The sequence below is a fragment of the Gilliamella apis genome (assembly GCF_030758615.1).
Lineage (GTDB): Bacteria > Pseudomonadota > Gammaproteobacteria > Enterobacterales > Orbaceae > Gilliamella > Gilliamella apis_A.
In genome coordinates this window covers 1384116-1614801 of sequence record NZ_CP132381.1, presented here as the reverse complement: position 1 = coordinate 1614801, position 230686 = coordinate 1384116, and the positions used below count along the sequence as shown (strand labels likewise).

Annotated in this window: 211 protein-coding genes, 5 tRNA genes, 1 other RNA gene and 5 pseudogenes (2 of these 222 only partly in view); 85 read left to right on the top strand and 137 right to left on the bottom strand. The window is 32.8% G+C overall.

Annotated features, from left to right (window positions below):
- Positions 1–797: the 5' portion of a tRNA 5-methoxyuridine(34)/uridine 5-oxyacetic acid(34) synthase CmoB gene (cmoB, locus tag RAM17_RS07405; protein WP_110447829.1), read on the bottom strand. The gene continues 172 nt to the left of window position 1, outside the view; only the first 797 of its 969 coding nucleotides appear in the window; the start codon lies at positions 795–797; its stop codon lies off the left edge, out of view.
- Positions 798–832: 35 nt separating this feature from the next.
- A complete protein-coding gene (gene cmoA, locus RAM17_RS07400) occupies positions 833–1603 on the bottom strand; it encodes a carboxy-S-adenosyl-L-methionine synthase CmoA (RefSeq protein ID WP_110447830.1) in 771 nt (256 codons plus the stop codon).
- A 32-nt stretch (positions 1604–1635) separates the two neighbouring features.
- Here cmoA and RAM17_RS07395 point away from each other — a divergent pair, with 32 nt between their 5' ends.
- The gene (locus tag RAM17_RS07395; protein ID WP_110447831.1) at positions 1636–2790 is read left to right on the top strand and encodes a metallophosphoesterase; all 1155 of its coding nucleotides are present in this window, start codon (positions 1636–1638) and stop codon (positions 2788–2790) included.
- A gap of 24 nt (positions 2791–2814) precedes the next feature.
- Positions 2815–3903 carry a ribonuclease D gene (gene rnd / locus RAM17_RS07390; RefSeq protein WP_110447832.1) on the top strand — a complete coding sequence of 363 codons (1089 nt, stop codon included), beginning with the start codon at positions 2815–2817 and terminating at the stop codon, positions 3901–3903.
- Between the two features lie 72 nt (positions 3904–3975).
- Here the strand turns inward: rnd and RAM17_RS07385 are convergent, their stop codons facing one another.
- Positions 3976–4668 carry a 5'-methylthioadenosine/adenosylhomocysteine nucleosidase gene (locus tag RAM17_RS07385; protein WP_110447833.1) on the bottom strand — a complete coding sequence of 231 codons (693 nt, stop codon included), beginning with the start codon at positions 4666–4668 and terminating at the stop codon, positions 3976–3978.
- 99 nt (positions 4669–4767) lie between these two features.
- On the opposite strand from RAM17_RS07385, the gene RAM17_RS07380 reads away from it, so the two are divergent.
- Both RAM17_RS07380 and RAM17_RS07375 read left to right on the top strand, forming a co-directional pair.
- Entirely contained in the window at positions 4768–5538 is a 771-nt protein-coding gene (locus RAM17_RS07380; RefSeq protein ID WP_110447834.1) for an SDR family oxidoreductase, read from the top strand.
- A 28-nt stretch (positions 5539–5566) separates the two neighbouring features.
- Positions 5567–6436: a co-chaperone YbbN gene (locus RAM17_RS07375; protein WP_110447835.1), complete on the top strand. Its 870-nt coding sequence runs from the start codon at positions 5567–5569 to the stop codon at positions 6434–6436.
- A gap of 203 nt (positions 6437–6639) precedes the next feature.
- Here the strand turns inward: RAM17_RS07375 and map are convergent, their stop codons facing one another.
- On the bottom strand, positions 6640–7428 hold the full coding sequence (map, locus tag RAM17_RS07370; RefSeq protein WP_110447836.1) for a type I methionyl aminopeptidase: 789 nt from the start codon (positions 7426–7428) through the stop codon (positions 6640–6642).
- A 214-nt stretch (positions 7429–7642) separates the two neighbouring features.
- On the opposite strand from map, the gene rlmC reads away from it, so the two are divergent.
- The 6 genes from rlmC to RAM17_RS07340 all read left to right on the top strand — a co-directional run bounded on the left by rlmC (position 7643) and on the right by RAM17_RS07340 (position 16193).
- Positions 7643–8788: a 23S rRNA (uracil(747)-C(5))-methyltransferase RlmC gene (gene rlmC / locus RAM17_RS07365; RefSeq protein WP_110447837.1), complete on the top strand. Its 1146-nt coding sequence runs from the start codon at positions 7643–7645 to the stop codon at positions 8786–8788.
- A gap of 299 nt (positions 8789–9087) precedes the next feature.
- Positions 9088–11283, top strand: a complete 2196-nt coding sequence (locus tag RAM17_RS07360) for a TonB-dependent hemoglobin/transferrin/lactoferrin family receptor (protein WP_110447838.1) — start codon at positions 9088–9090, stop codon at positions 11281–11283.
- A 119-nt stretch (positions 11284–11402) separates the two neighbouring features.
- Entirely contained in the window at positions 11403–13049 is a 1647-nt protein-coding gene (locus tag RAM17_RS07355; RefSeq protein WP_110447839.1) for an ABC transporter ATP-binding protein/permease, read from the top strand.
- Between the two features lie 51 nt (positions 13050–13100).
- A complete protein-coding gene (locus RAM17_RS07350; RefSeq protein WP_110447840.1) occupies positions 13101–13625 on the top strand; it encodes a HugZ family pyridoxamine 5'-phosphate oxidase in 525 nt (174 codons plus the stop codon).
- Positions 13626–13855: 230 nt separating this feature from the next.
- Positions 13856–15418 (top strand): glutamate--cysteine ligase, encoded by a 1563-nt coding sequence (gene gshA, locus RAM17_RS07345; protein ID WP_110447841.1) that lies wholly within the window; start codon positions 13856–13858, stop codon positions 15416–15418.
- A gap of 1 nt (position 15419) precedes the next feature.
- Positions 15420–16193 (top strand): endonuclease/exonuclease/phosphatase family protein, encoded by a 774-nt coding sequence (locus RAM17_RS07340; RefSeq protein WP_110447842.1) that lies wholly within the window; start codon positions 15420–15422, stop codon positions 16191–16193.
- Here the strand turns inward: RAM17_RS07340 and RAM17_RS07335 are convergent.
- Genes RAM17_RS07335 through rnhA form a run of 3 tightly spaced genes read right to left on the bottom strand, consistent with a single transcriptional unit; the run spans position 16180 to position 18701 of the window.
- Entirely contained in the window at positions 16180–17430 is a 1251-nt protein-coding gene (locus RAM17_RS07335; RefSeq protein ID WP_110447843.1) for a transglycosylase SLT domain-containing protein, read from the bottom strand. The two genes, RAM17_RS07340 and RAM17_RS07335, sit on opposite strands and share 14 nt — an antisense overlap.
- 42 nt (positions 17431–17472) lie before the next feature.
- Complete coding sequence (gloB, locus tag RAM17_RS07330) at positions 17473–18201, bottom strand: hydroxyacylglutathione hydrolase (protein ID WP_110447844.1); 729 nt, start codon at positions 18199–18201, stop codon at positions 17473–17475.
- 26 nt (positions 18202–18227) lie between these two features.
- Positions 18228–18701, bottom strand: a complete 474-nt coding sequence (gene rnhA, locus RAM17_RS07325) for a ribonuclease HI (RefSeq protein WP_110447845.1) — start codon at positions 18699–18701, stop codon at positions 18228–18230.
- A gap of 196 nt (positions 18702–18897) precedes the next feature.
- On the opposite strand from rnhA, the gene dnaQ reads away from it, so the two are divergent.
- The 3 genes from dnaQ to RAM17_RS07310 all read left to right on the top strand — a co-directional run bounded on the left by dnaQ (position 18898) and on the right by RAM17_RS07310 (position 20542).
- Positions 18898–19632, top strand: a complete 735-nt coding sequence (gene dnaQ / locus RAM17_RS07320; RefSeq protein ID WP_110447846.1) for a DNA polymerase III subunit epsilon — start codon at positions 18898–18900, stop codon at positions 19630–19632.
- Positions 19633–19745: 113 nt separating this feature from the next.
- A tRNA-Asp gene (locus tag RAM17_RS07315) sits at positions 19746–19822 on the top strand.
- Between the two features lie 354 nt (positions 19823–20176).
- Positions 20177–20542 carry a YbaN family protein gene (locus RAM17_RS07310; RefSeq protein ID WP_110447847.1) on the top strand — a complete coding sequence of 122 codons (366 nt, stop codon included), beginning with the start codon at positions 20177–20179 and terminating at the stop codon, positions 20540–20542.
- An 84-nt stretch (positions 20543–20626) separates the two neighbouring features.
- Here the strand turns inward: RAM17_RS07310 and RAM17_RS07305 are convergent, their stop codons facing one another.
- Positions 20627–21679: a dihydroorotate oxidase gene (locus RAM17_RS07305; protein WP_110447848.1), complete on the bottom strand. Its 1053-nt coding sequence runs from the start codon at positions 21677–21679 to the stop codon at positions 20627–20629.
- 524 nt (positions 21680–22203) lie between these two features.
- On the opposite strand from RAM17_RS07305, the gene RAM17_RS07300 reads away from it, so the two are divergent.
- The 3 genes from RAM17_RS07300 (at position 22204) to RAM17_RS07290 (ending at position 27501) form a co-directional block, all read left to right on the top strand.
- On the top strand, positions 22204–24972 hold the full coding sequence (locus tag RAM17_RS07300; protein ID WP_110447849.1) for a flavocytochrome c: 2769 nt from the start codon (positions 22204–22206) through the stop codon (positions 24970–24972).
- 18 nt (positions 24973–24990) lie between these two features.
- Positions 24991–25953: an FAD:protein FMN transferase gene (locus tag RAM17_RS07295; protein WP_110447850.1), complete on the top strand. Its 963-nt coding sequence runs from the start codon at positions 24991–24993 to the stop codon at positions 25951–25953.
- 87 nt (positions 25954–26040) lie between these two features.
- Positions 26041–27501 carry a DASS family sodium-coupled anion symporter gene (locus RAM17_RS07290; RefSeq protein ID WP_110447851.1) on the top strand — a complete coding sequence of 487 codons (1461 nt, stop codon included), beginning with the start codon at positions 26041–26043 and terminating at the stop codon, positions 27499–27501.
- 80 nt (positions 27502–27581) lie between these two features.
- On the opposite strand, the gene RAM17_RS07285 is transcribed toward RAM17_RS07290, so the two are convergent.
- The 4 genes and pseudogenes from RAM17_RS07285 to RAM17_RS07270 all read right to left on the bottom strand — a co-directional run bounded on the left by RAM17_RS07285 (position 27582) and on the right by RAM17_RS07270 (position 33445).
- Positions 27582–29105, bottom strand: coding sequence for a Ppx/GppA phosphatase family protein (locus RAM17_RS07285; protein ID WP_306239723.1), 1524 nt, complete (start codon positions 29103–29105; stop codon positions 27582–27584).
- A gap of 10 nt (positions 29106–29115) precedes the next feature.
- Positions 29116–31173 carry a polyphosphate kinase 1 gene (gene ppk1 / locus RAM17_RS07280; protein WP_110447852.1) on the bottom strand — a complete coding sequence of 686 codons (2058 nt, stop codon included), beginning with the start codon at positions 31171–31173 and terminating at the stop codon, positions 29116–29118.
- Between the two features lie 110 nt (positions 31174–31283).
- Positions 31284–32696, bottom strand: a pseudogene (gene pykF / locus RAM17_RS07275) (pyruvate kinase PykF).
- A 332-nt stretch (positions 32697–33028) separates the two neighbouring features.
- The gene (locus RAM17_RS07270) at positions 33029–33445 is read right to left on the bottom strand and encodes an META domain-containing protein (protein WP_110447853.1); all 417 of its coding nucleotides are present in this window, start codon (positions 33443–33445) and stop codon (positions 33029–33031) included.
- A gap of 75 nt (positions 33446–33520) precedes the next feature.
- On the opposite strand from RAM17_RS07270, the pseudogene hrpA reads away from it, so the two are divergent.
- A pseudogene (gene hrpA / locus RAM17_RS07265) lies at positions 33521–37391 on the top strand (ATP-dependent RNA helicase HrpA).
- A 66-nt stretch (positions 37392–37457) separates the two neighbouring features.
- Here the strand turns inward: hrpA and RAM17_RS07255 are convergent.
- From RAM17_RS07255 to RAM17_RS07165, 19 genes are all read right to left on the bottom strand, one after another.
- A complete protein-coding gene (locus RAM17_RS07255; protein WP_110447855.1) occupies positions 37458–38507 on the bottom strand; it encodes a YdgH/BhsA/McbA-like domain containing protein in 1050 nt (349 codons plus the stop codon).
- Between the two features lie 46 nt (positions 38508–38553).
- On the bottom strand, positions 38554–39267 hold the full coding sequence (locus tag RAM17_RS07250) for a helix-turn-helix domain-containing protein (RefSeq protein WP_110447856.1): 714 nt from the start codon (positions 39265–39267) through the stop codon (positions 38554–38556).
- A gap of 297 nt (positions 39268–39564) precedes the next feature.
- Positions 39565–39954 (bottom strand): phage/plasmid replication protein, II/X family, encoded by a 390-nt coding sequence (locus RAM17_RS07245; protein ID WP_372339525.1) that lies wholly within the window; start codon positions 39952–39954, stop codon positions 39565–39567.
- Between the two features lie 201 nt (positions 39955–40155).
- Positions 40156–40449 (bottom strand): Aca2/YdiL-like domain-containing protein, encoded by a 294-nt coding sequence (locus RAM17_RS07240; RefSeq protein ID WP_110447859.1) that lies wholly within the window; start codon positions 40447–40449, stop codon positions 40156–40158.
- Between the two features lie 401 nt (positions 40450–40850).
- Entirely contained in the window at positions 40851–42785 is a 1935-nt protein-coding gene (locus RAM17_RS07235) for a peptidase U32 family protein (RefSeq protein ID WP_110448059.1), read from the bottom strand.
- 111 nt (positions 42786–42896) lie between these two features.
- Entirely contained in the window at positions 42897–43766 is an 870-nt protein-coding gene (htpX, locus tag RAM17_RS07230; protein WP_110447860.1) for a protease HtpX, read from the bottom strand.
- A 201-nt stretch (positions 43767–43967) separates the two neighbouring features.
- Positions 43968–44063: signal recognition particle sRNA small type (gene ffs / locus RAM17_RS07225), an RNA gene on the bottom strand.
- A 138-nt stretch (positions 44064–44201) separates the two neighbouring features.
- Positions 44202–44495 carry an integration host factor subunit alpha gene (locus RAM17_RS07220; RefSeq protein WP_034882129.1) on the bottom strand — a complete coding sequence of 98 codons (294 nt, stop codon included), beginning with the start codon at positions 44493–44495 and terminating at the stop codon, positions 44202–44204.
- Positions 44496–44500: 5 nt separating this feature from the next.
- The gene (gene pheT / locus RAM17_RS07215) at positions 44501–46888 is read right to left on the bottom strand and encodes a phenylalanine--tRNA ligase subunit beta (RefSeq protein ID WP_110447861.1); all 2388 of its coding nucleotides are present in this window, start codon (positions 46886–46888) and stop codon (positions 44501–44503) included.
- Between the two features lie 16 nt (positions 46889–46904).
- The gene (pheS, locus tag RAM17_RS07210) at positions 46905–47888 is read right to left on the bottom strand and encodes a phenylalanine--tRNA ligase subunit alpha (RefSeq protein ID WP_110447862.1); all 984 of its coding nucleotides are present in this window, start codon (positions 47886–47888) and stop codon (positions 46905–46907) included.
- Between the two features lie 204 nt (positions 47889–48092).
- Complete coding sequence (gene rplT / locus RAM17_RS07205) at positions 48093–48446, bottom strand: 50S ribosomal protein L20 (protein ID WP_024496189.1); 354 nt, start codon at positions 48444–48446, stop codon at positions 48093–48095.
- A 32-nt stretch (positions 48447–48478) separates the two neighbouring features.
- The gene (gene rpmI / locus RAM17_RS07200) at positions 48479–48676 is read right to left on the bottom strand and encodes a 50S ribosomal protein L35 (RefSeq protein ID WP_065557738.1); all 198 of its coding nucleotides are present in this window, start codon (positions 48674–48676) and stop codon (positions 48479–48481) included.
- 84 nt (positions 48677–48760) lie between these two features.
- Positions 48761–49300, bottom strand: coding sequence for a translation initiation factor IF-3 (gene infC / locus RAM17_RS07195; RefSeq protein ID WP_065612958.1), 540 nt, complete (start codon positions 49298–49300; stop codon positions 48761–48763).
- A gap of 27 nt (positions 49301–49327) precedes the next feature.
- Positions 49328–51253 carry a threonine--tRNA ligase gene (gene thrS / locus RAM17_RS07190; protein WP_110447863.1) on the bottom strand — a complete coding sequence of 642 codons (1926 nt, stop codon included), beginning with the start codon at positions 51251–51253 and terminating at the stop codon, positions 49328–49330.
- Between the two features lie 320 nt (positions 51254–51573).
- A complete protein-coding gene (locus RAM17_RS07185; protein WP_110447864.1) occupies positions 51574–52461 on the bottom strand; it encodes a carbohydrate kinase family protein in 888 nt (295 codons plus the stop codon).
- Positions 52454–53860, bottom strand: coding sequence for a hypothetical protein (locus RAM17_RS07180; RefSeq protein WP_110447865.1), 1407 nt, complete (start codon positions 53858–53860; stop codon positions 52454–52456). The genes RAM17_RS07185 and RAM17_RS07180 overlap by 8 nt, the downstream gene beginning before the upstream one ends.
- A gap of 61 nt (positions 53861–53921) precedes the next feature.
- On the bottom strand, positions 53922–54905 hold the full coding sequence (locus RAM17_RS07175; protein ID WP_110448060.1) for an ABC transporter permease: 984 nt from the start codon (positions 54903–54905) through the stop codon (positions 53922–53924).
- Between the two features lie 34 nt (positions 54906–54939).
- Positions 54940–56430, bottom strand: a complete 1491-nt coding sequence (locus RAM17_RS07170) for a sugar ABC transporter ATP-binding protein (protein ID WP_110447866.1) — start codon at positions 56428–56430, stop codon at positions 54940–54942.
- A gap of 52 nt (positions 56431–56482) precedes the next feature.
- The gene (locus RAM17_RS07165) at positions 56483–57427 is read right to left on the bottom strand and encodes a sugar ABC transporter substrate-binding protein (protein WP_110447867.1); all 945 of its coding nucleotides are present in this window, start codon (positions 57425–57427) and stop codon (positions 56483–56485) included.
- Positions 57428–57679: 252 nt separating this feature from the next.
- Here RAM17_RS07165 and RAM17_RS07160 point away from each other — a divergent pair, with 252 nt between their 5' ends.
- A complete protein-coding gene (locus tag RAM17_RS07160) occupies positions 57680–58774 on the top strand; it encodes a GntR family transcriptional regulator (protein ID WP_181414663.1) in 1095 nt (364 codons plus the stop codon).
- A gap of 119 nt (positions 58775–58893) precedes the next feature.
- Positions 58894–59619 carry a hypothetical protein gene (locus tag RAM17_RS07155; RefSeq protein WP_110447869.1) on the top strand — a complete coding sequence of 242 codons (726 nt, stop codon included), beginning with the start codon at positions 58894–58896 and terminating at the stop codon, positions 59617–59619.
- A gap of 73 nt (positions 59620–59692) precedes the next feature.
- Here RAM17_RS07155 and recO read toward each other — a convergent pair whose 3' ends face one another.
- A complete protein-coding gene (recO, locus tag RAM17_RS07150; protein ID WP_110447870.1) occupies positions 59693–60385 on the bottom strand; it encodes a DNA repair protein RecO in 693 nt (230 codons plus the stop codon).
- 151 nt (positions 60386–60536) lie between these two features.
- Here recO and RAM17_RS07145 point away from each other — a divergent pair, with 151 nt between their 5' ends.
- From RAM17_RS07145 to RAM17_RS07135, 3 genes are all read left to right on the top strand, one after another.
- On the top strand, positions 60537–62165 hold the full coding sequence (locus tag RAM17_RS07145; RefSeq protein ID WP_110447871.1) for a Na+/H+ antiporter: 1629 nt from the start codon (positions 60537–60539) through the stop codon (positions 62163–62165).
- A complete protein-coding gene (gene ubiT, locus RAM17_RS07140) occupies positions 62166–62672 on the top strand; it encodes a ubiquinone anaerobic biosynthesis accessory factor UbiT (RefSeq protein WP_110447872.1) in 507 nt (168 codons plus the stop codon).
- A gap of 229 nt (positions 62673–62901) precedes the next feature.
- A complete protein-coding gene (locus RAM17_RS07135) occupies positions 62902–63963 on the top strand; it encodes an alpha/beta fold hydrolase (protein WP_110447873.1) in 1062 nt (353 codons plus the stop codon).
- A gap of 308 nt (positions 63964–64271) precedes the next feature.
- On the opposite strand, the gene RAM17_RS07130 is transcribed toward RAM17_RS07135, so the two are convergent.
- The 3 genes from RAM17_RS07130 to RAM17_RS07120 all read right to left on the bottom strand — a co-directional run bounded on the left by RAM17_RS07130 (position 64272) and on the right by RAM17_RS07120 (position 66595).
- Entirely contained in the window at positions 64272–64658 is a 387-nt protein-coding gene (locus RAM17_RS07130; RefSeq protein ID WP_110447874.1) for a hypothetical protein, read from the bottom strand.
- Positions 64658–65500: an endonuclease gene (locus tag RAM17_RS07125; protein ID WP_110447875.1), complete on the bottom strand. Its 843-nt coding sequence runs from the start codon at positions 65498–65500 to the stop codon at positions 64658–64660. Before RAM17_RS07125 ends, RAM17_RS07130 begins: the two co-directional genes overlap by 1 nt.
- A gap of 702 nt (positions 65501–66202) precedes the next feature.
- A complete protein-coding gene (locus RAM17_RS07120) occupies positions 66203–66595 on the bottom strand; it encodes a hypothetical protein (RefSeq protein WP_110447876.1) in 393 nt (130 codons plus the stop codon).
- Positions 66596–67015: 420 nt separating this feature from the next.
- Between RAM17_RS07120 and sbcB the strand changes: the two genes are divergently transcribed.
- The 12 genes from sbcB to RAM17_RS07060 all read left to right on the top strand — a co-directional run bounded on the left by sbcB (position 67016) and on the right by RAM17_RS07060 (position 76563).
- Entirely contained in the window at positions 67016–68449 is a 1434-nt protein-coding gene (sbcB, locus tag RAM17_RS07115; protein WP_110447877.1) for an exodeoxyribonuclease I, read from the top strand.
- A gap of 106 nt (positions 68450–68555) precedes the next feature.
- Positions 68556–68999: a CidA/LrgA family protein gene (locus tag RAM17_RS07110; RefSeq protein ID WP_110447878.1), complete on the top strand. Its 444-nt coding sequence runs from the start codon at positions 68556–68558 to the stop codon at positions 68997–68999.
- Complete coding sequence (locus tag RAM17_RS07105) at positions 68996–69685, top strand: CidB/LrgB family autolysis modulator (protein WP_110447879.1); 690 nt, start codon at positions 68996–68998, stop codon at positions 69683–69685. The genes RAM17_RS07110 and RAM17_RS07105 overlap by 4 nt, the downstream gene beginning before the upstream one ends.
- A gap of 1 nt (position 69686) precedes the next feature.
- Positions 69687–70334: a SanA/YdcF family protein gene (locus RAM17_RS07100; protein ID WP_110447880.1), complete on the top strand. Its 648-nt coding sequence runs from the start codon at positions 69687–69689 to the stop codon at positions 70332–70334.
- Between the two features lie 296 nt (positions 70335–70630).
- On the top strand, positions 70631–71359 hold the full coding sequence (artP, locus tag RAM17_RS07095) for an arginine ABC transporter ATP-binding protein ArtP (RefSeq protein ID WP_086360008.1): 729 nt from the start codon (positions 70631–70633) through the stop codon (positions 71357–71359).
- A 29-nt stretch (positions 71360–71388) separates the two neighbouring features.
- Positions 71389–72123: a transporter substrate-binding domain-containing protein gene (locus RAM17_RS07090; RefSeq protein ID WP_086360009.1), complete on the top strand. Its 735-nt coding sequence runs from the start codon at positions 71389–71391 to the stop codon at positions 72121–72123.
- 83 nt (positions 72124–72206) lie between these two features.
- Positions 72207–72983, top strand: coding sequence for an arginine ABC transporter permease ArtQ (gene artQ / locus RAM17_RS07085; RefSeq protein ID WP_216819478.1), 777 nt, complete (start codon positions 72207–72209; stop codon positions 72981–72983).
- 9 nt (positions 72984–72992) lie between these two features.
- Positions 72993–73670, top strand: coding sequence for an arginine ABC transporter permease ArtM (gene artM / locus RAM17_RS07080; protein WP_110447881.1), 678 nt, complete (start codon positions 72993–72995; stop codon positions 73668–73670).
- Position 73671: 1 nt separating this feature from the next.
- A complete protein-coding gene (gene uvrC, locus RAM17_RS07075; protein WP_110447882.1) occupies positions 73672–75507 on the top strand; it encodes an excinuclease ABC subunit UvrC in 1836 nt (611 codons plus the stop codon).
- A gap of 107 nt (positions 75508–75614) precedes the next feature.
- The gene (pgsA, locus tag RAM17_RS07070; RefSeq protein WP_110447883.1) at positions 75615–76169 is read left to right on the top strand and encodes a CDP-diacylglycerol--glycerol-3-phosphate 3-phosphatidyltransferase; all 555 of its coding nucleotides are present in this window, start codon (positions 75615–75617) and stop codon (positions 76167–76169) included.
- A 213-nt stretch (positions 76170–76382) separates the two neighbouring features.
- A tRNA-Leu gene (locus RAM17_RS07065) sits at positions 76383–76470 on the top strand.
- A 17-nt stretch (positions 76471–76487) separates the two neighbouring features.
- A tRNA-Gly gene (locus RAM17_RS07060) sits at positions 76488–76563 on the top strand.
- A gap of 236 nt (positions 76564–76799) precedes the next feature.
- Here RAM17_RS07060 and RAM17_RS07055 read toward each other — a convergent pair.
- The 3 genes and pseudogenes from RAM17_RS07055 to RAM17_RS12545 all read right to left on the bottom strand — a co-directional run.
- Positions 76800–77030: a LysR substrate-binding domain-containing protein gene (locus tag RAM17_RS07055; RefSeq protein ID WP_110447884.1), complete on the bottom strand. Its 231-nt coding sequence runs from the start codon at positions 77028–77030 to the stop codon at positions 76800–76802.
- Between the two features lie 207 nt (positions 77031–77237).
- Positions 77238–78329, bottom strand: a complete 1092-nt coding sequence (locus RAM17_RS07050) for a hypothetical protein (protein WP_110447885.1) — start codon at positions 78327–78329, stop codon at positions 77238–77240.
- A 269-nt stretch (positions 78330–78598) separates the two neighbouring features.
- Positions 78599–78920 (bottom strand): annotated as a pseudogene (locus RAM17_RS12545) (carboxymuconolactone decarboxylase family protein); the annotation flags it as partial.
- A gap of 824 nt (positions 78921–79744) precedes the next feature.
- On the opposite strand from RAM17_RS12545, the gene RAM17_RS07045 reads away from it, so the two are divergent.
- Positions 79745–81961, top strand: coding sequence for a TonB-dependent receptor (locus RAM17_RS07045; protein ID WP_110447886.1), 2217 nt, complete (start codon positions 79745–79747; stop codon positions 81959–81961).
- 63 nt (positions 81962–82024) lie between these two features.
- Here the strand turns inward: RAM17_RS07045 and RAM17_RS07040 are convergent, their stop codons facing one another.
- Positions 82025–82936 carry a helix-turn-helix transcriptional regulator gene (locus RAM17_RS07040; protein WP_110447887.1) on the bottom strand — a complete coding sequence of 304 codons (912 nt, stop codon included), beginning with the start codon at positions 82934–82936 and terminating at the stop codon, positions 82025–82027.
- Between the two features lie 138 nt (positions 82937–83074).
- Between RAM17_RS07040 and RAM17_RS07035 the strand changes: the two genes are divergently transcribed.
- Positions 83075–84283 (top strand): MFS transporter, encoded by a 1209-nt coding sequence (locus tag RAM17_RS07035; protein WP_110447888.1) that lies wholly within the window; start codon positions 83075–83077, stop codon positions 84281–84283.
- A 212-nt stretch (positions 84284–84495) separates the two neighbouring features.
- Here the strand turns inward: RAM17_RS07035 and RAM17_RS07030 are convergent, their stop codons facing one another.
- Entirely contained in the window at positions 84496–84921 is a 426-nt protein-coding gene (locus RAM17_RS07030; RefSeq protein WP_110447889.1) for a hypothetical protein, read from the bottom strand.
- Positions 84922–85230: 309 nt separating this feature from the next.
- Between RAM17_RS07030 and RAM17_RS07025 the strand changes: the two genes are divergently transcribed.
- Complete coding sequence (locus tag RAM17_RS07025; RefSeq protein WP_110447890.1) at positions 85231–86052, top strand: DeoR/GlpR family DNA-binding transcription regulator; 822 nt, start codon at positions 85231–85233, stop codon at positions 86050–86052.
- Positions 86053–86406: 354 nt separating this feature from the next.
- Here RAM17_RS07025 and RAM17_RS07020 read toward each other — a convergent pair whose 3' ends face one another.
- From RAM17_RS07020 to RAM17_RS07005, 4 genes are read right to left on the bottom strand one after another with little or no spacing between them, the layout of a single operon-like run.
- On the bottom strand, positions 86407–87339 hold the full coding sequence (locus RAM17_RS07020; RefSeq protein ID WP_110447891.1) for a sugar kinase: 933 nt from the start codon (positions 87337–87339) through the stop codon (positions 86407–86409).
- A gap of 16 nt (positions 87340–87355) precedes the next feature.
- Positions 87356–88339, bottom strand: coding sequence for an ABC transporter permease (locus RAM17_RS07015; RefSeq protein WP_220000061.1), 984 nt, complete (start codon positions 88337–88339; stop codon positions 87356–87358).
- On the bottom strand, positions 88336–89829 hold the full coding sequence (locus RAM17_RS07010; RefSeq protein ID WP_110447892.1) for a sugar ABC transporter ATP-binding protein: 1494 nt from the start codon (positions 89827–89829) through the stop codon (positions 88336–88338). Before RAM17_RS07010 ends, RAM17_RS07015 begins: the two co-directional genes overlap by 4 nt.
- Before the next feature lie 51 nt (positions 89830–89880).
- Positions 89881–90768: a substrate-binding domain-containing protein gene (locus RAM17_RS07005; RefSeq protein ID WP_110447893.1), complete on the bottom strand. Its 888-nt coding sequence runs from the start codon at positions 90766–90768 to the stop codon at positions 89881–89883.
- Positions 90769–91276: 508 nt separating this feature from the next.
- On the opposite strand from RAM17_RS07005, the gene RAM17_RS07000 reads away from it, so the two are divergent.
- Together RAM17_RS07000 and RAM17_RS06995 are read left to right on the top strand one after the other, a co-directional pair.
- Positions 91277–92017 (top strand): Imm52 family immunity protein, encoded by a 741-nt coding sequence (locus RAM17_RS07000; protein ID WP_110447894.1) that lies wholly within the window; start codon positions 91277–91279, stop codon positions 92015–92017.
- A gap of 34 nt (positions 92018–92051) precedes the next feature.
- Positions 92052–92630 carry a hypothetical protein gene (locus tag RAM17_RS06995; protein WP_110447895.1) on the top strand — a complete coding sequence of 193 codons (579 nt, stop codon included), beginning with the start codon at positions 92052–92054 and terminating at the stop codon, positions 92628–92630.
- 96 nt (positions 92631–92726) lie between these two features.
- Here RAM17_RS06995 and RAM17_RS06990 read toward each other — a convergent pair whose 3' ends face one another.
- From RAM17_RS06990 to RAM17_RS06965, 6 genes are all read right to left on the bottom strand, one after another.
- A complete protein-coding gene (locus RAM17_RS06990) occupies positions 92727–95060 on the bottom strand; it encodes a TonB-dependent hemoglobin/transferrin/lactoferrin family receptor (protein ID WP_110447896.1) in 2334 nt (777 codons plus the stop codon).
- 216 nt (positions 95061–95276) lie between these two features.
- Positions 95277–96137: a class II fructose-1,6-bisphosphate aldolase gene (gene fba, locus RAM17_RS06985; RefSeq protein ID WP_086358912.1), complete on the bottom strand. Its 861-nt coding sequence runs from the start codon at positions 96135–96137 to the stop codon at positions 95277–95279.
- A gap of 37 nt (positions 96138–96174) precedes the next feature.
- The gene (locus RAM17_RS06980) at positions 96175–97134 is read right to left on the bottom strand and encodes a carbohydrate kinase family protein (RefSeq protein WP_086358911.1); all 960 of its coding nucleotides are present in this window, start codon (positions 97132–97134) and stop codon (positions 96175–96177) included.
- A 116-nt stretch (positions 97135–97250) separates the two neighbouring features.
- Positions 97251–98621, bottom strand: a complete 1371-nt coding sequence (locus RAM17_RS06975) for a PTS ascorbate transporter subunit IIC (protein WP_086358910.1) — start codon at positions 98619–98621, stop codon at positions 97251–97253.
- Positions 98622–98645: 24 nt separating this feature from the next.
- Positions 98646–98927: a PTS sugar transporter subunit IIB gene (locus tag RAM17_RS06970; RefSeq protein WP_086358909.1), complete on the bottom strand. Its 282-nt coding sequence runs from the start codon at positions 98925–98927 to the stop codon at positions 98646–98648.
- A gap of 513 nt (positions 98928–99440) precedes the next feature.
- On the bottom strand, positions 99441–99911 hold the full coding sequence (locus RAM17_RS06965; RefSeq protein ID WP_110447897.1) for a nuclear transport factor 2 family protein: 471 nt from the start codon (positions 99909–99911) through the stop codon (positions 99441–99443).
- A 184-nt stretch (positions 99912–100095) separates the two neighbouring features.
- Here RAM17_RS06965 and RAM17_RS06960 point away from each other — a divergent pair, with 184 nt between their 5' ends.
- On the top strand, positions 100096–100461 hold the full coding sequence (locus RAM17_RS06960; RefSeq protein ID WP_086358907.1) for a winged helix-turn-helix transcriptional regulator: 366 nt from the start codon (positions 100096–100098) through the stop codon (positions 100459–100461).
- A 71-nt stretch (positions 100462–100532) separates the two neighbouring features.
- Here RAM17_RS06960 and RAM17_RS06955 read toward each other — a convergent pair whose 3' ends face one another.
- The 3 genes from RAM17_RS06955 to RAM17_RS06945 all read right to left on the bottom strand — a co-directional run bounded on the left by RAM17_RS06955 (position 100533) and on the right by RAM17_RS06945 (position 103993).
- Complete coding sequence (locus RAM17_RS06955; protein ID WP_110447898.1) at positions 100533–102062, bottom strand: tannase/feruloyl esterase family alpha/beta hydrolase; 1530 nt, start codon at positions 102060–102062, stop codon at positions 100533–100535.
- Positions 102063–102284: 222 nt separating this feature from the next.
- Positions 102285–102905: a peptide chain release factor H gene (gene prfH / locus RAM17_RS06950; RefSeq protein ID WP_110447899.1), complete on the bottom strand. Its 621-nt coding sequence runs from the start codon at positions 102903–102905 to the stop codon at positions 102285–102287.
- On the bottom strand, positions 102905–103993 hold the full coding sequence (locus tag RAM17_RS06945; protein WP_110447900.1) for an RNA ligase RtcB family protein: 1089 nt from the start codon (positions 103991–103993) through the stop codon (positions 102905–102907). Before RAM17_RS06945 ends, prfH begins: the two co-directional genes overlap by 1 nt.
- A 542-nt stretch (positions 103994–104535) precedes the next feature.
- On the opposite strand from RAM17_RS06945, the gene RAM17_RS06940 reads away from it, so the two are divergent.
- Together RAM17_RS06940 and RAM17_RS06935 are read left to right on the top strand one after the other, a co-directional pair.
- Positions 104536–104979, top strand: a complete 444-nt coding sequence (locus RAM17_RS06940) for a LexA family protein (RefSeq protein WP_065578801.1) — start codon at positions 104536–104538, stop codon at positions 104977–104979.
- Complete coding sequence (locus RAM17_RS06935) at positions 104979–106244, top strand: Y-family DNA polymerase (RefSeq protein WP_110447901.1); 1266 nt, start codon at positions 104979–104981, stop codon at positions 106242–106244. Before RAM17_RS06940 ends, RAM17_RS06935 begins: the two co-directional genes overlap by 1 nt.
- Positions 106245–106272: 28 nt before the next feature.
- Here the strand turns inward: RAM17_RS06935 and RAM17_RS06930 are convergent, their stop codons facing one another.
- The 5 genes from RAM17_RS06930 to RAM17_RS06910 all read right to left on the bottom strand — a co-directional run bounded on the left by RAM17_RS06930 (position 106273) and on the right by RAM17_RS06910 (position 112788).
- Positions 106273–106698 (bottom strand): hypothetical protein, encoded by a 426-nt coding sequence (locus RAM17_RS06930; RefSeq protein WP_110447902.1) that lies wholly within the window; start codon positions 106696–106698, stop codon positions 106273–106275.
- 71 nt (positions 106699–106769) lie between these two features.
- Positions 106770–107900 (bottom strand): ABC transporter permease, encoded by a 1131-nt coding sequence (locus RAM17_RS06925; protein WP_110447903.1) that lies wholly within the window; start codon positions 107898–107900, stop codon positions 106770–106772.
- 5 nt (positions 107901–107905) lie between these two features.
- Positions 107906–110707 (bottom strand): ribosome-associated ATPase/putative transporter RbbA, encoded by a 2802-nt coding sequence (gene rbbA / locus RAM17_RS06920; RefSeq protein ID WP_110447904.1) that lies wholly within the window; start codon positions 110705–110707, stop codon positions 107906–107908.
- 13 nt (positions 110708–110720) lie between these two features.
- Entirely contained in the window at positions 110721–111794 is a 1074-nt protein-coding gene (locus RAM17_RS06915) for an HlyD family secretion protein (protein WP_110447905.1), read from the bottom strand.
- 370 nt (positions 111795–112164) lie between these two features.
- Positions 112165–112788 (bottom strand): hypothetical protein, encoded by a 624-nt coding sequence (locus RAM17_RS06910; protein WP_110447906.1) that lies wholly within the window; start codon positions 112786–112788, stop codon positions 112165–112167.
- 258 nt (positions 112789–113046) lie between these two features.
- Here RAM17_RS06910 and argE point away from each other — a divergent pair, with 258 nt between their 5' ends.
- The gene (gene argE, locus RAM17_RS06905) at positions 113047–114204 is read left to right on the top strand and encodes an acetylornithine deacetylase (RefSeq protein WP_110447907.1); all 1158 of its coding nucleotides are present in this window, start codon (positions 113047–113049) and stop codon (positions 114202–114204) included.
- Between the two features lie 287 nt (positions 114205–114491).
- Here argE and RAM17_RS06900 read toward each other — a convergent pair whose 3' ends face one another.
- Positions 114492–114839, bottom strand: a complete 348-nt coding sequence (locus RAM17_RS06900; RefSeq protein WP_110447908.1) for a winged helix-turn-helix transcriptional regulator — start codon at positions 114837–114839, stop codon at positions 114492–114494.
- A gap of 112 nt (positions 114840–114951) precedes the next feature.
- On the opposite strand from RAM17_RS06900, the gene RAM17_RS06895 reads away from it, so the two are divergent.
- A complete protein-coding gene (locus tag RAM17_RS06895; protein WP_110447909.1) occupies positions 114952–115512 on the top strand; it encodes an NAD(P)H-dependent oxidoreductase in 561 nt (186 codons plus the stop codon).
- 247 nt (positions 115513–115759) lie between these two features.
- Here RAM17_RS06895 and rnz read toward each other — a convergent pair whose 3' ends face one another.
- The 3 genes from rnz to RAM17_RS06880 all read right to left on the bottom strand — a co-directional run bounded on the left by rnz (position 115760) and on the right by RAM17_RS06880 (position 117593).
- Positions 115760–116677, bottom strand: a complete 918-nt coding sequence (gene rnz, locus RAM17_RS06890) for a ribonuclease Z (protein WP_110447910.1) — start codon at positions 116675–116677, stop codon at positions 115760–115762.
- Between the two features lie 198 nt (positions 116678–116875).
- Positions 116876–117304, bottom strand: a complete 429-nt coding sequence (locus tag RAM17_RS06885) for a lysozyme inhibitor LprI family protein (RefSeq protein ID WP_086358893.1) — start codon at positions 117302–117304, stop codon at positions 116876–116878.
- Positions 117305–117365: 61 nt separating this feature from the next.
- Positions 117366–117593: a YccJ family protein gene (locus RAM17_RS06880; protein ID WP_110447911.1), complete on the bottom strand. Its 228-nt coding sequence runs from the start codon at positions 117591–117593 to the stop codon at positions 117366–117368.
- Positions 117594–117669: 76 nt separating this feature from the next.
- Here RAM17_RS06880 and yaaA point away from each other — a divergent pair, with 76 nt between their 5' ends.
- Together yaaA and RAM17_RS06870 are read left to right on the top strand one after the other, a co-directional pair.
- Positions 117670–118443, top strand: coding sequence for a peroxide stress protein YaaA (gene yaaA, locus RAM17_RS06875; RefSeq protein WP_110447912.1), 774 nt, complete (start codon positions 117670–117672; stop codon positions 118441–118443).
- Positions 118444–118457: 14 nt separating this feature from the next.
- On the top strand, positions 118458–119417 hold the full coding sequence (locus RAM17_RS06870; RefSeq protein ID WP_181414664.1) for an AEC family transporter: 960 nt from the start codon (positions 118458–118460) through the stop codon (positions 119415–119417).
- Between the two features lie 7 nt (positions 119418–119424).
- On the opposite strand, the gene RAM17_RS06865 is transcribed toward RAM17_RS06870, so the two are convergent.
- A complete protein-coding gene (locus RAM17_RS06865; RefSeq protein ID WP_110447914.1) occupies positions 119425–120282 on the bottom strand; it encodes a carboxylate/amino acid/amine transporter in 858 nt (285 codons plus the stop codon).
- 115 nt (positions 120283–120397) lie between these two features.
- The gene (locus RAM17_RS06860) at positions 120398–121084 is read right to left on the bottom strand and encodes a hypothetical protein (protein WP_110447915.1); all 687 of its coding nucleotides are present in this window, start codon (positions 121082–121084) and stop codon (positions 120398–120400) included.
- A gap of 799 nt (positions 121085–121883) precedes the next feature.
- On the opposite strand from RAM17_RS06860, the gene RAM17_RS06855 reads away from it, so the two are divergent.
- Positions 121884–123476 carry an ABC-F family ATPase gene (locus RAM17_RS06855; protein WP_110447916.1) on the top strand — a complete coding sequence of 531 codons (1593 nt, stop codon included), beginning with the start codon at positions 121884–121886 and terminating at the stop codon, positions 123474–123476.
- Between the two features lie 67 nt (positions 123477–123543).
- On the opposite strand, the gene RAM17_RS06850 is transcribed toward RAM17_RS06855, so the two are convergent.
- Positions 123544–123885, bottom strand: a complete 342-nt coding sequence (locus RAM17_RS06850; protein WP_065651175.1) for a YggL family protein — start codon at positions 123883–123885, stop codon at positions 123544–123546.
- Positions 123886–123911: 26 nt separating this feature from the next.
- A complete protein-coding gene (gene rhlE, locus RAM17_RS06845) occupies positions 123912–125216 on the bottom strand; it encodes an ATP-dependent RNA helicase RhlE (protein ID WP_110447917.1) in 1305 nt (434 codons plus the stop codon).
- A 278-nt stretch (positions 125217–125494) separates the two neighbouring features.
- Here rhlE and nikA point away from each other — a divergent pair, with 278 nt between their 5' ends.
- From nikA to clcA, 7 genes are all read left to right on the top strand, one after another.
- Positions 125495–127060 carry a nickel ABC transporter substrate-binding protein gene (gene nikA / locus RAM17_RS06840; RefSeq protein ID WP_110447918.1) on the top strand — a complete coding sequence of 522 codons (1566 nt, stop codon included), beginning with the start codon at positions 125495–125497 and terminating at the stop codon, positions 127058–127060.
- Positions 127061–127083: 23 nt separating this feature from the next.
- Positions 127084–128028: a nickel/cobalt ABC transporter permease gene (opp1B, locus tag RAM17_RS06835; RefSeq protein WP_110447919.1), complete on the top strand. Its 945-nt coding sequence runs from the start codon at positions 127084–127086 to the stop codon at positions 128026–128028.
- Positions 128025–128858, top strand: coding sequence for a nickel/cobalt ABC transporter permease (gene opp1C / locus RAM17_RS06830; RefSeq protein ID WP_198199795.1), 834 nt, complete (start codon positions 128025–128027; stop codon positions 128856–128858). Before opp1B ends, opp1C begins: the two co-directional genes overlap by 4 nt.
- Positions 128851–129717, top strand: coding sequence for an ABC transporter ATP-binding protein (locus RAM17_RS06825; RefSeq protein ID WP_110447920.1), 867 nt, complete (start codon positions 128851–128853; stop codon positions 129715–129717). The genes opp1C and RAM17_RS06825 overlap by 8 nt, the downstream gene beginning before the upstream one ends.
- Positions 129717–130496 (top strand): ABC transporter ATP-binding protein, encoded by a 780-nt coding sequence (locus tag RAM17_RS06820; RefSeq protein ID WP_110447921.1) that lies wholly within the window; start codon positions 129717–129719, stop codon positions 130494–130496. The genes RAM17_RS06825 and RAM17_RS06820 overlap by 1 nt, the downstream gene beginning before the upstream one ends.
- A gap of 3 nt (positions 130497–130499) precedes the next feature.
- Entirely contained in the window at positions 130500–131825 is a 1326-nt protein-coding gene (locus tag RAM17_RS06815) for an MATE family efflux transporter (protein ID WP_110447922.1), read from the top strand.
- Between the two features lie 149 nt (positions 131826–131974).
- Positions 131975–133351 carry a H(+)/Cl(-) exchange transporter ClcA gene (gene clcA, locus RAM17_RS06810; protein WP_372339524.1) on the top strand — a complete coding sequence of 459 codons (1377 nt, stop codon included), beginning with the start codon at positions 131975–131977 and terminating at the stop codon, positions 133349–133351.
- Positions 133352–133507: 156 nt separating this feature from the next.
- On the opposite strand, the gene RAM17_RS06805 is transcribed toward clcA, so the two are convergent.
- From RAM17_RS06805 to RAM17_RS06780, 6 genes are all read right to left on the bottom strand, one after another.
- Positions 133508–133942 (bottom strand): hypothetical protein, encoded by a 435-nt coding sequence (locus RAM17_RS06805; RefSeq protein ID WP_110447924.1) that lies wholly within the window; start codon positions 133940–133942, stop codon positions 133508–133510.
- Between the two features lie 497 nt (positions 133943–134439).
- Positions 134440–136353 (bottom strand): enterotoxin, encoded by a 1914-nt coding sequence (locus tag RAM17_RS06800; RefSeq protein ID WP_110447925.1) that lies wholly within the window; start codon positions 136351–136353, stop codon positions 134440–134442.
- Between the two features lie 418 nt (positions 136354–136771).
- Positions 136772–136978, bottom strand: a complete 207-nt coding sequence (locus RAM17_RS06795; protein ID WP_065578823.1) for a hypothetical protein — start codon at positions 136976–136978, stop codon at positions 136772–136774.
- A gap of 336 nt (positions 136979–137314) precedes the next feature.
- On the bottom strand, positions 137315–137785 hold the full coding sequence (locus RAM17_RS06790) for a hypothetical protein (RefSeq protein ID WP_110447926.1): 471 nt from the start codon (positions 137783–137785) through the stop codon (positions 137315–137317).
- A gap of 184 nt (positions 137786–137969) precedes the next feature.
- On the bottom strand, positions 137970–138419 hold the full coding sequence (locus RAM17_RS06785) for a hypothetical protein (RefSeq protein ID WP_086365413.1): 450 nt from the start codon (positions 138417–138419) through the stop codon (positions 137970–137972).
- A 278-nt stretch (positions 138420–138697) separates the two neighbouring features.
- Positions 138698–139741, bottom strand: a complete 1044-nt coding sequence (locus tag RAM17_RS06780; protein ID WP_110447927.1) for a type II asparaginase — start codon at positions 139739–139741, stop codon at positions 138698–138700.
- A 1104-nt stretch (positions 139742–140845) separates the two neighbouring features.
- Here RAM17_RS06780 and RAM17_RS06775 point away from each other — a divergent pair.
- From RAM17_RS06775 to RAM17_RS06760, 4 genes are all read left to right on the top strand, one after another.
- Positions 140846–143995 carry an alpha-mannosidase gene (locus RAM17_RS06775; RefSeq protein ID WP_110447929.1) on the top strand — a complete coding sequence of 1050 codons (3150 nt, stop codon included), beginning with the start codon at positions 140846–140848 and terminating at the stop codon, positions 143993–143995.
- A 29-nt stretch (positions 143996–144024) separates the two neighbouring features.
- On the top strand, positions 144025–145518 hold the full coding sequence (locus RAM17_RS06770; RefSeq protein ID WP_110447930.1) for an MFS transporter: 1494 nt from the start codon (positions 144025–144027) through the stop codon (positions 145516–145518).
- A gap of 927 nt (positions 145519–146445) precedes the next feature.
- Complete coding sequence (locus RAM17_RS06765) at positions 146446–147600, top strand: MFS transporter (protein ID WP_181414665.1); 1155 nt, start codon at positions 146446–146448, stop codon at positions 147598–147600.
- 664 nt (positions 147601–148264) lie between these two features.
- Positions 148265–149143, top strand: a complete 879-nt coding sequence (locus tag RAM17_RS06760; protein ID WP_110447932.1) for a tyrosine-type recombinase/integrase — start codon at positions 148265–148267, stop codon at positions 149141–149143.
- Between the two features lie 23 nt (positions 149144–149166).
- On the opposite strand, the gene RAM17_RS06755 is transcribed toward RAM17_RS06760, so the two are convergent.
- Positions 149167–149697 (bottom strand): tail fiber assembly protein, encoded by a 531-nt coding sequence (locus RAM17_RS06755; protein ID WP_110447933.1) that lies wholly within the window; start codon positions 149695–149697, stop codon positions 149167–149169.
- Positions 149698–149776: 79 nt separating this feature from the next.
- On the opposite strand from RAM17_RS06755, the gene RAM17_RS06750 reads away from it, so the two are divergent.
- A complete protein-coding gene (locus RAM17_RS06750; protein ID WP_306239675.1) occupies positions 149777–150019 on the top strand; it encodes a hypothetical protein in 243 nt (80 codons plus the stop codon).
- Here the strand turns inward: RAM17_RS06750 and RAM17_RS06745 are convergent.
- From RAM17_RS06745 to RAM17_RS06650, 21 genes are all read right to left on the bottom strand, one after another.
- Entirely contained in the window at positions 150016–151512 is a 1497-nt protein-coding gene (locus RAM17_RS06745; protein ID WP_306239673.1) for a pyocin knob domain-containing protein, read from the bottom strand. The two genes, RAM17_RS06750 and RAM17_RS06745, sit on opposite strands and share 4 nt — an antisense overlap.
- 48 nt (positions 151513–151560) lie before the next feature.
- Entirely contained in the window at positions 151561–155430 is a 3870-nt protein-coding gene (gene gpJ / locus RAM17_RS06740; RefSeq protein WP_110447934.1) for a TipJ family phage tail tip protein, read from the bottom strand.
- 7 nt (positions 155431–155437) lie between these two features.
- Complete coding sequence (locus RAM17_RS06735; RefSeq protein WP_086364524.1) at positions 155438–156040, bottom strand: tail assembly protein; 603 nt, start codon at positions 156038–156040, stop codon at positions 155438–155440.
- Positions 156030–156752 (bottom strand): C40 family peptidase, encoded by a 723-nt coding sequence (locus tag RAM17_RS06730; protein ID WP_086364525.1) that lies wholly within the window; start codon positions 156750–156752, stop codon positions 156030–156032. The genes RAM17_RS06735 and RAM17_RS06730 overlap by 11 nt, the downstream gene beginning before the upstream one ends.
- A gap of 1 nt (position 156753) precedes the next feature.
- On the bottom strand, positions 156754–157488 hold the full coding sequence (locus RAM17_RS06725; protein ID WP_110447935.1) for a phage minor tail protein L: 735 nt from the start codon (positions 157486–157488) through the stop codon (positions 156754–156756).
- A 184-nt stretch (positions 157489–157672) separates the two neighbouring features.
- Entirely contained in the window at positions 157673–158032 is a 360-nt protein-coding gene (locus tag RAM17_RS06720) for a phage tail protein (RefSeq protein WP_086364675.1), read from the bottom strand.
- Positions 158033–158038: 6 nt separating this feature from the next.
- Positions 158039–161086, bottom strand: a complete 3048-nt coding sequence (locus RAM17_RS06715; protein ID WP_110447936.1) for a phage tail tape measure protein — start codon at positions 161084–161086, stop codon at positions 158039–158041.
- A gap of 964 nt (positions 161087–162050) precedes the next feature.
- Complete coding sequence (locus RAM17_RS06710; protein ID WP_086364664.1) at positions 162051–162308, bottom strand: DUF1799 domain-containing protein; 258 nt, start codon at positions 162306–162308, stop codon at positions 162051–162053.
- Positions 162309–162355: 47 nt separating this feature from the next.
- Complete coding sequence (locus RAM17_RS06705; protein ID WP_086364663.1) at positions 162356–162667, bottom strand: phage tail assembly chaperone; 312 nt, start codon at positions 162665–162667, stop codon at positions 162356–162358.
- A gap of 11 nt (positions 162668–162678) precedes the next feature.
- Positions 162679–163338 carry a phage tail protein gene (locus RAM17_RS06700; protein WP_086364662.1) on the bottom strand — a complete coding sequence of 220 codons (660 nt, stop codon included), beginning with the start codon at positions 163336–163338 and terminating at the stop codon, positions 162679–162681.
- 15 nt (positions 163339–163353) lie between these two features.
- Positions 163354–163761, bottom strand: coding sequence for a phage tail terminator-like protein (locus RAM17_RS06695; RefSeq protein ID WP_086364661.1), 408 nt, complete (start codon positions 163759–163761; stop codon positions 163354–163356).
- A gap of 696 nt (positions 163762–164457) precedes the next feature.
- Entirely contained in the window at positions 164458–164688 is a 231-nt protein-coding gene (lysC, locus tag RAM17_RS12680) for an Rz1-like lysis system protein LysC (RefSeq protein WP_444848748.1), read from the bottom strand.
- Positions 164585–164953 (bottom strand): hypothetical protein, encoded by a 369-nt coding sequence (locus RAM17_RS06690; protein WP_110447937.1) that lies wholly within the window; start codon positions 164951–164953, stop codon positions 164585–164587. Before RAM17_RS06690 ends, lysC begins: the two co-directional genes overlap by 104 nt.
- Positions 164953–165393: a D-Ala-D-Ala carboxypeptidase family metallohydrolase gene (locus RAM17_RS06685; protein ID WP_110447938.1), complete on the bottom strand. Its 441-nt coding sequence runs from the start codon at positions 165391–165393 to the stop codon at positions 164953–164955. Before RAM17_RS06685 ends, RAM17_RS06690 begins: the two co-directional genes overlap by 1 nt.
- Positions 165390–165704 carry a phage holin family protein gene (locus tag RAM17_RS06680; RefSeq protein ID WP_086364658.1) on the bottom strand — a complete coding sequence of 105 codons (315 nt, stop codon included), beginning with the start codon at positions 165702–165704 and terminating at the stop codon, positions 165390–165392. Before RAM17_RS06680 ends, RAM17_RS06685 begins: the two co-directional genes overlap by 4 nt.
- A 701-nt stretch (positions 165705–166405) precedes the next feature.
- Positions 166406–166759 carry an antiterminator Q family protein gene (locus RAM17_RS06675; protein WP_086364630.1) on the bottom strand — a complete coding sequence of 118 codons (354 nt, stop codon included), beginning with the start codon at positions 166757–166759 and terminating at the stop codon, positions 166406–166408.
- Positions 166760–167053: 294 nt separating this feature from the next.
- On the bottom strand, positions 167054–167206 hold the full coding sequence (locus RAM17_RS06670) for a hypothetical protein (RefSeq protein ID WP_181414666.1): 153 nt from the start codon (positions 167204–167206) through the stop codon (positions 167054–167056).
- 279 nt (positions 167207–167485) lie between these two features.
- Entirely contained in the window at positions 167486–168133 is a 648-nt protein-coding gene (locus RAM17_RS06665) for a hypothetical protein (RefSeq protein WP_110447940.1), read from the bottom strand.
- 2 nt (positions 168134–168135) lie between these two features.
- On the bottom strand, positions 168136–168894 hold the full coding sequence (locus RAM17_RS06660; RefSeq protein WP_110447941.1) for a hypothetical protein: 759 nt from the start codon (positions 168892–168894) through the stop codon (positions 168136–168138).
- On the bottom strand, positions 168891–169112 hold the full coding sequence (locus RAM17_RS06655) for a helix-turn-helix domain-containing protein (protein ID WP_110447942.1): 222 nt from the start codon (positions 169110–169112) through the stop codon (positions 168891–168893). The genes RAM17_RS06660 and RAM17_RS06655 overlap by 4 nt, the downstream gene beginning before the upstream one ends.
- A 13-nt stretch (positions 169113–169125) precedes the next feature.
- Entirely contained in the window at positions 169126–169329 is a 204-nt protein-coding gene (locus RAM17_RS06650; protein WP_086364626.1) for a helix-turn-helix domain-containing protein, read from the bottom strand.
- A gap of 112 nt (positions 169330–169441) precedes the next feature.
- Here RAM17_RS06650 and RAM17_RS06645 point away from each other — a divergent pair, with 112 nt between their 5' ends.
- The 4 genes from RAM17_RS06645 (at position 169442) to RAM17_RS06630 (ending at position 171535) form a co-directional block, all read left to right on the top strand.
- Positions 169442–170086 carry a LexA family protein gene (locus RAM17_RS06645; RefSeq protein ID WP_110447943.1) on the top strand — a complete coding sequence of 215 codons (645 nt, stop codon included), beginning with the start codon at positions 169442–169444 and terminating at the stop codon, positions 170084–170086.
- 274 nt (positions 170087–170360) lie between these two features.
- Entirely contained in the window at positions 170361–170495 is a 135-nt protein-coding gene (locus tag RAM17_RS06640) for a hypothetical protein (RefSeq protein ID WP_255518841.1), read from the top strand.
- A gap of 368 nt (positions 170496–170863) precedes the next feature.
- Complete coding sequence (locus RAM17_RS06635; RefSeq protein ID WP_110447944.1) at positions 170864–171067, top strand: hypothetical protein; 204 nt, start codon at positions 170864–170866, stop codon at positions 171065–171067.
- Between the two features lie 195 nt (positions 171068–171262).
- Positions 171263–171535, top strand: coding sequence for a hypothetical protein (locus RAM17_RS06630; RefSeq protein WP_110447945.1), 273 nt, complete (start codon positions 171263–171265; stop codon positions 171533–171535).
- Positions 171536–171735: 200 nt separating this feature from the next.
- Here the strand turns inward: RAM17_RS06630 and RAM17_RS06625 are convergent.
- A tRNA-Ile gene (locus RAM17_RS06625) sits at positions 171736–171812 on the bottom strand.
- 220 nt (positions 171813–172032) lie between these two features.
- Here RAM17_RS06625 and RAM17_RS06620 point away from each other — a divergent pair.
- The gene (locus RAM17_RS06620) at positions 172033–172392 is read left to right on the top strand and encodes a DUF4156 domain-containing protein (RefSeq protein ID WP_110447946.1); all 360 of its coding nucleotides are present in this window, start codon (positions 172033–172035) and stop codon (positions 172390–172392) included.
- Positions 172393–172455: 63 nt separating this feature from the next.
- Here the strand turns inward: RAM17_RS06620 and serC are convergent, their stop codons facing one another.
- The 6 genes and pseudogenes from serC to RAM17_RS06590 all read right to left on the bottom strand — a co-directional run bounded on the left by serC (position 172456) and on the right by RAM17_RS06590 (position 180168).
- The gene (gene serC, locus RAM17_RS06615) at positions 172456–173541 is read right to left on the bottom strand and encodes a 3-phosphoserine/phosphohydroxythreonine transaminase (protein WP_110447947.1); all 1086 of its coding nucleotides are present in this window, start codon (positions 173539–173541) and stop codon (positions 172456–172458) included.
- Positions 173542–173698: 157 nt separating this feature from the next.
- On the bottom strand, positions 173699–175075 hold the full coding sequence (gene argH, locus RAM17_RS06610; RefSeq protein ID WP_110447948.1) for an argininosuccinate lyase: 1377 nt from the start codon (positions 175073–175075) through the stop codon (positions 173699–173701).
- A 247-nt stretch (positions 175076–175322) separates the two neighbouring features.
- A pseudogene (locus tag RAM17_RS06605) lies at positions 175323–176534 on the bottom strand (argininosuccinate synthase); the annotation flags it as partial.
- Positions 176535–176641: 107 nt separating this feature from the next.
- Complete coding sequence (argB, locus tag RAM17_RS06600; protein ID WP_110447950.1) at positions 176642–177421, bottom strand: acetylglutamate kinase; 780 nt, start codon at positions 177419–177421, stop codon at positions 176642–176644.
- Between the two features lie 73 nt (positions 177422–177494).
- Positions 177495–178505 carry an N-acetyl-gamma-glutamyl-phosphate reductase gene (gene argC, locus RAM17_RS06595; RefSeq protein ID WP_110447951.1) on the bottom strand — a complete coding sequence of 337 codons (1011 nt, stop codon included), beginning with the start codon at positions 178503–178505 and terminating at the stop codon, positions 177495–177497.
- 199 nt (positions 178506–178704) lie between these two features.
- Positions 178705–180168, bottom strand: a complete 1464-nt coding sequence (locus tag RAM17_RS06590; protein ID WP_110447952.1) for an aminoacyl-histidine dipeptidase — start codon at positions 180166–180168, stop codon at positions 178705–178707.
- A 252-nt stretch (positions 180169–180420) separates the two neighbouring features.
- Between RAM17_RS06590 and gpt the strand changes: the two genes are divergently transcribed.
- The 5 genes from gpt to proA all read left to right on the top strand — a co-directional run bounded on the left by gpt (position 180421) and on the right by proA (position 185506).
- Positions 180421–180852 (top strand): xanthine phosphoribosyltransferase, encoded by a 432-nt coding sequence (gpt, locus tag RAM17_RS06585; protein ID WP_232350129.1) that lies wholly within the window; start codon positions 180421–180423, stop codon positions 180850–180852.
- 29 nt (positions 180853–180881) lie between these two features.
- Positions 180882–182138, top strand: a complete 1257-nt coding sequence (gene frsA, locus RAM17_RS06580; RefSeq protein ID WP_181414667.1) for an esterase FrsA — start codon at positions 180882–180884, stop codon at positions 182136–182138.
- A gap of 26 nt (positions 182139–182164) precedes the next feature.
- On the top strand, positions 182165–183274 hold the full coding sequence (proB, locus tag RAM17_RS06575) for a glutamate 5-kinase (protein WP_110448064.1): 1110 nt from the start codon (positions 182165–182167) through the stop codon (positions 183272–183274).
- A gap of 437 nt (positions 183275–183711) precedes the next feature.
- Entirely contained in the window at positions 183712–184242 is a 531-nt protein-coding gene (locus RAM17_RS06570) for a hypothetical protein (protein ID WP_110447954.1), read from the top strand.
- 10 nt (positions 184243–184252) lie between these two features.
- Positions 184253–185506 (top strand): glutamate-5-semialdehyde dehydrogenase, encoded by a 1254-nt coding sequence (gene proA / locus RAM17_RS06565; RefSeq protein WP_110447955.1) that lies wholly within the window; start codon positions 184253–184255, stop codon positions 185504–185506.
- Positions 185507–185592: 86 nt separating this feature from the next.
- Here the strand turns inward: proA and trhP are convergent, their stop codons facing one another.
- The gene (gene trhP, locus RAM17_RS06560) at positions 185593–186930 is read right to left on the bottom strand and encodes a prephenate-dependent tRNA uridine(34) hydroxylase TrhP (RefSeq protein ID WP_110448065.1); all 1338 of its coding nucleotides are present in this window, start codon (positions 186928–186930) and stop codon (positions 185593–185595) included.
- A gap of 429 nt (positions 186931–187359) precedes the next feature.
- Here trhP and RAM17_RS06555 point away from each other — a divergent pair, with 429 nt between their 5' ends.
- The 3 genes from RAM17_RS06555 (at position 187360) to RAM17_RS06545 (ending at position 191175) form a co-directional block, all read left to right on the top strand.
- Positions 187360–188664, top strand: a complete 1305-nt coding sequence (locus tag RAM17_RS06555) for a GntP family permease (protein WP_110447956.1) — start codon at positions 187360–187362, stop codon at positions 188662–188664.
- Positions 188665–188681: 17 nt separating this feature from the next.
- Entirely contained in the window at positions 188682–189827 is a 1146-nt protein-coding gene (locus RAM17_RS06550; protein ID WP_110447957.1) for a glycerate kinase family protein, read from the top strand.
- Between the two features lie 199 nt (positions 189828–190026).
- Positions 190027–191175: a sugar diacid recognition domain-containing protein gene (locus RAM17_RS06545; protein WP_110447958.1), complete on the top strand. Its 1149-nt coding sequence runs from the start codon at positions 190027–190029 to the stop codon at positions 191173–191175.
- A 23-nt stretch (positions 191176–191198) separates the two neighbouring features.
- Here the strand turns inward: RAM17_RS06545 and RAM17_RS06540 are convergent, their stop codons facing one another.
- The 3 genes from RAM17_RS06540 to RAM17_RS06530 all read right to left on the bottom strand — a co-directional run bounded on the left by RAM17_RS06540 (position 191199) and on the right by RAM17_RS06530 (position 192241).
- Entirely contained in the window at positions 191199–191399 is a 201-nt protein-coding gene (locus RAM17_RS06540; RefSeq protein WP_110447959.1) for a thermostable hemolysin delta-VPH, read from the bottom strand.
- A gap of 214 nt (positions 191400–191613) precedes the next feature.
- Positions 191614–192054, bottom strand: a complete 441-nt coding sequence (locus tag RAM17_RS06535; RefSeq protein ID WP_110447960.1) for a hypothetical protein — start codon at positions 192052–192054, stop codon at positions 191614–191616.
- Between the two features lie 113 nt (positions 192055–192167).
- A tRNA-Cys gene (locus RAM17_RS06530) sits at positions 192168–192241 on the bottom strand.
- Between the two features lie 397 nt (positions 192242–192638).
- On the opposite strand from RAM17_RS06530, the gene RAM17_RS06525 reads away from it, so the two are divergent.
- The 7 genes from RAM17_RS06525 (at position 192639) to RAM17_RS06495 (ending at position 197874) form a co-directional block, all read left to right on the top strand.
- A complete protein-coding gene (locus RAM17_RS06525) occupies positions 192639–192935 on the top strand; it encodes a DUF6694 family lipoprotein (RefSeq protein ID WP_110447961.1) in 297 nt (98 codons plus the stop codon).
- A 246-nt stretch (positions 192936–193181) separates the two neighbouring features.
- Positions 193182–194033, top strand: a complete 852-nt coding sequence (locus tag RAM17_RS06520; RefSeq protein ID WP_306239648.1) for a MurR/RpiR family transcriptional regulator — start codon at positions 193182–193184, stop codon at positions 194031–194033.
- 198 nt (positions 194034–194231) lie between these two features.
- The gene (locus RAM17_RS06515; protein WP_110447963.1) at positions 194232–194663 is read left to right on the top strand and encodes a PTS sugar transporter subunit IIA; all 432 of its coding nucleotides are present in this window, start codon (positions 194232–194234) and stop codon (positions 194661–194663) included.
- An 11-nt stretch (positions 194664–194674) separates the two neighbouring features.
- On the top strand, positions 194675–195148 hold the full coding sequence (locus tag RAM17_RS06510) for a PTS system mannose/fructose/N-acetylgalactosamine-transporter subunit IIB (protein WP_110447964.1): 474 nt from the start codon (positions 194675–194677) through the stop codon (positions 195146–195148).
- A 42-nt stretch (positions 195149–195190) separates the two neighbouring features.
- The gene (locus tag RAM17_RS06505; RefSeq protein ID WP_110447965.1) at positions 195191–195988 is read left to right on the top strand and encodes a PTS mannose/fructose/sorbose/N-acetylgalactosamine transporter subunit IIC; all 798 of its coding nucleotides are present in this window, start codon (positions 195191–195193) and stop codon (positions 195986–195988) included.
- Positions 195985–196800 (top strand): PTS system mannose/fructose/sorbose family transporter subunit IID, encoded by an 816-nt coding sequence (locus RAM17_RS06500; protein WP_110447966.1) that lies wholly within the window; start codon positions 195985–195987, stop codon positions 196798–196800. Before RAM17_RS06505 ends, RAM17_RS06500 begins: the two co-directional genes overlap by 4 nt.
- Before the next feature lie 9 nt (positions 196801–196809).
- On the top strand, positions 196810–197874 hold the full coding sequence (locus RAM17_RS06495) for a tyrosine-protein phosphatase (RefSeq protein ID WP_110447967.1): 1065 nt from the start codon (positions 196810–196812) through the stop codon (positions 197872–197874).
- Positions 197875–198026: 152 nt separating this feature from the next.
- Here the strand turns inward: RAM17_RS06495 and RAM17_RS06490 are convergent, their stop codons facing one another.
- The 8 genes from RAM17_RS06490 to uvrA all read right to left on the bottom strand — a co-directional run bounded on the left by RAM17_RS06490 (position 198027) and on the right by uvrA (position 205844).
- Positions 198027–198638: a YiiX/YebB-like N1pC/P60 family cysteine hydrolase gene (locus RAM17_RS06490; protein WP_110447968.1), complete on the bottom strand. Its 612-nt coding sequence runs from the start codon at positions 198636–198638 to the stop codon at positions 198027–198029.
- A gap of 225 nt (positions 198639–198863) precedes the next feature.
- Positions 198864–199166: a hypothetical protein gene (locus RAM17_RS06485; protein ID WP_306239643.1), complete on the bottom strand. Its 303-nt coding sequence runs from the start codon at positions 199164–199166 to the stop codon at positions 198864–198866.
- A 119-nt stretch (positions 199167–199285) separates the two neighbouring features.
- Positions 199286–199699: a DUF4878 domain-containing protein gene (locus RAM17_RS06480; protein WP_110447970.1), complete on the bottom strand. Its 414-nt coding sequence runs from the start codon at positions 199697–199699 to the stop codon at positions 199286–199288.
- Positions 199700–199925: 226 nt separating this feature from the next.
- Positions 199926–200636, bottom strand: coding sequence for a tRNA pseudouridine(65) synthase TruC (truC, locus tag RAM17_RS06475; protein WP_110447971.1), 711 nt, complete (start codon positions 200634–200636; stop codon positions 199926–199928).
- A gap of 19 nt (positions 200637–200655) precedes the next feature.
- Entirely contained in the window at positions 200656–201474 is an 819-nt protein-coding gene (locus tag RAM17_RS06470) for a pyridoxal phosphatase (protein WP_110447972.1), read from the bottom strand.
- 86 nt (positions 201475–201560) lie between these two features.
- A complete protein-coding gene (gene recR, locus RAM17_RS06465; protein ID WP_110447973.1) occupies positions 201561–202166 on the bottom strand; it encodes a recombination mediator RecR in 606 nt (201 codons plus the stop codon).
- 200 nt (positions 202167–202366) lie between these two features.
- Entirely contained in the window at positions 202367–202966 is a 600-nt protein-coding gene (gene plsY / locus RAM17_RS06460; RefSeq protein ID WP_146208327.1) for a glycerol-3-phosphate 1-O-acyltransferase PlsY, read from the bottom strand.
- Between the two features lie 37 nt (positions 202967–203003).
- Positions 203004–205844, bottom strand: a complete 2841-nt coding sequence (uvrA, locus tag RAM17_RS06455; protein ID WP_110448067.1) for an excinuclease ABC subunit UvrA — start codon at positions 205842–205844, stop codon at positions 203004–203006.
- Positions 205845–206166: 322 nt separating this feature from the next.
- Between uvrA and RAM17_RS06450 the strand changes: the two genes are divergently transcribed.
- Positions 206167–206904: a cyclase family protein gene (locus tag RAM17_RS06450; RefSeq protein WP_110447974.1), complete on the top strand. Its 738-nt coding sequence runs from the start codon at positions 206167–206169 to the stop codon at positions 206902–206904.
- Between the two features lie 105 nt (positions 206905–207009).
- On the opposite strand, the gene RAM17_RS06445 is transcribed toward RAM17_RS06450, so the two are convergent.
- The 4 genes from RAM17_RS06445 to RAM17_RS06430 all read right to left on the bottom strand — a co-directional run bounded on the left by RAM17_RS06445 (position 207010) and on the right by RAM17_RS06430 (position 209912).
- On the bottom strand, positions 207010–207948 hold the full coding sequence (locus tag RAM17_RS06445; protein WP_086356949.1) for a sugar kinase: 939 nt from the start codon (positions 207946–207948) through the stop codon (positions 207010–207012).
- A gap of 26 nt (positions 207949–207974) precedes the next feature.
- The gene (locus tag RAM17_RS06440; protein WP_110447975.1) at positions 207975–208445 is read right to left on the bottom strand and encodes a YhcH/YjgK/YiaL family protein; all 471 of its coding nucleotides are present in this window, start codon (positions 208443–208445) and stop codon (positions 207975–207977) included.
- A 237-nt stretch (positions 208446–208682) separates the two neighbouring features.
- A complete protein-coding gene (locus tag RAM17_RS06435) occupies positions 208683–209207 on the bottom strand; it encodes a low molecular weight protein arginine phosphatase (protein WP_110447976.1) in 525 nt (174 codons plus the stop codon).
- A 348-nt stretch (positions 209208–209555) separates the two neighbouring features.
- Complete coding sequence (locus tag RAM17_RS06430; RefSeq protein WP_110447977.1) at positions 209556–209912, bottom strand: MerR family transcriptional regulator; 357 nt, start codon at positions 209910–209912, stop codon at positions 209556–209558.
- A gap of 72 nt (positions 209913–209984) precedes the next feature.
- Between RAM17_RS06430 and RAM17_RS06425 the strand changes: the two genes are divergently transcribed.
- On the top strand, positions 209985–210356 hold the full coding sequence (locus tag RAM17_RS06425; RefSeq protein WP_110447978.1) for an EthD domain-containing protein: 372 nt from the start codon (positions 209985–209987) through the stop codon (positions 210354–210356).
- A gap of 225 nt (positions 210357–210581) precedes the next feature.
- Here the strand turns inward: RAM17_RS06425 and RAM17_RS06420 are convergent, their stop codons facing one another.
- The 3 genes from RAM17_RS06420 to RAM17_RS06410 form a co-directional block, all read right to left on the bottom strand.
- Complete coding sequence (locus tag RAM17_RS06420) at positions 210582–211154, bottom strand: HNH endonuclease (RefSeq protein ID WP_110447979.1); 573 nt, start codon at positions 211152–211154, stop codon at positions 210582–210584.
- Between the two features lie 28 nt (positions 211155–211182).
- Entirely contained in the window at positions 211183–211719 is a 537-nt protein-coding gene (locus tag RAM17_RS06415) for a hypothetical protein (protein ID WP_110447980.1), read from the bottom strand.
- 269 nt (positions 211720–211988) lie between these two features.
- Entirely contained in the window at positions 211989–212234 is a 246-nt protein-coding gene (locus tag RAM17_RS06410) for a hypothetical protein (RefSeq protein WP_146208328.1), read from the bottom strand.
- Between the two features lie 446 nt (positions 212235–212680).
- On the opposite strand from RAM17_RS06410, the pseudogene RAM17_RS12540 reads away from it, so the two are divergent.
- Positions 212681–212887 (top strand): annotated as a pseudogene (locus RAM17_RS12540) (helix-turn-helix domain-containing protein).
- Positions 212888–212956: 69 nt separating this feature from the next.
- The gene (locus RAM17_RS06405) at positions 212957–213931 is read left to right on the top strand and encodes a hypothetical protein (protein ID WP_110447981.1); all 975 of its coding nucleotides are present in this window, start codon (positions 212957–212959) and stop codon (positions 213929–213931) included.
- A 397-nt stretch (positions 213932–214328) separates the two neighbouring features.
- Here RAM17_RS06405 and guaA read toward each other — a convergent pair whose 3' ends face one another.
- The 3 genes from guaA to RAM17_RS06390 form a co-directional block, all read right to left on the bottom strand.
- Positions 214329–215912, bottom strand: a complete 1584-nt coding sequence (gene guaA / locus RAM17_RS06400; RefSeq protein WP_086364441.1) for a glutamine-hydrolyzing GMP synthase — start codon at positions 215910–215912, stop codon at positions 214329–214331.
- A gap of 540 nt (positions 215913–216452) precedes the next feature.
- Positions 216453–218603 carry a phosphate acetyltransferase gene (pta, locus tag RAM17_RS06395; protein ID WP_110447982.1) on the bottom strand — a complete coding sequence of 717 codons (2151 nt, stop codon included), beginning with the start codon at positions 218601–218603 and terminating at the stop codon, positions 216453–216455.
- Between the two features lie 69 nt (positions 218604–218672).
- On the bottom strand, positions 218673–219878 hold the full coding sequence (locus RAM17_RS06390; protein WP_110447983.1) for an acetate kinase: 1206 nt from the start codon (positions 219876–219878) through the stop codon (positions 218673–218675).
- A gap of 193 nt (positions 219879–220071) precedes the next feature.
- On the opposite strand from RAM17_RS06390, the gene yfbV reads away from it, so the two are divergent.
- Both yfbV and priC read left to right on the top strand, forming a co-directional pair.
- The gene (yfbV, locus tag RAM17_RS06385) at positions 220072–220527 is read left to right on the top strand and encodes a terminus macrodomain insulation protein YfbV (protein WP_181414668.1); all 456 of its coding nucleotides are present in this window, start codon (positions 220072–220074) and stop codon (positions 220525–220527) included.
- A gap of 22 nt (positions 220528–220549) precedes the next feature.
- Positions 220550–221044: a primosomal replication protein PriC gene (gene priC / locus RAM17_RS06380; RefSeq protein WP_306239636.1), complete on the top strand. Its 495-nt coding sequence runs from the start codon at positions 220550–220552 to the stop codon at positions 221042–221044.
- Between the two features lie 466 nt (positions 221045–221510).
- Here the strand turns inward: priC and RAM17_RS06375 are convergent, their stop codons facing one another.
- The 14 genes from RAM17_RS06375 to RAM17_RS06315 form a co-directional block, all read right to left on the bottom strand.
- Positions 221511–221927, bottom strand: a complete 417-nt coding sequence (locus RAM17_RS06375; protein WP_110447985.1) for a hypothetical protein — start codon at positions 221925–221927, stop codon at positions 221511–221513.
- A 112-nt stretch (positions 221928–222039) separates the two neighbouring features.
- Positions 222040–222675, bottom strand: a complete 636-nt coding sequence (locus tag RAM17_RS06370) for a hypothetical protein (RefSeq protein WP_110447986.1) — start codon at positions 222673–222675, stop codon at positions 222040–222042.
- Between the two features lie 471 nt (positions 222676–223146).
- Positions 223147–223506 (bottom strand): hypothetical protein, encoded by a 360-nt coding sequence (locus tag RAM17_RS06365; RefSeq protein ID WP_110447987.1) that lies wholly within the window; start codon positions 223504–223506, stop codon positions 223147–223149.
- Positions 223507–223646: 140 nt separating this feature from the next.
- Complete coding sequence (locus RAM17_RS06360; protein ID WP_181414669.1) at positions 223647–224060, bottom strand: DUF2750 domain-containing protein; 414 nt, start codon at positions 224058–224060, stop codon at positions 223647–223649.
- A gap of 275 nt (positions 224061–224335) precedes the next feature.
- Positions 224336–225175, bottom strand: a complete 840-nt coding sequence (locus tag RAM17_RS06355) for an immunity 22 family protein (RefSeq protein WP_110447989.1) — start codon at positions 225173–225175, stop codon at positions 224336–224338.
- Between the two features lie 199 nt (positions 225176–225374).
- Entirely contained in the window at positions 225375–225695 is a 321-nt protein-coding gene (locus tag RAM17_RS06350; RefSeq protein WP_110447990.1) for a DUF7716 domain-containing protein, read from the bottom strand.
- An 83-nt stretch (positions 225696–225778) separates the two neighbouring features.
- A complete protein-coding gene (locus tag RAM17_RS12535; RefSeq protein ID WP_372339523.1) occupies positions 225779–225868 on the bottom strand; it encodes a hypothetical protein in 90 nt (29 codons plus the stop codon).
- Positions 225869–226353: 485 nt separating this feature from the next.
- On the bottom strand, positions 226354–226542 hold the full coding sequence (locus RAM17_RS06345; protein ID WP_220000066.1) for a hypothetical protein: 189 nt from the start codon (positions 226540–226542) through the stop codon (positions 226354–226356).
- 4 nt (positions 226543–226546) lie between these two features.
- Complete coding sequence (locus RAM17_RS06340; protein WP_110447991.1) at positions 226547–226816, bottom strand: hypothetical protein; 270 nt, start codon at positions 226814–226816, stop codon at positions 226547–226549.
- 434 nt (positions 226817–227250) lie between these two features.
- A complete protein-coding gene (gene comJ / locus RAM17_RS06335; protein WP_086364676.1) occupies positions 227251–227733 on the bottom strand; it encodes a competence protein ComJ in 483 nt (160 codons plus the stop codon).
- Between the two features lie 669 nt (positions 227734–228402).
- Complete coding sequence (locus RAM17_RS06330) at positions 228403–228996, bottom strand: hypothetical protein (RefSeq protein ID WP_110447993.1); 594 nt, start codon at positions 228994–228996, stop codon at positions 228403–228405.
- A 258-nt stretch (positions 228997–229254) separates the two neighbouring features.
- Entirely contained in the window at positions 229255–229851 is a 597-nt protein-coding gene (locus RAM17_RS06325; RefSeq protein WP_110447994.1) for a hypothetical protein, read from the bottom strand.
- Positions 229852–230058: 207 nt separating this feature from the next.
- Entirely contained in the window at positions 230059–230364 is a 306-nt protein-coding gene (locus RAM17_RS06320; protein WP_110447995.1) for a hypothetical protein, read from the bottom strand.
- Between the two features lie 29 nt (positions 230365–230393).
- Positions 230394–230686: the 3' end of an RHS repeat domain-containing protein gene (locus RAM17_RS06315; protein ID WP_110447996.1), read on the bottom strand. 358 nt of this gene lie beyond the right edge of the window; only the last 293 of its 651 coding nucleotides appear in the window; its start codon lies off the right edge, out of view; its stop codon occupies positions 230394–230396.

The following is a 230686-nucleotide window of genomic DNA, read 5'->3' as shown; positions in this document are numbered from 1 at the left end:
CCACATTTATGTAACCAATTTATCATGGTTGGTACTGATGGAATAAAATAGACATTTCGCATTTGAGCATAACGTTCACCAGGCATTAATGCTTGATGTTCGGTTCCCTCAATAACCAATGTTTCGAGTACTAATTCGCCACCATCAACTAATTGATCTTTCAATTGATAAAGATGATCAAGCGGTGAGCGACGATGATATAATACTCCCATTGAAAAAACCGTATCAAATGCGTTTAATTTTGGTAATTCCTCAATGCCTAATGGAAGTAAGTGAGCTCGCTGATCATTGCCTAATAGTTTTCTTATTGCTTCAAATTGACATAGATAAAGAGCCATTGGGTCAATACCAACAGCAAGTTTGGCTCCTGCACCAATCATTCGCCATAAATGATAACCACTATTACAACCAACATCGAGAACTGTTTTACCTTCTAAATTATCGATGTGATTAATCAATCTTTGCCATTTCCAATCGGAACGCCATTCAGTATCAATATCAACGCCATAAAGATGAAAAGGGCCTTTACGCCATGGCATCATAGTTTTTAATAATTGTGTGATACGTTGCTGTTCGCCACAAGATAATGGTTGCTCTGTTTTTACAGTTACACTATGTAATAGATCAACTTGAAAAGGGGTGATTGCTGGCAAGTGTTTAATACTATTTATCCATTGACTAAAACGGTTATCTAAATTTTGTTTTTGCCAATTAGCTAATTGCGCCGGTAATACTTCAAGCCAATTTTTAAGCTTATTTTTTGCGATAATTTGGTAAAAATCACCAAAATCAATCATTCTTTTTTCCTTTATAATTGAATAAAATCTAGAGGTTATTTGATAGCAATAATTGAGCCAAAATTAAAGCATTGAAACCAGGTGTCAACATGCTCAAATCCTGCTGTTATCAGTCGTTGTTTATGGGTTGCAACGGTGTCTGTAAGCATAACATTTTCTAGCATATTACGTTTTTGGCTTATTTCCAGTTCACTATAGCCATTGGCTCTTTTGAAATCATGATGCATGTTAAATAATAATTCGTCGACAGTTACATCACTAAAACTAAACTTTTCCGATAAGACTAATATGCCATTTGGTCGCAAAGCTTGATAAATATTATTTAAAACCCGTTGTCGATTTTCGGGGGTTAAAAATTGCAAGGTAAAATTAAGAACTACCATTGATGCATTTTGCATATTTACATTACAAATATCTTCACATATAACATCGACAGGCGTATTTGATTTATAGGCATCAATATGTTTTTTGCATCGTTCTACCATAGGTAATGAGTTATCAATAGCGATAATGTGACAGTTTTCGTGTTTGATATTACGACGAATGGCGAGAGTGGCAGCACCTAACGAGCAGCCTAAATCATAAATCATAGAGTTAGGTTGTACAAATCGGTCAGCTAGCATACCAATCATTGATATTATATTCGAATAACCGGGTACTGAGCGTTGCACCATATCTGGGAAAACTTCGGCAACTTTTTCGTCAAAAGTCCAATCACCTAATTTGTTGATCGGAGTTGCAAATAGCTGGTCTTTTTTGGTATCCATAAAAGTTATTGGTACTATAGAATCTAATTCTGTTATCATACCATTTTTTGCGTCCAATTGTTCGAGTAATTATGACTTTTGTTGATTTTATAGCCATTTTTGCAACGATTATTATCACTATTTCGGTCACATTTTTATTAGGAAAACGCTGGCAGTTTTGGTTTAACCTTCAGTTAAGCGGTTATGGTCGAATTATTTATTGGCTGACTATTGGTCTGGCCGGTGGATCGTTTATTCTTGCTAGAGTATTAAATGATATTTTAACCTCGGGATTACATCTGTTTCTGCTAACGATTTCTGGTTTGATGATCTGTAGTGTTTTTATAACACTCATTTTTGAAATTGTTTATCGGTTTTGTAAAAAGCAAATTAAGCCCAATCTTTGGCATAAAATCAGTTTTATTATTGCGGTTGTGGCTTTGTTTTGTTTTGGTCATGAAATGGCGATAAATCCTAAAATAGTTGATTATCAGGTTGTAATTAATAAATCAGCCAACGTTGATCGTCTAAGAATTGTGCAACTTTCTGACATTCATATTAATGAGCATACCTCTGCAAGTATGATTCAAAACATGATTGACAAGGTAAATAACTTAAAGGCTGATTTTATTGTGATAACTGGCGATACATTAGATAAACGATTAAAACCTTTCCTCGAAAATGGATTTATTGAACAGTTCCAACAATTAAAGTCGAAATACGGCAATTATATTATTTTTGGTAATCATGAATATTTAGGTACCCATGATAATAATAATCGTGAAGAAGATATCATTAATGCATTCAAACAGGCGCATTTAAAAGTATTGAAAGATGATATTGTTTATCTTGATGAGGTTGGCATTACGTTGATAGGGCGTGATGACTTTTCATCATATAAGTACGATGTTAAGCGCGCCTCATTATCCGATTTAATTATGTTTTCTGATACTGATAGACCAATAATTTTACTAGATCACCAACCACGAGATATTAAAGATGTAGCAGAACAACAAGTAGATTTAATGTTATCTGGACATACTCATGGTGGTCAAATCTTTCCTATCAATATATTGGTGGCGATGATGTACAAAAATGCCAATGGAATTTATCACGATACTGATCATCATTTCACCAGTATAGTCAATAGCGGTTACGGATTTGGAGGCCCACCAATTCGATTAATGACTCGCTCTGAAATCGTTGTAATCGATGTATCTTTTGTCAACAAAACTACCATTCAATAGATTATCTTAAATAGGAAGCGTATTTTGAATTATCAATTTATTATTAGTAATGATGAATTATCCAATTATTGTCAAAAGATCAAGAATAGTAGTGCTATAGCATTGGATACTGAATTTGTACGAACTAGGACTTTTTATCCTCATTTAGGGCTGTTACAGGTTTTTGATGGTAAACATGCCGCCTTAATTGATCCGCTTAATATTAACGATTGGCAGGAATTCTTAGTGATTTTAACCAATCCTAAAATTGAAAAATATTTCCATTCCTGCAGCGAAGATATTGAAGTGTTTCTACATACATTTAATTGTGTTCCTTCTCCAGTAATTGATAGCCAAATTTTAGCTTCTTTTTTGGATAATCCAATTAGTAGTGGTTATGCAAGTTTAGTTAATAAATATCTTGGCGTTGAGTTAGATAAAAGCGAAACACGAACTGATTGGTTAAAACGCCCTTTGACAGAAAAACAGTGTGATTATGCTATTAATGATGTTTTATATCTGTTTCCATTAATGAATAGTTTAAAATCTCAGCTTATATCGATTGATTATTTAGCGGCTGCTTATCAAGAGTGTCAAAATGCAATTGCACGTAAATGTGAAATATTTGATCCTCAAAAGGCTTACTTAAATATTAAAAATAGCTGGCAATTGAAAGGGGATAGTTTAGGGCAATTAGCTAAACTTGCTTGCTGGCGTTATCAATTTGCCAAAACTCACGATATAGCGTTGAATTTTGTGGTACATGAAGAGATTTTATGGAAAATAGCTCGTTATCAACCAACTTCTTTAGCTGAACTGGATAAATTGGGTATGAAAGGTAAAGATATCCGTTCATATGGCCAAACAATTTTGGATATATTGCTTCAACCTATACCTATTATTCCGGCAATTCAACGTATTAATAGTTATCCAAATTATAAAAATATTGCTGATTCATTGAAACAAATCGCTGAAACAATAGCATCAAAAACAGGACTTAACAGCGAATTAATACTTTCAAGACGATTAATCAATCAGTATGTAAAATGGCAAAATGATAGGAAAGGTGAGATTCCTGAAATTCTGTCAGGATGGCGTAAACCATTATTTGAACAATATGACCTACCTAATTGATTAATTACATAATGTAAGAATGACAAAATTTTAGTTAAAAGGTGTCAAATTTGATTGACACCAATTTTTATTTTAAGCTAGTTCACTTAGCATCGATTCAACAATTTTTGATGATTGGGCAGCAGCAAGTTTTAAAAATGATTGAAAATCAACTGCCGATTCATTATCACCATTATCCGAAATTGCTCTCACCACCACAAAAGGTACTTTAAATAACCAACAAACATGGCCAATAGCGGCGGCTTCCATTTCAACAGCGATAGCATTAGGAAAAGTTTCTTTAATCCGTTCTAAATTGTTTTTACCATTTATAAAGGCATCACCACTGCCAATTGAGCCATCAACAGCGTTGACCCCATGTTTCTTTATACATTGCTTAGCTAATGATTGATAATTAATATCAGCAGCAAACGAAACAGGACAACCTGACATTTGACCTGGTTTATATCCAAAGGCGGTTAAATCAACATCATGATAAAATACATCTTTTGATACAATAATATCTCCGATATTCAGTTCCGTTGATAGACCACCCGCTGAACCGGTATTAATAACTGCATCAACTTGATAATTATTTAATAATAATGTTGTTCCTGAGGCTGCAGCAACTTTACCTATGCCTGATTGTAATAATACAATTTCACAATTGGCTATTTTACCAATATGAAAATCACATCCTAAATGACGCTCCAATTGATAATCGGTAATTTTACTCTTTAGTATGGCTACTTCTTCTTCCATAGCAGCGATAATAGCAATTTTCATATGGTCCTCTTGGCTTATTAACCGTATATTTATTTTAAATGTGCTATCATAATTGCTGTAAGTTAACTTGACAATAAATGAATATAACGGAGATAAAATTTGCGTACAATTTTTATAACAGGTTGTTCAAGCGGTATAGGATTGATTTCAGCTATCGCATTGAAAAAACGAGGTTATCGTGTCATTGCATCATGTCGCAAAATAGCAGACCAACAAAAATTAATTGAGCAAGGTTTTGAAACCGTTTTGTTAGACTTAGACGATGCCAATTCAATTAATCAAGCTGCACAACAAGTATTAACCTTGTGTGAGGGTAAATTATATGCATTATTTAACAATGCTGGATTTGGCGTTTACGGCCGTTTAAACACTATTAGTCGATCACAATTAGAATCACAGTTTTCTACTAACTTTTTTGGTGTTCATCAATTGACTCAATTACTATTACCGGCAATGATTGAACAAAATGAAGGTAGAATAATTCAAACTAGCTCGATTGTTGGAATAGTCGCAACACCAGGAAGAGGCGCATATTCTGCCAGCAAATATGCTTTAGAAGCATGGTCTGATGTACTGCGTTTAGAGTTAGCTAACACCAATATTAAAGTTTGTTTAATCGAACCTGGTCCATTGAAAACCTATTTTTCAAATAATGTAAATCAGACCGAAAAAGAAAAAATAGTAAAAAATCCACCTATTGCCAAACGCTTTACGTTAGCTCCTGAAGCGATATTACCCTATCTGTATCACGCATTAGAGCATAATAAACCAAAAATACGTTACAGGGTAACAAAAGTAACTAAACTGGCGGCAATAGCTAAACGTTTGCTTCCAGATAGATTAATGGATAAAATTTTACAAAATAAATAAACAGTTAAACATATTTATAGGATAGATTATGTCAAATCAATTTATTTTTGATGTTAATGAACAGAATATTCAAGAAATTATCGAAAAATCAACCAGTAATCCAGTGTTGTTCTATTTTTGGTCACCAAGAAGTCCTAATTATCAAGAAATGACAAATACGTTAACCAAATTAGCAACACAACATCACGGACAATTCATTCTTGCTAGCGTAAATTGTGATGAACAACAAATGTTAGCAGCTCAATTTGGGCTTAGAGCAATTCCAACCGTTTATATGTTTCAAAATGGTCAACCTGTTGATGGTTTTCAGGGGCCACAAAATGAAGAAACTATTAAAACTTTTTTAGATAAAATTTTACCCAATGAAGATGAACTGAAGCTTATTGAAGCACAACAATTATTTAATGAAGGCCAATATGCGCAAGCATTACCTTTATTAAAACAAACTTGGACTGTACTTAAAGATCATTTAGGCAAACCAAGATCAGATATTGCGTTAATGTTAGCGAAAAGCCAAATAGAACAAAAACAACTAGCTGAAGCAAAGGAGGTTTTGACAACTATTCCATTGCAAGATCAGGATACAGCATACCACGGTTTACAAGCCGAAATTGAGTTACTCGAACAAGCAGCGAATTCACCTGAATTACAGCAATTACAAGCTGAATTAGCTAAACAGCCAGATAATGTTGAGTTAATGATTCAACTTTCATCGCAATTAATGCAGGTTGGCCGGCACGAAGAAGCCTTAGAACTATTGTTCAAACCTTTAACAAAAGATCTGAATGCTGGCGAAGGGCAGGTGAAGAAAACTTTACTAGATCTATTAGCAGCTTTAGGAACGAATAACGCACTTGCTAGTAGCTATCGCCGTAAGCTTTATACGTTATTATATTAAATTTGCTAAAACCAAAGCTTGAAGGATTTTGGACGCTTTTTTATGAGCTACTGGATATTAGGGACGAATATCACAACCTAGAAATATATGTCGCGGTAAAGTTAATGAATTCAAAAATCGCGGGAAATTGAATTCTAGATAGTTAGGTTAAGCTATATAAAATGAAGAGATTCAACAATTGAGCATTGTTGAATCTTTTTTGTTTAGTGTTCGATAACGCGAGGAAAGTTTTCATTACTGCGAAGGGTTAGAACTTCAACACCATTATCTGTAACTAAAATCGTGTGTTCATATTGGGCTGACAATCCATGATCTTTGGTTTTAACTGTCCAACCATCTTTCATGGTACGAGTACGCCAATCCCCAGTATTTACCATCGGTTCAATAGTAAAGGTCATACCTGGTTTTAAAATCACACCACCATCGTCAGCATCATAATGTAAAACTTGTGGTTCATCATGATATACTTCACCTATACCATGACCACAATATTCACGAACAGAAGAAAATCCAAATTTATCAACATATTTTTGAATTGCTTTACCGATTTCTTTTAATCTGATCCCTGGTTTAATTATTTTAATGGCTTCGTATAAACTCTCTTGTGTGACTTGACATAGTTTTTCTCCAGCAACAGTTGGTTTTCCTGCAATGTACATTTTTGATGTATCCCCATGAAAACCATCTTTAATTACCGTCACATCAATATTAAGAATATCACCATCTTTTAACTTTTTATCAAAACTTGGAATACCATGACATACTACATCGTTAATTGAAATGCAGCTGGTATGCTGAAAACCATGATAACCAATGTTGGCAGGAATAGCCTTTTGCACATTAACAATGTGTTCATAACAAATCTTATCTAGCTCACCAGTGCTAATACCTGGTTTGACATAAGGTTCAATCATTTCTAAAACTTCTGCTGCTAATTTGCCAGCGATTCGCATTTTTTCGATTTCAGCGGGGGTTTTTAACTTAATAGACATTAATGAGTTCCTATAATTTGCATGGCAATATCCTATCATATACCGCTATTTCGTCAAATCATAGCTATTGATAAATCAAGTATAACGATTAAATTTAAGATTTTTGTTAAAAAATTTTGAGGAAAGGGGTTTTTGGACATAAAAAAAGAAAACTAATACAGCTTAAAACCATTTAATTATATAATAATGCATTATAAAAAAAGGTTTTCATAAAATGCAATGTAGCTATTATCAAGAAAATAAATGTTTGTCTTGTCATAAAATAAATCAACCATATAAGTCTCAACTAAATGAAAAGCAAAACCAATTAATTGAAACTTTAGCAAAGTTTAATCCTAAAGAAGTTAAAGATCCTTCTGCTAGCCCTGAATTAGGTTTTCGTAATAAAGCTAAAATGGCGGTGCTAGGCACGGTTGAAAAACCCATATTGGGTATTCAAAATGATAACCAAATTATTGATCTGTGTGATTGCCCGCTTTATAGCGTAAATATGCAAAGTATCCTAAAAATGGTTCGCACCTATATCCGTAAACAAGGATTGGTCCCTTATAATATTAATAAGCGGAAAGGGGAGTTAAAATTTGTCATTATTACCGAAAGTGTTATCGATGATAAAAGCCACTTTATGCTGCGATTTGTGTTGAAATCACATGCATTTGTCGAGAAAATAAGAAATAGTTTGCAAAATTTACTCGATAAGATAAATAATCTACAAGTCGTATCGATTAATATTCAACCTAACCATGCCGCTATATTAGAAGGTAATGAAGAGTTAATTTTAACAGATAATCCTTTTCTAGAATTTAGGTTGAATAGCATACCACTTTATATAAAATCAAAAAGCTTCTTTCAAACAAATAGCTATATTGCTGAAAAACTATATAAAACGGCTAGTGATTGGCTGGCGAATTTAGATGTAAACTCTATATGGGATCTCTTTTGTGGTGTAGGTGGATTTGGTTTGCATTGTGTTCGTCATGCTAATAACGATAATATTCAATTAACAGGAATTGAAATTAGTTCTGATGCTATTGAATGTGCATCAAAATCTGCTAAACAGCTAGGTTATGACAAACTTAATTTTGAATCCTTAGATGCCACTAAATATGCAACCCATCAAAAGCAGACGCCTGATTTAGTTTTACTTAATCCACCAAGACGAGGGGCAGGTAGCGTACTGGTCGAATACTTGGAAAATATACAACCCAACTATATTTTGTATTCAAGTTGTAATTTGTCATCATTAGCACAAGATCTACAATTATTGACTAATTACCAAATGACCAAAGTGCAATTATTTGATATGTTCCCTCATACATCTCATATGGAAGTGCTAGTTTTGTTAGAAAAAATCATATAAATCATTACTAATATAGGCTAGTTTTATAATAAATATTAATAAATCTAGCCTAACCAATTTTGTGAATTCTTTTGTTCTTACCTTTTATTTTCATGATATAAAGATTTCTTATCCTGATTCTATTCAATTTTTATAATTACAGCAATAAGATTAAATGATAATCATTAGCAAATGCTAATAATTATTATTAACATTGATCATGTTTATAATTTTTGCTAGATTAATGGACCAAAAATGATAATTATCAAATATTGTGGCATTGGTTAAAGCAGTTCATTAATCTAATTTTGTGGTGAAAAATGAAAATAAATAAGATATTTCTAATGATGTTGGCGGCTTCAATACCTTTCCCTGTATTTGCTGATAATGATGATATAGAAACAATTACGGTTACGGCGAGCAGACAAAAGAAAGCTAAATTGGCTATCCCTGAAACGGTTGATGTTGTGACTAAGAAAAATATAGATGATCATCAAATGTCAACGATGGAAGATTTAGTTAGATATATGCCTGGTATATCGGTAAATCGACAAACTTCTGGTACCGATCCTTTTGGGAATCTCGGTGGAATTAGAATACGTGGTATGTCGGGTAACCGTGTTCAGTTACAAGTAGATGGCTCAAGGGTTATTGAAAGTATACAAGACGGAAACAGAAATTTTATTGATTTATCAAATATCAAAACCGTGGAAGTTATTCGTGGACCAGGATCAGTTTTATGGGGAGCCGATGCAGTTGGTGGTGTTGTGGCATTTAAAACATTAGATCCTAGTGATTTACTTAAAGGCAGATCATATGCAGTTAGAGTTAATGGTGGTTATGATAGTTTGAATAAACAAAATACCAAAACCGGTATGTTAGCTGTTGAACTAATGTCTAATTTAGAAGGTTTATTAAGTTTTAGTCGTCGAGATTATCAAGAGGCGAGATTAAGCAAAGCTAAAGCGAATGGTGGTATTTGGGGATGTCCGCGTGGAGAAGATGCCATTCGATGTAATAAATTAAACCCTTTAGATGCGAAAGCAGAAAATATGCTCACTAAACTGGTTTATCATAATGATAATCGGGAAACAAAATTAACATATGAAAATTTTCGATCTAACTCGTTTGTAAAACAGCTATATGATTACGGTTTGCAATCTAATGGATCTTTCAATGGTGATTATCGAAGAACGCAAATACAAACTCGTAAAAGGTTTGCCATCGATGATAGTTGGATGCCATCATTAGGGTTTGTGGATCAAATTAAAACCATGCTCTCTTATTCTCCTCAAGAACGTTATTTAAAATCACATCGTCAGCAAAAAGATAAAAAACAAAATCCGATTTATACCTATACAACTAATGATTATAAAGAAAAATTCTGGCAATTGGATTTACAATTGAACTCAAACTTTGACTTTTTAAACAGTAATCATGATTTAGTTTATGGTTTTCAGGGCGATATTACCCGCAGTTACTATCGTAATGCAAGTACAAAAAATGGTATAAAAAGCATTGGTGGAGGGTTTAATTTTGCTAATTCTAAAACACAAAGAGCTGATATCTATTTGCAAGATGAATTTCATTTGATTAGTGAACGATTTAAAATTAAGCCAGGTGTCCGCTATGCAACTTACAAAATCAAACCCAATCCAGATAGCCATTATGCGGTAATCGAAGGAAAAGAACCTCGTGAGGTTACATCACATCGTTTTATTCCTCAATTAGGTGCTTTGTTTAACATTAACGATCAATACTCAGTTTATGCTCGTTATGCTGAAGGTTTTAAAATGCCAACAGCTCAACAGTTATATACTTCTTTGCCATCATTTAGCATGAATCTAATCCCTAATCCTAAATTGAAGCCAGAAAAAGTAAAATCATATGAAACAGGGTTAAGAGGCGATTTTTCTAAAGGCTGGTTTAGTGTAGGCTTTTTTAAAGCTGATTATAGTGATTATATAAAGAATTTTATTCGTGTTGGACCAAAAGATTATACCTATAAAAATTTATCCAAAGTTAATCTTTGGGGTATTGAATCATCGGCTGAATGGCAATTTTATCCAAATTGGACATTAAATGCGTCGACTTCGTATCAATATGGTAAAAAACAAGAATCACCTGGACAGAAAAAATCTTATTTTAATGATGCCATGCCATTACAAGGTAATCTAGGTCTAAAATGGCATCTTCCTGATTTCAATTTAGATACTGAAGTATTAGCTACATTTTCTAAAGCGGTTTCACATGTATCCAAAGATAGCTCGTCTTCAGATGAAGTATTTAAGCCAAGTGGTTATGCCATTTATGATGCTTATTTAAATTGGCATCCAAGCAAGAATATTACTATTAGGGGTTCAGTATTAAATATCTTCGATCGTCGTTATTTTAAATGGCCTATGTTTAGTAGTTACTATAAAAATCCGCAAACTAATGTAAAAGTGACGAATCCTATCGAGTTACAAACAGCGCCAGGAAGAACATTTGCCATAAGTGCGGTTATAAATTTCTAATAATTAAGGATGATTACTACTATCAAAATTTTAATAACGATATTGATGGTAGTAAATAGAAAAAATATTTAGTTTCGAGAATATAAGTTTTGCAAACATTAAAAAATATCATATTGCTTATGAAGCTCTGTTTCAAATCCAAGCAAGGAAAGTTAGGTTTTGGTTATGCTTTTATTATTATAAGTTTAAATATTATTCTAATCAGAATCAGTCTAGAAATGATTAATTGGAATAAAAACTTTTATAACGCATTAGAAAAGTACGATATGCAAGCGGTAATAAAGCAATTATTAGTTTTTATCATGTTAACTTTTTTTGGTGCAATTACCTATTTGATCATCGAGTATTTAAGAAAAACATTGGTTATAACTTGGCGTAAAGTTTTAAATGACACGATAATAAATCATTGGCTCAATCATAAAGCCTATTGGTTTATAAATAATAATCAAGCAAACATAGACAATCCAGATCAGCGTATTTCTGAAGATTGCCTTTTATTTATCGAAAGATTAACTAACGAAGGATTTTCATTTATTACACAATTTATAGGCCTTTTTTCATATTTTATGCTTTTATGGCAAATAACCGATAATTTTGTTTTAGAATTTAGTCTATTCAATATTGATATAAGCATTTCACATTATCTAATTTGGTTAGCCCCTATTTATGTCATTTTAACTTCATATGTTGCCCATAAGTTGGGAAGCCCATTAAAAAATTTAATCATTCAGCAACAACATTTAGAAGCAAATTACCGTTTTGTTTTAACTCGATTTAGAGAAGCGAAAGAATCTATTGCATTATTAGAGGGAGAACAGGTTGAACAACAACAATTTGATCAACATTTTGATAGCATTGTAAAAAATTGGTATAAACTGATTAAACGACAATTTATTTTAGGTTGTTTTACACGTCCTTATTATTTAACAGTGTTAAGTATTCCGACTTTTTTTTCTCTACCAATCTATTTAATCGGTAAAGTTAGTTTGGGATCATTGATGCAAATTAGTAAATCATTTAGTAATGTAGTGACTAATTTATCTTGGTTTATTTTCAATTATAATAAACTGGCCGAACTGATTGCCTGTAGTTATCGTTTAAGCCAATTTATTCAACAGTCTGAAAAAGTCTCTTACCAGTTTAAACAACTTAATCAAGTTGAAAATGGAGATGAATGTTTATTATTGGAAAATTTAATCATAAACAAACCTGATGGAAAGATTTTACTAAAATTACCCGATCTCCATATTAACAAAGGGGAGTCAGTTGTTTTATCTGGTGCATCGGGTATAGGTAAATCAACACTTTTTAAAATAATATCTGGTCTTTATCCATATTATGATGGAGTGGTCAAGGTTCCTAAATTTAAGAAACTTTTTTTATCACAAAATGCTTACTTTCCTATGGGAGGATTGGCTCATGCAGTAAGTTATCCAGAACCATTGTTTGAGAAGGATCTTACTGTTATTAAACAACTACTATTAGATGTAGGTTTTTCTTCTGAAAATATTGATAAAAATTTACTTAATGATAATTTAAATACACTTTCTGGTGGCGAAAAACAACGTTTAGTTATTGCGAGAATTTTAATGCATAAACCGGATTGGATTTTTATGGATGAAACCACCAATGCTTTAGATAAAGTAGCCGAAAAGCAATTGCTAAAATTGTTACAGACTAACTTACCAACAAGTAGTTTTATTATAATTTCTCATAGTGATATATCGAACTACTTTAATAAGTGTTATCAATTAAATTTATCGTGATTTTAAAAACAGATTATTTAACAAAATATTAAAACAAATCAAGGAGTAATTATGGCTGAGTCCAAAAATGATGTTGTGCAAAAAACAATAGATGATTTACATGTAACAATGCAAACTATCATACTTTCAACAATCACCGAAACAGGAGAGGTTGATACTAGCTATTCACCTTATTTCTTTGACGGTAATGACTATTACATCTTAATTTCAGACTTAGCACCACATAGTAAAAATATCAAAGCTAATTCAAACATATCTTTTTTAATTATTGATGATGAATCTAATACTAAGAATATTTATGCTCGTAGAAGATTGTCTTTCCATGCTTCGGCAACTATTGTTGAAAGAGGATCTGAACAATTTGATTCTGTTGTCGATCTGCTAGCTAAAAAAGTGAGCAAAATGGTTTATATGTTAGCTGAAATGAATGATTTTAATTTATTTAAATTAACCCCAAAAGAGGGTAGATTAGTAGTTGGTTTTGGTAAAACCTATATTATCGATCCACAAAATAAAACGGTAATACCAGTAGATGAAGATTATGTCGCTAAGCAAAAACAACAATCTACTAATTAATATCATTATCTAAGCATTATCTATATTATTGCCATTACTTATTAACTCAGTAATGGCTTTTTTCATCACTCCACTTTTTGCTTAAATGTTTTAAATAATAGTTTTTTTATTTTCGATTGAGGATTCATATTCTAAAAATAGCTTCACTCAATCAAGAAAACTGCCTATCTAAAGCAGTAAACTATGTTAAAATTAAACCAACATAAACTGAATTTAGGATAGTTAATATTATGGTTCCTGATGTTTCGAAAGCTCTCAGTTGGTTAGAAAAACATTATACTATTTTACAAGGCATTCAGAGAGGCCTTGAACGTGAGACATTACGAATTTTACCTGATGGTTCGCTGTCAAAAACGCCGTTTCCTGAAAAAATTGGTGCTGCATTAACTCATCCATGGATAACGACTGACTTTGCAGAATCTTTATTAGAGTTTATTACTCCAGTTAATACCAATATCGATTATATGTTAACTTTTTTACGAGATTTACACCGCTATGCCAGTGTAAATATTGGTGATGAGTTAATGTGGCCACTGAGCATGCCTTGTTTCGTTGCCAAAGAAGATGACATTATCTTAGCTCAATATGGAAAATCTAATGAAGGGCGACTTAAAACTGTCTATCGTGAAGGTTTAAAAAATCGTTATGGTGCCATGATGCAAACTATTTCAGGAGTTCACTATAACTTTTCATTACCTATGGCATTTTGGCAAGCGAGAGATGGTGTTAAAAACAGTGAAGAGGGTAAGGCTGTTATTTCGGAAGGGTATTTTACTCTAATTCGCAATTACTACCGTTTTGGTTGGGTTATCCCTTATCTATTTGGTGCATCGCCATCAATGTGCTCGTCATTTATTCAAGATCCAGAAAAAGCAAAAGCTTTCATCGAACAAACGAATGGTAACTGCTATTTACCTTATGCTACATCATTACGATTGAGTGATATTGGTTATACTAATAATGCCCAGAAACAATTAGGGATCACCTTTAATCATCTAGATACTTATGTTGAAGGTTTAAAGCGTGCTACCAAGACAAAATCAGCCGATTTTGGCAAATTAGGCATTAAGGTTGATGGCCATTATCGACAATTGAATGATAATGTATTACAAATTGAGAATGAATTTTATGCACCAATTCGACCGAAACGTGTTCCAAGATCTGGGGAATCACCATCTGATGCTTTACTACGTGGTGGCATAGAATATATAGAAGTTCGAGCACTTGATGTTAATCCATTTTCACCAATTGGTATTACCGAGGAACAAATTCGATTTATCGACCTATTTTTAATTTGGTGTGCTTTAGCGCCTGCTCCTGAAATGAGTAGTGCAGAGCTAGAATGTGCAAAATTAAATTGGAATAGAGTGATTATTGAAGGCCGTAAACCAGGATTAGAAATTGGATTAGGCTGTGATAGCTATCGACAACCGTTAGCTAAAGTAGGGCATGAACTTTTCAAAGATTTACTTCGAGTTGCCGATGTACTTGATCATCAAGACGACAAACAACAATATCGAAAAGTTTGTGAACGGCTTGATCTTATGTTTGATCAACCGGAATTGACATTATCGGCGAGAACTTTAGCCGCTATTAGTGATTTGGGAACAGCCAAATTTGGTTTAGCTTTAGCTACTCAATATAAAAAACAACTTAGCTCAGAACCCTTATCAGTTCTAACTGAAGATGATTTTAATCAGCAACGAATGTTATCGATTGAAAAACAACAGAAAATAGAACAAAATGACACTATGTCCTTTGATGAATTTTTAAAAGAAAAATTGAACAGCTAAAATGTTTAAACATCGCGATTATACATTACGATATCAAGGAAAATGTGATGTTGAATTAATATTACCAAACCATAAAATTATGCATAATGAACCGTTAATTGGCCAACAACCTTTTTCAGTTTTAGTTTGGAATATTTTTAAACAGAAGAGGGCGGATTGTATTAATATCCTCGAGCAATATGCTCATCAAACCAAGTTGATATTATTACAGGAAGCTCAAACCACCTCACAATTATTAAATTTTATTGCTGAAAATAATAAAATTGCTGATCATGTACCAGCCTATAGTTTAAACGATATTTATGCTGGAGTTATGACAATAACTGACACAACACCAACACAAATTTTATCCTTTAGAGAAAGAGAACCATTCATTCGAGTACCAAAATCAGCATTAATTACTCTTTATCCAATAAAAAATTCAACGCAACAACTTTTAGTTGCTAATATTCATGCTATTAATTTTAGTCTAGGGGTGAAAGTTTACCGCCAACAAATTTATATGTTATTAAATTATATCGAACAACATCATGGGCCAGTAATTTTGGCGGGCGACTTTAATGCCTGGAGTCGGCAACGATTAAGCCTACTTTATCATTTAATTCGTTCAATAAATCTTAAACCAGTTAATTTCTCTAATGATATAAGAAAAACATTTTTAGGTAGGCCACTTGATTTTGTATTTTATCGAGGATTGAAGCTTAATGCGGCTAATATAGTCAATACAGCCGCATCAGATCATAATCCATTATTTGTGAAATTTAAATTGGATTAGAATTGACCAAATTGATCGTTAAGATATCACCTTCTTTAACACGCATATTTTTTAATTTATTCCATTGCAAAAGATCGGTGATTTTAACTCGGTAATTTTGAGCGATAGTATAAAGGTTATCACCCGCTTTAACTTGATAAGTAATCTGTTTTTTGCCACCATTCAACATTGATTTGGTATCTTTCGTATTGGTACCTGTATATTGAATAGTAGTAGATTTTATTTCAAACGGCATATTGTTATGTGGAACATCTTCTAAAAGTTCAGTCACTTGATTAACAACTAAATTTTCAGATTTTAACTTTTTAAATAATTTATCTGCATGAGAATAAGGTACCAATAGATGGAAAGGGCCATTTACTGTTTGTTGTACATAACCTGCATTGTATGTCATTAAATCGTTAAGTGATAATTCTGAATATTGCGCTATTTTAGCTAGTGATACGTTTTTAGACATATCGATTCTAACTAATGAATTTTCATAATTACAATCAGGTAATTTAATACCATATCGTTTATTATTTTTAACAATATCAATGATAGCTAATATTTTCGGCACATAATGCATTGTTTCTGCCGGTAAATCTAACGACCAATAATCAGTTGATAAACCTTTAGCTTTATTTTTATCAATAGCTCTTTGAATTCTACCTTCACCAGCATTATATGCAGCTAATGTTAACAGCCAATCGCCATTAAATCGATTATTAAGGTTTTGTAACAAAGAAATTGCTGAACCAGTTGATGCAATTAGATCTCGACGGCCATCAAAACTGCTACTACGTTTTAAACCATATTCTTTAGCAGTGATAGGTACAAATTGCCATAAACCAGCAGCTTGAGCAGGAGATGTGGCTAAAGGATCGTAAGCACTTTCTATTAATGGGATTAAAGCTAGTTCGACCGGTAATTTATTTTTTCGTAACTGATTAATGATGTAATACACATAAGGCTCAGATCGTAACGCAATATTTTCAAATCCTTTTGGATTACGTAATAAACGTTCGCGTTCGGCAACAACTCGGCTATTATTAGGTACATTAACGTTAATTTGCGTTAACATATAACGCCAAGGATTTTGCGTAACTGAAGCGTAATTAACACCACCACTTTTAACGCTAGAATTAACTATTGATTTAGTATTATATTTTTTTGAGCCAGCGTTGTATCGTGAACCATGATTCTGACACCCGACTAAAAAAGCACATAACACTGTAAATATTAATAATTTTTTCATTAGATTATAAGTTAGGACATTAATTTAAGCTGATTATTATACCTAAAAAATGTCCTTTTGGCTCCTAAAAAAAGCAAACAACTCTAACTCATTGTTACAATTAAATTTATTTTGTAAGTTTTTTTCCTCACAACGTAAAAATAAGTTGATCTGTTTTTCTTTGGTTAAAATAGAAGGCAAAGTAATTTTCTTTCTGCAGGTAAAATCATAATACTCACGGATAACTTGATCCGCAGGAACCAGCATTTGAGTAAAATCTAAATTAGTTAAGGTATATTCATGTCCTGCACAAATAAGGGTATCATCAGGTAACTGCTTTAATTTATTCAGTGAACTTAGCATTTGCTTATGATCACCTTCAAAAATTCTTCCACAACCAGCGGAAAACAATGTATCTCCACAAAATAAATATGGGTGACAATAATAAGCTAAATGTCCTAATGTATGTCCCGGTACTGGAATAACCTCATATCGAAAATCAGCAATCAATAATTCATTGATGTTTTCGAGATGGTTAATCTGCAAATTAATTTCACTTGGCCCAAAAGCTTCAATATCGGGATAAGCTGCTTTTAGCTCAGTTACCCCACCAGTGTGATCGATATGGTGATGAGTGAGTAAAATTGCAAGGGGTGCTAAGTGATATTTTTTTAGATAACTTAGCACTGGAGCAGCTTCACCAGGATCTATAATAACTACCTGTTTATTAGCATTTTCAAGTAACCAAATATAATTATCTTTTAGAGCAGGGATAATATGTAGCTGATACATTGTTATTATACCTTTATTTTATCGGATTAATCAGTTAATGATGCTTCAAAAATAGTATCATGTAAGGTAGGTGATTCAGCTTGCGTTTTAGCGATAACATCACAGCGTTCGTTCTCAATATGGCCTGCATGGCCTTTTACCCAAATCCATTCGATAGTATGTAGCTTAGCTAATTCATCTAAACGTTGCCATAAATCAACGTTTTTCACTGGTTGTTTTTTAGCGGTTCTCCAGCCGTTTTTTTTCCAACCATGAATCCAATTCGAAATACCATTGCGTAAATATTGGCTGTCAGAATAAAGCTTAATTTGACAGGGTTCTTTCAGTAATGCTAACGCAACAATGGCAGCAAGTAACTCCATACGATTATTAGTGGTGTTGAAATAACCTTGAGCTAGTACTTTTTCATTTTGTTTGTATTTTAAAATCGCTGCATATCCACCAGGTCCTGGATTACCCAAACAAGATCCATCAGTGAATATTTCAATACTTTTTTGCATATGTGGCCTAATTTATAAACTTTTATCGTGATTATTTTTCGAGAAATTTTGGTTTAATATAAATATTAATAAACCATTATTAATGTTGTATCAATCATTGACTAAAACAGTGTAGGTATCAACATCAGAGCGTTTTGGTGTTAGACTATACCACTAATTTGTTAAATTCCCAATTATAGATAAAGAAGAGTATATTGTGATAACACATTCAACCCGCCAAATTGTATTAGATACAGAAACTACAGGTATGAATCAAGACGGTAATAATCATTATGAAGGTCATAAGATTATTGAGATTGGTGCAGTTGAGGTATTAAATCGACGATTAACAGGAAATCATTTCCATGTTTACATCAATCCAGAACGTTTAATTGATGAAGAAGCCTTTAAAGTTCATGGTATCAGTGATGAATTTGTTAAAGACAAACCGATTTTTAAAAATATTGCACATGATTTTATTAAGTTTATAGATGGTGCTGAATTAGTTATTCATAACGCCTCGTTTGACGTTGGCTTTATGGACTATGAGTTTCGTCTTTGTGGGTTAGACTATAAAACAGCTGATCACTGTATTATTACCGATACATTAGCTATGGCTCGCCGTCTTTTCCCTGGTAAACGTAATAATTTGGATGCATTGTGCGAGCGTTATCAAATTGATAATTCACATCGTACCTTACATGGAGCCTTACTGGATGCTGAAATACTTGCTGAAGTTTATTTAGCAATGACCGGAGGACAAACCACTTTGGCATTTAGTTCGGACGATAATTTATCTGCATCAATGACGAATAATGCCGTGAAAAAAATTGAACGTAGTGGAATACCGCTAACAGTAATTAAAGCTAACGAAGTAGAATTATCTGCGCATGATTCAATTTTAGAAAAAATTGATAAAAAAAGTGGTGGAGCGCTTTGGAAAGTGCATTAATGATTGTTTTCTATTCAATTGAACATAATTTTTAAAATTTATATTGACGAAAATAATAATAATCTTTAATATCACGCCTACTTTAATCTTCTGCATTAAAGAGTCTAAAAAGCGGAGCGGTAGTTCAGTTGGTTAGAATACCTGCCTGTCACGCAGGGGGTCGCGGGTTCGAGCCCCGTCCGTTCCGCCAATTCTTAAAAGTTTTACTCGCTTTGAGTATAATTCAAAAAACTTATATAAAACCATCTAATCTATATAAAACTTATAATGTTTCTGAATTAATTTTAACTATATTTCAATACTATTTTTGTATCCTTTTTTTGTTCCAATTTTAAATATAGGTGATATCACAACAAGAAACTAGCTTAGCCGTAATCTTTTGATTTAAATTTTCTATAGCTACTTATATCTAGTCTTTCTCTAAAGAATATGGTTAGAGCTTAATAGTTCTGTCATTTGATATTTAGTTGTAACTTTCTCTATATATTTATGTTATCTTCAATAATTATTTACACAAATTAAAATTATTTGAATTGATTTAAATATGTTAAAGAAATCGCTATTTATTTTTTTAGGAGGGCTTTCCTTTGTATTAGGAACAGTGGGGATTTTTATTCCTATTTTACCTACTGTACCTTTTTATTTGCTTACTGCATATCTATGGTTAAACAGTTCTGATCGCCTATATAACTATTTTACCCAAACTCGTTATTATCAGACCTATGTGCAGAAAATGCTTATCGAGAAAAAAGTATCAAAAAAAGGATTGATAAAAATGTTAACCATGGTTTTCATCATTTTATTAATTCCATTTATTTTATTTGATTCTTTGCATGTCAGAATTATTTTAGCAATAGTCTTCTTTGCACATGTTATTTTTGGTGGGTATTATTTTCTCAAGAAGAGATAATATAGTTGTTGGTAGAAATAAAATTACAGGGCAAATAAGTTACCCTGTAACAATTACTTAGTAATATAGTGAGATAACTGATAACTATTTAAGACTTTTTTTAATCTCAATAGCTAATAATGGGTTCCACATTGCTCCTGTAGCACTCATTACCGCATCAGCGCCATTTTGAATAAATTGATGATAATGTTCACTATTGCTAACACCACCAACGCCAATAATGGAAAAATTTAAATCCAGTTGTTGACGATATTTTGCCAAACGACTCACCATATCAAGTCCAGCCCAACGAATTGCATCACCACATATGCCACCTTCTTTACGGTTTTCACCTAGTGCCGGATGTCCACTTGCATCTACCGGTTTTGCCGAAAGGGTATTAATAGTACTTAATCCGTCAATGATTTTTCCGACACGAGTTAATAGAGATATAATGCGTTCATCATCAGGAAAATAGGCTAATTTTAATATAAGAGGGCGATCTGGTACCGCATTCTTAATTTCATTCACAATTCGTTCTACTTTATCGACATCAAAACAAAGTAGTTTACTTGCTCCTTCGTTTGGACAACTCAAATTAGCTTCTAATATAGGCGCATTAGTTTCTCTCACTAATTTAGCCGCTAAAGCATAATCTTTTTCTATCTCACCATTACCTTGGGTACCTTGGAAACTACCTATTACACATTGTCCAGCGCCAGCCGCATTTACCGCATCAGCCATATCAGGTTGCCAAATATCCGGTGCAAACGATGGCACACCAAAAGAATTAGTAATGGATAAAGGTTGATCATAGTTTCTATCAGCCAACACAGTATCTAGGTTAGGTGATAACTTGCCGTTAGGATGAACAGACAAAACATTCGGTAATGGATGACATTTGTGAAACTTGGTTCTAACCGTTTTATAAACACATAAGTCAAATCCATAAGCAAAAGCAGCTTTGATATAATTAGCATTTAGTAACGGACCTGCAGGCTGACCAAATGGAAGATTAACATCGACATTTAAAAATTTTGTTGGTTTAGTTGCGACCTGTTCAGCCTTATCTAATTCAGCAAAAAGTCCAAAAGGGCCTTGAGCATAATTATCTTCGTAACTTATGCTTGGATTATAAAAAGGGATCAAAGGTTTCATGCTATCTCCTGTCTATGGCTATTTTTGATGTGATTTTGGTTTAAAATTTGATATAAATTCGAAAAGTTAAAGTTGCAGACATAAAAAATCCTCCATAAAGGAGGATCAATATTCAAAAGAAAAAGACAATTCAATTTTATTTTTGCTATTGGTCTGTGTGTTTGAATCACAATCATAATCAAATTCTCTTTTCTAAAATTGCTAAGCATTCTAGCCGAATATAAATAAAGTTCAAGTGCTATATTGATAAAAATATATAAGTAAATGAAATAGTTACAGTGTTTTTTTTTAGACTATCAGCTTTGAAGTTGTTGTATAAGTCAACAAATACCGCAAAAAATGAACAATCATTTTTTGTGATTTGACAATTTTCACCATTAACTCTCTAAAAACATTTGATATTTTCCTGTCGAAAAAATGATATTTTTTGACTAATGAAACTTATGTAAGTGGAGAAGAGTAATTTGAAATGGTATTATGCTCGCCAAAATTTTAATTTGAATATTAATGATTAGGTATTAAAAATGAAAAAAGATATTTTCAAGTCAGTAACTTTACCCAATGGAGTGGCATTAAAAAATCGCATTATGATGGCGCCTATGACCACTTGTTCAGGGTTTTATGAAGGATCAGTTACCAATGATTTAATCGAATATTATCGAGCAAGAGCCGGAGAAATAGGCACAATTATTGTTGAATGTGGCTTTGTTGACAATAAAGGATTAGCTTTTCCTGGTGCAATCGGTCTAGATAGCGATGATAAAATTGAAGGTCTTGCTAAAATAGCTCAAGCTATTAAAGAAAAAGGTTCAAAAGCAGTTATTCAAGTTTATCATGGCGGTAGAATGGTTGAACCAAAACTTATTGGCGGTCAAACGCCTGTTGGTCCAAGTGCTATTGCCGCCCCAAGACCGGGAGCTGCTACACCGATAGAATTAACTGCCGATGAAGTTGATCAAATGATTGATAAGTTTGGTCAAGCAGTACGTCGAGCCATTCAAGCTGGTTTTGATGGCGTGGAAATTCATGGTGCTAATACTTATTTGATTCAACAATTTTATTCACCAAATTCAAATCAACGAAATGATAAATGGGGTGGCAGTCGCGATAATCGAGCTCGATTTCCACTAGCGGTTTTAGATATCACCTATAATATGGTCAAACAGTATGCAAATTCAGACTTTATTGTTGGTTACCGATTCTCTCCAGAAGAAATAGAAGAGCCAGGAATTCGTTTTGATGATTCAATGTATTTACTTGAAAAGCTTGCGGAGAAAGGCTTAGATTATATTCACTTTTCAATGGGGGCTATTTTAAGACCTTCGATAGTTGATACTCAAGATCCAACACCATTAATTAATAAATATATAGCAATGCGTTCAGAAACTTTAGCTAAAATTCCAGTTGTTGGGGTGGGTAACGTTGTTAATGAAAGCGATGTTAGAGCTGCATTAGATAATGGATTTGACTTTGTTGCTGTTGGCCGAGCGTGTATTGCTTATCCAGATTGGACTGATCGCATCATGAAAGGTGAAAAATTAGAACTATTCATCAATAGTGATAAACGAGAAGAACTTAATATTCCCGAACCTTTGTGGCATTTTTCACTTGTCGAAAGTTTAATTCGTGATGTGAATTTAAATGTTAAAAAGTTTAAACCTGGTAATTATCAAGAAAAAGTTAATGATGAATCTTATGAATTTGTGATTAATGTTGAGCTTGGTAAAGATTTTATCAAAGATATGCAATTAGTTAATGCCAATAATTTTGATAATGAGGTATTAAATAATTTTTCAGAAATTAAGCATCGCATTATTGAGTCAAATAGTCCTCATGTAGATGCGATTTCTGGTGCTACATCACAAAGTGAAGCCTTCAAAAAAGCAGTTACTAAGGCGATGGCTCAATCAAACAAAGAAGCGATTATTGCTGAAGGTGGTGATCCAAATGCCAAAGCCTATGATGTTGTTGTTGTCGGTAGTGGTGGTGCCGGTCTTGCTGCAGCGATTCAAGCCCATGACCTTGGTGCTAATGTTGTTGTGATTGAAAAAATGTCAGTTATTGGCGGTAATACCAATAAAGCTTCAGCAGGTATGAATGCTGCGGAAACCAAATTCCAAAAACTTAAAGGTATTGTCGATAGTAAAGATCTGTTTTATCAAGAAACCATGATTGGTGGTAAAAACAAAAATAATCCAGAACTATTACGCTATTTTGTTGAGAATGCGCCTGATGCTATTGATTGGTTAGATAATAATGGCATTGAACTCAGCGGTATTACAACTACTGGTGGTATGAGTATTGATCGTACTCATCGTCCTGCAAGTGGTGCTGCAGTCGGCGGTTTTTTAATTAGTGGTTTAGTTAAAAATATTAACCGACGTGGCATTGAAGTAATGCTTGATTGTAATGTTACTGAAATTATTACTGAAAATCATAAAGTTGTTGGTGTTAAAGTGACTGAAGAAGATGGTTCAATACAAACCATAAAAGCTAAAGCAGTTATAATTGCTACCGGTGGTTTTAGTGCCAATCATGAAATGGTTGAAAAATATCGTCCAGATCTTAAAGGATTTGTCACCACCAATCACAAAGGAGCAACTGGCTCTGGTATTATGATTTTAGAAAAATTAGGTGCCGGAACAGTGGATATGAAAGAAATTCAAATTCATCCGACTGTTGAGCAGACTACATCTTACTTAATTTCTGAATCAATTCGTGGTGGTGGTGCGATTTTAGTATCACAAAAAGGTGAACGTTTTGTTAATGAATTAAATACACGTGATAAAGTTTCTGCCGAAATCATTAAGTTGCCTGAACATTATTCGTATATTTTATTTGATCAACAAATTCGCGATGAAAATAAATCTGTTGAGGAATATGTATCGCAAGATCTAACTGTACAAGCTGATTCAATTAATGAGTTAGCACAAAAACTGTCAATTGATGCGAATACCTTACATAAAACCATTGAACGATATAATCATTTTGTTAATAACAAACAAGATGAAGATTTTGGCCGAACTACTGGTTTACGTCATCCAATTGATAAAGCACCTTTTTATGCGATCAAAATTGCTCCAGGTATTCATCATACTATGGGTGGGGTAACGATTAATACTGAAACCCAAGTTCTTGATACCGAGAAAAATGTTATCAGTGGGGTATTTGCGGCTGGTGAAGTTGTTGGTGGTGTACATGGCGCCAATCGTATCGGTGGTAACGCCGTAGCTGATATTATCATTTTTGGTATGCAAGCAGGTAAACAAGCTACAGATTATATTCATCAATAACTGAATAGCAATTTTTGAATGCATCATTCACGCTATGAATATACTCAAGCTATGATGGGAACAACGGTATCATTAATGCTTTTTGAGCCTAATGAAACCGTTGTGCAACATGTTTTTAATACCATTAATCAGCTTGAAAATAAATTAACGGTTAATAGACCCGTATCGGAAGTTATGTCAATCAACAATGCGGCAGGAAAGCATCCGATAAGAGTTAGTCATGCCGTTTATTCGCTTATTGAGCAAGCTTGGAAAGTCAGTTTAATGCCAGATAGTTGCTTTAATGTTGCTATTGGCCCCTTAGTTAAACTTTGGAAAATTGGTTTTTCTGGACATCAGGTCCCCGATCCCGAGCAAATTGTTGAAAAAAAATCTTTGATTGATCCTAATGATATTGAATTAGATCCTAATTCTTGTTCGGTATTTTTAAAAAAAGTAGGCATGGAGATTGATTTAGGCGCAATAGCCAAAGGTTATATTGCCGATGTGATTAAACTAGTTTTGCAACAGCACAAAGTTTATCAGGCAATAATAAACTTAGGTGGTAATGTGCTAACTATAGGCGACTCACCCATTGATGCTGAAGGTTATTGGCATATAGGGTTAAAAAAACCCTTTTCCTCAGTCGAAAATGAGTTAGTCGGTCTTATTAAAGTAAAAAATAAATCTGTTGTTACATCGGGAATTTACGAACGTTACTTTATTGAAAATCAACATGTTTATCATCACATTCTGGATTCTAAAACGGGTTATCCCTTAGATAATGAGTTAGAAAGTATTACCGTTATTTCGGATACATCCCTTGAAGGTGATATTTATTCAACAATCTTATATGGATTTGGTATTGAAAAGACTAAACAATTATTGAAAAATCAGCAAAATTTATCTGCTATATTTTTATTGAAGGATAAAACAATAAAGATAGTCAATCCTGATAATTTTGCTTTTGAACTGCTCAATAGAGAATATCAAGTAATCTAAATATTGCGAATAAAATAAAGATTTTACAAATTATATCATTTCATTATCAATTTGATTAAATTGATATTTAATTTAAAAGGAAATATTATGAATACAGTAAAAAAACCGCCAGTTAAATGGCTTCCTCTTATTATTATTGCAGGGATATCGGCAATATTATGGCTTTTTATATCTCCACCAGAAGGTATTAGTTTAGAAGGTTGGCGAACAAGTATTATATTTGTGGCAACTATCGCCTGTATCGTGGCAGAAATCATGCCTATAGGCGCAATTGGATTATTAGCTATTACGGTATTTGCTGTTCTAAGACCATCAGGGGCGACAACCGCTGCTGAATCAGTCAAAATATCATTAAGTGAATTAAACAGTAGTTTAATTTGGTTGATTGTTATTGCGTTTATGATAGCTCGAGGGTTTATTAAAACTGGTTTAAGTAAACGTATGGCTTATTTTTTAGTAAAAATTTTAGGCAAAAATACCTTAGGTTTAGCCTATGGATTATCAGTAACGGATGTTGCATTAGCACCAGCGATTCCAAGTACTACGGCTCGAGCTGGTGGTGTAATTTATCCAATTGCTGAAGCATTAGCAATCAACTTTAATTCAAATCCTAAAGATGAATCAAGAAATCGTATTGGTACTTTTTTAATGCTAACCATAAGTCACGTTAACGACATTACTTCGGCAATGTTTTTAACTGCTTTTACTGGTAATTTATTAGCGGCAAAATTAGTGACTTCATCACTTGGCATTACTTTGGGTTGGGGACAATGGTTTATTGCTGCAATTGTTCCTTGTTTAGTGTCATTTGTTGTTATTCCTTTAGTTATTTATTTCTTAACTAATCCAGAATTGAAAAAAACACCTGAAGCACCAAAATTAGCTGCTGAAGAACTTAAGAAAATGGGTTCAATTACCTTAAAAGAAATCATTATGGGTTCTACAGTCGTTTTATTATTAGCACTTTGGATTTTTGGTAAAAATATTGGTATCGATTCAACTACAACTGCATTTATTGGTTTAACTATTTTAATTTTAACTGGTGTATTAAGTTGGGATGATATTAAAGGTGAAAAAGCTGCTTGGGATACATTAATCTGGTTTGCGGCTTTATTAATGATGGCAGGTCAAGTCAACAAACTTGGTGTCACTAAATGGTTAGGCGATACCATTGGCTCTGCAGTGAAAGGGCATTTAGGGGATAGTAGTTGGATTTTTGTTATCATTATTTTATGCGTTGCTTATGTTTATTTACACTATTTCTTTGCCAGTGGTAATGCACATATTGCAGCTCTGTTCCCAGTGTTCTTATCCGTTGCTATTGCCTTAGGTGTACCACAATTAATTGCTATTTTTGCTTTAGTCATTTGTACCAATTACTTTGGTTCACTTACCCAATTTGCTAATGCTCGAAATCCATTATTATTTGCTGAAGGCTTCGTACCTGTAAAAACTTGGTGGAAAGTAGGCTTTATTTGTAGTGTAGTTAATCTAATTATTGTTTTCACCATTGGTATTTTATGGTGGAAAATTATTGGATTAGGTTAAAACCTCTATAATCTACTTTTATCGACAAATAAAAACCGCCATTTTTAGGCGGTTTTTTTATTGTAATCAATTGGTAAATCTCAAAAAGTTTCAATTGATAATTTCCAATTATTAACCGCTTTCCAATATTTTTGCTCTTGTTCCAAATCTAATAGAATCAACCTATTATTTTCAACAAACAGCTTATCTATTGCTAGTGTCACTTTGGTGAACTTTTCTTGCGACAAAATTAACTTGAAAGCATCAAGATTTAGATCGTTACTGCGTTGATTATTTATGAGTATTGATAATCTGAGAATTTGTAACATTGCTATAATATGTTTAAATTCAAACAAACTAAAATAAGGAAACTCTTCTATATTAATCGATTTTCGATGGTAACGAACCAACGTTGATAACAATAATTGTTGTTCTTCATTAAATCCAGGTAAATTACTATTCTTTAGAATATAACTAGAATGTTTATGGATAGAAGAAAAGTTAATTTTTAAACCTACCTCATGCAATTGCGCAGCCCAATATAAAATGGATTCAACACTTTGAGGTATGATCATGGATGATTGTGCTTTCCATTGAGAAAAAAAGTATTTTGCCGTTTTTACAATTTGTTTAGCATGGCGCTCATCAATATTATAGTGTTGCGATAGCGATTCAGCTGTTGTTTGTCTGATATCTCGATAGTTCGGCCCATCAATAAGTTCGTAAAGAACACCTTCACGTAAAGCACTCGGACTAAATTGTAATTCTTTTAAACCTAATGCATTAAAGACGCCACTGAATATGGCTAGCCCACTGACAAAAACATTTTTTCTTTCCTCGGATAGAGATGGGAAATCAATTTCATGAAAATCATTAAATTCTAATACATAACTGATTAAATCATCCAAACGTTTAGGGGTGATAATTCCGTCACTAACGCCAATATCGAGTAAAATTTTATAAATGCTTTTAATGGTACCGGAGGTACCGAAAGCAGCACTAATATTATGTTTTTTTATTAAGTTAATTAAATTTTCAATTTGTTGTTCTGCAGCTAGTTTTGCTTGTTGAAATGAATGGTAATCGATTTTCTTTTGCGGAAAGAATTGTTTAGTATAAGTGACACACCCCATTGGTCTGCTAGCTACTAGTATTGGTTTTAAATCATTACCTTTACCAATAGCAATTTCAGTAGAGCCACCACCAATATCAACCACGAATTTGCTATCATTTTCATTGGTTGACTCTGCAGTCATTGTACCTAGATAAATAAGTCTGGCTTCCTCTTGACCAGAAATGATTTCAATAGGGTAAGGTAATATTTTAGCTGCTTCGTTTAAAAATTTAAGTCTATTTTTCGCAATTCGTAAAGTATAAGTAGCGACAATTCTTACATTTTCTGTTGGAAATCCATTTAATCGTTCAGCAAATAAAGCTAAACATTCAATACCGCGATTAATACTTGATTCACTTAATTCGTTATATTCATTTAACCCAGTAGCAAGATGAATATTCTTTTTATGTTTATATATGATTTGTCTAGCCCCATCGATATTGCGAGCGATGATCATATGAAAACTATTAGAGCCTAAATCGACGACAGCATATTCATTAAATTTATTCACGTTAAAATCCTTATACCGATGATTCCATGTGTTTTAAATAGTCATAAATGGCATGTTGTGCTCTTATTTTTTTCTTATTGCCTCGTTGTACATAATTATTCATATTATCTTTATCGATGATTCTTGCTTTGACATTATCATTGCATTGCAAGTTAAAGATATCATGTATAGTAGATTTTAATACTGGATCAAAAATTTTAACGCCAACTTCAATTCGATTATCTAAGTTACGAGGCATCCAGTCTGCTGATGAAATATAAGTGTCTTTTTTACCATCGTTTTCAAAAATATATACGCGAGCGTGCTCTAAATATTGATCGACAATACTAGTTACATAGATGTTTTCGCTTAAATTAGGAATTTGAGGAACTAACACACAAGTCCCCCTAACAATCATTCTAATATTTACACCTGCACAGGAAGCTCGATAAAGTTGGTCAATCATCTCTTTATCGGTGATCGCATTCAATTTTAAATAAATACCAGAAGGTTTTCCTGCTTTGGCATTATTAATTTCACGTTCAATAAACTCATAAAAACGTTGGCGAGTATTTTGTGGAGATACCAGTAAGTGATTAAACGAAACAGGTTTAAATGGATTTTCAATGAAATTAAATACTTTAATAACTTCATCGGTAATGGCTGGATCAGAAGTTAATAGAGAAAAATCAGTATAGACTCGTGCTGTTTTTTCATTAAAGTTACCTGAGCCAATATGTGCATAGCGAACAATTCTATCTTCTTCTCGTCGATCAATTAAAAATAATTTAGCATGGATCTTGAGTTTTGGTTGTGAATAGATAACTTTAATACCACTACGAATTAATCTTTTAGCCCATTTTATATTTGCTTCTTCATCAAAGCGAGCCTGAAGTTCAACCACTACTGTAACTTTTTTACCATTATTGGCGGCATTAATTGCTGCGTGTATAAATCGTGAATCTTTCGCAACCCGATAAATATTCATGCGAATATGGGTCACAGCTGGATCGAAAGAGGCTTGACGCATGATCTCAAGTACATGACCAAATGAATAATAAGGATAGTAGAGCAATACATCACGATCCTTAATTGTCGCAAAAGCATTCCTAAATTTTTTAAATCGATTATAAGCAAGACTAGGTAAACGTTTATTAAGTAAATTTTTAACGCCTAAATCAGGAAAATTAGCTAAATCTTTAAAATTAGGATAACGTCCGCCAGGCATTGCATCTTGTTCTGTTAATCTTAATTTATTAATCAATAATTCAAATAATGCTTTAGGCATATCTTTTTGATAGGTAAAGCGTACTGGTTGTGCGGTTAAACGTTGTTTCAAACCTTGTGACATTAATTCTAGTAAACTATCCAGTTCACTATTTAATTCATATTCCGCATCACGATTAATGTTGATTGAATAAGCATTTAATTCAACAGCATCAAAAAAGACTTTGAAAATATCGTCTAAACAGTAACGTAAAATATTATCTAAAAAGATAATTGATTTGTTTTTGGTTGAGAATTCCGATGGTAATAATACAAAACGAGGAGCATTGTCGGTAGGTAGCTCCAATAAGGCATAACTAATATTGTCTTTACAAATAATTTCCACCGCCAAATAAGCATGATCATCTTTGAGAAATTGGATCAATTCGGTATGACTATCAAGAAGAATAGGGGTGATATATTGTCTTAAATTTTGTTTATAGTAATTTTTTATCCAATTTTCTTGATAACTGGTAAGTTGCCTTTCATTTATTAGAAAAATCTGGTTTCTGGCCATTTCTAATAAGAGTTCGTTATAGAGCTGATCAAATTGTAACTCAAGTTGAATAACCTTTTGGTTAACTTGTCTTAATAAATGTTTCGCATTGGAGGTAGATTGAGATTGTTCTTGCTCAATAAGAACATATTTTTTTAAGTTTGCAAATTGAACTTTATAAAATTCATCTAGATTACTGGAGTAAATACCTAAAAAACGGATTCGTTCTATAAGAGGATTACTTTCGTCAGCTGCCTCTTGTAGTACACGTTGATTAAAGGATAACCAACTGAGTTCTTTGGGTAAATATACTTTTTCTATAATCATGTCTTATTTGGTCCATTCCACAAATTGAATATCTAACAGCATAACGGAAGTTAAAAAAAAGCTAGCATATCGCTAGCTTTTTATCATTCATTTAAACAAATTTAAAATGATTAGATGCGGTGTACCGAAGTTGTATTAGTAGTACCACTTGGAACCAATGCACCTGATACCATAACAATAGTATCGCCTTGTTTTGCGTTACAAACTTTAACCGCCATTTCTTTACCTAAACGGTAGAAATCATCAGTTGAATTAATCGCATCAATTAAAATTGGTTCAACACCTTTAGATAATGCTAATTGATTAACTGTTTTTTGACTTGAAGATAGCGCTAAAATACGAGCTGTCGGGAAGTAATGACGAAGTTCACGAGCAGATTTACCACTACGAGTAGCAACAACAATTAATGGCACATTTAAACGTTCAGCAATTTCAACTGCACCACAACATACTGCAGCAGTAATACGTAATGTTTCTTCTTTGGTTGTTAATTCAAGTTTAGCTGGAATAGTACCATCAGTACGTTTACAGATAGTAGCCATCACATTTACTGCTTCAAATGGATATTTACCTTTAGCACTTTCACCTGATAACATAACTGCGTCAGTTCCATCAATGATTGCATTAGCAACGTCACCAGCTTCAGCACGAGTAGGACGAGGGTTTTTAATCATTGAGTCTAACATTTGTGTTGCAGTAATAACTGGTTTTGACGCTTTATTACATTTTTTGATCATCATTTTTTGAGCAAAAATAACTTCTTCAACAGCGATTTCCACACCTAAGTCACCACGAGCAACCATGATACCGTCAGAAGCTTCTAAAATTTCATCAAAATTATCTAAACCTTCTTGGTTTTCAATTTTAGAAATAATTTTGATTTCTTCACCACCGTGAGCTTTAAGATGAGCACGGATATCTTCAACGTCAGAACGTTTACGAATAAAAGATGCAGCAATAAAGTCAACGCCTTGCTCACAACCAAAAATTAAATCATTTTTATCTTTTTCAGCAAGTGCCGGTAATTTAATAGAAACACCCGGTAAGTTAATACCTTTATTTTCACCTAAATCACCATTATTTAATACTTTACAAACAACTTCATTACCGTTAATTTCGACAACGTCCATAGCGATTAAACCATCATCAACTAATACACGATTGCCTGGTTAAAGATCTTGAGCAAAACCTTTATAAGTAACCGCAACACGTTCTGAATTACCAACTACGGTTTCATCGGTAGTAAAAGTGAAAGTTTGACCAGCAACAAGTGATACATCATTACCGCCTTCTAACTTAATAGTACGGATTTCTGGACCTTTAGTATCCAACATAATTGCCGCTTTTAAGCCTGTTTCTTGCATTACTTCACGTAAATTTTTGATTCGATTACCGTGTTCTTCATAATCACCATGAGAGAAGTTTAAACGCATTACATTCATGCCTGCATTTAATAATTTGGTTAACATCTCTTTTGATTCTGATTTTGGTCCTATAGTACAAACGATTTTTGTCTTTTTCATAATATTATCACTACTTGTTAAGGTTAATGTTTAAATTTCATATAAACTGGGTATATGTCTAAATGCAAAATATTCTTATTGGATTGAAAGGGATATAAGAAGGATTGAGTAACTGAAAAATAGTTACTTAATTTTATTTCAGTATCTGAAAAATTGACTATTTTCATTAAAATATAGACCCTCAAAAAACTGGCTTCATTATAGACTTAACTCTATTTTAAATAAAGTTTTTTTATCATCAAATCTGTTTTAAGTTTATACAATTAGTAAAGATAACAGATTGGATAATAACAATAGATTTTATAAAAATTTTGAGGAAAGGGGTTTTTTAGTTACATATAATCTTTTAATTGAAAGATAAGTGTGTCTTGGTTATTTTTTAGCACTAATTTAGTGTCAATTAATTGAATATTTGCCCCATCAATAATCAGTTTTTTAATCACATTATCGAGTAAATCTAATTGTTTGTTCTGACATTTAATGTTAGTCATATTGATTATCTGGCCTTTGATCATATTATTTTCAAGTTTGATTTGAGCTGAAAATTCACTACACATTTTTCCAATCATCATCATATTTTCGCCAAATTCTAAATCAGCATTTTTGAAAACAGGCAAGCTCAAACCATTATTTTCCATCAGGACATAATGATGATGCATAAGATCCTGCTCTGTGATGCTATTAGACGAAGTGCACCCACTTAAGTTAAATATTACCGAAACTGATAATAGTAATAGTGATTTCTTCATTTAATCTCCTATAAATAAAGAATATTTGCTATAATTTACAATAATTATAATTGTAAATAATATACTCAACGCCTTATGGTATCTCAACAACAATTAAACAAATTGTCGTCAATGACTTTCTTAGATCAACTAAAAATAAGAAAGCTTATTAATAAAAAACAAAATATTGCTGAAATCGAATCAGCAATAAATTTAGCTATTGAACATTATAATATTCGATTACAATCTTTACCTAATCATATTGATTTTCCTAGTAATTTACCTGTAGTTGAAAAAAAACAGGCTATTTATGAAGCAATTAAACATCATCAAGTAGTCATCATTGCTGGCGAAACAGGCTCAGGTAAGACCACACAAATTCCCAAAATATGTCTAGAATTAGGGCTAGGTGTTAAAGGCTATATTGGTCATACTCAACCTAGAAGATTAGCCGCTCGTTCGGTAGCTAACCGTATTGCTGAAGAATTAAAGACGGAAATAGGGCAATTAGTCGGCTACAAAGTTAGATTTTCAGATCATGTAAGTGATAGTACATTGGTTAAATTGATGACTGATGGAATTTTATTAGCAGAAATTCAACAAGATAAGCTATTACTGCAATATGATACTATCATTATTGATGAGGCCCATGAACGTAGTTTAAATATAGATTTCATTTTAGGATATTTAAAACAACTATTACCTAAGCGTCCTGATTTAAAAGTTATTATTACTTCGGCAACAATAGATGTTGAACGTTTCTCTAATCATTTCAATCATGCTCCGATAATTGAAGTATCTGGCAGAACCTATCCGGTTGAAGTTAGGTATCGGCCAGTGATTTTTAGTGAGGATTCTGAAAGTGATAAAAACAGTGATTTTCAACCGATCATTAATGCTATTGATGAGCTTTCATTGGAAAGTGCTGGTGATATACTCATTTTTCTAACGGGAGAACGTGAAATACGAGATCTTGCCGATACATTAAGAAAATTAGAATTGAAACATACTGAAATTCTACCTTTATACGCAAGACTATCGGCATCAGAACAAAATCGCATTTTCCAACAGCATAATGGACGACGGATTGTATTAGCAACTAATGTTGCTGAAACGTCGTTAACTGTTCCAGGCATTAAATATGTTATTGACCCTGGTTTAGCCAGAATTAGTCGTTATAGCTATCGTACTAAAGTACAACGATTACCAATTGAACCAATTTCTCAAGCATCGGCAAATCAAAGAAAAGGGCGTTGTGGTAGAACATCGGACGGTATTTGTATTCGGCTTTATGATGAACAAGATTTTTTATCAAGACCTGAATTTACAGAACCAGAAATATTACGAACAAATTTAGCTTCAGTTATATTACAAATGACATCATTAGGATTAGGTGATATTGCTGCTTTTCCGTTTGTGGAATCACCTGATTCTAGGTATATTCGTGATGGTATACGACTATTAGAAGAACTTGGAGCTATTTATACTAAACATCATCATTATCACTTAACTGATATAGGTCGAATTTTATCTCAGTTGCCTATAGATCCTCGATTAGCGAGAATGTTAGTTGAAGCAAGGCAATTAGGTTGTATAAAAGAAGTGATGATTATTACAGCAGCATTATCAATACAAGATCCTAGAGAACGTCCATTTGATAAACAGCAAGCTTCTGATGAAAAACATCGACGATTTGCCGATAAAGAATCAGACTTTATCTCTTTTATTAATTTATGGAATTATATTGCCAGTCAACAAGCAGAATTATCGGGTAATCAATTTAGACGCTTATGTCAAAAAGAATACCTCAATTATCTGCGTATTCGTGAATGGCAAGATGTTTATACGCAAATTAGGCAAACAGTTAAACAACTAGCATTTCCGATCAATAGCCAATTACCGGATTATCGTTCATTACACATTGCACTATTAAGTGGTTTATTATCGCATGTTGGGATGAAAGAAATCGAAAAACATGAATATATTGGTGCCCGTAATATCAAATTTGCTATTTTCCCTAATTCAGCGATTTTTAAAAATCAACCAAAATGGTGTATAGCTAGTGAATTAGTTGAAACCAGCCGATTGTGGGGCAGAACTGCAGCCAAAATTGAAGCTGAATGGATCGAACCAATAGCTAAACATTTAGTTAAATACAGTTACAGTGAACCGAGATGGTCTAAAAAACAAGGCACAACCATTGCAAACGAAAAAGTCACTTTATACGGATTACCAATTGTTGCTAGTCGTACGGTTAATTACAGTAAAATTGATCCAATATTAAGTCGCTCTTTATTTATACGCCATGCGTTAGTGGAAGGTGATTGGCAAACTAACCACAGTTTTTATAAGCAAAATCAAAAATTAATCAATGAAGTTGAAGAGCTTGAGCATAAGTCTCGACGTCAAGATATTCTGATTGATGATGATGACCTATATAATTTTTATGATGAACGAATAGATAAATCAGTGATTTCTGCAAAGCATTTTGATACATGGTGGAAAACTAAACAAAAAATTGATCCAGAATTTCTCAATGTTGAAAAAAATATGTTGATCAAAAAGTCTGCACAACCGGTAAAAGTGAATGATTATCCAGATTTTTGGTATCAAGACAACTTAAAGCTACCTTTGAGTTATCAGTTTGATCTTGGTAATGCTCGTGACGGTGTCACAATTACTATTCCACTCAACATCCTTAATCAGATAAAAAATAGTGGTTTTGATTGGCAAGTTCCTGGTTTTCGCTATGATTTAATCATTTCATTAATCAAATCATTACCTAAATCATTACGTAAAAGTTTGGTACCTGCACCAAATTATGCTGAAGCTTTTTTGAATAGAGCCAATTCAACAGCATCGCCGTTACTTGAAACGTTACAAAATGAATTTAGAAAAATGACAGGTACTAGGATTGAGCCTTCAGATTGGCAACTTGATCAAGTACCTAGTTACTTAAAGATGAATTTCAGTATTGTTGATCATAATCGTGAAATAGCTTTCGGTAAAGATTTAGTTAAGATTCAAGAACAACTTAAAACAGAAGTTCAACAAGCGTTATCATCTTTAACCCAGAAAAAATCGGTTAAAATAGAAAAGAACAACATTATTGATTGGGATTTTGGTTCTTTACCAACAATCTATGAAGAAAAACAAAACAATTACATAATTAAAGCTTATCCAGCGATTATTGATAATCAACATTCAGTTAGTATCAAACTTGTTGATTCGTTGGAAGAACAAAAGCGATTAAGTAAATTAGGTATTCGTCGATTATTAATCCTCAATATTCCATCACCAATAAAATATTTACATGAAAAACTGCCAAACAAATCTAAGTTAGGTTTATATTTTAATTCGTTTGGCACTGTACTTAATCTTATTGATGATTGCATTGCTTGTGGAGTTGATCATTTAATAGAAAAGAACAACCAACTTATTGATAATCAACAACAATATCAACTACTTCTAACTTATACGAAAAGTCATATCAATGAAACTGTTGTTGATATTGCTAAACAAGTAGAATCAATATTAACGTTACACTTTAATATTAATAAAAAATTAAAAGGTCGAGTAGATCTATCCCTTGCTTTTGCTTTATCTGATATAAAACAGCAAGTCAGCGAATTAGTCTATAAAGGGTTTGTTGCACAAACCGGTTATGACAAGCTTCCTGATATTTATCGCTATTTATCTGCGATTGAAAAACGTTTAGAAAAAGCTTGGTTCGAATATGGCTAAAGATAGACAAGCAATGAATATAATAGAAGAAGTTAAGAATGAATATCAAACTTGGCTAAATAGTTTGCCAGAAAATCAAAAATCATTAAGTAAAGTGACTAACATTAAATGGATGATTGAAGAACTAAGAGTTAATCTTTTTGCCCAACAATTAGGAACGCCATACCCAATTTCTGCAAAACGCATAAGACAACAAATAGAGACTGTATCGACAGAGTTATAATTTTAGAATCTATAATCTGATAAGTTATGATAATAAAAAGAAGGGCGCTTAGGCGCCCATTTTTTATTATCGATAAAGATCAATAAACACCGTAATATTTGGACCTTTAGTATCATGTGCTACACGAGCAATATGGTAATATTTTGCGCCAGCCTCAATCGCACGTTTACCTGCTTGATAAGAAATTTCTTGATCAGTGACATAATAGCCTCTAAATTTCAATGTATCAAATGCAACCATTTTAGCTGCTGTAGCATCATTAAGTTCTTGAATTTTTCTTCCATCCGGTAATGTTACAGTGTAACGAGTTACTCTTTGAGGTTCTGTAACAACAGAAGTCGTTGTTTCAGTACTTGATGATGTTGCAACTTTAGCTGTAGTAGCAGTTGTTGTAGTGGTAGTCGTTTTATCGATAACTTTATTATTAAACTTATCGGCATAATATTTTTCATTGAATGCTGAAGGAGAATAATAACCCGGTTTTTCAACCTGCATTGCAGCATCACCACCTTTAGCTAAAGCTAATTGCCCCGCTTCAGAATCATAAGGAATAGCATCTTCTGGTTGTAATTTACGTTCTGGTGCATCTTTTTTGAATATATAAGCTGCAATTTGTAAATTACTACCTATTTCTGAACGTGAATCAATATAAAATCCATAAGCCCCTTGAGCTGATGCTTCTTTAGCAATTGCTTGATTAATATCATAATCGGTTGGGAAATAACCACGAATACGGACAATATTAAATGGTTCTAAACGAACTGCTTTTGATTTTGGATACTCATAAACACCTTCAAACTTACGTAAACTTTCCGCTTTTTCAACAGCTTTAGGAGCGTCTGATTTATACAATTTAGCATAAACAATTCGTAAAGTATCATTAGAAGGACTAATATTGGTAGTAGTAATATAGAAAGAAGCCGCACCTTCATTATCAGCAGCTTTTGACATAGCCATAACGTAATCGCTATCAGTATAAAAAGCACCTCGAATAGTAATGCTTTTGTAAGATTGCATGCTATTAGCTTGTTCTTCAGTTAATTGTTGTGCAGCAAATGAAGAACAGGGAATAAGAGCAATAGTCGCAGCGATAAATGTTTTCTTTAAACTTGTCATATAAAAAACCTTACAGTAAATTTTAATTAATTTAGCACAGATAAATTTAGTTACATATTTCTATTAAAGCTTCTAACTTATTAATATATATGAATTTTCCTTTGGCTGTTAAAATATTTTGTTCTTGTAATTTTGTTAAATTTCGGCTGACTGTTTCAATCGTTAATCCTAAGTAATTGGCTATATCAGCACGACTCATTGCTAGTTTAATATTTAAAGAGGTATGTCCTCTTTGCTGATATCTAAGATAAAGAGAATAGATAAAAGTAGCAAGACGTTCTTCAGATTTTTTTTGCGAATAACATAGAATTAATTTTTGATAATTATAAATATCTGTGCTTAATAACTTAAATATCAAATCACGAACATCTTTGTTACTATCAATTAATGACATTAATTCATCATAGTAAAGTTCACAAAGCAGGGTATTACCTAATGTTTGAATATTACTATTATAGACTTTAGTCGAAATAGAGTCTAAACCAACGATATCTCCAGGTAAATAAAATCCATTAATTTGTTCAGTATTTTCTGGAGTAGTGACAAACGTCTTTAATGCGCCAGAATGAACAATATAAAACTTCTTAAATGGAGTTTTTGATTTAACAACGATTTCATCTTTTAAATATGATTTTTTCCGTTCTAAAACATCACTTAGTGAATTATTAAGTAACATTGGGATACACAATCCACCAATGCTACATAATTCACAAGGAACGGAATAACTATTGCTGCGCAATGTTTTATAAATAGTATGCATATAAACCTAAATAGAACCGTTAAAGATTTTGATTGTTAAGATTACCATATTTTATGATAAAACAAAAACTAACTATATAGTTTATATTTTATTATTCAATAAATAGAAAGGGAATAGAAAATTATTATTAAATAATTAAATTACCATTTTTTGGTAAATTATTTTGATTTTTAATTTACTAAAAATCAAAATAAGTCGAGTAGGATAGAAAGATTATAGAAGATATATTTCATCTTATATTATTTAACATAATATACATTATGCGCACCAATACAGTTTTATAAGAGGGGTGCTAAATCATGATGCAAATTTAAATAATAAAAGGTTTTCATTGTTATCATAAAATGATGTCGGTTCTTGATACCACGCTGAACGTTGTTTATTAAAATCAATATCAATAACTCTAAACATCGGAATTACATTATTTTTCTGTTGTTGCAGATTTTGTAATTGCAACTTACTTAAACCAATAGATAATAAATTTTGCTCATAACGCCAGAAAGTATTACGAGGCATCGAACTACGAACAAATTGATAACCATCATTTAATAATGAACGATAAAACTGATAAATTTTATTGGCTCGTGAATAAGACATTTTTCCCGTCTTTGTAATTGTAAAAAAGCTATCATTCAATAATCGTCTAATCTTGTTATCATCATAAATATTCATTTCTGCACCTCTAATTGCTAATAAAATGTCATTAAATGAACTTAGCCATAACTCTCTAATAACATTTTTTCCTTTTTTTCGTTATCTTTCTGATATTTAATGAATTTAAATAAATTTCTGGGTATATTATGTTTTTCTAAATATGTATGCTTTAAACGAGCCTCAAATTTCAATTGAAAGAGAAAAACAGTGTTATACATTATTTATGATGTAAACTTAATAGATTATTTTATCAATAAAACCTTTAGAATAAAGCTCAGCTTTTACTGAATCAATTAACCTTGAATAAACCAAATTACTGAATAAGTTATCAGTCTGTAATAATAAAAGTAATTCAGTCCTTTCTTCTTTAAGTTTATTCATGATGTTTATAACATCATCTGAAATTTTTCTGCTTCCACTTTCCCAATATTGCCATGCTCGCTTTGAGCATTTACCGATATATGTTGCGGCATCAGCAACATCAAGAAAAAATAAACGCCTAAGCGCTTTCAATTCGATATTAGTCATATAAACTGTTAGCTAATGAAAAGGGTCTATATCATAATTTTTGTCATAAAACTATTGAATAAAATCCATAATATTTATCACAATAAGAATTGATTCAAGTCAAATATTGCTTATTTTATAATGCTTTAATAAATATAAGCTTCTAAACAATTATTAATATAAGATCATTAGTTGAGTGCTACTATAATGATTTTTGTTATTAATAATAAATAAATTATTATTTTGGGAGTTATTAAAGGAGTAATATAACCGCCCTTTTCTTTTGAGATAATTTCATTATAAATCAGTTTGTTAAAGTTAGAATAATGTATATTATGTTAAATATAATACATTATTACGAACTCAATTCTTCTTTTAAAAAGAACTGAGTTATTCAGTAAATTTCGATTCTTTGACTATAATTATTTATTGGTCAATAAAATCAATTCACTTCCTGGTAATGGCATTTTTAAAATATGATTTTTGATTTTACCCCAAACTTGCATTTCACAGGCTTTACAATTAAATTTCAGTATTAATTCTTCATTATTATTTTGTACTAATTTCATTGGTGTTACTTTTGTTTTCACACCTTGAATACCTTTAGCTTGTTTAGGACATAAATTAAACGCAAATCTCAAACAATGTTTTGTAATCATTAATGGCGCATCATCTTTAACTTCATGTGCTTCAAAAGCACTTTCAATTAGTTTAACGCCATGCTGCGCATAAAATTCTCTAGCCTTATGATTATAAATATTTGCTAAGAAGCTTAAATGCTCTTTTGGATAAATTGGCGCAGGTTCCGTTTGTGGTTTACGTAACTTTCTTTGGTAATGAGTTAGCCGTTCCAATGTTAATTTATCAATAATATCTCGTCGTAATTGATTTAATTGGCTACTTGGAATAAAAAATATCTCGGTCAAATTAACCTCTAAATCAGTAAGGTAATATATCGTTTGACCAAGTTTTGATAAGCTATCTTTTATATTTTTGAGAGCTTTATCAGATTGTTCAGCTAATTCAAACTCACCTTTTAAAGCAATTTTTACACTACAGCCCTCTTCACTCGTTGCTATCAATTGAACAACATTTGATTGATTTATCAATTCAAATGCTACACCAATTCGACGATTACTCGATTCTTTTAATAAAACTTGTTGCCAATTATGATCTAGGTTACGGTTAATTTGATAAGGTAATTTTAAGGAATGAAATACCTTAGGTAATTCATTAGGAAACACTCGATAATGATTATTAGCAATTTTTTCAACTTTATCAGCCCTGAATCCTACGATTTCACGCTTTACCATAACGTTTAATCCATCACCATTAGTTAAAACTTTTTCAGATTCAATATCAATTGCTTGGTTAGTAACTTTCGTCATCTCACCGATAGGTAAGCCAATAAATTTAGGTGAATCAAAAGCGCCAATATTGGATTGTCTACCCCGAACAAAATAATCAGTAGCACCTCGATGAAATGTTTTATTTGGGTCTGGAGTGAATGAGTGCTGAGTTCTACCACTTGATGCACTTACAAAATCATCCGATTTTTCTAAAATTTCATCTAGTTTTTTACGGTAAAAAGCAGTTATATTTTTTACATAACTTAAATCTTTATAACGTCCTTCTATTTTAAATGACCTAACTCCAGCTTGTATCAATTCGATTAAGTTTTCGGATTGATTATTATCTTTCATTGATAAAAGATGTTTTTCATAAGCAACAACACGACCTTGATCATCCTTTAATGTAAATGGTAAACGGCATGCTTGCGAACAATCACCTCGATTTGCACTTCTGCCCGTTTGAGCATGAGAAATATAACATTGACCTGAAAATGCAACACATAAAGCCCCATGAATAAAAAATTCTATATTGGCATCTATTTGTTGATGAATATTCGCTATTTCAGTTAAGTTTAATTCTCGAGCTAAAACTATTTGTGAAAAACCAACATCAGAAAGAAATTTAGCTTTTTCTGGGGTTCTAATATCCATTTGCGTGCTAGCATGTAAATCTATCGGCGGAATATCCATGGCTAATATGCCCATATCTTGAACAATTAAGGCATCAACTCCCGCATCATATAATTGCCAGATCAATTGCTGAGCCATCTCAAGTTCATTATCGTGCAAAATAGTATTTAATGTGACAAAAACTTTGGCATAAAAACGATGCGCAAACTCAACTAATTCGGCTATATCACTGACTGAATTACCGGCATTATGACGGGCACCGAAATGCGGGCCTCCAATATAAACTGCATCAGCCCCATGTAAGATTGCTTGTTTGGCAATGTCTATGTTTTTCGCTGGACTAAGTAATTCAAGTTTATTATTGTTGGTTTGCAGGTACATATTAAATCTCTGGGAATATTATCGATTGATAAAATAAATGGCAAATATTATTACTATTTGCCATTAAAATTTCATTTGTTTATTAAGCCAATATTTAAAGTTTAATTAACCAATAATTGATTGGTTTTTTAAAGCTTCAATTCGTTTTTCTAAAGGTGGATGTGATAAGAATAGTTGCGAAAGTCTGGCTTTCTTCTCACCATTAATGCAAAAAGCTAAAATTGACGCTTCTTCATTTGGTTCATGGCTTACTTTTAGTTTTTCTAATGCGGCAATCATTTTTGCAGAACCTACCAATTTTGCAGAACCTGCATCGGCATGAAATTCGCGGTAACGCGAGAACCACATCGCAACCATACTAGCTAAGATTCCAAAGATAGTTTCGAATATCATTGCTATTACATAATAGGCTATATCTGCTAATGCTTCACTACGATCTTCAATCACTTTAGCAAACATTGACGCTATAATCCGTGAAATAAAGATAACAAAGGTATTTAATACACCTTGTAGTAGTGCCATGGTCACCATATCACCATTTGCTACGTGACTCATTTCATGACCAATTACCGCTTCTGCTTCATCTTGAGTCATTGCTGATAATAATCCAGTACTTACCGCAACTAAAGAACGGTTTTTGGTCGCCCCTGTTGCAAAAGCATTAATATCATCTGCTTCATAAATAGCTACCGCCGGCATCTTTAATTTAAGTTGATCTGATTGGCGACGCACTACATCAAGTAACCACTGTTCTTGATCATTACGAGGCTCTTTGATCACTTCACCACCAACAGAACGTAATGCCGTTCGTTTAGATAAAAGAAGAGAAATAAATGAACCACCAAAACCAAAAATAGCGGCAAAAATAAGTAATCCTAAGGTGCTATGGGCGTTAACCCCTAAAATACTCAGAATTATACCAAATACAAACATAACCGCTAAGTTAGTTAGAAGAAATAATCCAACTCGCATCATATACAAATTCCTTATTACTATACTTAATATAAATAATTTTATTTAAAAAACTAAATAAAATTTGATATATGATCGCAAATAAGCTGTTTTCCTACAACTTATTTACGTTCAAAATTAGAAAAAGAAAATTCAATTGATTAATAAATCAACAGAAATAGACTTAATGAGTTTATATATTGAAGGAAAATATTTTGGAGGAGACCCTATCAGCCACATCCCACACACATATTTTTTACTTTGGCTGCTTCCTTCCGGACCTGACCTGATGAGCAAAAAAATGTTGCAAGAGGACCCATAGAGCCTCCATTGAGGAGGTGTATTATGCTTGATTCAGCAATTAATTACAATAATTTTTTACAAAAAAGTAAACAACCTTTTTGCGTGTAATAACAACAAAAAGGCTATTACTTACAAAAGCAAATTCAAAAAATTTAATTATAAAGTTAAATTTTTCTCAATTCGTTCTCTAAATTTAATACCTGGTCTAAATGTGACAACTCGTCGAGCTGAGATATCAACACTCTCACCTGTTTTAGGATTACGACCTGGACGTGAATTTTTATCACGAACAGCAAAATTGCCGAATCCAGAAAGTTTAACAGGTTCACCTTTTTCTAAAGCAACGCGAATCTCTTCAAAAAAGAGTTCAACAAGGACTTTAGCTTCTTGACGATCAATATCAAATTTATCGGCAAGACGATCTGCAATATCAGCTTTAGTTAATGTCATAATTATCATTCTCTTAATAAGGCATTGAAACGATTCTGTAAAGCAATAACACAATTGCTTACAATGTTTGTTATATCTTCTTCTTCCAGTGTACGTGATTTGTCTTGTAAAATCAAACTGATAGCAAGGCTTTTTTGATCTTTGTCAATTTTATCACCTTGATAAACATCAAACAAGTTAACTTTTACTAGTTGCTCACCACCAGCACGCTTACACTCAGAGATAATATCCGCTGCTGGAATTGTATTTGATACGACGACAGCTATATCACGTTTATTTGATGGATATTTAGATAGCTCTTGAGCAACAGGCACTTTTTTATCATTAATTTTAGCTAAATTTATTTCAAAAACAAGCGTTTTACTGTTTAAAGATAATTTTTTTTCAATTTCAGGGTGTAAAACACCAAAATTGCCGATAACTTCGCCATTAAAAAGAATTACTGCACTTTGTCCTGGATGTAATGCATCAAGTTCCGAACGTTGATATTCAATATCATCAGAACAACCTAAAAGAATAAATAACTGCTCTAAATCACCTTTTACATCATAAAAATCGACATTTTGTTTAGGTAATGTCCAATGCTCTTCATATAAATTTCCAGTAATAACGCCAGATAACATTAATTCTTGACGAACACCAAATTCACAGCTTTCATCAGGTATAAATCGTAATCCAGTTTCGAATAATCGCATACGAGATTGTTGGCGATTTTGGTTATATAAAACTGCTTCTAATAAACCAGACCATAATGATAAACGCATAACCGACATTTCACTCGAAATTGGGTTCGGTAATGTAATCTGTGGTTGTTGTGGATGTAATGTTTGCTGAATTTTAGGATCAACAAAACTATAAGTAACGGCCTCTTGATAACCTTTGTCCACTAGTAGATTTTTTACTCTAGATAAAGAAATTTTATTTTCCGGTTTTGGCTTCATCACAGATTCAATTTTCATATTCACATTAGGAATATTGTTATAACCATAAATCCGTGCAACCTCTTCAACAAGATCTTCTTCGAGTTGTAAATCAAATCGCCAGCTAGGTGATTTAACCTTCCAACTATCATCATTATAAATAACTTCACAACCTAATCTTACAAGAATATCGGTAATCTTTTGAGTTTCAATATGATAACCAATAATGCGATCAATTCTGTTTCGACGTAATTCAATTGTTGCTTGAACTGGAAGCTCATTCTCATTCACAACTTCAGTAATAGGTCCTACTTCACCGCCACAGATTTCAACAATCAATTGAGTTGCTCTTTCGATTGCAGCTGATTGTAAATAAGGATCAACACCTCTTTCATAACGATGAGAAGCTTCAGTATGTAAACCATATTCACGTGCTTTACCCGTTATCACTAATGGAGAAAAGAACGCTGATTCAAGGAAAATATCTTTCGTTGATGCAGTTACACCTGATTTTTCACCGCCCATAATACCTGCGATTGCTAATGCTTTTTGCTGATCAGCTATGACTAATGTTTTTTCATCAAGCTTAACCTCATTACCATTAAGTAAGACAAGCTTTTCATCTTTATTGGCATAACGCACAACAATGCCCTTCTCAATCTCAGCTAAGTCAAAAGCGTGCATTGGATGACCGAGTTCTAATAAAACGTAGTTAGTAACATCAACAATGGCATCAACAGAACGAATACCACCTCTACGTAACTTTTCTTTCATCCATAGCGGAGTTAAAGCATCAACTTTAACATTTTTGATAATACGACCTAAATAACGAGGGGCTGCTTTAGCTGCATTAACCTGAATAGGTAAAGTATCATTAATTGTATGAGTGATATTTTCAACTTTTAGTTCTTTCATTGGGATATTGTTTACAGCAGAAATATCTCTCGCGACACCAATGATACCAAAACAATCGGCACGATTTGGTGTAACGCTAATATCAATCATTACATCATCTAAATTTAAATATTGTCTTATATCTTGTCCTAAAGGGGCATCCTCTGGTAATTCAATAATTCCATTATGATCGTCAGAAATGCCTAACTCAGAATAAGAACACAACATCCCTTCCGATGGTTCACCACGAAGTTTTGCTGCTTTGATTTTAAAATCACCAGGTAATACAGCACCAATTGTGGCACAAGCTACAGTTAAACCTTGACGGCAATTAGGTGCACCACAAACAATATCCAATAATTCAGGTTTACCAATATCTACTTTGGTCACTCGTAATTTGTCAGCATTTGGATGTTGTTTACATTCAACAACTTTACCCACCACAACACCGGTAAAATCACCAGCAACTTTTTCAATATCATCTACTTCTAAACCAGCCATGGTTAACTGATCTGATAATTTATCGCTACTTATTTCTGGATTGATCCATTCACGTAGCCAACTTTCACTAAATTTCATGTTTTGATCTCCAGAACTAATTAAATTGCTTTAAAAAACGTAAATCATTTTCAAAGAAAGAACGTAAATCTGTGACACCGTAACGTAACATGGTTAATCTTTCGATTCCCATTCCAAATGCAAAACCACAATACTCTTCAGGATCAATACCTACGTTACGTAACACATTAGGATGAACCATGCCACAGCCTAACACTTCTAACCATTTACCATTTTTAGCTTTAATATCAACTTCTGCTGAAGGTTCAGTAAATGGAAAATATGCAGGTCTAAATCTTATTTCCATATTATCTTCAAAGAAACAGTGAAGAAAATCATGTAATAAACCTTTTAAATGCGTAAAACTAATATCTTTATCTACCAACAACCCTTCCATTTGATGGAACATCGGAGTATGGGTTTGATCATAATCGTTTCGGTAGGTTCTGCCTGGAGCAATAATTCGAATTGGTGGTTTTTGATTTTCCATAGTTCGAATTTGAACTGTTGAAGTTTGGGTACGTAATAACCGTTTTGCATCAAACCAGAATGTATCATGATCAGCACGAGCAGGATGATGTGCAGGAATATTTAAAGCATCGAAGTTATGATAATCATCTTCTATTTCGGGTCCTGTTTCAACAGCAAAACCTAATTGCCCAAAAAACTCAACCAAACGGTTAATAGTTTTAGTTACTGGATGCAATCCACCTAATTCAAGTGATTTACCAGGAAGAGTAATATCAATGGTTTCATTGGCTAATTTTGCATTAAGAGTCTGACGCTCTAAAAAGTTACGTTTTTGGTTTAATAACTCAACAACTTCTTGCTTTGCATCATTAATTTTCTGACCTACGGCTGGCCGTTGATCAGCTGGAACATCACGTAAAGACGCCATTTGCATGGTAAAATAGCCCTTTTTACCAAAATACTCCACTCGAATCTGTTCGATAGTATTAATATCATTAGCACTTTCAATAGCGGATTTGGCATTGCTTACCAGTTCAACTAATTGAGACATACAGTTCTCCTGCTTATTGTTTATTACATAAAAAAAGCCTCTCCTGAGGCTTTTATAATTATTTTTCGTTTCTCATTTGCCTCACAAACGAATAAGCTTACCGAAGCTAAAAAAGAAACGAAAAACAACTAAATTCATAATCGATCAACTCTTAAATATTGTTAAAACAATAAAAGCCGAGATAACTCGGCTCTTATAAAGCTATTAAAGTGCAGCTTTTGCTTTTTCAACTAATGCAGCGAATGCATTTTTATCGAATACTGCGATATCTGCAAGGATCTTACGATCGATTTCAATTGAAGCTTTCTTTAAACCATTGATAAAACGGCTGTAAGATAAACCACATTGACGAGCAGCAGCATTGATACGAACAATCCATAATTGACGGAATTGACGTTTACGTTGACGACGGTCACGATACGCATATTGTCCAGCTTTAATTACTGCTTGGAAAGCAACACGATATACGCGTGAACGAGCACCATAATACCCTTTTGCTTGTTTTAAAATTTTCTTGTGACGTGCACGAGCAATAACACCACGTTTAACACGAGCCATAAACTATATCCTCTAAATAATTAATCAATAAATTAAGCGTATGGAACACACGCCACTACTAAACCTAAATCGCCTTTTGACACAGTTGTCAAACCACGTAAATGACGTTTACGTTTAGTTGATTTTTTAGTTAGGATATGGCTCTTGTTAGCTTGCTTATGCTTAAAGCCACCAGATGCTGTTTTTTTAAAGCGCTTTGCTGCGCCTTTTACAGTTTTAATTTTAGGCATTTTATAAATTTCCACTTCGCATTGTTAATAAAAATAAAATAATGGTGTAATTTTTAATAAACTAAAAATTAGCTTGTTGAACCACTATTTCTTCTTCGGCGCTAACACCATAATCATTTGACGACCTTCAATCTTAGTTGGATAAGATTCAATGATAGCCAAATCAGCTAAGTCTTCTTTAATGCGATCAAGCATTTCAGTACCTAACTGTTGGTGAGCCATTTCACGTCCACGAAAACGTAACGTAACTTTAGCTTTATCGCCATCTTCAAGAAAGCGTATCAGGCTGCGGAGTTTTACCTGATAGTCGCCTTCGTCTGTACCAGGTCGGAATTTAATTTCCTTAACCTGAACAACCTTTTGCTTCTTCTTCTGTTCTTTTGTTGCTTTACTCTTTTCATAGAGGAACTTGCCATAATCCATAATTCGACAAACAGGTGGCTCTGCATTAGGACTTATTTCAACTAAATCTAATGTTGCTTCCTCAGCTTGTTTTAAAGCTTCGTCTAAGCTAACAATGCCGAGCTGTTCACCATCGACGCCGGTTAACCTCACCTCACGAGCAGTAATCTCATCATTGATTTTGTGCGCGCGTGTTGACTGAATTCGTTTACTGACTTTAATATCTCATTCCTCCAAATTAATTTATCATTAATTCATTTGTTCTAATGAACGACTATGAATTTCATTTAGCAATAATTCTATAACATGTTTCACTTCAAAGCTACCAAGATCTTTACCTTGGCGAGTTCGAACTGAAATTGTTCCTGATTCCATCTCTTTGTCTCCACAGACAAACATATAAGGAACGCGTTTTAGAGTATGCTCACGGATTTTAAACCCTATTTTCTCATTTCTCAAGTCCGCTTTTGCTCTAATGCCAACTTTTTGTAGTTGCTCGGTTAATTGTTTGGCATAATCGGCTTGATTATCAGTAATATTGATAACTGCTACTTGTAACGGCGCTAACCAAGTTGGGAAGAATCCAGCACAATCTTCGGTCAATATACCCATGAAGCGTTCCATTGAACCAAGTATAGCTCGGTGAATCATAACAGGAACATGGCGTTCATTATCTTCACCAACATAAGTTGCATCTAATCGTTCTGGTAACATAAAGTCAAGTTGAACTGTACCGCATTGCCATGCTCGACCTAAGCAATCATGTAAAGTAAATTCAATTTTTGGACCATAGAATGCCCCTTCACCAGGTAAATATTCAAATTCAATGCCATTTTCTTGCAAACATTCAGCTAAATCTTTTTCTGCTAAATCCCAAGTTTCATCTTTACCAATACGTTTTTCTGGACGAGTCGATAATTTAACCGTGATATCTTTAAAGCCAAACGTACTATAAGTATCATAGACCATTTTGATACAGCTATTTACTTCACTTCGAATTTGCCCTTCGGTACAAAAGATATGCGCATCATCTTGAGTAAAACCACGCACACGCATTAATCCGTGCAAAGAACCTGAAGGTTCATTTCGATGACAACTACCAAATTCCGCCATACGTAATGGAAGATCACGATAAGATTTAAGACCTTGATTAAAAATTTGCACATGGCCAGGACAGTTCATTGGCTTAATACAATATTCTCGGTTTTCTGATGAAGTAACAAACATTAATTCTTTATAGTTACCCCAATGCCCTGTTTTTTCCCAAAGTACACGATCCATCATAAATGGACCTTTCACTTCTTGATAATCATATTCTTTCAGTTTGGTACGAACAAAAACTTCCAATTCACGGAAAATAATCCAACCATCATTATGCCAAAATACCATACCTGGTGCTTCTTCTTGCATATGATAAAGATCAAGTTGTTTACCAATTTTACGATGATCGCGTTTTGCCGCTTCTTCTAGAAATTGTAAATAACTGTCGAGTTGTTTTTTATCTGCCCATGCAGTTCCATAGATGCGTTGTAACATTTTGTTATCACTATTACCACGCCAATAAGCGCCAGCAACTTTTTGTAATTTAAAATGGTGACAAAAACGCATATTAGGAACATGAGGCCCACGACACATATCAATATATTCTTCATGATGATAAAGTGCTGGTGTAGAATCTTTAGGAATGTTTTCATCTAAAATAGCAATTTTATAAGGTTCGTGACGTTCCCAAAACACTTCTCTTGCACGTTCCCAACTCACTACTTCTTTTTTAACTTCATAATCTTTTTTAGCCAATTCATGCATTCGTTTTTCTAAAGCATCAAGATCTTCCTGAGTTAAAGAGTGATCTAAATCGACATCATAATAAAAGCCATTATCAATAGTAGGCCCGATAGCCATCTGAGTATTAGGCCATAATTGTTTGATGGCATGTCCTAATAAATGAGCACAAGAATGACGAATAATTTCAAGTCCATCTTCATCTTTGGCGGTAATAATAGCTAACGTTGCGTCATGCTCGATAACATCACACGCATCTTTACGTTCACCATTAACACGGCCTGCGATACAGGCTTTAGCAAGTCCTGCACCAATACTTTGTGCTACTTCTAATACAGTAACAGGTTTATCAAATTGACGTTGACTTCCATCAGGAAGAGTAATAATTGGCATAATAAATCCTTATAACAGTGGTGCGCCACACGAAAGCGCACATGCGTACATAAATAAATAGACGGAGTATACTATCACTTATCATAAGGATTTTAAATAGGCTTGAACTTGATTTAAAAATAGATTTATCTCTAGCGATTAAACTCATCCTGTTTTAGTAACCACTAAAAACAAACAGTACCCTATTTTTAATTATTAATAGCTTTTTTAGTGGTTATTTTTGATTAGGAATTAATAAAACAATGGTGTAATCAAATATGACAAGAATAGTTATGACCTAGCTATTATTCATTAATTAAAAAGCTAGGCCTGAAAAGAGATTATAATTCGGCTATATATGCTTGCGGTAAAATAGGCATAGGTCCGCTTTGAGTACAAACATATGCTGCAATATGATTTGCTTTACTATTAATTTCCTGTAATTGTTTACCTTTTAAATATAACACGCTACTTATTGCCATAAATGAATCACCAGCACCAACAGTATCAATTGGGGTGATTTTTTCAGCAGGACAATGATTCTGTTCATTTTGGGTAATAAGATGACTACCTTCACTACCACAGGTATAAATTAATAATTCAAGTTGATAATGTTGATTTAGATAATTGAAAAGCGCTTGTGGATCTGCCTTTATCTTTAATAAATCAGCAACAATTGGTAATTCTTCATCATTTAACTTCAAAATATTGGCATGTTCAATACAAAGAAGTAAAGTTGCGTGGTTATAATGATTTTGACGTAAATTAATATCAACAATAATTTTGCTTTTTTGAGACCTGTGGTTAATAATCTTTTGCAATAATTCATGATTATGTATATTACGTTGAATTAAACTGCCGAAATAGATTGCATCTAAATCATCTTGCTGGATAAGTTCTAATAGTTGATTTGTTAATTGAATATCATCCCAAGCTACAGGATTAACAATATCATAAGTGGGTTTACCAGCTGAATCTAATTTAACTAATACCGTTCCAGTTGGATAATTTGCAGATATTTGAATTTGTTGTGGGATTTGCAGTTTTTCAATCTGTTCACGTAATTCTCTACCATTGTCGTCATCGCCAATTGCAGAAACTAATATTGCATTTGCTCCAGCTGATTTAGCATGATAACAAAAGTTGGCGGCAGCTCCGCCAATCTTTTTCCCATTAGGTAAACAATCCCATAAAAATTCACCTATTGCAACAATCTTTATGTCATTCATCTTCGATTAACCCTTGTTTGACATCAATATTTTTTTCCATACTATCGGCTTGCTTCTGCCAATCATCAAATTGACCATATGCAGTATAAATCGTTGAACCGGTAGGTAATTCTGGATACTCATTTTCACCATTAGTACCCCAATTAACCCAACCTGAATCTTTACGTTGAACAATTTGATAACGTCCGACAATATTACTCGTATACCAAACCATAGCATAACCTGATTCGGGATTTATTTCAGCCGTTTTATTTGCAGCAAGTGGAAAAATCGTTTGTTCTGGGACACTATTAACATCCACATCTTTAGCAAATAATACTTCTTTGTTTCGAGAGCTATTATGCACAACATGATGAGCTTTACGCAGAATGGTTTTGACATGTGATTTTATTTCTTCATCACTTAAAATGCCTTCTTTAACACAAAATAGTCTCCAGAAAAAATCCCAAGAAACTGCATTAATATTATCACCAATAGACTCTCGATAAAGTCTTGCATTCAGAGGAAGTTGATCTAGTGGTTGCGATAAAATTCGATTAACTTCATCAGCTAGAATATTGGCATAAAGATCGCCTTGTCGATAATAAGTACCACCATAACTAGCAAAACGTGAAAATACCACATTATTTTGACCACTTTCATACTCATCACCAACGGTGATCTTATTTATGACCGGCATACCATCAACAGAAGTTTCAAAATCATCAACATAATAAGTACGTCTAAACCATGGTGATTGATAGAAAAATTCCCACACAATTGAGAATGATTTATCATGCAAAGCTGGATCTAAGCCATTGGGAATTTTTCCATTGAAACGATATCGACAATAGATTGGCCCTTCGACCTCTGTTTGGCACTCTACGATGGTATGCTCCGGTGGATTAATTAAACCATTAGCAGGAGTAAAAAAGGGGCCATAAAAACCACCTATAGCATTAGAGGAATCCTTAATCAAATTCCGACCTTCAGCTTTAGCAGAAAAGTAACGAATACCCCATTTCCCATATGATGTTCCGTCAGCAGTACCACGACATAATTCTAAAATATAATGCCCTGTATCAAGTCGTTTTACACCATCATTTAAAGTTGGCGCTAGTTGTTTTATGCCACTTACATTGCTTGTTGACGTTTTTTCATCAAGAAACAAAGTATAATTTTCAACTAACTGCTCTAAATTGGTTACTATAAAGGCGATTGAGCAAGCAGAGATTAATGTATTAGTATCATCATAAACGATATCAAACAATTGATGTGGTATAACTTTTCCTTGCTCATTAACTAGTTTTAATTTAGACGGATCTATTGGCTGTTCTTTGAAAAAAAGACGCGCGATTACCGGTTCATTATATCGAGTAATACCATCTGGGTTATTTAACATCAAAGTACATTTTTTCATTCTATTATCCTATTAATTAAATTGGTTATTATTCATATATTAAAAAGCAAATTAGCCTAAATTAGTTTGCTTTCTTGCGTTTTAGCATATCGACATAGACGGCTAAAAAGATGATTACGCCTTTTGCAACTAATTGCCAAAATGAATTAACACCTAATAAATTCAAACCATTATTAATAATGCCGATAACAATCACGCCTAAAATAGTGCCACTAATGCGACCTATTCCACCTGACATCGAAATACCTCCTAGCACACAAGCAGCTATGGCATCCATTTCATAACCTTGTGCAACTGATGGTTGTCCTGAATACATTCTTGCTGCAAGCACTATTCCTGCGAAAGCAGCTAAAAAACCAGCAATGGTATATACAATAATTTCAACACGTTTAATGGCTATACCTGATAACCTTGCAGCCTCACGGTTACCTCCGAGAGCATAAATATAGGTACCTAAACGAGTTCGATTAACAACTACCAACATAACAACAATAAATACCACCATATAGATAACTGGATATGGAATCATGCCTAAGTAACCAGTACCTATGCTGGTAAAACTCTCATCAAAAATACGAATTGATTGGCCGCCACTATAAATATAACCTACGCCACGGGCGATCATCATCATAGCTAATGTAACGATGAATGGTGGGATACCGGTATAAGCAATAGCAACACCATTTGCCGCACCGCATAAAGTACCGATAAACAAACCTAACAGAATAGCTGGAACAATGCCCATTTCACCAATTGAAATAAATCCAACTGTGAGTGTCCCCGCCATAGCGACAATCGATCCAACAGATAAATCAATTCCTCCCAATATGATAATTAATGTCATACCTAAGGCTAAACACATATTAGTGGATACTTGTCTTAACACTGAGAGCATATTTTCTTGGGAAAGAAATACCGGACTGGCAAAACTTAAAATGATACTAATTAATAGAAGCGCAATTAAAATCCCTATATTATTAGTAATAAAATTTTTGAAACTTCTAATAATGATATTATTGGTTATTGTAGTGTGATGATAGCTCATATCATCTGATTGTTTCATAGATTGGCTAGCCATTTTAAGCTCTCCCTGTTGCTAATTTCATAATTTTTTCCTGTGTTAATTCTGATTGCGATAATTCACCTTGAATTTGTCCATTCGCAACAACACAAACACGATCACACATATTGATAATTTCTGGTAATTCTGAGGAAATCATAATAATAGCCATGCCGCTTGCGCAAAGTTCATCAATAATTTGATAAATTTCGGCTTTAGCACCAATATCAATTCCTCGAGTAGGCTCGTCTAAAATGATGATTTTCGGTTTAGTTGCTAACCACTTAGCTATTACAACTTTTTGTTGATTTCCACCACTAAGCTGACCAACAATTTTGTCAGCATTTGGCGTTTTTATATTGAGCTTATTAATATAGTATTGAATGATATCTTTTTGTTTTTGCTGATTAACTAAACAACCATGCATAAATTGTTTCAATACTGTTAATGTTAAATTGAACGCAATACTATTACCTAAAATAAGACCTTGTTTTTTCCTATCTTCTGGAACTAAGGCTATTCCTATATCAATAGCATCTTGTGGCGATTTGAGCTTAACAAGCTGATTGTCAAAATAAATTTCACCACTATCATATTGGTCTGCTCCAAAAACTGCTTGCATGATTTCACTCCTACCTGCCCCCATAAGACCGGCAAAACCTAAAATCTCTCCTTTCTTTAAATGAAAATTAACGTTATTAAATACTCCTTTTTTCGAAAGATTTTTTACTTCTAATAAACGTTCTCCATTTTCTTGATAATGACGTTGATAATAATTATTTAAGTTACGCCCAACCATCAATTTAACTAATTCATCAATATTGGTTTGTTTAGTATTGACGGTATCTATATAACTACCATCTCTAATTACAGTTATTCTGTCAGTGATAGTAAATAACTCATCCATGCGATGAGAAATATAAATAATACTAACGTTATGTTCGGTTAGTTTTTTAATCATAATAAAAAGCTGTTCAACTTCTTTATCAGTTAAAGAAGATGTTGGCTCATCCATGATCAAGATTCGAACGTTAAATGAAATAGCTTTGACGATTTCGATAAGTTGTTGTTGTGCAATGGTTAACTCATGTACGGGCCGTAACACATCGATCGTTAACCCCATACTTTCCATCATTATTTTGGCTTTGGCGATCATTTGACGATGATCTTTAAAGCCTAAGCGTGTTCTCGGTTCACGACCTAAGAAAATATTTTCATATACACTAATATAAGGAACTAAGACAATTTCCTGATGAATAACATTAATTCCTCTTGCTTGAGCATCTTTAATACCATTAATTATCTCAGTCTTACCATTAATCTTAATTTCACCGGCATCTGGTTTATAGATGCCGCCAATAATTTTGATTAAGGTTGATTTACCAGCGCCATTTTCACCCAATAATCCATGAACTTCACATTGTTTAAGATTAAAGTGCATATCTTTTAACGCATGGACACCAGCAAATTTTTTTTCTATATGAGATAGTTGTAATGCAACTTGTTCCATATAAATATCACCTTATTGATTTCAATAGATATAACTTGATTAAAGTCAATGATTACTGCCAGACTTTTACTCCATATTGATCAATCATTTCTTTGGTAATTGGAAAAGTTGGCACTAATATTTCTTTAGCAACGCTTTCTCCAGCTAGAACCTGTTTACCGACTTTATAGGTTTCTTTAGCTAATTGAATTGGAGCTTGAGCTACAGTTAACGTTATATCGCCATCGCTAAATGCTTTTTTACCATCAGGTGAACCATCAACAGTATAGACCTTAACATTTTTAAGTTTATTTGATGCTTTCAAAGCAACAACAACACCTAAAGCAGAGGGATCATTTACGGCGAAAAATGCTTGTAAATCAGGATGAGCTTGAATAATATCTTCGGCAATTGGCATGGTGACTTCTAAAGCACATTTACCATTTTGTTGAGAAACTACTTCAAACTTACTTCTGTTTTCACCTAATCCGGCATAAAAACCATCAGCTCTTAGAACACTAGCACGATTAAAAGGACAATCAATAACAGCAATTTTGGCGCCATTAGGATAATCTTTAGCCATTTGTTCGCCATTAATTTTACCGGCCAAGAAATTATCTGAAGCCACAGTGCTAACCACTAAATCATCATCACTAATAGGATTATCAATCACTACCACTGGAATCTGTTTTTGTTTTGCTGCCAATAATCCTTGGCGAATACCTTCTGAATCAACAGCGATTAAGTAAATAATGTCAACTTTTTGATTAATGACATCTTCCATCATTGAAATTTGTTTAGCTTGATCATATTGAGGATCGACAAGAATGTATTGATCACCATTTTGTTTGGCAATTTCAGAAAATGTATCGGATATTGCAGTAAAAAATGAATTGTTTAAAGTTGAAGTAATAAAAGCAAATTTAATAGGCTTTTTTTCATCAGCATTTACAAGTTGAAAAAAACTTGTAAAGATAATAAATGTAATTGTTAAAAACGATGTTATGAATTTTTTCATAAACCCACCTCAGATAATCAAATGATTTGTAATAATAATTTCCTTAAAAACTAAAACCCAAAAATATTTTGTAATATATTTTGAGTAAATTCAGTCTAATTATCTGCACCAAACTTAACAATATTAATCTATTTCTTTTTATTATTTATGATATCAAAGTCACTTTTTTTGAAAACTTGTAAAATTTAATTTATCAAGTTTGATGGTTATGTCATACTAGGAATATTCAATTAATGTTCTATAGGTAATATGATGGCAAATAAATGTGAGCAGATTTATCAGGAAATATTATTGCAGATCAAAAGTGGAATTTTAGATTGTAATAGTGCCCTTCCCTCTTCATCTAATTTAAGCACAATATATAAGACTTCCCGACCAACAATAAGTAAAGTATTTTCAAGATTAAAAACGGAAGGTTACATTGAAGGTAAACAAGGTGGTAAGTTTTATGTTAGACAACCTAAAGATCAACAAGTAAGCAAATATATTTTTGGAATATTAGCTCCTCGTTTAGAACAAGATGAAAGTAGAATGATTCTTGATAGTTTATATTCTGAGATAGCAAGTTTAGCCAATAATTATCAGTTTTCTCTTTTATGGGCTGGGATGCTGACCAAAAGTCAGGATATACAATCTATTTTAAATGATGTAGAAAGAGTCATCATTAATTATACAAAAAATAATATTAACGGAATATTTTTCACTCCTTTAGAGTTTCACCCTTACGCAAATATCATTAATAAAAGAATAATGGATTATCTGACACTCTACAATATTCCTTGTATATTGTTAGAGAGAGACTATTGTGTTTTCCCTTCTCGAGGTAAAGCTGACTTAGTCAGTATTGATAATATTGCTGCAGGTTACGTTGTCACAAATCATTTCATTGAACAGAAAAATACTCGAATAGCATTTGTATCAAAAAGTGATTCAGCTAATACTGTTGCTTTAAGAACAATTGGTTATAAACAAGCATTATATGATGCAGGAATTACAAAAATTAACGATTGGATAATTCAAGTGCCACAAATTGATGAAAAAGTAATTAATCAATTGGCAAAATTGAACATTAAACATGTAGTTTGTGGTAATGACTTTACGGCAATGCAATTAATCTCATTGAATCAAAGAATAAATCCAAAACAAAAATTATTTACCATTAGCTTTGATGATGCTGATTATGCAGGACATCTATCTACCCCACTGTCTACTTATAAACAACCGTTAGCAAGTATAGCTTTGACTGCAGTAGAAACTTTAATCCAAAGGATAAATAATTCAACCTTACCAATTCGTACTATATACGTAAATGGCGAATTAGTTATCCGTGCATCAAGTGGAGCATAATAAAGAACGCAATAATCAATCGATAAAATACAGCCTACAAAATTAATATATATTTATATAATATTCAAATATATAATAATGTATATAATTACTTAACATAATTAGAAAAGGAAATCTTAATGAATAAATTTTATAACATATATAATGTATTAGTGATTGGCTTAATCAGTTTAATTTTAAGTGGATGTCAACAGGCAATCAATACAAATAATACTTCAAATGATAGAGGTATTGGAACGCAATGGGGCGATGGGGTCGAATCTCATGTTCGAGAAGTTAAATTAGCACGTATTAATAACACACCAATAGACGTTGCAGTAATTCATTATTCTAAGAAAGCATTTGTGCATGGAAAAAAAGTTCAAGAACTTATGCTTAATGGCGATGTTGGTATGTCAATAATTGATGATAACAATAATAAATGGTCGCTTTTTAAACAGGATGATGAAATCAATATGTCTGGTGAAGCGGGCAAAAATTATCAACTTTATTATGTCAATTATTCAAGAAATACTTATGAAATTGTAGCAACTGTTGATGGACTAGATGTTATCAACGGAAAAGCAGGTTCATTGAACAATAATGGTTATATTTTAAGACCGTATAGTACGCTATCAATTAAAGGATTTCGAAAAAATGAGCGTGAAGTTGCCTCATTTACATTTTCGCAAGCATCTAAAGCTTATGCAAATCATACCGATGAAGGTTCAGCGAACAATATTGGGGTGATTGGTACAGCCATTTTCCAATTGGAAAATGGTAATCAATATAAGAAATCACCGAAATCTAACGCTTTCCCTGCCGATAGTTATAATAGCAAATATGCTAAACCACCAAGATACTAAGTTTAATCGAGTAAATTAAAGTTAATAAACTATTCCACCAATAATCATTGGTGGAATAGTGAAATAAAAAAAGCTAAATTTTCAAGAATAACTCTCTACTCTTAAAAGGTTTTGAACCTACATAAGGTTTTAAAGCCATTCGAGTAAAACGTTTAGCAGCTTTAAGTGTATCAATAGTTAGAAACTCTCTTTTACCCAAAGCTAAGACTTGTTCGCCAGTGAAACTGGTAGTATTTTGTAGCAAACTACTAATAAAACCTTTTTCTGATTGATATTGATAATACATGGTTTCAACAATATCATCGCCCGTTGCACTGCAATGAAAAAAGTCAACGTGATAGCCTAAATTCTCAAGTAATGCCAATTCAAATGCACGCAACACATTTTCAGCCGGCACTTGTTGTGCCAATTGTTGTAGGCTTATCAAATAATCATCAAATAGCGTGTTAGTTTCGGTTTCAGCCAATAAGACTCTATGTAAAAGCTCATTTAAATAAAAAGCGCTGTATAGAAAAACTGATACAAGTGGTAATGTCAGAGATATTGCTTCAACCTGACGTAAATTCTTAATTTCCCCTTGACCTGAATACTGAACAATCAATGGTGTAAAAGGTTGTAAAATTCCCTTCAATACTGATTTTTTACGTCTAGCCCCTTTAGCTAGGATAGTTACTTTTCCTACATTCTCAACAAATAAGTCAACTAATAAGCTACTTTCGCTATAGGTACGAGTATGAAGAACAAATGCTCTTTGCCAGTTTTCCATCAATAATTTCCGTCAATTAAAATGCTTGTTTTTTTATTCAAAAAACGAGAATGATTAAAAATTGTGTGATTTAGGCAATTTTAATCTGAAATTTTGTTAAAAATCCGATATAATCAATAGTTAATTATAGGATAATAACAAAAGAGTAACTATGGAACTATTTTCAACAATATTACTTCTGGTCTTAATTGTATCACTTTCTGGTGTTGTTATAAAAATGTTGCCGATCCAAATTCCTTTGCCGTTAATGCAAATACTATTGGGTTGTCTCTTAGCTGCTTTGGGTGTGTATTTGAAATTCGATCCAGAACTCTTTCTCGTATTATTCATACCTCCCTTACTATTTGCTGATGGTCGAAAAACTTCGGTGAAAGATTTTGTCTACAATTTTAGAGAAATTGTCGGATTAGCGCTGGTTTTAGTCGTAATTTCTATTATTGCGTTAGGATATCTGCTTTATTGGATGCTTCCAAATGTTGAATTACCAGCAGCTTTAGCATTAGCAGCAGTTCTATCTCCTACCGATGCCGTTGCTCTTAGTGGAATTGTCGGTAAAGGAAGAATTGAAAAAGAAAAAATGGAAATCATTGAAGGTGAAGCATTAATGAATGATGCTTCTGGCCTTGTTTCATTAAAATTTGCCATCGCAATAGCAGCAGGCGCTTTGCAATTTAACCTATTACAAATCAGTATTTCATTTTTCGTTGTTGCAATTGGTGGACTTGCGGTTGGGGTTTTATTTACCTGGTTATATGCACGTATCTTACGTAAAATAAACCAATTAACTCATAATGATCCCGCTATTCAAATTGTATTACTATTCTTACTACCATTTGCGGCTTATATCATAGCGGAAGAATGTCATTGTTCTGGAATTTTAGCTGCTGTTAGTGCAGGTATGACGGTAAACCAATCAGGCATGATGCGCAATGCACCATTAACTGCTCGCCTACAATCTGATAGCACATGGTCAATGTTAACCTTCGTATTTAATGGTTTTGTATTCCTTTTATTAGGTATTCAATTACCAAGTATCTTATCAACTACCTTTACTGAAAATCAGACCGATGCTTCAATTGAATTATGGCAATTATGTTTGATTGTTATATTTGTTTTCGTAGTCTTAATGGGTACTCGATTCGCATGGTTATGGGCAATGAAACATATGCCAACAATGCCTTTCGGCACAAAACGCCCATTAGCATTCAGAGCCTATACTAATCGTGATCTTTGGATTTCCACCTTTGCTGGTGTCCGTGGGGCAATTACTTTAGCTGGTGTGTTATCAATTCCAATGACTATCGGTGGTCGTTACCAATTAGTATTTATTGCTGCAGGGATTATATTAGTATCATTAATTTCAGCTGTAATCATATTACCTATCCTATTACGTGGTAGTGTTATTTTGGACAATTCCGAGCAAGATAATGAGATTTTAACTGTTAAAGGACAAATGGCAGAAGAAGCTATCGTTAGCCTAGAAAAAATGCAAACTAGTCTTTTACAAGAAACCTCAGAAGAAGGTTTAGATCAAGAGATTATTCATGAAGTCGGATCGCGGGTAATTGGTTCATTAAGACGTAGAACAGGACTTAAAGATTTAGAACAAAAAGCACTTGAGGCTGAAAATCTAGAAAGACGTATGCGTTTGGTGGCGATTGGAGCTGAACGTACAGCATTACTTCAAATGAAAATTCGCAATGAAGTAAGTGAAGAAACATATGAACATCTGAACACAGATTTAGATATTTATGAGAAGATGATTTCTGGAGATGCATAAATGATTGGCAATAAACACCAATTACTTGGCAAAATTCATTCTCAATTTGTCGATAAAGCACCACAAGTGTTAGGTTTAACTTTACGTTGTATACCTTTCGACTTGAAAAAACGAACGATTGAACAATTGTTACAATTGCAGTTCAAAAATTCGCTTGATGATGGTGATCTCGACTTTTTAGAAAATCGTTGGCTTAAAATACAAGTAACAGATCTGCAATTAGTTTGGTTTGTGAGCTTAATTGATAACAAACTAGTTGTGAGTCGTGAAGAAATTCCTGATGTTAGTTTCATTGGTAATGCTAACGATTTGATTATGATTGCGACTAGAAGACAAGATCCTGACACACTATTTTTCCAACGTCGACTAATTGTTGAAGGTGATACAGAATTAGGTCTTTATGTAAAAAACCTAATGGATTCAATTGAAATAGAAGCTATGCCAAAGTTTTTGAGAATAACACTGGAAAAATTAGCAGATATTATTGAAAGTGCACCCAAAAACTGAATCACACTAAAAAGGGAATAATAAATTCCCTTTTTTATTAACTGATATTATTTAGATATTAATTATTTTGAGTAAATAGTAATCATTTTTTTATTGAAAAATTAGTATTGATTAAATTAATATGCATATTAACGATGGATCAATACTTCGTTAATTATTATCTACCTGCCCCATCTCTTACCGTTAAAACAATGTTAGCTTTGCATAAGTATAATGGAGAGAACCAATTATGAATAATATAACAAAAACACTATTATTTTTTATTTCCTTTATCATTGTTCCGCCAGGATTTTGTACTGATTTTTACAATAGAAATGAAGGTGATTATATTATTAAAAACTTTCGATTTAATGATGGTAATACGGTCAAAAATTTAAAAATTCATTATGTCACACTTGGAAATCCTAAGGGCAAACCAGTTTTAATTTTACATGGTACAACTGGTGATGGTAATTCTATGCTTAATGATAGTTTCGGGCATGCATTATTTGATAAAGGAAAACCGTTAGACGCTGAAAAATATTTTATTATATTACCTGATGCAATTGGTACGGGAAAATCATCAAAACCTTCTGATGAACTAAAAGGAAATTTTCCTCATTATGATTATGGTGACATGGTTAATGCTCAATACCAACTATTGAAAAATGGATTAGGCATAAATCACCTTGAACTTATTATTGGTAACTCAATGGGAGGCATGAACACCTGGTTATGGATAACTAAATATCCTGACTATATGACAGCTGCAATTCCAATGGCAGCAACCCCTGCTCCAATGTCTAGTCGAAATTGGATTATGAGAAAAATGCTTATCAATTCAATTAAAGAAGATCCTGATTGGAACAATGGTTTTTATACTAAACAACCAGAAAAATTTCAAACTGTTTATCATTATTATGACATAGCAACTAATGGTGGCGATATTGCTTGGCAAAATAAAGCCTATAATACGGCAAAAACAGAAGAAATATTATCAGACAAGTTAAAAGAACGTGTTAGCATGGATGCTAATGATTTTTTATATCAATGGGATGCGGCAAGAAACTTTGATCCAACTCAAGATTTAACTAAGATAAAAGCTTTTATTTTAGTCATTAATTCAGAAGATGATGAAAGAAATCCTCCAAATACAGGAGTGATGCAGAAAGCGTTAAAAGATATTGTAGCAGCAAAATATTATCTCATTCCTGCCAGTAACAAAACAAGTGGCCATAGTACAACGATGAATGCAAACTTTTGGATTGAGGAATTAAAAATATTTTTAAAAGAAATTGAAACCTATTACTAAATTAAAACAACGATTAAAGGTGAATATATCCCTATATTCACTTTTAATATTCTGATTAGTAATGCAAAGATAATATAACTTTTCAAAAACAAACATAATAAAGTAACAATATAAATTTCATCATGTTTTAACTACATCAAATAAGTCTTATTGAAAGATCAAACAATACCTTTTGCTATAAATAATTTAAAATAAAATATAAAGTGATTTTATTCAAGTTATAGTTATCAGACATAATGTCGAATAAAAGCATATAGCGATTTATTAGCTAATAATGACCTTAAAACATCAATAGTAATCAAGACATTTTATCTTTTTTTTCTATATTTCTTAAGTTTGTACACTTCGACTTTAGGAGCCATCGCTTTTTTAATTGCTCTAGCTTCCTCTAATTTTATTCGCTCAAGTTCATTACGCTTTTCTTTCTCTTCTGCTAATAATTTATCTTTAGCTTCTTTACACTCTTGAATTACCGATATTGCTGATAGAAAAAATATACCAAGAAAGAAAATGATAAAAATACTTAAAAAAATATTATCTAACGGTGTTTCGTTGCCCGTTCCTCTACTAGAATGGAAAGTATGAAAAGAATAGGTACGAACCCGAGGAACATATGTTCTATAATGAGCAGCACCATAAGCATCTTGTATAACTGTAATAAAAAAGACCAACACTAAGATAATTTTTGTTTTCATTATTTACACTGTTCACTAATAAACTTGTTGTCATTACCCTGAATTTTTTCTATTTGTCGATTTCTATCACATTCCCATTGTTTAGGTGGATACATCTCATTCCACGCTAGCATCAACTTATTATCAGAATCAGATAAATTTATATTGTATTTATTCTGCATGTAGAAATATGTTCGTGCTATTACGCCTCGAATTTGTTGTCTAGGTTGAAAAACTCGTGCTTTAAAATCAACTGCAGATTGACATTGGCCATATTGACTAAATTCTTTGGTAAATTGTGAATATCTATAATTAGATCGGTCACCATTCACCTCACCAATAGCTGGTTGTAAATTATGCAGATCACCTTCCATTGCATTAAATATAGCATCCTGCTTGCACCCTTTACGCCCCCCTTCTTGCCAACATTGCAAATGACGACCAAAATTTTCAGCAGGCATAACATGCTCCCATTCGATGCGAGATGCTCTTTGTTCATTTTTTCTTGGTTTATAACCACATTGACTAAAATCTATAGAACCTTTTTTACCTTCAAATGAAAAGTTACATCCGCAATAAAATGTTGTTTGCTCTGGGTTTTCTTTATAGATTTTAACTAAATGAGTTTTGGCTGTGTTAAAATTTTGCTTATTAATTGCAACTATTGAAGATTCAACTTCAGCAGAAGCAGATTTTGGTTGCGATTTACCAGAAACAGGATAAGAATCAATCCTACATGTTTTGTTGGCTGATATACATGAGTTACCACAAGGTATGCCCTTTTTACAGTTTTTAGCATAACAATTTGCGGTCAAAACGAAACAAATAGCTAAAGCTAGACTAATTTTTTTTGCGAAATCCATTTCAAAATACCAATGCTTAAATAATAAATTATTTACATTCCATGTAAGCTAGCTCAAAAGCATAATCATCAACAAGATGGCTGATAACATCACATTATTTTTTAGATAACGACTTAAGAAGAATTACAGTGAAATAGTTATTTTAATTCTGCTACTACTGCTACTAATAGTAAGCTTGATAGCTTACAATATAGTCAAAGGTTATTTTTATAAATTTAATTATAACAACAATTTAACTAAAAAATCAAGGTGGTTTAATTGGTGTTAATTAGAGTTGAAATAAATCTACATAGAAGCGAAAATCGTACTATAAAAAATAAAAAATAAAAGATAAAAAATTTAAATTAAATATCGATAATATAGCAGTGATCAAGCAAACTGCTATTGATATTAATATATAAGGAGCCGACCTGATCGGTAGAAGCGACTAATTTCTTTAAAGACAATAAAAAGCCTTATAAAAGGCCCTCCTGATAATTCAATATCGAACGTTGTTCTTGTAGCGTAATTTCATTTAGATATTTCCTTGGATTTCCACACATCCAACAAGAACAAGCTTTAGGTGTTGTTATATGTTTTTTAAGTGCTTTTCTGGAATTACTACCAATAAAGTTATTCTTTCGACTATCTAAACAACGTTTAATCTGCTGTCGTCTATAGCTTTTAGTTTTCATACAATTTTTATATAAAATAATGATAAATCTATTTTTTGATATGTGTTATTTTTATATTAAATCCATCTTCAGCTAAATCAACAAGATTAACATCATTCCCTTTATAGTGCTCAATCATAAACGGTCTTAAACGTATAAATATATCATAAAAACTTCTATCAACATGTGCTTCTATAGCTGAATCAAAATAAGTATGTATTAATTCCTTATCATCATCTTCTTCGAAATAAAAACCAAAGTAGTGAGCTATACCTTTATTTCGCTTATCAATATCTGAAGTTTGTTCATTTTTTTCAATAAGATCAGGAACAAACTCGATACTGACAACATCATCTGATACTTTAATCTCGGTAAAAATAAAATGAAATAATTTTATATTTCCATCAATCACTACATCATCTCGAAGATAAACTAATAACATAATTATTCATCCAAATTAACTGTTCTTACGATTCTAAACTCTTTGTTCAATACAAATACAAATAAAATAAATTTAGATGATTAGTTAATAACAACAAATATTATATAAAATAAGATAAAAAGCACATTAGCTATTTATTAACCTATCAATCTTTCGATTAGTAATCATTAAAACATTATATTTGTGACAGGGTAACAAATTAATTGTTCTAATAAATTTATCACAAAACCTTTGTTTTGAATATTATTATAAATAAAGTTAATTAAAATAAATTTTTATAGTTCACAGTAAAGTCAGTTTAAAGATTAACTATTGGAATTTATCTATTCTTACATCATTGTAATGTTCATAAATAAGATTAGCTAAATAATGATATAATCAATTGAAATTAAAATGAAAACTTAAGAGCAAAATAACGGAATGAAAAACGATCAAATACAGCCTACTTTTTACTTCCATGATTACGAAACTTTTGGTATCAACCCCGCTTTAGATCGTCCAGCACAATTTGCCGGTATTCGAACAGATAGTGATTTTAATATTATTGAAAAACCATTAGTTATTTATAGCCAAATTGCGCAAGATTATTTACCCAATCCTGAAGCTGTACTTATTACCGGTATCACACCACAAAAAGCAAATCAAAATGGGTTATGTGAAGCTGAATTCAGCAAACTAATTCATCAAGAATTCAGTCGACCGAATACTTGCATCTTAGGTTATAACAACATTCGTTTTGATGATGAAGTGACTCGCAATATTTTATATCGTAATTTTTATGATCCTTACTCTTATAGTTGGCGTAATGGTAATTCACGGTGGGATCTGCTTGATGTCGTTAGAGCATGTTATGCATTAAGACCCGAAGGTATTAACTGGCCAACTAATGATGCTGGTTTACCGAGTTTTCGTTTAGAAGATTTAACTAAAGCAAATAATATAGCCCACGAGCATGCCCATGATGCAATGTCAGATGTTTATGCAACTATAGCTATGGCAAAACTTATCAAACAAGCCCAACCAAAGTTATTCAATTATTTCTATACATTACGTAACAAAAACAGAGTTGCCGAGCTTATTGACGTTGTAAATATGACACCTATTGTTCATGTATCTGGAATGTTAGGTAGTCATAGAGGCAATATGTCATTAGTCTGCCCTATTGCATGGCATCCAACGCAAAATAATGCAGTTATAGTCTGTGATCTAACTGGAGATATTGATTCAATTATTGATTTACCAGTCGAGACTATTCAGGAAAAACTTTACACCAAAACAGCCGATCTTGAGTTAGACGAACAGCGTATTCCATTAAAACTGATTCATATAAATAAATGTCCAATTATTGCGCCATTAAGCACATTATTAGCTGATAACGCAAAGCGTTTTAATTTAGATAAACAACAATGTTTAATTAATCAACAAAAACTACTACAAAACCAAAATAAATTACAGGATAAAATGCGTGAGCTATTTAGTATCAATAATGATTATCCAGTTAACAGTGATGTTGATGCACAAATTTATAGTGGATTTTTAAATGGTCAAGATCTATTACGTTGTGAAACTATAAGAACCACGCCAGTTCATTTATTAGAAACTTTATCAATCACTTTCGATGATCCACGATTAACCACATTATTCTTTCGCTACAAAGCGAGAAATTATCCGCAAGCATTAACCGAACAAGAACAACGCATTTGGCAAGATCACTGTCGAGATAAACTCAATACCATTGAGATACAAAATTATTTACAATCACTTGAACAACTAGCCGAAATTTATATACAGAAACCGGAAAAGCTCACTTTATTAAAGCAACTTTACCAATATTGTCATTATTTAGTTGGATAATTGAATTACAGGGGCGTATTATATGTTTCTGATTTTAGTTCTCCGCCCTTTCTAAACGACGGACATACCGTCAATATTTAATTTTAAGACAATTAGTATATAAACTATGAAACATTTTTTAGCCAAACATGCAACAATTAAGCATCGACTTTATTCTTTATATTACACACTATTTAGTTATGGTCGGGGCTTAATTATTTTAACCCTCTGTTTATGGGCTGGTAATATTGTTTCGGCAATCTTACCAATCATGATCCCTGGTAGTATTATTGGTCTATTAATCTTGTTTTTTTTATTAGCATTTCAACTTATACCAACGCGTTGGATCAAAAACAGTTGCAATCTTTTTATGCGCTATATGACTGTGCTATTTATTCCTGCTGCAATGGGGATCATGGATAATTATTCACTACTTTTAGCTAATTGGGTACCGATTATTTTTGCCAGTGTTGGCGGTTCAATTATTGTCTTATTTTTAACCGGATATCTTACAGAGCATTTGCATAAACCCGCGGTAAAATCGTCTGATAATAAGGGGAAACAATCATGATATGGATGTTACCATTAACTGTTTTAGTTTTTCTTGTGATTCGTAAAATTTCCTTTAAAATCAAAAATCCACTATTTAATCCATTAGTGATTTCGGTTATTGTTTTAATTCCTATTTTATTAATTACACAGACTAGTTATATTGAATATGTAAAAAACGTCAAAATTATTAATGACTTACTCCCTTATTCAGTTGTTGCTTTGGCTTACCCTTTGTATGAATTAATCCCACAAATAAAAGCCCGTTGGAAATCCATCATGATAATCACCTTTACCGCTTCAATTGCTTCTATGGTGACAGGTGTTTGTATTGCATTTTGGTTAGGAGGTAGTAATGAAATTGCAGCCTCGGTACTGCCTAAATCAGTCACCACTGCCATAGCGGTAACTATCGCAGAAAATCAAGGTGGTGTTCCATCTATTGCCGCATTATGTGTAATACTTGTTGGAACTTTAGGAGGAATTTTTGCTCATCAATTGCTAAATTGGGCTAAAATCAAAACAGCCTCTGCCAGAGGTTTATCAATCGGTGCTGTATCACACGCTGTTGGTACAGCTCGCTGTATTGAAGTAGATTATAATGAAGGAGCTTATAGCTCTTTATCACTGGTACTATGTGGTATTATGACTTCATTGACAGCACCATTTTTATTTCCAATAATGGTATTTATTTTAAATTGGTTTTAGCATGATATTAAAAAAGTTAATAACTTATTTAATTACCTTCCTATTGTTTTTAATAACGGTAATACTTAGTCTCGACTATTGGATAAGCTATAAAACGGCCCCCTACATTTATCATGATGAAAATAAACTTCCCTATCGAACAATTGGTGTAGTATTAGGTACATCTAAATATGTAAAAGGTGGTGGTATAAACGGCTTTTATCGCAATCGCATCGATGGCGCTATTGATCTATATTGGCAAGGAAAAGTCGATTATTTATTAGTCAGTGGTGATAATGCGCATTTAAATTATAATGAACCAATCACAATGCAAAAAGATTTGATTAAAGCTGGTATTCCTAGAGAATCAATTGTATTAGATTATGCTGGTTTTAGAACCTTCGATTCAGTTGTTCGGGCTAATAAAGTTTTTAATGCTGATGATTTTACTATAATTACGCAAGAGTTCCATTGTGAACGAGCCATTTTTATTGCTCTTGCGCAAGATATTCAAGCACAGTGTTTTGCCGTTCCTGCCCCAAAGAGCATGAAGTTAGTTCGTATCCGCGAGATGTTCGCTCGTGTTAGTGCTTTTATTGATTTGTATATAATGAATAAAAAACCTAAATATCTTGGACCTATTATCCCTATCATAAGTAATAATGATTAAGTTTGATTAAAACCTATAAAATTTTGAGGAAAGGGGTTTTTTAAATTATTAATTCATAGGAATTGGTTAAATTATTACTGAATGTCGCATTTTCCAAACATAAAATATCAGCCTAGTAGATATTTTTAATTATAACGCTTTGATTGAATATGAAACTAAGCAGTAAAAATTTAAAACTAATATTTTTTGGCTAACAATCTATCATAAAATTGATTGTCTAATAATTTAGATTGCATTTTTATGCAAAAAAAAGTAATATTTAGTCAATTAAAATTTAAATAATTTATCTAATACTAATGAATATTGAATTAAGCCATATTAACTGTTTTTATGGTACTCATCAGGCATTGAATGACGTCTCGTTATGTTACCCTTTGGGTGAAACAATTGTTTTACTTGGTCAAAGTGGTGCAGGCAAAAGTTCTTTGTTGAAAGTATTTAATTTACTTGAAATTCCCACATCAGGTGAAATGACGATTGCCGATTCACATTTCGATTTTTCGCAAAAGATAAGTGAATCCACTATTCGAACATTACGCAAAAATGTTGGCATGGTTTTTCAAAATTACAACCTATGGCCACATTTAACTGTTTTGGAAAATCTGATTGAAGCACCATGCCAAGTATTAAAATTATCGAAAAAAGAAGCTAGTGATAAAGCAATGTCAATTTTAGCTCGTTTACAAATTGATGAAATGGCGCATCGCTACCCTCTCCATCTTTCTGGTGGTCAACAGCAACGTGTTGCTATTGCCAGAGCATTAATGATGGAACCGAAAATTTTGTTATTTGATGAACCAACAGCGGCATTAGATCCAGCAATTACATCACAAATTGCTGAGATTATTAATGAACTGTCACAAACCGGAATTACACAAATTATTGTTACTCATGAAGTCGATTTTGCGCGTAAAGTTGCTTCACAAGTGATTTACATGGAACAAGGTAAGATTATTGAGCAGGGACAACTTGAGTGTTTTGCTCATCCAAAAACCGAAGAGTTTAAAGCTTATCTATCACACTAACATTAATTAAAACCAGATTGGGTGGAAATATGAAAAAAACATTACTAGCGATTTTATTTGCTGGATCTGCTTTTGCAGCTCAAGCAGCAGAAACATTAACTATTGGTACCGAAGCAACTTATGCGCCATTCGAATTTACTAACGATAAAAATGAAATTGTTGGTTTCGATATCGATGTTATGAATAAACTTTGTGAAGAAATGAAAGTATCTTGCAAAATTGTTAACCAATCATTCGATGGTTTAATTCCTAGCCTTAAAACTCGACGAATTGATGCAGCAATTGCAGGTATTGATGTTACTCCAGAGCGTCAAAAACAAGTTGCATTTACTAAAATCTACTACGACGACAGCTCAATCCAATTCATTACTTTAAAAGACTCTTTAACCAGTCTTGATCAATTGAAAGGTAAAAAAGTTGGCATCCAGAAAGGTACAACTTATTCAAAATACTTAAATGAAAAGTACCCTGATGTTAAAGCAGTCAGTTATGACAGCTATCAATTTGCTTTTCTAGATTTAAAAGCAAAACGTATTGATGCCATTGTCTCAAGCTCATTTGTTGCTGGAGAATGGTTAGGTAAAGATGCTGACATTGTTGCTTTAGGTGACAAAATTACCGATCATGAATTTTTTGGTGAAGGCTTAGGTATCGCTTTACGTCAAGGAAATGATCAATTACTTGAACAATTCAACCAAGCAATTGATAAATTAAAAGCAAATGGTGAATTAGATATTATCTATAAAAAATGGTTTAGTAAATAATATTATTTACTAAAATCTGTATTTTGAGATCTCGCCGCATACTCTGCGGCGAGTTTATTTTTTAAATTAATTACGGTTTTTTTATGTCAGACTTTTTTGCACACGGTATCGACTGGTTACTCTCTTCTATGGATGGGTATATTTTGCCGCTAACTAAAGCAACCACAATAACGTTATCACTAGCTTTTGTATCGTTAATTGTCGGCATGTTTTTTGCGTTCATTTTTACTATTTTAGAATCAGTTCCTTTCAAACCTGTTGCATGGTTAATGTCACTATTTAATTTAACTATTCGGGCTTTACCTGAATTATTAATTGTGGTGGCAATCTATACAGGTTTACCGCTGTTATTGATGGCATTAGATGATGGTTTTACCATTCCACTTGGTTTTACATCATTTACCGTAAAAATGAATATTGAAAATACTCAGCCAGATCCATTTTTATGCGGTGTTTTTGCTTTATCCTTACTTTATGCTGTTTATGCATCTCAAACTTTACGTGGAGCATTTAAAGCGATTCCAAGTGGACAAAAACAAGCAGCTCAAGTATTAGGCCTTAGTAAATCTCGTACTTTTTTCCGTATAATAATGCCGCAAATGTGGCGCCATGCATTACCTGGTTTGAGTAATCAATGGTTAATTTTATTAAAAGATACCGCCCTTGTATCTGCGATAGCGATTGATGATTTAATGATGCAAACCAAAACAATTGTTGCAAGAACCAACCAACCTTTCTTATGGTATTTTATTGCTATGCTTGTTTATTTAGTGATATCAGTTTTAAGTCAACGAGTTATTTCTCGTATTGAAAAACGTTCTACCAAATTTGAACAACCGTCATCAGCTAATAGTCAGTAAGGTCATTTTATGTCTGATAATTTTATTTACTATCTAAAAATCATTCTTCAAGGTCTACCTGATACTTTAAGCTTAAGTATTGCAGGCATATTATCAGCTGGTTTTTTAGCTATCTTTTTTTCTTGTCTTTTATCTTTAAATTCGAAGTTTTTAACTAAAACGATACGTGGTTATATTGTTATTTTTACTGGTTCACCTTTATTGGTACAACTTTTTTTAATCTATTATGGACCTTCACAATTTGGCGAAATTTTAAGTAAAGTACCCGCTTTTTATGAATTTATTTCATCGCCATGGTTTTGCGCTTATTTAGCTTTAACGCTTAATAGTGCAGCTTACACTACTCAAATTTTCTATGGTGCTTTAAAAGCTGTTCCACAAGGACAATGGCAAGCATGTAGTGCATTAGGCATGAATAAAAGACAAACACTTAAAATTGTAATGCCATATGCATTAAAACGAGCACTGTCTACTTACTCTAATGAAGTTGTCTTCGTAGTTAAAGGAACTGCACTAGCATCAATGATTCCTGTTATGGATCTTATGGGATATAGTAATACACTAAATGGTGAATACTATGACTTCTCAATTTTTGTTGTTGCAGGGCTTATCTACCTCTTGATAAATGGTATTTTAAGCACCATTATGAGGATAATAGAGAAAAAAGCCCTCACCTTTGAAAATTAATATGAGCCAATTTGATTCTGTATCTTTCTTAAAAACTGTCCCACATAAACCAGGTATCTATCAAATGTTTAATGATAAAGATACCGTCATTTATGTGGGAAAAGCGAAAGACCTCAATAATCGTTTAAAAAGTTACTTTAATAGTAGTAAAAAAACCATCAAAACCGATCGATTGGTGAGTCATATTCATCGCGTAGAATTTACCATCACCAATACCGAAACAGAAGCACTTTTACTTGAACAGACTTATATCAAAAAATATCAACCACGATATAATGTTTTACTTAAAGATGACAAAAGCTATCCGTTTATTAAATTAAGTAAAGAACGCCATCCACAATTATCTTTATACCGCGGAGCAGTTAATCGTAAAAAAGATGAGTTTTTTGGCCCTTACCCTAGTGGCTATGCAGTTAAACAAATTCTTGCATTATTACAAAAAACCTTTCCGATAAGGCAATGTCTTAATAGTACTTATCGTAATCGAACACGTCCTTGTTTGCAGTACCAAATTAAACGTTGTTTAGGCCCTTGTGTACCGGGTTTAGTCAGCGATGAAGATTACAATGAACAAGTGAATTATGTTAGATTATTTTTATCTGGACAGTCAGATGAAATCTTAAAAAAAATCACTGCTGATATGTTGAAAGCTAGTAGTGAGCTTAATTTTGAAAAAGCAGCAGCGCTACGTGATCAGTTACAAGCAATCAAACACATTAATGAAAAACAAGCTATCTACAATAATAATGATAATTTAGATGTAATTGGTTTTCATTATGAACTCGGCCTAGCTTGTATTTATGTACTTTTTATCCGTAATGGACAAACATTTGGCCATCGTTCTTATTTTCCTAAAGTTCCCTCTAACACTGAACTTGAAGAAGTTATTGAGACATTTTTAGGACAATTTTATCTACAAGGTAATCAAAACAGGAATATTCCAAAGAAAATTCTTCTGAATTTTTCGTTGTCAGATAAACAAGCGATGGAAGAAACTTTATCCATCGTCGCCGAACATCAAGTTAAATTAGTTGATGAACCAAAAGGTGATAATCTTAAATTATTAAATATTGCAACAGTTAACGCTCAAACGGAAGTTAAAAATAAACTATTAGAAAACTCAACCATTAAACAAAGATATGATGCTTTAAAAGCCTTTTTGGGTATTAAGAAAATCAATAGAATGGAATGTTTTGATATCAGCCATTTTATGGGCAAAAACACTATCGCTTCTTGTGTTGTGTTTGATGATAAAGGACCGGTTAAATCTGAATTCCGTCGCTATAATATTAGCGGTATCACCCCAGGTGATGACTATGCAGCAATGGAACAGGTATTAACTCGCCGTTATAGTAAAAAAGATCTCCCTGAAGATAAAATCCCTGATATTATCTTTATTGATGGTGGTAAAGGACAACTTAATCAAGCTTTACAAGTATTTGAGAAGTTACAGGTAAACTGGGATAAACATCATCCTATTTTAATCGGGGTGGCTAAAGGTGCTGAGCGTAAAGAAGGTTTAGAAACACTCTTCTTTGAAGCCCATGGTAAAGGTTATTATTTAGATGATCATTCCCCTGCTCTATTATTAATTCAACAAATCCGTAACGCATCACATGACCATGCGATTGTAGGTCAGCGTAAAAAAGGTGTTAAACAATTAACTGATAGTGCATTAGAACATATAGAAGGCGTTGGCGGAAAAAGACGCCAAGCATTATTAAAACATTTTGGCGGACTTAGAGAGCTAAAAAATGCTAGTATAGATGAAATAGCCCAAGTACAAGGCATATCCAAATCGCTAGCTGAAAAAATTTATCTAAATTTACAGCAATAACACATTGAAAAATTAACATTTTTCAGGCAACATAATCAGTAAGAAAACACTGTTTTTTTAATTATCACTAACCAATTGATTAATAAGACAAAATGAGCTAATGTCACATGAAAATCAACTTACCTACATTTTTAACATTATTTCGAGTAATACTTATTCCTTTTTTTGTGTTGGCATTTTATCTATTTCCTCATGAATGGTCTGGCTTTTTTTCATCATTAATATTCTTAATAGCTGCAGTAACAGATGTTTTTGATGGTTACCTCGCTCGTCGATTAGGCCAAACTACTAAATTTGGTGCCTTTTTAGATCCTGTTGCCGATAAAATTATGGTCACTATCGCTTTAGTTTTAATAACCCAATATTATCAAACATGGTGGATTTCTATTCCAGCAATCATCATCGTCTCTCGAGAGATCATCATTTCAGCATTAAGAGAATGGATGGCTGAAATTGGTAAACGAAATAATGTTGCCGTCTCATCAATTGGTAAAATAAAAACTATTGCTCAAATGACTGCATTAACATGGTTACTTTGGAGACCTTGCGATCTAGTTATTTATGCCGGACTTGCAGCCTTGTTTATTGCTACAGTATTAACCCTATTATCGATGATTCAATATTTATGGGTTGCTCAAGTCGATTTATTAGATAACGATTAACATAATAAATTTGATGTGTAATGTCTAAATATTCAAATTGAAAAAATAGCATTGCACTTTAGTTAAAAACGAAAAAATTGAGCAATTTAACCTCGAATCAGTCAAACATTGAGCAATCAAACGATTAATTTAAAATTTTTATTGACTGAAATGATAAGATAGGTAAAATGCACAGCATCCAAAGCGCAGTTACCCTTCGGTACTAAGTTTTGAGCCCGGGTGGTGAAATCGGTAGACACAAGGGATTTAAAATCCCTCGGCCTTTTTGGCCGTGCGAGTTCAAGTCTCGCCCCGGGCACCATTTAAAACACTTCTCATGCGGGAATAGCTCAGTTGGTAGAGCGCAACCTTGCCAAGGTTGAGGTCGCGAGTTCGAACCTCGTTTCCCGCTCCAATTTAAATTCAATCGATGTTCATAACATACTATTATCTATGATAAACTATATATTTCACTTAGTAGTATAAAATCATATAGAGCCACAAAAAAATACAGTTATATCTATTGCTTTATAGACATTGTATTTATAAATATCTTTATACTATGAAAGCATACAATGTCCACCTAGATAATAAATAACATACTGCAATTAACCTTTATAATTAAAGTGTCAGATGGATATATTTAAGATGTTAAATTTGATAATTAACATTTTCATCTTTAATGTATTGCTCTATATATTGTTTAAATATTTTTACTCTATTAGGGATATAGCATCTATCTCTAACCATCACATAAACTGGACGAGGGATACCAACCCACTCGGTTAAAATTGGAATTAACTCTCCATTCTGAATCTCATCATGAACAAATTGCTCAGAAACAAAACAAATACCTAAATCCTGCTTAGAAGCATTTATCATCAACTGTGTTTTATGTAATCAAAGAACCACATTAGTATTTATTCTTATAATTCACTGTTTTCAAGAATTATTTTGCCCATATACAGCGTTTTACAGATGTGACTATAACCTTAGCATACATGAAGTATATAATTTTTGAATAATGGTAGACCATGCCGAAAATTATAGATTAATTCATCTTAACTATATTGGCTTAGTTGTTGTTATTCAGAGCTCTTTCGGCCAATGTCCTGTGGTTTGATATAACCATTTTAAAACTCGTTTGGCATAGGAACGATCATTAAGATATGAAAATAGTGTATAAAATAGTAACAGGAGTAAAGGAATAATTTGTGCTCCGGATATTATCCATAAAAAACCATTCATTATAAAATCAAACTCTTTAATTGGATATATAATTATCTGTAATAATAAAAATGCAATTGGGGCAAAAATAGTATAAAAATACCAATTACGTAATAACGTTTTCGCTTTTTGTTTACTTATCCAAATACAATGAGGAATTAAATAGCTTGAACCATCGGTATGATTAATAATCCCATGTATTTTATTATTTTCAAATATTAAACTGAGTTTATCTCCTGATGCAATAAACGTCGGATGGCAAAAAGAATAAACAACCGGTATATGATCATTATCTAAAGCAAGTTCATCGAAAAATAGTCTAACACCGCTAAAATCAAATAATATTTTCCTTCGTTCCGATCGATAAATTAATTGTCTATCTATATTAGTTGCAATTCCTTCATATACAGGTAAGTCTGTTGATGAACAATTAACGGTTTTACGATGTTCTAAAAACGAGGTTTTCATAAAACTAAGATCGCCTTTTTTTAATTTATGATATCGCTGACGTAAAAAAAATTGTTTAGGTAAAACCAAATTTATTAAACGAAATAGCGTTGAACAAATACACCATATCAAAATTAGAAACAACCCAGTGGCTAAAAATAGTGTTATAAATTGAAGATCCAGCCAAAATCCTATCAAGATCAAAAATGGTAAAATTAATGTAGAAGGATGAGGGAAAGCACAATGTAATTTATTACGAATAGCCAAGTCTCCTTTCCATGAAACTAACCAGTGGAGCCAAAAAGTGCCATCATTAAGTGCGTGAGAAGCAATATGGATAACATCGCCTTCATTTAATTTATCTAAGACACTTACATCGATAAATTGGTTTTTATAAAAAAAATAAACTCCCTCATTGGTAATGATACGATAACAATCAGTATGTCCATAGGAAATGTAGTCATATCGATAAAATTTATTAGTAATAAATTGGCAATTATCTTTCATTTTGTGTTCTTAGTCTTTTAGAACGCAATCCACTTATTCGTTGGTATATCAATGTATCAGCATTGTTTAAATTGTGGCATTACATAATTTCATAGTAAATATTATTTGCTATTTTAACCTTTTATTTCAAATTTAACATGTCAGTAATGATATAAATACGAATAGTATTCAATACATATTAATTCAACACTATCTTTTCTAAAAAATGGATTTAATTATCTTATTCAAGTTTATTTTACAATTTCTTTGTAATTCTGTAGTAAAAACTAATCTTTCCAAATCTCTTTTGCTATACGAAACGCAGCCCATGCTTTAGGCCAACCAACGTAAAATGCTACATGAGTTAAAATTTCTGCTATTTTTTGCTTAGTGATACCGTTATTTTTTTGCAATCTGCAAATGAAATTGTAAAGAACTATCTAAGATACTACTGGCAAGTAATGCCGTAACTGTGACTAAACTTCTATCTCTTGCTGAGAGCTCTTTTTCTCTAGACCAAACTTCGCCAAATAATATAACATCATTAAGCTCAGCAAACTTAGGAACGAATTCGCCTAGTACATCTCTTCCCGCTGTTACTTTGTTCTTAATTTTTTCTTTTATTTTGTATTATGAAAAAATCAAATTAAAAAATCTAACAAATTTGGAGATTTCAATAAGATATTGTTCTCTTTTAATCATAATGAATAATTATCTTAATGAAGAAATAACTGAGGAAAACAATTATTATCAATAAATCTTTTCAGTTAATTACAGTTTGTTCATTTTCTCTCTTCGGTCTTTAATCGCCTAATTTCGTATTCTGCCTAACTATCAATATCTAATTTCTTGAAAAAATTATGGATTAATTAAGTTATATTCTCGCTATCCATAGTTAGGATTTTCATCTTTTTATTAACACAAAAATATTAAAACATTATCCTCAATTATAAGTAAATTGAAAATAACGGGTAGCCATATTCCACTCTCTATAAAAATAGACTAATAGAACACTAGAACTCAAACTAACTTATTCCCCAACCAATTTCATTGCAAATTAATTAGCAAAATTATCCACTATCCGCCATTTATAGTGAATACAAATCACTTACTTTACAATATTACCTAATACGAATTAGTTAAATAATATTCTTAATATCGTTAAATATTTAAAGAGTATCAAATATATTTTCCCCTAAAAATTAATTTATTAATTAAAAAAAAATTAAATTTAAAAGAATTTAGAACTGATTCGGTTATTTTTGCCCAATATGGGGAGTCCTTTGCTAGCAAAACATTTACATTATAAATGATAATCATTCTTAATTAAATATGTTAATGATGCTACTAGCTAGCACATTTAATAATCATTTATTAATTTACCAAAAGTATTCCCTATTGATTATGTAGGTTATGGTTGAATTTAGGAAAATAATATGAGATACAAATTAGTTTTTACCAATAAAATAACTAATAAAGCATTAGTTTGTTCTAACAAAAGCATTATTGGTTCACCGTGGTTAATGGCCGGTATTTTATGTTTATCGTTTAACACAATGGCAGATACAGCTGAAAAAAAAGACGATAGTGATCAAGTAGAACAATTGATAGTTACTGCTAGACATGTAAAAGAGTCAGCCAAGGATATTCCATTTACGGTCAATATTGTTGACGACAAAAAACTGGTTGACCGGCGGGAGACCACTTTAGAAAAAGCTTTAAATGATACTGTCGGTGTACAAGTAATTAGTAATATGGGGGCAGCGAAATCTATTCGAATGCGTGGTGTCGGTTCTGTATTACCTATGAGTGGCGATGACAGCTCGGTTAGTATTAACGTGGATGGGATGCCACAATCAAAAAGTAATACGACCTTAAATTTACTTGATGTTCAACGTGTCGAAGTATTAAAAGGCCCGCAAGGGACATTATTTGGCCGAAATAGCGAGGCTGGTGCTATCAACGTTATTTCGAAAAAACCAACTCGCTATTTTGAATCAGCTTTTAGAACCGAATTCGGACAAAATAATCAAATATTAACCGAAGGCGTCATCAGTGGCCCTTTATCCGATCAATTAAGTGCTCGATTTGCTGTCCGTTATGATGAAGCAGATAGCATTCTAGAAAATGTTAATGACCATAAACCGGTGAGTATTCTTAGAAATAAAATCGCTAGAGGCACATTATTATGGGAAGCTTCAGAACTCACTTCTATCTCATTTATTACCGAAATAGAAGAAGCTATGGGTATGGACGATATGTATATGATGCGCCCATATGGACATCACCCTAAGATTGACATTCCAAATAGCAGTGACAAGAATGACAAAAATATTTATCGTTTCAATTTAAAAGTGGAACATGAGTTGGATAATAGCTTATTGAGTTCTATTACCGGTTATTCGTATAGCAAAAGTGACAGAAGATCACCAATTTATGAAGGTAGGTTATACCACCATTTGAGCGGTATGTCACCACCATCTAATTGGTCTTATTTAACCAAAGAAGATCTTTTCACTCAAGAATTTAGAATTTCATCTAAACCTGAAGCACCAATATTTTGGGTAGCAGGTATAAACTACTATACCAATGATCGTCATAGAAATACTTATGATGTTATGGATGTGTTTTATCCAAGTAATGCATTGAATGCTAACATTAGAAGACAGTTCGAAACAGATAATGTCGGAGTGTTTGGTGAAGTCACCTACCCTGTTACCGAAAAACTCAAATTAACAGCAGGTCTTCGTCAATCTTACGAAAAGAAGAATTATCATGCAAAATGGCTAGCTAACTCAATTTATGCTGAAAATAATAAAGATAAACCAACCATGGCTTTTGATAAGCAAAAGATAACCGATAACTTTACTACTGGCCGATTAGGTTTGAATTTTTTACTTAATGATTATGCTACCCTGTATGGTCTTTACTCAAGAGGATATAAAACAGGTGGTTTCAATGATGAAGGTACGGATTTTGCTACTATTGGTCGTTCAGATCAAGCCTATAAATCAGCGTATGTAAACGCTTATGAAATAGGGTTAAAAACTGAAAATAATACGGTAGGATTAAACACGGCATTCTTTTATAATGATACTAAACGTGAACATCTAATGGCTTATAATCCAGCGACGTTTGTTTCTGTGGTTGAAAATTATGATATCCGAAGTTATGGTGTAGAGCTAGATGGTTTTTGGAAGGCACCAGGAAATTTAGACTTTTCAGGTGGCATAGGTTACACCAATGCTAAAATAGTCGGTACGCCTAACAAAAGTTTAGCTCATGTAAAAAAACATAACGAAGTGCCGGATACATCTCATTGGAATGCTAACTTAACCATTCTACACTCTATACCACTAAATTTAGCTTCAGGAATATCATTAGAAACGCAAATAACTGATCGTTATATTGGTTCTCGCCAAGCTGATGTGCAAAATAAATTTGGCTTAAAAGCTTATAACAAACTTGATGCTCGAATTGCTGTCAAAACAGAAAATGCTGAGTTTTATGTGTGGGGTGACAATCTACTAAATAAATCCTACGATTTATGGGGATATCATATTCCAGCACTGTCTCATGATGGCCCTGATGCAACAATTGGTTCGCCTGGTAGAGGCCGAACTTTAGGAGTTGGTTTTATTTATAACTATTAACAATACTTAATTTTAAAGGGATACACTTTAAATCAGTTAAATAATAGCTTAACCATGCCGTCATTATTCGAGAAACTTAGACGAATACTGGCGGCGTATCTCTTTAGGTAATACCCCAAACTGTTTTCTAAATGCTGAACTAAAATGACTAATATTGCTATAACCCATCATAATTGCCGTTTCTGTAACACTATATTCGGCTAATAACTGTTTAGCTTTATGCATCCTTTCTGCCAAAAAATAAGCATAAATACTTTTACCAAAAATCTGCTTGAAACCTTTTTTTAACTTACTCTGATTGAGACCTGTTTGTTTAGCTAAACAATTGATAGTAGGAGGACAGGTTAAATCACTTATTAAACAATTACGAGCATGGTTAAGTTGTTGATATTCCCATTGCGTAAATTCATGTTTAGTAGATTGTTGTTCAAAAGACTTAAAATACCAATTTAAGTACTTTAAAACATGGGCATATAACAATAGACGGTTGGTGATTTTACAATCAGTGTTTTGCATTAAATAAAATAGTTGTCGAGCACAAGATAATACATTTTTGTTTTGCTGTATCTGATAATGCTGCAAAAAGAAATTGATCTTTTCATCTAAACAAGAAAATTGAAAATCCATATCACCAATTAAAACATCCAATAATTTTGGCATTATCATAACCTCAATATTGCAAAAATCCTTGGAATGTTGTAAATGAAAAATCTCACCATCAGCGAAACCAAAGGTTAAATCGCCTTCTTTACTTACAAATTTCTTATCTTTAATCTGTACACTCAATTTACCTTGTAACTGGCAATTAAAGCATAAGCAATTTTCACTACTCGAAAACGTTTTACTAACATCCACAGCATTTAGATCTGCAGCACTGTTAATGCATATAGCTAAGCCTGGTTGTAACTCAATATATGATAGACCTTTACCGCTATAATTTAGATTTTTATTGGTTAATTGATTATCAAAACACATACATCCTCCAAACAATGCAAACGATAACAAATATCATTTGCATTTACAACATAATAAAGCTACTATTCATAAGTTGTAATGCTTAGGAGTATAGAATATGTAATAAGATAATTATTATATATTCATATAGAAATTTTCATGGATAATAAAACCATTCCTTATTATAAGCAGAAAAGTTATTTTTTATTTATTATTGCGCAACTCTATATCATACAAGGTATTCCCGTTGGATTAGCTTTTGACGCCTACCCTATCTTATTACGTGATTCAGGTGTTTCGTTAGCCGTGATAGCAATGATTCCACTAGCGGGTTTGCCTTGGGTTATCAAATTTATATGGGCTCCGTTAGTCGAAAATCACTGGATAACTAAAATAGGTTATCGAAAAAGTTGGTTACTACCAATGCAATGTCTATTAGCAATTTTGATAACCATTATTGCTTTCACCCCTTTCACATCAGAAACGACTACTTATCTTCTTATAGTAATCATCTTTTCTTGTATCGTTTCTGCAACACTCGATATTGCAACTGACGGGCTTGCAGCAGATTTATCGCAAAACAACACTATTAGCCAGATAAATAGTATTCAAGTAATGGGCAATATTACTGGTATGCTTATTGGCGGGGCTGGAGTAACCGTTTGTTATGATTATTTAGGAAAAACCTATAGTATTTTACTGTTAGTTGTAATTATTTTTGTATCGATTATACAACTCACTATATGGACAGAGCCTAATTTAGGCCACAATTCGCGATCCAATTCCAGAGCAAGAATCCACAATTTTTTTAAACGAAAAAATGCTTACCATATGCTATTTCTTGCGATCATGATACCTTTTGCTGGTTCGGTAATTTTAACCACAACTAAATTTATTTTACTGGATCATGGGTTCTCTGTGAGTGATGTTGGTATTTATACAGGTATTGGTGGTTATTTAACCATGCTTTTAGGTTGTGCCATTGCAGCCTATTTATTAAAAACTAAACAACCTTATCAAACACTAAAAATTGGTTTTGCTCTACTCTTTTTTCTAATTCTGTTTTGGTGTTTACTTTACAATATGCCTGACTATATTAATCCTATTACGACTACCATTATGATGACTATTTTAGGTATTGGTATTGGAACGATTAATGTTAGTATTTACACCATTACAATGATTTTTGCCAAACAAGGAAAGCAAACTGCTACAGATTATGCTATTTTTCAAAGTAGCTTATTATTCTCTGAAATAATCGGTTCCTCAATTTCAATGACAATCGCTGAATACTTTAATTATCTCATTGCCTTTTTATTGGCGCTAATAAGTATAATTGTTATTAACTTAATGATTAGAAATAAATAATAAGTTGTAATTTTTTGATATCTTTGTACAGTCTCTTGAGTATAACAGTACGTTTTAATCTATTGATACATAACTTTAAATTATTGTTTGATTAATGATAAAAATGTATTACAACTTACTCTACTAATTTTTACACCAAAATAATTAATAAATTGATTTAATTAAAATATTAGTTAAATGACGATATCAATCATATAAAGTTTTGAATCGTATTAAACATTATTTTTTATACTAAAGTATCTCGTTAATGAAAATGGTCGCTTCACCAATAATGTTGGAAATAAATACGTTAGCGATTTTTTCGGTTTATCAAATAATTCTAATGTCCAACCACCTTCGATCAGAAAATCAAAAGAAATCCTATTTTCTGAAAGAATCACTAAATCACTGAAAAAATCTGTATAATACATTCGATATATTTTCGCTTTATCAATTATTCTATTTTGTTGTAAATCTAATAAATAAATAGCTAAAATTTCTTCAAATGGACAATCAAAAGTAACAAATAACAAAATATAATTGTCATCCACTAATAGAGCAGCCTCTAAGCAAGTTCCATCAACACGAACTTTACTTTCATGGCCATCTATGATGATTGTATTGTTATGAATTTGTATATTGGTTAATTTTTTAAACATAACGCATTCACTTTTATTAGCTTCTAACTAATGTTAGCTCACCATTTATACAAAATAAAGCAGATAATAAAGCTAAATATATATTTAATCTTTCAATTTAGTAATAATATAAGTGAAATAATCTGCTTTATATTATTTTTATGTATGCATCATTATATTTAAATAATTCATTATACTGATATTAATAAGGATTATTTCTGATTTAGTAACGTGCAATATATCTCAACTTTAAGTTTTATTTGCACAAGTATTTAATCATCTGTTTTTGTATAGTTCATTAACACATAATTTTTAAAGAGGTAAATAAAATTGGCTAAAGGAAATACTTCACTGCTAAAAAGACGATTAGATATTGCCGAAATAGTTAGAAAGCAAGGTGAAGTTAAAGTTGATGAATTATCTGAATTATTAAATGTATCTGGTGTCACTATACGACAAGATTTAAATTATTTAGAACAACAAGGTTATCTTAAACGATCCTTTGGTGGAGCCATATATTTACAACCTAAAGATAGTTTTGATAAATCCCATCAAGAATCAAACAATGAAGCCAAAAACGCTTACTCTGATATTAGTTTGATTATGCGATGTTTATCATTCATCAATGATGGAGATACGCTATGTTTGTTAAATGGTAAAATAACTAGAAAACTCATACCATATTTATATAATAAAAAAAATCTCACTCTGATCGTTAATGATTTAAGCTTTGCTATGTTAGCAAAAGATTATATTCAGGGTGAAATCGTGTTAATTGGTGGAGTATTTAATCAAAAATATACTAATTTTGATAAAAATGATGTGCAAACTCTATTAGCAAAATATGAATTATCTACCGTTATATTTGAAATAGAGGCAATCAATACCGATGATGAAATTGCCATATCGAATAGTCAATTGATGGAAGGTTATCAATTATTATTAAACAACGCTAATTGTCGCATCGCGCTTCTACCCAGTCGAATTGAAGAAAATGATACTTTTGGATTTGCTTCACTTCAGCAAATTGATGTTATCATTCTTTCTAACTCAACAATGGCAGAATATCATCAGCAGATAACTAATTGTTCATTTAAACAATCTAGTGTTAATAAAGATAGCGTTATTTATCAAAACTCAATGAAAAAATAAAATTAATTCACAATTTATGTTTATAAATATTTACCAAATAAATAGTTAGAATAAAACTATGCTATTGATTTTTCTATAATTAACAACACTTTGAATAGTATAATATCAACTATTATTTAACTAGATTTTTTATTTAATATTGTAAGCTAATTCTAGTTAAGATTTGCCTTAAAATTAGTGACAACGTCACACAAATAAGCAAAAATTTAAATCGCTATTTTCAATATTATTAATGTCTGAAGGCATAAAACAATATATAAAAAATTATTGAAAATTTTAAATAATGTAATGTTTTTTATGGCAAATTTAATAAAAAAAGCCCCTAATTAGGGGCTTATTAATGATTGAAATCATCTATTTTTGTAGGAATTTTTCTAACTGTTCCAATGTTGACGTACCTTGCATTGGTCCTTGTTTTGTCACCGCCAATGCACCGCAAGCATTAGCATAAGTTAAGGCTTTTTTGGCTGTAAAACCTTTATGAATTAAGGCGACATATGCACCACCAAAACAATCCCCTGCACCAGTCGGATCTATTTCGGTAACTAAATGAGGTTGCACATCAAAAGATTCATTTGCCGAATAATAACTCGCGCCCTTGTTACCTTTTTTTATAACAATAGAAGATATACCATTATTTAAAAAATAATCGATCGCTTGCTTCTCATTATCCGTATCGGCTAACAGTGTGACTTCACTTTCACTTGGTAAGTAAATATCGGTTTGCTGTAATATTGCTAACAGCGCCTCTTTAACGCCTGGCAGATTTAACATTTCCTTACGGATATTAGGATCAAAGGAAATGATACCTTTATTTTGTTTAACTATTGCTATAGCTTTCTTAGCGGTATCAAGAATTTGTTTAGAAAACAGCGAAGATCCCATTATATGTAGATGATCGCAATCTTCTAAAATCTTTTGACTAACCATGTCTTCATTAATCAGAGCACAAGCAGCATTTTTTATATTAAAAATAAAATCCCGACTACCATCCTCATGATAAGTTACAAATGCGCTTCCCGTAGTTTGGTCATCCATAACTTTAATATGAGAGATATCAACACCATCATCAGCCAGTTTTTTTATATTTAACTCACCAAAGCCATCATTACCAACACAACTTATCATCGCCGCTGGTTCATCTAATTTCGCCACTTGATCGATAAAAATTGCTGGAGCACCACTGGCAAATGGGCCCTTCCATAGTCCATCATGTGTAAATAATTGCCCTTTTTGGTTAGCCATAATTTCGACAACAATTTCACCTAGTGTAAATATTTTTTTCATATTAATTCAACTCCATTTAAACTCTGTTTTTCTTATTACGAACATCAATATATACAGCTAATAGAATGACTAATCCTTTAACAACTAGTTGATAAAAATAAGGAATGTTCATCAAGTTCATGCCGTTATTAATAACACCGATGATTAGAGCGCCTATCATTGTTCCAATAATTGTGCCGTGACCGCCATTTAAGCTTGTTCCGCCTAAAACTGCTGAAGCAATAGCATCTAATTCATAACCTTGCGCAGTACTTGGTTGGCCTGAATAAAGTCTTGATGCTAACAATAACCCACTGATCCCTGCCATTAATGCAGTTATCATGAAAACTTGTATTTTTAATTTTTTAACATTAATTCCAGAATAAACAGCGGCTTCTTTGTTGCCACCAGTAATATAAATTTTTCGACCAAAAGTCGTTTTAGATAAGATGAAATGATTGACTAATAACAATATTAATAGCACCCATATTGGATTAGGAATTGAAAAAATATCACCATTACCTAATTCAAGAAATACATCATCCATAATCATTTCAGGTTTACCATCTGTAATGATATAAGCAATTCCACGGAAAATTCCCATAGTTGCTACAGTCACAATAAACGATGGAATACCAGCAAGTGCCGTTAAACTACCATTGATAAAACCAACCGCAATTGAAAGTAACAAAGCTATAACTATGGCAAGATAAAATGGCAATCCCCAAAGTAAAGCAAGTGCAGCTAATGTACCTGTTAACGCTATAGTTGAACCGACGGATAAATCGATATCACCAAGCAGCAATACATATGTCATACCAAATGCCGTAATCGCAATAATTGATACTTGCAAGACAATATTCATAATGTTGGTACTAGTTAAAAAGTTACTATTCATAAATGAAAACAGAATGAATAAAGCAATTAGCCCGATAACAATTCCACCATATTGACGGAATACTTTAAAAAAAGATTCTTTAAAATTACTATTATTCATCGAGGTATTTTCTTTAGTATTCATGCACATGCTCCTGTTGCTATATTCATTACTTCTGGTTGAGTTAACCCTTCAGTATTAAATTCCTTTACAATTTTTTTATTACGCATAACAAATAAACGATCACTGATAGACATCACCTCGGGTAGTTCTGATGAGATCATAATGATTGCAGTACCTTTTGATGATAGTTCTCTTATTAATTTATAAATTTCCAATTTGGCACCGATATCTATTCCCCGAGTTGGTTCGTCTAAAATCAAAATTTTAGGTGGCTTCACTAACCATTTGGCAATTACGATTTTTTGTTGGTTACCACCACTTAAACTACCGGTTACTTGGAATGGATTATTGGTTTTGATAGCCATCTTTTTTATATATTTAGTCGAATTTAATAATTCTTTTCTATTATTGATGATAAAAGATGGCTCATATTGAAAGGCAATATGATTAATATTTGAATGAACATCATGCATCAAAACCAAGCCTTCTTCTTTACGATTTTCGGTAACAAAAGCAAGGCCATGTTCAATGGCTTGAGTTGGTGAATTAATATTGACTTTTTTACCTGAAATAAAAATTTCACCTTGGTATTTAGTTACCCCAAACAATGCTTTCATCACTTCTGAACGACCAGCACCAACTAAACCAAAAAAACCAACTACTTCACCAGAATGCACCTTAAAACTAATATTTTTGAATTCTCTAAAATGATCTAAGTTTCTAACTTCTAATAAAGGCGGATCTTCCTGAATTTGATGAGGTAATTTCGGTGGATAAATATTTTGTACTTCACGGCCAACCATTTCAGCAATCAGCTGATCTATGGTGGTTTCGGTTTTTTGGTGGGTGGCAATATACTCGCCATCACGCATAACAGAAATATCATCAGAGATACGCATGATCTCATCCATTCGGTGCGAAATATATATAATGGCAACATCTTTTTGTTTAAGTTTTTCTATTATATTGAAGAGTAGTTCTGCTTCATTATCACTTAATGATGAAGTCGGTTCATCCATGATTAATACTTTCGCGTCATAACTAAGTGCTTTTGCAATTTCAACCAATTGCCGTTGCGCCATAGACATGGTTCCAACAATTTGTGTTGGATTTAATTTGATTCCATATTCCGCAAATAATGCATTACAATTTTTAATCATTTGATTATCAGAAATAATGCCATATTTATTTGGTTCATTATTGGCATAAATATTCTGAGCAATCGTTAGGTTATTACTTAAACTCAATTCTTGGAAAACTATAGCAATCCCTATCTTTCTTGATTCTGTTGGATTCTTTATAGTGATAACATTGCCTTGATAGGTAATTGTTCCACTACTTGGCGGATAAATTCCGGCTAGGATTTTCATTAATGTAGATTTTCCTGCGCCATTTTCGCCCAATAGCGTATGAACTCTACCTTGGTAGATGTCTAAACTAACATTTTTCAAAGCTTGAATCGGACCAAAATTTTTGGCAATAGAATCCACAGATAATATGATATTATTCATTAGTTGATTCCTTGTGGAAGGGATAGATATTACCCTATCCCTTATTGTGAATTATTTTTTTCCTGTATATACGCCAGGAGTGACTGGGATTACTTCATCGACTTTTTTACCATTTAAGTAGTCAATTGCAGTAGCTACAGCGATTTCACCTAACTTATTTGGATATTGTTGGATTACAGCTACGAATGTTTTTTCTTTATCTACAGCTTTTCTGGCTTCATCCATGCCATCAAAACCAATGATTTTTATATCATTATTTTTAACAGATTTCGCCGCGATAACCGCTGATAATGCAGCATCATCACCAAAACCAAAAATTCCATTTAAGTCTGGGTATGCTTGTAACATATTTTGTGCAACAACAAGAGCTTCTGCACGGGTAATTCCGGTTTGAATAGACACTATTTTCACGTCTGGAGTTTTAGACAATCCTTCTTTAAATCCATCAACACGATCAACAACTGATTGCACCATAGGATAATCAATAACACCAACCGTTCCTTTACCGTTTAATAATTTCCCCATTAACTCACCAGCAGTAACACCACCAGCATAATTGTTGGTCGCAATATGACTAACGACTTTGACGCCAACGGCAGGAACATCAACAGTAATAACCGGAATATTCGCCTTTTCAGCTTTCATAATCGCAGCTTGTACACCTTTTGAATCAACTGGTGATAAAATAATTAAATCCACTTTTTTAATAATAAAATCTTCAATGTCTGAAATTTGTTTATTAAGATCTTGGCTAGCGATAGATAGTGATAAATCAACATTTTCCTGTTGAGCTTTTTGTTTTATAGCATCTGCTAATGAGATATAAAAAGGATGTTGTTGGGTTAATAATGAAACACCTATATGATATTGCTTAGCATGTGCGCCGAAAGTGAAAAAAAATAGAAAACACACAAAAAAGAGTTTAGATATTTTTTTCATAGAAAGAGCTCCTTAATTTTAAGCATGATAATTAACCTTATAGGAAAGAAAGAATAAATCATCCAATCTTTTATTCTTTATCATCATGCAACTATCAAAATACAATACAAAGAAAAATATTTTTAAAAAGATTTGAAACCATAATTTTTCTCTATTTACTGCAATATTCGTAACTTTACGCTACGTATTATTAGTATAGTTTTTGAAACAAATTTTATTGTGACGAAGCTCTCAAATTTTCAAAATAAAAGCAAAAATATAAAAATATATTTTCATTTTAAAAGTTAAATATTATTTATAGAGGATTTAAAAGTAAGCTAGCAACATCAATATTGACTACGACAAACTCAATTCGAAACAGACAAATTAACCTAGTTAGACCGATTTAATCGTCAAATCTTAGTTTATTTAAATAAAAAAATAATAAGTAAAACTACTTTCATTTTTAATGATAAATAATGTTATGATTAATTTGTAAAAATGAAAGATAAAAAATAAGGATGTTTACATGGAAATAAACAAGACGCAATTTGATATTAAAATTCATCTTCCCAGAATGCAGCAAATTGTATTTACCGATCTTAATCAACAACTACATGACATATTAAATACTTATCAATACTGTATAGATGACAATGCCCATTGGTACCCAGATCGAAGTACAGCCAAAGGTAAGCCCAAAGCTTTAATTTATAGTCCTGAAGGATTTACCGAATATGGATTAAAAAAACTATCGCGTGCTTGTAAACAAATCGACACAAGAGGCAGTGTTTTATTTTTTTTTGCCGATAGTCAAAAATTATCTAATTGTAATCTGATGTCCTATTCCGGATACAAAGCTATCGAAGGTTTTCAGGCGGGTGAATCTTCCGTTGGTTTCTATTTTAATTTACCTGAAAGTAAACAAATTATTGATAAAATGGCATCGTTTATAACTGGATTAGCGCAAAAATTTAGCCATAACTTTATTACTATGAATAGTAGAGAAATTCCTAGTTCAATTTATATCTTTCCTCCACGCATAAACTTATCTTTAATGGCTTACATACCTAGTCCACTACAACATAAGGATTATCCAGAAGTTTATCAATTAATACCAATTATAAAAGAGAATACCCATGTTGGTACTGTCATTGTTTTATTCGATCATTTTCCTAATAGACAAAATATTAATGATATTAAAACTATGTATAGTGTGGAATTGAAATTGCGAGAAGCAGATCTTTTACCAATGAAACACGATTTATAATCTATGACATTAATATAAAAATTTGAGAATTAAAATGGTTAAAATTATAAACAATAAATCTACTTTGTTAGATGCAACTAAAATTCTAGTTAATACTGCGGCAATTATTGCTGTAATAAAATATGATCCTGATCTCAACCCTTCACGCAGTGATATTGAAGCGATGAAAGCGATCGAAAACGGACAGAAAACAATTAATAGCAACTCAAGATTAACGGTAGAACAAAAAGCTAAAATAACTCAAGACTTTGCTGAAAAATTAGCCGAAGAAATACTTTTAAACAGAACAATTTATCATGTTGATGAAAATAGTTATATCAATGAATTAATTACCAATATGCAACATGAACATATTTCATTACCTAATGAAAAATCAGCGCAATTATTTCAGCGATTATTGGCTGCTTATCATTATTTAGTCGATTTAAAATTTACTGAAATTAAAATCATTGAAACTTATTTATACGCCTATGCTTCTGATCCAACTTTTAAAGATAACCCTATTATTAAAGCGTGGATTGAAAAAACGGATCAATCAGCCCAACAACAATTTCAAGATATGATTTATGTAGCTCGTAAATTCAATTTTATTAAAAATTATCTTAACCAATAATAAAATATATAAAACAAAGCCCTTCTTTATAAGGGCTTTTATGAGTCTTGAATAAAAAACAATTAATCAATATCGCAAAAAACGATATCTTAATTATCAGAATCGATAAGAAAAACTGGCTTTAAAGTTACGTGCCATACCATAAGTATTTTCACCAAGATAGAGTCTATAATCCTTGTTAAATAAATTATCTACAGATAGTTTAACTTCTGCTTTTGGTAAAAAGGTTGGTTGCCAACTAGCAAATAAGTTATGTAATGAATACCCTGATGAAGGTCCTAATGAATAAGCACCAAGATCAGGTAAACCATCATGATTTCTATCTTCATGCCCGGTTCGATCCTGTTTTCTGACAAATTGAGCATTCCATCCGGCTCTTATATTCCATTCTGGTATTTTAAATCCGGCAGTTAACGTGGCTGTACGAGGAGCAATAGTCGCTACATAGGTTTTGTTATGCATCCAAGGTGCTTGAGGTGCGGTATCTCGTTCCCCTTTCTGTATAGAATATGTCGCACTTGAAAACCAATATTTACTATCATAATATGCTTCAAGTTCAAAGCCTTTTACAATTAATTTACCCGGAAGATTTCGATAATTAGATTGGCCTAAAGGACATGATTTATTGGGCCCACAAATCGATCCATTAAAGCCACGAGTAACAAATATTTCATTAGTGACACGTTGCCTAAATAGCGTACTACGAACCTGTATTTTATCGTTTTCCAATATTAAATTATTAAAATCTAAAATATTACCGATTCGAATTGATAAATCGCGTTCTTTATCTAAATTACGGCTCGTCGCAGTAATCTTACCACTTCCGCCATTTTTAGGTGTAAATTGCACTTCATAAGTTTGATCTATGGTTGGCGCTTGCCATGCGTAACTGATGTCACCAAAAAAGCCAATATTATTGGTTGCTTGCCAATAAGTACCAAATCGTGGCGTCCAACCACTATATGTCACCGGAGAATAATCATGTCCAAAACGTGGATCAGGATCATTATAAGCGGAGGCATAATTTTTTGTGCCATGATTTCTTACATAATCATATCGTAGGCTAGGCGTTAAAACAAAATTGCTAACAGAAATTTCATCTTGTACATAAAAACTATAAGTTTGCTGTTTACCCGATGGCATATATGCTGGTTGAAAATAACCATGATGATAGTTTGGTTTTTTTTCATAATTCTTATAATACATTAATGTATCACGATCATGTAAATGAGCTTGTGTGCCAATCTTTAATGCGTTCTTCACATCACCAATATTAATTAAACTTACATTTTCCAATTCAATCGTTTTATCAGTATAACTGACCCAACTTTCATTACCCATGGTTCCTAACGAAGAAACTGGATTATATTTAGCTGGGCGCTTATCATGTTGTTTAGTTTTAGAGTATGTAGTATGTAGTGTTAAATCAATGAGCGGATTATAAGTTGGTTGGTAATTCCATTTAAATTGGGCTGAATCATCTGTTTGGTATCTTTTTACCAATTTCCTTAACCATGCAGCTTTATAACCATATTTTTTTATCTGTGCTGCTGTAGGAGGCGTCATTTTTTCGACATATTTTGCCGCCCACGGTTGCCAAGAATCACGTTTAGAGTGAATACCTGATAACGTAAAAGTGTGCTCTTCATTAGGTCTAATATTCAACTTACCCATGTAGCTATCCATATCATCCTCAGAAAAAACAAACCTTGATCCATCTGGCCGTTTAAAATTACCGCTATTTCGCTTGGTATAGTAAACTAAACCATCAAAGAAATTATTCTTAGTACGACCATAAACTGCGCCTGTTTCCATATTTTGATGATTATTGGAATGAAAACTATATTTAAGCAATCCTCCCACATATTTATCTGGATCAAGTAAATCAATGGCATCTTTAGTTTCCATTTTAACCACACCACCAAATCCACCATTACCAAATTTGACATCATGTGGACCTTTATTAACTTCAACTTGTTTCAATAATTCTGGTTCCACAAAAACCGAACCTTGTTGATATTTTTGGAAACCTTTTTGAGCACCGTCAACAATTATTTTGACATCTTCAACTTTACCAAATCCCCAAATATTTAATGTTTGTCCTCCCGGCCTTACCGAACCAGCAGAACTTACACCAGGTAAGGTATTAAGTAATTCGGCGACATTATCTGCTTGCTTTTGTTCAATTAAACCAGAAGAAAGTGTAGAACGACCAGCAATCACACTATTGATTTTTTTTAATTCATCCTGCGATGACGAACGAGCAATAACTGTCATGACATCATCAATATCTTCATTAACTGTTTTGCTTTTATTATTTTTTTGTTGTTCTGTTATATTGTTAGACAATTTATTCTCTTCAGGCTGTGGTGCAGCTTGAAGAGAAAAACTCATAAAGAGCATTATGGTACTCACCTTCTTATAATTCATATTTCATTCCTTCATAAAATGCATTTTTAAATTAAATTAACCACACAAATAATAATGATAATGATTATCATTACCATGTGAGAGGGATGGCAAGTATATTGGGTTTAACAAAAAATAAACAGCAAAATATAAAATTTATTTAATTTCCAATATTATTTTTAATAAAAAAAGCCATCATGATAGATGGCTTTATTTTTCGTTAAATAAAAGGAACGATTAATATCGATTAACTGATCCAAATAATTTCATTCGTTCTGTTATTTTTTCTGCTACCGGACTTAATCCATGATTAATCACTTTACGAGGGTCATTAATGTCATGATCTTTTTGTTCAGCAAATAATTTTCCAACAGCAACACACCACGTATACATATTTTCAGTATTAACATTAATTTTTGCTGTCCCTAAAGAAATCGCATGTAACATATCTTCATCACAAATTCCTGTTCCACCATGAAGCACTAATGGTATTTTTATTAAATTAGAAATATGCTGCATTTCATTAAATCCTAATTTAGCTTTTCCTTTATATAGACCGTGAGTAGAGCCCAATGCTGCAGCTAAACAATCAACATTAGTTTCTTTTACCATGGTTAAACATTGATGTGGATCTGCATAAATTACTTGAGAATTAACTATTCCATCTTCACTTCCTGCAATAGTCCCTAATTCAGCTTCTACCGAAACTCCTCTTTTGTGCGCGTAATCTACTATACGTTTGGTAATTTCGAGATTTTCTTCAAATGGTAAATGCGAACCATCAAACATTACTGAACTGAATCCTGCATTAATTGCGGCAAAACAAGATTCATAACTTTGACCATGATCCAAATGTAAAGCAATAGGTACATCAATATCTAAATAATCCATTGCATTTTTGACAATAGCATGGATAGTATTAAAGCCCAACATATGCTTTATTGTACCGCCTGATACACCAAGAATTGCTGGCGATCGATTCTCTTTTGCTGTTTTTAAAACTGTAGCTACCCATTCCAAATTATTGATATTAAATTGTCCTACAGCATAATGTTCATGATAAGCATTATTTAACATATCTTTCATTGAAACTAACATAATCTACCTCTTAATCCTTTATTTATTTATTAATTAGTTATTTAAAATATTCAGTCAAATTTCTTTCAAATCTACGTTGCGCTTTATTGACTTCAGATAAATTAGGCATTGCTTTACGAACACCTTTACGTTCAATCGAAATTGCTGCGGTTAAACTTGCAAATGAAATAATCTCTTCAATGTTCCAACCATAACTTACCCCATAGGAAAATGCCCCATGAAATATGTCTCCAGCACCTGTCGTATCAATTGATTGACAAAGAAAGCTTGGGCTAACTTTAACTTTTTTATCTTCCATATAAGCACATCCCTTTTCGCCTAATGTTATAAAAGCCGAACCTCTAGCTATTGATGTTAGTTTTTTCAATGCACTCTCTAATGACTTTTTATTTGTAAATTCATCTAAATGGGCATAAGCAAGTGCAAAATTTTCACTTGCAACTAGATAATCCGTATATTTGGCTAAATAGAGATTACTATCTCGTAACGATCCAGCATCCATGACAACTTTGACATTAGGTAATTGTTTAATGACATATTCACTTAATTCTGGTTCATGACCATCGATGAGAATAACTAAATCACGCTTATTTTCTTGTAAATATCGAATAAACTGATTCAATTTATTTTTTTCGGTAGTCGTTATTGATGGTGGAGTATTTAATTTTCGCGTAATAATAGTTCGCGAGCCATTTTCTTTATTGACGGTAATAGCAGCAAGTGGCGTAATCATCTCATCTGAAAAAATAATTTGGTCAGTTTTCACGCCAATTTGTTTAAATTCAGAGACAATTTTGTTACCGTATATATCATCATGCAAATGTCCTAAGTGGTAAATATCTTCTCCCCATAGCCCCAATAAATAAGCCGCATTTGCACAAGGGCCACCACCGCTTTCAATAAAATCATAAGCAAATGATTTACTGTTCTCTTTTGGATAACTAGTTGTAAAATAGAACTGATCATAACAAGCTAGTCCAATTGTCAGTATTGCCATAATTAATCCTTAATTATTCATTTAACTATAAAAATTGTTTTTACTAAGATTCATTAATTGCAAATAATGAGTAACTCATGGTTGAGAATAAAATTACTCGACCATGAAGTCGCAAATTATGATTGGTCTATATTTCTTGAATCACCAACAACTTTGATAGATTTAAAGAAGAATGGCACACAAAGAACAATGATTAAAATTAAACAGATAAAATAGATAGCAGTTTGACCGAAAATATTAAATAGTTTACCAATGATGATCCCCCAAACTGCAAAATCAAAATCAGCAAAAGTTGAGTTTTGGAAACCTAAATCGCCTAATGTAGGTAATAATAATGCTGGCAAGAACGCTAATAATATTCCACCAATAAAAGATGCGATAATACAACCTCGTTTGCCACCTAATTTATCCGCAAATACACCTGAGGTACCGCCACAGAAGAAATGAGGCACCATACCTGGAATAATTAATGCCATCCCCATTCCACCTAAAATAAACATACCAATTAATCCACCGATAAATGAACAAATAAAACCAACGACAACAGCGGTAGGACTAAAGGTAAAAAATACAGCACAATCGACTGCCGGTATTGAATTAGGAATAAGTTTTTGACTTATACCTTGGAAGGCTGGAACAAGATCACCTAGAATTAATCTAACACCGTTATAAACAATAGCCACACCAACCGCAAATTGTAAACCACTCAGAATGGAAAAGATGATTGGGCTTTGTTCGGTAATAGTAGCCATATATTCACTTCCGGCAACTAAGCTACAAAAAATATATATGATTACCATTACGATACCAGTTGTTACAGTTGTATCTCGTAAAAATCCCCATTTTTCAGATATTTCGGTATCGGCAAAGGAATTATTTTTATCCCCGACTCTTTTAGCAATAAACGCAGATAAATAATAACCAATCGAACCAAAATGCCCCATGGCAATCCCGCCATCATCTGTAACTTGCTTTGTGTAATTTTGACCAATTGCAGGTGAAATCGCTGACCATGAACCTAATAAAAAACCACCAATAATAATGAGTTCCCAACCATCAAATTTAGCCGCGCGTAGAACAGCTGAAAATAAACAGGCAAGAAAGAATGAATGGTGACCAGTTAAAAATATATATTTATATTTAGTAAACCGAGCAATAATTAAATTTATAATAAAGCCCAGCAACAAAATACTCATGGTTTCAACACCTAAAACTTTTTGTGCTACCGATACTATTGCTTCATTATTAGGAATAACACCACGAATACCAAATCCAGCTTCAATAATGCTACCCAATGGATTTAAGTTGCTAATAATTACACCAGCACCAGCACTTAACATTAAGTAACCTAAAATTGGTTTTAAAGTTCCTGTCAAAAGTTTATTTAATGGAGAACGCAAACAAACTAATCCTACAAAAGCAATAATTCCCATTAAAAAAGCTGGTTGACTAAAAATCTCCGTTAAAAATGAAAGTAACAATTGCATAAGAATATCTCCTTTGAAAAAACATCAAATTTCAGCTAATTGCTGTAATTTTTCACTAATGTCTTCCTCAATTTGCTTTTTATTGACATAACTACGAATAATGACAACTTTTGATTGATCAGAAAATTGTTTAGCTAAATCTTTAATGGTCACATATAGATCTGCTTTTTCACCTTCGGCATTAGCAAAATCTATTGACGCCACATCAGCCTTGATATTCAAAGTAGCACAGATATTCTTTACGTGATTAGCCGCCATTAATGAACTACCAATACCATTTCCACATACTGTCCGAATTTTTAACATTGCTAATCTCCTTTTTTCGATTTTTGCCTAACATTGAGTTTTTACTCAAAAAAGTAAAATATAAATTTCTTACAAACTTCTTATTTATTAAGTTATTTGCTGATTTTTATATTAAATAATGAAAATTTACTGATTCGTGATACATATCACACTGTTTGATACGGCGAGTGATTCAAGTCACAAAATAATAATAAAATCGAAGCTAAAATAAATTTCTGAAAGGACAACACAAAAGATTAACATTATGATTATTTTGAATAAATTAAAAATTCATTTAAACTAATAGAAAAGTGATAAATTGAATTATTCAATGTTAAAACGCTTATTTTTGTGATCTAGTTCAAAAAAGACACCATCAAAAGCACAAAAAAACAGCGATTTTTATATAAAATACAAATAGCTGGATCGTAAATAGAAATGACAAATAAATTTTTACTTAATATTTAAAGTTAAAAAAAATAAAAAGAACGAAAAAAGCGCCATTAAGGCGCTTATAAGTTATCGAATCAATCATTAAAACATCGTATTATTATTTTCTGCCTGCTCTGGTACATTTTGGATCACATCCCAATGTTCCACTATTTTTCCATCTTTAACTCGGAATATATCAACTACCGCTTTACCAAGATCATCATTATTGATTTTAGAATGGACATGTAACCACACAATATCGCCTTCTACTGATGAACGAACTATAGTAGCACTTGACTGCGGATTTTGTTTGAAGAAGCCTTCGAAATACGTAATCGCAGGTGTTCTACCATTAGCGACATAAGGATTATGTTGTTTATAATCTTCAGCCAGCGTTTTAGTTGCCTCCGTCACTTGATGCTTATTAAAGAAGTTATTATAAAAATTGATAACCAGTGTACGATTTTCTTCCTCTTGAGCGAGATTTCTTTGCTTTAGATCTTTTGCAACCGCAATACCAGTAAAACTCAACAAACAAATACCAATAACAAAGCTTTTTTTAATTACATTCATACCAACTCCAATTTCTATTTTAATTTAGATAAACTCTATCTATAATGCGTTATTAGTCTATAATGTAGACCGCTTGAATGGTAACAATAAAAACCAAATAAAACAATAAGTAACATAAACATGACTAGGTCAGCTCAATGTGACTTAATCTGTTTAGGGAAACTAGATAACGAAAATTATGACAATGACTAAAACGACAAGAAGTGAACTATTTGAATTTGACCATCCATGTCCTATTCGTGATGTTCTCGATAGAATTGGCGATCAATGGAGTCTGTTAATTCTAAAATCATTAGAACATAATGCGATGCGATTCAATTCTTTACATAGAGAAATTGGCGATATATCACGACAAATGCTGTCACGGACATTAAAAAGACTAGAAAAAGATGGTTATATCACTCGAACCGTTTATGCACAAGTCCCAGCTCGTGTAGAGTACGCTCTAGCTGAACTTGGTATATCATTTCTTAAACCAATGAATACATTAATACAGTGGGCCGATGAAAATCATCAAGCGATTTGTCGAGCGAGAAAACGACAAAATTAGTCATTATTTGAACAGTTATTTTTGAAAGGATAAAAAAGCTAACCAAATATATTGGTTAGCTAATGATTTAATTACTGACAAACAAAGTTTTCAGGATTATTAGTATCCCCTTTACCTTGATAAATCGTTTTTTGTGGATATTGGCATAAAGGACGTTGTAGGGTAACCTGACCATTTTCAATTTTTTGGGCAATTAATCTGTTTGGCGCTTGTTTTTTCTCAACCCAATTAACGAGCGACTCAAAACCATTAATTTTATCTGGGCCATCGCCTCCATTACAATGGTCAACACCAGGAGCGAGGTAGAATTTTGCAAAATCATCTACTGAATCTTTACCGCCCATAATCTTCAATACATTATTATAATATTGAATTGTTCCTTTTGGTGCGATCAGGCGATCATTCAAGCCATGCCAAATAATCATTTTACCACCCAATTTTTTAAATTGACTCAAATCGGCATTATCAGTTCCCATTATTGGACGGAATAACTCTACTGATTCATTAAAATAGTTATCAAAACCGCTGTAACCTAAGGTTTTCCAGTCAAAATTAGGATCTTGTTTAATCCAATACTTTAAATAATCCTCTGGAATAGGAAAAGGTCCTTTATTACTAGCTAAAACATCAAGTGGTGCAGTCGGTTCAATGCTAAACCATAAAGATTTGCCATTTTGATCTGTTGGTCCTTGCCAAATTTTTCTTAATGTGCGAACTTCGTCCTTATCAAGTCCTGCTTTATATAGCAATTCATCACTGATATCTACTGCTGCTGGATCACTAACTAGACCATCTTTAATACCATCTTTTTCATCAGCCAGTTCAATAATCGCTTTTCTAACTTTTTCCAGTTTATCACTATCGAGCGGTTTACCTAGCTCTTGTTGCATAACAATTTGAGGCCATATTTCTGCTGGTATAAATTTATCCCAATGGATCGCTGGTGCTGCAATATACAAACCATCATAATCCGCCGGATACCTTTGTGCTTCCATTAGCCCTTGTCTTCCACCCGTTGAACAACCATTCCAATATGCATAATTAGCAGCTTGACCATAATATGACACTATGACTTGTTTGGTTTTTACTGTCATCTCATGTACACTGCGATAAGCAAAATCAGTTACCGAATCGGCCTGTAATTTGCCATCTTTAAAGACAAATTTGCCTTCAACTAAATTACCGGTATGTCCAGTATCTGTAGCAGCTGCAACATAACCATTTTTAGCAGCTACGGCTAATTTATCAAATGGTATAAATCCTGCATATCCACCGCCACCTATTGCTTGTAATCGTTGATTCCAATTAGTCGGCAACCAAACTTCGACATTAATAGCCGGTTCTATGGATAATTCGACGCGACAAATCTGCGGTAAATCAACAATTTCTTTAGCTTTAGCGCCTCTTAAAGTATCAGCTAATTTAGAACTTGGTGAAAAACGATCGGCAATTAATTCGCTACTTACTACTTTAGCATTCTCTAATTTCAAATTTGCCAATGCGTGACAACGCTCTTCGACATTAGCTTTCGCGGAAGTCGCATAAGCAGAAGATGCTAAACAACTTAACACCGATAAAAACAATAAACTGTATTTCATCATATCCTCATTCCTATCCTCAAAAAATATAATTTATAAAACTAGTTATCATTAATATTAGTCATTAGCCGTATAAATAACAACATTAATCATGATTATTTCTATCAGTGAATATCTCTTATCGATATTAATTTAATACCTAAGATTATTTATAGAGATTAACTTAAATTAAAACAATAATTAAACAAAATTATCCGCCGTTATAGAACCGACGGATTTATTTTTTCAGTCTTTTCTCTGCTGAAACTTTTCACCGTAAAAGACCAATTGGCTATTACCTCTCAATATAGAATAGTGAAATTGTTGACGGATATTTTTTTGCTGCTGGGTTTGTTCAGCTGCATATTCAGCTAATTTATGAGCCAATAACAATTTAGCTAACCGTTTATTTGCATGTTGACTACGTTCGGTTTGTACTTTAACACTAATTCCTGTTGCTAAATGTGTTGCTCGTACCGCTGATTCGGTTTTATTCACATGTTGACCACCTGCTCCAGATGATTTCATAGTGGTAAATTCAATGGTATTGTCATTTAACTCCATAGGGTTTGCTAAACAAGTTACGCCAAAAAACCAATTTTTTCGCTTATGGTGTGGGCGATAAGGACTTTGACAGATCCATTGTATTGTCCCTAACCAACGTTGAATTAATTGGTCACATTCAACACCTTCGATCGATAATAATACTGATCGAAAAGTATTGGGTTTATCACCCAATACGCTTTCGATAATTTCAGTGGTTAGTGACTGTTGCTCAGCCTCTTTTAAAAATTGCGTTACTGCTTTAGCAACTGCTAAAGTACACTCATCGGGCCCTCTAGCAGAAGAGAAAAACAACAAAGCCATCAGTGACCTCCCTGTGTTTTATAGTTCAATATTGGTGTCAATTGTGCAATGACAGTAACAATATTAGCTTGCTGCATTGATTCAATTACACTATCAATTGATTTATAAGCTTGCGGCGCTTCTTCAAAAATAAGGCTACTATCTTCACAAATAACACGACTACCTAGTTTAGTCCGTTTGAGTTCTTGCATTGAATAGCGATTATCCAACTTACCTTTACAGTCAGCTCGACGCCATTTACGCCCAGCACCATGTGCTAATGACATAAGTAGATCATCTCGTTGAATCGGTTTGACAAGATAGCTGTAATCACCTCGTGAACCTGGCACAATCACCAGTTCATCCATTGCCGACGATGCACCTTTTCGATGTAACCAATAGCTCTGTTTATCTATGGTGACTTTTTGTAAAAAATTGTGACAAACATTAAGTACTTCATGGCCTTGAGTATTCAAATTGGTCATTAATCTTTCCGCCACAACTTGACGATTTAATCTTGCAAAAGCAACTGCATTATCATGTTTTTCAAGATAACTTAATGCATCATCACTATCATCTGCTAAGCCTTGATAACCAAAGCGTGATAATTGATTTTGCAAAATAGCATGTCCTAAACCTCTTGAGCCACTATGCACTAATAAAAAAAGTTTTTTGGCATTAAGTTGGTATTGATTAAATAATGTTGCATCAAAAATCTTACTGACTTTTTGAATTTCAGCAAAATGATTACCGCCACCAATAGTACCTAAATTATATTTGTGACGAGTATCAGGCAAATCAATATTCCCTATTTGCTTTTCTAACTTATCAATACTCAATTTGGCAAGGTTAATGTCAGTTTGCCAAAATCCCATGCCACAGCCGATATCACTACCAATTAATGCCGGATAAATTATTTCACGACTTAAATATGCTGCGCCTATTGGATAGCCTGTGCCGGGATGAAGATCGGGCATCCCCATTACTTTAACCATATTAGGTAAATTAGCTGTTGTCAGTAATTGTTGTATTGCTAAACCTTCGATCCAGGTATTTTTAGATGCTATTAACCACGTTTTATCTGATAGCACCTGTATAGAATTGTCCATATATCAATCCATTTAAATAAATAATTATTGTTATTTTTTTCAATACTGTTTAAAGATAAATTGTTAAATGAACCGATTAAATAAAACGCATACGCAACTTAACATTAATCGTTAAGAAATGTTTAATTTTATCCAGTGACAACATGATCACTATCAATACGATTTATCAATAATTGGTTTTACTTGAACGATATCAAGTTATCTTTAAACAATGGGTATAAATTAATTGGCAGGCAAAGATCAGCTAAGTGAATTGAAGTAAGAATAGAAAAAGTTACTTAATTATTGGCGGATCAACCTGCAAAGGTTTGTTAAGCAAATCATAATAAAAATCTCCTTTGCTATTTATAATGGCGCGTATGCTAATTAAATTTTAGTCAGTTGTAAAGTAACAAATTATCTTTTTTTAATAATCTATTTTTATTTTTTTACACTCGTTTTTATTGAATTAAGTATTTTATACTGTATATTTATACATATAATTATTTTTAATACGAATCATCTGGCACTATTCGTTTTTATTAATTTTTCGGAGTCTTTTCTTGAATAAATATTGTGTTGTCCTTGGGCAAGCTAATAGTTCGCTCACTGCTTATTTACCTTTAGTTGATACACCAGTAAGAGCTGGATTTCCATCTCCTGCTGATGATTATTTAGAAACAAAACTAGATCTAACAAGTCATTTAGTGAAGCATCCTAGTGCAACTTACTATATTAAAGCAATTGGTGACTCAATGATTGATTATGGCATTTATAGTGGTGATCTCCTTGTTGTCGACCGATCTTTACAACCAAAAGTAGATGATATTGTTGTTGCTGCTGTGGATGGTGAATTAACCTGTAAATGTTTAAGTTTTATCAATGGCGAACATCATTTATTGTCTGGCAATAAACTTTACCCACCTATTTCATTAGCTGGCAAAGACGTGCACATTTGGGGAGTGGTAATACATACCATTCATTCCCTACGTAAACGAGGACACTAATGATTGGCTTAATTGATTGTAATAATTTTTACGCATCTTGTGAGCGAGTATTTAATCCCAAATTAGAAGGAAAACCAATTGGTATTCTTTCTAATAATGATGGTTGTGTAATAGCTCGCTCTAATGAACTCAAACCGTTAGTCGCTATGGGTATGCCGGCCTATCAAATTCCCCCTCATATTCAAAAAAAAATTACCTTATTGAGCTCTAATTATGAACTTTATGGTGATATGAGTCAGCGAGTATTTGATACCGTTCGCCATTATACTGCGGATATCGAGCTCTATTCGATCGATGAGGCTTTCATTCATCTAAACGGGTTTAGCCATGTTTTAAGTCATTGTCAAAATTTAAAAGCAATAGTAAAACGAGATACGGGTATCCCTGTCAGTATCGGGATTGCTACAACTCGCACGCTAGCAAAATTAGCTAATCATATCGCCAAAAAACACCCTATTCATCAAGGTGTTTATTGTTTTCCGACGGATCAGGAAGAAAAAATAACTATCTTAAAGCAATTCTCAGTTGCAGATATATGGGGCGTTGGTTGGCGAATTACGCAAAGATTAAAAGAACTAGGTATTCATACCGCTTGGGATTTACATCAAGCAAATTTAAAACAAATTAGACAGTCATTTTCTGTTGTCCTTGAGCGTACCATACTTGAGTTACGTGGTATGAATTGTATTGAATTAGATGATCTGCATACAGCTAAAAAAAATATTATGACATCACGTAGTTTTGGTCATTTAACCAATGACCTATTTGATATACAAGAAGCAATTCGTGTGCATGCAAGCCGTGGCGCAGAAAAATTGAGAAAGCAAAAATCAGTTGCTAATGCCGTACTGGTATTTTTAAAAACTAATCGATTTCGACCTGAATTAGTACAATATAATCCGTCAATTGTGGTGCCATTGCTATCGGCGAGCGATGATTCAAGATTAATTATTCATGCGGCTCAAAAAGGGTTACGATCCATTTATAAGCCAGGTTTTTTATTTATGAAATCAGGTGTGATGTTACTTGATCTAAAAACTAAAGATAATTATTGCCAATCGGATTTATTTACCGCTGAAACATCAGCAACTGAAAAACACAAAAGTGAACAATTAATGAAAACCATGGATGACATTAATCAGAAAATGGGAAAAAACACTATTCACTTAGGTGGTATCAGACAAACTGCAGCATGGCAAATCAAGCGAGAGCGACTTAGCCAACGGTATACGACTCGTTGGGACGAGTTACCTTTTGTAAAATAGATAACGGATTAACCGCTAAGATAATAATTTAATCAATTGATTGAATTGAATTACCTTGTTCATTGCGAACATGCACATCAATATCCCATTTTTTTCTATATCTATCATCCTTCGATTTTTCACAAGAAATAGAAATAACATATCGAAAAGGAATTTTACCGCCATGAACTTCTGCTTTCTTCCAACCAGCTTTTAATGGTACAAGACAACGAGGTAAATAATCTTTTCCATTTACTTCGACAATATGTAAATTAGTATGATGCGCTTTATTATAAGCGGTAATAAATTCAGTTGCCTTGTTATTGATATCTAAAAATTCAGTTCTTGAATCATAGACGGGAATAGCTTCAGTTGTATTACTATCAACATTATCTGAAGACTCGGCCATTGCAAAAGGAATAGTAATAACAGTTAAAATTGCAATAATATATTTTTGTAAATGAATCTTTTTCATAAAAAAAACTTCAATAATTTAAATTGTTAAGTACAAATAAAGTTAATTTTTGCACATTATTATTAATAAAGTTAAGAGCCCATATTAACAATTGAACTACGAAAACGTTTAAGCGCAATAAGGAAAAACACACTACCGATTCCTAATAGCCACGCATACGAGGTCCAAACCACACTTAAACCAGCCCCTCGATATAAAATTGCCTGCCCTAATTCGACAAAATGGGTTGTAGGTGCAAATAACATAATATTTTGCACCACTTCCGGCATACTTTCTCTTGGCGTACTACCACCTGAAAGCATCTGTAACGGTAGAAGAATCAAAATAAATAGCATCGCAAATTGTGCGGTTGATTTAGCCACCGTCGCCATAAAGATACCGAGTGACGTTGTCACGAATAAATGCAAAGCAGCACCAATTAAAAATAAAGTAATCGAGCCCTCAATTGGCACATTTAACCAACCATGAACAACGACTAACAGTGCCCCCCACGTTGAAACAAGTACCACCAGCCCCATGGACCAAACTTTAGAAATCATGATTTGAAATGGAGTCACAGGCATTGACAGCAAGTGATCGATAGTACCATGCTCACGCTCTTTCATTAACGCCGCACCAGTTAAAATAATCGACAATGTGGTAACAATATTGATAATCTCCATGACAGAACCAAACCAAGAACGAGTTAAATTAGGATTAAAGGCCGCATGAACCTCAATATTAACCGGCAAACTGGTTGGTTTATCAATTTGATTAAAGTATTTAGTTATTTCGCTGGTGACAATTTGCGTAATATAACCATTACCAACAAAAGCCTGTCCCATTCGGGTTGCATCAATATTCAGCTGAATTTCTGGATTTTGGTTATTTAACACATCGCGTTGAAAATTAGGTGGTATATTTAATGCAAAAGTATAACTATCGGTATCCATTCCACGATCAACTTCATCCATTGAATTTAATTTAACAGGCTTATTAAACATTGGTGGATAAAGCGCTGCGATAATTTGCCTTGATAAAGGCGAATCGTCTTCATCAACCACCGCAATTGAAGCATGATGAAGTGAATCTGAAGTTGCGGTGGCTGCGGTATAAATATCCAGCGTAAAGCAGTAGGCGATTAACAATAACATGATTGGATCACGAATCAATCCCCATAACTCTTTAATACCTAAGCGATAAATATTAATAAAACTTTGCATAATATCTATCCTTCTTGTTTCTTGAGGAGGAATATACTTGCACCAAGTATAATCGGAATAGTGATAAGTAAAGTAAATATCGAGTTATGTAAATCAAAAAATCCTAATGCCTTATTGAAAACACCCCGAGCAATAATAAGCATATGGGTAGTTGGATAGACTTCACCAATATATCTCCCACTCCCTTCTAATGATGCTACTGGATTGAGTAACCCCGAAAATTGTATCGCCGGTAACATAGTACCAACACATGTCAAAAATATAACCGCAATTTGACTACGTGTTACGGTTGAGGCAAGTAAGCCAAAGCCTGTCGCAATAATACAATAAGCCAATCCAGCTAAACATAAAGTTAGCAAACTTCCTTTTATCGGTACACCAAATATCGTAACCGCCATAAGTAGCAGTAATAAGAAGCTAAGCATCGAAATAACAATATAAGGAACTTGTTTACCTAATAAAAACTCAGTTCGAGTAACAGGCGTTACATATAAGTTAATTATTGATCCCATCTCTTTTTCACGCACTACGGATAATGCCGCTAACATTGACGGAATCATTAAGAGTAAAATAGGAATGACCGCAGGCACCATCGCTTGCAAACTTTTAATATCTGGATTATAACGATAACGGGTCTCAATATTTGCCAATGAGCTAGATGCGGTACCGGTGGTGGTTTTTATTTTGTCACTTAACCACGCAAGGTGCATACCTTGTACATATCCTTTAATTGTGTCGGCACGTAATGGCATGGCCCCATCAATCCAGATACCGATATTAACTGGATCACCGCGTTGAATATCATGGCCAAAATTAGGTGGCATTTCAATAGCCAACGCTATCTCATTACTTCTCATCCTATGGTCCATATCATCATAATCAGTGATTGGCGGTTTCTCAATAAAATAACGCTTAGAGCCAGATAAATTAGTAATATAGTTTTGACTGGTAATCGTTTGATCACGATCTAATACTGCAAAATTTAAGTCCTCAACATCCATCGTGATACCATAGCCCATCACCAACATTAATATCGCTGAACCTAACAGTGCCAATAAAGCGCGCAATGGATCACGAGATAACTCAAGTGTTTCACGCCATAGACAACCAATCAAACGAGTTAGACTAAATCCTTGTAGATGATGCGCATTGATTTTAACTTGCTCATTATCATTAACTACAGCTTTAGGCATTTCACTAACTTTTTCATCATTACTCGTATCATCAGCGCCTGCATCAACTAAATATCGAATAAAAGCCTCTTCAAGGGTTTTCGCATCTTTAGAATGAATGATATTATCTGGCGTATCACTGGCTAAAACTTTACCAGCATGCATTAACGAAATCCTATCACAACGTGCCGCTTCATTCATAAAATGAGTAGTGATAAATACGGTGACTTTATCTTTTCGGGAAAGCTCAATAATTAAACGCCAAAAGTCATCACGAGCAATCGGATCGACACCGGAAGTAGGTTCATCAAGAATAAGTATTTCAGGATTGTGAACCACAGCGACCGATAAAGAAAGTCTTTGCTTAACGCCTAACGGTAGACTATCTGGCAAACTTTTTAATTCATTTTCCAAACCAAAACGCTTAACTAACTCCTCAACTCGTGCTGGTATTTTACTTTCTTCAATACCAAATAGACGAGCATGTAACACGAGGTTTTGTTCAACCGTCAATTCACTATAAAGTGAGAACGCCTGCGACATATAACCTAAATGGCGTCTTACATTAATATCACTGGCATCAACCGGTTTACCAAATAACCACGCTTCACCTGACGAAATTGGTAATAGACCAGTTAACATCTTCATGGTGGTTGATTTACCGCAACCATTTGATCCTAAAAAACCAAAAATCTCACCTTGTTTTATGGAGAAATTAACATGATCAACCGCAATAAAATCGCCAAATTGCTTAGTTAATCCTTTTGCTTCGATTGCTACTTTTAAATCTTGATTTAAATCTAATGGAGGGATTTCAACGGCCTGATAACCTTCTCTAGCATCTTCAGGCATTAATTGAATAAAAGCATCATCTAAATTATCTTTTGCTGTTTTGGCTAACAACGCTTGTGGTGTACCTGTTTCGAGGATCTTACCGCCATACATTGCCACTAACCAATCAAAGTTTTGTGCCTCATCCATATACGCGGTAGCAACAATGACACTCATTTGTGGACGTTGCTCACGGATTTTATTAATGAGTTGCCAAAATTGTGCACGAGAAAGCGGATCAACACCAGTTGTTGGTTCATCAAGAATAAGTAAATCGGGGTCATGAATTAAAGCCGAACATAAACTTACCTTTTGTTTCATCCCACCAGAAAGACGACCTGCAGGCCGAGATAAAAAAGGATATAAGCCGGTACTTTTGGTTAACTCATCGATACGTCGCCGTCTTTCAGCTGCATCATTACCAAATAAACGGGCAAAAAATTGTAAATTTTCTTCGACTGACAGTGTTGGATAAAGATTTTTACCTAATCCTTGTGGCATATAAGCAATACGGGTACATACGTTTTGACGATGGATTTTATCTTTCATATCCCCATCTAAAACGTAAACTAATCCCTCTTGGATGACATGCGCGCCAGCTATCAAAGACAATAGACTCGATTTACCCACCCCATCGGGACCAATCAATCCCACCATGCATCTTGGTGGGATGGCAATACTGACATCATTGAGTGCACAAGTTTTTTTATAATGTAATGTTACATTGCTGACATTAACAACTGCATCTTCAATGGTTTTACCTTCTGCAAGTAACGTCAAATCCTTTTTATCCGATTCTGACATATGCTATCTCCAATTATTTTGTTTGGCATTTTGCAACATCAGATAAACCAGCAGGCCATTCCGTATTAGGATCAAGTCTAACCCATGCAACGCCTGGAAGACCGGTTTTAACATGAGTGATATAACACCTTAACAATTCTGGGCTTAATTGTGCTTTAACTCTAAACATCAATTTTTGACGTTCATCTTTGGTTTCAACAGTTTTAGGCGTGAATTGTGCAACACTAGATACAAATGAAATTTTGGCTGAAATAGCTTTACCAGGTAAAGCATCCAACACTAATCTTACTTCATCACCAATTCCTACTTTTCCAGCAATCATTTCAGGTAAAAAGAAAGTCAAATAAACATCTGACAGATTGACTAGATTTAATACTTTTCCGCCTGAAGGTAAAACTTCACCAGGTTGGGCTATACGATATTGAATACGTCCATCGACAGGAGCGATTAAGGTACTATCATTAATATCAGCTTGAATTTTATTGATATTCGCTAACGCTACATTTATCGCTGATTTAGCACTTTCTACACCAGCTTGAGCAGCTTCAATTGCAGCATCGGCAGCGGTAACTTGTGATTTAGCTGAATCTAATGCCGCTTTGGCACTATTTACCTTAGCTGTATCATCATCAAATTGTTGTACTGAAATCGCTCCTTTTTGATAAAGCGCTGTAGTACGTTGTAAATGTTTTTTAGCTATATCTAAGTCACTTTCTCTTTGCGTAACACCCGCTAAAGCTGCAACTTTATCACTCATTTTTAAAGCTACTTGTGCTTTTGATGTCGCTTCATTACTCATAGCTTGTCGATGTTGAGCTTGAGCTTCATTTAATTGCGCTTGTAACGTATCAGTTTGCATAATAACTAGCGGTTGACCTGCAGCGACAAAATCACCTTCTTCAACATTAATCTTTTCAATTCTACCGGCTAGCTTAGTAGAGATGTTGATTTCAGTAGCTTCAATACGTCCGTTGCCACTAGTAAAATCGGCACCATAGCCATCAGGTTTAAATTGCTGCCACAAAATAAAACCAATAACAACAACCACAACTGCAATAACAATCCATTTTTTGTTTATTTGTTTCATGAATAACACCTTATTCTAAAGTGACAAATCTATAATAAACCTTAACGAAAAATTTAATCGTTAGAAGCGATTTATTTTCAATATGATCATCATAGCAAATGTATTTTATAAATAATATCAACTCTCAAAACAAACGCAGTAAAAGCTAAAAAAGGTCATTTATAATTTTAAATATAGATTACAATAAACGTAGATGACGATTTATAAAGAAAAGCAAAAAAATGAATATCTAATTAATTTAATTGAGAATATTTTAATATATTATTGATTTAGTCAATGGAATGAAGGTAATAAAAAAATTAAACTCCAAATCAATATAAAATTAATTTGGAATTATCTTATAAATGTTAAACGATTATTTTGAAAAAGATCATAAATCCGGTCTAAATCGTCTTAATTCTTTTAATGGAATATCACCTTGAACTGTGCATTGAATCATGACTTTGCCACTAAACCTATCATATTCAAGAAACAATAAATTTTCAGCGGTGCCTCTTACTGGAGAGTCATTGGTTAATACATGTTTATTCTCAGACCAAACTCCATTTTTATAAAATAACGCATTGGCAACATCAAGCGTGCCATCAGCCGATATCTGCCAATCAACCCATGGTAACGCACTTTTAATCTCTTCAAAGGTATTATCGGTGTTAAATCCCCAATAATAGTACTTTAGATGATCATCGTTAATATATTGAGACTGATCAAAACTTTCGATTTTTAAACCATTAAAGATAATCGGTGGATCAAATGTAAGTCTATTTTTTTGGGGATGATTAATAGATTTAGTGGCAAATTTGCTATAACCATTTGGTAAATTTACGATTGGAAAATAATTACGATATTTTTTTTGATTTAAATCCGAAAAAAAAGTCTTATCACATTGGGTAAAGCTTTTTAATAAATGACTAAAATCATCATCAAATGATGGATTTTGTGCATTTGCGAAAAATGGCATGAGTAAACCAATAAACCATAATAATTTAATCTTCACTGTCTATTTCCTTATTAGTTATTGATAATAAATTTTTACTTTGAGTAGCTTTAAAATAAGTTATTATAACAATAATGACAAATAATATTTAGCCTATCTTTAACTATAATAGTAGCGAAATATTCAATGATTAAACAATTAGTTGCTAATCAATAACCGTCTAACAAAATAGCAACAAACTATTGCTAGCAGTGCTGTAAGGAAATATAGTAATTAAATATATTTTTCCCAGCGGACTTATTTAATAAAGGTGATTTTATGGCTCTTCCTTCTTTTTTGACAATTTATAATGAATTAATATCCACGCCAACTATCAGTAATGTAACCAATGAAAAATTAGATTATTCCAATAAGCCACTAATTGACAAATTAGCGCAATGGTTTGCTGATTTAGGTTTTACAATTGACATTCAACCTGTACCAAATACTCGTAATAAATTTAATATGTTAGCCACCTATTCCAATAGTGACAATAAAACTCAAGGCGGCCTATTATTGAGTGGTCATAGTGATACTGTGCCATTTGATGATGGGCAATGGACAAAAGATCCATTCAAGTTAACCGAAGAAAATAATAAGCTCTATGGGCTAGGCACGGCAGATATGAAAGGATTTTTTGCATTTATATTAGATGCATTACGTGATATCGATCTTAAAACATTAACTAAACCAATTTATGTATTAGCCACCGCAGACGAAGAGACATCAATGGCTGGCGCTTCATTTTTTGCCCAACAAACGCAACTACAACCAGACTGCACGATTATCGGCGAACCTACCTCATTGATTCCTATTCGTGCTCATAAAGGATTTATATCTAATTCAATTAAAGTTATTGGTAAGTCAGGCCATTCAAGTGATCCAGACAAAGGTATTAATGCTATCGAAATCATGCATTTAGTGATTGAAAAATTACTTATTTTGAAACAAAAATTCAAAGAACAATATCATAATGATGGTTTTAGCGTACCTTATCCAACCATGAATCTTGGCGTTATTCATGGTGGTGATGCAGCTAATCGTATCTGTGGCTGTTGTGAATTGATTATTGATATTCGGGTATTACCAGATAACGATATTGACTCACTTTATAATGCCCTTTGTGAAGCATTACAACCCGTCATGGACCAATATCCTAATCGAGTTTCCATCGAATATGAGGTATCACCAATACCGGGCTATGAATGTAAAAAAGATCATCCAGCATTAAATCATATCGAAAAACTGGTTGGTCACACCGCGCAAACCGTTAACTACAGTACTGAAGCGCCATATTTAAATCAAATCGCCCCAACTATTGTGTTAGGACCAGGCTCAATTGAGCAAGCTCATCAACCAGATGAATTTATCTCTATGGATTTCTTAAAACCGACCAAATTAACCATTGAAAATTTAATTAAAGATTTTTGCTTATAAATCAATATATTCGCCGGCAAAGTCGGCGAATCAGCTTAATGCTATTAGAGTAAATAGTTCATTACTTTTAAATTAAGACGGTATACACTCCTCAATATTTTTTACAAAAACTTACTTTTTCATCCTACATTTATCACTTAATAAAATTTATTTATAAAGTTATCTAACCACTACAATCATCAATAAAATTTTTCTGTAAATAGTGATACTAAATGATATTAATGAATCATTTTCATCTTAAGGTGGTATACACTTCTCAATATTTTTTACAAAAATTAGCTTCTAAATTAATCCAAGCTATCATCTTTATGTATATTTCCCCATTGGCAAAGCATATCTAATACAGGCACTAGTGTTTTACCCCGTTCTAATAGTCCATATTCAACTTTTGGTGGAATTTGCGGGTGTTCTTTTCTAAAAATTAATTTATCTCTCTCCATTTCTTTTAAAGTATTACTCAATGTTTTAAAGGAAATTTCTTTAATGCTACGTTTTAGTTCATTAAAGCGCATAGATGGTTGATTTTCATTTAACCAATAAAGAATAATAATCTTATATTTTCCTCTGATCATCGAGAGCGTGTAATTAAATCCACTATTCTCGAAATTATCTTCTGCACAATGATGCTTTTCCATATTTACACTCTCCTTAAAGATAGTACATAACAACAATTACCGTACTTCAAAAATAATTGTATCAATATTACTATGACAAGATGATTTATCACAACAAAAAGGAATATTGAGAATGAAACGAACTTTAGTGATTGTAGCCCATCCAAATTTATCATCATCAAGTGTTAATCGATGCTGGCTTAATAAATTAAATCAATACTATGAACAACTAACCATACATGATATATATTTATGCTATCCAACCCAACAAATAGACGTTAAATTTGAACAAAATTTAATTGAAAACCATCAGAATTTAGTCATTCAGTTCCCAATATATTGGTTTAATTGTCCACCACTGTTAAAACAATGGTTTGACGACGTTTTTACTTATGGTTGGGCTTTCGGTTCTTTAGGCGATAAATTAAATAACAAAAAAGTGGCTTTAGCGGTTTCAGCTGGTATTAAGAAAACAGATTATTCCTGCACAGGACAATATCAATATACGCTTGAGGAAATATTAAAACCTTTCGAATTAACAATGAATTACGTTCATGCTGATTATCAGCCTATGTTTGCACTTTATGGCGCAAACAATGAACCAGATTACCCAGATAAAATTACTTTGAATGAGGTAAATAAAAGTGCAGATGATTATGTTAATTGGATGAAAAAATTAGGAATATTAATCTAAATGACATAATTATTATCAAAATCACAAATAAAATAATTTTATTAAGGCCGTTTAATAACCAAATTAGTCCTAAGGAATTAAGTTCAGATAAGCAAAAATAAGATGGTATAGACTTCTCAATATTTTTTACAAATATGGTCATCTCGATATAGTAAAAATATATAAGAAAAGTCATGTTTTAATTATTGTTATCGTTTTAATTTTGATTAGTTTGATTAGTAATAGCCGACAATGTCGGCGTAATTGATTAAACTTGAAAAGAGGCAAAATCAGTGGCAATTTCAGTATTAGCAAAGACGCGCCTTGCTTCATTAACCAGTTTTTGATTATCTTGTATACTATATCTAGGGCTAATATGCGTTATGATTAACCTTTTAGCCTTAGCTTGCTTAGCAATGTTGGCTGCATGTATTGTCGTTGAGTGCCCACGTTCAATGGCTTTTGCCTCAAAAGCTTGCTCCTGAGTGGCCTCATGCACTAATAAATCGACGTTTTCGGCTAAATCAATGGATGCTTGACAAGGAATGGTATCACCCAATATAGCTACTTTTTTGCCTCGTTTAATATCGCCCTGATAATCCTTACCATCAATCGTTCTACCATCTTCTAAAGTAACAGTTAACCCTTCTTTTAAAACGGCGTAGTGTACACCAGGATTAATATTATCTTGCTGCAATTTGTCAATATCTAAGCTTGGAGGCAAATCCTTTTCAACAATACGATAACCAAAACAAGGGACTCGATGTTGCAATAATTTAGCTTCAACGCGAAATTTATTATCTTCAAATACTAAGCTATCTTGTTCAAGTTCAATAATATTTAAAGGGTAAGTAAGCCATGAAGAACTAATTTCAATCACTGTTTGAATAAATTGTTTAATACCTTTAGGTCCAACTAACGTTAATGCCGATTGCTTTTGCATTAATGAACGAGTGGTTAACACACCCGGTAAACCAAATAGATGATCACCATGCAAATGAGTCAAAAATATCATCTCCAATTTAGCTAAACTAAAATTGGCCTTTTGCATTTGCATCTGCGTTGCTTCACCACTATCAAACAGCCATAATCGCCCTCGTTCTTGTCGAAGATCAAGCATAACACTACTTACATTACGTTCTGCGGTTGGTGAACCGGCACTTGTCCCTAAAAAAGTTAATTTCATATCAAGATCAAATTGTCATTTAAAATTTTATTATATACTGAGAATAACTATTGATAATTTTATTTTGCTATAAGAAATAGAAAAATTATTATAATAGTAACTATAATAATTAATTCATTTATAACAGAACGTTAAAACCAAAATGGTTATATCACACAAATCAGTACAATAATTTAAATAAAGATTTAATCTTGTACTTTATTTAAGATAAAGATCTAGTTGTTTTGCTCGTTGAAAATTTAGTTCAGCAAGGCAAGAAAATTTCATCATATCTAGCGCATTATCAATTGCTCCACCACCTAACGAACGTGCAAAATCACACTGCAGAGTGCGATATTTAATAAATTCTTGGTTAGATTTTTCCAATCTAGTTTTAGCAATTACGATGTATTCTTTATCTTCCCACCAATTATCAAGTTTATTGAAAAATTTCTTTTGCGATTTATCTAACTCAGCTTGACTAATATAAAAAATTTTTTCTAAACATTCAGTCAGGGCTGCTTCTGAAGGCTCGCGACCACAGTAGATGCGCAATTCGTACTGATTTAAATCAGCATATTTTGAATTAGCAAAAACCACTAGTGGCATAAAAATAATAAATATAGTCATTAATTTCATTATTTTCATAAAATTTTAAAATCCTTTTGATCACTTAAAATAAATCTAACCAATTGATTTATAATATATATTATACGTTTTTACGTTCAATGGTCTGTTCGCCCCAAAAGAGCTTATCAGCTTTAGTTTTAGCGAAAGCGCGTTGTAACACTTCATTGCTACCTTCTTCCCAAATTTGTTCTGCTAATTTTTCATCATCATTAGCGAGTTCAAAAATAGCCTCGGCAATTTCAATAGAAGTTTCACGAATATTTGCCCAAGATCGAATATCATGTATTTCTTTTTTGGTACTATTCATATTTATTCTCCTTATTTGCTAAGATTACAGGTAAAATATACCCAATTCGCACAAAACACAATAGGTAACACTTTTTATGCTAACTATCATCTCTCCAGCCAAAACCCTTGACTATCAAAGTCCATTAATCACTACAACCCATACCCTACCTGACTGTTTAGAGGCAACAAAACAACTTATTGCTGTTTGTAAAAAGCTAACTAGCGATGATTTAGCTAAATTAATGTCTATCAGCCCCAAACTTGCGGCAGTTAATTATGAAAGATTCCAGAATTGGCATCCTGATTTTAATTTACAAAATGCCAGACAAGCGATCCTAGCGTTTAAAGGCGATGTATATGAAGGTCTACATGTTGAAGATTTTACTGCTAGTGACTTGCAATTTGCGCAATCGCATTTACGTATTCTGTCTGGATTATATGGTTTATTAAAACCACTTGATTTAATTCAACCTTACCGTTTAGAAATGGGTATCCGGTTAAAAAATGGTGACAAGACTAATCTTTACCAATTTTGGGGAGAAAGCTTAACCGATAAACTCAACGAAGAGTTAGCAAAATCATCTCAACCAACCTTAATTAACTTAGCCTCTAATGAATATTTTAAAGCGATTCAAGTTAAACACCTAAATGGCAAAATTATTCAACCGATATTTTTAGATAAAAGCAAAGATGATTATAAAGTGATCAGCTTTTACGCTAAAAAAGCGCGCGGATTAATGAGCCGATTTATTATAAAAAATAACATTAATAATTGTAATGATATTAAAAGTTTTAATTTAGATGGCTACCAATTTGATTCTAATCGCTCAACTGAATTAGAATGGTACTTCACCAGAAAACATGCATAGAAAGATATATTAAGATGGAATTTCTAATCACATTATGGCAGCAGTTTTTAACTACCTTACCTTTATTTATGTTAATTTTGTTAGGTTATATTGCTGTAAAAATGGGCCGTTGGCAAAAAACAGTAACCGATAGTGTCACTAAATTCACTTTTTATATTGCTTTCCCAATTATGCTCTTTCAAATTATGAGCCACTTTTCTGAACATTCAGAAATCGATATTAATCTTTTATTAGTTTTTTTTGGTGGCTCATTTATTGTTTTTGCCTTGAGTTGCTTTATTGCGGTTAAATTTTTTAAACTTAATGGTTCTGAAAGTACCATGTTTGCTATGGGTGGAATTTACACAAATACGGTATTTGTTGGTATTCCAATTATCAATATGTTATTGGGTGAAAAAGCGATTCCCATAGTCGCCATTATCGTAATATTTAATGCTTTAATTTTATGGACTTTAGCAACAGTATCCATTGAATTTGTGCAAATGGGTAAACTCTCAAGCAAAGGTTTTATCAAAGCCTTTAAAAATGTATCCAAAAATCCAATCATCATCGGCATATTTGTCGGTATAGCCGTTAATTACATCGGTATACCTTTACCTATATTTATCGAAAAATCGACCAAAATGGTTAGTGATATGACCGCACCGCTATCATTAATCGTATTAGGTATGGGGCTGGCTGAATATAAAATTCGTAACGATCTCCATATCACTATAGCAATCTGTATTATCAAATTGTTTGTGTTACCAATTGTGACCTATATACTAGGTAAATTGTTAGGATTACCTCTTTTAGAGCTACAAGTTATCGTATTATTAAGTTCAGTATCAATAGCCATAAATTGCTATATGATGGCAAGGCAGTTTGAGGTTTTACAAGGTCCTATTGCTTCTAGCTTATTGATATCAACGGCGTTGTCATCGATAACAACACCGTTAATTCTATCAATAATGTTACAGTTACCTTTTGCCTAAGATAAACTTATTTCACCGCAAAATTTTTGAACTTATGGTGTAAAATCAAAGCAAAAACAATAACCGCACTACCAACAGTGAATCGCCCCCAATCTATTGATTGGTGCCAAATAACAACATTAACTAAAATACCAGCCGGAATAACCAAATTATTCATAATCGCCAATGTACCAGAATCGACTTTAGTCGCACCTAAATTCCATAAAAAATAACATAATCCCGAAGCCACAACACCTAACCAAATAATAATCCCCCACTGTAATTGAGTGGTAGGCAGTTTGTCAGCATTACCAAATAATAACCAACCAATAGTTGCTACAACTATTGCGCCAAAATAGACCCAAGCAAAAGCTTGATGTTGCGGTAATGGATAGAGTTCCATAATACGTTTATAGCCGACTTGCCCTAAGGCAAAGACGATATTGGCCCCCTGAATTAATAAAAAGCCAATGATAAAATCACGACTGATGTGATCATAACGGATAATTGCCGCACCAATTACCGCTATAATGGCCGTTAATAAATAATTAAGTCTTAGTCGATGCCCTTGCAGTAAATCATAGATGATGGTGACATAAATTGGCGTTGAAATGGTAAATAATAGAACCTCTGGCACCGAAATATATTGAAATGAGTTGTAATAAAAGAAGTACATAATTCCTAATTGGCATGCACCTACTCCCATCAAAAGCAACATCTGCTTTACAGAGACATTTTTAAAACGTAAAAAAGGAATAAAGGTAATAAAAGCCAGCAAAACGCGCATGACTACCGCAAACCAAGTATCAACTTGACCACTTAAATAAACTGCAATAAAACTAAATGAAAACGACCAAACAATGGTGACAAAAATAAGGTAATACATAGCAAACTTGTACCGAAAATAAAAAGTCAGGCATGGTAACAATTCATATATCGGTTGTAAACATTTTGATGCACTAATTGATTACAACCATAACAATAATTATTTCTTACTCCAATTATTCATTGATTGTTTTTTCAATATAGATATATTTATTTTCATTCGTTATTGGAATATCGTCAGGATTCCACATATAATTTCTAGCAATCTTAAATAAAAACTTATTATTTTTTCTATAAATTGAAATAAAATATTTTGGATTGATATAAATTTCATCAAAATTTTCAGCATTATCGATATTCAATTCTGGTAACTCTTTATTATCTGTAGCATTATTTTGTAATAATTGTTTAGCTTGATCAAACGAATAGATACCGGCTCTGCCATAATCAAGGTAGAAATGATTAACCAATTTAGTTTTATCAAAGATTAAAACATAGTAACCAACTGTACCACGTTCAGACTCGCCCTCAATAAGAAACACGTTAAATAAATTATTTGCAAAACTTTTGTACAAATATCCATTAAATGAAGTACTGTCAATGAAACTACCGAGTGGTATAGAAAAATCAAATTTTTTATTTGATTTTAAAAAAAGTAAATTACAATTAAATTCTTCTATATCAGGGAACCAATCACATTTAATTCGATTATCATCAAATACCCACAACTCTCCCTCAGTAGATTGTATCGGAATTTCCTGATCGTAATACTGCCAAGATGTTAAATCTTTGAAATTTGTTGCTTTACAACAACTAATCCAGCTTAGATAAAAAAACATCATCGATAACCAAAAATATTTCATATATTGTCCCTATTATTCGAAATCCTTTTTATTCATATTGATATCATACAAGGCTTGATTTATGAGCGATAACAAATCAAGCCTTTTATTGCAATTCCGCCAATTCTACAATTAAAACGTATTAATGATACTATTATTCTAATTGAAACAAAAAGATAGAATTTTATTATAATTTACCAATGTTTAAGTTTTGATTAGAAAATGATAGCAGCATTTTTGTTTTTATCGATGGCTTGCTCATTTACTATGACAAATATAGTTACCCAATTAAATAATAATCGAATAATGATTACTTCGACGCTGAAATACAACAGCGAGCATCAATTGATATGATATGAATTACTCTATAAAACATAAAGTTAATTGCACATTTTCAATTAAATTTAGATTAAGTATTAACAATACTTATGACTTAATTTTTAAATATTTTTGCTAATAAAATCAAAAAATCTTATTGTGATGATGATTTCTAAGTTATAGAAGTATATTGGGAATATTTTCAATATTCTTTGAGTTGGAGATACAGCTATTGTTATCTCTCACTTTCACTGCTTAAGACTAATATAATATTTTCTAAACCACTTTTTCTCATTAAAGTTTTTATATATTACTTTTAACAAAATTTTTGTTTGTTAAAAAATAACAAACATGAAAATCAATAGTAAATTCATAGAGATAAAACTGAATTATTCAAAAAGTGTTAAATATGCCATAATATAAAGAAATTTATTTTAATGGTGTTATATGTATTTTTGTTATATATAACTGCCTCCTTTTGTCAATTCGAGAGTAATTATCAGTGTTAACAACAAGCAATATCACAATGCAATTCGGCAGTAAGCCACTATTTGAAAATATTTCTGTCAAATTTGGTAATGGTAATCGTTATGGATTAATTGGTGCTAATGGGAGTGGTAAATCCACCTTTATGAAAATTATTGGTGGCGATTTAGTGCCAACTTCAGGCAATGTATCGCTTGATCCACATGAAAGATTGGGTAAATTACGCCAAGATCAATTTGCTTTCGAGGAGTTTACTGTTCTCGATACCGTAATTATGGGACATACAGAATTATGGCAAATCAAGCAAGAACGTGATCGCATTTACTCGTTAGCAGAAATGAGTGAGGAAGACGGTTTTAAAGTCGCTGATTTAGAGACCCAATATGCCGAAATGGGTGGTTATAGTGCGGAGGCGAGAGCTGGTGAATTATTGCTTGGAGTTGGTATTCCTATCGAACAACATTATGGTCTAATGAGCGAAATTGCTCCAGGTTGGAAACTACGGGTATTATTAGCCCAAGCGCTATTTTCAAATCCAGATATTTTATTACTCGACGAACCAACCAATAACTTAGATATTGATACTATCCGTTGGTTAGAAGATACCTTAAATGAACGTGAAAGCACAATGATCATCATATCCCATGATCGCCATTTTCTTAACATGGTCTGTACCCATATGGCCGATATGGATTATGGTGAACTTCGTATTTATCCTGGCAATTATGATGATTATATGACTGCCGCTACTCAAGCAAGAGAACGTTTATTAGCTGATAATGCGAAAAAGAAAGCACAAATAAGTGAATTACAATCCTTCGTCAGTCGCTTTAGCGCTAATGCCGCTAAATCAAAACAAGCAACATCTCGAGCTAGACAAATTGAAAAAATAAAATTGGAAGAAGTCAAGGCATCCAGCCGACAAAACCCATTTATTCGCTTTGAGCAAGATAAAAAACTATTTCGTAATGCACTAGTGGTAGAAAACCTCACTAAAGGTTTCGACAATGGTCCTTTATTTAAAAATCTTAATCTCATGGTCGAAGTTGGCGAAAAAGTAGCAATTTTAGGGACTAACGGTATCGGTAAAACTACCCTACTTAAAACCTTGATGAATGAATTAACACCAGAACAAGGTGATATTAAATGGTCAGAAAATGCCAATATTGGTTATTATGCGCAAGATCATGAATATGAGTTTGAACAGGACTTAACTGTATTTGAATGGATGAGTCAATGGAAACAACCTAATGATGATGAACAAGCGGTACGTAGTATTTTAGGTCGATTATTGTTCTCCCAAGATGATATTAAAAAGCAAGTTAAAGTTCTATCTGGTGGTGAAAAAGGCCGTATGCTGTTTGGCAAATTGATGATGCAACGACCAAATATCATTGTCATGGATGAACCGACTAATCACCTTGATATGGAATCGATCGAATCATTAAATATGGCATTAGAGCTTTATCAAGGAACGTTATTTTTTGTATCGCATGATCGCGAATTTGTCAGCTCACTGGCTAGCCGTATTATTGAAATCACGCCAGAAAAAGTGATTGATTATACAGGTAATTATGAAGATTACTTGCGAAGTCAAGGCATCGAATAAAGCTGCATAAAAATCAATAAAAATAGCCACATAAGTGGCTATTTTTTTATTGGCTGGTTATAAAGAATTAAAAATCTAATTCATCCCACCAAATATCGATTAAAGCGCTGGTTTTAACATTTTTTAAACCATGACTCTCAAGCCATTTAGTGACATTGTCACGATCTTCTTCAGTACAGTTACCTAATTTCTGGGTACAAATAATCCCCTTCCAAGTCAAATAACCACTTCCTTCGTAAGCCAAACCATTAGCTTGTATTGCTTCAACGATAAATTGATCGACAACGTTATCGATGGTTTCTTCATTAGTACCTTCGTCAAATGACCAGCTTACAGTAAAACCTAACTCTTTAAATTCTTCAATATGTAATTTTTTTCTTAAACGACGACTGCGATTAACCTTAGCCATAATAATATCCTTCTGCTTTAAATAATTTAGTTAGTTTTAGAATATGTATGATGGCTTGATTGCTTCATACTATTCTGATGATTTTTAGAAGTTCGAGATTTATCAGCACTTCTTCTTTTTGTTGGAGCTCGTTTTGCTGGCGCTTTTTTGGCTGGCTCCGCTTTAATTTTAGGATCGACTTCAAATCCTTGAGTAAAAATTTCTGGAATCGGCTTTCTAAGCAATTTCTCAATTGATTTTAATTGAGGAAGTTCATCAATACAAACTAGCGATATAGCTTGACCTTGATTTTGCGCTCGCCCTGTTCGACCAATTCGATGAACATAATCTTCTGCTACTTGTGGCAGCTCATAATTAATAACATAAGGTAATAACTCAATATCCAATCCTCTGGCGGCAATATCTGTAGCGACTAATGCTCGTATTTGTCCCGACTTAAAATCAGCTAACGCTTTCGTTCTGGCGCCCTGACTCTTATTACCATGAATTGCTGATGCTTTAATGCCATCTTTGGTTAACTGTTCCGCTAGATGGTTAGCGCCATACTTGGTTCGAGTAAAAATTAACACCTGTTGCCATTGATTTTTGCCAATTAAATAAGAGAGCAATTCACGCTTACGACGCTTATCCACCCGATGCACATATTGCGTAATTTGCTCAGATGCACTATTGGTTTTCGCCACAGCAATCGATTCAGGCGAATTTAAGATGGTATTCGCTAATCCTTTTATCTCGTCAGAAAAGGTGGCAGAAAAAAGTAAATTTTGGCGTTTTTTCGGTAATTTAGCGATCACACGTCGGATATCATGGATAAAGCCCATATCTAACATACGATCAGCCTCATCCAGAACTAAAACTTTTACAGGCGAAAGATCGACAGCATTTTGGTGCACTAAATCTAATAATCGTCCTGGTGTGGCAATTAAAATATCCACCCCACCGCGAAGTTTCATCATTTGTGGATTGATACTAACACCACCAAATACCACTAATGAACGAATAGATAAATATCGACTATAATCACGAATATTTTCACCGATTTGCGCTGCTAGCTCACGTGTTGGAGCTAAAATTAATGCATATAAAGGACGTTTACCTTTTTTCGGTTCTGAGTTAGGTGAATTTTTTAAATGCATTTGATGCAATTTTTGCAATATGGGTAAACCAAAACCAGCAGTTTTACCGGTACCGGTTTGGGCACTAGCCATTAAATCTTTACCTGACAGTATTACGGGAATAGCTTGTTGTTGGATAGGAGTGGGATCGGTATAGTGTTGCTCTTCAATAGCTTTTAATATCTTGGCATCTAAGCCAAGAGAGTCAAATGACATGTAATGATTCCTAAATAATCGAAAAAAATAAATAATCAACAACATTATAAAGCAATTTAATAATAATTGTCTGATTATTTTATCTTTTCATTGCTAGTTATGTAATATATGTTACTATTTTAGGGAATAACCTTATAAAGTATAGAGTTATTAATCGCTTAAAATATGTTCATAATATATTGCTCATTATTTAGGTAGATTGGAAAAATGATATTGATTATCATTATCATTTATTGTATTGTTGCAAGCCCAAAACATAATTATTTCATGGAATAGATATGTCTTTTAACTTCCCTCATTTAAAAAAATTATTTATCTTCTTAATGTTAAGTTGCTTTAGTTTAAATTGTTTAGCCAAAGATGATATTACTTTCGCAAACTTTCGTGATATTCGTGATTTAAATCCACATTTATATTCAGGTGAAATGTGGGCGCAAAATATGTTGTATGAATCATTAGTTCACTATAATGAAGATGGCACTTTTTCTCCATGGTTGGCAGAAAGCTGGACTATTACTAACGAAGGTAAAACTTACACCTTTAAATTAAGAAAAGACGTCACATTTAGTGATGGAGCAAAATTTGATGCGCACAGTGCCAAACTGAATTGGGATGCCGTGTTATCCAACAAAGTTCGTCATACTTGGTTAGAAATGGTGCGTTTAATAACCGAAGTCAAAGCAGTCGATGATTATACTCTTGAGGTTAATCTTTCTGAGCCTTACTACCCTTTCATGATTGAAATTGCCGTCACTCGCCCTATGCGATTTATTTCCCCAAATTCTATGATTGATGGTGAAACTAAAAATGGCGTGAAATCTTATATTGGTACCGGCCCATATGTTTTAGGTGATCATAAGAAAGATCAGTATGCAGTATTTAATGCCAATCCAACTTATTGGGGTACTAAACCGTTACTGAAAAAAGTGACTATGAAAGTAATCGCAGATAATCAAAGTCGGCTAATGGCCCTTGAAAAAGGGGAAATAGATTTGATTTATGGTAAAAATATGGTTGATGCGGATTCATTTGAGCGTTTTTCTAGCATGGATAAGTTTCAAACCTTAATGTCTAAACCGGTTTCCAGTCGAATTGTTTTAATGAATACGACAAAAAGCCAATTGAGTGATGTTAATGTCCGCCAAGCTATCGAACATATTATCAATAAGAAAGATATCTCAGAAGGTATTTTTAATAATAGCGAAGCACCAGCGGATACATTGATGGCAACCAATATTCCTTATGCCAACATTGGTTTAAAACCTTATGTCTACGATACAAAATTAGCTGAAACACTACTTGATAAAGCTGGTTGGCTAAAAGTTAAAGGTGAAGATTATCGCCAAAAAGAGGGTAAACCGTTTGAGATCACTCTTTATTATGATAGTAATACTGCCTCTCAAAAAACCATTGCACAATATATGCAAGACGAATTTGAGCAAGTGGGATTAAAGCTTAATATCCATGGTGAAGAAGAGCAAGGTTATCGTGATCGCCAAAAAGCGGGTGATTTTGATATGGTATTCGATATTTCATGGGGAACACCATATGATCCGCAATCATTTTTATCGGGAATGAAATTACCGGTTTATGGTGATTATATGGCGCAACAAGGCTTGAAAGAAAAGCCACAAATTGATGAGAGTATTAGTAAAGCATTAATTTCAACTGCTGAAAAAGAGCGGCAAGATCTATTCCGTTATGTACTAGAAACGCTGCACAATCAGGCCGTTTATATCCCATTAACTTATGAACGTAATCGTGCTATTGCAGTTAAATCATTAAAAGGAATTGAATTCGCTCCTTCTCAATTTGATATTCCATTTGAGAAAATGCATTTTTAATAAACTAATATTATTGACGAATAATGTTAAATTATATTATTAAACGTTTAACCATGATGATACCGATATTATTCGGTATCTCTTTTATCGCTTTTTTTCTTATTAATTTAGCCCCCTCCGATCCTGCTGAAGTTGCATTACGCTTAAACGAAATCATGCCAACACCAGATGCTATTGAAAGTATGCGTCAAGAATTGGGATTGAATAAACCTTTTTTAGAACGCTATTTTATTTGGCTATATGATGTTTTACATCTTGATTTTGGTCGTTCATTTATTCATCGAGATAGACTAGTTTGGGATGAGATGATCCGCAGTTTAATTCCGACATTAATTTTAGCAATGTCGGCATTTGCATTTACACTTATCATCAGTTTAATTTTAGGTGTTTTATGTGCCATCTTTGCCAATTCAGCATTCGATCATATTGTTCGTATTATTATCTTTCTAGGTACTGCAATGCCTAGTTATTGGTTAGGTTTGCTATTTATTTGGCTGTTTGCCAATTATTTAGATTTACTGCCAACCAACGGTTACGGAACATGGCAAAATCTCATTTTACCTACCTTAACCTTATCGTTTGTCTATATCTCAACTTATATTCGTTTTATCCGTAATAACATGTTGGAAAATATGCATAATTATTCGGTATTTTATGCTCGTAGCCGTGGTTTAAAAGAAACAACGATAATTGTTAAACATGTGTTAGTTAATTCTCTACATACTACTATCACGGCTTTAGGTATGACTATTCCGCAATTAATAGCTGGATCTTTTGTCGTCGAATATATCTTTTCGTGGCCAGGACTTGGTCGTTTATGTATCGCGGCTATCATGAACCGTGATTATCCGGTCATTCAAGCTTATATTCTTATCATGGCTATTCTATTTGTAGTTTGTAATTTTATTGTTGATATCATTCATCAATGGTTAGATCCACGATTACGAGATAATGGTGGTACCGTATGAATATAACTAAACAACTGATTAACAATAAAACAGTTTTAATCTGTTTAATCATCATCACCACAATCGTTATATTAGGTATTTTAGCACCTTATATCGCACCGTATGATCCCAATAAAGTTCGTATAGTGCGTAAATATGCCGCCATGTCTAGCCAACATTGGCTTGGTTGTGATCATCTTGGTCGCGATATTTTATCGCGTTTGCTTTATGGTATCCGCTCTACCCTGTTTTTATCCTTACTGACCATGATCATCACTATCGTAGTTGGTAGTCTAATCGGCCTTATCTCAGGTTATCAACGAGGCAAACTTGATGAATGCATTATGCGCCTTTGTGATATTATGCTGTCATTTCCTAGCCAAGTAATGATTTTAGCGATTGTTGGTGTATTAGGCGTAGGTATTGAAAACGTCATTATAGCCAATATTGTGGTTAAATGGGCATGGTATAGCCGCATGATTCGTAGTTCAGTCATTAAATATAGCCGAAAAAATTATATTCTTTTTTCACGCGCAATTGGCGCACCACATTCGTTTATTATTTGCCGTCATTTATTACCTAATGTTATGTCAGAGCTGGTGGTATTAGCAACCTTAGATACAGGTTGGGTTATTTTAAATATCTCAGCACTATCCTTTATTGGATTAGGTGTTCAAGCACCTACTGCCGAGTGGGGGTTAATGTTAAGCGAAGCGAAAAATGTCATGACTCAACATCCGATGCAGATGGTCTATCCTGGTATCGCAATTTTAATTGTCGTTGCAGCATTTAATATGTTAGGTGATTGTTTAAGAGATATTTTAGATCCAAAGGACAAAAAGCATGAGTAGCTCGCTATTAGAAGTGAATAAACTTACGGTTACCCTCGACAATGGTAACAAGCTATTAGATGATGTCTCATTTAAAATTAATCGTCATTCATGTTTAGGTATCGTTGGTGAAAGTGGCAGTGGCAAAAGTTTAACATGTAAAGCCATTATCGGATTATTAGAGCCCTATTTTAATGTGTCAGGTCAAATATTATTTAAGTCACACCAAGCTAAACTAACCTTAGCTAATAATGGTGATCTATTACAACAGAATAAACAGACCTTAAAGCAGATACGTGGTAAGGTAATTTCGATAATACTACAACATCCTATGAGTGCCTTCGATCCGTTATATTGTATTGGCAAGCAAGTGGTTGAAACACTACAAGCGCATCAAGTTATTAGCAAAAAGCAAGCCATGACAAAAGCGTTAGAAATGATTGAAAATATTGGCCTTAATAATCCACAAGAGATCTATAGAAAATATCCTCATCAATTAAGTGGTGGCATGTTACAGAGAGTAATGATTGGTTTGGCATTGATGCTTGAACCTGAACTCATCATTGCTGATGAACCTACTACAGCACTCGATTCAATTAGCCAATTTCATATTTTAAAAATGTTTACCGAGATAAAACAGAACTCGAAAACAACCGTGATTTTTATTTCTCATGATTTAGGTGTGATTCATCATATTGCTGATGATATTATTGTGATGAATAAAGGAAAGATTGTGGAAACGGGTAGTCGTGAACAAATTTTTTACCATCCTCAACATGACTATACGCGTTACTTGATAGATACACGTAAACAGTTATTAAATAAGTTCAATGCTATTATTGGTTTCAATAATCCAAATTTGATTACGGAGACAACTTAATGCCACCGTTATTACACGTTGAAAATGTAAAAAAGTCTTTTTTGCAGCCGAATCAGAATCTATTTAGCCGAACAAAAAATACCGTTATCAATGGCGTTTCATTCGAGCTAAAACAAGGTGAATGTCTTGGCATTGTTGGCGAAAGTGGTAGTGGCAAAAGTACCTTAGGTAAACTGATTTTAGGTTTAGAAAAACCTGATAGTGGTAATATCTATTTTAATGGCCAAGATATAGCTAAACGGGCGTGGAAAAAGTCAACAATGCGTAAAGCTATCAGTGCGGTATTTCAAGATTATAATGCCTCGGTCAATCCGTATTTTACTGCATCCCAAATCATTGCTGAACCAATTGATATCTATGAAAAACTAGCCAAAGATGACCGTAAGCTGCGTATTAACGCTTTATTAGAACAAGTCGGTTTAGATAGCTCTTTTTATCATCGTTTTGCTCACCAAATGAGTGGTGGTCAATTACAGCGTGTTTGCATTGCCAGAGCAATTGCCTGCTCTCCGCAATTTATCTTATTTGATGAAGCTGTGAGTTCATTAGATATCTCAGTACAAACCCAAATATTGTCACTACTTGCCGATTTACAAAAGCAACTCAATCTTACCAGTATTTTTATCACCCATGACCTAACCACCATTACTTATCTTTGTAACAAAGTGGCATTTTTTTATAAAGGTGAGATCATTGAATATATTGATAGTATAGATAAACTTAATCAAGTCAAAAACCCTTACTCTATCCAACTTCTCGAATCAGTTTTAGGTTTTTAAAAAATGGCAAACTCATCAACATCAAATCAACAATATCAGTTTAGCGATTATCTTAAATTGGTGATCCCCTTTGTACTGTCTACTATTACCACCCCCCTACTTGGCGTAGTTGATACCGCTTTAGTTGGTCATTTACCTAATCCAGCTTTTATTGCTGGCATTGCCATAGGAACAGTAATATTCAATACCATTTACTGGTTATTTGGTTTTTTAAGAGTCAGTACCACAGGTTTCGCAGCCCAAGCCTTGGATAACATATTGTTACTAAAATCTTCGCTTATTCGCCCCCTGTTTATTGCGATTTTTTTAGGTTTGGTATTTATTATTTTTCAAAAGTTCATTTTTTCTGCTTCAATGCAGATCATCAAGCCTAATCAAGAAGTTCAACACTATGCTGATAGCTATTTTTCCGTGTTAATTTGGGGGGCACCTTTTGTACTTATCAATTATGTATTAGTTGGTTGGTTAATGGGTATCTCTAAAGTAAAAGCAGTATTATTTTTACAAGTTTTCATCAATGTACTTAATATTATAATGGCGATGCTTTTTGTCTGGTGGTTTCGTTGGGACATCAAAGGCGTCGCATTCGCAACCTTAATCGCCCAAATAAGTTGTTCTTTAATCGGGATTTTGTTCATCTATCGATATCTACCTAAAACCCATCAAAAAACCGACTTAAAAGCAATTTTGTCATGGAAATCCTTAAAAGGAGTCATTTTAGTCAATACCAATCTAATGATAAGGACTATCTGTTTATTAATCGTCACCAATCATTTTATTTCGATTGGCTCAACATTCGATACCGAAGTATTGGCCGCTAATGCCGTCTTATTCCAGATCCATTACATGATGGCGTATCTGTTTGATGGTTTTGCTAATGCATCAAGTGTATTTAGTGGTCGCGCGAAGGGTAATCAAAATATGGATCTCTATAACCAAACTCTACGCTGGTCATTGCAAGCCTGTTTTATTTGCCCAATTATAATAATTGCTATTTGGTTAGCGTTTGACGCCTCAATTATCAAGCTACTTACTAATCAACCGGAAATTATAAATCTTACTCTGCAATATCAATCATGGTTAATTATATTCCCTATCGTTGCCGCGGGTGGATTGATCTATTATGGTGTTTTTTCAGGTATTAGTTACACTTCATCAATCCGTGATTCAATGTTATTAGCGTTATTGCTTTGGTTGATAGCACAATATTTTGCAGTGCCAATTTGGGGAAATCATGGATTATGGCTGGCCTACAGTTTATTTAGTTTTGGCCGAACAATATTTTTAATTATTTGGATTAAAAAATCGCGCAGCTACATTACTGCTTAATGGCGAATTATCGCAGATTTTTGATTAAATAATCTTACTACTAGTGAGGATTTTAGCGCAAATTTGAAACTATCTTTTTCGATTAAACAGGCGTAGAATTTGCCTTCATTATTCTAATTACAGTCAATATTGTGCCTAGTTATTCTGCTATCAAAAAAAGAATTCAACTTTATCATAAAATACGTAGTTTTCAGGATAAAGCCCCACTAATCGTACTAATAGTTGCCGGTGTTATCGGCACTATCACTGGTATTGTTGGCGTATTATTTCAATATGCGGTGAATTGGGTAATCTCACTGCGTAAAACATTATTATTTAATCTGGTCGACAATCTAGTAATTAATTATCTATTAATCTTTGCTATCACTGGGACAATGGGTGGGTTAGCTTACTATTTGGTCAAACGTTTTGCACCAGAATCTGGCGGTTCAGGTATACCAGAAATTGAAGGTGCATTACTTGATTTACGTCCAGTTCGTTGGCGATCTGTCCTACCTGTTAAATTTATTGGTGGCATCGGTGCTTTGGGCTCTGGTATGGTGTTAGGTCGTGAAGGCCCTACGGTTCAACTCGGTGGTAATATTGGTGCAATGGTTTCCGATCTGCTTAAAGTTAAAAATAAAGCTTATCGACATACTTTTTTAGCAACGGGAGCCGCCGCTGGCATTACTGCAGCTTTTAACGCGCCGTTAGCTGGAATACTGTTTATTATAGAAGAGATGCGCCCACAATTTCGCTATAATTTGACCTCAATAAAAGCGATTTTTGTTGGCGTTATTATGGCCAGCATTATGTATCAATTTTTATATAATCAGGAATCAGTCTTTCAGATCGGTCATTTTAATGCCGTTCCTATTGAATCTTTATGGTTATATCTCCTATTAGGGACTTTTTTTGGCGTTATTGGTGTTTTATCAAATAAATGCATATTAACTTTACAAGAGCGATTCAAACAGTTTTATCAATTTAATCAATACTACTTTGTAATCACTGGATTTTGCTTAGCAGGATTATTTGGTGTGATGAGTTTTATCATTCCAGAAATAACTGGTAGCGGTTTTGATTTTATTCCTAATGCAGTTGCAGGTAATTATGCAATTAATAGTTTGATAATGATTTTATGCTTGCGCTTTATCACTACCGTTTTATGCTTTAGTTCCGGCGCTCCAGGTGGCATTTTTGCCCCAACTTTAGCCCTAGGGACAACGGTTGGGATCGCTTTTGGTGTGATAGCACAACAAATTTACCCCAATTATCATATTGAACTTGGTGCTTGCGCTATCATTGGAATGGGAGGATTATTTGCAGCAACCGTACGTGCGCCACTCACAGGGATTGTCTTGGTAATGGAAATGTCAGATAACTATCAGCTTATTTTACCGATGATTATTACTTGCTTAGGTGCAACACTCATAGCCCAAGCGCTAGGAGGAATGCCACTATATACGTCTATTTTGGAAAAAATCTTATTAAGAAACAAACTTCAATCAGATAACACGACTCAGCTAACAGCAAGTAATTCTTGATAAATTGCAATATAAGCAAACTATTTGTTGAAGATAGTTGAAAAATAAGACCAATATTTGAGTTAAGCCATTAACTTAGTAATGAATCAAAATTAATATCTCAATGTTTCGATTCATTACTAAAATTCGCTAAATTAAGAATAATCTTATAGTTACCTATTCTAACTCACAGATTTCTTTGATTGATAAAGTGGTAGGAATATTACGCTCATCAGTGAATTGAAAACGGAAAATAAAACGAATGTCATAAGTTTTTAGGACATTCACAACATCAGATTTATCACAAAATTGACTATTAAGCCCTAATCTAACATTTTCCATAAAATCATCTAAAGGTGTGTTTTGGCTATCTGAAGGCATCTTATATTCAAAAACCACATTATTAAGGTTCGCGGTAATATTGGTGACTTCATAACCGGCCTCTACTTGAATAGGAAACTTACCTTTTTCTCCTAACAATGAACGTTTTGCGCTATCTGCTAACGCTTTAGTAACCTTTACTCCAGTAGTTTTATCAGCTTCAGCTGCATTTGCGGTCGTAAACATAAAAAGGCTTGAAAGCAACACGGCCAAATTAACAACTTTTTTCATCATTTTTCCTTACTTTATCCCTTATAACTCTATTTCCAATCAAATCTATTGATAAATAATTAGATTTTTATAGTTATCTTAAATATTTTAATTTATTTAATAGTCTAAATAATAGTGAATAATAAAATTATCTGCTATCTTACACAATATTTCTGATAAAAAAAGCCAACTTAACAATTTATTGTAAGAATTTATATTAAACTACACAAATATTGACCATTTCAACTTTAACTATTTTTATCATTGAATCTAATTGATCTTCATAAATTTTGCCTGAATTTAATAATCTTTCAACAAAAATAAGCAATGAATTTTAATTAGATTTGGGTATTATTAAGCTTTAATTCGGAGATACCCAAATATATAGGTTATACAGGATAAGTTGAATTTTTTTGGCAAAATCTATCTACTAAATTCATCTGTAATAATAAACATAATTGCAAATAAAATCGCAGAAAATCAAGTGCCTTACCTTTTCAGGTAAGACACTTTATAGGTTATTGTGGAGTTAATGACATGATAACTGTTTCAAAAGGCTCAAGCGTTAACATTGCTGTTTTCGAAATAGTTGTTGGTTTTTTTGCATGTAACTTACTAGCATAATCAATTTTAATTTGAAAACGGTCAGTTGCATTAGTTGGTAATTCTAAATCATTTTGCAAATCTAGATAATAAACTTGCTGTTTATCGGACGGATTACGTAAAGTGATGATTGCTTTATCTTTACTCCAACCGGCCCAACCATATACACCTAATTTTGTCGGGTCTTTACCTATCCAATGGCTATCAAATAAAACATCTTTATTATTTCTTGCCCATTTTGCGGCTGTAGCTAGCGTATCCCAATTTTGGGTCGTTAATAATTCAGGTGTAATATACATTTCTTGCAATTGAGTACCTGTTGCAAAGTAACTCCAGACCTGATCAGAAAAATCTGTTTCACTTTCTTGATCAAGATTTTTCGCTTGTTTTGCATAGACAATACCATGCAACATTAAGGAGTTAAGCGGGAATAACGGACCTTTTAAAACTATAGAACGATAAGTTTCAGCATCACGATAAGTTAACCACTGTTGCACTTTGCTACCAGGTCCATAGTAGTTAACATCATCCCCTCCTCGCCATATTGAATCGGCATAGAATAACCATGATGGCGTTGCTTGAGTACCGGTGGTTAAATTGATGTAGAGATTTGGATTAGCACTGCGCATATCTTCAATTAAATGGATTGCAGCATCAAAATCACTAGTAAATTGACTACCAGCAATAACCTTATCAGCATTACCCGTTCCATCAAGTTTAAACATGGTTATGTTTTGATTATTAATCAATTCGAGGATTCGTTTATGGAAGTTAGTATAATAATTTGGCCCTGACAAGGCTAATTTACCATCCATAGTTTCATAACCAAATTCAGGCGCATTAGCAACACGTTTATCACGTGGTTTATTATAACCGCCCCATGGTGATAACCAAATACCGAGTGCCGTTTGATATTTATCAGAAGCTGTTTTCAAATTATTAAATTCATTAGGGAAATTCGTACTAAATCCCCAGTTTCCTTTTAGATTATCCCAACCATCGTCAAATAAATATCCATCCAATTTTACCTGACGTTTTTTTACCAACTCCTCACCATATTGATCTATTCTCAATAAAGCCTCTTTTTCGGTATAAGGATTAAAGAATCCTATATCAAGCCATGAATTATAGTGTAAATATGGATTATATGGACGTTGACGAACACTATCAATAAACTGATTAATGTTACGTCTTAACTGTCCTTTTTCATAAGTACCAATATAAGTTTTATAACTTAAAGTGTGTTCAGCTTGCAGTGGAATAGCTTGTGGGATTTTTTGTGATACACCGCCTTCATAAGCAACTGTATTGGTTAGTGGATTTTCTGGAATGATAAAAAAAGTATCACTAATAATCGGTGAACTTACTACTGAACCATACACAAATGGTGCCTGTGAATGGAATGGCATTAATGAAACTGATGACATTAAAAGTGCTTTATTTTTAGGCGTGATTCTTAATTCATAACTCGCAAAATGTTTATCATCATTTAGATTAACGACAGTTTCAATCGACATATCATGACCAGTGTAATTTAATGTCATGCCTGTATCTTGTTGTTGCACTTTATCCAGTGAAAAATCTTTATCGGTTAACTTATCTCCGGATGCTAAAACAATTTCAAACAACGTTTCAATTTTCACCGAATCATTAGTAACTGGATTGATAATATTTAGTGCTGTAATACTATTTTGACTGTCATCCTTAGCTAATTTAACTTGTGCATTTTTTCCTGATAACTGATAATCTTTGGCCCAAGCTGCACCTGTTGGTAAACACAATGCTGATAATATGCCTAACACAACCAATTTTTTCATGTTTTTTTTCATTATTACCTCCTAAAGGATAAACAATTTTATTTCCATAAGTACATATTGGACTTAGTATAGGCATCAAATAGTAATGAAATTGTGATCTTCTTGGCAGTTTATTAGAATTGCAAAATTGCCAAAAAATGACTAAATTTACTTTATAGTGAAAGAGATATATTTGATTGAAATTGATTACAACTAATTTTTTATTACTATAAATCAAGTCATTTCTCAATTAGCCATAGGTAATAATGAAAGGTAGGTTTAGCAATAGACGAGACATTGCTTTTATTTTTCAACGTGATAAAGATCACAATTTTAAAATAAAGTTATTGGCAAAAAACAAAAACTGAAGAATAAAATTTAATGATGATGACAAATGACCAAAAAGGTAACACTAAGTGTTACCTTTCAAAGTTACAACATAGAACGAGTGCTATTTTTTAGTATGATGAGGATCTTTTACTGAATCACCTTGACCACTCACCACATACCAACCATTCTTACTATGTGGTTTTTTATTATGATCAGGACAAGGGGGTAACGATTTTTTACTTTGGTTTGAATATACATAGCCACAATCAGCACATTTATAAGTGCCAGCTGAAACATCACTACCGTATGCAGCAAATTTTTGTACCATTATAAGCTCCTCCAGTAAAATGTTATAAATAATAAGCCGATTTGCTTATTACAATAATATATAAACGCTGATTGAACCAAAAATCAAGTCAAGATTGAATAAATCTCTCAATATCTTCGCTAAAATAGCTTTAAAATATAAAAAAATTTAGATTTCAAAGCTTGAATACTTGATAACAACAGCAATGTAATTCTATCTTATTTTAAATTGATAATAATGGAATATTAAAAGCAATTAACAAATAACAAAAGGTACATAATCATCTTAAAATAACTGGCAAATACTTAATAAAATTCAACTAATTTTTTAAAAGACTTTTTTTAAAAATATTCTATTTTACGGATAAGAGTTATTGACTTGTTTAACAGATAAATAACAATATAAACATCTTAATATTTTAATCAATACTAAAATAATGTAACCGAAAAAACAACCGAGTACAGGAATGAACATCGCAATGATGAATCCTATATCATCGTAACCATTACTAACATACTCAAAATAAAAATATAAAATACCAAACCAACAAAAAGAAAAAACTAATCCACAAAATAATCCTAAAAAAGAAGTTAATACATGTGTCTGAGGGATAATAAATAATTTTATTAATTGTATTAGGAAAAAAACAATTTCAGAGATTATTATTATACAAAATATTATAAAAAGGATATGTGGAGCTGCATCACTAATGTAGAATTCGCTTCTTAAAGAAAAAATATTAAAAGTGACTATAAATGTCAAATAAGCAACCCAAAAAAGACAAATCCATAATTTATCTTTAGATAAATATTTAATAATTTTTGGCATAATTAATCCTTAAAAAACTTAAGTTAACTTCACTATTAACCTAAAAAATCCCATCCAATTAGATATGGTTACACTCTGATAAAATTAATATTTAACTGCTTAATAATCAGTTATTCATTCTACTTTAGATGGTTAAATAATTCTCTTAAGCAATATCTAAAAATGACAGTTAATCAAAAAAATTTCATTTAGATCTTTCAACAAATAAAACACAATATAAAAAATATAACATTCTGATAAGTATTAAAACAATATAACTCATAAAACAGCCAATCGCAGGCAAAAACGCCCAACCAAGAAATCCAAAACCATTCCATCCCCAACTATGAAATCGGACGAAACAAATATATAAAATAAATAGCCAAATAAAAGAAAATGCTAGCCCTAAAATTAATCCTAAATAAGAGGTTAACAAATGTGTACTATTAGCAACAAATAGTTTTATCAACATTGAAAGAAAGAAAATAATTTCAACTACAACCGCTATAGCAAATAAAATATCAACAGTTGGCTTACCTATTTTGCTAATAAACGAATGAGGATTTTCTAAAACAACATAATAAGTTATGTCCATACTAAAGTAGAATATGAAAAAGAGACCGATCAATACAGAATCTTTAAATAAATATTTCATAATGCTTAACACCTCTAATCCTTGAAAATATCATTAAACCTCCCTATTAATCGGTTGGAGAATTGTTTAATAATAATTTTTTTAAGGATTTAGATTAGTTTAATATTATTAAAAAAGCAAATTAGGTATGGTGAAATTGATATCTATATTTTAAAAAATTATTATCACTGATAATGTGCAAACAAAATAGCCCCTAGCAAATTTTTACTTGTTTTTGATCCGGATTGAGCTACAAGTATCTATCTTGCAGCCCTTTGAATTAGTATAAATCATGATAACTAATAAGTATGAAAATATTGCTGAATTAATTCAGGATCTTTAGTTTTAGTTAATGCTGTCATGAGTAAAATTCGAGCTTTTTCAGTATTAAGCGAATCTGAAACTAACCCTGGTAATGTTTTGTTTACAGGAACTATCCCACTACCTGTTCGAGATGAGCGTACAACAACAATACCCGCATTTTCTGCTTTTTTTATGCCTCTATCACTTCTAACAGAAGTAGAGCCAGCTCCAGAACCAGCATAAACAATACCATCTACATGGTTTTCGATAGCAGCATCGAACAAATACTCTGGATCATCCTGATAACCATATAAAATAATCACTTTAGGTAACGCTTTAACACCGCTAAGATCAAAAATAGAATTTGATGTATGAAGTTTGTCAATTTTGGTTTCAAAGTGTGGTTTTGCTGCTATAAAAACACCTAAATATCCCTGTTCTGCGGCTTTAAAGGTATCTGTGGTTGTGCCATTAGTCTTCGTTATAAATCGGGCTGAGCCTATTCTATCGTTAAGTACAACCATGACACCTCGCCCTTTAGCTTCTGAAGTAGATGCCAATGTCACAGCTTCTAATAGATTCATTGGTCCATCGGCACTGATAGCGGTCGCGGGACGCATGGCTGCGGTCAAGACAACGGGTTTATCACTTTTTACCGTTAAATGAAGAAAATAGGCTGTTTCTTCAAGTGTATCTGTACCATGGGTAATTACAACGCCATCAACATCATCTTTTGCTAATAGTTCATTCACACGGTTTGATAGTTTTAAAATAATATCACTGGTCATATCATTACTGCCGATATTAGCTACTTGCTCACCATCAATTTGAGCAATATTTTTTAATTCAGGAACCGCATCAATTAATGTTTGCACGCCCAATTCACCGGCTTTATAACTAACGGTATCGGTATTGCTTGCAGCCGAACCGGCTATTGTTCCTCCAGTTGCCAAAATAACAATACGAGGAAGTTTTGTCTCACCAAAACAGAATGTACTCATTAAGAATAGAGTGGTGAAAAGTATTATTTTATATTTCATCTTTTTTCCTTATAGATAGTAAATAAATATCCTTTTATTTACCATGCAAAATCTAGACCAAGTTAAATAAAATTAAATTGTCGCTAAAAATTCTCAATGAATTATTTAACTTATTAAAAATAGAGTAAAATTAATCAAGAAAGATTTTATCTATTATCAAAATCAATGCACCTAAATGGTGCAATTTGCTCTTAATGATTTAACCTTAATCCTCAAAATTGAGCAAATATGGATAGCTAACTCGTTTTATATAGTGAATTTACCATTTTTAACAATGATAAGGTATAAAAACACAACCTAATTCCGTTCTTTTTAATCATTCAGCAAACTTATTGATTAGTAATAAATAGTGATAAAACTTTTGATAGATTTTACAACTGGACTTGAACCTGTTACTGCTCGATTATGGATTCTTAAATATAATTTTTAATACAGTAAATGACCATTTAAAGGTTTAAGAGTGAATATATTCACATTAAATTCTATGAAATCATTTTCAACCATCGCTTTATTGTCACTATTAAACGAAGAAATCGAATTATCCTCAATATTTTACACTGAGCATTCTAATAAAATAAGATGTATGATTTTCAACTTACATGAGTAATATAAATATTATAATTTTGACTGTGTTTTTGGTGAAAATCTATCCTTTTGGGCAACCTCATCCTATCATTTTAGTAAAACTAATTTGTATTACCAATTCATCTATTATTGATGAACCAATTTACAAATCACCAGTTTACTTATCAATTGATAATATTAACATTAGACACTTCATCATCAACCAATTATCGCTTATTTTTCTTCATTTTCACAGTAAAATCAAAATCCTAATAAAAATTCATATAGATAAAGTTGTTCTATTAGACTTTATTATACTAATCAAAACTCCTCTTAAATTTATTATCAATAAATCAGTTAAAATTAAAAGTTATTATACCTTTTCAAAAACACTTAGAACCGATTATTAAATTAATTAAATTAAATTTTTGTGATCTCAGTCACCAAATTTGGTTTTTATATTTGTGAACTACAACTTTATTATTTAACTTATTATACCAATTGTTTGTTTTTGTATATTTATCTATATTAGAGGGAATTATGTTTTTTACAGAAAGGAAATTAAAACAACGCGTTGAAGAACTATTGCGGTTTGAATTACATGATATTCAAACAATACAAAGTTTTGATTTTTGTTATGACCGTAAAGGAGTTAATGGTGCCCCGCCCCCTAATGAAAATGCCGATTGGCAAAATATTGAGCAAGGATTTGAGTGGAAAGAAAAGGATATCTATGTTTGGTTAAGGTTAAGCCATACTTTCCCTAAAACCGATCCGAATCGTTCCACTCATATAGGTCTTTTTAATTTTTCATTATCTTTTCTACGTGATGAATATGAAGCGTTACTCTATGTTAATGGTAAACCATGGCATGGTTTAGATAAAAACCATAATGTTATTTCATTTCCGGACGACTTTTCTGGTAAAACAATTAGATTTGATATTCGTATATGGTCAGGCGTACTTGAAGGTAAAGTTAGACAACATTTTGATGAGTTTCATGTTGGTAACAGTATAAAACAAGTTGCCTTCGGTTTAAGAGATAAAGCCACTCATGATTTGTACGTGACTTCTACCGCTATATTACAAACATTAGATGTTATCTCTAACAATGATTTTTATTATTCGCGATTACTTAATCTATTAGATAGCGCTTTTCTACTCATTAATTGGCAAAACCCATCTAGTAAAGAATTTTACCAATCAATCAGTAATGCATCTAGGTATTTAGAAGAAAATTACAGCAAAGATGCGGTGAAATCGCCAGTTGTGATTAATTGTGTAGGCCATACTCATATCGATCTCGCCTTTTTATGGCAAATAAAACATACCAGAGAAAAATGTGCGCGCTCGTTTTCGACTGTTTTGAAGTTAATGAAACAATTTCCAAAATATAATTTTTTCCAGTCTCAACCACAACTCTATGAATATGTTAAAAATGATTATCCTGAAATTTATGATCAAATAAAACAACGTGTCAAAGATGGGCGCTGGCAAGTTGATGGTGCTATGTGGGTTGAAGCTGATTGTAATATACCCTCTGGTGAATCATTTGTCAGACAAATTATGTATGGCAAAAATTTCATGGAAACCGAGTTTGGCATAACACCTGAATGCTTATGGTTACCAGATGTGTTTGGATATTCTTGGGCATTACCACAAATTTTAAAAAAATCAGGCATTAAATATTTCATGACAACAAAAATTAGTTGGAATGAATTTAATCAACTGCCACACGATACTTTTAAATGGCGAGGCATTGATGGCAGTGATATTTTAGCGCATTTTGTTACAACACCTGAAGAAGGACATCCACGATATACCTATAATGGCATTGTTAATGCTAAATCTGTTCAGGGGTTATGGGATAACTATAAAGATAAAGGTTTAACAAAAACACTGTTGCTACCATTTGGTTATGGTGATGGTGGTGGTGGGCCAAATGAGCAGATGCTTGAATTATTAGAACGATTCGAAAAAATGCCAGTATTACCTAATATTCAATTTGGTACTGTTAAGCAATTCTTTCATGAACTAGAGGATAATATCAATCATAGCAATGATTGGTTCCATACTTGGGATGGCGAATTATACTTTGAAACTCATCGCGGAACATACACCAGCCAAGCGCAAATTAAAAAAGCGAATCGATTAGCTGAATTAGATATTCGTTTCATCGAATGGTTATCGGCGACTAACTCAATCTTAAATAATGACTGGTCTGTTTATGATAAAAATAAACTAGATTATTGTTGGAAACTCATTCTGAGAAATCAATTTCATGACATTATTCCTGGTTCATCTATACATGAAGTCTATCAAGATACCAAACTTGAATTTCAGGATTTAAATAATAGACATAACGAAATTCTTAGACCTCTGTTAAAAAATATTACAGATAGTGATGTTAATAGCAAAATTATCATCAATAGCTCTAACTTTATGAGAAAAAATGACGTTGTTTATTTTGATACTTATGCAGAAAATCTCACTATAAAAGATGATTCCAATCAATATCTCACTATACAAAAATCAAAACAAAATGATGGTTATTTTGTTGAAATACCATCAATAGCGCCACTAAGTTGTATAAATGTAAGTTATGAAAATAACGTTACATCTGAAAGTAATAAGGCAAAAGATGCTTTTATCTATAATGATGATGAAATAGATACACCTTTTTATCTCATTAAGTGGAATAAATTTGGCCACCTTACCCGTATTTTTGATAAAAAGAATAACCGAGAGGTATTGTCAGGTTGTGGCAATGTATTGACTGTATATGAAGATAAACCAATGAAATATGATGCTTGGGATATTGAAATATTTCATATTCAGAAAAAATCACCTGTTGTACAGTTACAATCTGTCGAACTGACTGAATTAGGGCCATTAATTTGTGAAATCACATTTAAATGGATTTTTAATAACAGTTCAATTTGCCAGAAAATGCGAGTCTATAGTAATAATCCAAAAATTGATTTTATAACTGATATTGATTGGCATGACTGCAATCAACTACTTAAAACAGTATTTCCAGTCGATATTAGAGCAGTTGAAGCAACGTACGACATTCAATTTGGTAATGTTAAACGCTCAACTACTTGGAATACTAGTTGGGATTATGCAAAATTTGAAAGTGTAGCACATCAATGGGCCGATTTATCAGAATACGGTTATGGCGTCAGCCTATTAAATAATTGCAAATATGGTCATGCTATTAGAGACAATATAATGCAATTAACCCTCATCAAATCAGCTATAAGCCCTGATTTACAAGCTGACCAAGGACAACATCAATTTACATATTCTTTATTTCCTCATACGAAGAATTGGCAAGAAGGTCATGTTGCCCAAGAAGCTTGGTTCTTAAATGAACCGCTAAGAATTTATGATGGCAAATTAAAATCATTTATTAAGCCATCTAATCTATCAATTCTTACATTAGATAATCATTTAGTTCAGGTTGATGCTTTGAAAAAAGCAGAATCAGGTGATTGGTTAATTCTCAGAATTCATGATTTCTCCGGTGGAACACAAAATGTCAATATCAGCTCTCACTACAAAATCAACTGGTGGAGAGAGTGTGATTTGATGGAGAACTTTATTGATCAAAACATAAATAAAGGGAATTTAAAAATAAAATTAAGTCCTTTTGAAATTAAAACTTATGCAATTTCAATAAATTAATTGCTTAATTCTATTACGAGGTTTGGAAAATGAAAAATCAAAAAATAATCACTATTCCTAAAGCTATAGGTTTTGGAATGATTGATATCATTGGAGGGGGAGCATTCACCATTATAGGTGCATGGTTGTTATACTTCTTTACTACTTTTGTTGGATTGAGCCCAATTGAAGCGGCATCAATTGTGGCAATTGCTCGAATATTAGACGCCATATTATGCCTTTTCATGGGGAGTTTCACCGATCACTTTTATAAAAATAAATTAGGTAAAAAATTTGGACGCAGAAGATTCTTCTTAATAATTGGCGCACCATTAATGCTTTCTTATGCATTATTATGGATTAATGGCATGGGCTACCTATATTATCTAGCTATCTATTTAACTTTTGAGGTAGTTGTAGCCATGGTAATGATTCCTTGGGAAACCTTACCATCTGAAATGACCAATGATTATGCAGGAAGAACCAAACTATCTACTTGTCGAATGTTTATTTCTGCAGTAGGTACTTTTATGGCAACATTTGTACCAGGCAGATTAATTGCAATCTATGGTGAAAATGATCCAAATGCTTATCTATTTAATGGTATATTTTTTGCTGTATTATTCATGATTTGCGTGATTATATCCTACTTTTCAACTTGGGAAAGACCACTAACTCCGGAAATGTTAAAAGAATTAGAAAAATCTAAATCTGATAAAAAAGTAAATCCAGTTACCTTTGTTTTTGGTCTGTTTAAAGAATATTTCTCTACCCTAAAAGTTAGAGCCTTCAGAAAACATTTAGCTATCTATTTATTATCTTTTACTGGTAAAGATATTTATAACACTGTATTTGTATTTTTCTGTGTATATTGTTTAACGCTTGATGCTTCTGTAGCTGGAAGCCTTTTATCTTTAAGTATCATTGGATTACCAGTTACATTAGTAGCAGGATTCGCATTCGTTAAATATGGACCGAAAAAACTACTTGTTGGTGCTTATTCAACTATGCTTTTATGTTTAGCTGCGACCTATTTAGTTTTTGTATTTAATCCATCATCAAAAATAGCCATACTGTTTGTTATTGGTACTGTATATCAAATAGGCCGATGCCTGATGGAGTTCACGCCATGGAATATTTTCCCATTCATTCCAGATATTGATGAAATGATCACTAAAAAAAGAAGAGAAGGTTTATTTGCTGCTGTTATGACATTCTCTAGAAAAACGACAGTCGCCCTATCAACTCTTTGTGTTGGATTAATATTAGAATTTGGTGGTTTTGTTCAAAAACAAGCAGATCAAACTCCTGAAGCAATAACCACAATTGCATTAATTCTATTTTTAGGAACTGGATTACTTGTTTTCTTAGCTATGTTAGTGACACTCACCTTTAATCTAGATAAAGAAAAACATGGATTATTAGTTAATGCAATTGATGTCTTACAATCAAATGGTGATGTAAATGAGTTATCTGAAGAAACTAAATTCGTAGTAGAAGACTTAACAGGCTATCCGTGTAAAAAATTATTTGAGAAAAAATAAACCCTATTTATACGTTGTAATTACTAATAAAATGACTATAAATAGTCCTAACATAAATTAGTAACCGTAAAAATTAGATACTAGATGAAATTCAGCTAGTATCTAATACCTAATATTCTTAATATATTCTATATTAAAACCACCCTAAACTGTAAAATAAAACTTAAAATTTAATCGTGATTAGTCACATATAAAACTACAAAAGTTAACAGTACAAGTAGAAACTTTTATAATTAATATTATGAGTTAGCTCTTCAATAACAGATAGCAAATCGTTCAAGTTCATTCATAAAATATCAACTTTAGATTTTCTAAACAAAAGAATTAAATATTTTGATAAGGTATTTTTGATAAAAACTGATATTTAAGTAAATTATTTAAAAAGCAAAGCCGAGATGACTGAGTTTGAGAAAAACATATTAATGTTAGAATAAACAACTGTATGAAAAATATTTATTGCTACATTTTTATTAAACTCATCAGCTATAGAATTTTTGAAATTCTATCCTCAACCTTTTTAGCTACACCATCTAACATGCAGCCATCCTCAATAAACTCTTATATTAGAATTATTTTTTTAATATCTGACATATTAAACTGACGAGATTTTGCGTGCGGATCAACAGTTTTAATTATTCCATTGTCATCTCAATATTTTAACTTTATTACAAGAATATTTGTCATTTCTGAAACTTAACCAATACCAACGATCACAGTTAATAAAAAGTCATCATATTCACTTTTAAAAAATTTATTTTCAGTCATTGCTCCTTGCATTTTTATATTTCGAATTAAAAATAACTAGTATTTTATATATTCTAATTTGTTTTTAAAACAAATAGAAAATCAAAAGCGAAGCAATTGTTGTTAAACTACAATCATTAGATCTATAATTCAAAAATTATATTTATATAGCAGATAAAAATAGTGAAATATAAATTATTAACAGGAACTTTCTTTGTACCCATTATCGCCCTATCGGTAGTAACTCAGTTATATATACTTATTCCCGTTTATTCTGATTTAGTACTTTTCATAAAAGGGGCAACTTTAAATAACATTGGCTTACTGACATCTTTATTCGCTATTTTTTATGCAATTGGATTTATTATCTGGGGTGGCTTATCCGATCGAATAGGAAAAGAACGTACTTTATCCATAGGGTTATTGCTATTAGCAACAATTAGTTTCATTATGCCGTTTATTACTAACTATTATTGGTTACTTATTTGTCGAACACTCCAAGGATTTTGTGCTGCATCGTATCCGCCTGTGGCAATTGCTTGGATTACGTTAAATCTATCGGAACCATCGAAGTCTAAGGCTGTATCAATTATTAGTTGTGCTTTTCTGTTAGCTGGTATTATTGGGCAGTGGTTCGGCTCTTTGATGATCACAAATTCTCTTTATCCAGCTATGTGGATTTTAATGGCCATCTATATTTTTGGTTCGCTGTTATTTTTCTATCATACTCCTAAAAAAACTCACCAAGAAAATTCTAGTAATATGAAAGCTTCACTATTTTCAATATTCAAGCAATTACCGCGAGTTTTATTTAGTAAAAAACTATTTCCGATTTATTTATGTGCTTTAATTGTTTTATTAAGTTTTGTCACACTTTATTCCATTTTACCGAGTAATAATATTGCAGAATACATCCCGACACTAAGAAAGATTGGCATTGTTGCGATGCTATTTAGCCTTACCGCAAGTTATCTATTTAGACATATTAAGCCAGTTTATGTCCTTACTTTAAGTCTATTTTTAATGACAAGTTCTCTTCTTATACATTATCTTTATTTAAATGAACAGTTAAATAATATTTATTTACTTTTCATTAGTCATTTCATATTTATCGTTGCACTTGCTTACGCAGTCCCATCGATGATTACCTGTGTAGCCACTCAATCAGCAATTGAGGACAGAGGCATTGCAACATCTCTGTATACTTGTATTCTCTTCATTGGTGCAAGTTTGGGCTCATTTTTGCCTATTATTTTTAAGTCTAACAACCTAATTCTATTCATCTCAATTTGTATCTTTATTGCTTTAGTACAACTTATATTACTTAATAAAAAATGATAGATAGTAAATGTTAGATTTAATGTAACAAAAGATTTCTTAGAAGATTATGAGCAGATAAAAAAATTATATTTTTTAAGCAAGATCTCGAATGAGATTTAATAAAAACTGGCCGTCAGAAACAGAATTGTTTACATATCAGTTAGTTAAGTAAATTAAAAAAGCAAAAATTTCTCCATAAAATAAGAAATAATTTTGAAAACAATTAATATCAATTCAAAAGATAATAATCCTACTGGACCTGAATCAGTGACCAATCGATTATGAGTCGCTTTTATAGCCTTATTGAATTGAATTAAATATAAATTACAAAAAAACAAACAATTAAAGAGGTTGGTCACCCTTATTGCTGTATATTTGTTTACTATTTTTTACAGATTTTACGGCACAAATATGTCACACGCCAATTACCCTATGCTTATTTCTTATTTGCCCTTTAATAATCCATACCACAAGTTTACAAATATATTTTAATTGTTGATAAATAAAACTAATTATTTTTAACCTAGTTAAAACAAAAAATTACACTATACTAACTTGCATTTGAATGATACTTGATGGGTTTATAATACGCTATAAAGAGTTATAGTATTTTGTATTAAAAATTAATAACAGATTTTATTTGTTTTAGTGCAAAATACTCACTTTTTATAAGTGGTATATTATGTTTTTCTTATCTAAATTATTTAAACCAAACAAATTTAAAACAGTTAATGAGTGGTTAGACCTATATATAAAAATACTATTAGAGCGTGAATTAAAATATAAAACACTTGAAATTAAGTTTTATTTAATAAAAGTAATTCGCAATAAAATCGGCAACAAAAACATTCGCAATGTTACTCCTATCGATATATCAAACCTTATTCAAATTTATATAGATCAAGATAAACGCCCATCAGCTAAATCAATGTACCATTTACTACGTGACGTATTCAGAGAGGCTTACGCTCATGATTGGAACGATAGAAATCCAGCCGAACCAATAAAATGCCCAAAAGTTGACGTAAAGAGATCTAGAATGATACTCAATGAATTTAAAAAAATAGTAGAAGCTGCAGATAAAAACCCTCGATATCACTATATCAGGGATGCAATGTTAACTGGTATTGTTACTGCGCAACGTAGAGCAGATATATCTACAATGAAAAAAACTCACGTCAAACGTAAATATTTGCAAATACAACAGCAAAAAACTGGCTCTAAAATTGCATTACCAGTCAAATTAAAATGTAAAAAGGTCGGGATCAGCATTCAAGACATCATAAATCAATCACAAGCACAGTATGTCGTAACAAAAAAAGGAAAACAGGTATTACCAAAACAAATTACAAGCGGATTTGCAAGACTCAGAGATAAAGTTTTTAGTCGAGATCATTGGCCTGGAACACCTGCAACATTTCACGAAATAAGATCATTAGCTGAACGTCTATATCGAGAGCAAAAAATTGACACCATGACACTACTTGGCCATAAATCTCAAGCAATGACAGATAGATACAATGATAGTCGTGGGCGTGAGTGGCGATATCTCAAAGTTTGATCTATGATTGAGATCTAAGCCCATCAATAAGGCTTATCAGGAAAAATAACGTTAATAACTGATGCATCAATCCGATTTAATAGAACTCGGTACTTTTTCCACGCCTTCAATTTGTCTTCATCACCATTTTCAGATATGTCAAGATCAATTGCGTCTTGTAGTATCGATATATTTTCATTAGCTTCATTCAATAATGAGCTTTTTAACATTTTGTTTTGTTTTATTTTAAATGCGTTTTGCTCATCTTCATCTAAAACCCATTTTTCGCCGTTCCACCGACTAAACTTGAATGGCTCTAATAATGTAAATCCTTCTTTTATCGTTCCGAGATATTCAACTCTGTATGATTCCTGAGTTTCTATGTTATAAACTGTTTTATCACGATGATCTTCAACTAATAACCACTCTCCATTTTTCTCGCATGGATGAAACCCTTCTTTAAATTCAGGTTTTACACGCAATGCATTATCTGGTGGTAATGTATCGTCATTAGCATCAAGTTGATGCGTATATGGTTTTAGTTCATTTGTATTGTCAAAATAATAATTTATCATAATTTTTCCTATTTAATTTTTACCTACTCGACAGGTAGGTAGCGCCGAAGATGACGCTATTCGTAATATTAAAGGTGGTTTGCCGACTGGTAATTTTAAAGCTTTATTGGGACACTCAAAAATTGAGGCAGGCGATAAAAATGGTGCAATATCAATACTATCGGCTGGCGATGACTATCTCGCAAGCTCTGCGTCAAGCACTAATCCTCGTCAATTGCGTTATGTATTTTTTGATTTTGACGCATCGAGAGTAGTTCCAACGGCTAACGAAAACAGATCTTTAAATATAGGTATGACCCCAGTCATTTATCTTGGAGTTTAGACACCTAAATAAATAACAGGTGTTAACCCCATATTAATGGGGCGATTCTCATGAGAGGTAGGGACTACTCGTGATGCGTAAAAATCAAATCCCCATGCATCCCATTCTTTTATGGGTTGAAAACCACCATTTTTCGGGTAAATTGCATATGTACCACAAAATGCACCTCTGGTATATTCGTGATGATTCGCTACAACACCTGTATCAATATGCCCCCAAATATCTCTAATTGCGTCATCTTCGGCGCTACCTACCTGTCGAGTAGTTCCATTAACTGCACGTTCAAAAAATCCCCTACCGTCAGGTGCAAATGCGGACGGTACATTGATATATTGCTGAGCATTAATGACTTTGATTGTTATTTGATGATCACGTTTATAATTATCAGATAATCGATTTAAAACCTGTCCCTGCGGTGAGTTTAGCAAATAGTTATCACCGTTTCTAAAATACCACCCGAACGGTAATTCACCAGCACGAAACGGCATTAATCGAAACTCGCCTATCGGCACAAATTCATGTATATTTGCTGTAGTTATTTGCTCTATCCAATTTTCCCAAAAGCCGCTAGTATTACTACCTCTGTAGTTCCGAATAAACTGACGACCTGATTTATAGAGTGTATATATTTGCACGCAACTTTGGTTGCCTTCTGTCAGTGTCGGCAAAACGATGAGTGAGCCTGCCTCACTAACAGGATAACCCAACTCTAATTTTGCGTTTGCATGGTTTGACTGGTAATAAACGCCTTTTGACATAGCGCCTAAGTTGCTGATATGCGTATCAGCTAAATCACCGCAGTATCTTACCAACGTTGATGGTTCAATGGCTGACGCCCAATTTTTTGCGTTATCCTCTGAAGCTTTAGCTACTTTAGCTGAATTACTTGCATTAGATTCAGACGATTTAGCCGCTATTGCACTATCTACCGCTTGTTTAGCTGACTGAATAGCATTGTCTGCGTTTTCTTTTGTTGTTACTGCATTAACATTAGATGTTGTGGCTGCATCAATTGCTGTTGCCGCTGATTTGTTAGCAGAGTTAGCAAAGTTTTTGGATTGTTCAACCAACTGTATTAGTTCTTTTTGTATTGAGTATTGAGATTTAATTGTAACAACTTGTCCGTCAGGTGCGGTTAACGTTACTTCACCCTCTCCTGTTAATACTGTCTGCCAGCCTTCCATTTGCTGTTGATAATAGTTGAACATTTCAGATATACGTAATGCTAATGTTTCAATCGATACTTTGGGAGCTGTAGGTATTTCGTATAATAACCCTGATTTAGTTTCACCATTATATGGCTTAGCCAATGTTAATTCGGTATCAGTTTGTACTGATGCAATTTCGTGTATCTCAATTGTGTTTTGTTTTTTTAGTATCAGCATTTGCCCAGCACAAATACCAATAAGTGGATTGGTCCATTTTGTCCCACTTCCAATAACTTTTTTGCTTTTTTGCTCCAGTGTTATAGAGCCTTCTTTATACCATGACATATTTTTCCTTATTTTGAAATTTCAAATTATAATGTTGCTATTAATTTTTTAATCAGATAGAAAACCGTTAGAGTTTTTCATTAAAAAAACTAGTGAATCAAAAAATAAATCATAAATAATAGTTCCTGATGCAGGCTTATTAATAGTTAGTGATATTTCAACTCGTTCACCAGCAGAAAATGGAGGAATTGGTAAAATTAAATTGTGAAATCCTATATTGCTTATGTAAAATTTATTAACTTCATAGGGATATAGATCATTAAATAAAAAACGCATATTCCCTCTTATATGCTCAAATGTATTTGGTAAGTTATTTCCTGGTATTACGATATTCCTTTTTCCGCGACGAATTTTAATTGTCTCGATAAAACATAATGTTTGCCACTCTCCAGATGCCTCAATATTCATTACATGGACTTTTTGGTTTGGGTTTGTTTCTGCAATAGTAATTTTTTTCTTAAAAAGTTTTGTCGATAGAACATTCCCTTTTATTTGATTGACATTCAAAGTACCTTTTATTTGACAATTTTCATTAATAACAACATTATCCATTTCTCCTGATGTCGCTCGTAATTTTCCAGAAATTTCAGCATTAACTGCTTTTAGCCTGCCGTTATCTCTTGATAATTGCCAACCAGATACATTGTCAATAAAATTATCAGATTGAATGACATTACTAATTTTTGCACTTGTAATTGATGCGTTTTTTATTTTTGCATCTGTTATTGTCCCATTACCTATAACAGCTTCATTAATAACAACTTGATTGCCGTGAGTGGTAAAAATTGGCTGAGGATTTCCTCCGGCAGCATTCATAATGGAAAAACGATCTTGTAAAAAGATTATATTAGACTGCATGCCTTTATCGGTATTTTCAACACCGATACTCATTCCTGCTGCATATTGCTGACCTTTACTATCTACTTTAACTTTAATGCTACGTTGGGCTGAAACTTTTCCATCCAGATTATTTACGGTTTTACTAACATCCGATATTGAGGTGGAAACGTCACCAACTTTTGTATTGATAGATTGAATTGCTTGTGCTGTTGCTGAGTTTTGATTTGTTGTAACCTGTTTAAATTGGGATAAATCACTACTAACATTACCAACTTTTGCCGTTAATGAATCAATCGATTTGCTTGTTGCTGAATTTTGTTCCGCTGTTGTTTGTCTTAATTCCGATAAATCGCTACTGACATTACCATACTTTGAATGTAATTCTTTTAGTGCAATCGATGTAGCTTCTTTTTCAGATAATAAAACAGCATTAGTTTCTTTAATTTCAGCTGATAACTTACTGTTTTCAATTCTCCTTTGTTTAGTCTCAATATCATTAGCTAATGCATTTTCAATAATAGCTTTGGCATTATCTATCGAGTTGTTAACAACATTATCAATAGAATCAACTAATGAATTCCAAGCATCGGTTTCCTTAATCTCATTAAAAATATGATCGGTTAAATCATTAGTATTAGTGCTTGATATGCCTCTAACCCAATCTGTCCAATCGCTTGTGTTACCAATTTTATCAACTAATCTAGCTCGATAAAAAAAGACTTGTCCTATCGAAAGTCCCGTTTGAGAATGACTATAACTTGGATAAGGAACATTGCTAAGAAGTAATGCATTTTCTTCATTTTCATTAGTTGAGTATTGGATTTCCGTATGACTTGTATCACCACTACCTTTTGGAAATGACCAATTTAAGTCAATTCCGAATATCACATCCTCTGAAGCAGTAAAATTTACTGGTTTTTCTGGTTTGCCAATCTTACCTTTAATCGCTGTAGCTTCTGAGTAAGCCCACGGTGAAGATGTTTCAACTGCATTGACCGCGCGCACACGAACATCGTAAACACCGGAATAAATGCCATTAACAGTAAAACTTGTACCATTAGTTTGTCCGGTATTTATCCATGTACACTTATCTTTGCGCCATTGCGCAATGTAATTTATAGCACCATCTACTTTATCCCAATTGACTTCTAGAGAGGCTACAGATAAGCCTTGTGACACATAGCTACTTTCAGAAATAACGATATTTTTAGGCGCAGATATAGTACTTGACGGTGTTACAGTTATTGGTTTAGGTTCTAATCTTACACCATTGTCAATATATTTAAACTTTTCCGGATCATGTTGAACAGCAGTAATAGTAAATTGTTGATTCTCTTTAGCTGATATGGATGTTACTCTATAATACTGAATAGCAACATTATCACTATCAATACACCAAACTGCTCCAGCAACAGGGGGAACTTTATAATTGGCTGTTACAGTAACTGTTCTTTTATCTTTACTAATTGATTTTATAGTTCGGCTTTGTGCTGTTCCGTCAGGTAAATTAATTACCAATCTATCGCCAACATCATAATCAACAGGTCTATCTAATGTAATTTTTCTACCATTAACCTCATGAATCCGTCCTCCATTTTCCTTTCCAGAACGTGATGGATCGGCAATACCGATTATGCGGGCAGGTAAAGGAATATAACCATCAAGACCTACAGAAAATGTTACAACGCCATCTTTTACATTAGAGAGTAATGCCCAGCGGCCTCGTCGCTGCGCCTCGCTTTGTGATGTACAACCAATAGCTGTTAGTTTCATTACATTTACATCATACCGACGCATTAGGTCATTATCCCAGACTGTTTCAACATCATCGCAGTAATGATTGTCTGGATTTGAATAGGCGACCAGACAAGAGGTATAACGATTTTTATAAGAGCCACCTGCATAAACAATATCACCAATAACATTAGAAGGGTGATAAATAAAATCAGGCTCATCTTGTGGCATATCTGACGTTAAATAGATTTGGTCATTACCCCAAAAAGTTATACCTCTAAATGAGGCAACCAAATCTTTTAATACTGCGTAAGCGTCGCGTTGACTTTGTATATACTCATTGCAAGTAAAACGAGGTTCTTTACCCCCTTTGCCATCAGAAACCATCTGATCGCAATATTGTCCCAGTTGATAGATAGCCCATTTATCAATCATAGAAGACTCAATTCTTGTTCCCATTCCAGCTATCTCATCACGCATTAAATAATGGGCTATCCAGGCAGGATTATTTGTGTAAGCCATCTTGAATGTACCATTCCATTCGCCAAAATATGTTCTTGATACAGGGTCATAATTGTCTGGAACTTGAACAACTTTACCTTTTAATTTACATGTTACTAATGGAACAGAGCCATTAAATTCTGACGCATCTAGCTCTACATATAACAATGCGGTGTTAGGATAACGTAATTTGTTATCAATCACTTCTGCATATGAAGAAACACCAAATGCATTCACTAGTTTACTTGATTTTGAATCTGGAGTTATTCGCCTAACACGAATTGTCCACCCTTGAATGGCATTAGGAAGATCTATACGGTGATCTCGTTGATAAGCTGATGTGGTTTTACCATCGAATTTACCATTTAATACAGTTTCAAAAGCACTACCATCAACAGATAAATCAATAGTATAATGTGTTGTCGTTCCTACCATATCGCCATTATCTCTATAACTAACATGAGATGGTAAACTAAGTTTAATTCTTACTGCATCCAACTCTAAATTGGAAAATGAACGTACCCATGGCATATCAGTTTTAACAGCAAAATTTGCTTTTAATTCATTGCTGACCTCAGGCATACCTTGAATATAATCTTGCGTTTGACTGCCATTGCGAAATTCCCAATGAACACCTTTAAAATTATACGTTCCGTCTGGATTAGCTAACGGTGTTTTATCGATAAATATGTTTTGCGCCGTTAAACTACCTTCAATTTCGCCTTCACTTAGTGCTATAAGCATTTTAAGTTTAGCGGTTGAAAGCAAGTTGTCAGGTTGCTCGTAAGGATTGTGCGGTTTTTTACTTCCACCTTTTTGACCTTCAATAATTTGCGTTTCCATGATTCACCTATTGCTGATCTTCTGTATAAATACCGGCATTAATAAATGCGCCACCGATTTCACGTTCACCAAATAATATCGGTATAGGATGACCTACCGCATCCGTATTAACCGGTGAACCAAAGGCATAATTAGGTTTATTTTCAGCACTGGAAGAAGTACCTGCATTAAATTTTGGCTGAGGAGTTAGCATTTGAACAATACCTCCGAGAGCCATACTGATACCGACACTAGCCAAAATGGACGAGGCTTCAATTGTTGCACCTAAAAGTGTTAACGACGCACCACCTGTAAAAAATGAAGCTACAATTGCTACCACGCCGATTACAACTTGAAGAAACCCTCCCCTTTTAGCACCTTGAGATACCGGCATAATCATGTAATTTCTACCAGTTGCATTGATATCAAATTCGTCAATACCGATATTTTTACCATCTACAAAAAAAGCAAACTTGATCCCTTTTAAGTGAGCGCTTGACATATATTTTTCGAAACCTTTTTTGGTTGCACATAAAGCTCTCAATAACTCTTTGATGTTTTTTACGTCATATTGATGGTTTTTACCAAATTGTTTAGCCATTGCGCCTTTAAAGGTTAAATTACTTAGCATCGAATAACTCCTTATGTCGTACAATGCGAACCGTTCTATCTCTATAATATTTTCCGTAAGGGGTGCGTGAGGATAATTGACCAAATGCATGATGAAGAAGGCGATTATCACCGATATAAATTGCGGCATGATTGGTTACGTTTGCATTCAAACGCATCATAATAATATCGCCCAGCTTGATATCGCTTAATTCAACCTCAATAAATCCCTCTGTTTGCCAATGATCTTCATAGATATTTTCTTTACCGTTTTCCCACCACTCACGGGGAACAGAATAATTCTTAAGCGTTATGTTATATTCACGCTGATAGTAATCTAAAATCAGCGACCAACAATCAGCATACCCAAGTAACCATTGTCGGCCGGTATAATCTCGATCACATCGAGGAGAAATTGTGCAGAAATCACCTTCAGGAAAAGAAACAATCCCCCACTCAATTCCCGAATAATCACATTGAATACGATCAAACTCAGATGGCACTAACATCGGTGAATCTGGGTGGGAATGGATAATCATAATAATTTCACCTTGTTCTTCAGCTTTCAACTGTTCATCAGGGGAAATTTGAAAATGTTCTTTAGGATTATCTGATATATTTTTACAAGGAATAAATTTTTGTGTTTTACCTGTATCAACAATCAACCCACAGGCTTCATTTGGATACTCTTTTTCAGCATGTTTAATAATTGCATTAAATAATCTCTGTCGCATATTACTTACCTTGAAGATTGGCTGCAGGAAAACCACCAAATGGAAGAGGATTATTACCATGCCTTGCTTTGCAATCTTTTAATAAACCACCACATTCATCTTTTGCGGGATCATCTGTCGGTATTCCATCTTTAGTAAAATATTTATCACCAGTATAATCACAACCATTACCACTTCGATACCAACCACGCATACACCAAGTACAAACTGTAGTTATCTGACGGGTAGGAAGTTGTAAATTTTGTATATCAAATGGAGAGCAAAGTTCAAATTTGATTACTTCTTTAGTTTCTTCTTTCTTTTTATTAATAAAGAAAAGCTGAACTCGTTCTTGAAGAGGATCAGCATGAGGGTTGCCATCAAGCCAATTGCAATCATCAAGATACTTAGCCATTGTTGTGTGAATTTTAACTTTAGCTTGTACTAAATCTTCATAATCAAGACAAAGTTTGGTCACTTTGCCATCAATATTACCTATGGATAATTCTGGCGTTGGTTGAGATCCAGTACTACTTAACTCAATACCACTTAATTCGTACGGAAAAGGAAAATATTCGTGACCTTGCCAATGAATAGATGGCATATTTTCATAAATAAAAGATGCCCAACCTTTCAATGGTATGTTATGAGCATGAAATCTTAAAACTTCATTAAGTCCAAATTTAGAGCCATCAACTTCTATGAGTTGTATTAGTTGATTTCCTTCAAGAGCTTGTAAATCTTGAGTTATAGACATTTATTTTCTCCAGACATAAAAAAACCGCTGAATAGCGGTTTATGGCGAATAACTTCTATTTTCTCTTAAAAGTTAAATTTTTTTTTAAAACTTATTAACTCAGATATAAATAAATCATGATTAATTTTCTTATTAAGACATTATATTCATCAAAAATAAGCTTAAAAGTTAGAAATATATTATTTTACATTAAAATACTTACGGTCGACGAAAATGATTGCACAAACTGAAAGGATAGTGAGATAACATTTTTACTAAGAAATTCCGATGTGATAGAGTTATTTACAACTCGGTAAAATTTTTCTTCGCCATACGGATTAGTCCACAAAAAAGATTCAATAATGTGCGAATTTAGAAATGCCCTAACTTTCGCTACTTCTTCAAGATTTCCAGTGTAGGTTAGTTCCCATGACTCACTATTATTATTAATTCCATTAGCGAATAATTGCTTATAGCCATCGCCAAAACTAATTTCATTAATATTTGACGAATCTGAGCCCTTAGGATGCCCCATTGTTCGCCATTCGAATTTATCAATTTCCATTATTTATCACCTATTTAACAAAATGTACAAATCACCGCCAGGTGATGTGGATCTTTGTAAAGCTTCGCCTATATTTTTTTGAATAATTGGCTTAATCTGAGCTTCAAGTGCATTCTGATTAATATTGCCAGCTTGCGGTTGTGAAGAATTATTGGACTGCATATTAATTGCAACGCTTGTATTTACATTAACTGAATTTGATGGACTACTTGATTTACCAACAAAAGCAACTGGCAAAGCGTGACCAACATTAACGTATCCACCATCAGCATATCCGTGCTGTGCTTCTCTCATTAGTGCATATAAATTTGCTACACCAATGCGTTTAGTCGATTCTTTAGTGAACACAAATTCACCTTTATGCACAATACCTGCAGGGGTATATTTATTACCATTGCCAGTATAACCACCAGGTTCATTGTTATAACCAACACCACCACCTTTAGCGTAACCATGAATTAGCCCACCGCTATAGGCTTGTTGTAGCCCACCAGTAGCAGCACCTGCACCGCCTCCGGCACCACCACCCAGCCACCCCATCGCAGATTGAATTGCTTTAGCTAATAATAATTTATTAATAATTTCAATAATATTTGTTAAAATTGATTTAGTTAATGATTTAAAGTCCGTTTTACCAGTAGTCACTAATTCAGTTAATGAACGACTAACCGATCCCATAGCATTGCTGGCGATGTCACGAAATCCATTAAATACATTTAAACCATTCTCAGCAAATTCATTTATACCTAATTTTAAGCCAGCAAACCAATCACCTTCATGCTGATCTTCCAATTGCCAACTTTGTTCAAGTGCCTGCTTAGCTTTAGTATATTCTTCTGTAATTTTTGCTACTTCGGTTGGATCTTTGATTTTTTCTAGATCACCTTCTTCTTTTTTATCTAATTGGATAAGTTCATTTGCTCTGTTTGACTGTTTTGAAGTCATCCCGAAAGTAGCTTGTTTTATTTCCGATTGAGAAACTATATTTGCCGTATATTCGCGTATCTGTTGCAGAGCCTTGATAGACGCTTGATATTGTTCAATCTCTTCGCTAAGAGCAGCATTTTTTTCTTGTTGAGCTAACAATGCTTCTTTATGCCCTAAAATATACTTCTCTTGTGCGGTAAGTTTACTTTTATCACTTTGGTTTTCTAAAGTTTCGATTTGAGCTTGTAGTTCAAAGTATTTTTGACGCTCAGATGTCATTGTGTTGAGCGTTGAAGATTGTTCTCGTAAAGTATTAAGTTGATTTATCAAGCTTATTTCTTGTTGTTGCGAAGTTTGAAGAATATTGGATGTAGATGATGATCTACCTTCTTTGAGGTGTCGAGCATATATTGCATTTGCGGTATCATTAATTTTCTGTTTTGAGGCATAATACGGGCTATTCTCGTCATACATTTTATTATTTTCTATTGCTGCCTCTTTCATCTCAGCAATTTCCATGTCCGCTCTTTGTCGAGGTGTCATTGTCATTTGAGAGTATTTATAAAACGGGCTCTTTTTGGGGTCGATTTTTTCCTCTAAATCTTTTGATTCACTTAAGCGCTTAATCTCGCCTGCAGCTCCATTTGCTTTATTTGCTATTTCTTTCAGTTTACGGATAAGTGTATCTAGACCGTCTGAAGGGTTATTTGTATTATTGTACAACGTGCTTAATTCGTTAATAAGTCTATTGATTTTTTCTGCCGCTTTTATTGAATCTGTTTCAGATTGTATATCAGCCATCAGCTCAAGAATACTTTGAGCTTGCTCTTTTGTTGTACCAAAGTAAATCGCATAGTTATTTATTTTTGCTTTTATGTCAGTCATGCTTCTTTTAGTAAGCGCGTCTGTTGAATCAAGCATAGAATTTAAATCTTTGCCGCTCGCTTTAATTTCCTGAATCGCTGTCAGTACCTCATTTAATCCAGTTTTTCCTTTAAGCGAGCCTAGTTTCATTGCGCTTTCAAAGCCTGCTTGCTCAATTCCCTTTAATCCATCCTGCAACTCTTTTTTCGCACTTGATACTAGTGTTTTTAGGTCTTTTTCACTTGACTTGAGTTCTGCTTTAGCGAGTTCACGATTGTTTTTCAACAATTTCATCATTTCGTCAGACAGAAAAAATTCTCCGGTCTGCTTATCTTGTGACATAACAGTATTCAAGTGCTCTTGAGCTGCCGCTAATTGCTCTGTCGCGCTTTCCGTTTCAAATAATTTTGGTATCATATTACCAAACAGACCAATCACAGCAGAAATACCAATATTGAGAGGATTTAATGAGGTTAATAGTGTGCTAAATGTATTTCCTACTCCATTTTGCATAACCATAGACATTAAAGATGTCTGAAATCCTGAAAAATCACCTTTCATTATTTGTAGATACATTGAAGCTGTTTGTGTGGTAGCAGTTCTTGTTGCATCTTCGAAAGATTTAGTTGCTGTTGATGCTCTAGTTACTTTTTTAAAATATACGTCTGCTGAATATCCCGCCCCTAATTGTGCTGATTGATATTTTAGCATTTGTTCTTTAGACAAATCCTGAGCTGCTGCTTGGGCTTTTAGTTGGTTGGAATAACTAATTTTAACATTACTAGCATTTTGTTCGGCACTTGCTACTTCTTTATGTTTAAGCGCTACATCAACCAATAATTGTTTATAGTTGTTAATATCAAGATTTCCCGACTTATATGATGCTCCTAATTGTGCAGTGATTTTTTTCAACTCTTTTGAGGATGCACTTGAATTTTTTAAACTGTCAATTTGCAGTCTAAAGCTTGTATAGAGTTTGTCTCCGGAATCAGCTAGTTGTTTTCGGGAAAGTGCAAGTTTTCTCGCTTCATCTGCTGCTTGTCGGGTTGCTTTGGCACTTTTAATCGCATTTTGATAAACCCGTTCAAAGTCCCTCAGTTCTTCAGCTGTAACAGTTGATGCTCGTTTTTTTGCCGCTGTTAGATCATCTGTCGCTGCGGCTGCATTTCTCGCTTTTTTGCTGAATTCATCTAATTTTCTATTCGCTTCTTCAACACTTTGAGTATTAATTTTTAGTGTTAATGATTTAATTTCTTCTGCCATTTTTTCTCCAGATAATAAAAAACCCACTAACAGTGGGTTATTATGATTTGTTCATTATTTTAGCTTTAAGTTATTCTTTGATTTATTGGCAAACCAATCGTTGATATTTTAGTATTATCATTTAAATTCATCCGTTATGACCTTTATTTTTATTAATCAGCAGAGATTTATCTGATAAATGTTAAGATTTTATGAGTAAAAGGTATTAATACTAAAATACAAACTATCAAAATGCGCTTATTCTTTGTTTAGAGTATGTTGTGTGATTTTTCAAATGAACATGTTTTTTGATATAAGGCTTTCGAAAATCAAATATCTTCACTCTAGGAGCTTATTTATCATCTAGCTCTTTAATGTAGTTCATTCAATAATAAAAATAGAATTTTTATTCATTAATTCTTTTTACCTATGTTTATATTAAAAACACCACTTCGATTCCAATCATTAAAGTACTTTTTGCAGATAATAATTTTTCTTTTTCTGCTCCTTATCTAATAATTCAATAAATTTAATTTAAATATAAAAATATAAATTAGAGTTTTACATAGAAAATAATTTAGCTAGTTTGTTTCAAATTTTAATCTAGATGATTGTCAATAAATTGAACAAAAATTTTGAGAAACGTTTTTCAACATTGCGTATGCATTAATAATGATTTAAATAATAACTATATTAACCAAAATATTTATAGTATCTAAATTTCAAATCTATATTCATGATACTTAAATAGTTGATTGAATGAATTTATATAGTCTAGTATTAAATAGAAACAAGCTGAAATTGGCATAAAATTAATTAATACTATAATTGAATTTTTACTATTTGAATCAGCAAATTCTGAAAAATTAAACATAATAATCACTAAACATTTATTACTTGATTTGAATGAAAACTTCAATATGTTTGTTTATTTTCAATAGTTTAGGTGCGTAATGCACCTTGTACTATTTTTATAGATTATTTTTTATTTCGATTTGTGCATTATTTTTAACGCCTCGCTTTCCATTATTTGAATATCATTAAAAATAGTTTCGCTTTCTGCAATATTATTAATCTTCATAACCCATGGCATACAGTTGTAATCAAGACCTAATATTCCACTCATGCTCGTTCGCCACTGAGTAGACATGGCTTTAAATAACTTGAAAGCATCCAAATTATCTTGCCATATTTCTACATATTCTTCATCGTAATCCGATTCAGTTAGCCCAAAAGCCGCCAACTCGTGTTTTGACGGCTCAGGGGTATATAGTGCAGTAACGAGCGCTATTAGTTTTTTTCTCTAACGCCAAAAAATTCGCTAGAATAAGTTTTAATAATTGCTGCCCCTGATGCTGGATAATTTTGAAGAAGTATATCCAAATTTTCCTCATTAAACTCTTCTTCTAAACTCCAACCACAAGCTATTTTCAACAGAAAATCAATTACTGGCTTGCCTTCAAGTTCTTTTTCAATATCGGTTAGTTCTTTAAGAACATGGTGTTTGAATGTAAATTCAATTTTGCCATCTTCCAATCCTGCACGCGGAATTAAAACTTCACATTTAAAGGTTGGTTCAGCTACCAATTTAAATTTGGCCATTAATATTATCCTTATTTATTTTTGTAAAAAGTGATTGCTGGTGATTCAACGGTCATACTGATTTTTACCGTTTCAATCTCATTAATTGTAGAGGTTGGTGTAGGATCAAATGAAATACGTACAGCGTCATAACGTGTTTCTTTTGCTTTAGGCACATACATTTTCATAGCGACAACATCATTAGTACGATCTAATTCCTCTAATAATGCATAAATAGGCAGAGAACTGTCATGAGCAATGGTAAAACTTTTGCTTTTAGCTGATTTGATGGTCGGTAATTGTCGTTCTGCATCGTCATCTAAAAACTGAATTTGAGTAAATTGTTGTTCACCGCCTTCAGTTGCAACTTCTTTGACTTGCGGTAATCGCTCCCATGCAGTAATTTTGGTTAAAGTACCCTTACCTTCTCCCTCTGGAAATGATTTTGTATCATTTGTATTAATATTACCAAGTGTAACATCCATATTGTTAACTTTAATCACTTTCGCAACTGCGTTGTTAATTTTTGACCATCCTGAGGTGATAATAACTTCATCACCAGCCACAAGACCATGATCAGTTTTTAATGTAACAACAGCGTCTTTAGCGTTTGAGATAATCTCAAACGCTAATTCTGTGTCTTTTGATTTTTGTACGTAAACACTTGAACCGTTAGGTAATGCAAATCCCATAATTATTTCTCCTAATTAAATTAATATGTCAGCACGGTAATTCATGCTAATTGGTATTGTATAAGTGCTTTTTTCCTTAACTGCTGGATAAGCACTTGGTATTGAATTGATGTAAAGTGAAAAGTGATCTTGTTTTAATTCAAGATCTAAAGGAAAGTGTTCGATAATCGCATCAACAATTGTATGAACACTTTCTATACCGGTATTGATCGGCGTAACAACGCTAACCTGAAAAACACCTTTATAAGTTCTTAATTTGCCTTCTAAATCAAAATTAGTTGTGATGCTAGGCAAAATATTGCAGATAAGGTAGATTTCATTTTCAGGTTTAACTTCAATGTTCTCGTAAACAACTTGCAAATTTTCTTGAGTAGCAAAGGTTTGCAGATGTTCTTCGAGTAAGTGGGCTATTTTTGATATCATGTTTTAATCTCCATTGTGGCTTTATAAAAATTAACTTGAGCATTTAGAGTTGCAACCCTCGTCATGCCTTTTTCATATCGGCTATTTGAATTGAGGTATTGTCAATCTTTATCTAGTTGCAGTTGATATTAGTAATTCATGGCAAATCGATTATTTGGTAAAGAAAAAGGATAACGTCTAACATCGAAATGGTGATCGAATTACACTTTTTACATGATATTTCACTCCATAATTGGTAAGCAGTTTTGAAACCGTATTAAATAAACGATCGTAAAAAGTCATCATTAAGTTTCTCTCTGCAATGCTATAGAAAAGTATTCACATATGGCCCCCTTAATGTTGTTTTAATGGTTGTATAAGATCTGAAACCTGTTTTATTTACAGCATAAATTATCGATAATATTCAAAATATTGATGTTTATTAGACTAGTTCTATTAATGAACTTGAATTCAAATAAGCTGGAAAAGTGTTAATAGAATCTATTTTATATAACCCTTTAACACTTATTTCTAAATATTCCTAAATCAGGATCGTCATTATGAATGACCTAAATTGTAAAATTGATTACAGTGTGTTCTTGTAGCGATTTAAGTTAAATTTTTTTAATTTTAAGCACAAAAAAACCGCAATTAAGCGGTTATGTAAATTTTATATAAAAACCTTTAAATTTTAGATTACTAGATAATCGAAAATTACTATTTATTTATTAATCTAATAGAGCTTTTATCTTGATTGCATCTTTCAATAACATTCAAGAGATGTTCGTTATATTTCACACTGTCACCGAATGTCATTTTTTCAGGCGGTAGTTTGGGCAAGCAATCACTGAGCAGATTTGCTGGGATTGGCTGACTCACGTAAACTTTTCGCTCTGTTGTACATGCTGCCAGAGATAGGCATAGGAATAAGCCGATTAGCACAATCATTATCTTTGAGTTGTTCATTGATTTGCTCCTGACGTGAAATAGATTGATTTTCTAGTTCATGTTTTGATAACTCGTTGTCAGTAATAATCTGATTATTTTTAATAATTTTTTGTTGCAATTGTTGCATCTGAGATGATAATTCAGTCATTTGCTGTTTTGCAGTTTGTTCATCTTCAAAACATTGATAAGCAAAATAAATGCTAAATATGACGATAATCAATAATGCTATCGGGGATAGCTTATAAATTTGTTTTAATTTATCCATTAGACTATCCCATTCACGTAAACCGTTTTACCGCTATTTTTGATTGCTGTTAAAACAATTTGTCGATTATAGTTTGGGCTAAAACCGATATGCACCCATTGGTTATGTTCCTGGATTAACTTATCAAACTGAACACCGGTATCAATTAAACGCTGGCAAATTTCTTTAGGTGTGCCATAAGCACAATGGAAATCAACAGCCAAGCCTTTGGTATGAGCGCTAGTTGATACGCCACCCACCCGGGCATTTAATAACGGGCAACGATAACCAGAAGTAATCATTATTGGAAAACCTAACACTTTTCTAACTAACTCTAATTTGTTAGCTGTCAGTTGAATATTTGCCATTAACTCATCTGGCACTCGATTATCTATTCTTAATCTGCTTGCAATGTTTGAATGGGTAAATTCTTCAAGTGTAAAATGTTCTGTTAGTTTCATTGTTCTCCAGCACTCCTTTTCATTCGTTCGGCAATGACTTTGATCATCTCTGCACCCAACCACCCCGCAGACCCTGCCATACATCCTGTGAATTCAGCACTAAACTGTAGTGCTATTGATAATAAAATAGTCAGTGCGCCGGCAAACATAGAAACAATTAATTGGCATATAGCTATCTTTATCCCTACTGCTTTACCGTTAATGATATCAAATGCAGTTTTCGCAATAGAGCCTAGAGCAGCCATACCTAATGTCATTAGCCAATATAGCCAATTCGTAGGATCACTGTTTTGCATATGTTTAATCTTCATAGAAAGCCTCCATTTTGAGGCAATTAATTGAAATGACAGCATAAAAGTAATCTTTTGTTGTAATTGTGATTAACTTTGTTGTCGATACTGTGAAACCGCAGAATTGAGGATTTGATAAAAAAGCAATTAAACGGCTGATTTATTGAAAAGGTTCATCAAAAAATTATCTTTTCAGATAGTTTACAAAGTAATAAATTACATTTTAAAGAATTAAAATATAAATTAATTTTATCTTTTAAAAGGTTTCTTTTCCCAGCGTTTCGCAAGCATTCAAATTTTTGGTCTAGATTATCTCGCTTTTCAATACGCGGAATGTATTCTACTAGCGATTTCGGTATTTTTCATATTTGCATTATTTATGAATACTGCATGTGTTTGTATATAGTTTACTCAAAAGCTTTATTACGAACTTTTCAAGCAATAAACTCATAACAATTTAATATCATTAATTAGATATTCAGGTGGGAAAAAACAGACATTTTGATGTAATTTAACTAATATATAGAATAACTCTTTGAGAACAATTACCTGTCAATCAATATAAAAGTTGAATAATATAGTATAAAAAAAGCCCAAATATTAATTTGGGCTTTTTGTTTAATGCACATTAAACTGCATTATTTACATATTATGCATTTAAACGTTTAAATAGTCAAGTCTTAGATGTTTAAAAATTAAAATATTTTTCTCTACGTTAAACATTATGCTGTTTTTGAAAATAATTGGATAATATGACCACGTATAAAACATTCTGCAGCAAGTAATATTTTTGTAATTTCAGTTGTTTGCTTACCTAAAAGTTTTGCTTGTTTGCTGCATGATATTCCGCGAAGGTAAAAAGACGTCAATATTGCCCAATATTCTATATTATCAGCTCTAAGTGTTAAAACCGCATTATCAACAACTTCTACTTCTTCTTCGGTTAAATACTGACGATAATCGAAATCGTTGGACGCACCAGCAAAACCTGATGATTTTGACGGATATTCAGTACCTATTCGCTTTAAAATACGTGTATTTTTCCATGCAATTAAAATATCTTTAGTTTCTCTCACTGCGCACCTCTGATTCTCTTATATAAATGTCAATACTACTGTTTTTAATTAAAATATAACTAGCTCTCATAATATTTTTAGTATTTGTTAACCTCATAAATTCAGTTACATAATTAACTTAACGTGTTTTTTTATTAATTTAATTAGTTTGCTCATGATTTATATTTTTCTCTGTTCAGGTAAAATTTACCGCAAGAAGCATCCATATCACCATTTACTGTTGTTAACTTCCTTGCACAAACAAATAAATTTATATCCATGTTATAAAAACAATCCCCTTTACACTCTGGGCATCTAAATCCTGTCGGAATTAATTTGTTTCTTGTCGGCATCTTTCACCTTATTTAAATCAAATCTGTTTATTTTTTCTCTACGTTGTTCATATAATTGTGCTAATTGATTCTCAATTTCAGCTATAAGATGATCTATTTTTTCCAATTGTTTCATTTTTATTTTTCCTCTTCTCTTGATAATTCATTTACTATTTTTTTGTTAAAAACTAATGATCACCGCTCCATCATTAACAAACTTAATACTCTTTTCTCTCTGAATGGTTGAGCTGATCAAATCAGTTTTGAGATAATTTTTTTATTCCTTGATTTATCTTTAATAAATAACAATGTCGATATAAGCAAACAGCTAACACCTACTTTTGATCGGCCAATAATACTATTCACAATAATTAATAATTTGATTAACATTTGTCTTGCCATCTGTGAATCTTGATTAAATACTGACATAACCTGTTTTTAACATTTGTTTAATGTTGGCGATGTGTGACATGCTCTTATCAGATACGCTTTGTTCGTATTTATACTCGATCATGGAAATAGTATTTTCTGGTTTCGGCAGATAATAATTAGCCCTTTCTTTAGTTAATAAACCGGTAAATACAGCGTGATTAATAGCGTCAACTCGCCTTGATTTATCATTACCAAGAGATACAAAGAACTCTATAGGACGGCAATACATCATTGATTCATTTACTAATCGCTCGTAAGCCTCAATAAATGTTCGTCTAGCACCGATTTTGTCACCATTACAATAAACAATTTCCGCCTGAGACCATGCTTTGGCTATTTCGTTTGTCCATACAACAGTGTTAGTTTCATCGCTTGCAAGTATCGCTATTGACCAGGCTTCATCTGGAGATAAATGATTACCAGCTCCACCCATTAATTTAATCAAATCAGCCGGTTTTGGCATAAATTCACTTTTACGAACCCAAACATTAGCGGCTTTACGCAATGATTCAATCGGATATTGCCCTACTGTTGACCAGTAAATATTAACTTTGGTAGTGCTTGCTTGTTGTCCATAAAGCTCAAGCAATCCACCAATAACAGCTAAAAACTCATCTGTAATTTTTGCCATGATTACCCCCTCATACTCTCTAGAACCGCCCGGTTACGTTCGGCAAGTGTCATAAAATTAGCTTTGTTGTTTGGACTAGCACGTTGATATTTACCAGCATTACGTAACCAGTTATTAAATGCAGCGTTCCAATCAATGTATTTTTTCCCGTTAGCCAAGCAATAGTCTTTAAATTTTATAAATTCGTTATCTAAATTGATATTTTCGTTAACTGCTATATCTTGATGATTAGTTGTTGGTTCAAAATCATCAGGAATTTGACATGCTCGTTTTTGCTTTTGCGACTTAGCCACAATAATATCTGTAGTAATCTTTGTAGTAGTCTTTGTCGTAATCTCTTGATCTAACGAACTTGATTTTGTAGCCATCTCGGCATCTACAATGTCGAGTTCGAGATAAGTACTGTTTATATCTCGTGGTAACTCAATCATAAATTTGGCGAAATTCCTTAAAACTTTATTCACTTTTTCATTATTAATTTTGTAATAAGTTTTATGTTGTAGGCGCTTTTCAGTAACAATTAAAACACCTCTTTCACATAACTTTTTAATTGCCGTTCTTTGTTCGTTATGGCTTAGACCTGTTTCATCTTCTAATTCATCACGCGTCTTATATACACCTAAATCAGAAGTCGCTTTGTCCTGCCAATAAAATAGTTGTGAAAAAAGAATGGCTGAACTAATCCCACCCAAAGGTTTAGCCAACTTTGGATAGTAGGCAATGGGGTTACCCATTGTTAGAAGATAATCGGTTGCTTTCAATTTACACCTCTAATCGAATACTCAGCGTACTGAACACCATTCTCATGAACTAAACGACTATCAATGTCAAATCCAGGTTTCTTTAGATCATAAATACGAGCACTTAATCTAAAACAACCATATAAATTTAATGCTTGGACTGGACTAATTGATTTTCCAGTTTGTAAATGGATCAATATTTTTTCGCATTGGCTTAGTGTTTTTTTATTGTTTAGCATCTTTATCATTACCTTAAATATTTGACGTGCCGTAATACAACCATTCAACAGAACAATTCAAAGCATTTGCTATCTCGACAATATTTCTTGGTTTTTCAATATTACCAGCCTCTAAATCACTTATTGATTGTTGTTTCATTCCAACTAATTCAGCCAATGACGCTTGGCTAATATTAAGTTCGATTCTTTTCTTCTTAACTCTTTCTCCGATTGTCATTTAAACCTCAACATAAAATACAGTTATAACTGTATTAAATAACAGTTTATTCTGTTTGTCAATTACAGATTTATCTGTATTATTTTATTAATCATAAAGGGAGACTTTTAAAATGAATAATCTCGGTCAAAGAATTAGGGCTAGACGCGAAGAATTGGGATTAACCCAAGAACAAGTTGCTGCGCAAATAGGAATTAAACAGCAATCTTATCAAGCAATAGAAAGTGGTAATGTAAAAAAACCTCGCCATTTATATGAAATATCTATCGCTTTAAAATGCGATATGGCATGGTTATTAAGTGGAAAAGATAAAGATGTAATAAACGTAGAAAAAATAGAAGTTCACGCCCATCAAGTCCCATTAATAAGCTATGTACAAGCTGGAGTATGGACTGAGTCGTGTGAGCTTAGGGATTCAACAGGGTTTGAGTATATTATGACATCATTAGAATTATCAAATAAAGCATTTGCACTAAAAATAAAAGGCGATTCAATGGAGCCAGAATTTAAAGAAGGTGATGTTGTTATTATCGATCCAGCTATAAAACCATTTCCAGGTGAATTTGTAGTAGCTGTAAATGGAGATGAAGAGGCAACTTTTAAAAAGTATCGTGAATTAGGATATGACGAGCATGAAAGAATGCAGTTTGAACTCATACCACTCAATCCAGACTACACAACTATGAGCACTTTAAAACAACAGATAAGAATAATTGGTACCATGGTGGAGCATAGAATATTTAGACGTAAAAGATAATAAAAAGGCATTTATCTGAAATTAAAAATAGAATAACTTAGAAAATTATTAGCTCAACAGTAATTGATACACCAAAGCTAATCATAAAAACAAAACTAATATAATTTATTAACTAAATTTCTCGGTGATTTTTTACGTAACCATTTAATTTTCACAATAGTATTCTAAACATATCTTTGAATTAAAAGTGAATTAATGTAGTTTTAATTCTATATTTTATTGGAGATGTCTTCTTTTTTATCTAAAACTTGAACTATATTTAATGAATATTTCAATGCAAATAAATGGAATACCTAAAGCAAAAAATTATTATGTTTTAGCTAATATTCCGTATAGCCAAGAAGATCATGTTCGGTATAAAGATGCTTTCATGCATATAATGAAGGATATGAATTTACATTATCCATAGTTAAATCTGCGTAATAAAATAAAAATAAGTTTAAGGCCTATTTGGGGCTTTTTTTATACCTAAAATTTCTTGATATCTTATTTAAGAATTAAGCATGTATAACACTTAAAGTTCAAAAAATAACCGATTAGTTTGAATACAGTTTTGGAACAGTTTTAACTGTTTACTTAAAACAGTTAAAACTGTATAATCAATTTCATCGAAACAAATCAATCTGTAAAAAATCAAAATAGATTACTAATTACTATCTCTAAAGTAATTAAAGCTTTTCTAGTTATTAGACTTGATTTTGAAAAATTTCTGATACAGGAAAGGGAACATTTAACATTGTCTTTCTCACTTTTAATAGTTTTTATAGGATTAAAAAAATGAATTATAAAGAATGGAAACGGGAATATTTAGAGCTTTTAACTGAAGTTATAAAAAATCATAAATATTCAGAATATTATAATAATGAGTTCATTGAAGAGCTTGCTAACGAATTATTAATGCGTGGCTATTTTGACGAGGATTATGGACATTGGCAAGTCACCCCCGCTGAACAGGCAATTAAAGAAAGTTTTGAACTGTAGTTAAATGATAATTCTGAGACATACACAATGACTAATAAAGATTTTGTCAAAGTGAAAACCAAAGATCGGTTTCATAATGATTATCAACTATCAGATAGCGAAATTAAGTTTGCCCTATTTTGCACTTTTATTGTTGCATTAAGTAGCATGTTTGGTTTGTTTTATTGGATTTTGCAAATAGCAACGAGGTGATTTATGTCGTTACAAAGAGTGGTAGAAAATTGGCATGAAAATGCATATTGCAGAATGATGAACAACTTCGAGAAGCAAGATGCCCGTGATGATTGGATAGAGAGTCGCGCTGAAGAGCTAATCAGAAATTTTGCTAATGATAATGACTGGCAAATTATAGAGTTATTAAAAATAAAATTAGAAAGCAAAAACATTGATGCAGAGATATACAATCAATTTATTGTTGATATTTGCTATTCGCAAGCTGAATTTGATTTTAATAAAAATTTTATATAAACAAAATATACTTTAAAAAAGTACTTAAATCCTCTTATTTAAGTGATGTTGAGACAATTGAACTGATCAATATAACTATAGATTAGTTGCTAGATCTACCTTGCGTATCATAATAGTGATAACTTTTACATTTTTAGCAGGATATTAGTCTTTAAAATAAAGGAATAATTTTATAAATTGTTTAATATCAATTTGTAAAATGGTGGCCCCTACTGGACTTGAACCAGTGACCAATCGATTATGAGTCGACTGCTCTGACCAACTGAGCTAAGGGGCCATGTTTTGATGTGCTACTAACTTAGTAGGGTTGCGATTATAATAGAGTTAAAATTAATTTGCTACAATTAATTAACTAAATAGGTTGATTTGGTTAATTATTAAGCTGACATTTGTCATAATAGCATCATTTATAATAAGCGATATTTTTTAATCAATTATCCTGATACAATGTTTTATATTATCATTACTCATGTTCGTTTATTGGTTGAGGAAATATTATGTCTATCAAAAAAACTCTTTTTATTAGTGCTGCGCTGTCAATGACTTTATTTTTAAATGGTTGTAGTAGTTCAGATTATCAAGCTACCTCAGCTGGTCGCCAAGTTCAATTTATTGATACTAAACCAGCAGAGACCTGTCAATTTATTGGTAAAGCTGAAGGTCGTCGCAGTACTTTCTTTTCTGGCTTAAAAACGCATAGTGAATTAATCCGTGATGCAGCAACTGATTTAATGAATAAGGCTGCAGCTATGGGTGGTAACGTAATTTATAATGCACAAGATGCATCTTTACAATATGTTTCTGATATTGCCCCAACAGATGCTGTTATGGTTGGTGAAGTTTTCAGCTGTAAATAGCTAATCAGCAAATAAAAAAAGGGATATATTGATATCCCTTTTTAGTAAAATTTACCAAAATAATTAGCCATTTTGCTTTTCAAACTGTTGCATAAATTCAATAAGGTATTTGACACCTTCAATTTCCATTGCATTGTAAATTGATGCGCGCATTCCGCCTGCAATTCGGTGACCTTTAATGCCAATAATATTCGCTTGAGTAGCCTCACTAACAAACTTTTTATCTAGTTCTTCATTTGGCGATAAAAAGGTTACATTCATAATGGAACGATTGTTTACCGCTACAGTATTGCGGTAAAAATCAGACTGATCAATAAATTGATAAAGTAATTGTGCTTTTGCTTGATTTCGTTGTTGCATCGCACTTAAGCCACCTAAACTCTTAATCCATTTGAAGACTAAACCTGACATATACCAAGCAAAAGTTGGTGGAGTATTAAACATTGAATCATGATCTAATAATATTTTGTAATCAAGTACCGAAGGTAAGACTTTTTGCGCATAACCAATCAGATCTTCACGAACAATGACAATAGTAATTCCTGATGGGCCGATATTTTTCTGTGCACCGGCATAAATAATACCGTAACGCTTAACATCGATAGGTTGTGATAAAATACAAGAAGATAAATCTGCTACGACAATTTTATCGGCAAAGTCAGGTTGTTCAAATATTTCAACGCCATCAATGGTTTCATTGGGACAATAATGAACATAAGCACTGTTATCGCTTAATTGCCATTCAGACATTGGTTTGATCGAGGTTATTCCTGCATTTTTGATAACGACATTTTGCTCAATTACATTACAATATTTTGCCGCTTCTTTCGCTGCACACTGACTCCAATAGCCACTATTGATGTAATCAGCGTGAGTATTATTAGCTAAAATATTTAATGGTACAGCAGCAAACTGAGCTCTAGCTCCACCTTGGCAAAATAAGATTTTATAATTTTCTGGTACATTTAAAAGATCACGAAGGTCATTAGTTGCTTCAATCGCACATGCATCAAATTCTTTACCTCGATGACTTAGTTCCATCACCGATGCACCGGTGTTTTGCCAATTTAATAATTCAGCTTGTACTTGCTTTAAAACATCCGCCGGTAGTTTGGCTGGGCCTGCACTAAAATTATAACTTTTACTCATTGCGATTCACTTTCATCCATCAAAAAATAGAAAATCTATTTTTACACTCTATGAACCAATATACAATCAGATTTTTAGCAAAAAATTTTGAGGAACGGGGTTTTTGAAGCATAAAAATACCGACAATAGTCGGCATTTGTCGCAAAGAAAATGAAATTTAAAGAGCTAGTTGCTGTTTAGCGTTTTCGATGGCGAATTTTACTTGTTGCGGTGATACACCACCTTTTGCAGATCGTTTCGCTAAGCAAGATTCTAAAGATAATATAGAATAAACATCATCCTCAATGACTTGGCTGTATTGTTTTAATTCATCTATAGTTAGCTCTTCTAATGCTTTTTGTTTCGCAATCGCTCCTACTACCGCCTCACCAACAATATGGTGCGCTTGTCTAAATGGAATGCCTTTAGCCACAAGATAATCAGCAAGTTCTGTCGCATTAGAATAACCTTGTTTAGCAGCACTTTGACAATTTTGGTAATTGATTTTTATATCTTCAAGTACTAATACCGCCATATCTAAACACGCTTGCCAACTGTCAAGTGCATCAAATAAGTGCTCTTTATCTTCTTGTAGATCTTTATTATATGCCAGAGGTAATCCTTTAAATGTGACTAATGCTCCTGTTAATGCGCCAACCACTCGCCCTGCTTTACCGCGAATTAATTCTAATGCATCTGGATTTTTTTTCTGCGGCATTAATGAAGATCCTGAAGTAACGCGGTCAGATAATTCAACGAAGTCCGCTTCACCACTATTAAAAATAATTAAATCTTCAGCAAAACGTGATAAATGAACCATACCGATTGATGCATTATTGAGTAGTTCAAGCACATGATCCCTATCAGACACCGTATCCAAGCTATTATTGGTTGCAGTTGCGAAACCTAACCAGTTGGCTAACATATCACGATCCATAGGATAAGCTGTACCAGCTAAAGCACCACAGCCTAAAGGACTAACATCCAAGCGTTTTAGAGTATCTTGTAAACGACTTTCATCACGCGTTAACATTTCATAATACGCTAAACACCAATGCGCAAAAGTTATTGGTTGAGCACGTTGTAAGTGAGTATAACCAGGCATAACCGCATCTTGATGTTGTTCTGCAGTTAACACCAGTGTTTTACGTAATTGATTGATAGCAGAGATAAGATGAGCAATTTCATCTTTACACCATAATTTTAGATCGGTGGTTGACTGATCATTACGACTGCGACCTGTATGAAGTTTTTTACCTAAATCACCGACTTTTTCTATTAGTTTTTGTTCTACCCAACTATGAATATCTTCAGCGTCACTTTGTAAGATCTGCTGCGGATCTTGTCGTACCGAACTCAATAATTCATTTAACGCTTGTTCTAACTGTTGTTGTTCATCATGAGATAAAACGTTCACAGTGACCAATGCTTTCGACCATGCAATTGATCCAATGATATCTTGCTCTGCAAGCCGATAGTCAAAGCGCAGAGAATCATTAAAGTGTTTAAATCTTTGATCTGCTGCTTGGCTAAAACGCCCACCCCATAACGCCATAATCACCTCAAATGTTTTATTTCAAATCAATCTTAAACGATTAAAAATTAATCGTTTTTTTAATAATTTTAATGATAAGTTTATCTATAACGATATTACCGAAAAATATATACAGACCTAAGTCTGTATATATTAGGTTTTATATCTAGCTAAAAAGTCTTAAAAATTACTTTTTAGTTTTAGTATTACTTTTTGATTTTGTGGTTTCTTTCGCTGCCGATTTAGCTTTTTTAGTCGGCTGATTTTTCTTACCTTCATTTAAAGCACGGATGCGTGAAGATAGAGAGAATAGACGAATAAAGCCACCGGCATGACTGTGATCGTAAACCTCATCTTCACCAAACGTTGCAAACTCTTCGCTATATAAGCTATTTGGTGATTTCTTCTGTACTGCGGTTGCATTACCTTTATAAAGTTTAACTACAACTTCACCAGTCATATCTTCTGCTAACACTTCTGCAGCGGCTTGAAGAGAACGACGATATGGTGCAAACCAGCGACCATCATAAACAACATAAGCCATTTCTAAACCAAGTTGTTCACGCCATTTGAAGCTATCACGATCTAAGATCAGTTGTTCTAAACCACGTAACGCAGTCATCATGATAGTTCCGCCAGGGGTTTCGTAACAACCACGCGATTTGATGCCGACTAAACGGTTTTCAATAATATCTACTCGACCTACACCATGTTTTGAACCAATTTTATTCAACGTTGCAACACAGTTATATGGTGATAATTTTTTTCCATTAACGGCAACAACTTCGCCTTTTTCAATACCAATAGTGACAAATTCTGCTTCATCTGGTGCATCTTCTGGTGATACAGTCCATGCCCAACAATCAGCATTTGCTTGATTCCAAGTGCTTTCTAACACTCCACCTTCGGTTGAAATATGCCATGCGTTTTCATCACGGCTGTAAATTTTTTCAACTGTTGCTGTAGTAGGAATTTTTCTCACTTTTAGATAGTCAATTAACGCTTCACGTGAACGTAAATCCCATTCACGCCATGGTGCAATAACTTTTAGTTGTGGTGCTAAAGCGGTATAAGTTGTTTCAAAACGGACTTGGTCATTACCTTTACCGGTCGCACCATGACAAAGGGTATCAGCACCAACTTCTAATGCATATTCAACTTGAGCTTTAGCGATGATTGGGCGAGCCATTGAAGTACCAAGATAATACGTTCCTTCATATAATGCGCCAGTTTTTAAAACAGGGTAAACATAGTCTTTAACAAACTCTTCGCGTAAATCAACAACTTTACATGCTACTGCGCCAGATGCTTTGGCCTTTTTTTCCACATCTTTTAGTTCTTTAGGATCTTGTCCAACGTTGGCGACTAAAGCATAAACTTCACAATCGCCATAATTCTCTTTTAACCAAGGAATAATAGCTGATGTATCTAAGCCACCCGAATAGGCTAAAACTACTTTTTTTGTTGCACTTTTTTTCATGTTATACCCTTTCATAATTTACTGACGAAAAAAATAAATGTTTTAAACACTAAGCCAAGTATATCTAACAATAAATATACTTGTTTAATATACTGACTGATTTATGTTTAAGCAATAATTCTTGTACCCGTTATACCTGATTTTCCATTAAATAATTCAATGAGTTTATCTGATTCTTTCCAGCTTGCGATATCTATTGGTCGGCCTAATGTTCTAGCCGCTTCAAAAGCAGAATTCACTTTTACGATCATTCCATCGGTAATAGTTCCTTGAGCAATTAGATGATCAGCCTCAGCTTGCGTTAACGATTCGATTAATTGTTTGTTTTCATCTAAAACACCAGATACATCAGATAGTAAAATTAAATCTGCATCTAAAGTTTTTGCCAAGGCAACAGCTGCGTGATCGGCATTGACATTCATCATCTTGCCTTCATCGGTAATTCCAATTGAACTAACAATAGGTAAATAACCATTAGTAAGGAGTAAATTGATTAAAGCAGGATCGCCTTGTTCGGCTTCACCTACATAACCTAACTCTTCAGAAATTTGCTTAACTTTAACGCTATCACCATCGGCTAAGCAGAGTCCAATACTGGCTATTTGTAATTTTTTCGCTTCTGACAAAATTGTGGTATTCGCACTACCGGCAAGACTACCAACAATCACATCTATTTGATCTGCCGGTGTAACACGTAAACCATTACGTCGAACGACCGGTAAGGAGAGCCGATCCATTAATGAATCAACCACACTACCACCACCATGAACAATAATTAAAGGACGTTTAAAATTTTTTTTGTATTCGCTAATAACAATAAATAATTTACTTAATGCATCTTTATTATCGAGTAATACGCCGCCAAACTTAATAATCAATGGTTTCATTTTTATTTCCTATTCACTCTAATAAATGTTCACTGATATAAACTTGTCATAATTAACAAATTATTATCTATCTTTATAATAAGGCTGTTATTTCATCAAAACCAAATCGAATATTCATACATTGAACTGCTTGCGCAGCTGCACCTTTTAATAAATTGTCTTCCACAGAGATTAAAATCAGATGTTGGCCTTTAAGCACAAAACCAATATCGCAATAAGGTAAGCCAATTACCGATTTTAGGGCTGGCCATTGTTTTTGGTAAACTCTTACTAATGGCTTATCATCATAATATTTATTTAATGCGGTAAGAATATCTTCCTCACTCACCCCTTCTTTCACCTGACAGGTGATAGTGGCATGGATACCATCTTTAAAACAACCTAAATGAGGAGTAAAAATAACTTCCTGCCCTAAATGTGTCGCAATTTCAGGTTGATGACGATGAGTAAATATGCCATAAGCATGTAAGCTGACCTCACAAAATAGATTATTTGTGGAAGGTTTACGGCCTGCACCACTAACGCCACTCACAGCATTGATGACAGGCCATTGCCTTTTGTCTAGTAAATCTTCTTCAATTAACGGTTTTAGTGGCAGTTGCGATGCGGTTGGATAACAACCAGGTACAGCGATTAGTTGCGCATTTTTTATCGCATCAAAATTCCATTCAGCTAAACCATAAACAGCTTTATCTAACCACTGTTGATGTTGATGTTCAAAACCATAAAATTGGGTATAAAACGAGGGAGAATTGACTCGAAACGCACCCGATAAATCAAATACTGTACAACCATTTTCAAGAAAAAATGGTGCGATATCGTGACTAACAGAATGTTCAGTAGCTAAAAATACAATATCAATATCTTTAACAAGAGAAGAATAATCAGCCGTAGCAATTAAAGGTAAATCAACAACACCTTTCAATTGCGGGTATAAAAATCTATCAGAAATAAGTTTTCCTGCATCAAGGCTATTTTCTGATACCGTTAAAGCGACTAATTCAATATTTGGATGTTTTGTTAAATAGTAAGCTAATTTTGCACCTGCATAACCACTCGCCCCAACAATTATTGCTTTTAACATATCTTTCCTTATCTATCATTCAGATTTTTATGCAGTATAGTAGGCGATTTAAACCAACAAAACAAGAGAAAATTGAATTTTTATTCACTTTTTGTGAATTTATTTTCAAAAAGACAATTGCTGCTACGTTTTAAACTTTAGCAGTGGGGTGAAAATGTCTTCCTCCTACACATTAGATCTGTAGGAGGAAGGTTAATGATTATTTTAAATAGCTGGCAGATTTTAAGATTGCTATGAGTAGTTCCCAATAACGATAAACACTTTGAATATTAACTTTTTCATCAGGTGAATGAGGTGAAACAATTGTCGGGCCAATGGATATCATATCCATATCAGGATAAGACTGTTTAAATAGACCACATTCTAATCCGGCATGGATCACCATAATTTTTGCTTGTTTAGAGAAAATCTCTTGATATTTATCTTTAGCTAATTGTAAAAGACTAGAATTTAAATTAGGCTCCCAGCCCGAATAGCCACCACTAATTTCGTAATTGGCATTCACTAATTGGCTTAACGAGATTAATGTTGCAACGACTGCATCTTTCGCACTATCAACTTGAGAACGAATTAAGAAATTAACGTTCAGTTGATTATCGCTAATACTTACAATCCCCAGATTTAAAGATGTTTCAACAACACCATGAATTTGGCTACTCATACTCACCACACCATTTGGCGCAACATTTAATAAATTGATAATTTTACTTTGCTGTTCAACGGCGATGACTCGTTTAATATGATCACTATTAACCTCTTTTAAGGTTAATTCTATATTGGGTTCAACCTGTCCAAACTCATTTTGTAAAATAGATTTATATTGGTTAATAATCTGTTCTAGTTTTGGCAAATCTTGTTTATTTAAGGTTAATTCAGCAAATGCTTCTCGAGGTATTGCATTACGTAAAGAACCACCTCTTATATCTGCTAATCGATATGAGATATCTTGTCCATATTCCGCTAAAAATCTTGCCAGTAATTTTATTGCATTACCGCGGCCAAGATGAATATCACAACCAGAATGACCACCTTTCAAACCTTTTAGCGAGAGTTGAATATAGCAATCATGTGTTTCTGGCATTACCGCATATGTGATGGCAAAACTGGTCGTAAAATCAACACCTCCAGCACAGCCAGTAAATATTTCGCCTTCATCTTCAGAATCAGTATTAATCAAATAATGACTTTTCAACCAATTAGGTTGTAGACCGAAAGCGCCATGCATCCCCGTCTCTTCCGAAGTAGTAACTAATACTTCAAGAGGGCCATGTTCAACTGAAGGATCAATTAATACCGCCAAGGCTGATGCCAAACCTACGCCATTATCTGCACCTAATGTGGTTCCTTTAGCTTTGACCCAATCACCATCAACATAAGCTTGAATTGGATCAACAAGAAAATCATGCTGAGTACCTTCATTTTTTTGCGGAACCATATCCATATGAGCTTGCAAAGCAATTGATGGACAATCTTCCATACCTTTAGATGCAGCTTTACGCAGTAAAACATTACCGGCTTTATCTAGCTGACAGTCAATATGATGAGTGGCTGCAAAATCGACTATATATTTAGTTATCATTTGTTCATGATGTGAAGGATGGGGAATTTTACAAATATCATTAAAAATCTGCCAAACAAATTTTGGATTTAAGGTCGATAGCATATTTTATCCTCAATATTAGGTGGGTAACGAATTAATAAGTGGTTTTTTTTATCTAACCACTCTATAATAAGGTGCAATTTTACATCTATTTTTAGCCCATTAATATTAATTTATTAAATTCGTATATTCGATTAAAATTGCAGGTTACACATGTCAATAGAACAAACTTTAACAGAAGAAGAAATCAAAGCAAAAAAACAGCATAAAGCAGAGCTTATCGCTGAGAAGAAAAAATTCAATGTCACTTGGGAAATGTTACAAGCTTATGGTCGTCAGCTTTCTGAGAGATTATTACCCGCCAATCAATGGAAAGGCATCATCGCTGTTAGTCGTGGTGGCTTAGTACCAGCAGCTATTCTAGCTCGTGAACTTAGTATTCGTTATGTCGATACAGTTTGTATTTCTAGTTATGATCATGATCATCAACGTGAAAAATTAATTTTAAAACAAGCAAACGGTGATGGCGAAGGCTTTATTGTTGTTGACGATTTAGTTGACACTGGTAGCACTGCACATACCATTCGTGAAATGTATCCTAAGGCGCACTTTGTAACTATTTTTGCTAAACCAGCAGGTAAACCATTAGTTGATGATTATGTTGTCGACATCGCACAAGATACATGGATTGAACAACCATGGGATACTGGTGTCATGTTTGTTAAACCAATCTGTGATAATAAATAATGATTCAATATAATTAGGTTGCTATGGTTATGACGGAAAACCTTTCTGAAAAGATATTCAAACCACAATATGACTACCCTGAAACATCATCGCTAATCAATCGTCTTGATAGCAGCAATGGCAGCAGTATTAGTCCTCTTGATGGTGAAATTGATTCAAAATGGTATCGAATCATTAACCCTCTTTTATGGTATTGGCGCGGTCTTCCTAAGTTAGAAATCGAAGCGGTTTTATCAAGAATCGCTATTTCAACTAAGCGCCATACTAATGATAAATGGTTGGATTCAGTTATTGGTTATCAATCTGGCAACTGGATATATGAGTTTTTAAATCAAGCTGCAATGTGGCAAGCTAAAGCTGATAATGTTGCTCAATCTAATTTAACTGAAGAATCGAAAAATAGTTTATATCAGGATTATCTCATTGCCAGCGAATACGCCAGTATTGCCAGTTATCCTCATTTTAAGAATGATGAGCTAGCGATGTATGCTCAAACCTGTGCCTATCAATCGTATATGAAGGCACTTGAATATTCACCTTATTCAACCAAGCAGTTAGAGTTTAAAGTTGAAAATCGGGTTATTAAATCCATTTTGCATTTACCAAACAATAGTAATAGTGGAGTTTGTCCTGTTGTTTTAGTCTGCAATGGTTTAGGTAATTTACAAATTGATTATTATCGTTACTTTAGTGAATATCTTGCTCCACAAGGTTTTGCTATGTTAACTGTCGATTTACCAACCGTTGGATATAGTCGTAATTTTGTATTGAGCCAAAATAGTAGCCAAATTCATCAAGCAGTGATCGAACAACTATCATCGGTTCCATGGGTAGATAGCAATCGAGTGATTGTTGCTGGGTTCCGCTTTGGTTCACATATTGCAACACGGCTTGCTTATTTAATGCCTAATAAAATTAAAGGGTTATTTAATTTTACTCCATTTGTACACCAACTCTTTGTTGATAAGGCATTACAACAAAATCTACCTAATAGCTATAAAGATATGCTAGCCAGTCGTTTAGGTTTAACTTCTGTATCAAATCAAAAATTAGCAGCCGAATTGAATTATTTTTCTCTTAAGAATCAAGGATTATTAACCCATTCTTGCCCTATACCAGTTATGAATATTATCTTTGAAGATGATAAATTAAGTAATTTGAGTGAAGCGAAATTAATTCAATCAGCAAAACAAAGCAAAATTGTCACAATCCCCAAAACACCATTGCAAAAAGGTTTACAAAACGCCTTTGCTCAATCAGTTAAATGGATGGAGTCTATTTTGTAATAGCTAATTTAAATAAGAGTATTGTTATGAATAATAAAAAACAACAAACTGTCGTTGTTAAACTCGGTACCAGTGTTTTAACTGGAGGAACTAAACAGTTAGACCGTGCGAGAATAGTAGAACTGATTCGACAATGTTCTTATTTACATCAAACTGGTCATAAAGTTATTATCGTGACTTCGGGTGCTATTGCTGCTGGTCGAGAATACCTCAACTATCCTAACCTACCCAATACTGTTGCCACAAAACAATTACTTGCTTCAGTTGGTCAAAGTAAATTAATCCAACTTTGGGAACAGCTGTTTTCGATATATAAAATTTATATTGGACAAATGCTATTAACTCGCGCAGATCTAGAAGATCGTGAACGCTTTTTAAATGCTCAAGATGTATTAAAAGCGATGCTAGAGAATAATATTGTCCCAGTGATTAATGAAAATGATGCTGTCGCTACGGCTGAAATTAAAGTTGGTGATAACGATAATTTATCAGCACTTGCCGCAATTTTAGCTGAAGCAGATAAATTGATATTACTTACCGATATCGAAGGCTTATATACCGCCGATCCAAGAAGCGATAGCAATGCACAATTAATAAAAGAAGTAACTCAGATTAATGATGATCTGCGCAGTATCGCAGGTGATAGTGTTTCAGGTTTAGGGACCGGTGGCATGAGTACCAAAATTCAAGCTGCCGAAGTAGCCGGGAGTGCTGGCATAGAAGTAATTATAGCTGCAGGAAATAAAGCCAATGTAATTGTTGATGCAGTCAATAATCAATCGGTTGGTACCCGTTTTTTACCGCAAAAAACCCCATTAGAACATCGTAAACATTGGCTATATGGCGCACCAAACGTAGGCAAAGTGATACTTGATGATGGTGCGATTAATGCTATTTTAAATAATGGTAGTTCGCTATTACCAAAAGGCATTATCGCAGTCGAAAAAGATTTTTCACGTGGTGAAGTCATTAATATTTGTGATAAATCTGGTAAGCAAATAGCTCGAGGAGTCAGCCGTTATAATAGTGATGCATTACGACAAATAGCTGGACATCATTCACAAGAAATTAGCCAAATAATTGGCTATGAATATGGTCCTGTTGCCGTACACCGAGATGATATGCTGATTAAATAATAGATTTAGAATAGAGACATTCGGCCAAATCGTTACAAAAACTTACTCTATAGCGTTGTGTTCAGTACTATCTTTTACTAATAGTAATAATGCCTATAATCAGGCTTTTGTCTATACAAAAACCAACATCAGATAAGGTCATTATTGGCATGTTTATATTTTTCATAATACAAAATGATTTATAATAAAACTAGACAAGTTTTTATTACATTAAAAATAGCTTTTAGAAAAATCGAGCAAACTGCTCCTTTAGAAAATAAAATCGATACAATAGTAAATCAAATGGGTTTAGAGGAATTATTTTAGTAAAATTAGAAATGCATAGTTAAATTACAAAAATATATTGATGAATTAATATATAACATAGCGTTCTGGATAGATTACCTATCTTATCGATAAATAAAAAAACAGATGAATAAGATAAAAGGCTTATAAAATTGAGTATTGAAGTTAATAGCTATCACGAAAAATGGCAAAAAGATGAGCAGGATTTAGTCTTTTATCGACGTAAATATATTGAACCACTTATAATAATTTTACTTACCTGCTTTATAGCATTCTTTATATTCTCTCACATAATCGAAATCCCTTTTCAACTCGGTCTCATTTTATTATTAATGATTGTTTTTTTGTTATTACAATGGGCTGAAAAATATATCATTTTGGGTAAAACATTTATTAGTATTAGGAATAGTCAGTTTACCGTTGCGGATCTTATCCTGTTTACCCTGTTTTTTATTGTTTATGTCTTTTTAAAAAGAAAAGATAAAAATAAAATGACCTGTATCCTATTTAAGAATATTATTAATATCTCAGAAAAAAATCCTAATACCATGATAATAAAATATAAGACAAACGATATTATTGAGGATTATGTTATCGACCTAAATATGATGTTGGAGTCAGAAAAGCAGTTATATTTAGAAAAAATGCAATCTATTAAAAAACTTTGTGGACAAAATCAATAAAGGTTAAGCAATGATAAACGAAATGGGTAAAGCAGCCAAACTTGCTTCATATCAATTAGCACAATGCTCAACAAAAATTAAAAATCAGGCTTTAACTCATATCGCCGATTTATTAGAACTAAATGCTAATGAGATTCTTGATGCTAATCAGAAAGATATGGCTATGGCTAAAGAACAAGGATTAACTGAGGCAATACTCGATCGTCTGTTATTAACTTCAGAACGATTATCATCTATTGCTAATGATGTTAGAAATGTTGTTTCTTTAACCGATCCAATTGGACAAGTTATTGATGGTTCGACATTAGCAAGTGGATTAAAGTTACAACGTCACAGAGTTCCATTAGGTGTGATTGGCGTTATCTATGAAGCTCGCCCTAATGTGACTATTGATATTGCGGCTCTCTGCTTAAAAACCGGCAATGCAGCGATACTACGTGGTGGTAAAGAGACGGTTAATACCAATGCCGCTATCATAGCTATCATTCAGCAAGCTTTAAAACAAGTCGGTCTACCTGAAACAGCAATTCAATCTATTGATAATCCTGATCGCAAATATATCACTGAATTACTTAAACTTGATAAATATGTTGATATGATTATTCCTCGAGGTGGCGCAGCATTACACAAACTTTGTCGAGAACATTCAACCATACCTGTTATTACTGGTGGTATTGGTGTTTGCCATATTTTTGTCGATGAAAGTGCTGATTTTGATAAAGCGCTATCAATAATACTTAATGCAAAAACTCAGCGACCAAGTACCTGTAATACTGTTGAAACATTACTTGTTCATACTGAAATTGCCAATACTTTTTTACCAAAACTTAGTCAAATCATGGCCGATAATCAGGTGATATTGCATGCTGATCCCGATTCTTATAAAATTTTGAATGCTGGAGTGGCAAATGTTTTTGCCGTTGAGGATGATGAACTAAGACAAGAGTGGCTTTCCAAAGATCTGAATATTGTTATTGTTGATTCATTGGAATTGGCGGTGGAACATATTCGCGAATATGGTAGTGGTCATTCAGAAGCCATTTTAACGCGTAGTCTTGTAAATGCTGAACAATTCGTTAACTTAGTCGATGCTGCTGCAGTTTATGTTAATGCATCAACCCGATTCACCGATGGCGCACAATTCGGTTTAGGTGCTGAAGTTGCAGTTAGTACACAAAAATTACATGCCAGAGGACCAATGGGCCTTGAAGCGTTAACAACGTATAAATGGATTGGTTATGGCGAAGATTTAATTCGTCAGTAGTGATAATAACTAACTATTCATAAACCTGAACAGTTAGTTATATAGTTATATAGTTATATAGTTATTAGTTATATAAGTTAAATAGATTAATCAAAATTACGCATTAAAAGCGCATAATTTAAATCAATGTCTTCGGCGATTGGAATATAAACAATGTGACCATCACCAAGTCCTGCTGGAACTGGTTGACCTTTTTTATTTTCCATTCGTTCAATAATAAAGGTCATATTACCTTTAGGGGTCATCATTTCAACACTATCCCCTACTGAAAATTTATTTTTAACAATAATTTCAGCTAAGCCATTTAGACGTTGACCACTAAACTCACCAACAAATTGTTGTCTATCTGATACAGAATGACTATGCACATAGTTTTGCATATCTTCATGTTTATGGCGACGTAAAAAGCCTTCGGTATATCCTCTATGAGCTAAAGAATCAAGTTCCGCCAATAAGCGTGGATCAAATGGTTTACCTTCGCTAGCGGCATCAATAGCTTGACGATAGACTTGCGCAGTTCGAGCACAGTAATAAAACGATTTGGTTCGACCTTCAATTTTTAATGAATGTACGCCAATCTTTGTCAGATCTTCGACTAATTCAACTGCTCTTAAATCTTTTGAATTCATGATATAAGTACCATGTTCATCTTCAAAAGCTTGCATATATTCGCCAGGACGACCAGATTCTTCTAACATAAAGACCTGATTGGTTGTTGAGCCAACACCTAATGTTGGTTCAACTTGTTGTACAGGAATCGGCTCGCATTTATGGACTATTTGCCCTACTTCGTCCTCTTTTCCCTCAGATACTTTATATTCCCAACGACAAGCATTAGTACAAGTACCTTGATTTGAGTCACGTTTATTAATATAACCAGATAATAAGCAGCGTCCTGAATAGGCCATACATAGCGCACCATGAATAAAAACCTCAAGTTCCATTTCTGGTACTTTTTCACGGATCTCTTTAATTTCATCCAGAGATAATTCTCGAGATAGCACCACCCGAGTTAATCCCATTTTGTGCCAGAATTTTACCGTTGCCCAGTTAACCGCATTTGATTGTACGGATAAATGAATTTCCATTTCCGGAAAATGTTCACGAACCAACATGATTAAACCAGGATCAGACATGATAAACGCATCCGGTTTCATGTTAACAATTGGTTCTAAATCACGAATAAAGGTTTTTAATTTTGAATTATGAGGGGCAATATTAACTACCACATAAAACTTTTTACCTTGAGCATGGGCTTCGTTGATACCAATAGCGAGATTTTCGTGATTAAATTCATTATTGCGCACTCGCAAACTGTAGCGTGGTTGCCCTGCATAAACTGCATCAGCACCATAAGCAAATGCGTAACGCATATTTTTAAGAGAACCAGCTGGTGAAAGTAATTCTGGTTTTGGATATAACATTGTCATTAAAAAATGCCTCTGATTTCAAGTCAGTATTACCTTATAAGGTAATAGGTTAAGCAAAATAGGATGGGCATTTTACGCTTTAGCTATCAGATTGGCAAATTTATTGTAACCATAATAAGGAACAACAATATCTCAATTATAAATAAGGAATAATAATCTGTTGAATAAGGCGTTATTTCGTAAGTTTAAATAAAACTTGTGAAATATTTCTTTTTTAAAGATCCGATGAAAACATAAACAAAATTATACAGACAAATCCGCTAAATTTGTGATTAATATCACATAAAACTATTATAACGCCCAATATTTTTTAGCTTTTATTGCTCACATTTGTGCAAAACCACATAGCCTAGCAAACAAATTCAATAATAAAATTAGAACAATATTTTTTGATAGTCATAAAAAGCAATGAGGAAAATTTAAATGACTGAATTCATAAGTTGGTATGGAGCGATAATAGGACTTTTTCTTGCTATTTTTTTAATTCTACGCGGAATAAATCCAGTTTATTCGTTATTTTTTGGTGCGATAATAGGTGCATTTATTGGAGGTGCAAATCTAGTACAAACTATTTCGATTTTAACTACCGGTACACAAAGTATAATGGGAACCGTAATCAGAGTATTAGCCGCAGGGATTTTAGCTGGCGTGATGATGGAATCAGGCGCAGCTGAAACAATCGCACAAGCTGTTGTAAAAAAATTAGGTGAAAAAAAGGCATTACTCGCTTTAGCACTAGCCACCGGTATTATTACTGCATCAGGCGTATTTATTCCGGTTGCTGTATTAATTGTTGCGCCAATTGCTTTATCTGTTGGTAATAAAATGGGGATTTCTCGATTAGCATTATTATTAGCGCTTTCTGGTGGTGGTAAAGCTGGCAATATTATTTCCCCTAACCCTAATACTATTGCGGTTGCCAATGGTTTCAATTTAAGTCTAAGTGATGTAATGATAGCTGGTTTTATCCCTGCACTATTTGGTTTAATTGCAACTGTTGTAATTGCTTCATTAATCAAAAATAAAGGCGATAAAGTAACTATTGAAGAAGTCGTTGCTTTGCAAAAAAATGATGCAGAACAAAAAAATAACAATCCTTCTCTGAGTAAAGCAATCGTTGCACCTGTAACTGCTATTTTGCTATTAATGATCAACCCTATAGGTAATATTTTTCATATTGAAGCATTAGCTAATTTAAAGATAGATGCGCTATATGTACTTCCCGTTGCAGGAATCATCGGTATGTTAGCAATGGGGCAACATCGTAACATTGCTATGTATACTAAATCCGGGATTGAAAAAATGACACCAACCGTACTCATCCTTGTCGGTGCAGGTGCTATTGCTGGTTTAATTGGTTCATCAAACTTAGCTACTCAAGTTATCAATATTATTGATTATATGGGCATCTCAGGTTATTACTTATCACCAATTTCCGGTGTATTAATGGCAGCGGCCACCGCGTCAACATCTACTGGCGTTATTTTAGCAACTGGGACTTTTGGTTCAACCATTACAGACATAGGAATACCGGCTATTAGTGCAGCTGTAATGATGCATACAGGTGCAACTGTTATTGATTCATTACCACAAGGAAACTACTTCCATGTCACTGGTGGTAGTATGAATATGACAATTAAACAACGTATGAAATTGATCCCATATGAAGCTATGGTTGGTGGCACTATGACACTCGTTGCCACAATTTTCTATCAATTTATTATGTAATATTAAGAGTAATTTTTATGAAACAAAAAACATTTGTACTTGCTCCTGACTCGTTTAAGGAAAGCTTAACCGCAAAAGAGGTATGTCAGGCAATCGAATCTGGATTAAAAAAAGTTTTTCCTGATGCTAAATATATTCATGTACCGATGGCTGATGGTGGTGAAGGCACAACACAATCATTAGTCGACGCAACTAATGGAACATTACATACATGTGAAGTCACAGGTCCTCTTGGTAACAAAGTCACTGCCTATTATGGCATTCTAGGTGATAACACGACTGCGGTCATTGAAATGGCCTCAGCAAGCGGTATCCATCTTGTACCCAAAGAACAACGAAATCCATTGATTACCACAACATTTGGTACGGGCGAATTAATCCTTGCCAGCTTAAAACATGGTATTAAAAAAATCATTTTAGGTATTGGTGGTAGCGCCACAAATGATGGTGGCGCAGGAATGGCACAAGCCTTAGGAGTGAAGTTTTATGATAAAAATAATCAGATAATTGCTAAAGGAGGCGGCGCATTAGAGCATTTAGCTAGAATTGATATATCTGAAGTCAATCCTCAATTAGATAAAGTTGAATTTATCGTTGCTAGTGACGTCACTAACCCTCTATGTGGAGAAAAAGGAGCTTCAAGAGTATTTGGGCCTCAAAAAGGGGCTACATCTGAAATGATTAAACAATTGGATGATAACTTACAGCATTATGCATCCATTATAAAATCTCAGCTAAATAAAGATGTCGCAACTATTCCAGGTGCTGGTGCCGCTGGTGGATTAGGTGCCGGATTAATGGCGTTTACCAATAGTAAAATGGAAAAAGGCATCGATATTGTTATCAAGTATAGTAATTTAGAAAATCAATTAATCGGCGCAGATTTCTGTTTTACTGGTGAAGGTGGGATTGACTTTCAAACCAAATTTGGTAAAACACCTTATGGTGTTGCCCAAACGGCCAAAAAACACAATATTCCAGTTATTGCATTAGCCGGGATGATTGGCGAAAACATCGAGGAACTTTATCCAGAAGGTATTAACGCCATTTTCGGTATTATCCCTTCGATATCTAAAATTGAGGATCTATTGGCTGATGGGTTTAAAAATATTGAACGAACCAGTGAAAATATTGGTCGCTTAATTAATATAGCTCAAATTTAACATTTCTAGACAACTAAAAATATGGGGAAATAAAAGATTATTCTTTATTCCCCAATCATGAAATCTTACGAATAAAGTATAAGCTCTGTAGTTTGCTATAATTAAAAAATTTTAACAGGTTTCAAAAAAATCATAGTAATAAAATTATTATCAATGCGATATAAATTATTACTTGATTATAATAAAAAGGTTTATTGCTATGAAAGTTCAAAGTATCTCTCCAATACTTGCTCAATCGATTGTTGATAAAACCATGCGCATTATCAATTGTAATGTCAATATAATGAATAATCGGGGAGAAATTATCGGTAGTGGTGATTTAGAACGAATTGGCGAATTACATGAAGGTGCTGTATTAGCCATATCACAAGGCAGAGTAGTGACAATTGACAGTCCAACTGCAAAAAAACTTAAAGGAGTTAAACCGGGTGTTAATTTTCCATTAAAACTTAAAGAAGAAATTGTTGGTGTGATTGGAGTAACGGGTGAACCAACTAAAATTATCCAATTTGCTGAATTAGTGAGTATGACGGCAGAGATGATGATGGAACAAGCATTATTACTCAATCAACTCTCTCAAGATAATCGTTTAAAAGAAGAGTTTATATTATCGATAATTCAATCAGACAAAACTGTCTCCAATATAACTGAATGGAGTCGAAAATTAAACATTGATTTATCTTTATCCTATGTAACTGTCATTATTGAAATCGAAAGTGGCCAACTTGGAATTCAAACCGCAATGAGTGAATTACAACAAATTCAAAATGAACTCGAAACATTAACAAAACTAGTAGCGATAAAATCACTAACCGAAATTGTTATATTACTTCCTGCTTTAAATAAATTTAATCGATGGGATTTAACAGAACATAAAACAAAATTAGAAAAATTAGTTAGTCAGGCAAAACTGCTCAGTCAATTTAAAATAAAAATATCTTTAGGAAATTATTTTCATCAAGGTAACGATACCATAGCAAGATCTTATCAAACAGCCAAAACCGCCTTAGAAATCGGCAAAAAAAGATTTCCACATTGTCGTAATTATTATTATCAAGATCTCATATTACCTGTTTTGTTGGATGGTTTAAATAAAGATTGGCAAGCAGAAGAGTTACTTTCACCGTTAAATAAATTAAAAGCGTCTGATTCAAACGGCTTATTGCAAAATACTCTCGAAACTTGGTTTATCCATAACTTACAGAACAATAATACGGCAAAAGCCCTCTTCATACATCGCAATACATTAGAATATCGATTAAACAATATAACCAAACTAACTGGATTAGATTTGTCAAAATTTGACGATCGAGTACTGCTTTATATTGCATTACAACTCGATAAATAACCTTATATACCACTCCCAAAAAATCACTTCGATTGATCATCAGAACTAATCAATGGGAGATATTCTTGCCAACGATATTCCCTTATCGGCATTGGATTAGCATTGTCAAAATATAAAACTAATGCAGGTTTGATACCGTTCCAATTATCGACAAATTCATAGCGGACCAGATAGCCTTGTGAGATCAGTTTTTTGGCTTTAGCGTGATAATTAAAATAAGCCATATTTTATCTTATCCTATTTTTTGATAAACACTATAAATGGACATAATTCAATAAATAACAATACTAAATGATGAGTTATTATTTGATTGTTTAATTAAATAACGATTTAATAAATAACACTAAAAATTGAAAACATTTTTACAATTACAAAAGATGCCTGAACTAGAAATGGATTTTAACGATGATATTCAGTTTTAGGATTACTAAAGAATGGTTATTTTGAATCATCCTTTAACATCTCTAAACAATCTTTACTATCTATAGTAAAAGAAAATAAATGTTTACCATTTTCTTCACTATACATGTATTTAAAAATCGCTCCTTTAAATATTGTTTCTTTTGTACATTCTTCAGTACAAATAGAGTTTCTTGCAGTTAAAAAAAGTTTATTTTCAACAAAACCCATTTCTGAATCTTTAATATTAACATTAAAAATTGTCATTTTATAAACTATTGTATTTTTATATGCGGTAGTTGAATCTAAAATGGTGAACTGATCTAACTGATATGGGGTATTTTTATTTATTTCTTTTGACATGGTAAATAACAGCTTTTCAATATTTTTATCAAATAGGTCAAATTGATTCATAAAAAAGAAAACTGCTACTGATGCAATAATAAATGATAACCAATATCTAAGTTTTCCTACCGTCATAATAATACTCAATTCGCTATAATTATCATTGACAATATCATATAAAAAATAATTTTCTCTATTGATTTGGTACTTTATTCGAGGAAATATTGTGGGTAACTTATTGTTTTTTATGGAGGCGCGTCCCGGAGTCGAACCGAGGTAGACGGATTTGCAATCCGCAGCATGGCCACTCTGCCAACGCGCCGATGAGGTCTATCTGAATAGGTGGCAAATATTAGCATTGGCTTACCTTATCGTCAAGTTTTAATAGGTTATAAATACAGCAGTCGTATAGAATATTTAAAATGTCCTAAATATAGGACACAAATAAAAACAATAATCTTAATTTACATAGCTTTTTTACGCTTAAAATCAAAAAAATTTTAAGGAACAGGCTTTTCAAATGCAACATCAGACACAATATCAAGAAGAAATCTTATTTTTGATAAAAAACAAAAATTTGACCTAACTCACAACTTTTAAATTTAAATAGATAAAGTAATAGATTATTTTCAATTAAAATGCATTTATTGCTTGAAAATTAACTCTTTTAGTATAAAAATAGCCCTGCATTTAATAATATTTATTTTTAAGGAAAGGAAATGTTTAAAAAACTATTAGCAGTATCATTATTAAGTTTTGCGTTAATTGGTTGTGGTGATGATGCAGCTAAAATTGATTTTACCACACAAGATACTTTTACTAGTTCTGTTAAAAAAGCTAGTGAAAAATTAAGTGATGCAGATAAAATTGCTTTCGCGCGTGCTATTGTTAAAGCAACAGCTGCAGCGGCAACTAATCCAGACAATGCTGGTGATGAAGCGAAAGTAAAAGAAGATCTCAAAAACAAACTTAATGGTAAAACAGCTAAAGAAATTATTAGCGAATTTGATAAATAATCTTATCTAATTAGTTCTAAAGCCCGCATTAGCGGGTTTTTTTATAAATAAACTTAACCTCATTGAGTAAATTTTTCTTAAAATAGTTATCGAGATAAAGAAAAACTACCATTATTTTAATTTAATTACTTTTGATAATGGCAATTTAATTTGTATATAATTTAGACTTTAAATATTAATTTTTTTTAATTTCCTGACTAAATTTTATATACTTACAGAAATATAACAGTACATTTGAGGTGTCTAGTGATTGAGTTAAAGCTTAGAGAAGTAAAAAAAGACTTATCAACTAAAGAACTTAAAGTTGCTTATTTTATTATTGAAAATACCCAAACGCTCAAGAATATGAGTATCCAAACGTTAGCAAAACTCAATCACGTAAGCACCACAACTATATTACGTCTATGTAATAAATTAGGATACAAAGGATTTAGTGATTTTAAGGTCGATCTTATTGGCTCAATCCCTAAAAAACTTAATAATGAAATATTACAAGATGATATCAATTTGAATGATCCTCTTGCTGATGTTAATAGTAAAGTCCAAGCAATGGAAAAATCCTCAATCGATGAAACTCACTCCATTGTTAATATTCATGCACTCAATAATGCCATTGATTTAATTATTAATAGTCAAAAAATAGTTATATTTGGTGTAGGCAGTAGTGGTTTAGTTGGTAAAGAACTTGAATATCAACTAATTAAAATAAAGAAAGATGTCAATTGTCACTTCGATGCTCACGTTACACGTAGTCTTATCAGCACATTAGATAAGAATGATCTTGTCATTATTATTTCACATTCAGGAGAAACACCTGATTGTGTTGAATTACTAAAACTAGCCGATCAATCTTTGGTTCCATCTATTGCTATTACCAAAATGGGACAAAGCCAAATTTCATCCTTAGCTACCTTTGTTTTACATACTACTTCTATGGAGCATGCTTCAAGATTAATACCGATACGTTCTAAAATATCACAAATATCTGTTGTAAATATGCTATTGACTAATTTATTTATTCGTCAATATGACGAACGATTACTATTACAAACCCAAAACAGAGAAAAGCGTAAATATCCGGCAAAAACAACAAAATAATCTCCAAAAATAAAATACTAGTCATAAGAACAAACTTGTTGGTTATCTCTTCCCTCTTTCTTTGCATAAATTTGATCTTGTTCACAAAATCATAAAAATTTCTTAAAAAATGGATGACTATTTCCCTCTGTGGATGTAACTTTGTTACTAAATAAATAACAATATTTAGTAATAAAATTACATGATAAGGAAATTTTTATGCCACATCCTTTACCCATCATTTTAGCTAGTCATGGTCCATTTGCTCAAGGCGCTTTAGAGTGTGCTCAAATGCTTATGGGCGAACAAGACAATATTCATGTTATATCAGTTTTAATTGATAGTAATATCGATAATTTACGTCAGGAAATGCAAAGTAGTTATAAAAAACTTAATCAAGGCAATGGCGTAATTATATTGGTAGATATTATGGGAGGAACGCCCTGCAATCTAGCCACTGAACTGCTCATATCTCATGATGATGTATTGCTATTTTGTGGTTTTAATATTCCAGTATTACTTGAAGTTTTAAATAATCGTGAAGGAACATTAAATGATGCCAAATTAGCTATTGAGGAAACTTTTCCTGAAAGCTGTAAAGATGTTCGGCAGATTTTAAATGTTCAACAAGAACAATCTAATGAGTTGTAAGGAGAAGACCAATGCCAATAAATGTAGCCAGAATTGATGACCGTTTGATTCATGGACAAGTTATTACTACTTGGGTAAAAAACTATGACATAGAACAAGTATTAGTTATTAATGACAAAGTCGCTGGTGATAAAGTTCAGCAATCAGTACTCACTATGTCGGCACCTCCTGGGCTAAAAGTTTTAGTGTTTGGTGTACAACAATTTATCGAAATTTTAAAGAAAACCCCGATCAAAAAAAGAACCATGTTACTTTTCACAAATAGTATTGATGTTAATGCGTTAGTTGAAGGTGGATTATCACTGGAAAAAGTGAATGTGGGCGGTATGCGAATGCAAGATGGTCGACATCAATTATCAAGAGCGGTTTCAGTAACACCAGAAGAGGAACAAGCATTCAAAAACCTTATTGCTAAAAATATTCCAGTTGAGGTACAGATGGTTCCTAAAGATCCAATAGTCGATCTGCAATCACTACTTAACTAAATAATGTTTGAAAGTATTTATTTATAATTTGGAGGTTAACATATGTTAACGCAAGCTATTCTTGTCGCCATTTGGGCGGGAATTTGTTCATTGGATGATGTTGGTCCGCAGATGTTACGTCGCCCATTATTAACTGGTACCGTTGCAGGTATTATTATGGGTGATATGGTTCAAGGGTTAGCAATTAGCGCCACGCTAGAGTTAATGTGGATGGGTATTGGTAACGTAGGTGCATATTCCGCACCAGACATTGTTGCCGGTGCCATTATCGGGGTTTCATTAGGTATTACTACTGGCGGAGGTATTGCTACCGGTATTGCATTGGGCGTGCCTGTATCATTGCTATGCCAACAATTGCTTATTATATGGCGCTCATTTGCTTGTTTTTTAAATCCTTGGGCAGAACGTTCTGTTTTGAATGGCGATTATAAAGCGCTGGCTAAAGTTCACTTTTTCTCAACACCACTTTGGTTTTTAATTCGAGCTGTTCCATGTTTTATTGCAATTTATTTTGGTAGTGATTTAGTTAAAACTATTTTAGATGCGATTCCAAAAAGTATCATTGATGGTATGGGCGTTGCTTCCAAATTAATTCCAGCAGTAGGTATTTGTATTTTATTACTGATGTTACTCAAAGGCAGAATGTGGTTCTTTTTCCTATTAGGTTTCATGCTAACAACCTATTTAAAATTACCAATTATTCCAGTGACATTTATTGCTCTAGCTTTCGCAGTCTTATATGACATGGCATCAACTAATGGCAGAACCAGTAATAATAATGAATCATCCGATAACCAAACATCAATGAATAGCAACACTGAAGAGGAATATGATCTATGAGTACTCTACATAAAATTACTAAAAAAGATCTAAATCGTATATTTTGGAACCTACAAACTATGTCATTTTCATATAACTATGAAAAAATGCAAATGATAGGATTTGCCCATTGTATGGCCCCAGTATTAGATCGCCTTTATAAGGATGCTGATAAAGAAACGCGTATCCGTGCAATGAAGCGTCATTTAGAATTTTTTAATACTCAAATTAATGCTGGTGCGTTAATTTTAGGGGTTACCGCTGCAATGGAAGAGAAAACCAGTGAAGAAGAAAAAGATGCGGTAGTCTCTGTTAAAGCTGGTTTAATGGGCCCTTTTGCAGGTTTAGGTGATAGTTTACTTAAATTCACTTGGATGCCAATTTGCGGCAGTATTGGCGCTGCTTTCGCGTTGCAAGGCAATATCATTGGTCCTATATTAATGTTTTTAATTTATAACCTTGTTAATGTATTAAGCAAATATTTCTTTATTCATTATGGCTATAACAAGGGTGTAGATTTAATTGAGCAATCAAAAAATTCAAATATTATTCAAAGAATAAGTAACTTGGCTAATGTTGTTGGTGTCATGGTCTTAGGCTCACTCATTGCATCAACGGTTAAAGTGGCTACACCACTAACGATAAATGTTGGCGAACAATCGATTAAAGTTCAAGAGATGTTCGATAAAGTCATGCCAAATTTTTTAACCTTACTTTTTGCGTTAGCCACATTCTTCATCGTTAGGAAGTTTCAAGGAAAATACACAGTTAGCTTAATACTGGCGGTAATGGTAATTGGGGTAATATTTTCAATGTTTGGTATTTTAAAGTAAGGAATAAATATGGTAGTTAAAATTAAAACAGCTTCATTAAACCGCAATAAGCAAGGTCAATTAACTGTCTCATTTGAAAACAATTCAGATCATCGTGTAGATTTATACTGGACTGAAGAAGCAAATATTAATACAACAAATAAAACATTAATCAGTGAAGATATAAAATCGCCGTTTAGTTTTGAAGATCCTTTACAAGCAAAACGTCGTATTTATCTGATTTTACAAATCGGTAATGATTTTTCATATTTAGTTGCTGAACGAACTTTACCAATTACAGGTCTAAATAATTTCCGTGATTTTGGTGGTTATATTGGTGCAAATGGGAAACGGGTAAAATGGGGATTATTATACCGTTCTAATCATCTTCATGGTTTAAAACCAGATGCGCAACAGTATATTAAAACATTAAACATTCAAACAATTATAGATTATCGATGTGAAAATGAAATTAAAACTAGTCCGAATTCTTCAATTGGTGAAAAGCAAACCTTTAATTTTGATGCTTCAGCACAAACAGCAGAACTTGCAGCTCAATTTGCAGCTGATCCCAGCAATGAAGATCGAGCTCTAATTGAGAGTGTGTTGAGAGATATTCCGAAAGAATTAGTCAATGGCGAAGGAATTCAAGTTCTGGAGCAATATCGTAACTTTGTATTGAGTGAAAAGTCGAAGAATGCTTATCGACAAATGCTAAGAGTAGTATTAGATGGCAACAATAGTCCAAGTATTCAACACTGTCGTGGGGGTAAAGATAGGACTGGCTATGGCGTGTTACTTATCCAGATAATGTTAGGTGTATCTGAATCAGATATTATTTATGATTATATGTTAACTCACGATAACCGATTAGAACGTAATAAAATCAAAATGGAAGCTTATCGAAAAATAACCGATAATGAGGATGTTTTAGGATATTTGCTAAGTCTAATTGATACTCGTGAAAGTTTCGTATTAGAAATACTTAATACGATGAAAAAAGTTGCTGGAACACCAAGCAATTATATTAAACAAGAACTTGGTTTCACCGATCAAGATTTTGAAAAAATGCAGGCTATTTATCTAGAATCTTAACTTAATAACCTCTATCAAAAAGCGTAATTATTCCATTACGCTTTTTTTAAATCTATTCTCTTATTTGTTTTGTCAGAGGCAATTTTTCAATAATAAACGAACTGAACCGTGACTAATTAAACGTGATTTTATTATAAACCTTCCAGCATTAATTATTTAGTGTCCGGATAACTATATATCCAAGTGATATCAGAATAATTGGCAAAAGCGCTCGGAAATAGATAATGACCACGCAATAAAGGGAAATTAGCATATTTCCATTCTGGGTTAAAATCAGATTTATATTTGATAATGACGTCATACAATAACGTAGTACAATATAAATGGTCTTCCTCACGAGAAGCGAGTTTAAACAGCTCTCCTTGTTTAGTTAACAGCTCGGCAATAATTTGTAACTTTTGCTCGTCTGTTAAAAAGTTTGGCCGCGCTATGGCATATTTCTCAGCTAATTCTGGAGCGGTAAAATCAGCCAAACTTGAAATAATAACTTGATTTGGAATATTTTCATCATCAGTAGTCGTAGCATGAATAACTTTTATTTCCGGTTCAATCGCGACAACCATGCCTATATGAGAAAATATACCGCCATCAAGTTTTTTTACAATAAGACTATCTGTTTGAACACCACTACGAAAAATCCAATCCCCAACATGAATTAATGAACTCTTTTCTTTATAGGAATTATCGGAATTTGCTGATTCTTGAGCATAAACTGGATTTTTTATAAAAAGAAAAAGAATAAAAATATAATAGGAAAATTTCATAAAGTTTGAATTTTTTCATTATTAATTTAAAAAGTTCAAAGATGAGACTCGTCTTTTTAAATTATCAAATAATTATAAGAGCTATTCCATATTAATTAACCATTTACCATCAACTTTTATTAATGAAAAATCTGACTTATTATCAGTTCCATTTTTAAAGATAATGGTTGTTTTGATATTAGCTCTAGTGTGATCATTATTATATTCGGTGTTAGATAATTCTACTCAATCAATACCACCATTTTCTTTTGTAGTAGCAACTGCTTTGTCGATAGCAATTTTCAATTTACTTTTTATTAAATCGTTAACATCTACACCTTTGGTTTTTAATTCATTAGGAATATATACAGCACCAGGAATATGGAAATAAGGAACATATAAAGCATCAAAAGTACCTTCAATATCGCCACTATAAGCATCTTTAATAAATTTCTCAGCTACCACTTCAGGCGTATTGTCATCTGAAAAACAGGCGGTAAGCACTAATGCTAACAAAAATACACTTAAAAATTTAACTAACAATTTCATATTGTATTTCCCTATTTGATATTGTATTCAATATGTTCCTATATTTATTTAACTACAAAAAAGTAAAATAACCTTTATTTTCCTGTATATTTAAACAACCAAAATTGTGATGTTAAAAACTAAAAACCGACTTCAATAAACCAATTACCATCAACTTTGGTTAATTTAAGGTCTTCATTTTTATTAGCATTATCTTTGAAGATTACATTTATTCCAATGATAGCACGGCTTTTATCATCATTTAGATATTTAGTTGGTTGATATTCAACTTTATCAATGCCGCCATGTTCCTCAGCATAAGCTTTAGCTCTTTTTGCTCCGTCTTGCAATTTACCGGTAATCATTGTGCTAGCACCTGAAGATTTGTCTTCCTCTGGAATATAAATCATTTTTATTACAGCATCTGCATCGCCACTATAAATAGCTGATACATATTTTTCTGCGACTTTTTCTGGTGAGCTTTCACCTGATGAACACGCAATAGCGAATAAAGTTAAAAAGAAGATACTTACATACTGAGTTAATCGTTTCATTGTTTTTCCTAAATAATTTACTAAATTTAATTATTATTAATGCCTGAAAATGTTAACAATACTTTGAAAACATGAAGATAAGTGCTTTGCAAATCTTGTTAACGATTTAGATATGCGGTTTAAGGTTATAGTAACTCAGTTGATAATGCAATAAAATTTGTTTTGCAAATAAAAAAATTAAATAGCACTAATAAATTGAAATTAATTATCAATAAAGCCATTAACTTTATCTAAAGTTTTTTAATATTGTTAACCACTCTTCACTTAAATTTGCATGGATAGTTAATGGTTCATGGGTGACGGGGTGCATCATTTTGATAGTGCTAGCATGTAACATAAGACGTTTAACACCGAAATAATGACTAAAAGCACGATTTTGATGGAGATCACCATGTTTACTATCACCAATAATTGGATGGAAAATATGTTTTAAATGGCGACGCAATTGATGTTTTCGACCGGTCTGCGGTTTTAACTCAACAAAACTGTACCTAGCTGTTTGATATTTGCCTACTGCAATAGGTAACTCTATTTTACTAAGGCCTTTATAAAAGGTTATTGCTTCTTGGGCTGGCTTATCTTTGCTAGCAAATTTATCAGCAATTTTATCTAACTCTTCAACTAATGGATAGTCAATAGTATCTTCGCCATCAACATAACCTCGTACAATAGCATGATAAGTTTTTTCAATCTGTTTTTCAGCAAACTGTTGTGACAGTAAACGAGCGATATCGCTAGATAAAGCAAAAATTAATACACCAGAGGTTGGTCGATCTAAACGATGGATAGGATAAACATGTTGCCCTATTTGATCTCGCAATGTTTGCATTACAACCACTGTTTCATTTTTATCAAGCCAGCTACGATGTACCAACCACCCTTCTGGCTTGTTTATTGCTATTAAATCATTGTCCTGATAAAGAACCTCAAAAACCATGCTTAATTAACCTATTTGACTATAAAAATAATTTTTCAAGTTCATTAGCAATACTAGGGCTATTGTTATCGCCAATCGTATAACTAGCTTTGGCTTTAACTTCATCATCGGCATTGCCCATAGCAATACCTAGTCCTGCAATAGCAAACATACTAATATCATTATAACTATCACCAAAAGCAACGATTTCACTTAGTTTAATATTTTCATGTTCAGCCCAATGTTTTAATCCATTGCCTTTTGTATTACCTTTAACTGCAATATCGGCACGATTCGACCATGACCATTCACAAGAAAACTCTTCAAGTGCATCAACTGCATCTGAAAATTGTTTTAAGGCAGATAAATTATGGCTACTGGTAGCAAATTTGAAAATCATATTGGCCTGTTCAATGACTTGTTCAAAATTATCAACTTTTTTAACTTCTGGTTGTAAAAATTCTGGTAATGAGTTCAACCATCCAAAGAATCCTTCTAAATGATCATCAAGAATTTCATAATTCATAACTTGATCTGTGTAAATCATGGTATGAATACCAAACTGATTGACTAAGTTCAATAAAGTTTTTGCTTGCTGTTTAGTCATCGGTTTTGCAGCAAAATTTTGTTGTTGTTTGAAATCATATAAGTAAGATCCATTACAACAAATTGCTGGTGTTGATAATTTGAGTTGATAATAATAAGGATGTATTACCGTATGATGACGACCAGAGACTAAAATAACTTTAATGCCTTTATCCATAATTTTTTGGATCATCTCTACTGTTTCAGGAAGGATTAAACGATTACTCGCCAGTAAAGTACCATCCATATCAAAAGCAACTGCTTTATATTTCATAACATCTCTCTTTCTAATTTTTGCTGAAATCCACGAATATTTACTAAATAATCTATTTATCTATTGATATTAACCATAAAATAACACTAAAAGTCTATCTTTTGTCGACCAACAAATGAATGCGATAAGGTAGTTCCGTCCACCATTTCAAGTTCACCACCTACAGGAACGCCATGGGCAATACGAGTCGCAACGATATTAAACTCATTACACATCTGAGCAATGTAATTAGCTGTTGCATCACCTTCAACTGTTGGATTGGTTGCTAAAATAACCTCATGAATCGATTCTGACGCTAATCGGCTTTTTAGTAAATCAAGACCAATATCGCTTGGTCCAATGCCATCTAGTGGAGATAAATGGCCAAGTAAAACAAAATAACGACCACTATACTGTCCAGTTTGCTCAATGGCAAAAATATCTGCTGGAGATTCAACCACACAGAGCTGATCACTACTTTGACGGCGAACATTAGCACAAATAGTGCAGATCTCTTGCTCAGTAAAAGTTCTACATGCTTTACAATGGCCAATGTTATTCATTGCCTCATTTAACTCATGAGCTAAATGAAGTCCTGCTTGACGGTTTCGTTGTAATAGATGATAAGCCATTCGTTGTGCTGATTTTGGACCAACACCAGGTAAACAGCGCAGTGCACTAATAAGTGATTCGAGTAAAGGACTGATTTGCATGAATTATTTTGTTACCATATAGTTATAATAATTAATCAATAATACCTTGTTTCAATTATGTATAAAACAAGAAATATTCTATTATTTCAATTCCAAATTAATTAAATTTTGAAAAACCTAACGTTAAATTACTTGTTTTATACTTTTCAAATTTTCATCATTAATAATGATTAGCAGTTAAAAATAAATATCCCATTAAGCTATTTTTTGTTATGCCTAGCATAGCTTTTTGGCTCTTCACCTTTAAATAGCCGCATAATATTACTACTATGACGAATAATGATTAAGCAAGAGAGCATTGTCACAGGTAACGTCAACTCGGGCTTGAAAAACCAGACAAATAGAGGTGCAAAAAGAAAGCCAACAATTGCAGCCACAGATGAATAGCCAGTAATAATTAGCGCCAAAAACCACGTTAAGAGAAAACAACCAGTAAAATCAAGTCCAATAGGCGCCATCATGCCTAAAGCAGTTGCAACGCCTTTACCACCACGAAAATGAAAGAAGCAAGGGAAAATATGACCAAGACAAGCTGAAATACCAATTATGCCTAAAAAGAAAGGTGATATCCCTAGTCGATAAGCAATATAAACAGGAATCGCTCCTTTTAACATATCAAATATTAATACGATAACGGCAGGTAAACGGCCATTAATTCTTAATACATTGGTTGCGCCCGGATTATGAGAGCCATGCAAGGAAGGATCATGTAACTTCATCACATGGCAAATAATCATGGCGCCAGACAGTGAACCACAGAGATAAGCAATGATGATCATTAATATAATTTGTAATGTCAAAATACCTCTCCTATGGTTACCGTAGTTTTAGTCTAGATTATTTATCTTTTTGTCGTTGCAATAATGGTTTTAAATATTGACCTGTATAGGATTTTTTCGATTTAGCAACATCTTCAGGGGTACCTTCAGCAATGATCTCACCACCACCACTTCCTCCTTCAGGACCTAGATCGACAATCCAATCAGCAGTTTTGACAACATCTAAATTATGTTCAATCACGACTATAGTATTGCCTTTATCTCTTAAAGAATGTAATTGAGCGAGCAATTGTTTTACATCGGCAAAATGTAAACCTGTAGTTGGCTCATCAAGTATGTAAAGTGTGCTACCAGTATCTCGCTTAGATAATTCTTTTGCAAGTTTCACCCGTTGTGCTTCACCACCAGATAAAGTAGTTGCTGATTGACCAATGGTAATGTAAGCAAGACCAACATCAATTAAAGTCTGTAATTTACGTGAAATCATAGGTACTGCATCAAAGAACTCACGCCCTTCTTCAACCGTCATATTTAGGATTTCATTAATCGATTTACCTTTATATTTAATCTCTAATGTTTCACGATTATATCTTGCACCATGGCACTGATCACAAGGTACATAGATATCTGGTAAAAAGTGCATTTCGACTTTTATTAGACCATCACCTTGACAAGCTTCACAGCGTCCACCTTTGACATTAAAACTAAACCTTCCTGGATTATAACCTCGTGCTCTAGCTTCTGGCACACCAGCATAAAGTTCCCGAATTGACGTAAAAAATCCAGTATATGTAGCAGGGTTTGAACGTGGTGTTCGACCGATAGGACTCTGATCAATTGCGATGACTTTATCAAAATAATTTAATCCTTTGATTGCTTCATAAGGTGCAATGTCACTTTTTTCCGCGCCATTAAGCTCATTTTGGGCTAAAGGATACAAAGTGTCATTAATCAAAGTTGATTTACCGGAACCAGATACACCAGTAATACACGTAAATAAGCCAACTGGGATATTCAAGGTAACATTTTTAAGATTATTTCCCGTCGCACCAATAAGTGATAACATTTTTTTCATATCGATTTTGGTTCGCTCAGCAGGAATTTCAATTTTTTCCTCACCAGAAAGGTATTTACCCGTTAATGAATTTTTACATTCCATTATCTGTTTTGGCGTACCTTGTGCAACAACCTCACCACCATGAACACCTGCACCAGGGCCAATATCAATAACATAATCAGCAGCCATAATCGCTTCTTCATCATGTTCAACGACAATAACGGTATTACCTAAATCACGTAAGTGAGTCAATGTGTCAATCAAGCGACTATTATCACGTTGATGTAAACCAATCGACGGTTCATCAAGAACATACATCACACCAACTAATCCAGCACCAATTTGGCTAGCCAGTCGAATACGTTGCGCTTCACCACCCGATAAGGTTTCAGCAGAACGAGATAAAGTTAAATAATTTAAACCGACATTAATCAAAAATTGCAGCCGATCATTTATTTCTTTTAAAATCTTTTCAGCTATTTGCGCCCGTTGTCCGGTCAATGTTAACTTATCAAAAAAGTCCTTCGCTTGTTGGGTACTTAAATTACTAATAGTTGGTAAATTAGTATCGTTAATAAATACATGTCGAGCTGTTTTACATAACCTTGAACCTTCACAACATGGGCAAGGTCGATGGCTAATATATTTAGCCAACTCTTCACGAATTGTTTGCGAATCGGTTTCTTTATAGCGACGAGAAAGATTATTGATAATGCCTTCAAAAGCATGTTTACGCTTTACAACATCACCGCGATCATTAGTGTAAACAAATTGTATTTCGTCACCACCTGAACCATTTAATAAAATATTTTTTACTTTTTCAGGTAATTTTTGATAAGGTTGATCGATATCAAATTTATAGTGTTCAGCTAACGATTTTAACATCTGAAAGTAATAAAAATTACGTCTATCCCAGCCTTTAATCGCGCCTGCAGCTAAAGAAACTTCTGGCATTTGTACAATTCGATTGGGATCGAAATATTGTTGTATCCCCAACCCATCACATTCAGGACAAGCACCAGCAGGATTGTTAAATGAAAACAGTCTTGGTTCAAGTTCCGAAATACTATAGCCACATATTGGGCAAGCAAAATTGGCAGAGAACAGATGTTCTTCAGCTTTTGGATCATCCAAATTCGCGACTTTAACAATACCATTGGTAATTGAAAGTACTGTTTCAATTGACTCAGCTAAACGTAGTTTCAAATCATCACGAATACGAAAACGATCGACAACCACTTCAATAGTATGTTTTTTCTGTAGCTCAAGTGTCGGAGGATCGGAAAGATCATAAACATCACCATCAACCCGAACGCGAATATAACCGCTAGCAGCAAGTTGTTCGAATAATTTCACAAACTCACCCTTACGCTCAGTAACCACCGGCGCAAGTAACATATAACGATTTTCTGAAGGTAATGCCATAATACTGTCAACCATTTGCGAAACCGTTTGCGCAGCTAATGGTAAATTATGATTTGGACAACGTGGCTCACCAATTCGAGCAAATAACAGACGTAAATAGTCATAAATTTCGGTGATTGTGCCTACTGTTGATCGCGGATTATGTGATGTTGATTTTTGCTCAATCGAAATAGCTGGCGACAAACCTTCAATATGATCAACATCAGGTTTTTCCATTAGTGATAAAAATTGACGAGCATAAGCTGATAACGACTCAACATATCGTCTTTGTCCTTCAGCATATAAGGTATCAAACGCTAGTGATGATTTACCAGACCCAGACAGACCAGTAATTACAACCAATTTATCTCTTGGAATAACTACATTGATATTTTTTAAGTTGTGTGTTCTTGCACCACGAATATCGATATCTTTAATTGACATAGATCTCTTCTTATATGTGTGTTTAGATAAATAGACAAAAGATTAACTGTATATTATACCAGTATGGAATGATTAAATATACAACTATATAGCTCAATAGGGTCGGTTAGTAAAATTTCAATAATATAAACCAAATTTGTTCATTAAATAATAAAAATAAAGCATTTTTTAATCATTCAAAAACCCCGTTCCTCAAAATTTTTCTTAATAGATTAGAACTAAAAATTATATTTCTATAACTTAAAATTATTTGTTTAACAAATATAACCATTTTACAATAAACAAGTAATTGTGTTTTATAGTGTGAGGAATAGTTTTGAATAACGATGTATTACAAGCTTTAAATTTATTAAAATCAAAAAAATGGATTGATTTGACCCATGCATTTGATCACAATTCACCACATTTTTTTATGTTTAATCCAGCCGAAATCAAAACGCTATTTGATCATAATGATGGTTTTTTAGCACAAAACTTTAGTTTTGCTGGACAATATGGCACTCACTTAGATGCGCCTATTCATTTTGTGCCTAACACTCGCTATTTGCATGAATTACAATTACAAGAACTAGTATTACCGTTAATTGTTATCGACCAATCGCAACGAGCACAACAAGATCCTAATTTCTCTTTTTCAGTAGCAGACGTATTAAGCTTTGAACAGCAGCATGGACAAATTGAATCGGGTAGCTTTGTTGCATTACGAACAGATTGGAGTAAAAAATGGCCATCACAAACGGCAATGGAAAACAAAGATGCCGATGGCAATAACCAAATTCCGGGATGGGGACTTGATGCACTGAAATTTTTATTTGAGGAACGAAAAATTAAAGCTATTGGTCATGAAACTTTTGATACTGATTCAGCCAAAGCATATAGAGAAAATAATGCTTTAAAAGGCGAATACTATGTTTTAGAGCAAGATACTTATCAAGTTGAGTTAATGACCAATTTAGATCAACTGCCAGCTAAAGGAGCAGTTATCTTTAATATTGTAGCCAAACCTAATAATGCATCAGGTTTTCCGGTTCGTTCTTTTGCTATATTACCTTAATTTATTCATCATGCCCTACTATCTATTTTGGTTAGATATTAAGGGCTAATATTTCGGTAAATATTGATTTGCAATAAAAAACGGTCATTAAGACCGTTTTATTTATTAATTCTCAATTAATTTTGGTGTAGCGTCCAAAGGTATTATAGCACCACGATACTGAATCACAGTTCCTGCCACTAGATGACCTTGGCTGGCTGATTGTGAAGGAGTTTTACCACTTAAACGAGCAGCTAAATAACCAGCACTAAATGAATCACCAGCAGCTGTAGTATCGATAACATCTTCTTTAGCAATTTTATTAGCTGGAACTTCAAAACGACCTTCCAAAGAATCAATGATGCAACTATCACTACCACGTTTTATCACTATTTCCGAAACACCAAAGTTTTTAGTACGCTCAATAACTTGTTCATAAGGTAATTTACCCCATAATAAATCTTCATCATCTAAAGTTAAAAAGGCAATATCCGTGTATGACAAAATATCTGAATAAACGCTACGAGCTAAATCAAAGCTACTCCACAAACGAGGACGGAAGTTATTATCAAAAATAACTTTACCACCATTCGCCTTAACTTGTTTTAATAACGCTAATAATTTAACGATACTTTCTGCATCTAAAATTGCGATACTAATACCACTTAAATAAACATAATCACATTTAGCAATTTGTTCAGTAACTTTGGCTGTTTCGGCTGTTTTTAACCAAAATTTAGCTGCTGCATCATTACGCCAATAATAAAAAGAACGTTCACCTTGCTCGTCAGTAACAATTGAGTAAAGCCCTGGCATTTTATCAGCCATTCTTTGAACTAGATCAGTTGAGATATGCTCTTTTTGCCAACTATCAAGCATTTCTTGACTAAAAGGATCGGTTCCTAAGCCTGTCACATAGTGAATCGAAAAATCTTTATTGGTCAACAAACGCGATAAATAAACCGAGGTATTAAGCGTGTCACCACCAAAATTACGGGTTGTTGAATCTTGTTTTATTGAAAGCTCAATCATACATTCGCCAATAACAGCGATATTTGTAGTCATAGTGTTACCTAAAATCCTTACTCTATCTATAAATAATTCAATGCAATTTTTACCACAACTTTACGAACCGTAGCAATCTTATTATCAACAGCACAAAGCGGTTTATGAACTTCATTGGGTAAAAAAACAATAAAATCGTCAGGCTGTAATATTAACATAGTTTCTTCGTTAGGCGTTTTGATAAAAGCAATATCATTTTCTACTATTTTATCATCTAAAACTTGAGTGTGTGGAGGCAAAGTACAAATAGCCATACCTTCCTGCCCTTCTAAAACAATTTGTACATCAATATACTTTTTATGATATTCAGGATTAGCGTCATGAATATATCTTAATGAATTATCTGACACCATAAAAAACATATTGTCACCATCGATATCATAACGACCAGCTGGTGTATTGCTATTAACATTGTCCTTTACGTATTCAATCGATTGTTTAATTTTGGCCGGCAAGTATGGAACTAAATCCAAATGATTAACATTACCTAAAATCATACTCAATGCTCCTTCACTTATAAATTGATGCAATAACTATTCACTATACTCTTCTACATACAACTATATGGAAGAATAAAATCTTTAGGCAAGAGTATATACTCAAGCAATAATTTTTTATAGTTCATTTATTAAAAATTAGGAAAAACAATCTATTATCGAAATCACGTAAATATTAAAAAACCGCAATTATGCGGTTTTAAAAAAGAAAATTTATAAGAATATATTTAGATCAAATTATTTCTCTTTGGCAATTTTATCCAATGCCAATGGTAAAAATTTATCTAATTGTTTTTCTACTTTGATATAAGCAGATAATGGTAATTTGTATGGGTCAGAAAGATCTTCATTTTTACCTGTGGCAAATTCAGATAATGTAAATACTTTATCTTTCGATTCTGGGAATTTATCCAAAATTTTATCTTTATGTTTTTGCGTCATTGTCAGTAAATATTCTGATTTATCGATATCCTCTTTCACTAATTGCGTTGCTTTATGTGAAGATATATCAATATTTCTATCTTTTAATACCTTAACTGTACCTTCTTCTGGTGTTAATTCACTTGGATCAACATTAACACCCCGTGATCGAACCTCAATATTGAGATTATGTTTGTCAACATAATCCTTAGCCAATGCTTCGGCCATAGGGCTACGGCCTGTGTTACCTGTACAAACAAAAGTAACAACATGATCGAATGCATAGCAAGAAACACTAAACAATGCCAATAAACCAACTAAATATTTTTTTAAATTAAACATGTTTTACCTTAATAATTAACTAAAAATTCGATTTTATAATAACAAAAATAACATAAAATTCTAATTTAGCTTTATTTCAATGTTTAGGTCTATAACATCCTATTTATTTCATTATTTAGATCATATTTAATCTGCAAAAATAAACAAGAATAACCACTGTCTAGCGATATAATAGGATTATTAAAAGAAAACTATTCATAATTTTTATCAATAACGTTGTAATTAAAATGATAAACAATAACCCTACTCTGCGGAGGATTAGCTTCTCCAATATCTTTTAATTTTAGGTAATATCCCATTTTAATTTTAGCATTTGACGATTGAAAGCCTATTTAAACAATCTTAATTTTACTTATTTTCATTATTTTCCTTTAACAAGGTTATTAAATGACTACGACTTTGTTGTAAAAGTTCAATTTGTTTATCAAGTTTTAAAAGTGTTTCACTCAAGCCATTTTTAAACTCCTTACAAGGAGAAAATTTGTTACTTTGATATTGCCAACAAGGAAGGATCTTACGTATAACTTTTAATGTTAATCCGGCACTACTTAATTTATGAATGAGTTTAACTCGGTCAATGTCCTCTATTTCAAACTGACGATAACCTGAAACTGTGCGTTTTGGTGAAAGAAGTCCTTCTTCTTCATAATATCTAAGCATTCTAACACTGATCTGACTTAATTTTGATAATTCACCAATTTTCATATCACTTCCTATTGACTCTAACAGCTATGTCATACTTTACCATATGGTTTTATTTATTAAAGGAGATATTAAATGATCAAATTAATTACGTTAGTTAAACGCCAAAAGACATTAAGTTATCAAGAATTTGATAACTATTGGCATAACCATCATGCAAATTTGGTTAATTCACAAAAAGAAGCGCTAGGAATTCTTCATTACGTCCAAAGTGTTCCATTACAGGATAAAAAACCGGGAAATGCTATGCGCAATAGCAGAGATGCACCTATTTTTGAATTTGATGGAATGGCTGAAATTTACTGGCAAAGTAAAGAAAAAATGTTAAGTATCAGAACTTCACCTGAAGCCAAAAGAGCCATCCAATTATTATTAGATGATGAAAATCAATTTGTCGATCACTCACAATCGCTAATCTGGTATGCAACAGAGCGAATAATCATCTAAATGTAAAATGAATGATTATTGTTAGCTGTACGTTTAGTTTAATAATTTTTTAAAATCTTACAATAAAAAAGCCATTCGATATGGAATGGCTTTTAGATATTAATTGAAGATAACAACTGAGAAAGTGCTACTCCCACTCAATTGTAGTATAGTTGATTTTTATCATATAAATCAATGTATTAATTTTTTATTTAAAATTTATATCGTTATAAATACTGTATGAAACTATTTGTATAAAATTTCATCTAAAAAATTAGATTTTTTTCGATTGCACTTCCTACACAACAAACGCAAATTAGCTACGGTTGTAGGTCCACCTTTAGAATAAGGAATTATATGATCAAATTCAATTTCATCATCAGCGACATATTTGTGGCAAACTTGACATACATGATTATCTCTACGAACAACCTGTAACATAACTTGCCGTGAAATATTTCTACTTTTTGACCTATAATCTTTCGTTTCAGTTCCTCCACTTTGAACAAAAAAAACAGGGCATGCATGTCCAAACATACGACACCCAATTTCAGAAAAATATTTTTCTACAAACTCTTGATTATCAGGTTCTAAATAACTTAATAAACGAAAATATTCAAAAATATCCTCAGGTGTAATATTTTTTAGTTGTTTAATTTCTTCTAATACTTCCTGATATCTAGTCTTTGAAATAGATAAATCAAATTTAACCGCAGGATGTGCGGCAGGAAAGAATTCAACTAATACACCATAAGGACAATATTTTAATTCCCAACATGGCTTACAAACAGAACCTTCGGGAAAAGAAGACTTTTTCATATGTAGTCCATTAGATTATTATATAATATTAAAAACACAAAACTTCGCTTCGCTCTTGCCAATATTCATCTAGTTTAACTCTAGTTGTGATGATTAACTCTATAATGTCCATTAGTGATTTTTCACTAAATTGGATATACTCTTTTAACATTCCTTCTTTTGACATTTTCAATCGAATATAAGTGTATCCTTCCTCATTTGTACTTTCCCAGTTTGCATGAACAACTAAATTTCTGAGTCTTGCTGATTCTTTAAGATTATTAATAAGTGCATCATAATCATTTATGATTTTTCCAAAACTTAAATGAAAATCATCACTAAACTTCTTAAATAACTCAATTTTTGATGAAAAATTCATTGTATTTAAGACAATTAAACCTGTCGAATCTGTTCTATCTGTAAATATTTCACATAGCATCGAATCCAAATTACTTTCGAGTCCATTAAAATACATAACAATCAATCCAATCATTGGTAGAATTCTTTCAATATATTCTTCAGCTTTATCTTCATCTTCAATATCGTGAAAAAGATACTGTTGGAATTGTAGGTGTTTACGTTGCATTTATTTCTCTTATAAATCCTATTAATGACATTATGTTTAATATTATATCACCATAATACCTTAAATCATTTATATATAATTTTACCTATCCCCTGCTTCTCGCCAATATAAATAATAAAAATGGGAAAAGACCTACTAATATTTATACTCCACTAAAGCTATAATTATTTCACCTTCAATTTTTATAATATCGTCACCGACCAATTTTCTTAACCAACGAGAAATTTTTTTATCAACATCGATACCTATAGTTTTCATATCAGAACAGACTATGATTTCGTACACTCACAAACTTGTTGTATTCGATTACGTATACACTCCCATAAAGCATTATGGTTGGTTGTTAGGTTGGGTATTCCTTTCAGTTCAGGATATTTATCAATACCTGATTCTTGGGATGCTCTTGGTGTGTCAATAATCACTAAGGAGGAAATTAGCTCCTGATCGTCATCATAATACAATTCAATCGGTCTTAGGTCATAAGCACTTTTATCTGGCTCTTCGGTAACTTTCATTTTAGTGCTGTTTAGGATAAATGCTTTATCTTGAATATGGTTATCTTTTTCTCGCCTAACATTAAATTCAGCATCTAGAGCAGCACGAAGCGCACTAGAGCCTCTTGTAACTTATCTTGATCTTTACCACTGTGATGAACTAATAAAATAGTTGCGTCTGTTTTCACTTTTAATATGTTACAACCTTGAATAAATGCCCCCCATATTCTTAGCCGCGTTTTCGTCGCTCCCACCAAAACCTCTAGCCAATGTATCAAGTACAATTAATTTAATCGGTAATACATTATGATTTTTAATCATCTCTATTGTCTCAATTAATTGATTTAAACTGTTAGGACGGTTGGAAATGCGGTGCATTCAATACAAACAAGTTTATTAACGAGCTGTCAGTTATTAAATTTCGTTTCTCATGCTTTAATTCTAGATGGAGCTTATTGAGAAAAATTATGGCATCTATCAACTCAGAAGAGTACCAATTGGTGATCAGTGCATTAAAAGATCCTCGAATTTAAAAAAATATAATTCTAGAAAAATTGGATCAGACATTAAATAGATCACAATCTTTCATTGCTAACATCGAAAATGGAGAACGACGGTTAGATATTGTAAAATTACTATATATTGTTCGGTTACTATCTCTAGATCTAGCTTAAGTGATAATAAAAATTAAATAACTGAATAATACATATAATGCTATAAGCCCTAAACTCAGGATAATAATTATGAATGAAAGAAAATATCGTTACAAGAAAGCAAAAAATACAAAAGAACATATTGAAGCAATATATGAGGATTTAACTTATTCTTCTAAAGAAAATTATTATACAAATAAGACACTAAAAGATTATTTGTCAGATATATTATCAATATTAAAATCAAACGAAAAAGCTGATGAGCAAAAGAAGAGAAGAGAAGAATTTTTAATAAACTCCTCACTAAAACTATTAGCCTTGATTTCTTTTTGTATGATATGTTCTGCACGAGAGGGTAATGAATGGTCATGGTTCAGTAACTATCAATATTTAGTAAAGCTATTTGGAATTATCCTATCATTTATTTATATTGGTATTTCAATTGAGAGAACATCTTTTTTTAAAACAGTATGGAAATTTGGATTTACTAAATTCATTATTTCAATAGCTATTTCAGCTCTTATCATTTTTTGTACTAGTAAAGCGTCTGAATTCATAAATATTGTATTTCATGTTGATGCATCAGTATTTCCTTATACCCGTGCTTATATGACAGGCCTATTAGTATTTCAATACACCTCACCATTTTTTATCATTATTATCTTTTTTTCTCTACTTCATTCTTTAAATATTTGGCAATATATTCAATATTTAAGAAAGAAAATAGATAATTACGAAGAACCACCTATATTATCAATTATATTCTTAGTGTTATCTATTATTGTCCTCAGCTTCTCTTACCATTGGCTTACTTATGATTTTTCTGAAACTGAATACCCTTACAAAGTTTATAAGTTAGCTCATAATCTTGATTTTAATCCTATGCACCCATGTACAAATATCGATGAAAACACAAAAGTTATCTTTCTAGATTCTCAATATAGTAAAGTATTGATTGATGAAAATAGTGTTCAAACTAGAAATTTTGAATCATTTGTAAATAAAGATAAAAGCTACCTTTCAATACCTAAAAAATTTAACATCGTTTCTTGTAAGCTGGATTAAAATGCCAGCTTTTTATTGAAGAATATTATTATTTATCCACTCATCAACCATAACATCCGAATATTGGAGTAACTTTCTTAATTGTTATGCATATTCTGCTTAATTATATACTAATCTAACGCCACTTTGCTCATGGATTAACGCTTTTTCTATCCTGTCAGAGATATAAGCTGCTTTATGCAAATGTGTTGAGGAGGTTTGGCAAATATCATGAAGTACGAATTCTCTATTAGTAATCCTTTTCTTTGCGCTAATCACAAAGTAATAACTTGAAAAATTACAATATTTTAATATGTTAGAAAATTTTAAAATACACTAATAGACTAAAAAGCCAGTAATACAATTGATATCACTGGCTTTTTAGATATTGATCTATATTAATAACAAAAAGAGAACGTTACTCCCACTCAATAGTCGCTGGCGGTTTGCCGCTGATATCATAGACTACTCGTGATATACCATTAACTTCGTTGATGATACGGTTTGATACTCTTCCTAAAAAGTCGTATGGAAGATGCGCCCAATGGGCGGTCATAAAGTCGATGGTTTCTACGGCACGTAACGAGACAACCCAATCATAGCGACGACCATCGCCCATAACACCAACTGAACGTACCGGTAGGAATACGGTAAACGCTTGACTAACTTTGTGGTATAGTTCAGCTTTGTAAAGTTCTTCGATAAAGATAGCATCCGCTTGTCGTAGTAAATCACAGTACTCTTTTTTCACTTCACCTAATACGCGTACACCTAAACCTGGTCCAGGGAATGGATGACGATATAGCATATCGTATGGTAAACCGAGTTCTAAACCAACTTTACGCACTTCATCTTTGAATAATTCACGTAATGGTTCAACTAAGCCCATTTTCATATCTTCTGGTAAACCACCAACATTATGGTGAGATTTGATGACATGCGCTTTACCTGTGTCAGCGGCGGCTGATTCAATAACATCGGGATAAATAGTCCCTTGAGCTAGCCATTTTACGTCTTTAAGTTTTGCTGCTTCTTCGTCAAAAACTGCAACAAATTCACGGCCAATGATTTTACGTTTAGCTTCAGGATCTGCTTCACCTTTTAATGCCGCCATAAAGCGATCTTCAGCATTAACCGCGATAATATTTAAACCAAATTTATCACCAAACATGTCCATTACTTGTTGTGCTTCATTTAAACGTAATAAACCATGATCCACAAAAACACAGGTTAACTGATCGCCGATTGCTTGATGTAATAATAGTGCAGTAACCGAAGAATCAACACCACCAGATAGGCCTAACAATACTTTATCTTGGCCAACTTTCTCTTTAATACGTGCCACTGCATCAGTAATAATTGAAGAAGGTGTCCACAATTTTTCACAATGACAAATATCGATAACAAAGCGTTGTAATAATTCAAATCCTTTAACGGTATGAGTAACTTCAGGATGAAACTGTACACCATAAAATTGTTTTTCATCATTTGCCATGATTGCAAATGGACAGGTTTCTGTTTGACCGATTAAATTAAATGTGTCTGGTAATGAGGTTACTTTATCACCATGGCTCATCCAAACATCAAGCTGATTAATACCTTGATCATTAATGCTATCTAAAATTCCGTCTGTTAATTTTGATTTTGCAACAATATCTACTTTAGCATAACCAAATTCACGTTGATTAGATGCAGTAACGACTCCGCCCTTACCTAACTGGATCGCCATTGTTTGCATACCATAGCAAATACCTAATACCGGCACTCCTGCATTAAATACATATTCAGGTGCACGAGGGCTATTTTGCTCGGTAGTACTTTCGGGACCACCCGATAAAATGATACCTTTAGGATTAAATTGTTTAATTTTTTCTTCCGAAACATCCCATGGCCAAAGTTCACAATAAACACCGATTTCACGAACTCGTCGAGCAATTAATTGAGTTACTTGTGAGCCAAAATCCAAAATTAATATACGCTGCTGGTGGATGTCTTTATTCATCAATCTTAATTCCTAAAATATGGGCTAATATAAAAATTGGTGGCTATTGTATCATCTAATTATTAAGCTTAAATAGCGTATAAACATTTTTTTTGTATATTCATACTATGACATAAAGATTTATAATCTTATTTTGTACATAAATATATTGATCAAGATGAGAAAATAGCCGTTTGCAAAGAGAGGTATAAATTATTTAGCTTATTAAGAAAATTCATAGCGTCTTAACTTCAATAAAGGTCATTAAAAATCGAACTATATCGCAAAACTCAATGTTGTTACTTTAAAATTCGTTATTATTAATGCAAAAATAACTCGAATTTATCTATAGATAATAGTTTAAACAGATAGTAAATTCACATTTATATAATTTATATCACATAAATATAAACCCTAAAGAGCTAAAAACCAGTCCCAAAAGTATTTTGTCATTTATTGAATTGCAATCAAAAAACCGTATTTAAAAATAAGAGGATTGGTAGGTGAAATAAAAATGAGAGGTTATTAATAACCTCTCATAAATTGCCGTATAAATACTAACTATTTAGCAGCATTTTGTTCTTGTGCTGATTGAATAGCTGTTAATGCGATAGTATAAACAATATCATCTACCAATGCACCACGTGATAAGTCGTTCACAGGTTTACGCATACCTTGTAACATAGGACCAATTGAGACAAGATCTGCTGAACGTTGTACCGCTTTGTAAGTAGTGTTACCAGTATTTAAATCAGGGAAGATAAATACGGTTGCTTTACCCGCTACTTGTGAATTTGGTGCTTTAGATTTTGCCACATCAGGCATAACGGCAGCATCATATTGTAATGGACCATCGATCATTAGATCAGGGCGTTTTTCTTGTGCTATTCGAGTTGCTTCTTTCACTTTCTCAACATCGGCACCTTGTCCAGAACTTCCGGTTGAATAAGAGATCATTGCAACGCGTGGTTCAATACCAAAGGCAATTGCAGTATCAGCAGATTGGATAGCAATTTCCGCAAGCTCTTGCGCATTTGGATCTGGATTGATTGCACAGTCACCATAAATATAAACTTGATCAGGCATTAACATAAAGAACACTGATGATACAAGTGAGCTTCCTGGTGCAGTTTTGATTAATTGTAATGGTGGGCGAATTGTATTAGCCGTAGTGTGTACCGCACCTGAAACTAAACCATCAACTTCGTTTGCTTCAAGCATCATTGTACCAAGTACCACATTATCCGCTAATTGCTCACGAGCAATGACTTCTGTCATACCTTTGTTTTTACGCAATTCGACTAAACGTGGTACATATTTTTCACGAATACTATCTGGATCAACGATTTCAACACCGGCGCCTAACGTAACACCTTGTGATGCAGCCACTTTACGAACTTCATCTGGATTACCAATCAGCACACATTTTGCAATGTTGCGCTCTGCACAAATTGCAGCAGCTTTGATAGTTCTTGGTTCGTCACCTTCTGGTAATACCACAACTTTTTTCGCATTACGAGCAAGTTCAGTTAATTGATAGCGGAATGCTGGTGGAGATAAACGTCGAGTAGAACTTACAACTTCATTTAATGATTTAATCCAATTTGCATCAATATGGTCAGCAACAAAGTTTTGAGTATTATCCATACGCTCTTTGTCATCAACTGGGATTTCTAGATTAAATTGTTGTAAGTTAATTGAAGTTTGGAATGTATTTGTTTTAACCGTAAATACTGGTAAACCAGTATCAAATGCTGGTTGACATAACTTATACACTTTTTCATCAATATCGTAACCACCAGTTAGTAATACCCCACCAATGGCAACACCGTTCATCGCAGCTAAACTAATAGTAACCAATACATCAGCGCGGTCGGCTGAAGTCACTAAAAGCGCATTAGGTTGGAGGTGATTGATGATATTTTGAACGCTGCGAGAACAGAAAGAAACATGTTTAATTCGGCGATTTTTTATTGCACCTTCATTAATAATTTTTGCGTCAAAATGTTTAGCAATATCGATTGCTCGGCAAGCACTTAAATCAATATTCCAAGGAATACAGCCAAGAACTGGTAACGGACTATGTTCGCTTAAATCCTTAATAGTGATTTTTTTATTATCAAATTTTGGCGTATGATAAATTTCGGCCACATCAGGACGAGCAAGGTTTTGCTCTTCAACTGGAGCATTGACTTTATTAACAATGACACCAATAATCTTATCATTTTTAATGCCACCAAAATTAGAACGCGCAATCTCAATACGATCTTTTAACTGTTCTGGATTATCTTTACCCATATTTACAACAAAAATAATTTCAGCGCCAAGTGTTTTAGCGATGTTATTATTTAATTCATTAGCAAAAGGATAATCAGTTGTCGGTACAATACCTTCAACTAAGACAACATCAGCACCTTTGGTATTTTCAGCATACAGCGCAACAATTTCTTCCATTAATACATCTTGTTGATTTAAACCTAATAGGTTTTCAACATGACTCATTTTTAACGGTTTTAACGTAGGAATTGATGTGTTAGTGCTAACTAAAGTAGTTGTATTATCAGGGGCATCGCCACCTGCTCTTGGTTGCGCAACTGGTTTAAATACATTTAAATTAATACCTTGACGCTCCATCGCTCGAATAACACCTAGACTTACACCTGTTAAACCAACATTGGTACCTGTTGGAATCAGCATAATGGTACGAGACATAATTTGTTTCCTCTTAATTCTTTATTAAATCCAAAAAACAAACCGCCTTATAGGCGGTTTTAAAAACTTTTAAGCTGTTAAACGTGCAGCATCTTGGGCAATGACGAGTTCTTCATTGGTTGGAATTACCATCGCGATTACTGAACCATCTTTAGTAATTGTACCGCCTTTACCAAAACGAGCCGCTAAGTTGCGTTCTTGATCAAGTTCAATACCAAGTAAGCTTAATTTTTGTAAAGCCATACGACGAACTTCTTCAGAATTTTCACCGATACCACCAGTAAATACGATTGCATCTAAACGACCGTCTAATAACATTGCATAACCACCAATGTATTTTACTAAACGATGAACAAAAACATCTAAGGCATTTTTTGCATTTTCATCTTTATCGTAATTATCGGTTACATAACGACAATCACTGCTAACACCCGTTAAACCTAGTAAACCAGATTTTTTATTTAATAAGTTGTTAATATCAGCAACAGACATTTTTAAGTTGTCATGTAAGAAGAACATAATAGCAGGATCAATATCACCACTACGTGTACCCATAACTAGGCCTTCAAGTGGCGTTAACCCCATTGAAGTTTCAACACATTTACCATTTTTAACCGCAGTAATAGAGGCACCATTACCTAAGTGACAAGTGATCACGTTAGTTTCTTCAACTGGTTTATTTAATAATTTAGCTGCTTCACGGCTAACATAATAATGGCTTGTACCATGAGCACCATAACGACGAATACCATGTTTAGTATATAATTCATTAGGGATTGCATATAAATATGCTTCTTTAGGCATTGTAGTATGGAATGCGGTATCGAATACTGCGACGTTTTTATCTTTTAAATGAGGAAAAGCGGCATAAGCTTCACGAATACCAATTAAATGCGCAGGATTATGTAAAGGTGCGAAAGCCGCTGCTTCTTCAATTCCTTTTAATACTGAATCATCAATTACAACTGATTGGGTATATTTCTCACCGCCATGAACAATACGGTGTCCAATTGATTTAATACTATCCAATAATTCTGGTTTTTGTGGAAAAATACTGTTAACAATAAAACGGATTGCTTCGCTATGCGCTGCACCAGCACCTAAAGAAGCTTCTTTCTTTTCACCATCTAATTTCCATTTAATACGAGCATCAGGAAGGTGAAAACATTCAGCTAAGCCAGATAAAAATTCATCACCATTTTCAGGGTTTATGATTGCAAATTTTAAAGATGAACTTCCACAATTCAGAACAAGAGCGTTATTACTTGATGACATAGTAATTCCTATAAATTGAATAAAAAGATATATACCAATCAAAATTGGTAACTCTACACATGATTAAATAATCAATGTGATATACAAGGCGACTTCTGATATCTTGGTTTTTAAGATAAAATAAAGAGAGCCCCCAATTTGAATGACACTATTTTAAGACATTAAAATGTGAATGTCGAGGAATCCAAATCAGATGAATTTAGTTAAAAAATTTAAGGCAGGTCAAACATATATGGATCTTTGCCCCAAAGATAAGGCGCTTTCATATTCATTTCCAGAATTAAAAATTATTAACCACATAAAAACCGCAAAAAAAATATTACCACCAATCATTATTGGCTTAATTGTTTGGCAATATTATCTGCCTGCACAATTAGCAGTAACGATTGTTACTATTCTATTTGCCTTGAGCTTACCTATTCAAGGAATATTATGGTTAGGCTATCGTTCTCAATCACCACTACCACTATATTTAGTTGATGGTTATAACCGAATTAAATCACAACTGATCGAAAAAAAAATAATCAATCCTAACCGAAATCCTAATGAAAAATTAACGTTTGAAGCACTAATGAAATTGATGAATCTATCTAAGATTCATCTAGGTAACTATTTTGGACAAGATGATGATACATCTAACCAACCATGAAAATATATCTATGCAGAATTTTTTGGAAAAATTAAAAGATCAGATAAATCAACTTGAGCAACAGATCAACCTATCTGATCAACCCACTTATCAAGAACACTATTTTGATGAACATCTGTTTAATAGCAGTAAGATTGAGGTCGATTTTCAATTTTATATCGATAAGATAAAGCTTACTTATCATTCTCTCTGTGATGCAGCTTTAACCGAAAAAATGAGTCAAATTGAATTCTTATCGGAAAAACTTATTGACCAAATTACTGCACTAAGTCGTGAGCTTGCTACTGTACATTTACGCAAGCAACCAACAAGTTATGTAATTCAAGAAACCGTTGCAGAAAAACATTCCAGACATTTAGATTATCTGCGACGATTGCAAGAGATGAAATATGAATTAGAACTATCGCCTGAGGCTATTGATTATACAAAAATAGCAGCATTAGATAATCGGATATATCGTTGTGAACAAGCAATAAAAAAGATTGAGTTAGATATGGAAAATGAGGTCTTCGATTAAAGTCGAATTATTTTATCAATGCAAATTTGAGATATTAACAGTGACCATTACTGCATGTTGGTGGCATATTGATTATTTATCTAAACCATGATTGTTAAATGATACACTTTAGCCTATCTAAAGCTAAATAATGCTCGTTTATAACAAATATAACAATATATACAAACTAAAACTTTTTAAATTAAAATTATGAATACATCATTTTGGTAAAAATTTAAACATGATAGCTATTATTTTTCTATTTTAATAAAAATAAAAATCTATTTATTAAACAAATAATTCCCTAACAGATAAAATAACCGCTATTAATTGATAATTTAAAGAAAAGTGAGTAGATATTATTAAATACCCCCCTCATAGCTAGTTATCGTAAATGATTACGAATCAAATAGATAAAAAGATGTTATTTCCTCAAATTAAATAAATGATAAAATACGAAAAATCCTTCATATTTACTAAGTTAATTTTATACTTTAAGTACACTAATAAATAATTCGTGTAGCTTACGACTAAATTCCGAATTTTCCAATTCCTCTGGTAGAACTAGAACATAGTAGTATAAGTCTTTAAGATGTAGATTAATATTGTAAGGTTCGAAATTCGTTTCCCTTTCAAATTCAATCAAAGTTGCAACCGCGTTCAATGAAACTTTTTTAGCTTCTATCGTTACACAGCCTTCACCTTGCATATCAATGTTATAACCATTCTCATAGTGATATTCAAGCATTTCATTATTCTTATAACTAAATAACCACTCGTCTCCCATCCAAAGGTTATAATAACTTTTGTAGTTAATAGCTATCATTTTTTTTCTCCATTCGGAGAAAACAACATTTATAGGTTTAGTTGAATAAAAAGAGTTCCAAGAACCAGTCCACTCCATAAATAACCCCAAAAATATTTCTTTTATTCAAAAAATGTGAGTAAACATTATAAATCAGAAGATAAAAACACCCAAATTAATGTACAAACATCAAAGAAATAGTATCGATTTTTTATAGATATATCTCTAAGAGTTTTTTATCAAACAATTTGTTGCCTAATATTCTTTTTCTTTTACTAAATATCAACTCCATCTCTTTATCTGTTAAAGACCTATTATATTTTTTGCTTAGGTATAAAATTGTCAAAAAAGGATAAGCATAATAGTCTGGGAATAATATGATATCTTTTATCGTTTCAGGCTTTAACTCAATAAGATTGATAGCTCTTGGCAAATAAATATCTCTCACCTTAGTAAAAATCCATTCACAAGTTTTTTTTCTTTCTTCTTCACTTCTGGGTAAATCTACATTACCACCCAAATTAGGAGCGAATGATTTAAAACCAATCTCCATTGAAGTATTCATTGCATAAACGACACCTTCGGGGTTATTTGATCTATATGGTGGATTTATTTTATTAAAAAAAACAATTAATTCTGGAGAATCAACACTTGTACTGAGACAGTATCCCTGAGCATTATTTAAAAACCTGAAACCTATACGGCCACTTGCTTGATTATCTTTTGTTTTTTTTATGGATATTTCCGTTTTTAAACATTTGATATTTGGGCTATATATGATGTTTTCCTTTAAATAATTATACAATTCAAATTCAAACAATTTTCTTAATTCAGCTGTCACCGACATTTTTGCTCCTTAAAACATCATACATGAATACCTATATTATAGAAGCTTACTCATATATCTTTATCTCACATAATATATTGATTTTTTAGCAACCTATTTTCATTAATCTCATTAACAATAATTTTATAATTATATTGATTTATAAATTGAAAATTTTATCTGTTTAATTTATACGTTATTAATCTTCTAAAATATTTAAAGCCATTTCAGTAGCGCCCTTAATATCAATATCATTCGATTTTAGTGATATATTAAGGCCTTTCCTCAATCATTCGTCGCGAAAAGCAACTGCTACTTGAGTAGTCCAGTACCTAACACTATCAACAATAGTTTCATCCTCCAATCAAACATACAGAGTAAGGAATAAACATAATTGATTATCAATACGATGATTTAATTGAATTAGAATCTAGATGGAACTAATTAAATAGTCATTAGAATGACTAAAGTGAGTAGCTAAGTATGATCCAATTATAAAATAATTTTTTGAGTTATTTCCCTAATTTGCGAATAATATGCTGATACATCTCTGGCTTTGAAATCTTTACCGTAATTACTAATTGTAAAGAAATCATGTTCAACAAAATGAGTAAATAATAAAAAAAGTGTATGTTCGAAAATAACGAATAGACCTTTAATCACATCATTATAGTTATCAGTTTTACCAAATTCACCATACGCTTTTGCCAAACTATGACAAATATTTAACAATATTGAAAATTTTTCTTTATCAAAATAAGAATTTTCATGCAGTTGATATAAAAATGTCTGACTATCTTTCGCTTGAAATTCATTCAAAATATATTTCTCAAGCTTTATCCGTTTATCCATATTGCTTTTCTTACTGACATTACATGATAAAAATTATCAAAAATTTAATTTTATTTCTTAGATTTCTAATTTAGTTCTATATCTTCATTAATAATTGATTTATGAACAATGTATACTCTCTTATACTTTTCAAAACCTCTTTAAATTACTACATCATAGTCAAACTCTTGAATGGAATATTGTTCTAATTCGTTTTCTATTAGCGCTTTTAATTGCAAAGGAGAAATGATAATACTCTCTTTTTCCTTTACCGGAAAAAGGACTATATCAATTTTATCTTTTGCTAATCCATTTATCCATTTGTCTAAAAAATAATATAAATCCATTTTTTTAGCAAAATAGTCATATTTATGAGTTATATTGTATTCATTAACAAATTCTTTTTCAGGCCAAAAAGGTGTTATTCTTCTACCATTTTCATCAGATAATAGTAACCAGCCATTATCTCCATAACTGCTCCAAATTAATTCAAAATCTGCTACTTTTCTAATTAAGTATTCAAGTCTTTTATGCGAATCGAGTGATTGTACATTTAATAATTTTATATTATCCATATTCTCTGACCCTAATAAAGAGTCAGTCACCTCTGATTTAGTTAAATCGAGATGCATTCTATTTTCAATATTGGTTATCTCACAACAAGCATGGACATGCTATTTACATTTTACCCATCTTATATAATTCTTTAGATATGAACATTTAATTTGACCGGCGCTGATAAATGAAATCAAAGCAAAAAGTTTTACTTGTGTCAAAAAAAGCCTGAATAATGAAATTCAGGCTTATATGGCAGATTATTACAAAGTTTATTACTATCTTTATATTGATCTCAAAATTTAAATATTCCTATATACTTAAGACCATTATAATTTTCTTTATAAGGTTTTTTAAGTACCGCTTCACTTGCTTTATACCAAACTAAAGCATTTGCTTTGGTTATGCCCATTTTATAACATTGATCTATAATTTTCTGTCTACAATCTATTCCTGGTGAAATTAATTTATCAATCAGTTCTCCAACATCAATCTCTTTTTTCAATGGTTCAGGATATCCGATAAAATCTTCATCATACCAATTAGTGCCTATATCTTTACAAAAACCACAAATCTTATACTCAGGGCTATCTAATTCCTCAGTAGTATAATCCAGTTCAAAATATTCCTCATATTTTTCAACTGTCATAAAATTTGACCCTATCCATAAATATTGATCCGATGATAGATCTTTATTAAATTGAGATTGGTATTTAGTCTCAGCACTAAATTCACCTATATACTTAAGTCCGTTATAATTTTCTTTATAGGGTTTCTTGACCTCTAGATTTAACATTGGATCATTATTTATATACCAAAATACAGAATTAGCCGTTGTGATACCTAATTTAATACATTGTTCATAAATCTTTTTCTTTTCACCTTCATTTACTTCTATTTTATCAATAATCGAATTGATATCTTGAGGTGTAGAAAACCTGTCAGGCATAATAAGCTGCTCTGACATATACACTACATCACCTATATCAGCACAGAATAAGCATGATGGTGTAAGGAAATCATTAATTGGTATATTTTCATTCTGTTCAAAATATTGTTTGTATTTTTTCTCTGAAGAAAAATTATTACCTATCCATAGCAGAATAGTCACTTTATCTACATCAATTTTACTCATGATAATCCTTTCTTAATTAACATTTAGATTTATATCTCATTTAGTAGAATGCTAAATACTTTTAAATTGATTAACTTCGCATCGTTTCAATATATCATATTGAAAGATATTAATTTACTATTCAACTACAGACGGTTTTCTGTGGAATAATATGCTATTAATGAGATACATCGAAAGATCGCGTACTTTCAGTAATATATTATTGGAATTCTAAAAAAGCATCGTTTTCATAATAAAAAATAAATGCTTCAAATAATTCATCTAATGACGGAACACCTAATTGTTGTTTTGCGTTTGCTACAATTTCCTCGATCGTCTCTCCATCTAAAACTTCAATCCAACCATCATTTTTAACTTGTTCTGGTAAATATTCGTCAGAATCAGGAGGAAAATCCCTAGCATCTAAAGTAAAAACTCCTTTTGTAGACAATGTCCAGTTGTTTTTATTTGGAGGTAAACAAAAAAACTCTGTATTATTTTCTGGAGAAGATAAAACATCGCCAATGGAAATAAGATCCATAAACCACCTCGTTAAATATTTTCAATAATTACTGACCTGAAACTTGATACAGCTATCAGCTCGACCGGTAACATATTCACAAATTAAAATTCCACGGCCCACCTAAGTTTTCGTCCATTGAGCACATACTGATACAAATTAAATTCGCCAGCTAACCATATCTGGGCCAGCAGAATAAAGCGCCCTATATCTGGATCATAATACCTGAAATTATTGTAGTGAAGTTAGATTTTTGTCTAATTATTGGCCTTAACCCTTTAAATCTTATTGGATTAAGATATGTGAGGCTTTCTGTATTGCTTTATACCATAATCGGGAAAAGCATTCCCTGAGAATTTCACCAGCTTCATCCGTCAACTATTCCTGATTGCTGATAAAGACAAAAAATAATTTATTATTTTTATATGAATTCTTTATTTATGAATATAATACAGATGAATATCATATTCATTATCGCTTAAAGCAATTACTCTATCTGGGGACGTGAATACCAATGAAAAATCATATGTCCTATTGATTGAAAACAAGCTTAATATGAAGTCTGAAAAACTTTCAACATAAAAAGATATACTCACATTTCCGGAATAGAACATATTACACATAATATCCTTTTTTATATTCAATATACTTTCAACTTCCCTAGCTAGGATATTTCTATTTATAGGTAAATTAAAAAATTTTTTTTAATATCATTATCAATTTTATTTATTTCTTTTAACATTTTTCTATGCCATATAAATTCATTATCATGTAAAAATGATACATTAAATGAACTAACACCATTTAATTTGGTTGCATAATCTCTTGCTCTAAATAAATTTAATTTATCTTTTAAAATCGTTTTCATATTTTTATGCAGGCATAACTATATCAGTTGCAATTATATTTATAACATCACCTGATTGCATTTCTATCTCTATATATTTGTATTTCGTATCATCTTTAAGATTAAATTGATTTACGCTTACACTTTCGCCCCATTTATCCCATTTTGGTATATTAATGCCTTTAATACCTTTGCATATAATATCCATAGGAATAGAAGAATTATTAAGGAACTTAATTATAAGAGTACTTTCTTGCCAATCAAGAATCAAAGATACTAATGTCCAATCATGCATATTTAAAATTCTTTATTATTTAGTGTTTAATGGCATATGTGCCTCAAATGTTTTCTTTGATAGAACTTTATCATCAATACTATGACCTTTTCCTACAACAATTATTTACCAGATAATGTGTATCTTAGTTGAATATAAACTAAGACACTCTTTTTGCCAGTAATAGGATCTAAATTTGCATCTTTCCTATCACTGCTTTTGGCTTGTTTGAAATTTAACTTTGATTTCTATCGTCCCTATCAATTTTAAAAAACTTCTGACCGCAAATATTTTTAAGATTAATATGTAGTGATTTTTATAACATCTATAAGATATAAAAATCTATATATACATACTTACTTTTTAATTTCGCTAATTAACAAGGTAAGGCCTCACATATATAAACTAAATTAAATGTTTTATTAAAAATTACATTGATTATATAAATTAGTTAATCATAAGAAACCAAGTTTAAGTGCTTTATCTTTTTCGCCGCCCCAAGGATCATCAATCAGGTATCTGGCAACTATTGGGCTTTCTGCTGGAACAAAAGTAAATTTGTAAAAAACCTCATCATTTTCGCAAATTTCATAATAAAGATCATATAAAGATCTATCAAATGCTATGTTTATTTTGAATTTTTCTGCAGCTGATGCAACTTCTACATTATCACTATTATTAATATAAAAAGGAGTCACAATACACCGCTGTGTATTTTCATCCATAACAAAATTATCTGTTAGATTTAAAACAACATTAGCTCCAAAAGCTTCGTCAGGTAAAGGATCAAATATAACATAATCTTTATGAATGACGGCACCTTGTTCAATATTCTCTTTACCCCATTGAGATAATTTTTCAGAATAAGCTCTAGATCGAACTAAAATTTGATTATGGGAAATCAACAAATCAACTACTTGATTGTTAGGGTTTTCCATGCACTACCTCCATTTGAATTTTACTTTTTGTCAGACAACCCCCAACATAACTGTTCGATTGCTTTACTATGAGCTCTGATTATTATGCAGATCAATGTGCCTAACATGCGCTATTAGACCTTTTTAAATAAATCCATTAGTCATTTCAATCAGGTCTGATTTCGTTTTAACTTTTTTCTATTTTTAATAACTACTTAATAAAAAATCTATTTATCTTCTTTCATCGCACTTACTAATCGAATCGTTTTTCCAGAATCAACAAGCATCATCTCCATACATGGCTCTGCTCCACTATATAACCTGAATAATAGATAGCTAGAATTATTTGCTTTCGTTATACAATAAAGCAAGGAGCCCTACCCATCAGATCAATTAGGTGCAGATATTAGCTGATCATTATTCACACATGGATAATAAAAAACACCTACAATAGGAAAATTACCTCCTTTGCGAAGGTCCAAATGTATCTCTTCGACCCTATTTCGGCTTGCTATTGGTTCGAGGGAGCAATTTAATTCTTTTTTAAGTATTGTTTCTATCTCAGTGAGATTGCTATTATTCACTATGCTAAACGCTATCATTTTATTTTCCAATTGATAGGTCACTTAAATATTATCTGTTCTTTTATTAGATTATATTGAACATCTTGTCTATTTTATTTGCATTTTATTACACGTCTTTGGCCACAAAATAGGCAAAGGCATGGTTAGTTAAATAATGCCCATTTTCCCCATTAAATTTCTTCGCAGCGTTCGGCCAGGCAAAAAAACGTGTCTCCGGTTTATCCGCAATCTGCCCCGTTTCCCGATTAATTAAATAAACCTTCTTGGCGCCTTTTTTAAATATTTTCCATACCGCTTTTACAAATTTATCGGTTTCGGGTTGTTTTACTACATCATAAGAAGCAGTTAACCGACCGTTCATTAAAGATCCAGGAGCATAACCAGCCATTGTTGAACATGAAAAACGGACAAGACCTTCTCCAACCATAGCACCATCATAATTTGACCCTGGATAATGTATAACGTATTTTTTTTTATAATCTTCAATACTTAAAATATCGGTATTTATAATACTAAAATCTATATTTTTAGCTATTTCCATATCCAGTACATCTGAAATTGGTATATTCAGATCAGGCCAAATATATTGTGTAATAAATTTAACCGACTCAATCTGATCTTTTAAAACTTTGGAGAACTCTACTGCATCCACTGCAGTCATGAAGATTTCTAAAGCAGGCAGTTTAATTTTACCAGTCATATAATTTCACTTTAATAGTTAAAATAATTAGATAACATGTTAATCTATTTTATTTTATTTTATTTTATTTTGTATATTTTTCCAGATTCCATTTTGATATATCAAGTGCTCCCGAAGAGGGTATAGTTCCTTTTGGTACGGCAATCACAACTGCATCATGATCTTGCTTAAGAATGCGTTTAACATTTTATAAATAGAATCAAAGTTATTTAGATCATCAGAATAAAAATTAGCAATGGCTATTTTATTTGGATTTTATTACACGTCTTTGGCCACAAAATAGGCAAAGGCATGGTTAGTTAAATAATGCCCATCTTCCCCATTAAATTTCTTCGCAGCGTTCGGCCAGGCAAAAAAACGTGTCTCAGGTTTATCCGCAATCTGCCCCGTTTCCCGATTAATTAAATAAACCTTCTTGGCGCCCTTTTTAAATATTTTCCATACGGCTTTTACAAATTTATCGGTTTCAGGTTCTTTTACCTCATCATAAGAAGCAGTTATCCGACCATTTCTTAAAGACTCAGTATCATAATCGGCTAATTCAGAACATGAAAAGCGGACAAGACCTTCTCCAACCACGGCATTATGATAATCTGTTGAATTAGGATAATGTCCAACATAATTTTTTTTATAATCTTCAATACTTAAAATATCGGTATTTATAATACCAAAATCTATATTTTTGGCTGTTTCTATATCCAGTATATCAAAAATCGGTACATTTCGATCGGGCCAAATACCTTGTGTAATAAATTTAACCGATTGAATCTGATCTTTTAAAACTTTTGAAAATTCTACTGCATCCACTGCAGTCATAAAGATTTCTAAAGCAGGCAGTTTAATTTTACCAGTCATATAATTTCACTTTAATAGTTAAAATAATTAGATAACATGTTAATCTATTCTATTTTATATATTTCCAGATTCCATTTTCAATACATCAAGCCCTCCCAGAGAAAATATGCTGATGGAAAACTATTATTTAATATATAAGCTGCGCCAAAACTTTATTAATCTAAATACTTGAGTTATTAAGGATTAAAGATATGCGTTTTTAAAGAATTAAACATCAGGTAAAATTATATCATCAACGCATTCTAAAATTTCTTCCGTTGTATTATTTTTGTTATGTTTTTCTCTCCATTTTTCTAAATCTTTTAGGCATAATTTAATATTTTGACGTCTAGAGTATAAGTAAATATCATCCATTGCGAATATTGCAAAAAATTTATTATCGTAAATATCACTATGGATAAATATTTTAGTTAATAAAATCCATAATTCCTTAACTAAATTAGGGCTAACAATCGGCGTTGATATATAAGGTGATGAAAACACATCTCTGATAGAACCAATTAGTTCATACATATCAGAATCTTTAGTATCTATTGCGTATTTTAATTCCTGTATTTGTTAGAGCAGGAAGGTGCTGTAATATCAATATCATGAATTCGAACGACTATTAAAGTTCCATTTGCATTCTGCCATTTATACTCATAGCCATAGTTTCCAGTATAGCTTTTTGGAGAAAATAATTTACGAATCTGAGCATTATTTGGAATAGTGATGAGATTTGAACCATCAGCGCGATTGATTGTATTACAAGATAATGTACAAGGATTAAAACCTAGTGGATCAAACCAAGTTAACGGATTCGGCGCATACTGATACAGATTCAAATCGCCCAGCA

Excerpts from the sequence above, each read along its gene's own strand:
- cmoA (WP_110447830.1), bottom strand. The coding sequence starts at position 1,603 with ATGATAACAGAATTAGATTCTATAGTACCAATAACTTTTATGGATACC.
- RAM17_RS07395 (WP_110447831.1), top strand. The coding sequence starts at position 1,636 with ATGACTTTTGTTGATTTTATAGCCATTTTTGCAACGATTATTATCACT.
- RAM17_RS07385 (WP_110447833.1), bottom strand. The coding sequence starts at position 4,668 with ATGAAAATTGCTATTATCGCTGCTATGGAAGAAGAAGTAGCCATACTA.
- RAM17_RS07375 (WP_110447835.1), top strand. The coding sequence starts at position 5,567 with ATGTCAAATCAATTTATTTTTGATGTTAATGAACAGAATATTCAAGAA.
- map (WP_110447836.1), bottom strand. The coding sequence starts at position 7,428 with ATGTCTATTAAGTTAAAAACCCCCGCTGAAATCGAAAAAATGCGAATC.
- rlmC (WP_110447837.1), top strand. The coding sequence starts at position 7,643 with ATGCAATGTAGCTATTATCAAGAAAATAAATGTTTGTCTTGTCATAAA.
- RAM17_RS07360 (WP_110447838.1), top strand. The coding sequence starts at position 9,088 with ATGAAAATAAATAAGATATTTCTAATGATGTTGGCGGCTTCAATACCT.
- RAM17_RS07355 (WP_110447839.1), top strand. The coding sequence starts at position 11,403 with ATGAAGCTCTGTTTCAAATCCAAGCAAGGAAAGTTAGGTTTTGGTTAT.
- RAM17_RS07350 (WP_110447840.1), top strand. The coding sequence starts at position 13,101 with ATGGCTGAGTCCAAAAATGATGTTGTGCAAAAAACAATAGATGATTTA.
- gshA (WP_110447841.1), top strand. The coding sequence starts at position 13,856 with ATGGTTCCTGATGTTTCGAAAGCTCTCAGTTGGTTAGAAAAACATTAT.
- RAM17_RS07340 (WP_110447842.1), top strand. The coding sequence starts at position 15,420 with ATGTTTAAACATCGCGATTATACATTACGATATCAAGGAAAATGTGAT.
- RAM17_RS07335 (WP_110447843.1), bottom strand. The coding sequence starts at position 17,430 with ATGAAAAAATTATTAATATTTACAGTGTTATGTGCTTTTTTAGTCGGG.
- gloB (WP_110447844.1), bottom strand. The coding sequence starts at position 18,201 with ATGTATCAGCTACATATTATCCCTGCTCTAAAAGATAATTATATTTGG.
- rnhA (WP_110447845.1), bottom strand. The coding sequence starts at position 18,701 with ATGCAAAAAAGTATTGAAATATTCACTGATGGATCTTGTTTGGGTAAT.
- RAM17_RS07310 (WP_110447847.1), top strand. The coding sequence starts at position 20,177 with ATGTTAAAGAAATCGCTATTTATTTTTTTAGGAGGGCTTTCCTTTGTA.
- RAM17_RS07305 (WP_110447848.1), bottom strand. The coding sequence starts at position 21,679 with ATGAAACCTTTGATCCCTTTTTATAATCCAAGCATAAGTTACGAAGAT.
- RAM17_RS07300 (WP_110447849.1), top strand. The coding sequence starts at position 22,204 with ATGAAAAAAGATATTTTCAAGTCAGTAACTTTACCCAATGGAGTGGCA.
- RAM17_RS07295 (WP_110447850.1), top strand. The coding sequence starts at position 24,991 with ATGCATCATTCACGCTATGAATATACTCAAGCTATGATGGGAACAACG.
- RAM17_RS07290 (WP_110447851.1), top strand. The coding sequence starts at position 26,041 with ATGAATACAGTAAAAAAACCGCCAGTTAAATGGCTTCCTCTTATTATT.
- ppk1 (WP_110447852.1), bottom strand. The coding sequence starts at position 31,173 with ATGATTATAGAAAAAGTATATTTACCCAAAGAACTCAGTTGGTTATCC.
- RAM17_RS07270 (WP_110447853.1), bottom strand. The coding sequence starts at position 33,445 with ATGAAGAAATCACTATTACTATTATCAGTTTCGGTAATATTTAACTTA.
- RAM17_RS07255 (WP_110447855.1), bottom strand. The coding sequence starts at position 38,507 with ATGACAAGTTTAAAGAAAACATTTATCGCTGCGACTATTGCTCTTATT.
- RAM17_RS07250 (WP_110447856.1), bottom strand. The coding sequence starts at position 39,267 with ATGCATACTATTTATAAAACATTGCGCAGCAATAGTTATTCCGTTCCT.
- RAM17_RS07240 (WP_110447859.1), bottom strand. The coding sequence starts at position 40,449 with ATGACTAATATCGAATTGAAAGCGCTTAGGCGTTTATTTTTTCTTGAT.
- htpX (WP_110447860.1), bottom strand. The coding sequence starts at position 43,766 with ATGATGCGAGTTGGATTATTTCTTCTAACTAACTTAGCGGTTATGTTT.
- RAM17_RS07220 (WP_034882129.1), bottom strand. The coding sequence starts at position 44,495 with ATGACATTAACTAAAGCTGATATTGCAGATCGTCTTGCCGATAAATTT.
- pheT (WP_110447861.1), bottom strand. The coding sequence starts at position 46,888 with ATGAAATTTAGTGAAAGTTGGCTACGTGAATGGATCAATCCAGAAATA.
- pheS (WP_110447862.1), bottom strand. The coding sequence starts at position 47,888 with ATGTCTCAATTAGTTGAACTGGTAAGCAATGCCAAATCCGCTATTGAA.
- rplT (WP_024496189.1), bottom strand. The coding sequence starts at position 48,446 with ATGGCTCGTGTTAAACGTGGTGTTATTGCTCGTGCACGTCACAAGAAA.
- rpmI (WP_065557738.1), bottom strand. The coding sequence starts at position 48,676 with ATGCCTAAAATTAAAACTGTAAAAGGCGCAGCAAAGCGCTTTAAAAAA.
- thrS (WP_110447863.1), bottom strand. The coding sequence starts at position 51,253 with ATGCCAATTATTACTCTTCCTGATGGAAGTCAACGTCAATTTGATAAA.
- RAM17_RS07185 (WP_110447864.1), bottom strand. The coding sequence starts at position 52,461 with ATGAATGACATAAAGATTGTTGCAATAGGTGAATTTTTATGGGATTGT.
- RAM17_RS07180 (WP_110447865.1), bottom strand. The coding sequence starts at position 53,860 with ATGAAAAAATGTACTTTGATGTTAAATAACCCAGATGGTATTACTCGA.
- RAM17_RS07175 (WP_110448060.1), bottom strand. The coding sequence starts at position 54,905 with ATGAGCTATCATCACACTACAATAACCAATAATATCATTATTAGAAGT.
- RAM17_RS07170 (WP_110447866.1), bottom strand. The coding sequence starts at position 56,430 with ATGGAACAAGTTGCATTACAACTATCTCATATAGAAAAAAAATTTGCT.
- RAM17_RS07165 (WP_110447867.1), bottom strand. The coding sequence starts at position 57,427 with ATGAAAAAATTCATAACATCGTTTTTAACAATTACATTTATTATCTTT.
- RAM17_RS07160 (WP_181414663.1), top strand. The coding sequence starts at position 57,680 with ATGGCAAATAAATGTGAGCAGATTTATCAGGAAATATTATTGCAGATC.
- RAM17_RS07155 (WP_110447869.1), top strand. The coding sequence starts at position 58,894 with ATGAATAAATTTTATAACATATATAATGTATTAGTGATTGGCTTAATC.
- recO (WP_110447870.1), bottom strand. The coding sequence starts at position 60,385 with ATGGAAAACTGGCAAAGAGCATTTGTTCTTCATACTCGTACCTATAGC.
- RAM17_RS07145 (WP_110447871.1), top strand. The coding sequence starts at position 60,537 with ATGGAACTATTTTCAACAATATTACTTCTGGTCTTAATTGTATCACTT.
- ubiT (WP_110447872.1), top strand. The coding sequence starts at position 62,166 with ATGATTGGCAATAAACACCAATTACTTGGCAAAATTCATTCTCAATTT.
- RAM17_RS07135 (WP_110447873.1), top strand. The coding sequence starts at position 62,902 with ATGAATAATATAACAAAAACACTATTATTTTTTATTTCCTTTATCATT.
- RAM17_RS07130 (WP_110447874.1), bottom strand. The coding sequence starts at position 64,658 with ATGAAAACAAAAATTATCTTAGTGTTGGTCTTTTTTATTACAGTTATA.
- RAM17_RS07125 (WP_110447875.1), bottom strand. The coding sequence starts at position 65,500 with ATGGATTTCGCAAAAAAAATTAGTCTAGCTTTAGCTATTTGTTTCGTT.
- RAM17_RS07120 (WP_110447876.1), bottom strand. The coding sequence starts at position 66,595 with ATGTTATTAGTTTATCTTCGAGATGATGTAGTGATTGATGGAAATATA.
- sbcB (WP_110447877.1), top strand. The coding sequence starts at position 67,016 with ATGAAAAACGATCAAATACAGCCTACTTTTTACTTCCATGATTACGAA.
- RAM17_RS07110 (WP_110447878.1), top strand. The coding sequence starts at position 68,556 with ATGAAACATTTTTTAGCCAAACATGCAACAATTAAGCATCGACTTTAT.
- RAM17_RS07105 (WP_110447879.1), top strand. The coding sequence starts at position 68,996 with ATGATATGGATGTTACCATTAACTGTTTTAGTTTTTCTTGTGATTCGT.
- RAM17_RS07100 (WP_110447880.1), top strand. The coding sequence starts at position 69,687 with ATGATATTAAAAAAGTTAATAACTTATTTAATTACCTTCCTATTGTTT.
- artP (WP_086360008.1), top strand. The coding sequence starts at position 70,631 with ATGAATATTGAATTAAGCCATATTAACTGTTTTTATGGTACTCATCAG.
- RAM17_RS07090 (WP_086360009.1), top strand. The coding sequence starts at position 71,389 with ATGAAAAAAACATTACTAGCGATTTTATTTGCTGGATCTGCTTTTGCA.
- artQ (WP_216819478.1), top strand. The coding sequence starts at position 72,207 with ATGTCAGACTTTTTTGCACACGGTATCGACTGGTTACTCTCTTCTATG.
- artM (WP_110447881.1), top strand. The coding sequence starts at position 72,993 with ATGTCTGATAATTTTATTTACTATCTAAAAATCATTCTTCAAGGTCTA.
- uvrC (WP_110447882.1), top strand. The coding sequence starts at position 73,672 with ATGAGCCAATTTGATTCTGTATCTTTCTTAAAAACTGTCCCACATAAA.
- pgsA (WP_110447883.1), top strand. The coding sequence starts at position 75,615 with ATGAAAATCAACTTACCTACATTTTTAACATTATTTCGAGTAATACTT.
- RAM17_RS07055 (WP_110447884.1), bottom strand. The coding sequence starts at position 77,030 with ATGATAAATGCTTCTAAGCAGGATTTAGGTATTTGTTTTGTTTCTGAG.
- RAM17_RS07050 (WP_110447885.1), bottom strand. The coding sequence starts at position 78,329 with ATGAAAGATAATTGCCAATTTATTACTAATAAATTTTATCGATATGAC.
- RAM17_RS07045 (WP_110447886.1), top strand. The coding sequence starts at position 79,745 with ATGAGATACAAATTAGTTTTTACCAATAAAATAACTAATAAAGCATTA.
- RAM17_RS07040 (WP_110447887.1), bottom strand. The coding sequence starts at position 82,936 with ATGTGTTTTGATAATCAATTAACCAATAAAAATCTAAATTATAGCGGT.
- RAM17_RS07035 (WP_110447888.1), top strand. The coding sequence starts at position 83,075 with ATGGATAATAAAACCATTCCTTATTATAAGCAGAAAAGTTATTTTTTA.
- RAM17_RS07030 (WP_110447889.1), bottom strand. The coding sequence starts at position 84,921 with ATGTTTAAAAAATTAACCAATATACAAATTCATAACAATACAATCATC.
- RAM17_RS07020 (WP_110447891.1), bottom strand. The coding sequence starts at position 87,339 with ATGAAAAAAATATTTACACTAGGTGAAATTGTTGTCGAAATTATGGCT.
- RAM17_RS07015 (WP_220000061.1), bottom strand. The coding sequence starts at position 88,339 with ATGAATACTAAAGAAAATACCTCGATGAATAATAGTAATTTTAAAGAA.
- RAM17_RS07010 (WP_110447892.1), bottom strand. The coding sequence starts at position 89,829 with ATGAATAATATCATATTATCTGTGGATTCTATTGCCAAAAATTTTGGT.
- RAM17_RS07005 (WP_110447893.1), bottom strand. The coding sequence starts at position 90,768 with ATGAAAAAAATATCTAAACTCTTTTTTGTGTGTTTTCTATTTTTTTTC.
- RAM17_RS07000 (WP_110447894.1), top strand. The coding sequence starts at position 91,277 with ATGGAAATAAACAAGACGCAATTTGATATTAAAATTCATCTTCCCAGA.
- RAM17_RS06995 (WP_110447895.1), top strand. The coding sequence starts at position 92,052 with ATGGTTAAAATTATAAACAATAAATCTACTTTGTTAGATGCAACTAAA.
- RAM17_RS06990 (WP_110447896.1), bottom strand. The coding sequence starts at position 95,060 with ATGAATTATAAGAAGGTGAGTACCATAATGCTCTTTATGAGTTTTTCT.
- fba (WP_086358912.1), bottom strand. The coding sequence starts at position 96,137 with ATGTTAGTTTCAATGAAAGATATGTTAAATAATGCTTATCATGAACAT.
- RAM17_RS06980 (WP_086358911.1), bottom strand. The coding sequence starts at position 97,134 with ATGGCAATACTGACAATTGGACTAGCTTGTTATGATCAGTTCTATTTT.
- RAM17_RS06975 (WP_086358910.1), bottom strand. The coding sequence starts at position 98,621 with ATGCAATTGTTACTTTCATTTTTAACGGAGATTTTTAGTCAACCAGCT.
- RAM17_RS06970 (WP_086358909.1), bottom strand. The coding sequence starts at position 98,927 with ATGTTAAAAATTCGGACAGTATGTGGAAATGGTATTGGTAGTTCATTA.
- RAM17_RS06965 (WP_110447897.1), bottom strand. The coding sequence starts at position 99,911 with ATGAATGTAATTAAAAAAAGCTTTGTTATTGGTATTTGTTTGTTGAGT.
- RAM17_RS06960 (WP_086358907.1), top strand. The coding sequence starts at position 100,096 with ATGACTAAAACGACAAGAAGTGAACTATTTGAATTTGACCATCCATGT.
- RAM17_RS06955 (WP_110447898.1), bottom strand. The coding sequence starts at position 102,062 with ATGATGAAATACAGTTTATTGTTTTTATCGGTGTTAAGTTGTTTAGCA.
- prfH (WP_110447899.1), bottom strand. The coding sequence starts at position 102,905 with ATGGCTTTGTTGTTTTTCTCTTCTGCTAGAGGGCCCGATGAGTGTACT.
- RAM17_RS06945 (WP_110447900.1), bottom strand. The coding sequence starts at position 103,993 with ATGGACAATTCTATACAGGTGCTATCAGATAAAACGTGGTTAATAGCA.
- RAM17_RS06935 (WP_110447901.1), top strand. The coding sequence starts at position 104,979 with ATGATTGGCTTAATTGATTGTAATAATTTTTACGCATCTTGTGAGCGA.
- RAM17_RS06930 (WP_110447902.1), bottom strand. The coding sequence starts at position 106,698 with ATGAAAAAGATTCATTTACAAAAATATATTATTGCAATTTTAACTGTT.
- RAM17_RS06925 (WP_110447903.1), bottom strand. The coding sequence starts at position 107,900 with ATGCAAAGTTTTATTAATATTTATCGCTTAGGTATTAAAGAGTTATGG.
- rbbA (WP_110447904.1), bottom strand. The coding sequence starts at position 110,707 with ATGTCAGAATCGGATAAAAAGGATTTGACGTTACTTGCAGAAGGTAAA.
- RAM17_RS06915 (WP_110447905.1), bottom strand. The coding sequence starts at position 111,794 with ATGAAACAAATAAACAAAAAATGGATTGTTATTGCAGTTGTGGTTGTT.
- argE (WP_110447907.1), top strand. The coding sequence starts at position 113,047 with ATGGCTCTTCCTTCTTTTTTGACAATTTATAATGAATTAATATCCACG.
- RAM17_RS06900 (WP_110447908.1), bottom strand. The coding sequence starts at position 114,839 with ATGGAAAAGCATCATTGTGCAGAAGATAATTTCGAGAATAGTGGATTT.
- RAM17_RS06895 (WP_110447909.1), top strand. The coding sequence starts at position 114,952 with ATGAAACGAACTTTAGTGATTGTAGCCCATCCAAATTTATCATCATCA.
- rnz (WP_110447910.1), bottom strand. The coding sequence starts at position 116,677 with ATGAAATTAACTTTTTTAGGGACAAGTGCCGGTTCACCAACCGCAGAA.
- RAM17_RS06885 (WP_086358893.1), bottom strand. The coding sequence starts at position 117,304 with ATGAAAATAATGAAATTAATGACTATATTTATTATTTTTATGCCACTA.
- RAM17_RS06880 (WP_110447911.1), bottom strand. The coding sequence starts at position 117,593 with ATGAATAGTACCAAAAAAGAAATACATGATATTCGATCTTGGGCAAAT.
- yaaA (WP_110447912.1), top strand. The coding sequence starts at position 117,670 with ATGCTAACTATCATCTCTCCAGCCAAAACCCTTGACTATCAAAGTCCA.
- RAM17_RS06870 (WP_181414664.1), top strand. The coding sequence starts at position 118,458 with ATGGAATTTCTAATCACATTATGGCAGCAGTTTTTAACTACCTTACCT.
- RAM17_RS06865 (WP_110447914.1), bottom strand. The coding sequence starts at position 120,282 with ATGTATTACCTTATTTTTGTCACCATTGTTTGGTCGTTTTCATTTAGT.
- RAM17_RS06860 (WP_110447915.1), bottom strand. The coding sequence starts at position 121,084 with ATGAAATATTTTTGGTTATCGATGATGTTTTTTTATCTAAGCTGGATT.
- RAM17_RS06850 (WP_065651175.1), bottom strand. The coding sequence starts at position 123,885 with ATGGCTAAGGTTAATCGCAGTCGTCGTTTAAGAAAAAAATTACATATT.
- rhlE (WP_110447917.1), bottom strand. The coding sequence starts at position 125,216 with ATGTCATTTGACTCTCTTGGCTTAGATGCCAAGATATTAAAAGCTATT.
- nikA (WP_110447918.1), top strand. The coding sequence starts at position 125,495 with ATGTCTTTTAACTTCCCTCATTTAAAAAAATTATTTATCTTCTTAATG.
- opp1B (WP_110447919.1), top strand. The coding sequence starts at position 127,084 with ATGTTAAATTATATTATTAAACGTTTAACCATGATGATACCGATATTA.
- opp1C (WP_198199795.1), top strand. The coding sequence starts at position 128,025 with ATGAATATAACTAAACAACTGATTAACAATAAAACAGTTTTAATCTGT.
- RAM17_RS06825 (WP_110447920.1), top strand. The coding sequence starts at position 128,851 with ATGAGTAGCTCGCTATTAGAAGTGAATAAACTTACGGTTACCCTCGAC.
- RAM17_RS06820 (WP_110447921.1), top strand. The coding sequence starts at position 129,717 with ATGCCACCGTTATTACACGTTGAAAATGTAAAAAAGTCTTTTTTGCAG.
- RAM17_RS06815 (WP_110447922.1), top strand. The coding sequence starts at position 130,500 with ATGGCAAACTCATCAACATCAAATCAACAATATCAGTTTAGCGATTAT.
- RAM17_RS06805 (WP_110447924.1), bottom strand. The coding sequence starts at position 133,942 with ATGAAAAAAGTTGTTAATTTGGCCGTGTTGCTTTCAAGCCTTTTTATG.
- RAM17_RS06800 (WP_110447925.1), bottom strand. The coding sequence starts at position 136,353 with ATGAAAAAAAACATGAAAAAATTGGTTGTGTTAGGCATATTATCAGCA.
- RAM17_RS06795 (WP_065578823.1), bottom strand. The coding sequence starts at position 136,978 with ATGGTACAAAAATTTGCTGCATACGGTAGTGATGTTTCAGCTGGCACT.
- RAM17_RS06790 (WP_110447926.1), bottom strand. The coding sequence starts at position 137,785 with ATGCCAAAAATTATTAAATATTTATCTAAAGATAAATTATGGATTTGT.
- RAM17_RS06785 (WP_086365413.1), bottom strand. The coding sequence starts at position 138,419 with ATGAAATATTTATTTAAAGATTCTGTATTGATCGGTCTCTTTTTCATA.
- RAM17_RS06780 (WP_110447927.1), bottom strand. The coding sequence starts at position 139,741 with ATGAAATATAAAATAATACTTTTCACCACTCTATTCTTAATGAGTACA.
- RAM17_RS06775 (WP_110447929.1), top strand. The coding sequence starts at position 140,846 with ATGTTTTTTACAGAAAGGAAATTAAAACAACGCGTTGAAGAACTATTG.
- RAM17_RS06770 (WP_110447930.1), top strand. The coding sequence starts at position 144,025 with ATGAAAAATCAAAAAATAATCACTATTCCTAAAGCTATAGGTTTTGGA.
- RAM17_RS06760 (WP_110447932.1), top strand. The coding sequence starts at position 148,265 with ATGTTTTTCTTATCTAAATTATTTAAACCAAACAAATTTAAAACAGTT.
- RAM17_RS06755 (WP_110447933.1), bottom strand. The coding sequence starts at position 149,697 with ATGATAAATTATTATTTTGACAATACAAATGAACTAAAACCATATACG.
- RAM17_RS06745 (WP_306239673.1), bottom strand. The coding sequence starts at position 151,512 with ATGTCATGGTATAAAGAAGGCTCTATAACACTGGAGCAAAAAAGCAAA.
- gpJ (WP_110447934.1), bottom strand. The coding sequence starts at position 155,430 with ATGGAAACGCAAATTATTGAAGGTCAAAAAGGTGGAAGTAAAAAACCG.
- RAM17_RS06735 (WP_086364524.1), bottom strand. The coding sequence starts at position 156,040 with ATGCTAAGTAATTTAACCTTTAAAGGCGCAATGGCTAAACAATTTGGT.
- RAM17_RS06730 (WP_086364525.1), bottom strand. The coding sequence starts at position 156,752 with ATGCGACAGAGATTATTTAATGCAATTATTAAACATGCTGAAAAAGAG.
- RAM17_RS06725 (WP_110447935.1), bottom strand. The coding sequence starts at position 157,488 with ATGTCTATAACTCAAGATTTACAAGCTCTTGAAGGAAATCAACTAATA.
- RAM17_RS06720 (WP_086364675.1), bottom strand. The coding sequence starts at position 158,032 with ATGGAAATTGATAAATTCGAATGGCGAACAATGGGGCATCCTAAGGGC.
- RAM17_RS06715 (WP_110447936.1), bottom strand. The coding sequence starts at position 161,086 with ATGGCAGAAGAAATTAAATCATTAACACTAAAAATTAATACTCAAAGT.
- RAM17_RS06705 (WP_086364663.1), bottom strand. The coding sequence starts at position 162,667 with ATGGCCAAATTTAAATTGGTAGCTGAACCAACCTTTAAATGTGAAGTT.
- RAM17_RS06700 (WP_086364662.1), bottom strand. The coding sequence starts at position 163,338 with ATGGGATTTGCATTACCTAACGGTTCAAGTGTTTACGTACAAAAATCA.
- RAM17_RS06695 (WP_086364661.1), bottom strand. The coding sequence starts at position 163,761 with ATGATATCAAAAATAGCCCACTTACTCGAAGAACATCTGCAAACCTTT.
- lysC (WP_444848748.1), bottom strand. The coding sequence starts at position 164,688 with ATGATTGTGCTAATCGGCTTATTCCTATGCCTATCTCTGGCAGCATGT.
- RAM17_RS06690 (WP_110447937.1), bottom strand. The coding sequence starts at position 164,953 with ATGGATAAATTAAAACAAATTTATAAGCTATCCCCGATAGCATTATTG.
- RAM17_RS06685 (WP_110447938.1), bottom strand. The coding sequence starts at position 165,393 with ATGAAACTAACAGAACATTTTACACTTGAAGAATTTACCCATTCAAAC.
- RAM17_RS06680 (WP_086364658.1), bottom strand. The coding sequence starts at position 165,704 with ATGAAGATTAAACATATGCAAAACAGTGATCCTACGAATTGGCTATAT.
- RAM17_RS06670 (WP_181414666.1), bottom strand. The coding sequence starts at position 167,206 with ATGAAACAATTGGAAAAAATAGATCATCTTATAGCTGAAATTGAGAAT.
- RAM17_RS06665 (WP_110447940.1), bottom strand. The coding sequence starts at position 168,133 with ATGGCAAAAATTACAGATGAGTTTTTAGCTGTTATTGGTGGATTGCTT.
- RAM17_RS06655 (WP_110447942.1), bottom strand. The coding sequence starts at position 169,112 with ATGCTAAACAATAAAAAAACACTAAGCCAATGCGAAAAAATATTGATC.
- RAM17_RS06650 (WP_086364626.1), bottom strand. The coding sequence starts at position 169,329 with ATGACAATCGGAGAAAGAGTTAAGAAGAAAAGAATCGAACTTAATATT.
- RAM17_RS06645 (WP_110447943.1), top strand. The coding sequence starts at position 169,442 with ATGAATAATCTCGGTCAAAGAATTAGGGCTAGACGCGAAGAATTGGGA.
- RAM17_RS06640 (WP_255518841.1), top strand. The coding sequence starts at position 170,361 with ATGCAAATAAATGGAATACCTAAAGCAAAAAATTATTATGTTTTAGCT.
- RAM17_RS06635 (WP_110447944.1), top strand. The coding sequence starts at position 170,864 with ATGAATTATAAAGAATGGAAACGGGAATATTTAGAGCTTTTAACTGAA.
- RAM17_RS06630 (WP_110447945.1), top strand. The coding sequence starts at position 171,263 with ATGTCGTTACAAAGAGTGGTAGAAAATTGGCATGAAAATGCATATTGC.
- RAM17_RS06620 (WP_110447946.1), top strand. The coding sequence starts at position 172,033 with ATGTCTATCAAAAAAACTCTTTTTATTAGTGCTGCGCTGTCAATGACT.
- serC (WP_110447947.1), bottom strand. The coding sequence starts at position 173,541 with ATGAGTAAAAGTTATAATTTTAGTGCAGGCCCAGCCAAACTACCGGCG.
- argH (WP_110447948.1), bottom strand. The coding sequence starts at position 175,075 with ATGGCGTTATGGGGTGGGCGTTTTAGCCAAGCAGCAGATCAAAGATTT.
- argB (WP_110447950.1), bottom strand. The coding sequence starts at position 177,421 with ATGAAACCATTGATTATTAAGTTTGGCGGCGTATTACTCGATAATAAA.
- argC (WP_110447951.1), bottom strand. The coding sequence starts at position 178,505 with ATGTTAAAAGCAATAATTGTTGGGGCGAGTGGTTATGCAGGTGCAAAA.
- RAM17_RS06590 (WP_110447952.1), bottom strand. The coding sequence starts at position 180,168 with ATGCTATCGACCTTAAATCCAAAATTTGTTTGGCAGATTTTTAATGAT.
- gpt (WP_232350129.1), top strand. The coding sequence starts at position 180,421 with ATGTTACAAGCTTATGGTCGTCAGCTTTCTGAGAGATTATTACCCGCC.
- frsA (WP_181414667.1), top strand. The coding sequence starts at position 180,882 with ATGACGGAAAACCTTTCTGAAAAGATATTCAAACCACAATATGACTAC.
- proB (WP_110448064.1), top strand. The coding sequence starts at position 182,165 with ATGAATAATAAAAAACAACAAACTGTCGTTGTTAAACTCGGTACCAGT.
- proA (WP_110447955.1), top strand. The coding sequence starts at position 184,253 with ATGATAAACGAAATGGGTAAAGCAGCCAAACTTGCTTCATATCAATTA.
- trhP (WP_110448065.1), bottom strand. The coding sequence starts at position 186,930 with ATGTTATATCCAAAACCAGAATTACTTTCACCAGCTGGTTCTCTTAAA.
- RAM17_RS06555 (WP_110447956.1), top strand. The coding sequence starts at position 187,360 with ATGACTGAATTCATAAGTTGGTATGGAGCGATAATAGGACTTTTTCTT.
- RAM17_RS06550 (WP_110447957.1), top strand. The coding sequence starts at position 188,682 with ATGAAACAAAAAACATTTGTACTTGCTCCTGACTCGTTTAAGGAAAGC.
- RAM17_RS06545 (WP_110447958.1), top strand. The coding sequence starts at position 190,027 with ATGAAAGTTCAAAGTATCTCTCCAATACTTGCTCAATCGATTGTTGAT.
- RAM17_RS06540 (WP_110447959.1), bottom strand. The coding sequence starts at position 191,399 with ATGGCTTATTTTAATTATCACGCTAAAGCCAAAAAACTGATCTCACAA.
- RAM17_RS06535 (WP_110447960.1), bottom strand. The coding sequence starts at position 192,054 with ATGACGGTAGGAAAACTTAGATATTGGTTATCATTTATTATTGCATCA.
- RAM17_RS06525 (WP_110447961.1), top strand. The coding sequence starts at position 192,639 with ATGTTTAAAAAACTATTAGCAGTATCATTATTAAGTTTTGCGTTAATT.
- RAM17_RS06515 (WP_110447963.1), top strand. The coding sequence starts at position 194,232 with ATGCCACATCCTTTACCCATCATTTTAGCTAGTCATGGTCCATTTGCT.
- RAM17_RS06510 (WP_110447964.1), top strand. The coding sequence starts at position 194,675 with ATGCCAATAAATGTAGCCAGAATTGATGACCGTTTGATTCATGGACAA.
- RAM17_RS06505 (WP_110447965.1), top strand. The coding sequence starts at position 195,191 with ATGTTAACGCAAGCTATTCTTGTCGCCATTTGGGCGGGAATTTGTTCA.
- RAM17_RS06500 (WP_110447966.1), top strand. The coding sequence starts at position 195,985 with ATGAGTACTCTACATAAAATTACTAAAAAAGATCTAAATCGTATATTT.
- RAM17_RS06495 (WP_110447967.1), top strand. The coding sequence starts at position 196,810 with ATGGTAGTTAAAATTAAAACAGCTTCATTAAACCGCAATAAGCAAGGT.
- RAM17_RS06490 (WP_110447968.1), bottom strand. The coding sequence starts at position 198,638 with ATGAAATTTTCCTATTATATTTTTATTCTTTTTCTTTTTATAAAAAAT.
- RAM17_RS06485 (WP_306239643.1), bottom strand. The coding sequence starts at position 199,166 with ATGAAATTGTTAGTTAAATTTTTAAGTGTATTTTTGTTAGCATTAGTG.
- RAM17_RS06480 (WP_110447970.1), bottom strand. The coding sequence starts at position 199,699 with ATGAAACGATTAACTCAGTATGTAAGTATCTTCTTTTTAACTTTATTC.
- truC (WP_110447971.1), bottom strand. The coding sequence starts at position 200,636 with ATGGTTTTTGAGGTTCTTTATCAGGACAATGATTTAATAGCAATAAAC.
- RAM17_RS06470 (WP_110447972.1), bottom strand. The coding sequence starts at position 201,474 with ATGAAATATAAAGCAGTTGCTTTTGATATGGATGGTACTTTACTGGCG.
- recR (WP_110447973.1), bottom strand. The coding sequence starts at position 202,166 with ATGCAAATCAGTCCTTTACTCGAATCACTTATTAGTGCACTGCGCTGT.
- RAM17_RS06445 (WP_086356949.1), bottom strand. The coding sequence starts at position 207,948 with ATGACTACAAATATCGCTGTTATTGGCGAATGTATGATTGAGCTTTCA.
- RAM17_RS06440 (WP_110447975.1), bottom strand. The coding sequence starts at position 208,445 with ATGATTTTAGGTAATGTTAATCATTTGGATTTAGTTCCATACTTGCCG.
- RAM17_RS06435 (WP_110447976.1), bottom strand. The coding sequence starts at position 209,207 with ATGTTTAATTTAAAAAAATATTTAGTTGGTTTATTGGCATTGTTTAGT.
- RAM17_RS06430 (WP_110447977.1), bottom strand. The coding sequence starts at position 209,912 with ATGAAAATTGGTGAATTATCAAAATTAAGTCAGATCAGTGTTAGAATG.
- RAM17_RS06425 (WP_110447978.1), top strand. The coding sequence starts at position 209,985 with ATGATCAAATTAATTACGTTAGTTAAACGCCAAAAGACATTAAGTTAT.
- RAM17_RS06420 (WP_110447979.1), bottom strand. The coding sequence starts at position 211,154 with ATGAAAAAGTCTTCTTTTCCCGAAGGTTCTGTTTGTAAGCCATGTTGG.
- RAM17_RS06415 (WP_110447980.1), bottom strand. The coding sequence starts at position 211,719 with ATGCAACGTAAACACCTACAATTCCAACAGTATCTTTTTCACGATATT.
- RAM17_RS06410 (WP_146208328.1), bottom strand. The coding sequence starts at position 212,234 with ATGAAAGTTACCGAAGAGCCAGATAAAAGTGCTTATGACCTAAGACCG.
- RAM17_RS06405 (WP_110447981.1), top strand. The coding sequence starts at position 212,957 with ATGAATGAAAGAAAATATCGTTACAAGAAAGCAAAAAATACAAAAGAA.
- guaA (WP_086364441.1), bottom strand. The coding sequence starts at position 215,912 with ATGAATAAAGACATCCACCAGCAGCGTATATTAATTTTGGATTTTGGC.
- pta (WP_110447982.1), bottom strand. The coding sequence starts at position 218,603 with ATGTCTCGTACCATTATGCTGATTCCAACAGGTACCAATGTTGGTTTA.
- RAM17_RS06390 (WP_110447983.1), bottom strand. The coding sequence starts at position 219,878 with ATGTCATCAAGTAATAACGCTCTTGTTCTGAATTGTGGAAGTTCATCT.
- yfbV (WP_181414668.1), top strand. The coding sequence starts at position 220,072 with ATGAATTTAGTTAAAAAATTTAAGGCAGGTCAAACATATATGGATCTT.
- RAM17_RS06375 (WP_110447985.1), bottom strand. The coding sequence starts at position 221,927 with ATGGAGTGGACTGGTTCTTGGAACTCTTTTTATTCAACTAAACCTATA.
- RAM17_RS06370 (WP_110447986.1), bottom strand. The coding sequence starts at position 222,675 with ATGTCGGTGACAGCTGAATTAAGAAAATTGTTTGAATTTGAATTGTAT.
- RAM17_RS06365 (WP_110447987.1), bottom strand. The coding sequence starts at position 223,506 with ATGGATAAACGGATAAAGCTTGAGAAATATATTTTGAATGAATTTCAA.
- RAM17_RS06360 (WP_181414669.1), bottom strand. The coding sequence starts at position 224,060 with ATGGATAATATAAAATTATTAAATGTACAATCACTCGATTCGCATAAA.
- RAM17_RS06355 (WP_110447989.1), bottom strand. The coding sequence starts at position 225,175 with ATGAGTAAAATTGATGTAGATAAAGTGACTATTCTGCTATGGATAGGT.
- RAM17_RS06350 (WP_110447990.1), bottom strand. The coding sequence starts at position 225,695 with ATGGATCTTATTTCCATTGGCGATGTTTTATCTTCTCCAGAAAATAAT.
- RAM17_RS06345 (WP_220000066.1), bottom strand. The coding sequence starts at position 226,542 with ATGAAAACGATTTTAAAAGATAAATTAAATTTATTTAGAGCAAGAGAT.
- RAM17_RS06340 (WP_110447991.1), bottom strand. The coding sequence starts at position 226,816 with ATGCATGATTGGACATTAGTATCTTTGATTCTTGATTGGCAAGAAAGT.
- comJ (WP_086364676.1), bottom strand. The coding sequence starts at position 227,733 with ATGGAAAACCCTAACAATCAAGTAGTTGATTTGTTGATTTCCCATAAT.
- RAM17_RS06330 (WP_110447993.1), bottom strand. The coding sequence starts at position 228,996 with ATGACTGGTAAAATTAAACTGCCTGCTTTAGAAATCTTCATGACTGCA.
- RAM17_RS06325 (WP_110447994.1), bottom strand. The coding sequence starts at position 229,851 with ATGACTGGTAAAATTAAACTGCCTGCTTTAGAAATCTTTATGACTGCA.
- RAM17_RS06320 (WP_110447995.1), bottom strand. The coding sequence starts at position 230,364 with ATGTATGAACTAATTGGTTCTATCAGAGATGTGTTTTCATCACCTTAT.